At 59.7% G+C, this 228348-nt stretch carries 215 protein-coding genes, 1 tRNA gene and 4 pseudogenes (2 of these 220 cut by a window edge); 120 read left to right on the forward strand and 100 right to left on the reverse strand.

Features of this window, described 5'->3' with window-relative positions; genetic code table 11:
• The 3 genes from CKW21_RS05830 to CKW21_RS05840 all read right to left on the reverse strand — a co-directional run.
• On the reverse strand, nt 1-148 hold the 5' portion of the coding sequence (locus CKW21_RS05830) for an MFS transporter (protein WP_095193053.1). The gene continues 1169 nt to the left of window position 1, outside the view; only the first 148 of its 1317 coding nucleotides appear in the window; it begins with the start codon at nt 146-148; its stop codon lies beyond the left edge, outside the window.
• A gap of 301 nt (nt 149-449) precedes the next feature.
• Complete coding sequence (locus CKW21_RS05835) at nt 450-1685, reverse strand: HlyC/CorC family transporter (RefSeq protein ID WP_095193054.1); 1236 nt, start codon at nt 1683-1685, stop codon at nt 450-452.
• A 12-nt stretch (nt 1686-1697) separates the two neighbouring features.
• Nucleotides 1698-2510, reverse strand: coding sequence for an inner membrane protein YpjD (locus CKW21_RS05840; RefSeq protein WP_095193055.1), 813 nt, complete (start codon nt 2508-2510; stop codon nt 1698-1700).
• Nucleotides 2511-2720: 210 nt separating this feature from the next.
• Here CKW21_RS05840 and ffh point away from each other — a divergent pair, with 210 nt between their 5' ends.
• From ffh to CKW21_RS05890, 10 genes are all read left to right on the forward strand, one after another.
• Nucleotides 2721-4097, forward strand: coding sequence for a signal recognition particle protein (ffh, locus tag CKW21_RS05845; protein ID WP_095193056.1), 1377 nt, complete (start codon nt 2721-2723; stop codon nt 4095-4097).
• Nucleotides 4098-4346: 249 nt separating this feature from the next.
• Nucleotides 4347-4598 carry a 30S ribosomal protein S16 gene (gene rpsP / locus CKW21_RS05850; protein ID WP_003198088.1) on the forward strand — a complete coding sequence of 84 codons (252 nt, stop codon included), beginning with the start codon at nt 4347-4349 and terminating at the stop codon, nt 4596-4598.
• A 5-nt stretch (nt 4599-4603) separates the two neighbouring features.
• Nucleotides 4604-5140 carry a ribosome maturation factor RimM gene (rimM, locus tag CKW21_RS05855; RefSeq protein ID WP_077046480.1) on the forward strand — a complete coding sequence of 179 codons (537 nt, stop codon included), beginning with the start codon at nt 4604-4606 and terminating at the stop codon, nt 5138-5140.
• Between the two features lie 2 nt (nt 5141-5142).
• Complete coding sequence (trmD, locus tag CKW21_RS05860) at nt 5143-5895, forward strand: tRNA (guanosine(37)-N1)-methyltransferase TrmD (RefSeq protein WP_047532757.1); 753 nt, start codon at nt 5143-5145, stop codon at nt 5893-5895.
• Between the two features lie 45 nt (nt 5896-5940).
• Nucleotides 5941-6291: a 50S ribosomal protein L19 gene (gene rplS, locus CKW21_RS05865; RefSeq protein WP_003175895.1), complete on the forward strand. Its 351-nt coding sequence runs from the start codon at nt 5941-5943 to the stop codon at nt 6289-6291.
• A gap of 99 nt (nt 6292-6390) precedes the next feature.
• Entirely contained in the window at nt 6391-7287 is an 897-nt protein-coding gene (gene xerD, locus CKW21_RS05870) for a site-specific tyrosine recombinase XerD (RefSeq protein WP_095193057.1), read from the forward strand.
• 249 nt (nt 7288-7536) lie between these two features.
• Nucleotides 7537-8268 carry a bifunctional protein-disulfide isomerase/oxidoreductase DsbC gene (dsbC, locus tag CKW21_RS05875; RefSeq protein ID WP_095193058.1) on the forward strand — a complete coding sequence of 244 codons (732 nt, stop codon included), beginning with the start codon at nt 7537-7539 and terminating at the stop codon, nt 8266-8268.
• A 133-nt stretch (nt 8269-8401) separates the two neighbouring features.
• Nucleotides 8402-9706: a homoserine dehydrogenase gene (locus tag CKW21_RS05880; RefSeq protein WP_095193059.1), complete on the forward strand. Its 1305-nt coding sequence runs from the start codon at nt 8402-8404 to the stop codon at nt 9704-9706.
• 104 nt (nt 9707-9810) lie between these two features.
• On the forward strand, nt 9811-11220 hold the full coding sequence (thrC, locus tag CKW21_RS05885; protein ID WP_095193060.1) for a threonine synthase: 1410 nt from the start codon (nt 9811-9813) through the stop codon (nt 11218-11220).
• A 262-nt stretch (nt 11221-11482) separates the two neighbouring features.
• Nucleotides 11483-11770, forward strand: coding sequence for a DUF3509 domain-containing protein (locus tag CKW21_RS05890; protein WP_095193061.1), 288 nt, complete (start codon nt 11483-11485; stop codon nt 11768-11770).
• A gap of 170 nt (nt 11771-11940) precedes the next feature.
• On the opposite strand, the gene CKW21_RS05895 is transcribed toward CKW21_RS05890, so the two are convergent.
• Entirely contained in the window at nt 11941-12909 is a 969-nt protein-coding gene (locus tag CKW21_RS05895; protein ID WP_095193062.1) for a TIGR02285 family protein, read from the reverse strand.
• On the reverse strand, nt 12863-14062 hold the full coding sequence (locus CKW21_RS05900; RefSeq protein ID WP_095193063.1) for a CaiB/BaiF CoA-transferase family protein: 1200 nt from the start codon (nt 14060-14062) through the stop codon (nt 12863-12865). Before CKW21_RS05900 ends, CKW21_RS05895 begins: the two co-directional genes overlap by 47 nt.
• Nucleotides 14063-14210: 148 nt before the next feature.
• Between CKW21_RS05900 and CKW21_RS05905 the strand changes: the two genes are divergently transcribed.
• From CKW21_RS05905 to CKW21_RS05915, 3 genes are all read left to right on the forward strand, one after another.
• Complete coding sequence (locus CKW21_RS05905) at nt 14211-14753, forward strand: YaeQ family protein (RefSeq protein ID WP_007971297.1); 543 nt, start codon at nt 14211-14213, stop codon at nt 14751-14753.
• Nucleotides 14754-14819: 66 nt separating this feature from the next.
• The gene (gene recJ / locus CKW21_RS05910) at nt 14820-16529 is read left to right on the forward strand and encodes a single-stranded-DNA-specific exonuclease RecJ (RefSeq protein ID WP_095193064.1); all 1710 of its coding nucleotides are present in this window, start codon (nt 14820-14822) and stop codon (nt 16527-16529) included.
• Nucleotides 16530-16796: 267 nt separating this feature from the next.
• The gene (locus CKW21_RS05915; protein ID WP_095193065.1) at nt 16797-17903 is read left to right on the forward strand and encodes an NADH:flavin oxidoreductase/NADH oxidase; all 1107 of its coding nucleotides are present in this window, start codon (nt 16797-16799) and stop codon (nt 17901-17903) included.
• Nucleotides 17904-17972: 69 nt separating this feature from the next.
• On the opposite strand, the gene glpD is transcribed toward CKW21_RS05915, so the two are convergent.
• The 4 genes from glpD to CKW21_RS05935 form a co-directional block, all read right to left on the reverse strand.
• Nucleotides 17973-19511: a glycerol-3-phosphate dehydrogenase gene (gene glpD, locus CKW21_RS05920; RefSeq protein ID WP_095193066.1), complete on the reverse strand. Its 1539-nt coding sequence runs from the start codon at nt 19509-19511 to the stop codon at nt 17973-17975.
• A 281-nt stretch (nt 19512-19792) separates the two neighbouring features.
• On the reverse strand, nt 19793-20548 hold the full coding sequence (locus CKW21_RS05925) for a DeoR/GlpR family transcriptional regulator (RefSeq protein ID WP_095193067.1): 756 nt from the start codon (nt 20546-20548) through the stop codon (nt 19793-19795).
• 95 nt (nt 20549-20643) lie between these two features.
• Nucleotides 20644-22149, reverse strand: coding sequence for a glycerol kinase GlpK (gene glpK / locus CKW21_RS05930; protein ID WP_095193068.1), 1506 nt, complete (start codon nt 22147-22149; stop codon nt 20644-20646).
• A 75-nt stretch (nt 22150-22224) separates the two neighbouring features.
• Nucleotides 22225-23076 carry an MIP/aquaporin family protein gene (locus CKW21_RS05935; protein ID WP_095193069.1) on the reverse strand — a complete coding sequence of 284 codons (852 nt, stop codon included), beginning with the start codon at nt 23074-23076 and terminating at the stop codon, nt 22225-22227.
• Nucleotides 23077-23435: 359 nt separating this feature from the next.
• Here CKW21_RS05935 and ybaK point away from each other — a divergent pair, with 359 nt between their 5' ends.
• Together ybaK and CKW21_RS05945 are read left to right on the forward strand one after the other, a co-directional pair.
• The gene (ybaK, locus tag CKW21_RS05940; protein WP_095193070.1) at nt 23436-23906 is read left to right on the forward strand and encodes a Cys-tRNA(Pro) deacylase; all 471 of its coding nucleotides are present in this window, start codon (nt 23436-23438) and stop codon (nt 23904-23906) included.
• 172 nt (nt 23907-24078) lie between these two features.
• Nucleotides 24079-24861: a PhzF family phenazine biosynthesis protein gene (locus CKW21_RS05945; RefSeq protein ID WP_095193071.1), complete on the forward strand. Its 783-nt coding sequence runs from the start codon at nt 24079-24081 to the stop codon at nt 24859-24861.
• Between the two features lie 115 nt (nt 24862-24976).
• Here the strand turns inward: CKW21_RS05945 and CKW21_RS05950 are convergent, their stop codons facing one another.
• Both CKW21_RS05950 and argF read right to left on the reverse strand, forming a co-directional pair.
• Complete coding sequence (locus CKW21_RS05950; RefSeq protein ID WP_095193072.1) at nt 24977-26086, reverse strand: ABC transporter ATP-binding protein; 1110 nt, start codon at nt 26084-26086, stop codon at nt 24977-24979.
• On the reverse strand, nt 26083-27003 hold the full coding sequence (gene argF / locus CKW21_RS05955) for an ornithine carbamoyltransferase (RefSeq protein WP_095193073.1): 921 nt from the start codon (nt 27001-27003) through the stop codon (nt 26083-26085). Before argF ends, CKW21_RS05950 begins: the two co-directional genes overlap by 4 nt.
• A gap of 454 nt (nt 27004-27457) precedes the next feature.
• On the opposite strand from argF, the gene CKW21_RS05960 reads away from it, so the two are divergent.
• Both CKW21_RS05960 and grxD read left to right on the forward strand, forming a co-directional pair.
• Complete coding sequence (locus CKW21_RS05960) at nt 27458-29566, forward strand: molybdopterin oxidoreductase family protein (protein WP_095193074.1); 2109 nt, start codon at nt 27458-27460, stop codon at nt 29564-29566.
• Nucleotides 29567-29663: 97 nt separating this feature from the next.
• Nucleotides 29664-30005: a Grx4 family monothiol glutaredoxin gene (grxD, locus tag CKW21_RS05965; protein WP_007938922.1), complete on the forward strand. Its 342-nt coding sequence runs from the start codon at nt 29664-29666 to the stop codon at nt 30003-30005.
• Nucleotides 30006-30184: 179 nt separating this feature from the next.
• Here grxD and bfr read toward each other — a convergent pair whose 3' ends face one another.
• Both bfr and CKW21_RS05975 read right to left on the reverse strand, forming a co-directional pair.
• On the reverse strand, nt 30185-30661 hold the full coding sequence (bfr, locus tag CKW21_RS05970) for a bacterioferritin (protein WP_095193075.1): 477 nt from the start codon (nt 30659-30661) through the stop codon (nt 30185-30187).
• Between the two features lie 198 nt (nt 30662-30859).
• Entirely contained in the window at nt 30860-31078 is a 219-nt protein-coding gene (locus CKW21_RS05975) for a bacterioferritin-associated ferredoxin (protein WP_090324905.1), read from the reverse strand.
• Between the two features lie 303 nt (nt 31079-31381).
• On the opposite strand from CKW21_RS05975, the gene CKW21_RS05980 reads away from it, so the two are divergent.
• A complete protein-coding gene (locus tag CKW21_RS05980) occupies nt 31382-31984 on the forward strand; it encodes a peroxiredoxin (RefSeq protein WP_095193076.1) in 603 nt (200 codons plus the stop codon).
• A gap of 244 nt (nt 31985-32228) precedes the next feature.
• Here CKW21_RS05980 and rnt read toward each other — a convergent pair whose 3' ends face one another.
• Both rnt and pyrC read right to left on the reverse strand, forming a co-directional pair.
• A complete protein-coding gene (gene rnt / locus CKW21_RS05985; RefSeq protein WP_095193077.1) occupies nt 32229-32906 on the reverse strand; it encodes a ribonuclease T in 678 nt (225 codons plus the stop codon).
• Nucleotides 32903-33949 carry a dihydroorotase gene (gene pyrC, locus CKW21_RS05990; protein WP_095193078.1) on the reverse strand — a complete coding sequence of 349 codons (1047 nt, stop codon included), beginning with the start codon at nt 33947-33949 and terminating at the stop codon, nt 32903-32905. The genes rnt and pyrC overlap by 4 nt, the downstream gene beginning before the upstream one ends.
• 159 nt (nt 33950-34108) lie before the next feature.
• Between pyrC and CKW21_RS05995 the strand changes: the two genes are divergently transcribed.
• On the forward strand, nt 34109-35014 hold the full coding sequence (locus CKW21_RS05995) for an OmpA family protein (protein ID WP_095193079.1): 906 nt from the start codon (nt 34109-34111) through the stop codon (nt 35012-35014).
• Nucleotides 35015-35143: 129 nt separating this feature from the next.
• Complete coding sequence (locus CKW21_RS06000) at nt 35144-36361, forward strand: argininosuccinate synthase (RefSeq protein WP_095193080.1); 1218 nt, start codon at nt 35144-35146, stop codon at nt 36359-36361.
• A gap of 125 nt (nt 36362-36486) precedes the next feature.
• Here the strand turns inward: CKW21_RS06000 and CKW21_RS06005 are convergent, their stop codons facing one another.
• Nucleotides 36487-37167, reverse strand: coding sequence for a hypothetical protein (locus CKW21_RS06005; RefSeq protein WP_095193081.1), 681 nt, complete (start codon nt 37165-37167; stop codon nt 36487-36489).
• A gap of 540 nt (nt 37168-37707) precedes the next feature.
• Between CKW21_RS06005 and CKW21_RS06010 the strand changes: the two genes are divergently transcribed.
• Nucleotides 37708-38334, forward strand: coding sequence for a response regulator transcription factor (locus CKW21_RS06010; protein WP_095193082.1), 627 nt, complete (start codon nt 37708-37710; stop codon nt 38332-38334).
• 90 nt (nt 38335-38424) lie between these two features.
• Here CKW21_RS06010 and CKW21_RS06015 read toward each other — a convergent pair whose 3' ends face one another.
• The 8 genes from CKW21_RS06015 to metG all read right to left on the reverse strand — a co-directional run bounded on the left by CKW21_RS06015 (nt 38425) and on the right by metG (nt 45313).
• Nucleotides 38425-38604: a PA3496 family putative envelope integrity protein gene (locus CKW21_RS06015; RefSeq protein ID WP_095193083.1), complete on the reverse strand. Its 180-nt coding sequence runs from the start codon at nt 38602-38604 to the stop codon at nt 38425-38427.
• 106 nt (nt 38605-38710) lie between these two features.
• Complete coding sequence (gene nth / locus CKW21_RS06020; RefSeq protein ID WP_095193084.1) at nt 38711-39349, reverse strand: endonuclease III; 639 nt, start codon at nt 39347-39349, stop codon at nt 38711-38713.
• Nucleotides 39350-39374: 25 nt separating this feature from the next.
• Nucleotides 39375-39962, reverse strand: a complete 588-nt coding sequence (locus CKW21_RS06025) for an Rnf-Nqr domain containing protein (protein WP_095193085.1) — start codon at nt 39960-39962, stop codon at nt 39375-39377.
• Nucleotides 39955-40566 (reverse strand): RnfABCDGE type electron transport complex subunit G, encoded by a 612-nt coding sequence (locus tag CKW21_RS06030; protein WP_095193086.1) that lies wholly within the window; start codon nt 40564-40566, stop codon nt 39955-39957. The genes CKW21_RS06025 and CKW21_RS06030 overlap by 8 nt, the downstream gene beginning before the upstream one ends.
• Nucleotides 40563-41549, reverse strand: coding sequence for an RnfABCDGE type electron transport complex subunit D (locus CKW21_RS06035; RefSeq protein ID WP_095193087.1), 987 nt, complete (start codon nt 41547-41549; stop codon nt 40563-40565). The genes CKW21_RS06030 and CKW21_RS06035 overlap by 4 nt, the downstream gene beginning before the upstream one ends.
• A complete protein-coding gene (gene rsxB / locus CKW21_RS06040) occupies nt 41536-42552 on the reverse strand; it encodes an electron transport complex subunit RsxB (RefSeq protein ID WP_095193088.1) in 1017 nt (338 codons plus the stop codon). Before rsxB ends, CKW21_RS06035 begins: the two co-directional genes overlap by 14 nt.
• The gene (locus tag CKW21_RS06045; protein WP_095193089.1) at nt 42549-43118 is read right to left on the reverse strand and encodes an electron transport complex protein RnfA; all 570 of its coding nucleotides are present in this window, start codon (nt 43116-43118) and stop codon (nt 42549-42551) included. The genes rsxB and CKW21_RS06045 overlap by 4 nt, the downstream gene beginning before the upstream one ends.
• Before the next feature lie 143 nt (nt 43119-43261).
• Nucleotides 43262-45313 (reverse strand): methionine--tRNA ligase, encoded by a 2052-nt coding sequence (gene metG / locus CKW21_RS06050; protein ID WP_095193090.1) that lies wholly within the window; start codon nt 45311-45313, stop codon nt 43262-43264.
• Nucleotides 45314-45679: 366 nt separating this feature from the next.
• Here metG and apbC point away from each other — a divergent pair, with 366 nt between their 5' ends.
• On the forward strand, nt 45680-46774 hold the full coding sequence (gene apbC, locus CKW21_RS06055) for an iron-sulfur cluster carrier protein ApbC (protein ID WP_095193091.1): 1095 nt from the start codon (nt 45680-45682) through the stop codon (nt 46772-46774).
• 127 nt (nt 46775-46901) lie between these two features.
• Here the strand turns inward: apbC and CKW21_RS06060 are convergent, their stop codons facing one another.
• Nucleotides 46902-47660 carry an SDR family oxidoreductase gene (locus tag CKW21_RS06060; RefSeq protein ID WP_095193092.1) on the reverse strand — a complete coding sequence of 253 codons (759 nt, stop codon included), beginning with the start codon at nt 47658-47660 and terminating at the stop codon, nt 46902-46904.
• A 163-nt stretch (nt 47661-47823) separates the two neighbouring features.
• Here CKW21_RS06060 and CKW21_RS06065 point away from each other — a divergent pair, with 163 nt between their 5' ends.
• The 4 genes from CKW21_RS06065 to groL all read left to right on the forward strand — a co-directional run bounded on the left by CKW21_RS06065 (nt 47824) and on the right by groL (nt 51336).
• On the forward strand, nt 47824-48555 hold the full coding sequence (locus CKW21_RS06065; RefSeq protein ID WP_095193093.1) for a HugZ family protein: 732 nt from the start codon (nt 47824-47826) through the stop codon (nt 48553-48555).
• A 66-nt stretch (nt 48556-48621) separates the two neighbouring features.
• Nucleotides 48622-49098, forward strand: coding sequence for an FxsA family protein (locus tag CKW21_RS06070; RefSeq protein WP_095193094.1), 477 nt, complete (start codon nt 48622-48624; stop codon nt 49096-49098).
• Between the two features lie 248 nt (nt 49099-49346).
• Nucleotides 49347-49640, forward strand: coding sequence for a co-chaperone GroES (locus tag CKW21_RS06075; RefSeq protein WP_007985847.1), 294 nt, complete (start codon nt 49347-49349; stop codon nt 49638-49640).
• Nucleotides 49641-49689: 49 nt separating this feature from the next.
• On the forward strand, nt 49690-51336 hold the full coding sequence (gene groL, locus CKW21_RS06080) for a chaperonin GroEL (RefSeq protein WP_095193095.1): 1647 nt from the start codon (nt 49690-49692) through the stop codon (nt 51334-51336).
• Nucleotides 51337-51531: 195 nt separating this feature from the next.
• On the opposite strand, the gene CKW21_RS06085 is transcribed toward groL, so the two are convergent.
• Nucleotides 51532-52275, reverse strand: a complete 744-nt coding sequence (locus CKW21_RS06085) for a phosphatase PAP2 family protein (protein ID WP_095193096.1) — start codon at nt 52273-52275, stop codon at nt 51532-51534.
• Between the two features lie 218 nt (nt 52276-52493).
• Between CKW21_RS06085 and colR the strand changes: the two genes are divergently transcribed.
• The 5 genes from colR to CKW21_RS06110 all read left to right on the forward strand — a co-directional run bounded on the left by colR (nt 52494) and on the right by CKW21_RS06110 (nt 56222).
• Nucleotides 52494-53177 carry a two-component system response regulator ColR gene (gene colR / locus CKW21_RS06090; RefSeq protein ID WP_095193097.1) on the forward strand — a complete coding sequence of 228 codons (684 nt, stop codon included), beginning with the start codon at nt 52494-52496 and terminating at the stop codon, nt 53175-53177.
• Complete coding sequence (locus CKW21_RS06095) at nt 53167-54450, forward strand: HAMP domain-containing sensor histidine kinase (RefSeq protein WP_095193098.1); 1284 nt, start codon at nt 53167-53169, stop codon at nt 54448-54450. The genes colR and CKW21_RS06095 overlap by 11 nt, the downstream gene beginning before the upstream one ends.
• Nucleotides 54451-54608: 158 nt before the next feature.
• Entirely contained in the window at nt 54609-55277 is a 669-nt protein-coding gene (locus CKW21_RS06100; RefSeq protein WP_095193290.1) for a class I SAM-dependent methyltransferase, read from the forward strand.
• A 4-nt stretch (nt 55278-55281) separates the two neighbouring features.
• Nucleotides 55282-55995 (forward strand): lipopolysaccharide kinase InaA family protein, encoded by a 714-nt coding sequence (locus CKW21_RS06105; RefSeq protein ID WP_095193099.1) that lies wholly within the window; start codon nt 55282-55284, stop codon nt 55993-55995.
• 2 nt (nt 55996-55997) lie between these two features.
• Complete coding sequence (locus tag CKW21_RS06110; protein ID WP_095193100.1) at nt 55998-56222, forward strand: hypothetical protein; 225 nt, start codon at nt 55998-56000, stop codon at nt 56220-56222.
• A gap of 174 nt (nt 56223-56396) precedes the next feature.
• Here the strand turns inward: CKW21_RS06110 and CKW21_RS06115 are convergent, their stop codons facing one another.
• The 10 genes from CKW21_RS06115 to CKW21_RS06160 all read right to left on the reverse strand — a co-directional run bounded on the left by CKW21_RS06115 (nt 56397) and on the right by CKW21_RS06160 (nt 71024).
• Nucleotides 56397-59429, reverse strand: a complete 3033-nt coding sequence (locus CKW21_RS06115) for a multidrug efflux RND transporter permease subunit (RefSeq protein ID WP_095193101.1) — start codon at nt 59427-59429, stop codon at nt 56397-56399.
• Nucleotides 59429-60592, reverse strand: coding sequence for an efflux RND transporter periplasmic adaptor subunit (locus tag CKW21_RS06120; protein ID WP_095193102.1), 1164 nt, complete (start codon nt 60590-60592; stop codon nt 59429-59431). The genes CKW21_RS06115 and CKW21_RS06120 overlap by 1 nt, the downstream gene beginning before the upstream one ends.
• Nucleotides 60593-60809: 217 nt before the next feature.
• Nucleotides 60810-61907, reverse strand: a complete 1098-nt coding sequence (locus CKW21_RS06125; RefSeq protein ID WP_095193103.1) for a DUF1513 domain-containing protein — start codon at nt 61905-61907, stop codon at nt 60810-60812.
• Nucleotides 61908-61921: 14 nt separating this feature from the next.
• Nucleotides 61922-62986, reverse strand: a complete 1065-nt coding sequence (locus CKW21_RS06130) for an imelysin family protein (protein WP_095193104.1) — start codon at nt 62984-62986, stop codon at nt 61922-61924.
• A gap of 27 nt (nt 62987-63013) precedes the next feature.
• Nucleotides 63014-64441: a di-heme oxidoredictase family protein gene (locus CKW21_RS06135; RefSeq protein ID WP_095193105.1), complete on the reverse strand. Its 1428-nt coding sequence runs from the start codon at nt 64439-64441 to the stop codon at nt 63014-63016.
• A gap of 276 nt (nt 64442-64717) precedes the next feature.
• Nucleotides 64718-66073 (reverse strand): imelysin family protein, encoded by a 1356-nt coding sequence (locus CKW21_RS06140; protein WP_095193106.1) that lies wholly within the window; start codon nt 66071-66073, stop codon nt 64718-64720.
• 242 nt (nt 66074-66315) lie between these two features.
• Nucleotides 66316-68367: a bifunctional diguanylate cyclase/phosphodiesterase gene (locus CKW21_RS06145; RefSeq protein WP_095193107.1), complete on the reverse strand. Its 2052-nt coding sequence runs from the start codon at nt 68365-68367 to the stop codon at nt 66316-66318.
• Nucleotides 68368-69240: 873 nt separating this feature from the next.
• On the reverse strand, nt 69241-69837 hold the full coding sequence (locus CKW21_RS06150) for a superoxide dismutase (RefSeq protein WP_007986065.1): 597 nt from the start codon (nt 69835-69837) through the stop codon (nt 69241-69243).
• A gap of 177 nt (nt 69838-70014) precedes the next feature.
• Complete coding sequence (locus tag CKW21_RS06155; protein WP_095193108.1) at nt 70015-70617, reverse strand: LysE/ArgO family amino acid transporter; 603 nt, start codon at nt 70615-70617, stop codon at nt 70015-70017.
• 5 nt (nt 70618-70622) lie between these two features.
• On the reverse strand, nt 70623-71024 hold the full coding sequence (locus CKW21_RS06160) for an ACT domain-containing protein (RefSeq protein WP_095193109.1): 402 nt from the start codon (nt 71022-71024) through the stop codon (nt 70623-70625).
• Between the two features lie 95 nt (nt 71025-71119).
• Here CKW21_RS06160 and CKW21_RS06165 point away from each other — a divergent pair, with 95 nt between their 5' ends.
• The 4 genes from CKW21_RS06165 to CKW21_RS06180 all read left to right on the forward strand — a co-directional run bounded on the left by CKW21_RS06165 (nt 71120) and on the right by CKW21_RS06180 (nt 75215).
• Entirely contained in the window at nt 71120-72007 is an 888-nt protein-coding gene (locus tag CKW21_RS06165; RefSeq protein WP_095193110.1) for a LysR family transcriptional regulator ArgP, read from the forward strand.
• Nucleotides 72008-72116: 109 nt separating this feature from the next.
• Entirely contained in the window at nt 72117-73109 is a 993-nt protein-coding gene (locus tag CKW21_RS06170; RefSeq protein WP_095193111.1) for an NAD(P)-dependent oxidoreductase, read from the forward strand.
• A gap of 105 nt (nt 73110-73214) precedes the next feature.
• Entirely contained in the window at nt 73215-74102 is an 888-nt protein-coding gene (locus tag CKW21_RS06175) for an ATPase (protein WP_095193112.1), read from the forward strand.
• Between the two features lie 264 nt (nt 74103-74366).
• Complete coding sequence (locus CKW21_RS06180; protein WP_095193113.1) at nt 74367-75215, forward strand: cache domain-containing protein; 849 nt, start codon at nt 74367-74369, stop codon at nt 75213-75215.
• Between the two features lie 102 nt (nt 75216-75317).
• Here the strand turns inward: CKW21_RS06180 and CKW21_RS06185 are convergent, their stop codons facing one another.
• Both CKW21_RS06185 and pobA read right to left on the reverse strand, forming a co-directional pair.
• Entirely contained in the window at nt 75318-76835 is a 1518-nt protein-coding gene (locus tag CKW21_RS06185) for an MDR family MFS transporter (RefSeq protein WP_095193114.1), read from the reverse strand.
• 79 nt (nt 76836-76914) lie between these two features.
• Nucleotides 76915-78099: a 4-hydroxybenzoate 3-monooxygenase gene (gene pobA, locus CKW21_RS06190; protein ID WP_170948637.1), complete on the reverse strand. Its 1185-nt coding sequence runs from the start codon at nt 78097-78099 to the stop codon at nt 76915-76917.
• Nucleotides 78100-78289: 190 nt separating this feature from the next.
• On the opposite strand from pobA, the gene CKW21_RS06195 reads away from it, so the two are divergent.
• A complete protein-coding gene (locus CKW21_RS06195; RefSeq protein WP_095193116.1) occupies nt 78290-79186 on the forward strand; it encodes a helix-turn-helix domain-containing protein in 897 nt (298 codons plus the stop codon).
• A 23-nt stretch (nt 79187-79209) separates the two neighbouring features.
• On the opposite strand, the gene CKW21_RS31445 is transcribed toward CKW21_RS06195, so the two are convergent.
• Together CKW21_RS31445 and CKW21_RS06200 are read right to left on the reverse strand one after the other, a co-directional pair.
• Nucleotides 79210-79386: a hypothetical protein gene (locus tag CKW21_RS31445; protein WP_170948630.1), complete on the reverse strand. Its 177-nt coding sequence runs from the start codon at nt 79384-79386 to the stop codon at nt 79210-79212.
• Between the two features lie 222 nt (nt 79387-79608).
• Nucleotides 79609-80514, reverse strand: coding sequence for a LysR family transcriptional regulator (locus CKW21_RS06200; protein ID WP_218274034.1), 906 nt, complete (start codon nt 80512-80514; stop codon nt 79609-79611).
• A 241-nt stretch (nt 80515-80755) separates the two neighbouring features.
• Here CKW21_RS06200 and CKW21_RS06205 point away from each other — a divergent pair, with 241 nt between their 5' ends.
• Nucleotides 80756-81616, forward strand: a complete 861-nt coding sequence (locus CKW21_RS06205) for an MBL fold metallo-hydrolase (RefSeq protein WP_095193118.1) — start codon at nt 80756-80758, stop codon at nt 81614-81616.
• A 197-nt stretch (nt 81617-81813) separates the two neighbouring features.
• Nucleotides 81814-82428, forward strand: a complete 615-nt coding sequence (locus CKW21_RS06210) for an NAD(P)-dependent oxidoreductase (RefSeq protein ID WP_095193119.1) — start codon at nt 81814-81816, stop codon at nt 82426-82428.
• A gap of 116 nt (nt 82429-82544) precedes the next feature.
• Here CKW21_RS06210 and CKW21_RS06215 read toward each other — a convergent pair whose 3' ends face one another.
• On the reverse strand, nt 82545-83426 hold the full coding sequence (locus CKW21_RS06215) for a LysR substrate-binding domain-containing protein (RefSeq protein WP_095193120.1): 882 nt from the start codon (nt 83424-83426) through the stop codon (nt 82545-82547).
• A gap of 159 nt (nt 83427-83585) precedes the next feature.
• On the opposite strand from CKW21_RS06215, the gene CKW21_RS06220 reads away from it, so the two are divergent.
• The 6 genes from CKW21_RS06220 (at nt 83586) to CKW21_RS06245 (ending at nt 91115) form a co-directional block, all read left to right on the forward strand.
• Nucleotides 83586-85238: a 5-guanidino-2-oxopentanoate decarboxylase gene (locus CKW21_RS06220; RefSeq protein ID WP_095193121.1), complete on the forward strand. Its 1653-nt coding sequence runs from the start codon at nt 83586-83588 to the stop codon at nt 85236-85238.
• The gene (locus tag CKW21_RS06225) at nt 85235-86683 is read left to right on the forward strand and encodes an aldehyde dehydrogenase family protein (RefSeq protein ID WP_095193122.1); all 1449 of its coding nucleotides are present in this window, start codon (nt 85235-85237) and stop codon (nt 86681-86683) included. The genes CKW21_RS06220 and CKW21_RS06225 overlap by 4 nt, the downstream gene beginning before the upstream one ends.
• Nucleotides 86684-86991: 308 nt before the next feature.
• On the forward strand, nt 86992-88095 hold the full coding sequence (locus CKW21_RS06230; protein WP_095193123.1) for an ABC transporter substrate-binding protein: 1104 nt from the start codon (nt 86992-86994) through the stop codon (nt 88093-88095).
• Nucleotides 88096-88289: 194 nt separating this feature from the next.
• Entirely contained in the window at nt 88290-89198 is a 909-nt protein-coding gene (locus CKW21_RS06235) for an ABC transporter permease (protein ID WP_095193124.1), read from the forward strand.
• Nucleotides 89195-90043, forward strand: coding sequence for an ABC transporter permease (locus tag CKW21_RS06240; protein ID WP_095193125.1), 849 nt, complete (start codon nt 89195-89197; stop codon nt 90041-90043). The genes CKW21_RS06235 and CKW21_RS06240 overlap by 4 nt, the downstream gene beginning before the upstream one ends.
• 16 nt (nt 90044-90059) lie before the next feature.
• Nucleotides 90060-91115 (forward strand): ABC transporter ATP-binding protein, encoded by a 1056-nt coding sequence (locus CKW21_RS06245; protein WP_095193126.1) that lies wholly within the window; start codon nt 90060-90062, stop codon nt 91113-91115.
• Between the two features lie 113 nt (nt 91116-91228).
• Here the strand turns inward: CKW21_RS06245 and CKW21_RS06250 are convergent, their stop codons facing one another.
• Entirely contained in the window at nt 91229-92161 is a 933-nt protein-coding gene (locus CKW21_RS06250; protein ID WP_095193127.1) for an AraC family transcriptional regulator, read from the reverse strand.
• A gap of 336 nt (nt 92162-92497) precedes the next feature.
• Here CKW21_RS06250 and CKW21_RS06255 point away from each other — a divergent pair, with 336 nt between their 5' ends.
• Together CKW21_RS06255 and CKW21_RS06260 are read left to right on the forward strand one after the other, a co-directional pair.
• Nucleotides 92498-92851: a putative quinol monooxygenase gene (locus tag CKW21_RS06255; protein WP_095193128.1), complete on the forward strand. Its 354-nt coding sequence runs from the start codon at nt 92498-92500 to the stop codon at nt 92849-92851.
• A gap of 41 nt (nt 92852-92892) precedes the next feature.
• Nucleotides 92893-93123, forward strand: a complete 231-nt coding sequence (locus CKW21_RS06260) for a hypothetical protein (RefSeq protein ID WP_095193129.1) — start codon at nt 92893-92895, stop codon at nt 93121-93123.
• On the opposite strand, the gene CKW21_RS06265 is transcribed toward CKW21_RS06260, so the two are convergent.
• From CKW21_RS06265 to CKW21_RS06290, 6 genes are all read right to left on the reverse strand, one after another.
• Nucleotides 93124-93753, reverse strand: coding sequence for a flavin reductase family protein (locus CKW21_RS06265; protein ID WP_095193130.1), 630 nt, complete (start codon nt 93751-93753; stop codon nt 93124-93126).
• A 251-nt stretch (nt 93754-94004) separates the two neighbouring features.
• Nucleotides 94005-94259, reverse strand: a complete 255-nt coding sequence (locus tag CKW21_RS06270) for a hypothetical protein (protein ID WP_095193131.1) — start codon at nt 94257-94259, stop codon at nt 94005-94007.
• A gap of 310 nt (nt 94260-94569) precedes the next feature.
• Nucleotides 94570-95889, reverse strand: coding sequence for an MFS transporter (locus CKW21_RS06275; RefSeq protein WP_095193132.1), 1320 nt, complete (start codon nt 95887-95889; stop codon nt 94570-94572).
• A 299-nt stretch (nt 95890-96188) separates the two neighbouring features.
• Nucleotides 96189-97523 carry a sigma-54 dependent transcriptional regulator gene (locus CKW21_RS06280; RefSeq protein ID WP_095193133.1) on the reverse strand — a complete coding sequence of 445 codons (1335 nt, stop codon included), beginning with the start codon at nt 97521-97523 and terminating at the stop codon, nt 96189-96191.
• Nucleotides 97508-99283, reverse strand: a complete 1776-nt coding sequence (locus tag CKW21_RS06285) for an ATP-binding protein (RefSeq protein WP_095193291.1) — start codon at nt 99281-99283, stop codon at nt 97508-97510. The genes CKW21_RS06280 and CKW21_RS06285 overlap by 16 nt, the downstream gene beginning before the upstream one ends.
• A 229-nt stretch (nt 99284-99512) precedes the next feature.
• On the reverse strand, nt 99513-101036 hold the full coding sequence (locus CKW21_RS06290) for a fumarate hydratase (protein ID WP_095193134.1): 1524 nt from the start codon (nt 101034-101036) through the stop codon (nt 99513-99515).
• Nucleotides 101037-101555: 519 nt separating this feature from the next.
• Here CKW21_RS06290 and CKW21_RS06295 point away from each other — a divergent pair.
• The 3 genes from CKW21_RS06295 (at nt 101556) to CKW21_RS06305 (ending at nt 104471) form a co-directional block, all read left to right on the forward strand.
• A complete protein-coding gene (locus tag CKW21_RS06295; RefSeq protein ID WP_095193135.1) occupies nt 101556-102662 on the forward strand; it encodes a diguanylate cyclase in 1107 nt (368 codons plus the stop codon).
• Entirely contained in the window at nt 102655-103590 is a 936-nt protein-coding gene (locus CKW21_RS06300; protein ID WP_095193136.1) for an iron-sulfur-binding ferredoxin reductase, read from the forward strand. The genes CKW21_RS06295 and CKW21_RS06300 overlap by 8 nt, the downstream gene beginning before the upstream one ends.
• Nucleotides 103591-103721: 131 nt before the next feature.
• Complete coding sequence (locus tag CKW21_RS06305; RefSeq protein WP_095193137.1) at nt 103722-104471, forward strand: enoyl-CoA hydratase-related protein; 750 nt, start codon at nt 103722-103724, stop codon at nt 104469-104471.
• A gap of 189 nt (nt 104472-104660) precedes the next feature.
• On the opposite strand, the gene pyk is transcribed toward CKW21_RS06305, so the two are convergent.
• Nucleotides 104661-106112: a pyruvate kinase gene (pyk, locus tag CKW21_RS06310; RefSeq protein ID WP_095193138.1), complete on the reverse strand. Its 1452-nt coding sequence runs from the start codon at nt 106110-106112 to the stop codon at nt 104661-104663.
• 171 nt (nt 106113-106283) lie between these two features.
• On the opposite strand from pyk, the gene CKW21_RS06315 reads away from it, so the two are divergent.
• The gene (locus tag CKW21_RS06315; protein ID WP_095193139.1) at nt 106284-106661 is read left to right on the forward strand and encodes a tol-pal system YbgF family protein; all 378 of its coding nucleotides are present in this window, start codon (nt 106284-106286) and stop codon (nt 106659-106661) included.
• A gap of 242 nt (nt 106662-106903) precedes the next feature.
• Nucleotides 106904-107263 (forward strand): PilZ domain-containing protein, encoded by a 360-nt coding sequence (locus CKW21_RS06320; RefSeq protein ID WP_095193140.1) that lies wholly within the window; start codon nt 106904-106906, stop codon nt 107261-107263.
• A 138-nt stretch (nt 107264-107401) separates the two neighbouring features.
• Here CKW21_RS06320 and CKW21_RS06325 read toward each other — a convergent pair whose 3' ends face one another.
• The 6 genes from CKW21_RS06325 to CKW21_RS06350 all read right to left on the reverse strand — a co-directional run bounded on the left by CKW21_RS06325 (nt 107402) and on the right by CKW21_RS06350 (nt 114339).
• Nucleotides 107402-108733: a DUF58 domain-containing protein gene (locus CKW21_RS06325; RefSeq protein ID WP_095193141.1), complete on the reverse strand. Its 1332-nt coding sequence runs from the start codon at nt 108731-108733 to the stop codon at nt 107402-107404.
• Nucleotides 108734-108935: 202 nt separating this feature from the next.
• Nucleotides 108936-109937 (reverse strand): MoxR family ATPase, encoded by a 1002-nt coding sequence (locus CKW21_RS06330; protein WP_095193142.1) that lies wholly within the window; start codon nt 109935-109937, stop codon nt 108936-108938.
• The gene (locus CKW21_RS06335; RefSeq protein WP_095193143.1) at nt 109934-111112 is read right to left on the reverse strand and encodes a DUF4350 domain-containing protein; all 1179 of its coding nucleotides are present in this window, start codon (nt 111110-111112) and stop codon (nt 109934-109936) included. Before CKW21_RS06335 ends, CKW21_RS06330 begins: the two co-directional genes overlap by 4 nt.
• Nucleotides 111109-112653, reverse strand: coding sequence for a DUF4129 domain-containing protein (locus CKW21_RS06340; RefSeq protein ID WP_095193144.1), 1545 nt, complete (start codon nt 112651-112653; stop codon nt 111109-111111). The genes CKW21_RS06335 and CKW21_RS06340 overlap by 4 nt, the downstream gene beginning before the upstream one ends.
• Nucleotides 112640-113617, reverse strand: a complete 978-nt coding sequence (locus CKW21_RS06345) for a stage II sporulation protein M (RefSeq protein WP_095193145.1) — start codon at nt 113615-113617, stop codon at nt 112640-112642. The genes CKW21_RS06340 and CKW21_RS06345 overlap by 14 nt, the downstream gene beginning before the upstream one ends.
• The gene (locus CKW21_RS06350; protein WP_095193146.1) at nt 113614-114339 is read right to left on the reverse strand and encodes an RDD family protein; all 726 of its coding nucleotides are present in this window, start codon (nt 114337-114339) and stop codon (nt 113614-113616) included. Before CKW21_RS06350 ends, CKW21_RS06345 begins: the two co-directional genes overlap by 4 nt.
• Nucleotides 114340-114524: 185 nt before the next feature.
• Here CKW21_RS06350 and sbcB point away from each other — a divergent pair, with 185 nt between their 5' ends.
• Nucleotides 114525-115955 carry an exodeoxyribonuclease I gene (sbcB, locus tag CKW21_RS06355; protein WP_095193147.1) on the forward strand — a complete coding sequence of 477 codons (1431 nt, stop codon included), beginning with the start codon at nt 114525-114527 and terminating at the stop codon, nt 115953-115955.
• A 100-nt stretch (nt 115956-116055) separates the two neighbouring features.
• Here sbcB and mvaT read toward each other — a convergent pair whose 3' ends face one another.
• On the reverse strand, nt 116056-116433 hold the full coding sequence (mvaT, locus tag CKW21_RS06360; protein ID WP_007933316.1) for a histone-like nucleoid-structuring protein MvaT: 378 nt from the start codon (nt 116431-116433) through the stop codon (nt 116056-116058).
• A gap of 338 nt (nt 116434-116771) precedes the next feature.
• Between mvaT and purU the strand changes: the two genes are divergently transcribed.
• Together purU and CKW21_RS31450 are read left to right on the forward strand one after the other, a co-directional pair.
• On the forward strand, nt 116772-117620 hold the full coding sequence (purU, locus tag CKW21_RS06365) for a formyltetrahydrofolate deformylase (protein WP_095193148.1): 849 nt from the start codon (nt 116772-116774) through the stop codon (nt 117618-117620).
• A 100-nt stretch (nt 117621-117720) separates the two neighbouring features.
• Nucleotides 117721-117897 (forward strand): hypothetical protein, encoded by a 177-nt coding sequence (locus tag CKW21_RS31450; RefSeq protein WP_170948631.1) that lies wholly within the window; start codon nt 117721-117723, stop codon nt 117895-117897.
• On the opposite strand, the gene CKW21_RS06375 is transcribed toward CKW21_RS31450, so the two are convergent.
• The 5 genes and pseudogenes from CKW21_RS06375 to CKW21_RS32220 all read right to left on the reverse strand — a co-directional run.
• Nucleotides 117884-118879, reverse strand: coding sequence for a lysylphosphatidylglycerol synthase transmembrane domain-containing protein (locus tag CKW21_RS06375; RefSeq protein ID WP_095193150.1), 996 nt, complete (start codon nt 118877-118879; stop codon nt 117884-117886). The two genes, CKW21_RS31450 and CKW21_RS06375, sit on opposite strands and share 14 nt — an antisense overlap.
• Nucleotides 118876-119652, reverse strand: a complete 777-nt coding sequence (locus CKW21_RS06380; protein WP_095193151.1) for a DUF2334 domain-containing protein — start codon at nt 119650-119652, stop codon at nt 118876-118878. The genes CKW21_RS06375 and CKW21_RS06380 overlap by 4 nt, the downstream gene beginning before the upstream one ends.
• Nucleotides 119645-120766 (reverse strand): glycosyltransferase family 1 protein, encoded by a 1122-nt coding sequence (locus tag CKW21_RS06385; RefSeq protein ID WP_170948632.1) that lies wholly within the window; start codon nt 120764-120766, stop codon nt 119645-119647. The genes CKW21_RS06380 and CKW21_RS06385 overlap by 8 nt, the downstream gene beginning before the upstream one ends.
• A 218-nt stretch (nt 120767-120984) precedes the next feature.
• Entirely contained in the window at nt 120985-121749 is a 765-nt protein-coding gene (locus CKW21_RS32215; protein WP_371917510.1) for a methyl-accepting chemotaxis protein, read from the reverse strand.
• A gap of 93 nt (nt 121750-121842) precedes the next feature.
• Nucleotides 121843-122907: pseudogene (locus CKW21_RS32220) on the reverse strand (cache domain-containing protein); the annotation flags it as partial.
• 156 nt (nt 122908-123063) lie between these two features.
• Between CKW21_RS32220 and CKW21_RS06395 the strand changes: the two are divergent.
• A complete protein-coding gene (locus CKW21_RS06395; protein WP_095193153.1) occupies nt 123064-124551 on the forward strand; it encodes a helicase HerA-like domain-containing protein in 1488 nt (495 codons plus the stop codon).
• Nucleotides 124552-124671: 120 nt separating this feature from the next.
• On the opposite strand, the gene CKW21_RS06400 is transcribed toward CKW21_RS06395, so the two are convergent.
• Nucleotides 124672-125127 carry a DUF721 domain-containing protein gene (locus tag CKW21_RS06400; RefSeq protein ID WP_095193154.1) on the reverse strand — a complete coding sequence of 152 codons (456 nt, stop codon included), beginning with the start codon at nt 125125-125127 and terminating at the stop codon, nt 124672-124674.
• A 307-nt stretch (nt 125128-125434) separates the two neighbouring features.
• On the opposite strand from CKW21_RS06400, the gene secA reads away from it, so the two are divergent.
• The 4 genes from secA to CKW21_RS06420 all read left to right on the forward strand — a co-directional run bounded on the left by secA (nt 125435) and on the right by CKW21_RS06420 (nt 131255).
• Nucleotides 125435-128170 (forward strand): preprotein translocase subunit SecA, encoded by a 2736-nt coding sequence (gene secA / locus CKW21_RS06405; RefSeq protein ID WP_095193155.1) that lies wholly within the window; start codon nt 125435-125437, stop codon nt 128168-128170.
• A gap of 130 nt (nt 128171-128300) precedes the next feature.
• Nucleotides 128301-129518 (forward strand): bifunctional glutamate N-acetyltransferase/amino-acid acetyltransferase ArgJ, encoded by a 1218-nt coding sequence (gene argJ / locus CKW21_RS06410; protein WP_095193156.1) that lies wholly within the window; start codon nt 128301-128303, stop codon nt 129516-129518.
• A 163-nt stretch (nt 129519-129681) separates the two neighbouring features.
• Nucleotides 129682-130314 carry a glutathione S-transferase family protein gene (locus CKW21_RS06415; RefSeq protein ID WP_095193157.1) on the forward strand — a complete coding sequence of 211 codons (633 nt, stop codon included), beginning with the start codon at nt 129682-129684 and terminating at the stop codon, nt 130312-130314.
• Nucleotides 130311-131255 carry a Nudix family hydrolase gene (locus CKW21_RS06420; RefSeq protein ID WP_095193293.1) on the forward strand — a complete coding sequence of 315 codons (945 nt, stop codon included), beginning with the start codon at nt 130311-130313 and terminating at the stop codon, nt 131253-131255. Before CKW21_RS06415 ends, CKW21_RS06420 begins: the two co-directional genes overlap by 4 nt.
• Before the next feature lie 114 nt (nt 131256-131369).
• Here the strand turns inward: CKW21_RS06420 and CKW21_RS06425 are convergent, their stop codons facing one another.
• The 3 genes from CKW21_RS06425 to CKW21_RS06435 are packed head-to-tail and all read right to left on the reverse strand — an operon-like array spanning nt 131370 to nt 134954.
• A complete protein-coding gene (locus CKW21_RS06425) occupies nt 131370-131951 on the reverse strand; it encodes a cob(I)yrinic acid a,c-diamide adenosyltransferase (protein WP_095193158.1) in 582 nt (193 codons plus the stop codon).
• A gap of 3 nt (nt 131952-131954) precedes the next feature.
• Nucleotides 131955-133991: a PAS domain-containing sensor histidine kinase gene (locus CKW21_RS06430; RefSeq protein ID WP_095193159.1), complete on the reverse strand. Its 2037-nt coding sequence runs from the start codon at nt 133989-133991 to the stop codon at nt 131955-131957.
• A 45-nt stretch (nt 133992-134036) separates the two neighbouring features.
• Nucleotides 134037-134954 carry a putative 2-dehydropantoate 2-reductase gene (locus tag CKW21_RS06435; protein WP_095193160.1) on the reverse strand — a complete coding sequence of 306 codons (918 nt, stop codon included), beginning with the start codon at nt 134952-134954 and terminating at the stop codon, nt 134037-134039.
• A gap of 133 nt (nt 134955-135087) precedes the next feature.
• Here CKW21_RS06435 and CKW21_RS06440 point away from each other — a divergent pair, with 133 nt between their 5' ends.
• Both CKW21_RS06440 and CKW21_RS06445 read left to right on the forward strand, forming a co-directional pair.
• On the forward strand, nt 135088-135573 hold the full coding sequence (locus CKW21_RS06440) for a YajQ family cyclic di-GMP-binding protein (RefSeq protein WP_095193161.1): 486 nt from the start codon (nt 135088-135090) through the stop codon (nt 135571-135573).
• 187 nt (nt 135574-135760) lie between these two features.
• Complete coding sequence (locus CKW21_RS06445) at nt 135761-136603, forward strand: mechanosensitive ion channel family protein (RefSeq protein ID WP_095193162.1); 843 nt, start codon at nt 135761-135763, stop codon at nt 136601-136603.
• 209 nt (nt 136604-136812) lie between these two features.
• On the opposite strand, the gene CKW21_RS06450 is transcribed toward CKW21_RS06445, so the two are convergent.
• A complete protein-coding gene (locus CKW21_RS06450; protein ID WP_095193163.1) occupies nt 136813-138141 on the reverse strand; it encodes an OprD family porin in 1329 nt (442 codons plus the stop codon).
• A 356-nt stretch (nt 138142-138497) separates the two neighbouring features.
• Between CKW21_RS06450 and CKW21_RS30455 the strand changes: the two genes are divergently transcribed.
• The 3 genes from CKW21_RS30455 to CKW21_RS06460 all read left to right on the forward strand — a co-directional run bounded on the left by CKW21_RS30455 (nt 138498) and on the right by CKW21_RS06460 (nt 139670).
• On the forward strand, nt 138498-138932 hold the full coding sequence (locus tag CKW21_RS30455) for a hypothetical protein (protein WP_141232909.1): 435 nt from the start codon (nt 138498-138500) through the stop codon (nt 138930-138932).
• Between the two features lie 102 nt (nt 138933-139034).
• A complete protein-coding gene (locus CKW21_RS06455; protein ID WP_095193164.1) occupies nt 139035-139460 on the forward strand; it encodes an HIT domain-containing protein in 426 nt (141 codons plus the stop codon).
• A gap of 3 nt (nt 139461-139463) precedes the next feature.
• Nucleotides 139464-139670 (forward strand): SlyX family protein, encoded by a 207-nt coding sequence (locus tag CKW21_RS06460; RefSeq protein WP_095193165.1) that lies wholly within the window; start codon nt 139464-139466, stop codon nt 139668-139670.
• Nucleotides 139671-139733: 63 nt separating this feature from the next.
• Here the strand turns inward: CKW21_RS06460 and CKW21_RS32065 are convergent, their stop codons facing one another.
• Nucleotides 139734-140336 (reverse strand): cold-shock protein, encoded by a 603-nt coding sequence (locus CKW21_RS32065; RefSeq protein WP_095193166.1) that lies wholly within the window; start codon nt 140334-140336, stop codon nt 139734-139736.
• A gap of 310 nt (nt 140337-140646) precedes the next feature.
• On the opposite strand from CKW21_RS32065, the gene CKW21_RS06470 reads away from it, so the two are divergent.
• From CKW21_RS06470 to nadA, 19 genes are all read left to right on the forward strand, one after another.
• Nucleotides 140647-141117, forward strand: coding sequence for a Dps family protein (locus CKW21_RS06470; protein ID WP_095193167.1), 471 nt, complete (start codon nt 140647-140649; stop codon nt 141115-141117).
• A 262-nt stretch (nt 141118-141379) separates the two neighbouring features.
• Complete coding sequence (locus CKW21_RS06475; protein ID WP_095193168.1) at nt 141380-141730, forward strand: ribbon-helix-helix domain-containing protein; 351 nt, start codon at nt 141380-141382, stop codon at nt 141728-141730.
• Between the two features lie 122 nt (nt 141731-141852).
• Nucleotides 141853-142074: an FmdB family zinc ribbon protein gene (locus CKW21_RS06480; RefSeq protein ID WP_007977333.1), complete on the forward strand. Its 222-nt coding sequence runs from the start codon at nt 141853-141855 to the stop codon at nt 142072-142074.
• 120 nt (nt 142075-142194) lie between these two features.
• Nucleotides 142195-143970, forward strand: coding sequence for an aspartate--tRNA ligase (aspS, locus tag CKW21_RS06485; RefSeq protein ID WP_095193169.1), 1776 nt, complete (start codon nt 142195-142197; stop codon nt 143968-143970).
• 124 nt (nt 143971-144094) lie between these two features.
• Nucleotides 144095-144841, forward strand: a complete 747-nt coding sequence (locus CKW21_RS06490; protein WP_095193170.1) for a YebC/PmpR family DNA-binding transcriptional regulator — start codon at nt 144095-144097, stop codon at nt 144839-144841.
• A gap of 150 nt (nt 144842-144991) precedes the next feature.
• Complete coding sequence (ruvC, locus tag CKW21_RS06495; protein WP_095193171.1) at nt 144992-145516, forward strand: crossover junction endodeoxyribonuclease RuvC; 525 nt, start codon at nt 144992-144994, stop codon at nt 145514-145516.
• Between the two features lie 114 nt (nt 145517-145630).
• A complete protein-coding gene (gene ruvA / locus CKW21_RS06500) occupies nt 145631-146239 on the forward strand; it encodes a Holliday junction branch migration protein RuvA (RefSeq protein ID WP_095193172.1) in 609 nt (202 codons plus the stop codon).
• Nucleotides 146240-147301, forward strand: coding sequence for a Holliday junction branch migration DNA helicase RuvB (gene ruvB, locus CKW21_RS06505; protein WP_095193173.1), 1062 nt, complete (start codon nt 146240-146242; stop codon nt 147299-147301).
• A gap of 127 nt (nt 147302-147428) precedes the next feature.
• The gene (gene ybgC, locus CKW21_RS06510; protein WP_095193174.1) at nt 147429-147896 is read left to right on the forward strand and encodes a tol-pal system-associated acyl-CoA thioesterase; all 468 of its coding nucleotides are present in this window, start codon (nt 147429-147431) and stop codon (nt 147894-147896) included.
• On the forward strand, nt 147886-148581 hold the full coding sequence (gene tolQ, locus CKW21_RS06515) for a protein TolQ (protein WP_095193175.1): 696 nt from the start codon (nt 147886-147888) through the stop codon (nt 148579-148581). The genes ybgC and tolQ overlap by 11 nt, the downstream gene beginning before the upstream one ends.
• A 23-nt stretch (nt 148582-148604) precedes the next feature.
• A complete protein-coding gene (gene tolR / locus CKW21_RS06520; protein WP_170948638.1) occupies nt 148605-149057 on the forward strand; it encodes a protein TolR in 453 nt (150 codons plus the stop codon).
• Nucleotides 149057-150136: a cell envelope integrity protein TolA gene (gene tolA / locus CKW21_RS06525; RefSeq protein ID WP_095193176.1), complete on the forward strand. Its 1080-nt coding sequence runs from the start codon at nt 149057-149059 to the stop codon at nt 150134-150136. Before tolR ends, tolA begins: the two co-directional genes overlap by 1 nt.
• Before the next feature lie 17 nt (nt 150137-150153).
• Nucleotides 150154-151434, forward strand: coding sequence for a Tol-Pal system beta propeller repeat protein TolB (tolB, locus tag CKW21_RS06530; RefSeq protein ID WP_371917511.1), 1281 nt, complete (start codon nt 150154-150156; stop codon nt 151432-151434).
• Between the two features lie 52 nt (nt 151435-151486).
• Nucleotides 151487-151984: a peptidoglycan-associated lipoprotein Pal gene (gene pal, locus CKW21_RS06535; protein WP_003178634.1), complete on the forward strand. Its 498-nt coding sequence runs from the start codon at nt 151487-151489 to the stop codon at nt 151982-151984.
• Nucleotides 151985-151990: 6 nt separating this feature from the next.
• Nucleotides 151991-152836 carry a tol-pal system protein YbgF gene (ybgF, locus tag CKW21_RS06540; protein WP_095193178.1) on the forward strand — a complete coding sequence of 282 codons (846 nt, stop codon included), beginning with the start codon at nt 151991-151993 and terminating at the stop codon, nt 152834-152836.
• Nucleotides 152837-153003: 167 nt separating this feature from the next.
• The gene (queE, locus tag CKW21_RS06545) at nt 153004-153651 is read left to right on the forward strand and encodes a 7-carboxy-7-deazaguanine synthase QueE (protein ID WP_095193179.1); all 648 of its coding nucleotides are present in this window, start codon (nt 153004-153006) and stop codon (nt 153649-153651) included.
• 1 nt (nt 153652) lies between these two features.
• Complete coding sequence (queC, locus tag CKW21_RS06550; RefSeq protein ID WP_095193180.1) at nt 153653-154345, forward strand: 7-cyano-7-deazaguanine synthase QueC; 693 nt, start codon at nt 153653-153655, stop codon at nt 154343-154345.
• A gap of 63 nt (nt 154346-154408) precedes the next feature.
• Nucleotides 154409-154484: transfer RNA gene (locus tag CKW21_RS06555), tRNA-Lys, on the forward strand.
• A 272-nt stretch (nt 154485-154756) separates the two neighbouring features.
• A complete protein-coding gene (gene nadA / locus CKW21_RS06560) occupies nt 154757-155815 on the forward strand; it encodes a quinolinate synthase NadA (protein ID WP_095193181.1) in 1059 nt (352 codons plus the stop codon).
• Nucleotides 155816-155947: 132 nt separating this feature from the next.
• On the opposite strand, the gene CKW21_RS06565 is transcribed toward nadA, so the two are convergent.
• From CKW21_RS06565 to CKW21_RS06595, 7 genes are all read right to left on the reverse strand, one after another.
• On the reverse strand, nt 155948-156436 hold the full coding sequence (locus CKW21_RS06565; protein ID WP_095193182.1) for an RDD family protein: 489 nt from the start codon (nt 156434-156436) through the stop codon (nt 155948-155950).
• A gap of 96 nt (nt 156437-156532) precedes the next feature.
• Nucleotides 156533-156745, reverse strand: a complete 213-nt coding sequence (locus tag CKW21_RS06570) for a cold-shock protein (RefSeq protein ID WP_007931076.1) — start codon at nt 156743-156745, stop codon at nt 156533-156535.
• Between the two features lie 403 nt (nt 156746-157148).
• Complete coding sequence (gene gcvT, locus CKW21_RS06575) at nt 157149-158273, reverse strand: glycine cleavage system aminomethyltransferase GcvT (RefSeq protein WP_095193183.1); 1125 nt, start codon at nt 158271-158273, stop codon at nt 157149-157151.
• Nucleotides 158274-158315: 42 nt separating this feature from the next.
• On the reverse strand, nt 158316-159692 hold the full coding sequence (locus tag CKW21_RS06580; RefSeq protein ID WP_095193184.1) for an L-serine ammonia-lyase: 1377 nt from the start codon (nt 159690-159692) through the stop codon (nt 158316-158318).
• A 206-nt stretch (nt 159693-159898) separates the two neighbouring features.
• Nucleotides 159899-162766: an aminomethyl-transferring glycine dehydrogenase gene (gcvP, locus tag CKW21_RS06585; protein ID WP_095193185.1), complete on the reverse strand. Its 2868-nt coding sequence runs from the start codon at nt 162764-162766 to the stop codon at nt 159899-159901.
• An 11-nt stretch (nt 162767-162777) separates the two neighbouring features.
• Entirely contained in the window at nt 162778-163161 is a 384-nt protein-coding gene (gene gcvH / locus CKW21_RS06590; protein WP_095193186.1) for a glycine cleavage system protein GcvH, read from the reverse strand.
• A 459-nt stretch (nt 163162-163620) separates the two neighbouring features.
• Nucleotides 163621-165129, reverse strand: a complete 1509-nt coding sequence (locus CKW21_RS06595; protein ID WP_095193187.1) for a sigma-54-dependent transcriptional regulator — start codon at nt 165127-165129, stop codon at nt 163621-163623.
• A gap of 137 nt (nt 165130-165266) precedes the next feature.
• Here CKW21_RS06595 and CKW21_RS06600 point away from each other — a divergent pair, with 137 nt between their 5' ends.
• Nucleotides 165267-166130, forward strand: a complete 864-nt coding sequence (locus CKW21_RS06600) for a DNA-3-methyladenine glycosylase (RefSeq protein ID WP_095193188.1) — start codon at nt 165267-165269, stop codon at nt 166128-166130.
• Between the two features lie 130 nt (nt 166131-166260).
• Here CKW21_RS06600 and CKW21_RS06605 read toward each other — a convergent pair whose 3' ends face one another.
• From CKW21_RS06605 to gap, 10 genes and pseudogenes are all read right to left on the reverse strand, one after another.
• The gene (locus tag CKW21_RS06605; protein ID WP_095193189.1) at nt 166261-167610 is read right to left on the reverse strand and encodes a CoA transferase; all 1350 of its coding nucleotides are present in this window, start codon (nt 167608-167610) and stop codon (nt 166261-166263) included.
• A 174-nt stretch (nt 167611-167784) separates the two neighbouring features.
• Nucleotides 167785-168540, reverse strand: coding sequence for a methyl-accepting chemotaxis protein (locus tag CKW21_RS32225; protein ID WP_371807299.1), 756 nt, complete (start codon nt 168538-168540; stop codon nt 167785-167787).
• Between the two features lie 150 nt (nt 168541-168690).
• A pseudogene (locus CKW21_RS32230) lies at nt 168691-169998 on the reverse strand (chemotaxis protein); the annotation flags it as partial.
• 204 nt (nt 169999-170202) lie between these two features.
• Nucleotides 170203-170592 carry a YbaN family protein gene (locus CKW21_RS06615; RefSeq protein WP_095193191.1) on the reverse strand — a complete coding sequence of 130 codons (390 nt, stop codon included), beginning with the start codon at nt 170590-170592 and terminating at the stop codon, nt 170203-170205.
• A gap of 155 nt (nt 170593-170747) precedes the next feature.
• A complete protein-coding gene (locus tag CKW21_RS06620; RefSeq protein ID WP_095193192.1) occupies nt 170748-171350 on the reverse strand; it encodes a biliverdin-producing heme oxygenase in 603 nt (200 codons plus the stop codon).
• Nucleotides 171351-171461: 111 nt separating this feature from the next.
• Nucleotides 171462-174050, reverse strand: coding sequence for a TonB-dependent receptor (locus CKW21_RS06625; RefSeq protein ID WP_095193193.1), 2589 nt, complete (start codon nt 174048-174050; stop codon nt 171462-171464).
• A gap of 122 nt (nt 174051-174172) precedes the next feature.
• Nucleotides 174173-175138, reverse strand: a complete 966-nt coding sequence (locus CKW21_RS06630) for a FecR domain-containing protein (protein ID WP_095193194.1) — start codon at nt 175136-175138, stop codon at nt 174173-174175.
• Nucleotides 175139-175240: 102 nt separating this feature from the next.
• Complete coding sequence (locus tag CKW21_RS06635; RefSeq protein ID WP_095193195.1) at nt 175241-175759, reverse strand: RNA polymerase sigma factor; 519 nt, start codon at nt 175757-175759, stop codon at nt 175241-175243.
• Nucleotides 175760-175836: 77 nt separating this feature from the next.
• The gene (locus tag CKW21_RS06640; protein ID WP_095193196.1) at nt 175837-176301 is read right to left on the reverse strand and encodes a methylglyoxal synthase; all 465 of its coding nucleotides are present in this window, start codon (nt 176299-176301) and stop codon (nt 175837-175839) included.
• A 140-nt stretch (nt 176302-176441) separates the two neighbouring features.
• Nucleotides 176442-177443 carry a type I glyceraldehyde-3-phosphate dehydrogenase gene (gap, locus tag CKW21_RS06645; protein ID WP_095193197.1) on the reverse strand — a complete coding sequence of 334 codons (1002 nt, stop codon included), beginning with the start codon at nt 177441-177443 and terminating at the stop codon, nt 176442-176444.
• A gap of 220 nt (nt 177444-177663) precedes the next feature.
• On the opposite strand from gap, the gene edd reads away from it, so the two are divergent.
• The 11 genes from edd (at nt 177664) to CKW21_RS06700 (ending at nt 191476) form a co-directional block, all read left to right on the forward strand.
• On the forward strand, nt 177664-179490 hold the full coding sequence (gene edd / locus CKW21_RS06650; protein ID WP_095193198.1) for a phosphogluconate dehydratase: 1827 nt from the start codon (nt 177664-177666) through the stop codon (nt 179488-179490).
• On the forward strand, nt 179487-180437 hold the full coding sequence (locus CKW21_RS06655; protein ID WP_095193199.1) for a glucokinase: 951 nt from the start codon (nt 179487-179489) through the stop codon (nt 180435-180437). Before edd ends, CKW21_RS06655 begins: the two co-directional genes overlap by 4 nt.
• 159 nt (nt 180438-180596) lie before the next feature.
• Nucleotides 180597-181328, forward strand: coding sequence for a response regulator (locus CKW21_RS06660; protein WP_095193200.1), 732 nt, complete (start codon nt 180597-180599; stop codon nt 181326-181328).
• A gap of 31 nt (nt 181329-181359) precedes the next feature.
• On the forward strand, nt 181360-182787 hold the full coding sequence (locus CKW21_RS06665; RefSeq protein WP_371917512.1) for an ATP-binding protein: 1428 nt from the start codon (nt 181360-181362) through the stop codon (nt 182785-182787).
• Between the two features lie 230 nt (nt 182788-183017).
• Nucleotides 183018-184277, forward strand: coding sequence for an AGE family epimerase/isomerase (locus CKW21_RS06670; RefSeq protein ID WP_095193202.1), 1260 nt, complete (start codon nt 183018-183020; stop codon nt 184275-184277).
• A 118-nt stretch (nt 184278-184395) separates the two neighbouring features.
• A complete protein-coding gene (locus tag CKW21_RS06675) occupies nt 184396-185703 on the forward strand; it encodes an ABC transporter substrate-binding protein (RefSeq protein ID WP_095193203.1) in 1308 nt (435 codons plus the stop codon).
• Between the two features lie 183 nt (nt 185704-185886).
• The gene (locus CKW21_RS06680) at nt 185887-186795 is read left to right on the forward strand and encodes a carbohydrate ABC transporter permease (RefSeq protein WP_095193204.1); all 909 of its coding nucleotides are present in this window, start codon (nt 185887-185889) and stop codon (nt 186793-186795) included.
• The gene (locus CKW21_RS06685; protein ID WP_095193205.1) at nt 186788-187633 is read left to right on the forward strand and encodes a carbohydrate ABC transporter permease; all 846 of its coding nucleotides are present in this window, start codon (nt 186788-186790) and stop codon (nt 187631-187633) included. The genes CKW21_RS06680 and CKW21_RS06685 overlap by 8 nt, the downstream gene beginning before the upstream one ends.
• Before the next feature lie 4 nt (nt 187634-187637).
• The gene (locus CKW21_RS06690; protein WP_095193206.1) at nt 187638-188798 is read left to right on the forward strand and encodes an ABC transporter ATP-binding protein; all 1161 of its coding nucleotides are present in this window, start codon (nt 187638-187640) and stop codon (nt 188796-188798) included.
• 225 nt (nt 188799-189023) lie between these two features.
• Nucleotides 189024-190370, forward strand: a complete 1347-nt coding sequence (locus CKW21_RS06695; protein ID WP_095193207.1) for a carbohydrate porin — start codon at nt 189024-189026, stop codon at nt 190368-190370.
• A 251-nt stretch (nt 190371-190621) separates the two neighbouring features.
• Nucleotides 190622-191476 (forward strand): D-hexose-6-phosphate mutarotase, encoded by an 855-nt coding sequence (locus tag CKW21_RS06700; protein ID WP_095193208.1) that lies wholly within the window; start codon nt 190622-190624, stop codon nt 191474-191476.
• 154 nt (nt 191477-191630) lie between these two features.
• Here the strand turns inward: CKW21_RS06700 and CKW21_RS06705 are convergent, their stop codons facing one another.
• Nucleotides 191631-192491: a MurR/RpiR family transcriptional regulator gene (locus CKW21_RS06705; protein WP_170948639.1), complete on the reverse strand. Its 861-nt coding sequence runs from the start codon at nt 192489-192491 to the stop codon at nt 191631-191633.
• A gap of 228 nt (nt 192492-192719) precedes the next feature.
• On the opposite strand from CKW21_RS06705, the gene zwf reads away from it, so the two are divergent.
• From zwf to CKW21_RS06720, 3 genes are read left to right on the forward strand one after another with little or no spacing between them, the layout of a single operon-like run.
• On the forward strand, nt 192720-194189 hold the full coding sequence (zwf, locus tag CKW21_RS06710; RefSeq protein ID WP_095193209.1) for a glucose-6-phosphate dehydrogenase: 1470 nt from the start codon (nt 192720-192722) through the stop codon (nt 194187-194189).
• Nucleotides 194176-194889, forward strand: coding sequence for a 6-phosphogluconolactonase (gene pgl, locus CKW21_RS06715; protein ID WP_095193210.1), 714 nt, complete (start codon nt 194176-194178; stop codon nt 194887-194889). Before zwf ends, pgl begins: the two co-directional genes overlap by 14 nt.
• A gap of 17 nt (nt 194890-194906) precedes the next feature.
• Nucleotides 194907-195572 (forward strand): bifunctional 4-hydroxy-2-oxoglutarate aldolase/2-dehydro-3-deoxy-phosphogluconate aldolase, encoded by a 666-nt coding sequence (locus CKW21_RS06720; RefSeq protein ID WP_008056780.1) that lies wholly within the window; start codon nt 194907-194909, stop codon nt 195570-195572.
• A 191-nt stretch (nt 195573-195763) separates the two neighbouring features.
• On the opposite strand, the gene CKW21_RS06725 is transcribed toward CKW21_RS06720, so the two are convergent.
• Both CKW21_RS06725 and CKW21_RS06730 read right to left on the reverse strand, forming a co-directional pair.
• Nucleotides 195764-196945 carry an aminotransferase class V-fold PLP-dependent enzyme gene (locus CKW21_RS06725; RefSeq protein ID WP_095193211.1) on the reverse strand — a complete coding sequence of 394 codons (1182 nt, stop codon included), beginning with the start codon at nt 196943-196945 and terminating at the stop codon, nt 195764-195766.
• Nucleotides 196946-196977: 32 nt separating this feature from the next.
• Nucleotides 196978-197214, reverse strand: coding sequence for a DUF3820 family protein (locus CKW21_RS06730; RefSeq protein ID WP_003213031.1), 237 nt, complete (start codon nt 197212-197214; stop codon nt 196978-196980).
• Nucleotides 197215-197417: 203 nt separating this feature from the next.
• Between CKW21_RS06730 and CKW21_RS06735 the strand changes: the two genes are divergently transcribed.
• The gene (locus CKW21_RS06735) at nt 197418-197885 is read left to right on the forward strand and encodes a PA2169 family four-helix-bundle protein (protein ID WP_008056786.1); all 468 of its coding nucleotides are present in this window, start codon (nt 197418-197420) and stop codon (nt 197883-197885) included.
• Nucleotides 197886-198032: 147 nt separating this feature from the next.
• Here the strand turns inward: CKW21_RS06735 and CKW21_RS06740 are convergent, their stop codons facing one another.
• Both CKW21_RS06740 and CKW21_RS06745 read right to left on the reverse strand, forming a co-directional pair.
• Nucleotides 198033-198503 carry a MaoC family dehydratase gene (locus CKW21_RS06740; protein WP_095193212.1) on the reverse strand — a complete coding sequence of 157 codons (471 nt, stop codon included), beginning with the start codon at nt 198501-198503 and terminating at the stop codon, nt 198033-198035.
• Between the two features lie 41 nt (nt 198504-198544).
• Nucleotides 198545-199489, reverse strand: coding sequence for an alpha/beta hydrolase (locus CKW21_RS06745; protein WP_095193213.1), 945 nt, complete (start codon nt 199487-199489; stop codon nt 198545-198547).
• A gap of 272 nt (nt 199490-199761) precedes the next feature.
• Between CKW21_RS06745 and fadD2 the strand changes: the two genes are divergently transcribed.
• Nucleotides 199762-201450, forward strand: coding sequence for a long-chain-fatty-acid--CoA ligase FadD2 (gene fadD2, locus CKW21_RS06750; protein ID WP_095193214.1), 1689 nt, complete (start codon nt 199762-199764; stop codon nt 201448-201450).
• A gap of 378 nt (nt 201451-201828) precedes the next feature.
• Nucleotides 201829-203529, forward strand: coding sequence for a long-chain-fatty-acid--CoA ligase FadD1 (fadD1, locus tag CKW21_RS06755; protein ID WP_095193215.1), 1701 nt, complete (start codon nt 201829-201831; stop codon nt 203527-203529).
• A gap of 168 nt (nt 203530-203697) precedes the next feature.
• On the opposite strand, the gene CKW21_RS06760 is transcribed toward fadD1, so the two are convergent.
• The gene (locus CKW21_RS06760) at nt 203698-204075 is read right to left on the reverse strand and encodes a hypothetical protein (protein ID WP_095193216.1); all 378 of its coding nucleotides are present in this window, start codon (nt 204073-204075) and stop codon (nt 203698-203700) included.
• A 199-nt stretch (nt 204076-204274) separates the two neighbouring features.
• On the opposite strand from CKW21_RS06760, the gene CKW21_RS06765 reads away from it, so the two are divergent.
• The 3 genes from CKW21_RS06765 to def all read left to right on the forward strand — a co-directional run bounded on the left by CKW21_RS06765 (nt 204275) and on the right by def (nt 206145).
• Complete coding sequence (locus CKW21_RS06765) at nt 204275-204466, forward strand: CsbD family protein (protein WP_095193217.1); 192 nt, start codon at nt 204275-204277, stop codon at nt 204464-204466.
• 177 nt (nt 204467-204643) lie between these two features.
• A complete protein-coding gene (locus CKW21_RS06770; RefSeq protein ID WP_095193218.1) occupies nt 204644-205603 on the forward strand; it encodes a YihY/virulence factor BrkB family protein in 960 nt (319 codons plus the stop codon).
• A gap of 2 nt (nt 205604-205605) precedes the next feature.
• Nucleotides 205606-206145 (forward strand): peptide deformylase, encoded by a 540-nt coding sequence (gene def / locus CKW21_RS06775; protein ID WP_095193219.1) that lies wholly within the window; start codon nt 205606-205608, stop codon nt 206143-206145.
• Nucleotides 206146-206257: 112 nt separating this feature from the next.
• Here def and CKW21_RS06780 read toward each other — a convergent pair whose 3' ends face one another.
• Complete coding sequence (locus CKW21_RS06780; RefSeq protein ID WP_095193220.1) at nt 206258-206689, reverse strand: GNAT family N-acetyltransferase; 432 nt, start codon at nt 206687-206689, stop codon at nt 206258-206260.
• Nucleotides 206690-207019: 330 nt separating this feature from the next.
• On the opposite strand from CKW21_RS06780, the gene CKW21_RS06785 reads away from it, so the two are divergent.
• From CKW21_RS06785 to CKW21_RS32240, 7 genes and pseudogenes are all read left to right on the forward strand, one after another.
• Complete coding sequence (locus CKW21_RS06785) at nt 207020-207961, forward strand: fatty acid desaturase (RefSeq protein ID WP_095193221.1); 942 nt, start codon at nt 207020-207022, stop codon at nt 207959-207961.
• Between the two features lie 140 nt (nt 207962-208101).
• Nucleotides 208102-208893: a phosphate/phosphite/phosphonate ABC transporter substrate-binding protein gene (locus CKW21_RS06790; protein ID WP_095193222.1), complete on the forward strand. Its 792-nt coding sequence runs from the start codon at nt 208102-208104 to the stop codon at nt 208891-208893.
• Between the two features lie 231 nt (nt 208894-209124).
• Nucleotides 209125-209673 carry a sigma-70 family RNA polymerase sigma factor gene (locus CKW21_RS06795; protein ID WP_095193223.1) on the forward strand — a complete coding sequence of 183 codons (549 nt, stop codon included), beginning with the start codon at nt 209125-209127 and terminating at the stop codon, nt 209671-209673.
• A complete protein-coding gene (locus CKW21_RS06800; protein ID WP_095193224.1) occupies nt 209670-210683 on the forward strand; it encodes an ABC transporter substrate-binding protein in 1014 nt (337 codons plus the stop codon). Before CKW21_RS06795 ends, CKW21_RS06800 begins: the two co-directional genes overlap by 4 nt.
• Nucleotides 210684-210825: 142 nt before the next feature.
• Entirely contained in the window at nt 210826-211485 is a 660-nt protein-coding gene (locus tag CKW21_RS06805; RefSeq protein WP_095193225.1) for a peptidase inhibitor family I36 protein, read from the forward strand.
• A 536-nt stretch (nt 211486-212021) separates the two neighbouring features.
• Nucleotides 212022-212696, forward strand: a pseudogene (locus CKW21_RS32235) (PAS domain-containing protein); the annotation flags it as partial.
• 129 nt (nt 212697-212825) lie between these two features.
• A pseudogene (locus CKW21_RS32240) lies at nt 212826-213242 on the forward strand (methyl-accepting chemotaxis protein); the annotation flags it as partial.
• Between the two features lie 125 nt (nt 213243-213367).
• Here CKW21_RS32240 and CKW21_RS06815 read toward each other — a convergent pair.
• The 3 genes from CKW21_RS06815 to CKW21_RS06825 all read right to left on the reverse strand — a co-directional run bounded on the left by CKW21_RS06815 (nt 213368) and on the right by CKW21_RS06825 (nt 215976).
• Complete coding sequence (locus CKW21_RS06815) at nt 213368-213928, reverse strand: hypothetical protein (RefSeq protein WP_095193227.1); 561 nt, start codon at nt 213926-213928, stop codon at nt 213368-213370.
• 168 nt (nt 213929-214096) lie between these two features.
• On the reverse strand, nt 214097-214735 hold the full coding sequence (locus CKW21_RS06820) for a glutathione S-transferase family protein (RefSeq protein WP_095193228.1): 639 nt from the start codon (nt 214733-214735) through the stop codon (nt 214097-214099).
• A 209-nt stretch (nt 214736-214944) separates the two neighbouring features.
• A complete protein-coding gene (locus CKW21_RS06825) occupies nt 214945-215976 on the reverse strand; it encodes a LacI family DNA-binding transcriptional regulator (RefSeq protein ID WP_095193229.1) in 1032 nt (343 codons plus the stop codon).
• Between the two features lie 214 nt (nt 215977-216190).
• On the opposite strand from CKW21_RS06825, the gene CKW21_RS06830 reads away from it, so the two are divergent.
• Together CKW21_RS06830 and CKW21_RS06835 are read left to right on the forward strand one after the other, a co-directional pair.
• The gene (locus CKW21_RS06830) at nt 216191-216724 is read left to right on the forward strand and encodes a gluconokinase (protein ID WP_095193230.1); all 534 of its coding nucleotides are present in this window, start codon (nt 216191-216193) and stop codon (nt 216722-216724) included.
• An 82-nt stretch (nt 216725-216806) separates the two neighbouring features.
• Entirely contained in the window at nt 216807-218159 is a 1353-nt protein-coding gene (locus CKW21_RS06835; RefSeq protein WP_095193231.1) for a GntP family permease, read from the forward strand.
• A 67-nt stretch (nt 218160-218226) separates the two neighbouring features.
• On the opposite strand, the gene CKW21_RS06840 is transcribed toward CKW21_RS06835, so the two are convergent.
• Complete coding sequence (locus tag CKW21_RS06840; RefSeq protein WP_095193232.1) at nt 218227-219063, reverse strand: RHS repeat-associated core domain-containing protein; 837 nt, start codon at nt 219061-219063, stop codon at nt 218227-218229.
• Between the two features lie 224 nt (nt 219064-219287).
• The gene (gene alaC / locus CKW21_RS06845) at nt 219288-220499 is read right to left on the reverse strand and encodes an alanine transaminase (protein WP_095193233.1); all 1212 of its coding nucleotides are present in this window, start codon (nt 220497-220499) and stop codon (nt 219288-219290) included.
• Nucleotides 220500-220638: 139 nt separating this feature from the next.
• Here alaC and CKW21_RS06850 point away from each other — a divergent pair, with 139 nt between their 5' ends.
• The 3 genes from CKW21_RS06850 to CKW21_RS06860 all read left to right on the forward strand — a co-directional run bounded on the left by CKW21_RS06850 (nt 220639) and on the right by CKW21_RS06860 (nt 222438).
• On the forward strand, nt 220639-221301 hold the full coding sequence (locus CKW21_RS06850) for a LysE family translocator (RefSeq protein WP_095193234.1): 663 nt from the start codon (nt 220639-220641) through the stop codon (nt 221299-221301).
• Nucleotides 221302-221367: 66 nt separating this feature from the next.
• Nucleotides 221368-221853, forward strand: coding sequence for a GyrI-like domain-containing protein (locus CKW21_RS06855; protein ID WP_095193235.1), 486 nt, complete (start codon nt 221368-221370; stop codon nt 221851-221853).
• A gap of 96 nt (nt 221854-221949) precedes the next feature.
• Entirely contained in the window at nt 221950-222438 is a 489-nt protein-coding gene (locus CKW21_RS06860) for a GNAT family N-acetyltransferase (RefSeq protein WP_095193236.1), read from the forward strand.
• A 110-nt stretch (nt 222439-222548) separates the two neighbouring features.
• Here CKW21_RS06860 and CKW21_RS06865 read toward each other — a convergent pair whose 3' ends face one another.
• Nucleotides 222549-223034, reverse strand: coding sequence for an N-acetyltransferase (locus tag CKW21_RS06865; protein WP_095193237.1), 486 nt, complete (start codon nt 223032-223034; stop codon nt 222549-222551).
• Nucleotides 223035-223174: 140 nt separating this feature from the next.
• On the opposite strand from CKW21_RS06865, the gene CKW21_RS06870 reads away from it, so the two are divergent.
• From CKW21_RS06870 to CKW21_RS06880, 3 genes are all read left to right on the forward strand, one after another.
• A complete protein-coding gene (locus CKW21_RS06870; protein ID WP_095193238.1) occupies nt 223175-223600 on the forward strand; it encodes a nuclear transport factor 2 family protein in 426 nt (141 codons plus the stop codon).
• Nucleotides 223601-223679: 79 nt separating this feature from the next.
• Nucleotides 223680-224024, forward strand: coding sequence for a YciI family protein (locus tag CKW21_RS06875; RefSeq protein WP_095193239.1), 345 nt, complete (start codon nt 223680-223682; stop codon nt 224022-224024).
• 1 nt (nt 224025) lies between these two features.
• Entirely contained in the window at nt 224026-225261 is a 1236-nt protein-coding gene (locus tag CKW21_RS06880; protein WP_095193240.1) for an RNA polymerase sigma factor, read from the forward strand.
• Nucleotides 225262-225310: 49 nt separating this feature from the next.
• Here the strand turns inward: CKW21_RS06880 and CKW21_RS06885 are convergent, their stop codons facing one another.
• The gene (locus CKW21_RS06885; RefSeq protein WP_095193241.1) at nt 225311-226165 is read right to left on the reverse strand and encodes a LysR family transcriptional regulator; all 855 of its coding nucleotides are present in this window, start codon (nt 226163-226165) and stop codon (nt 225311-225313) included.
• Between the two features lie 88 nt (nt 226166-226253).
• Here CKW21_RS06885 and CKW21_RS06890 point away from each other — a divergent pair, with 88 nt between their 5' ends.
• Nucleotides 226254-226691 (forward strand): multidrug/biocide efflux PACE transporter, encoded by a 438-nt coding sequence (locus CKW21_RS06890; RefSeq protein WP_095193242.1) that lies wholly within the window; start codon nt 226254-226256, stop codon nt 226689-226691.
• A 106-nt stretch (nt 226692-226797) separates the two neighbouring features.
• On the opposite strand, the gene CKW21_RS06895 is transcribed toward CKW21_RS06890, so the two are convergent.
• Both CKW21_RS06895 and CKW21_RS06900 read right to left on the reverse strand, forming a co-directional pair.
• Nucleotides 226798-227820 (reverse strand): transporter, encoded by a 1023-nt coding sequence (locus CKW21_RS06895; protein WP_095193243.1) that lies wholly within the window; start codon nt 227818-227820, stop codon nt 226798-226800.
• Nucleotides 227821-228065: 245 nt separating this feature from the next.
• Nucleotides 228066-228348: the 3' portion of a PepSY domain-containing protein gene (locus CKW21_RS06900; RefSeq protein WP_095193244.1), read on the reverse strand. It continues 23 nt past the right edge of the window; 283 of the gene's 306 nt are visible here — the last part of the coding sequence; the start codon falls outside the window, past its right edge; the stop codon is at nt 228066-228068.

Genomic DNA, 228348 nt, shown 5'->3' on the forward strand with positions numbered 1-228348 from the left:
GGCCGATCACCAGCGCCGCGGCGGTGGCGTAGACATAGAAGTCGTAGAACTCGATAGCGGTGCCGATGAAACTTGCCGTGGCTACGCGAGTGGCGGAGTTGGTCGGTTGCGCGGGTGTGGAATCGCTGTAAGTCGTGCTGGTCGTCATGCGGTTATCCCTGACAGTCATGTTGCCCCAGTGGAGCGAATTATTATGGTCGAACACCCAGGGATGTGGGTTTTAAGCGGGGTGCGGGTAGCACAGGGGTAGGGCGGCTTGGGTAAGCGGCTCGATTATAGGAAGGAGGCTAACGAATCAACAAGGGGCTTGGATCGAATGCAGGCCTTTGTGGCGAGGGAGCTTGCTCCTGCTGGGCTACGAAGCAGGCCTGAGTGCGCAAGGCTCAATTTCTCCGATTTAAAACGTTTGCGGCCGCTACGCGTCCGAGGGAGCAAGCTCCCTCGCCACATCAGATGGCAACAGGCATCGAGCTCGTATGCCAGATCAAAACCCGTGTGACGCGATTCTCTTCCGTCTCAAGGATTTCCAGGCGATAACGGCCGATCTTCAGGCATACCGCGCTCTCCGGAATGGTTTCCAGCGCTTCGGTCACCAGGCCATTGAGGGTTTTCGGGCCGTCGCTTGGCAGGTGCCAGCCGAGGCTCTTGTTCAGGTCGCGTATCGATGCGGCGCCATCGATCACCAGGCGCCCGTCGGCCTGTGGATGGATATGCGGGTTGTCCAGGCTTTGCTGGCTTTCGAATTCGCCGACGATTTCTTCGAGAATGTCTTCCAGGGTCACGATGCCGAGTACTTCGCCGTATTCGTCGACCACCATGCCCAGGCGTCGCTGCTGCTTGTGGAAGTTCAGCAACTGCAGTTGCAGCGGGGTGCTTTCCGGAACGAAATAAGGTTCGCGACTGGCCGCCAGCAGCGCTTCCAGCGTCAGGCTTCCATCAGGGAGCAAATGGGCGATTTGCCGGGTGTTGAGCACCGCTTCGACCTGGTTGATATCACTGTGGAACACCGGCAGGCGTGTACGCTTGTTATGGCGCAACTGCTCGACGATGTCCTCGATCGGGTCGTCGAGATTGATTCCGTCGACTTCACTGCGCGGTACCAGAATGTCGTTGACCGTGATGTTGTCCAGCGCATGGATGCCCGGCAGCGAATGTGGGCGGCAGACGACGGGTTCATGATCGTCGTGCCGTTCCTTCGGCACCTCGTCTTCGCTCTGTTGCACCACCTTGGCTTTGCGAGCGAACGGACGCATCAGTAACTGGCTGATGGCATTGAGCAGCCAGGCGGCCGGATAGACGATTTTCAACGGCACGGGAAGCAGGGTGTTGCCCAGGGCCAGAATTGCATCCGGATGGCGGACGGCGAGGGCGCGCGGCAGGTAGTCGGCAAACACCAGCACAATGGCACCTGCGCCGAGGCAGGCAACCCACGGACCGTTTTCGGCCCAGGTGAAAATTGCCAACAAGGTGCAGAGGACGACTACCAGGGTGCGGCACAGGGTATTGCAGAAGATCAGACTATCGAGCGGGAAGTTCAGCCGGGCCAGCGGCTTGTCGCTGGAGCGCGAAGCCGTGCGCTTGGCCAGCAAATGCAGGTGTGCGGATTCGATGGCGGAAAACAGGCCTGACCATAAAATCAGCAGGACCACCACTGCAAGCATCGGCCCTAAGGGCAAGTCGTCCATTAATGCCACCCGTCAAATGTGCAGGATGTATTCACGGACCAGCTTGCTGCCGAAATACGCCAGCATCAGCAGGCAGAAACCGGCGAGGGTCCAGCGAATGGCTTTGTGTCCACGCCAGCCGAGGCGGTTACGGCCCCAGAGCAGCACGCTGAAGACGACCCAGGCCAGGCAGGCGAGCAAGGTTTTGTGTACCAGATGCTGTGCGAACAGGTTATCGACGAACAACCAGCCGGAGATCAACGACATCGACAACAGGGTCCAGCCGGCCCAGAGGAAGCCGAACAGCAGGCTTTCCATGGTCTGCAGTGGCGGGAAGTTCTTGATCAGCCCGGAGGGGTGCTTATGTTTGAGCTGATGGTCCTGAACCAGCAGCAGCAAGGCCTGGAACACCGCAATGGTGAACATGCCGTAGGCGAGAATCGACAGCAGGATGTGGGCAAGGATGCCTGGTTCCTCATCGATCACTTGCACGGTGCCGGCGGGGGCGAACTGGGCCAGCAGCACCGTGATGGCGCCCAGCGGAAACAGCAGCACCAGCAGGTTCTCCACCGGGATCCGTGAGCAGGCCAGCAGGGTCAAGGCGATGACCGCTGCGGCGATCAGGCTCGAAGCGCTGAAAAAGTCCAGGGCCAGACCGATCGGGGTCAACAGATGGGCGAGCAGGCTGGCGCCGTGGGCCAGCACGGCGAGTACGCCAAGCGTAACCAGCAGGCGTTTGTTGGCCTTGGCGCAGGTAGCCAGGCGAGTGCCCTGATAGAGAGTCGCAGCGGCATATAAGCAGGCGGCGGCGAGGGTGGTCAGCAAACTGGGTGACAAGGGGAGCATAAGTCCTGTTAGGCAAGCCCGAAAGTCGCTGAGTTTGGCATAGAACCCCCGCGCCACGAAAGACCAGACAAGCTGACGGCGAGGTGTCCGCCAAGCGCAGTCTTCGCTATAATCCGCGACCTGCCCACGCCGCAGGCTCGCCGAGCACATGTTTAGTCCGGTTCGGGCCGCCATTATCCCGGTCTACACAGGGCCTGAAAGGATCGCGCAATGTTTGAAAACTTAACCGACCGTCTCTCGCAGACGCTGCGCCATGTCACCGGCAAGGCCAAGCTGACCGAGGACAACATCAAAGACACCCTGCGCGAAGTGCGCATGGCGTTGCTCGAGGCTGACGTCGCCCTGCCGGTGGTGAAGGACTTCGTCAATTCGGTCAAGGAACGCGCCGTCGGCACCGAAGTGTCGCGCAGCCTGACGCCGGGCCAGGCCTTCGTGAAAATCGTCCAGGCCGAACTCGAAAGCCTGATGGGCGCGGCCAACGAAGACCTGAACCTGAGCGCCGTTCCGCCTGCCGTCATCCTGATGGCTGGTTTGCAGGGTGCTGGTAAAACCACTACCGCCGGCAAACTTGCGCGCTTCCTTAAAGAACGCAAGAAGAAGTCGGTCATGGTCGTGTCCGCAGACGTTTACCGTCCGGCGGCGATCAAGCAGCTCGAAACCCTGGCCAGCGACATCGGTGTGACCTTCTTCCCGTCCGACCTGAGCCAGAAACCGGTCGACATCGCCCAGGCGGCTATTAAGGAAGCAAAACTCAAATTCATCGACGTGGTCATCGTCGATACTGCCGGTCGCCTGCACATCGATGAAGAGATGATGGGCGAGATCAAGGCCCTGCACGCCGCGATCAACCCGGTCGAAACCCTGTTCGTGGTCGACGCCATGACCGGCCAGGACGCCGCCAACACGGCCAAGGCCTTCGGTGATGCGTTGCCGCTGACCGGTGTGATCCTGACCAAGGTCGACGGCGATGCCCGCGGCGGTGCTGCCCTGTCGGTGCGTGCCATTACCGGCAAGCCGATCAAGTTCATCGGTATGGGCGAGAAGAGCGAAGCGCTCGACCCGTTCCATCCTGAGCGTATCGCTTCGCGCATCCTCGGCATGGGCGACGTGCTCAGTCTGATCGAGCAGGCGGAAGCGACCCTCGACAAGGACAAGGCCGACAAGCTGGCCAAGAAGCTGAAGAAGGGCAAGGGCTTCGATCTCGAAGACTTCCGCGATCAACTGCAACAAATGAAGAACATGGGCGGCCTCGGCGGTCTCATGGACAAGCTGCCGAACATGGGCGGTGTGAACCTGGCGCAGATGGGCAACGCCCAGAGTGCGGCAGAGAAACAGTTCAAACAGATGGAAGCCATCATCAACTCCATGACCCCGGCCGAGCGCCGCGACCCTGAACTGATCAGCGGTTCGCGCAAGCGTCGTATCGCCATGGGCTCCGGCACTCAGGTGCAGGACATCGGTCGCTTGATCAAGCAGCACAAGCAGATGCAGAAGATGATGAAGAAGTTCTCCGCCAAAGGCGGGATGGCCAAAATGATGCGCGGCATGGGCGGTATGTTGCCCGGCGGTGGTATGCCAAAGATGTAAAGAATCCGCGCAAGGGCTTGCTCTTGCGCAACCCACACGGAAGTGGGATCTCCAGCAAACCCGCACTTGGCGGGAGCTGATCGGCCGTTTTCAACGACGGCTCTATAGCAAATCTGCATGGCGGCCGGTAGGTCGCCGGAAAAAGTCATTTGCAAAAGTCCGGATATTCCTTAGAATATGCGGCCTTTCGGGCACCCATGCCCGCTGTGCCTTTAGATTTGCAGCACCGACTACAGGAACGATGTTCACATGCTAACAATCCGTCTTGCCCTTGGCGGCTCCAAAAAGCGCCCGTTTTACCACCTGACCGTAACCGACAGCCGCAACCCGCGCGACGGTTCGCACAAGGAACAGGTTGGTTTCTTCAACCCTGTTGCTCGTGGTCAGGAAGTTCGTCTGTCCGTGAACCAAGAGCGCGTAGCCTACTGGCTGAGCGTTGGTGCACAACCTTCTGAGCGCGTTGCTCAGTTGTTGAAGGAATCTGCCAAGGCTGCGGCCTGAGCAATATGAACGCGACGCCAGCTGTTGCTGATGATTTGATCGTTATCGGCAAGATTTACTCTGTTCACGGCGTTCGCGGCGAAGTGAAGGTGTATTCCTTTACTGATCCGATCAAAAACCTGCTGGATTACAAAACCTGGACGCTCAAGCGTGACGGCAATGTAAAGCAGGTAGAGCTGGTCAGCGGACGCGGGAATGACAAGTTCCTGGTCGCAAAGCTCAAGGGTCTCGATGATCGTGAAGAAGCTCGTCTTCTGGCCGGTTATGAGATCTGCGTGCCGCGCAACCTGTTCCCTGAACTGACCGACGGCGAGTACTACTGGTACCAGCTGGAAGGTCTCAAGGTTATCGACACCCTCGGGCAACTGTTCGGGAAGATCGATCACCTGCTGGAGACCGGCTCGAACGATGTAATGGTGGTCAAGCCTTGCGCTGGCAGCCTGGATGATCGCGAACGCCTGTTGCCCTATACCGAGCAATGCGTGTTGGCCGTCGACCTGGTCGCAGGCGAGATGAAGGTGGATTGGGATGCGGACTTCTAAGCGTGGCTAACTTGCGCGTAGAAGTGATCAGTTTGTTTCCCGAGATGTTCTCCGCCATCAGCGAGTACGGCATCACCAGTCGTGCGGTGAAACAGGGGCTCTTGCAGCTCACCTGTTGGAATCCGCGAGACTACACGACGGATCGACATCACACTGTGGATGATCGCCCATTTGGCGGTGGTCCGGGCATGGTGATGAAGATCAAGCCCCTGGAAGATGCTCTGGTTCAGGCCAAGGCAGCCGCCGGGGAGGGTGCGAAGGTGATCTACCTGTCGCCCCAAGGCCGTCAACTGACTCAGTCGGCGGTACGCGAGTTGGCGAATCTGGATGCATTGATCCTGATTGCCGGCCGCTACGAAGGCATTGACGAGCGTTTTATTGAAGCTCATGTCGATGAAGAGTGGTCGATTGGCGACTATGTACTGTCTGGCGGCGAGCTGCCGGCGATGGTCCTGATCGATGCGGTTACACGACTGCTGCCTGGAGCTTTAGGGCATGCGGACTCCGCCGAGGAAGATTCCTTTACGGATGGTTTGCTGGATTGCCCGCACTACACCCGACCGGAGGTGTATGCGGATCAGCGTGTTCCCGACGTATTGCTAAGTGGCAATCACGCGCACATCCGGCGTTGGCGTTTACAGCAGTCCCTTGGTCGGACCTATGAACGACGCGCCGATCTTCTGGAAAGCCGCTCGCTTTCTGGAGAAGAGAAGAAGCTGCTCGAGGAATACATCCGCGAGCGGGACGATAGTTAACAACGTATCGATGGTAGATCCGACGATTTACCTTAGGAGCACAGCATGACTAACAAAATCATCCTTGCACTCGAAGCAGAGCAGATGACCAAAGAGATCCCTACCTTTGCCCCGGGCGACACCATTGTCGTTCAGGTGAAAGTGAAGGAAGGCGACCGTTCGCGTCTGCAAGCGTTCGAAGGTGTTGTTATCGCCAAGCGTAACCGCGGCGTAAACAGTGCATTCACCGTTCGTAAAATCTCCAACGGTGTTGGCGTAGAGCGTACTTTCCAGACCTACAGCCCGCAAATCGACAGCATGGCTGTCAAGCGTCGCGGTGACGTACGTAAAGCCAAGCTGTACTACCTGCGTGACCTGTCGGGTAAAGCAGCTCGCATCAAGGAAAAACTGGCTTAAGTCCAGCTTCCGATGCAGAAAAAAGCAGCCTACGGGCTGCTTTTTTGTTGCCCGCGATTTATCTTTCTTGGCCGTATTGCCGGTCTTGCCTGAGCCTTTATGCCTGCCATTGATCATCCACTGATAGACCAATTCCTTGATGCCCTGTGGTTGGAAAAAGGTCTTTCCGATAACACCCGCGATGCCTATCGCAGTGACCTCGCGCTGTTCAACGGCTGGTTGCAGGAAAAGGGCCTGGAACTGGCCAACGCTGGCCGGGAGTTGATCCTCGATCATTTGGCCTGGCGCGTGGAGCAAAACTACAAGCCCCGTTCGACCGCGCGATTTCTCTCGGGCGTGCGGGGCTTCTATCGCTATTTGTTGCGGGAAAAGCTGATCGCCATTGATCCGACCCTTCGCGTCGATATGCCGCAGCTTGGCAGGCCGTTGCCCAAATCCTTGTCGGAAGCGGATGTCGAGGCCTTGCTGGCGGCACCTGATTTAAGCGAGGCAATCGGTCAGCGTGATCGGGCCATGCTCGAGGTGTTGTACGCCTGCGGCCTGCGGGTGACGGAGCTGATCAGTCTGACACTGGAGCAGGTCAACCTGCGCCAGGGCGTGCTGCGCGTGATGGGCAAAGGCAGCAAGGAGCGGTTGGTGCCGATGGGCGAGGAGGCGATTGTCTGGGTCGAGCGTTACCTGCGCGATGGCCGTGGCGAGTTGCTCGGCGGCCGTCCCAGTGATGTGCTGTTTCCCAGCCAGCGCGGCGAGCAGATGACCCGCCAGACGTTCTGGCACCGGATCAAGCATCAGGCCAAGGTGGCGGGGATCGGCAAGTCCCTGTCGCCGCACACCTTGCGCCATGCGTTCGCCACGCACCTGCTCAACCATGGCGCCGACTTGCGGGTTGTGCAGATGTTGCTGGGGCACAGTGACCTGTCGACCACGCAGATCTACACCCACGTCGCCCGGGCGCGCTTGCAAGACCTGCACGCCAAACACCATCCCCGAGGCTGATCCTGTTCACTGTGGGAGCGAGCCTGCTCGCGAATACGGCGGCACATTCAGCATTGATGTCGCGCATAGACTGATTTCGCGAGCAGGCTCGCTCCCACAGAAGTGCCTTGCTAATGCCTTGTATCACCCGCATTCGGCCCCACGGGCCTTATGTGGTAGGCTTTGCCGGTTTGCACGATGGGCGGTTATGACCCGGTGTTTCGGTACCGGCGTTCTGGTCGTCCCATTTGTCCGCCTTCAGGAGTTCTCATGCGTCTGACCCAGATTTTCACCGCCGCAGCCATTGCGTTGGTCAGCACCTTTGCCGTCGCCGATGACGCGGCCGACAAAGCCATCCGTAAGAGCCTGGAAAACCTCCAGCTCGAAGTGCCGGTAGAAACCATCACCGCCAGTCCGCTGCCGGGCCTGTACGAAGTCAAACTCAAGGGCAGCCGCGTGCTGTACGCCAGCGCCGACGGCCAGTATGTGGTCCAGGGCTACATGTTCCAGCTCAAGGACGGCAAGCCGGTCAACCTGACCGAGAAGACCGAACGCCTGGGCATCTCCAAGCTGATCAACGAGATTCCGGTCGCTGAAACCGTGGTCTACCCGGCCATCGGCGAAACCAAATCGCACATCACCGTGTTCACCGACACCACCTGCCCGTATTGCCACAAACTGCACGCCGAAGTGCCCGAGCTGAACAAGCGCGGCATCGAAGTACGTTATGTGGCGTTCCCGCGCCAGGGCCTGGGTTCGCCGGGTGACGAGCAATTGCAAGCGGTGTGGTGCTCGAAAGACAAGAAAGCGGCCATGGACAAGATGGTCGACGGCAAGGAAATCAAGGCCGCCAAGTGCGATAACCCGGTTTCCAAGCAGTTCGCCCTCGGCCAGTCGATCGGCGTGAACGGCACACCGGCCATCGTTTTGGCTGACGGTCAGGTCATTCCGGGCTATCAGCCTGCGCCACAAGTCGCCAAACTGGCGTTGGGCGCGAAGTAAAATTCGCATCGTCACGGCAAGCCTTGACGATCATGGTCCGGCAGCGACATCGCCGGGCCATTAATAGAGAGCCGCGAACCTGCGGCTGTTTTCACGGCCGGCCTCGAGTCGGCCGTTTTATGGGGAGTTCACAGTGAAACCGGTCAAAGTAGGCATCTGTGGGTTAGGGACCGTCGGTGGCGGTACCTTCAACGTACTTCAGCGTAACGCCGAGGAAATTGCTCGTCGTGCCGGGCGTGGGATCGAAGTGGCGCAAATTGCCATTCGCACGCCAAAGCCTCAGTTCCAAACGACCGGTATTGCGATTACCAACGATGTCTTCGATGTGGCCACGAACCCTGAGATCGACATCGTCATAGAGCTGATGGGCGGCTACACCGTTGCCCGCGAGCTGGTACTCAAGGCCATCGAGAATGGCAAGCATGTGGTCACCGCGAACAAGGCGCTTATCGCTGTTCACGGTAATGAAATTTTCGCCAAGGCTCGCGAGAAGGGCGTGATCGTTGCGTTCGAAGCGGCCGTGGCCGGTGGCATTCCGGTGATCAAGGCGATCCGTGAAGGCCTGTCCGCCAACCGCATCAACTGGGTCGCCGGCATCATCAACGGCACCGGCAACTTCATTCTCACGGAGATGCGTGAGAAGGGCCGGACCTTTGAAGACGTGCTGGCTGAAGCCCAGGCTTTGGGTTACGCCGAAGCCGATCCGACCTTCGATGTCGAAGGCATCGATGCGGCGCACAAGCTGACGATCCTGGCGTCCATCGCGTTCGGTATCCCGTTGCAGTTTGACAAGGCCTACACCGAAGGCATCACCAAGCTGACCACCGCTGACGTGAACTACGCCGAAGCCCTGGGCTATCGCATCAAGCACCTGGGCGTGGCGCGCAGCACCGCGACCGGTATCGAGTTGCGCGTGCACCCGACGCTGATTCCGGCCGATCGCCTGATCGCCAACGTCAACGGCGTGATGAACGCGGTGATGGTCAACGGCGACGCCGCCGGTTCGACCCTGTTCTACGGCGCCGGCGCCGGCATGGAGCCGACTGCTTCGTCGGTGATCGCCGATCTGGTGGACGTGGTTCGCGCCATGACCTCCGACCCGGAAAACCGCGTACCGCATCTGGCTTTCCAGCCGGATTCGTTGTCGGCTCACCCGATCCTGCCGATCGAAGCCTGTGAAAGCGCCTATTACCTGCGCATTCAGGCCAAGGATCATCCGGGCGTGCTGGCCCAGGTGGCGAGCATCCTGTCCGAGCGCGGGATCAACATCGAATCGATCATGCAGAAGGAAGTCGAGGAACACGACGGCCTGGTGCCGATGATCCTGCTGACCCACCGCGTGCTGGAGCAGCATATCAACGATGCCATCCAGGCACTGGAGGCTCTTCAGGGCGTGGTTGGGCCGGTAGTCCGGATTCGCGTCGAACATTTGAATTAACACAGCTGCAAGTCGCAAGCTGCAAGCTGCAAGTAAAAGCCAAGCTGCTTTTAACTTGTAGCTTGTAGCTTGTAGCTTGAAGCCCAAACCGAAGGTTTGCCCCCATGCGCTATATCAGCACCCGCGGCCAGGCACCGGCCCTGAATTTCGAAGACGTCCTGCTGGCCGGTCTGGCCACCGACGGCGGTTTGTACGTCCCGGAAAACCTGCCACGTTTCACCCAGGAAGAAATCGCTTCCTGGGCCGGCCTGCCGTATCACGAGCTGGCTTTCCGCGTCATGCGCCCGTTCGTCACCGGCAGCATCCCTGATGCCGATTTCAAAAAGATCCTTGAAGAAACCTATGGCGTGTTCGCCCACAGCGCCGTGGCGCCGCTGCGTCAGCTGAACGGCAACGAATGGGTGCTGGAACTGTTCCACGGCCCGACCCTGGCGTTCAAGGACTTCGCCCTGCAACTGCTCGGTCGTCTGCTCGACTACGTGCTGGAAAAGCGCGGCGAGCGCGTGGTGATCGTCGGCGCCACGTCCGGTGACACTGGTTCGGCCGCCATCGAAGGCTGCAAGCACTGCGAAAACGTCGACATCTTCATCCTGCACCCGCACAACCGCGTTTCCGAAGTACAGCGTCGGCAGATGACCACCATTTTCGGTGAGAACATCCACAACATCGCCATCGAAGGCAATTTCGATGACTGCCAGGAAATGGTCAAGGCGAGCTTCGCCGACCAGGGCTTCCTCAAGGGCACCCGCCTGGTGGCGGTGAACTCGATCAACTGGGCGCGGATCATGGCCCAGATCGTTTACTACTTCCACGCAGCCCTGCAACTGGGTGGCCCGGCGCGTTCGGTGTCGTTCTCGGTGCCGACCGGCAACTTCGGCGACATCTTCGCCGGTTACCTGGCGCGCAACATGGGCCTGCCGATCAACCAGTTGATCGTCGCCACCAACCGCAACGACATCCTGCACCGCTTCATGAGCGGCAATCAGTACGTCAAGGAAACCCTGCACGCCACCCTGTCGCCGTCCATGGACATCATGGTGTCGTCGAACTTCGAGCGTCTGCTGTTCGACTTGCACGGTCGCAACGGCGCGGCGATTGCCGGGCTGATGGACAGCTTCAAGCAGGGCGGAGGCTTCAGCGTCGAACAGGAGCGCTGGACCGAAGCACGCAAACTGTTCGACTCGCTGGCCGTGGATGATGCGCAAACCTGCGAAACCATCGCCGAAGTCTACGAGCAGACCGGGGAAGTGCTGGACCCGCACACCGCCATCGGCGTCAAGGCCGCACGCGAATGCCGCCGCAGCCTGGATATCCCGATGGTGATCCTCGGCACGGCCCATCCGGTCAAGTTCCCGGATGCGGTGGAAAAAGCCGGTGTAGGAAAAGCGCTGGAGCTGCCTGTGCATCTTTCCGATCTGTTTGAGCGAGACGAGCGTTGCACCGTGTTGCCGAACGACCTGAAAGCCGTGCAGACCTTTGTCAGCCAGCACGGTAATCGCGGCAAGCCGCTGTAACCAGTAAAGCTGTCACACATTGAAGCCCGTCTCCTGACGGGCTTTTTTTCATGCCTCACCCGGCAAGCTCCCTCGCCACAGGTATGTGTGCTGTCTGAGTTTTTGACCCGACAGACGTGATACGCCTGTTTTTTCCCTGTCATCTTTGACATGCATCCTCTATCGACCAGAGAGCTTTCAGAACTTTCTTCTCGGGCCGGCGGTCATTTACTGTAGACACGCCCCAGGCACTTTGTTTTCGGACTATTGAGTGGTGATCGAGATGGAAAGTATCAGTCTCTTGCTCGGTGAGGCTCTAAGCCCGTACCAGGTGACGTTGACCCCGTCAGGCCTTCATGGCGAATGCCGGGTGACATTGAAGAATGCGACCGGTGTGGTCGTGGTCGATCGGGAGTTCAATCAGGCGCAGTTGACTGACAAGCGTTCGTTGACCGATGTGGTCGATGGCTTGCATCGTGATGTGCTGATCGCCGAAGGACGCCTGGAGCCCTGTGTTATCGCGGCATTGCGCAATGCTGCTCAAGACAAGCTGCTGGCCAGCAGAAATTGAATTGTCATTGGCGGGAACCTTCCTGCCCCTAAGTCAGTCAGACCCCATAACAGCAGGATCAAGCATTGTGCTCCGGTGCTTGTAGCTTGCTGTTACGGGTCTTTATGTAGGCCACGTTTAACCCCGAGTCGTCTCCCCACTTCTCGGGGTTTCTTTTTGCCTGGAATTTGTCATTGTCCGGCCTGCTGTTCGAAAAATTTCCTGGAGGCTTCCAGGTACTCGCTGCGACTTTCCGGGTCGAGCCAGGCAGCGTAGGCTTCGCTCAGGTGGTCGCGGGGCAGGGTGCGCAGCAGTTGGTTGATTTCGATGATTGCCTGCCGGCCTTGGGGAGTGTCGGTGCAGCCGATATAGCCGGACAGGTATTTGCCCGTGCCGCGAATCGGATAGAACTGCAATTCATCCTCCGCAATCCCTTGCTGCTCGGCCTGGTAGCGGATTTCCGGACGATAACCCAACAGCAACTGCAAGCGCCCAAGGCGTTGCATCTGCAACAGGCTGCCCAAGGCGTCGTTGCCGTAATGAAGCGTCAGGGCTTTCGGGGGGGCTTGTTTGATGAGTGCGTCGAGGAAGTCGCCATAGTTGCGTTCGGCAACAATGCCCAGGCTGACGCTGCCAGTGGCCAGCAGCGCCGCCAGGTCCACCTCGCCATCCTTGATGAACGGCGTCAGCACCTCCCGATCAACGCGTTTCACCGCCAGGCCATTGCTCATTGCACGGAAGACCGGGATGGAAAATGCAATCCAGCTTTCGCGCTCCTTGCTCCAATTCAGCGCTGCGTCGCAGACAAGGGATGGCTCGTGAAGCATCTGCAAGCCGCGAGCACGATTAACCTTCATCACGCTGTGCTGGTACTTGGGCATACCGGCAATCAACCGTGACAACAGTTGATCGATGACCCCCTGGCCTTTTTTCGGTCCGTCGAAAATGAACAGTGGCGGCAGATCCCGCTTGAGCCAGAGCAGGGATTCCTTGGATTGCGCCAGCGCAGGCATGGCCAGAACAGTGATCAACAGCAGGCCTGCAAACGCGCACAAAACCCGCCCGTAACGCAACAGGCGATAGTTGAAGGGGCGCGCACGCAGACGTTTCAGCTCAAATGGCTCCGTCTTTGCGCAGCTGTGTGATCTGCGACGCGTCATAGCCAAGTTCCTGGAGTACTTGGGCGTTATGCTCGCCCAGTTGCGGCCCGACCCATTCACAATCACCGGGTGTCTCAGAGAGTTTCGGCACGATCCCTGGCATCTTGAAGTCTTTGCCATCGGGCAGCTTGGCCTGCAGAAACATTTCCCGAGCGAGGTATTGCGGATCGCTGAACATGTCTTCGGCGCTGAAGATCCGGCTGGCGGGTACGTCAGCTTGATTCAGGTACTCAAGTACTGCGTCCAGTGGCAGCGAGTTGACCCAGCGATGGATGACCCCGTAAAGCTCGTCGCGGCGACTGTCGCGGCCGTCGTTGCTGGCCAGCATCGGGTCATTGGCCAGGTCTTCGCGGCCAATGACCAGCATAAAGCGTTTGAAAATTGCATCGCCGTTGGCGCCGATCTGCACGTGTTTGCCATCGGCGCTGGTGTGGATCGAAGAGGGGGTGATACCAGGCATGATGTTGCCAGTGCGTTCGCGGATGAAACCGAATACATCGAACTCCGGAACCATGCTTTCCATCATGGCGAAGATCGCTTCATACAGCGCCACGTCCACCACTTGCCCCTGTCCGCCATTCACCTCGCGGTGACGCAGGGCCATCAGCGCGCCGATCACACCCCAGAGCGCGGCAATCGAGTCGCCGATGGAAATCCCGGTGCGCACCGGTGGCCGGTCTTCGAACCCGGTGATGTAGCGCAGGCCGCCCATGGATTCACCGACCGCGCCAAATCCCGGCTGATCTTTCATGGGGCCGGTCTGGCCGAAGCCCGAGAGCCGCACCATCACCAGTTTCGGGTTCAGTGCATGCAAGGTGTCCCAGCCCAGGCCGAGTTTTTCCAGGACGCCGGGGCGGAAATTCTCGATCAGGATGTCTGCTTCGCTCAGCAGTTTTTTCAGAATCGCCAGACCGTCCGGATGCTTCAGGTTCAGGGTCAGCGACTTTTTGTTGCGGGCCTGCACAAACCACCACAGCGAAGTGCCTTCATACAACTTGCGCCATTTGCGCAGCGGATCACCACCGTCCGGGGATTCGATCTTGATCACCTCGGCACCGAATTCAGCGCAGATACGCGAGGCAAACGGGCCGGCAATCAAGGTGCCCAACTCAATGACTTTCAGACCTGAGAGCGGTTTGGTGGTGAGCGGCATACGGGATCCTGTAGGACGAGAGACTTGGCGAATACAGACTTTTAACATAGCCGACTGTCAGGCGCTCAAGGTAGATCGCCATCAACTCGATGATTGCCTGTCGCATCGGTTAGACTTGCCGCCTTTCCACGTATCAAGAAGCCCGTTCATGGCCCAGCCGTCCACGACCTACAAGTTTGAACTGAATCTCACCGACCTCGACCGCAGTGTCTACGAGAGCGTCAAGCAGACCATCGCCCGTCACCCTTCTGAAACCGAAGAGCGCATGACCGTGCGCCTGTTGGCCTACGCCCTCTGGTACAACGAGCAGCTGTCTTTTGGCCGTGGTCTGTCAGAAGTGGATGAACCAGCCTTGTGGGAAAAAAGCCTGGATGACCGTGTGCTGCACTGGATCGAAGTCGGTCAGCCGGATGCCGAGCGCCTGACCTGGTGTTCGCGTCGTACCGAACGCACCAGCCTGCTGGCTTACGGCAGCCTGCGTGTCTGGGAAGGCAAAGTGGTGCCGGCGGTAAAAAACCTGAAAAACGTCAATATTGCCGCCGTGCCTCAGGAAGTCCTGGAAACCCTGGCCAAAGACATGCCCCGCGTCATCAAGTGGGACGTGATGATCAGCGAAGGGACGATTTTCGTCACCGATGACCGTGGCCAGCACGAAGTCCAGTTGCAATGGCTGGCCGGCGAACGCGGCTGATTGTTTGCAGCCAGTACGCATCACCCGATTTAATCCTGTGTACTTGAGAGAAGCCCCCGTTACCCTATGCGCATCGAACCTCGCCTGTTGCCCGACACCCTGCCATTGCTCGGTGATATTCCGCCGCTGCTGACCCGGTTATACGCGGCGCGGGGCGTACAGTCCGAAGCCGAGCTGGACAAGAGCCTGGCGCGGTTGATTCCGTTCCAGCAGCTCAAGGGCATCGATGCAGCCGTAGATTTGTTGGTGGTGGCGCTGGAGCAGCGGCAGCGGATCCTGATCGTCGGTGACTTCGACGCCGACGGCGCCACGGCCAGTACTGTGGGTACGCTGGGCTTGCGCCTGCTGGGTGCCGCGCACGTCGATTACCTGGTGCCCAATCGGTTCGACTACGGCTACGGCCTGACCCCGGAAATCGTCGCGGTGGCGCTGGAGCGCCAGCCACAGTTGTTGATCACGGTGGACAACGGCATTTCCAGCGTCGAAGGCGTGGCGGCGGCGAAGAAGGCCGGGCTCAACGTGTTGGTCACCGACCACCACTTGCCCGGTGATGAACTGCCGTTGGCCGATGCCATCGTCAATCCGAACCAGCCGGGTTGCGGCTTCCCAAGCAAGGCACTGGCCGGCGTCGGGGTGATTTTCTATGTGTTGATGGCCCTGCGCGCGCGATTGCGCAGCCTGGGCTGGTACGAAACCAGGCCGCAGCCGAACATTGGCGAATTGCTCGATCTGGTGGCCCTGGGCAGCGTCGCCGACGTGGTGCCGCTGGATGCCAATAACCGGATTCTGGTGCATCAGGGCCTGGAGCGGATTCGTGCCGGACGTGCCCGGCCGGGGATCAAGGCGATTCTCGAAGTGGCCAAGCGTGATCATGCGCGCATCACCTCGACCGATCTGGGTTTCATCGTCGGCCCGCGCCTCAACGCAGCGGGGCGCCTGGATGACATGAGCCTGGGCATCGAATGCCTGCTCACCGAAGATGCCGGTTTGGCCCGGGAAATGGCCGCCCAACTGGACGGCATGAACCAGGACCGCAAATCCATCGAGCAGGGCATGCAGCGTGAAGCGCTGGCCCAGCTCAAGGATTTACCGGTGGAATCGATGCCGTTCGGTTTGTGCCTGTTCGATCCCGAGTGGCATCAGGGTGTCATCGGTATCCTGGCGTCGCGTATGAAAGAGCGTTACTTCCGTCCGACCATCGCCTTTGCCGATGCAGGCGACGGCTTGCTCAAGGGCTCGGGGCGCTCGGTCCAGGGCTTTCATATTCGTGATGCACTGAGCGTGGTGGCGGCGCAGCATCCGAACCTGATCACCAAATACGGTGGCCATGCCATGGCCGCTGGCCTGACGTTACCGGAAGCGAATTTTCCGTTGTTCGCCGAAGCCTTCGATGCTGAAGTGCGTCGCCAATTGCGCGAAGAAGACCTGACCGGACGCCTGCTCTCGGACGGCACCCTGGCCGTCGAGGAGTTTCACCTGGAACTGGCCCGTGCCTTGCGCCACGCAGGGCCCTGGGGGCAGCACTTCCCGGAACCGCTGTTTCACGGAGTGTTTCAGTTGGTCGAGCAACGGGTGGTGGGTGAACGGCACCTCAAAGTGGTGCTCAGAAGTGAATGTGGCTCGGTCAAGCTCGATGGCATTGCCTTTGGTATCGACCGTGACATCTGGCCGAATCCAACCATCAAGTGGGTGGAATTGGCCTACAAACTCGACGTCAACGAATTCCGCGGTAACGAAACCGTTCAGCTGATGATTGCCCACATCGAACCGCGTTGACCCCTTCGCGAGCAGGCTCGCTCCCACAGGATTTATGCATGCCCTGTGGGAGCGAGCCTGCTCGCGAAAGCGATTTCCCTTACACCAAATCCCTCTGAACCCTCCCTCATCCCCCGTTGTCGACTAGGCTCTAATCACTGCTTGATTTTCCTTGTGACGTCTTGTCGAATTTTTTGCCCGCGGGGGCGGGTGCTGAACCTTTTTCCTGTCACTCGTCGACTTTCAAACAGAACCCTGGAGCCTGCCCACTGATTCGAGAGGTGCCCCATGAGTCTGCTGCTTGAACCCTATACCCTTCGCCAACTGACCCTGCTCAACCGTATCGCGGTATCGCCGATGTGCCAGTATTCCAGCGTCGATGGCCTTGCCAATGACTGGCACCTGGTCCACCTCGGCAGCCGTGCCATCGGCGGGGCGGGGCTGGTATTTACTGAAGCCACGGCGGTCACCGCCGACGGGCGCATCACCGCGCAAGACCTTGGTTTGTGGAACGATGAACAGATCGAACCGCTGCAACGCATCACCCGCTTCATTACCGCTCAGGGCGCCGTAGCGGGCATCCAGCTGGCCCATGCGGGACGCAAGGCCAGTACCTGGCGGCCATGGCTGGGCACACATGGCAGTGTGAAACCCGCAGACGGCGGCTGGGTACCAGTCGGCCCGTCCTCGATCGCTTACGACCCTGAGCACACAAAGCCCAAGCAGCTCGAAGAAAGCGAGATAGCTGACATTGTTCAGGCCTTCGTCGATGCGGCTAAACGCGCACTCATTGCCGGATTCAAAGTGGTCGAAGTGCACGCCGCCCACGGTTATCTGTTGCACCAGTTTCTTTCGCCCCTGAGTAATCAGCGGCGTGACCAGTACGGCGGTTCATTCGAAAATCGCATTCGTCTGGTGTTGCAGGTCACCGAAGCGGTGCGCGCGGTGTGGCCTGAAGAGTTGCCGTTGTTTGTCCGGGTTTCGGCCACCGATTGGGTGGAGGACGGCTGGAATCCCGACGAAACCGTGGAGCTGGCGCGGCGTCTCAAGTCCCTGGGGGTGGACCTGATCGATGTCTCATCGGGCGGTACGGCGGTCAACGCGGAGATTCCGACAGGGCCTGGCTATCAGACCCGCTTCGCTGAGCGTGTACGCAAAGAAGCAGGGCTTGCTACCGGCACCGTAGGAATGATTACCGAACCGGCACAGGCTGAGCACATTCTGCGCACCTGTCAGGCAGACATCATTTTCCTGGCCCGGGAGTTGTTGCGCGATCCGTACTGGCCACTGCATGCGGATGACGACCTCGGTGGACACAAGGCGGTCTGGCCCGCGCAATACCAACGGGCGACCCATCGTGAACAGCCTATTCATGAATCGGATTTACGTGACTGATTAAAAACAGCGCAAAAAAAAGCCCCTGAATCGTGAGGTTCAGGGGCTTTCGTTTTTCCGGACATCCGATCAGGCCGCTTCGATCTTGCTGCGGTTCTGTTCGACCTTGTTCAGGTAATCCTTGAGCGTGTCCTGCTCTGCGGCGGTGGTGAACAAGCCAAGCTTGCTGCGACGCCAGAGGATGTCGTGGGCGGTGGTGGCCCACTCTTCGCTGCACAGGTAATCGACTTCGCGGGTATAGAGACCGCCGCCGATGTGCTCGCCCAGATCGCTCAGGTTTTGTACGCCTTCGAGCATGCGCCAGGTCCGGCTGCCGTAGGTGGTGGCCCAGCGGCGCGAGATCTCGGTCGGAATCCAGTCGTACTTGTCGCGGATCTGCGAGCTCAGCGCTTGCGGGGTGGTCATGCCTTCGCCGCCCGGCAGGGTTTCATTGGCCGTCCAGCTCGGCTTGATGTGTGGGAAGTAGGATGCCAGTTGCGCCAGCGCCGATTCGGCCAGCTTGCGGTAGGTGGTCAGCTTGCCGCCGAACACCGACAGCAGCGGCGCTTCCTCACCGCTGCCCGACAGCGCCAGGGTGTAATCGCGGGTGACGGCCGACGGGTTGTCGGACTCGTCGTTGCACAGCGGACGCACACCGGAATAGCTGTGCAGGATGTCGTCGCGGCTGATCTGCTTTTTGAAGTGGGCATTGACCACTTTCAGCAGGTAATCGGTTTCGCCTTCGGTGATCGCCACTTTGGCCGGATCGCCGGTGTACTCGCGGTCGGTGGTGCCGATCAGCGTGAAGTGGTTCAGGTACGGAATGGTGAACACGATGCGCTGATCTTCGTTTTGCAGAATGTGCGCGTGTTCGCCTTCGTACAGCTTTGGCACGATCAGGTGGCTGCCCTGGATCAGGCGGATGCCGTAGGGCGATTCCATTTTCAGGTCATCACGAATGAACTTGGCGACCCAAGGGCCGGCCGCATTCACCAGTGCCTTGGCGCGGATCGAAAACAGACTGCCATCGGCGCGCTCCAGGTGCAGGTGCCACAGGCCTTTGGTGCGACGTGCGCTGACACAGCGGGTCTGGGTGTGGACGTGAGCGCCTTTTTCCCGGGCTGCCATGGCGTTCAACACCACCAGGCGTGCATCGTCGACCCAGCAGTCGGAGTATTCGAAGCCTTTGGTGATTTCGCTTTTCAGGGCGCTGTCCGGGCCGAACTTCAGGCTTTTCGAACCTTTGAGTTGTTCCCGTTTGCCCAGGTTGTCATACAGGAACAGGCCGGCGCGGATCATCCAGGCCGGACGCAGGTGCGGGCGATGCGGCAGCACGAAGCGCATTTGCTTGACGATGTGCGGTGCCTTGGTCAGCAGCACCTCGCGCTCGGCCAGAGCCTCGCGCACCAGGCGGAACTCGTAGTGTTCGAGGTAGCGCAGACCGCCGTGGATCAGCTTGCTGCTGGCCGAAGAAGTGTGGCTGGCCAGATCGTCCTTTTCGCAAAGGAACACCGAGAGTCCGCGGCCGGCGGCATCCGCTGCGATCCCCACGCCATTGATGCCGCCACCGATGACGGCGATATCGTAGACCTCGGCAAGAGGGGGCGTAGGCAAGGTAGAAGTGGGCATCGGCTAAGGCCTCGGAATTCTTTGATTTTCTGTATTTGAATTCGAACATGAATGTTCATTTGCGAAAATATTAGCCCATAAAGACGCGCACAGCCAGTCGGCTTCGATTGAAAAAACTCATCGAAGGGCGGCTAAAGGAAAATATTCGAACATTCAGGTGCGTGCTGGGGCGCAGGAGGGAAGTGTTTTTGAGATTGCCTTCGCGAGCAGGCTCGCTCCCACCCGTTCAGCGTAACCCTTGTGGGAGCGAGCCTGCTCGCGAAGGCGTCGTGACAGACGGGTTAAACGACTTCCAGCCGAATCTTGTGCTGATTCAATAGCTGTGTGAGCGCTGGCACGGGCTGTTGATCGGTGACCAGGCAATCGATCAGGCTGATCGGCCCCAGTCGGATCATGGCGTTACGCCCGAACTTGCTGGAGTCGGCGGCGAGGATCACTTTGCGGGCGTTGGCGATGATCGCCTGGGACACCCGCACTTCCTGATAATCGAAATCCAGCAGGCTGCCATCCTCATCGATGCCGCTGATGCCGACCAGGGCGAAGTCGACCTTGAACTGATTGATGAAGTCGACACTGGCCTGACCGACCACGCCACCATCGCGTCGCACGTTGCCGCCGGTCAGCAGAACGTCGAAATCGTCCTTGGCGCTGAGCATCGAGGCCACGTGCAGGTTGTTGGTGATGATCTTCAGATGGCTGTGATTGAGCAATGCACGGGCGATGGATTCGGTGGTGGTGCCGATGTTGATGAACAGCGAGGCGTGATCGGGGATCTGCGCCGCAATGGCTTCGCCGATCCGTTGCTTCTCATCGCGCATCTGATCGGCGCGCATGGCGTAGGCGGTGTTTTCGACACTGGAATCGTAAGCGGCGCCGCCGTGGTAGCGACGCAGCAGATTGGCTTCCGCCAGTTGATTGATATCGCGGCGGATGGTTTGCGGAGTAACGACGAACAGCGTGGCCATTTCCTCGATGCTGACATAGCCGCGCTCGCGGACCAGTTCGAGGATTTGCTGCTGACGGGGAGGCAGATTCATGGGGCGTCCTTTGGGCTGCCGTGCAAAATTTGCCCATGATGCCGCACGAATCCTCTCCCTGCCAGTTACATGCAGATTCCAGTCTGAGTCGTGGCTTATTCAGCCCCTTCCTGTGGCTCCCAGTCGCGGGTGCGGCTGACGGCTTTTTTCCAGCCGGCGTAGAGTTTTTCCTTCGCCGTTTCGTCCAGTGTCGGTTCGAACTGGCGCTCGATCACGGCCTTGCCGCGCAACTCTTCCAGGCTGCCCCAGAAACCGCAGGCCAGGCCCGCCAGATAAGCAGCGCCCAGCGCCGTGGTTTCGCGCATTTGCGGGCGCTCGACCTGGGTGCCGAGAATGTCGGCCTGGAACTGCATGAGGAAGTTGTTCGCGACTGCACCGCCATCCACGCGCAAGGCCTTGAGGCGTTCGCCGGCGTCCTGCTGCATGGCATCGAGCACGTCGCGGGTCTGGTAGGCGATCGACTCCAGTGCAGCGCGGATGATGTGATCCACGCGTACGCCACGGGTCAGACCGAACAGCGCACCACGGGCATAGGGGTCCCAGTACGGGGCACCGAGGCCGGTGAAGGCGGGGACCAGGTACACGCCGTTGCTGTCCTTGACCTTGTTGGCGAAGTATTCGGTGTCGTGGGCGTCGTTGATGATCTTCAGTTCATCGCGCAGCCACTGCACGGTGGAGCCGCCGTTGAACACCGCGCCTTCGAGTGCATAGGCCACTTCGCCACGGGGGCCACAGGCGATGGTGGTGAGCATGCCGTGGTTGGATTTTACGGCTTTGTCGCCGGTGTTCATCAGCAGGAAGCAACCGGTGCCGTAGGTGTTTTTGGCCTGACCGGCTTCGACGCACATCTGGCCGAAGAGTGCCGCCTGCTGGTCGCCAGCAATACCGCCGATGGCGATACCGCTTTTGGTGTGACCGTAGATTTCGGAAGAGGATTTCACCAGCGGCAGCATTTCCCGCGGGATATCCAGCAGCTCCAGCATCTTCGCGTCCCACTCCAGGGTGTGGATGTTGAAGAGCAGGGTGCGCGAGGCGTTGGTGTAATCGGTGACGTGCACCTTGCCGCCGGTAAATTTCCAGATCAGCCAGCTGTCGACCGTGCCGAACAGCAATTCGCCGTTGCGTGCGCGTTCACGACTGCCTTCGACGTTGTCGAGGATCCACTTGAGCTTGGTTCCGGAGAAATACGGGTCGGTGACCAGGCCGGTGGTTTCGCTGATGTACTGCTCGTGGCCATCGCGTTTGAGCTGCTGACAGATTTCGGTGCTGCGTCGGCACTGCCAGACGATCGCGTTGTAGATCGGGCGGCCGGTGTTCTTGTCCCACACCACGGTGGTTTCACGCTGGTTGGTGATACCGATGGCTGCTACCTGATCGTGATGCAGGCCGGCTTGCGCCAGGGCCTCGACCATCACCGCGCTCTGGGTGGCGAAGATTTCCATCGGGTCATGTTCGACCCAACCGGCTTGCGGGTAATGCTGCGCGAATTCGCGCTGTGCGGTGCAAACCACGTTCGCATCGCGGTCGAAAATGATCGCGCGGGAGCTGGTCGTACCCTGATCGAGGGCAATGATGTAGTTCTTATTCTGAGTGTCGGTCATGTCGATTGCCTTGGACGAAAAAAGGGGGTGAGGTCTGGCGCGCGATCTATTTGGCAGGATCATGCGCCAACGGTATCAAGAAATTCTCGGTTTGCCGTCAACGGCCGGTGTTGAGTCCTGCGTAGCTGATACGGCGCTCGGCAGATGGCGGGCGATGACCCCGCGATAAGCCGCGGCACCGAGGCAGGCACCCACGATCGGTGCAAAAACCGGAATCAGGAAATACGGGATATCACGTCCGCCGGTGAAGGAAATGTCGCCCCAACCGGCGAAAAAAGTCATCAGTTTAGGGCCGAAGTCACGGGCCGGGTTCATCGCGAAACCGGTCAGTGGCCCCATCGAACTGCCAATCACCGCAATCAGCAGGCCGATCAGCAGTGGCGCCAGCGGGCCATTGGGCAAACCATTGTTATCGTCGGTCAATGACATGATTACGCCCATCAGAATGGCCGTGATGATGACTTCGACCAGAAAGGCCTGGGATGTGGACAGGCTCGGGTTGGGGAAGGTGGAAAACACCGACGCCAATTCAAGGCTGGCTTCGGTGCCGCGAACCATATGGTGAGTTTGTTCGAAATCGAAGAACAGATTGCTGTACAGCGTGTACACCAGCAAGGCACCGCAAAAGGCGCCAGCCACCTGGGCGAAAATGTAAAACGGCAGTTTGCGCTTTTCAAAGTCGGCAAAAATGCTCAGCGCGATGCTGACGGCAGGATTGAGATGAGCGCCGGAAATCCCCGCCGTCAGGTAGATCGCCATGCTGACGCCGACACCCCAGATAATACTTATTTCCCACAGGCCGAAGCTGGCACCCGCGACCTTGAGCGCGGCAACGCAACCGGTACCAAAGAAGATCAGCAGCGCAGTGCCTAGAAACTCGGCCATGCATTGGCTCGAGAGCGACGGTTGTTGTAAAGCAGTTGTCATTGAAACCTCATTTTTTTTCTTGTCTGGCGCTTGCGCTCCAACAGGGTCAAAGCGTGTTTTTCACCGAGGCAGAATCCCCATCCTGTTCCCGGTTTACAGCTGGGCACTGCGGTAAGACTTTTCGTACAGTTTCATAAACGAAAAAATATAGACAAGAAACACTGCTGTCAAAGGTCGAAAGTGAACCATTGGTCACAAAGTAACTATTAGTTCTATGAATGATTGCGTTGTTGAGCAGCCAAAAACGACTCAATGGCGCGTGCCTGACATTTTGTAACGGCGGTGCGATAGAGCCTTTTGTGGATCAATGTCCTAGAATCCGGCGCAGTATTTTTACTGCCGCCATGTCTGGAGCTGTCATGACACCCGCATTGGATTTGCTGAAAAAGGTTCGGGCCGAACACCGAGTGCACAGTTATGAACATGACCCGAAGGCTGCGTCCTATGGGTTAGAGGCCGCGGAAAAACTCGGGTTGGACCCGGCGCAGGTGTTCAAGACCCTGCTGGCGGCCAGTGAAAAAGGCGAGTTGCTGGTGGCGGTGGTGCCGGTGAGGGGCAGTCTGGATCTGAAAGCCCTGGCCCAGGCGGCCGGAGTGAAAAAAGTCGAAATGGCCGACCCGGCCGCCGCACAACGCTCGACGGGTTATCTGTTGGGTGGCATCAGCCCGCTCGGGCAGAAAAAGCGTTTGCGCACCTTTATTGATCATTCAGCCCAGCCTTTCTCCAGCATCTTTGTGAGCGCCGGCCGTCGTGGCCTGGAAGTCGAACTGGCCCCAGCCGTACTGGCCGAACATACCCAGGCAAAATTCGCTGATATCGGCCGTGCCTGAGGCTAGCCGCAGAACGTTAATCATTGTAGGAGCGAGCATGCTCGCGATGGACTCAAGGACACTGCGGGGAATCAGAAGGCGCGCGTTATCGTTAACGACCCTCGCGAGCGAGCTCGCTCCTACAAAAATCTTTCAGCGAATTCATGCGGTGGCCTGACAAAGGGAGAATGTTATGCAGCTCGAGTTTCATCAGGTCGACGCGTTCAGCGACCGACCGTTCAGTGGTAACCCGGCGATGGTCTATCGGCTGGATGCCTGGCTTGCCGATGAGTTGATGCAAAAAATCGCCGCCGAGCACAATCTGGCCGAAACGGCTTTTGTCGTGCGTGAAGGGCAGGGCTGGCACATTCGCTGGTTTACCCCGACCACCGAAGTGCCGTTGTGCGGTCACGCGACCCTGGCCAGCGCTTATGTTTTGTTTGAAATCTACAAGGAGCCCGTCGAGCGCCTGGATTTCACCTGCAAGTCCGGCCCGCTGAGCGTGAGTCGTGAGGGTGGGTGTCTGTGGCTGGATTTTCCAGCGATCGTGCCATCGGAAGTGGGCGTGACCCTGGACGTCGAGCGCGCGTTAGGCGTGGAGGCCGTCGATGTGCTGGGTTCGAATGAGTTGTTTGTGGTACTCGAATCCGAACAGGCCGTGCTCGATTGTCAGCCGGACATGGTTGCCCTGGCGAAGCTACCTTGGCTGGGTGCCATCGTCACCGCCCGTGGCAGCAAACAGGATTTCGTGTCGCGCTACTTTGCCCCGGCCATCGGCATCAATGAAGACCCGGTAACCGGATCGACCCATTGCAGTCTGATTCCGTATTGGGCCGAGCGCCTGGGCAAATCGAGCCTGACGGCTTACCAGTGCTCGACTCGCGGTGGAGAACTGTTCTGCCGACTGGAAGGGGATCGGGTGAAGATTGGCGGGAATGCGACGCTGGTGGCCAATGGAACCCTTTTTCCAGGTTAGAAACCGACCAGTGTGGGAGCGAGCCTGCTCGCGAAGGCGATGTGTCAGCCGGCGATGATTCGACTGACAATCCGCTTTCGCGAGCAGGCTCGCTCCCACATTGGGTCTGTGCTTATCAGCTGGCGGTGCTGTAGCGCCGAACTCCGGATTCCACGACCGGGATCTGCGCGGCGATGCTGCTGGAGGCTTGAAACAACACCAGATGTTCCGCCGCGACACGAATGCCAACCTCAGCGCCGACCAAATGATCGACATGGCTCGGGAAAATCGATTCCAGTTGTGCGCCGGTCGGCATCTGCAGGCGATACAACGTCGATGCACCCTGGAACGATTTGCCCACGATCCGCGCCCTCAAGCTGCTGTCTGGGGCATAAACGATATCATCGGGACGCAGCAGCACATCCACCGCGCCACCGACCGGCCAGGTGTAGGCACGGTTACCGCGCAATTCACCCAGTTCGGTCTGCACCGACTCCGGGCTGCTCAGCTGGCCGCGGATGAAATAGCCCTGGCCGATGAAGCTGGCCACATACGGTGTCAGCGGTTCGTGGTACAGGTTGTACGGCGTATCCCATTGTTCCAGCCGGCCTTCCTTGAACACGCCGACGTGATCGCTGACTGCGAAAGCTTCTTCCTGATCGTGGGTGACCAGAATCGCGCTGGTGCCTCGGGCCTTGAGAATGTCACGAACCTCGTGGCTGAGCTTGCGGCGCAATTCACCATCAAGGTTGGAGAACGGTTCGTCCAGCAGCAACAGTTGCGGTTCCGGCGCCAGGGCGCGGGCCAGGGCGACACGTTGTTGCTGACCACCGGAAAGCTCATGGGGAAAGCGTTTGCCGAGGTTCTTCAGGTTGACCAGTTCCAACAGCTCTTCGACGACGCGATCCTTTTGCGGATGCTTGCGAATGCCGAAGGCGATGTTGTCGGCCACGCTCAAATGCGGAAACAGTGCGTAGTCCTGGAACACCATGCCGATGCGACGTTTCTCCGGTGCGAGGGTGAAACCGGCGCTGGAGATCGTCTCGCCCGCCAGTTGGATGTCACCTTCGTGCACCGGTTCGAAACCGGCAATGGCACGCAGGGTGGTGGTCTTGCCGCAGCCGGAAGAGCCCAGCAGGCAACCGATGTCGCCGGCGTTCAAATGCAGGTTGAGGTTTTGCACCACGCGCTGCTCTTGATAGCCGCAGGCGAGGTTGCGCAGGTTGAGCAGTAATGGCTGGCTCATGCGTGGTGGTACGCCGGCTCGACGAGAAACTCGAGCAGGGCCTTTTGTGCGTGAAGACGGTTTTCAGCTTGATCCCAGGCCACCGAACGCGGGTCGTCGAGCAGGTCGACGCTGATCTCTTCACCACGATGGGCCGGCAGGCAATGCATGAACAACATGTCGCTGGCGGCCAGGTCGAGCAGGGCGCGGTTGACCTGATACGGGGCGAACAGCTGCAGGCGCTTGGCGGTTTCTTCTTCCTGGCCCATGGAGGTCCAGACGTCGGTGCTCACCAGATGGGCGCCGCGCACGGCGTCTTTCGGATCGCGAACGATGGTCACTCGATCGCCGGCCAGGGCCACGAATTTCGGGTTCGGCTCGTAGCCTTCCGGGCAGGCGATGCGCAACTGGAAGTCGAACTGGATCGCCGCTTCTATATAGCTGTTGCACATGTTGTTGCCATCGCCGATCCAGGCCACGGTCTTGCCCTGGATGGAGCCGCGGTGTTCGAGGAACGTTTGCATATCGGCCAGCAACTGGCACGGGTGCAGATCATCGGACAGACCGTTGATCAGCGGGACGCGCGAATTGGCGGCGAATTCGGTCAGGGTGCTGTGGGAAAAGGTACGGATCATCACCGCATCAAGCATGCTCGACATGACGATGGCGGCATCGCTGATCGGCTCGCCCCGGCCCAGTTGGGTGTCGCGCGGCGACAGGAAGATCGCCTGGCCACCGAGCTGGATCATGCCGGCTTCGAACGAAATGCGGGTGCGGGTCGAGGATTTTTCGAAAATCATCCCGAGCACGCGGTTTTTCAGGGGCTCGAACAGTACACCGCGGTTACGCAGGTCTTTGAGCTCAACGCCTCGACGGATCACGCTGACCAGCTCTTCGGGCGTGCAATCCATCAGGGAGAGAAAGTGCCTTGCGCTCATCATTGACTACCTTTTTGCTACAAACCGCAGATGCTCAAAGCCTTGTTTAACGGAACAACGGGCGAGACCTGCGGCGTAAGCCGCACGGGGCGACGAAATAGGGGAAGGCGCGATCTTATAATTAAATGTCGCGTCTTACCAATAGGGCTACGGTTTTTAGGGGATTTCAGAGGGGCTACGGGATAACCGCAGTAGCGCTTATGAAGCCTGTTTTCGGACGGCAGCCAAGCATTTGTACACCGCGCCTGCGCAGCTTGGCAATCGAACGGGGCGGTGGCGGCGCGCTGGCGGTCGGTTTTTGACCTGTTGTCCGCTGCTGATCCCCCGGGCTCATCCGCTGGCCTGATGGCCGTCAATTCACAAGACGAACGTCGCTGGCGCGGCAGCGGTGCAAGCGCCATAGTTTTGTTCCCGCGGCCGAAATCGCCCGCCCAGAACAAGACAGAGACTGGCCATGACCAAGACTCTCCATCACCGTGCCTGCCACCTGTGTGAAGCCATCTGCGGCCTGACCATCGAAACCACCGAGGTCGAGGCCGGCAATGTGCAGATCACTTCGATCAAGGGCGATCCCCAGGATACGTTCAGTCGCGGGCACATTTGCCCCAAGGCTGTCGCCCTGCAAGATATTCAGAACGATCCGGATCGCCTGCATCAACCGATGCGGCGGGTGGGCAGCGAATGGCAGCCCATCGAGTGGGAAGATGCTTTCAATCTTGTGGCCGAACGCCTGTCTGCGATTCAGGCGCGTCATGGGCAAAACGCGGTGGCGGTTTATCAAGGCAACCCCAGCGTGCACAACTATGGGCTGATGACCCACAGCAATTACTTTCTTGGCCTGCTGAAAACCCGCAATCGTTTTTCCGCAACGTCGGTCGACCAATTGCCCCATCACTTGACCAGTCATTTGATGTACGGCCACGGTTTGTTGCTGCCGATCCCGGACATCGATCACACCGACTTCATGCTGATTCTCGGTGGCAACCCGCTCGCGTCCAACGGCAGCATCATGACCGTGCCGGATGTGGAAAAACGCTTGAAAGCGATTCAGACCCGGGGCGGTAAAGTCGTGGTCGTCGACCCGCGTCGCAGCGAAACGGCGGCCATTGCCGACCAGCATCTGTTTGTGCGCCCGGGTGGTGATGCGGCGTTGTTGTTTGGCCTGCTCAATACCTTGTTTGCCGAAGGCCTGACCTGCGACAGTCATTTGCCGGTGGACGGTCTGGATGAAGTGCGCAGGGCAATCGCCCATTTCACTGCCGAGGCCATGAGTCCGTTGTGCGCGGTGCCGGCCGAACAGATCCGCCAATTGGCGCGGGATTTCGCCGCAGCGCCGAGCGCGGTTTGCTATGGCCGCATGGGTGTCTCGACCCAGGCATTCGGCACGCTGTGTCATTGGTTGGTGCAGTTGATCAACCTGGTCACCGGCAACCTCGATCGTGTGGGGGGGGCCTTGTGCACTGAGCCGGCGGTGGATCTGGTGGCCTCCACGTCGGGTGGGCATTTCAATCTGTGGCAGAGCCGGGTGTCCGGGCTTCCGGAGTACGCTGGCGAACTGCCGGTGTCGGCGCTGGCCGAAGAGATGCTGACCGAAGGGGAAGGGCAGGTTCGGGCGCTGATCACCGTGGCGGGCAACCCGGTGTTGTCCACGCCGAACGGCCGTCAGCTGGAACAGGCGCTGGACGGGCTTGAGTTCATGGTCAGTGTCGACTTGTACATCAACGAAACCACGCGTTACGCCGACCTGATCCTGCCGTCCACCTCGGCGCTGGAAAACGATCATTACGACACGACATTCAATATGTTCGCGGTACGCAACGTCAGTCGTTTCAACCGGGCTATTCTGCCCAAGCCCCAGGGGGCGTTGCACGACTGGGAGATATTCGTCGGGCTGGCGAAGGCATTCGCCACGAAAACCGGCAAGGACTTGAAGCCGACCATCCCCCCGGCCCAAATGATCGATCGTGGCTTGCGCATGGGCCTGTATGGCGATGTGTCGGAGCATCAGCTGTCGTTGACGACCCTGTTCGACCATCCCCATGGTGTCGATCTGGGGCCGCTCAAGCCCAACCTGGCTCCGCGCCTGAAAACCGCCAATCAGCATGTCCAGGCCGCCCCGGTCGAGATCCTCGCCGACCTGGCCCGTTTCGCAGCATTGCAGGCACCAGCCGCCGATGAGTTGTTGATGATCGGTCGCCGACATGTGCGCAGCAACAATTCGTGGATGCACAACTATCACCGTCTGGTGAAGGGCAAGCCGCGCCATCAGTTGTTGATGCACCCGGATGACCTGGCCAGTCGCGGACTGAGCGACGGTCAGCGAGTGCGGGTGAGTTCGCGGGTCGGGGTGATTGAAGTGGAAGTGCTGGGCAGTCTGGATATGATGAAAGGAGTGGTGAGCCTTCCGCACGGTTGGGGCCATGCGCGACCGGGCGTGCAAATGACCATTGCCAGCGGCCAGCCGGGCTCCAGTGCCAATGACCTGACAGACGAATGTCAGCTCGATGAGTTGTCGGGGAATGCGGCGTTGAATGGCGTTCCGGTGACCGTGGCGGCGGCTTGATCGTATCTGACGGAGAGACCGAGCATGGCCCTCGGCTTTCCGTTACAATGCGCCACCGTGCCGACCCATGAGTCGGAAAGTTCAGCCGAGGTGCTCCATGGATATCATCGAAACGATTAAAGAGCAGATTGCCAACAACACCATTCTGCTTTACATGAAAGGCTCTCCGAATGCCCCGCAGTGCGGCTTCTCCGCGAAAGCCGCGCAGGCTGTGATGGCTTGTGGTGAGAAGTTTGCGTACGTGGACATCCTGCAGAACCCGGAAATCCGCGCCAACCTGCCAAAATACGCCAACTGGCCAACCTTCCCGCAACTGTGGGTCGCTGGTGAGCTGGTCGGCGGTAGCGACATCATGACCGAAATGTCCGCTGATGGTTCGTTGCAGGCGCTGATCAAAGACGCTGCCGCTAAAGCTGCAGCTGCAAAAACCGAAGCCTGATCTGCTTATGTGGGAGCGAGCCTGCTCGCGAATGCGGTCTGCCAGTACCTGTGAAGTTGACTGACACGACGCCTTCGCGAGCAGGCTCGCTCCCACAGGGATTTCGGCCAGTGCTGAAATCCGGGCAATAAAAAGCCCCGCCTCTTAAAAGAGAGCGGGGCTTTTTTATTGCGTAGAAATTATTCGTCTTCACCCATCTGCGATTGCAGATAGTTCTCGATACCGATCTTGTCGATCAGGCCGAGTTGAGTTTCCAGCCAGTCGATATGTTCTTCTTCAGACTCAAGGATATCTTCAAGCAGTTCACGGCTACCGTAGTCGCCAACCGTTTCGCAATGTGCGATGGCTACTTTCAGATCACCAAGGCCTGTGCGTTCGAGTTTCAGATCGCACTCGATCATTTCCTTGGTGTGTTCACCGATGAGCAGCTTACCCAGGTCCTGGACGTTTGGTATGCCCTCGAGGAACAGGATGCGCTTGATCAGCTTGTCCGCGTGCTTCATCTCGTCGATGGATTCGTGGTACTCGTGTTTGCCGAGCTTGTTCAGGCCCCAATCTTCATACATGCGCGCATGCAGAAAATACTGATTGATTGCGACCAGCTCATTGGCAAGGATCTTGTTGAGATGCTGGATGACTGTAACGTCGCCTTTCATGATGGGGTCCTGCCCTGTATTAGCTGTCTATAAAGCAGAGTTTGAGCCGCACAACTAAGAGTGTCAAACCTAAGTTATTGAAACTTAAATGAAAATTAATCGGAATAAGAATGTTTGTGTTCCGCGTCTAGAGCCTAAGCAATTGATTTTCAGGCATAAAAAAACCGGACATCAGTCCGGTTCTTTGAAATTCGGTATTCAGGCAGCTGTAAATTCTGCAGGAAAAGGAATCGCGGCCTGGGCCGTCTGCAATTTTGTCAGGGTCTCGCGGACCACTTCCTTGGCGAGGCAGGCACATTTACCGCACTGACTGGCAACGCCGGTGGCCTGGCGGACTTCCTTGTAGCTGCAGCATCCTTCATAGATCGCATCGCGGATTTGGCCGTCGGTGACGCCAGTGCAGAGGCAAACATACATAAGTGAAAACCGTCGCTCGTTTATGTCTCGAATGCGATGGATCTTAATGTTAACGAGAATGATTGTCAAAGTGCATTGGGAAGGCTTTTCCAAGGGCTGACGAACGGTGTTTTTCGATGGGCCGAGAAACGGAACACGCTCCGGCATTTTTTAACCCGTGGGAAAAACCGTTGAGGACAGGCCAAACACGCAGTGTATGATGGCCGGTCTTTGCGAAACGGGTTCGTGTCACAGGGCTGTCGCCTGAGGGTGGCAGGCTGGCGCAAACCTTGTTTTTCACGTTTCTACACCAGGAGATATCCAATGAGCGTACTCGTAGGCAAACAAGCCCCTGACTTCACCGTACCGGCCGTACTCGGCAATGGCGAAATCGTAGACAGCTTCACCCTGTCCTCTGCCATCAAAGGCAAATACGGCCTGGTGTTCTTCTACCCACTGGACTTCACCTTCGTTTGCCCGTCGGAGCTGATCGCTCTGGATAACCGCATGTCTGAGTTCAAGGCACGCAACGTTGAAGTGATCGCCGTGTCCATCGACTCGCATTTCACCCACAACGCGTGGCGCAACACCCCGGTCAACAATGGCGGTATCGGCGAAGTCCGTTACACCATGGCTGCCGACATCAAGCAGGACATCATGAAAGCCTACGACGTTCAGTCCGCTGATGGCGTGGCTTTCCGTGGCGCGTTCCTGATCGACGACAAAGGCGTTGTCCGTTCGCAGATCATCAACGACCTGCCGCTGGGCCGTAACATGGAAGAGTTGCTGCGTCTGGTCGACGCTCTGCAATTCCACGAAGAGCACGGCGAAGTCTGCCCTGCGAACTGGAAAAAAGGCGACAAGGGCATGAACGCTTCGCCAGAAGGCGTCGCGGCTTACCTGACCGAGCACGCTGCTGCGCTGTAAGGCACACGCTCCTGCTACAAAAAGCAGGTACAAAAAAACCGGCCCTTGAGGCCGGTTTTTTTATTCACGATGAAACCAATACTGCTCACTGGAGCGCGACGCTGAACCTGTGGCGAGGGAGCTTGCTCCCGTTGGACTGCGCAACAGTTCCCTGCTTTTCAGGGATAGGGGGCAGCTTCGCCGCCCAGTGGGAGCAAGCTCCCTCGCCACAGGTTTGCGTTTGTCTCAAGTGAACTGCGACGGATCAATCGTCGAAGTCTTCCCAACCGCCCATTTGTTTCCAGCGATTGACGATGCCGCAGAACAGCTCGGCGGTCTTCTCCGTGTCATAGCGAGCCGAGTGGGCCTCGCGACCGTCGAAGTCGATGTCGGCTGCCTGACAGGCTTTGGCCAGCACCGTTTGACCATAAGCCAGGCCGGCGAGGGTGGCCGTGTCGAAACTGGAGAACGGGTGAAACGGGTTGCGCTTCATGTCCAGGCGCGCGACGGCGGCGTTGAGGAAGCCCAGGTCGAAGCTGCTGTTGTGACCGACCAGAATCGCCCGCTTGCAACCGTTGGCTTTGAGCGCCTTGCGTACACCGCGGAAGATATCGTTCAACGCCGACTCTTCACTCACGGCCATGCGCAGCGGGTGATCGAGCTTGATCCCGGTGAACTCCAGCGCTGCCGCTTCGACGTTCGCGCCTTCGAAAGGCTCGACCCGGAAGAAGTAGGTGTGATCAGGGTAGACAAAGCCCTTTTCATCCATGGCGATAGTAGTCGCGGCGATTTCCAGCAGGGCGTCGGTGGCCGAGTTGAAGCCACCGGTTTCTACGTCGACGACAACCGGCAGGTAACCACGGAACCGGGCAGCCATTGGATGACGAGGACCGCCTCCGCCGCCTTGACCTTCCTGTTCGTCGTCGAAATGGTCTTCACTCACGCGTGTTCCTCCAGCAGGCGCCAGCGCAGTTTTTCACCGGCGCGCAGCGGGATAACGGTCAGCTCGCCAAACGGCAGGCTGGTTGGGGCGATCCACTCTTCGCGGACCAGGGTGATGCGATCGGTGTTCACCGGCAGGCCATAGAAGCGTGGGCCGTTGAGGCTGGCGAAGGCTTCGAGCTTGTCCAGCGCATTGCGCTGTTCGAAGGCTTCGGCATACATCTCGATCGCAGCAAAAGCGGTGTAGCAGCCGGCGCAACCGCAGGCGGCTTCCTTGGCGTGCTGGGCGTGGGGTGCCGAGTCGGTGCCGAGGAAGAATTTTTCGCTGCCGCTGGTGGCGGCATCGAGCAGCGCTTCCTGGTGCGTGTTGCGCTTGAGAATCGGCAGGCAATAGAAATGCGGCCGAATCCCTCCCACCAGCATGTGGTTGCGGTTGTACAGCAGGTGATGCGCGGTGATGGTCGCGCCAACGTTGGCCGAAGCCGAGTTGACGAACTGCACGGCGTCAGCGGTGGTGATGTGTTCGAACACCACTTTGAGGGTCGGGAAACGCTCGACCACGCGACGCATGTGCTCATCGATGAAGATTTTTTCGCGGTCGAACACGTCGACATCGCCACGGGTGACTTCGCCGTGGATCAGCAAGGGCATTCCCACTTCGGCCATGGCCTCGAGTGCAGGGAAGATCTTGTCGATGCTGGTGACGCCAGAGTCCGAGTTGGTGGTCGCGCCGGCCGGGTACAGCTTGGCGGCGTGAATGAAACCGGTAGCCTTGGCCTCGCGAATTTCTTCGGGTTGGGTGCGGTCGGTCAGGTACAGGACCATCAGCGGTTCGAACCGGCTGCCGGCCGGGCGGGCAGCGAGGATGCGCTGGCGGTAGCCGTCGGCCTCAGCCGCATTGCGGACAGGAGGTACCAGGTTGGGCATGATGATGGCGCGACCAAAGGTGCGCGCGACATCCGCGACGGTATTGGTCAACACGGCACCATCGCGAAGATGAATGTGCCAGTCGTCGGGACGCAGCAGGGTCAGGCGGTCGGACATGAGGGGATTCCAGGCGGGTCAAACTGAGGGGAATGCTACCGGAAAAGACTCTTGCAGGCACTCGCTATCAAGTTTTGCAGGAAGCTTCCGATATCCAACAGGTATGCCGTAAACATCTGTGTGTCGGTCTTTTTGTTGTAGAAGCCAGTGGAGCCTCCCGTGCGCCAGCGTTATTTAGCCTTGCTCAGTGTGTTTGCCAGCCTTCCCGCGATGGCGCTCACTTTCCAGACCCGTCTGGAGAGCATTGAGTGGACGGTCGAAGGCGACAAGTTCGAGTGCCGCCTGACCCAGCCGATCACCGATTTCGGCTCGGGACAGTTCGTGCGTCGAGCCGGAGAGCAGGCGACGTTTCGTCTCAATGCCTACAACGCCATGATGGGTGGAGGTTCGGCTACCTTGCTGGCCGCCGCATCGCCATGGCAACCGGGGCGGGGCGATATCAATCTGGGTACGGTGAGAATCGGCAGCGGAAACGTGTTGTTCAACAGCTCCCAGGCTCAGGCCGGACGCTTGATCAGTGGCCTGATGGATGGGCGCAGTCCCGTGGTACGGCATGCCTCTGGCGATGGGCGGGTGTCGGAAGTGCGCCTGTTACCGGTCAAGTTCAATAAAGCGTTTGCCGACTACCAGGGGTGCGTCGCCAAGCTGTTGCCACAGAATTTCGATCAGGTGAAGCAGTCCGAAGTCGGATTCCCCGGCGGCGGCATCGAGCTGGATGCTGCCGCGAAAGCCAGGCTGCAGGTGATGCTCGAATTCATGAAGGCCGATCCGACGGTCAATCACATCGAACTCGACGGCCATTCCGACAACAGCGGCAATCGCCTGACCAACCGTGACCTGTCACGTCGCCGCGCCCTGGCCGTCATGGAGTTCTTCAAGGCGAACGGCATCCAGGAGTCGCAGATCACCGTGCGCTTCCATGGCGAGCGTTATCCGCTGGCACCCAATACCAACAACGCCAATCGCTCGAAGAACCGCCGGGTTGCGGTGCGTCTGGAGCGGGGAGCACCACCGGAACAAGTGGCGCCTCAAGCCACGAAGCCGGCCGCTTCGGCAACATCCTGACTCCTTGGTCATCGTCGCTCTCTCGACATAATCTGTCGCTTCGTCGTCATAAGCTGTCGCGCCACTGTAAATTATCCTGCATGAGCGGTAGACTTCTCGGCTTTCCGTAGAACCCCGTGGAGTGATGGCATGGCGGACGTAAACAAGGTCGTTCTGGCGTATTCCGGCGGCCTGGACACTTCGGTGATCCTCAAGTGGCTGCAGGATACTTATAACTGTGAAGTGGTGACCTTCACCGCTGACCTGGGTCAGGGCGAAGAGGTCGAACCGGCACGCGCCAAGGCACAGGCCATGGGCGTGAAAGAAATCTACATCGACGACTTGCGCGAAGAGTTCGTGCGCGATTTCGTGTTCCCGATGTTCCGCGCCAACACCGTTTACGAAGGCGAGTACCTGCTGGGTACTTCCATCGCTCGTCCGCTGATCGCCAAGCGCCTGATCGAAATCGCCAACGAAACCGGCGCTGACGCCATTTCCCATGGCGCCACCGGCAAGGGCAATGACCAGGTTCGATTCGAACTGGGCGCCTACGCCCTGAAACCTGGCGTGAAAGTGATCGCCCCGTGGCGCGAATGGGACCTGCTGTCCCGTGAGAAACTGATGGATTACGCTGAAAAGCACGCGATCCCGATCGAGCGTCACGGCAAGAAAAAATCCCCATACTCGATGGATGCCAACCTGCTGCACATCTCCTATGAAGGCGGCGTGCTGGAAGACACCTGGACCGAGCATGAAGAAGACATGTGGCGCTGGACCGTCTCCCCGGAAAACGCTCCTGACAAGCCGCAGTACCTGGAACTGACTTACCGCAACGGCGACATCGTGGCCCTGGACGGCGTCGAAATGACCCCGGCCACCGTGCTGGCGACCTTGAACCGTATCGGTGGTGAACACGGTATCGGTCGTCTGGACATCGTCGAGAACCGTTACGTGGGCATGAAATCCCGTGGCTGCTACGAGACGCCTGGCGGCACCATCATGCTGCGCGCCCACCGTGCGATCGAATCGATCACCCTGGACCGCGAAGTGGCTCACCTCAAGGACGAGCTGATGCCGAAGTACGCCAGCCTGATCTACACCGGCTACTGGTGGAGTCCTGAGCGTCTGATGCTGCAACAGATGATTGATGCGTCCCAGGTTCACGTGAACGGCGTCGTGCGCCTGAAGCTGTACAAGGGCAACGTGATCGTCACCGGTCGCAAGTCCGATGAGTCGTTGTTCGACGCCAACATCGCGACCTTCGAGGAAGATGGCGGCGCTTACAACCAGGCCGATGCGGCGGGCTTCATCAAGCTCAATGCCTTGCGCATGCGTATTGCTGCAAACAAAGGCCGCAAGCTGTTCTGAGTGGTTTGAGCCTGTGATGGATTTGTGGCCTCGTCATCGACGGGGCCACAAATCTGCAAGAGGTTTTTTAAATGTGCGATACAACGATTCACGTTTGACCTGATAGATACCTTCCCGTCTGCCTCTCACTGATCGGACCTATCCTGCTGCTGAGCGTTGTGTGTCAGTCGGCAATCGGGGTCCATGACAGTCATCCCCTGCGAACTCAAGTTATAAGCCACACAGAAATGGGCGCTGCCGCGTTTTTTTGTCTGTTTGAAATATTTGAGTACACGTCCATTCAGTAATTTTTCCGATTCCGCACCGGTAAGAAACAAAATGACGCGCGGCCGCTTTTCCTGTGTCCTTTGTATCTTCTCCAGTGAAGCGCTGAGTTCGGGTTTGTTTTTCATCCGGCGTGTATCGATGATGTGCAGATCCCTCAGTAATTCGGGCAGGCGAATATGGAGCGGAGGCTGCAACCCTGTTTCGTCTGGCGGAGCCTGTGCACTGCCGGGAGAGGCGGCTGGCCGCAAGTCATTTACCGAAGCATTGTTTTCCTGTGTCTGCGCCTCGTTCATGGCCTTCAGAAAATGCTCGTCCTTTTCAAAATCAGAAGGTGAGTACAGAGATCGGTAATTGAAGTTGAGTGTGGCAAAGAAAAGGAACAGTAGATAAAAGGGGAAGCTGATCAGAAACCAGACATATATCTCTCTTTCCTGATTGTCCAGGAACGGAAGAGAGATCGCTGCCGATGTTTCAGACAGCGTTGCGAATGTCGCGATTATTGTCATGGGGTTGGTTATTCTTTTTTTAAATTTGTTCATTCCTGTTACTCGTCGTGTTGTGTGTTTTCTCGTTCAGATTGAGATGTAATGCGCGTTATTGAGAGTTATGTTACGCCATTCATTTGTCTTTAATGTCTTCGTGTTGGCTGTAAGTCATGTTTATTTTGTTTTTTTCGGTCGGTGGTTTGATGCTGTTGGTTTGATAATAATTATCTATCTGGAATTTTTTGCTGTAAGAGTAAATGGGTGCTCGATGTGTGATATTTCTGGTGTGAGTGTTTTAGTGGGTGACGTCAGTTGAATTTTAGTGTCGAGTGTCCATTTGGATGTTGTTTGCTGGATTTTGGTTTTTGTTTTTAAGTTGCAAGTTGATACTAAAAATGTTGTAAAGCGTAATTTGCTCGCGCGGATACAATTTTTTTCGCGTTGTGTTCGAGGGTGTTTTGTAGGACTAATCCGCGATTCTTGTAGGGAATGTCTCTTGGTGCAGGTCGTTGGGGGGGGCGGCATGCCATGGGTGAAACGACTAGGCTATTGTGCTGGCTCTAAAAATTCGAACAGCGAAAATTGGACTTGCCCATGAATAAAGTGCTGATCGTGGATGATCACCCCGTCATTCGTCTTGCGGTACGTATGCTAATGGAGCGTCATGGCTACGAAGTTGTTGCAGAAACCGATAACGGCGTGGATGCATTGCAACTTGCTCGCGAACACATGCCGGATATTGTCATTCTGGATATCGGAATACCGAAACTGGACGGGCTGGAAGTTATTGCGCGTCTTGCATCAGCGGCAATGCCCATGAAAGTGCTGATATTGACTTCCCAGGCTCCCGGACACTTTTCCATGCGTTGCATGCAATCGGGGGCTGCGGGGTATGTTTGCAAGCAGCAGGATCTCACGGAGTTACTCAGTGCGATAAAAGCGGTTTTGTCCGGTTACAGCTACTTCCCCAATCAGGCTTTACATACCGTGCGCGCCAGTCTCGGGAACGCCAGTGAAGCCGATATGGTGGATCGCCTGTCAGGGCGGGAAATGATGGTCTTGCAACAGCTGGCCAGGGGCAAGACCAACAAGGAGATTGCCGATGGGATGTTTCTCAGCAACAAGACCGTCAGTACTTACAAGACGCGCCTGTTGCTGAAGCTCAATGCACGCTCCCTGGTAGACCTGATCGAACTGGCTCAGCGCAATGGGCTAGTGTGATTTTTTCCGGGGCGACCATAGGTGATGAACGGGCATTTATCGCGGTTCGGCACACAGTAAAAAGCCTCCGTTTCGGGAGGCTTTCAGGTGTCATAAATCAAAGTCGTAATCGGCCAATTGCTTTTGCAGTCGGCGCTCCTCCAGCAGATTGTCGATGGTACGCCGTTTGCTCAGGTTGGTTTTCGCTACTTCAACCACAGGTTCGGCATCATCAGCCTCAACGGCAGTGAATTCTTCATCTACGTCCAATTGCTCTTTGCCAGTGCTCATTTAGTTACTCCAGGCTAAGAAGGCCTTTGGGGCTCCTTATATCGACAATCTCCCGGCGGGTAAAAAAGATTTTTTCAATCGACGAATCAATAAATCCAATAGTGGCTCAATCGTCGGAGGTCTTGTGCTTGTATTCGCACAAGTCTTCGATGCGGCAACTGCCACACCGGGGCTTGCGGGCCAGGCAAACGTAGCGACCGTGAAGGATCAACCAGTGGTGGGAGTCGAGCAGGTACTCCTTGGGCACGAACTTCATGAGTTTTTTCTCGACTTCGACCACATTCTTGCCGGGCGCAATGCCGGTGCGGTTACTGACTCGGAAAATATGGGTGTCCACGGCCATGGTCAGCTGGCGAAATGCGGTATTGAGTACCACGTTGGCAGTTTTGCGGCCCACGCCTGGCAGGGCTTCCAACTCTTCACGGGTCTGTGGCACTTCCCCGGCATGACGTTCCACCAGCAAGCGACAGGTCTCGATCACGTTTTTCGCTTTGCTGTTGAACAGGCCGATGGTCTTGATGTATTCCGACAGGCCCTCGACACCCAGGGCATGGATTGCCGCAGGGGTATTGGCTATCGGGAACAGTTTTGCCGTGGCCTTGTTGACGCCGACATCGGTCGATTGCGCCGAAAGAATCACCGCAATCAGCAGTTCAAACGGTGAGGAATAGGCCAGTTCGGTCTTCGGTTCCGGGTTGTCTTCATGCAGCCTGCGGAAAATTTCCAGACGTTTTGCGGCATTCATGGGCAGTGCGATTCCTCGAAAGCGGTCAGTGTGAAGGTGTCGGGCGCTGCCAGGCCTGCCATGCGGCGACCAGCAACCCCAGCAAAATGAAGCTACCAGGGGCCAGTGTGGCCAGGCGCAAGCCTCCGTCGGCGGTCAGCACCCAGCCGCGCCAATCCGTTTGCGTCGCAGCAGCGAGCCACGGTAGATGATTACCCAGAGTCCCGTTACCAATAAGTTCGCGCAGCACGCCCAGGCCCACCATCAATGCACCGAACAGGCCGCACAGGCGCAGGCGATCGCGCCAACTGCTCTGGAAGAAACCCGTGAGGTCGAGCACGACACATTGCAATGCAATCAAGGCGGTATAGATTCCCACCTGTTGATGCCATTGCAACGACCAGGTTTGCGCCCCGAGTTCCGCGCAACTGGTCAGCGTTGCGGCGAGCAGCACGCTTGCCGGCAAATGCGTCGCCGCATGCAAGCGCGGGCGCAGTGCATTCATGCCCAGCCCAAAAACACTGATCACCACGATGAACATCAGCCACAGGCCAAGCGCGCTCACCAGTGAACCGGTGGCGCCGATAAGCGGCGCGAGCATCAGTGAATGCTGCAACAGTAATGATTTACTCATGGGAAGGGCTCCCAAGCAGTTGTTGTCGGTGCTCATCGAAGTAGCGCAGCGCGTCATGGGTGGCGTTTATCACCGCTCTGGAAGTCATTGTCGCGCCTGCAATCTGGTCGAATTGCCCTTGATCCTTTTTCAAGGCCCAGCCGTTGTCGACCGGATCGGTTCGGGACTTGCCGGAAAACATTTGAAGCCAGGCATTGGGCCAGTCGGCGATCCGTGCGCCGAGCCCCGGTGTTTCCGCTTGCTTGAGAGTTTTGATGCCAATCAGCCTCCCGTTAGCGTCGACGGCGATCAGCAGTTCGATGGCGCCTGCGTAACCCAGGGTCTGGCTGCGCAGCAGCACGGCATACGCCTGCCCGGCCTTGGTTGCCCGGTAGCCCGTCAGCAGTGTGCTGTTGCCCAGTGCTGTTTTTTCGAGTGTGAGCGTTTGATCCAGAGGCTGATTGTCGTAGCTGCCGGGCGGTAGCAGGTCCAGCAGGTTACGACTGTCGATCAGGCGTTGCTCCGCCGCGATCCGTGGCTCGCTGCTGTGCTGCGCGAACCAGGTCAGGCCGACTCCGAGGACGGCCAGTAATGTCAGGACGGCAACGCTCGAAGCTCGGTTCATGATGCCATCCGCTGCTGTCTGGCCGCGACAAACCGCTCCAGCGCCGGCACACAGAGGTTCATCAACAGCACCGCAAAAGCCACGCCGTCCGGGTAGCCGCCCCACGTACGAATCAGATACGTCAGCAGCCCGACACCGATGCCGAACAGCAGTCGTGCGCCAGGGCTTTTGGCGCCGGACACCGGTTCTGTAACGATAAAGAACGCTCCCAGCATGCTGGCGCCGGTCAGTAGATGAAACAGCGGTGAGCCGTGGGAATCGGAGCCCGAGCCGTTCCAGCACAATAGACTGATGATAAACAGGCTGGCGAGCATGCCGACCGGCGCATGCCAGCTGAACACGCGTCGTTGCAGTAGAAACGCGCCACCCGCGAGAAAGGCCAGGTTCACCCATTCCACACCGCGACCACCGAAATGACCAAACGCCGGATGGGCCGAGAACAGTTCGTCCATGGTGAGGCTTTTATTGATCCGCAGGCTGTCCAGTGCCGTGGCTCCAACCCACGCATCCGGGGTTGGAGCGAAACCGAACACTTGATGTAACCCGCCCGTCAGATTCAAACCGTGGGACGCCGGCCAGTGGGTCATCTGTTGCGGAAAAGCCACCATTACCAGAGCAAAACCAAGCATCGCCGGATTGAACGGATTACTTCCGACACCGCCATACAGGTGTTTACCGAACACCATGGCAAACGCGGCAGCACTCACCGTCAGCCACCACGGGCAATAGGGTGGCAAGGCCAGGGCCAACAGGGTTGCACTGACGAGGGCGCTGCCATCGCTCAAGGTCGGTTTGAGGGGGCGCTTGCGCAATTGCAGTACCGCCGCTTCAGCGGCCAGTGCACTGGCGCCTGCCAGCATCAGATTGATCAACACCCCCCAGCCGTATAGCCAGAACAACGCCAGCATCCCTGGCAACGTAGCCAGTAGAACCAGTTTCATGGCCTGCTGAAGGCGTTCGTCGACCGACTCAAGGGGTTGCATAGGCATCCACCTGGCGTTCGGCTTCACTGACGGCACGTTCCAGGGTTTCGATCTGCTCGGCGGGCGCCTCGGCGGCTTGGGCTTTTTTGAGTTCCGCGCGGCGCATGGCCAACTGGATCTTCGCCCGATTCAGGTCGGCATTCTTCGGTGGAGCAGCAACCGTAGCGGGTGTCGGGGACGGCGGCGTTGCGCTTTCCAGTTGTGCCAAGGTTTGCTCGGCGGCTTCGAATTGCTGTTGCAGAGCGATCAACTGCGACTGTTGTTCGAAGGTCGGCGGATGGCCAAAAGCCTTGAGTGACTTGGTCAGTTGCGCCCGACTCATTGCCAGATCGATCTTGGCTTTCTTCAGCGCCGCATCGGCATTGGCGGCTTTCTGTGCGCGGACGCGTTCGAGGGCGGCTTGCACCGGGTCAAGCGCCACTTGCGCGGGTTGGGCGGCGCGTTGCGCACGGGCCTGGCGCTCGGCGGCTTTTTGTTGTTCTTCGTGCAGCAGGCGGGCGTTGCGTTGCTCGAAACGGCGTCGTGCGTGATTACGTTTGGCGGCGCGGGCCCGTTGTTCTTCCAGGCTGAACGCCAGGCCACCGACAATCGGCAGCACGGTGGCCATCGGCAACGGATGCATTTCGATGCAATCCACAGGGCATGGCGCCACGCAGAGGTCACAACCGGTGCATTCGTCGATAATCACCGTGTGCATCAGCTTGGCCGCGCCGACGATGGCGTCTACCGGGCAGGCCTGGATGCACTTGGTGCAACCGATGCACTCGGCTTCGCGGATGTACGCAATCTGTGCCGGGGCGGATCCACGGCTGAGATCCAGTTCCAGCACCGGTACCTTCAGCAGTTCGGCCAGGGCGTTGATGGTTTCGTTGCCGCCCGGTGGACACTTGTTGATCGGCTCGCCGTTGGCGATGCCTTCAGCGTAGGGCTTGCATCCGGGATGGCCGCACTTGCCGCATTGGGTCTGCGGCAAGAGAGCGTCGATGCGTTGAATCAGACTCATGTTTTGATCAGTCCGCTGAATCCGAGAAAGGCCACTGCGATCAGGCCGGCGCCGATCAGGTCGATCGGCAAGCCGCGAAAGGGCAGGGGAACATCGTTATCGAGTGTGCGTTGACGCAGGTCGTTGAACAGACTCAGCACCAGCCAGAACCCCAGCCCGCCGCCCAGGCTCAGGGCTGCGGCAGCAAAAAAGCCTTTGTCACCCTGAATGCCGAGAAGCGCCACCCCGAGCACGCCGGCGTTGCCCAGCAGCAGCGGCCAGAGACCTTCAAACGACAGCGTCGAAAATACCCGGGACAAGCCCTTCAACAGAGGACCGATCAGCAGCACGCTCAGGGGCAGGAACACGAACAGACGCAGCGACGTCAATTCCAGCGGGATGAGCAGCCAATGATAGAGCGCATAACCGAGCAGGCCGACAATCAGCATCAGGCAGGTCGTCGCCACGCCCAGGGCATGGACTTGCCGACGTTCGCTGCCCAGCAGCGGATCGACACCCAGCGGCCAATGCAACACGAGGTTGTTGATCAGGGCGGTGCTGATAAGCGTGAGCAGTGTTTCGGTCATGATCGTGCCGGCAAGGACGGAGTTGTTTAACACCGCTGTCTGGAAAAGCTTAGGCATTATCCGGCAAGGGCGGAGGGTGGGCCAGACATGAAAATCCCACAGGCGCGCCAGGCACGACTGTGGGATCGCTTTGCCGCCGTGCCTTACTTGATCCGCTGACCAGGCTTGGCGCCGCTGTCAGGGCTCAGCAGATAGATTTCTTCACCGCCAGGACCGGCCGCCATCACCATGCCTTCGGAGATGCCGAATTTCATTTTGCGAGGCTTGAGGTTGGCGATCATCATGGTCAGACGACCATTGAGCTTGGACGGGTCCGGGTAGGCGCTCTTGATCCCGGAGAACACGTTGCGCTGTTCGTCACCGATGTCGAGCGTCAGGCGCAACAGCTTGTCGGCGCCTTCCACAGCTTCGGCCTTGACGATCAGGGCAACGCGCAGGTCGACCGCAGCGAAGGTGTCGAATTCGATTTCCGGGGACAACGGATCCTTGGCCAGTTCGCCGTTGCCGGCGGGTGCAGCTTCGCCGGTGTCGGTCTGGCTGGCGGTCAGGTCTTCTTTCGAAGCGTCGGTCATGGCCTGCACTTTAACCGGGTCGATACGGGTCATCAGCGGCTTGAACTCGTTCAGCTGATGGTTGGCAAGCCAGATCGTATGATCGTTCCAGGTCAATGGCGCGACGTTCAGGAATGCCTCGGCATCGGCAGCCAGAAGCGGCAGCACCGGCTTGAGGAAGATCACCAGCTGGCGGAACAGGTTGACGCCGGTGGCGCAGATGGCCTGGACTTCATCCTGCTTGCCTTCCTGTTTGTTCAGCGACCACGGTGCCTTGTCGGCGATCCAGGCGTTGGCGCGGTCGGCCAGGGCCATGATTTCGCGCATGGCGCGGGCAAAGTCGCGGGCCTCGTAGGCATCGGCGATACCAGGCGCGGCGGCCAGGAAGGCTTCGGTCAGCTCCGGCGCGGCGTTGGTGTCGACCATGACACCGGCATTGCCCTTGTGGATGAAACCGGCGCAACGGCTGGCGATGTTGACAACCTTGCCGACCAGGTCGGAATTGACCTTCTGCACGAAGTCTTCGAGGTTCAGGTCGAGGTCGTCGACACCACGGCTCAGTTTGGCCGCGTAGTAGTAGCGCAGGTATTCCGGCGACAGATGATCCAGGTAGGTCCGGGCCTTGATGAAGGTGCCACGGGACTTGGACATTTTCTGACCGTTGACGGTCAGGTAGCCGTGCACGTTGATGCCGGTCGGCTTGCGGTAGCCCGCGCCCTCGAGCATGGCTGGCCAGAACAGGGCGTGGAAGTTGACGATGTCCTTGCCGATGAAGTGGTACAGCTCGGCGGTGGAGTCCTTGCCCCAGAACGCGTCGAAGTCCAGCTCCGGCGTACGGTTGCAGAGGTTCTTGAAGCTCGCCATGTAGCCGATCGGCGCATCCAGCCACACGTAGAAGTACTTGCCCGGCTCGTCTGGAATTTCAAAGCCGAAGTACGGCGCATCGCGGGAGATGTCCCACTGTTGCAGGCCGGCATCCAGCCATTCGGCGATTTTGTTGGCGACGGCGTCTTGCAGGGTGCCGCTGCGGGTCCAGGCCTGCAGCATTTCCTGGAAGTCCGGCAACTTGAAGAAGAAGTGCTGGGAATCCTTGAGCACCGGGGTGGCGCCGGAGATCGCCGACTTGGGATCTTTCAGGTCGGTCGGTGCGTAGGTCGCACCGCATTTTTCGCAGTTGTCGCCGTACTGGTCTTCCGTGCCGCATTTCGGGCAGGTGCCCTTGATGAAGCGGTCGGCCAGGAACATTTTCTTTTCCGGGTCGAAATACTGCGTGATCGAACGCGTGGCGATGTGCCCGGCGTCGCGCAGCTTCAGGTAGATCTGGCTCGACAGCTCACGGTTTTCTTCGGCGTGAGTGGAGTGGAAGTTGTCGAAGTCCACCAGGAACTCGGCAAAGTCGGCGCTGTGTTCAGCCTGGACGTTGGCGATCAGTTGTTCCGGGGTGATGCCTTCCTTTTCCGCGCGCAGCATGATCGCAGAACCGTGGGCGTCGTCGGCGCAGACATAAATGCATTGGTTGCCGCGGTGCTTCTGGAAGCGCACCCACATATCGGTCTGGATGTATTCCAGCATATGGCCGAGGTGAATCGAACCATTGGCATAGGGCAGGGCGCTGGTGACGAGGATCTTGCGTGGCTCGGACATGGGGCTCGGCTACTTGATGAAACGGAGGTCGGCCACTATAAAGCGCCGGCGCATATTTTTCACCTTTCTGGCCAGATTCCAGATGTATCGTCCTTTACTAAAGTGGCGACAGGTTTTCTTGGTGCAAGAAGGTTTTCGTGGCGAGGGAGCTTGCTCCCGCTGGGTGGCGAAGCCGCCCCAACCCTTGCAGTCCGGCTCCGGCAATAGAATTGCGTCAACTGGATTACGGCTGCTTCGCAACCGTACGGGAGCAAGCTCCCTCGCCACAGAATGCGTTCGCAACAAATGATCTTCAGGCATGCCGACTTGGGTGCGGAACGGTTAGGATACCCACCTGATTTTCCAGTCTTGCTATCGGAGTTGCCCATGAGCGCCGTCAATCGCGCAGCGGTGGAAGCCGTCCTTCGCCAATACACCGACCCTTACCTGAACCAGGACCCGGTCAGCGCCGGGTGCGTGCGCAGCATCGACATTCAGGGTGACCGCGTCAGCGTTCAGCTTGAGCTGGGCTATGCCGCCGGCCTGTTCAAGAGCGGCTGGGCACAGATGCTGCAAATGGCCATCGAAGGCCTGGACGGCGTGACAACTGCCCGCGTTGATATCACCAGTGTTATTGCCGCGCACAAGGCCCAGGCGCAGATTCCAGGCCTGGCCAACGTCAAGAACGTGGTGGCCGTGGCTTCAGGCAAGGGTGGCGTCGGCAAATCCACCACCGCCGCCAACCTTGCGCTGGCCCTGGCCCGCGAAGGCGCCAAGGTCGGGATTCTCGATGCGGATATCTACGGCCCGAGCCAGGGCATCATGTTCGGTATACCTGAGCGCACCCGTCCCGAGGTCAAGGATCAGAAATGGTTCGTTCCGCTCAAGTCCCATGGCGTGGAAGTGATGTCCATGGCCTTCCTCACCGACGACAACACGCCGATGGTGTGGCGCGGGCCGATGGTCTCCGGCGCCTTGTTGCAACTGGTGACCCAAACCGCGTGGGGCGACCTGGATTACCTGGTCATCGACATGCCGCCGGGTACCGGTGACATCCAGTTGACCCTGGCACAGAAAGTCCCGGTGGCCGGTGCCGTTATTGTCACCACACCGCAGGACCTGGCCTTGCTCGACGCACGCAAGGGCGTGGAAATGTTCCGCAAGGTCAACATCCCGGTGCTGGGCGTGGTGGAAAACATGGCCGTGCACATCTGCTCCAACTGCGGACATGCCGAGCATCTGTTCGGTGAGGGCGGCGGCGTGAAACTGGCCAACCAGTACGGCGTCGAACTGCTGGCCTCGTTGCCGCTGTCGATGGTCATCCGCGAGCAGGCCGATGGCGGCAAACCGACGGTGATCGCCGAGCCGGACAGCCAGATTGCCATGGTTTACCAGGAACTGGCCCGCCATGTCGGTGCGCGGATCGTATTGCAGGAAGCGGCGACGCCGGCGATGCCGAACATCACCATCAGCGACGATTGATTCACTGAAATACAGCCCCTGTGGGAGCGAGCCTGCTCGCGAAGAGGTCCTGTCAGCCACCCTCGATGGTGACCAATAGACCGCTTTCGCGAGCAGGCTCGCTCCCACATTCGTTTTAGGTCGGGATTTAAATGCGCAACCCGCCATCCATTTCCAGAATCCGGCCGGTGTAATAGTCGTTCTCGAAAATGTACGCCGCCGAATGGGCGATCTCTTGCGGCTTGCCCATGCGCTTGAGCGGAATGCCCGAAGTCATTTTCTCCAGCGCTTCGGGTTTCATGCCCAGGGTCATCTCGGTTTCGATGAAGCCCGGTGCAATACCGGCCACGCGGATGCCGTAGCGCGCCAGTTCCTTGGCCCAGGTCACGGTTGCGGCGGCGACACCGGCCTTGGCGGCGGAGTAGTTGGTCTGGCCGACATTGCCTGCGCGGGAAATCGACGAGATATTGATGATCGTGCCGTTGTTCTTCAGCTCGACCATTTTCGCCGCGACTTCACGGGTGCACAGGAACACGCCGGTCAGGTTGACGTCGATGACCGCCTGCCACTGGGCCAGGCTCATTTTGGTCATCTCGCCATCCTTGACCTTGAGCAGCAGCCCGTCACGCAGGATGCCGGCGTTGTTGATCAGGCCGTGGATCGCGCCGAAGTCTTCGGCAACCTGGGCGACCATGTGGGTCACTTGCTCTTCATTGGCCACGTTGCACAGGTAGGCGCGGGCTTCGACGCCCTTGGCCTTGCACGCGGCCACGGTGTCATCGAGCTTTTCCTGGTTGAGATCCACCAGCGCAAGCTTCGCGCCCCTGGCGGCGAAATACTCGGCCATGGAACGGCCCAAACCCTGGCAACCGCCGGTGATAATGATTACTTTGTCAGTGAGTTGCATTCGCATGCCCCGGTAGCAGTTCTGAGTGGTTTCCTTGTAGAGAGCCTCTCGATCTGCGCCTGACATGGCCTGGCTGCACATGAGAACTGCCCCGATGGCGTACTGGGACTTTCACCAGTCGCCCGTCCGTTTTTCTGACGGATTCTATATAAGGAGTCATAAATTGAGCGTTGAAGTTGCCAAGCATGCCCGAGAATTGCTGCTCAAGGAATACCGCGGAGTCCTGTCGACGCTCTCCAAGGCAATGCCCGGTTTTCCGTTCGGTTCCGTGGTTCCGTACTGTCTGGACGAGCAGGGCCGGCCGTTGATCCTGATCAGCCGTATCGCCCAGCACACCCACAATTTGCAGAAAGACCCGAAGTGCTCGCTGTTCGTCGGCGAGCGTGGAGCCGAAGATGTGCAAGCTGTCGGTCGCTTGACCTACCTGGCAGAGGCGCACCAGATCGAGGACGAGGCCGCCATCGAAGCCGCCGCCGAGCGTTACTACCGCTACTTCCCGGATTCGCAGAACTATCACAAGGCCCATGATTTCGATTTCTGGGTACTGCAACCGGTGCGTCACCGTTACATCGGAGGTTTCGGCGCCATTCACTGGGTCAACGACCTGACCTTGGCCAATCCCTTCGCCGGCAAGGCCGAAGTGAGCATGGTCGAGCACATGAACGCCGATCACGCCAAGGCCATTGCCCATTACGTCGACCTGGCGGGGCTGCCGAAAACCGCGCCGGCGCAAATGGTCGGTATCGATACCGAAGGCATGCACCTGCGGATCGGCCAGGGCATCTACTGGCTGCCGTTCCAGGCTCCATGTAATACGCCGACACAAGTTCGCGAAGCCTTGGTTTTTCTGGCCCACGCCGAGCATTGGCCGAAAAATGAAGTGGCCGACGCTTGAATTCACGAAACGGCGACGTCATCTAAGGTGAACTGGCAAGGCATTCTTGCGTTGAGGAACCATTTGATGCGCCCTTTTTTGTTGCTCTTTCTGCTGTTTCCGGTGTTGGAGCTGTTCGTATTCGTCAAGGTGGCAGGGGCTATCGGGTTTTTCCCGGCCCTGCTGCTGATCATTCTCGGCTCGATGTTCGGCGTGTTCGTACTGCGGATCGCCGGTCTGGCCACGGCGCTGCGTGCCCGTGAAAGCCTGAACCGTGGCGAGCTGCCTGCGCAGACCATGCTCGAAGGCCTGATGCTGGCATTGGCCGGTGGCCTGTTGATCCTTCCGGGTTTCATCAGCGACGTGATCGGCCTGGTCATGCTGCTGCCAATCAGCCGTCGCCTGCTGGCCAATAAAATGCGCCGGCGTGCCGAGGAGCAAGCGATCCGCCAACGTGCATTCGCCGAGGACCTCCAGTCCCGTGGCGGTCCCGCGCCGCGTGAACCGCTGGGCCGCGAGCCCAACGTGATCGAAGGCGAGTTCGAACATCGCGATACCAAGTAACGTCACAGCGACACGGCACCTTCGGGTGCCGTGTTCGTTTGCGGGGCATTAACCTGAAATTTTTTTGCTCCCCGCCCCTTGTAATAAGCTTATGCGCCCTTATGTATCGGTCACCGCAAGGTTTCTGGCAATCACGCCAGACAGACTTCCGCGTCTCGCTTGTCGAGCCGCACCCGGCACCGCCGGACTTTGTTAAACCCGCCGGGACTACACCGGCCGATGAAAACCACAATTAGGAGAGATCGACAATGAAGCTTCGTCCTCTGCATGACCGCGTCGTCATCCGTCGCAGCGAAGAAGAAAAGAAAACCGCTGGCGGTATCGTCCTGCCAGGTTCGGCTGCTGAAAAAGCCAACAGCGGCGAGATCCTCGCTGTCGGCACCGGCCGCGTACTGGAAAACGGTGAAGTGCGTGCACTGTCCGTAAAAGTGGGCGACAAGGTTGTGTTCGGTCCTTACTCCGGCAGCAACACTGTGAAAGTCGACGGCGAAGACCTGCTGGTAATGAGCGAGAACGAAATCCTCGCTGTTATCGAAGGCTGATTCCCCGCTCATTTTCCCGCTACTACAAAGTATTTAAGGAATATCGATCATGGCTGCTAAAGAAGTTAAATTCGGCGATTCCGCCCGCAAGAAAATGCTCACCGGTGTCAACGTCCTGGCTGACGCAGTAAAAGCGACCCTGGGCCCGAAAGGCCGTAACGTGATCATCGAGAAGAGCTTCGGCGCTCCGACCATCACCAAGGACGGCGTTTCCGTAGCCAAGGAAATCGAACTGGAAGACCGTTTCGAAAACATGGGCGCGCAGCTGGTCAAAGACGTTGCCTCCCGTGCCAACGATGACGCAGGCGACGGCACCACCACCGCTACCGTTCTGGCTCAATCGATCGTCAATGAAGGCCTGAAAGCCGTCGCTGCCGGCATGAACCCGATGGACCTCAAGCGCGGTATCGACAAAGCGACCATCGCGATCGTCAAAGAGCTGAAAGCCCTGTCCAAGCCATGCGCTGACACCAAGGCTATCGCTCAGGTAGGTACCATCTCCGCCAACTCCGACAACTCCATCGGCGACATCATTGCCGAAGCCATGGAAAAAGTCGGTAAAGAAGGCGTGATCACCGTTGAAGAAGGCTCGGGCCTGGAAAACGAACTGTCGGTCGTTGAAGGCATGCAGTTCGACCGTGGCTACCTGTCCCCGTACTTCGTCAACAAGCCGGAGACCATGGTCGCCGAGCTGGACGGCCCGCTGATCCTGCTGGTCGACAAAAAGATCTCGAACATCCGCGAAATGCTGCCAGTGCTGGAAGCCGTTGCCAAAGCCGGCCGTCCACTGCTGATCGTGGCCGAAGACGTTGAAGGCGAAGCCCTGGCGACTCTGGTTGTGAACAACATGCGTGGCATCGTTAAAGTCGCAGCCGTCAAGGCACCAGGCTTTGGCGACCGTCGCAAGGCCATGCTGCAGGACATCGCCGTCCTGACCGGCGGTACCGTCATCTCCGAAGAGATCGGCCTGAGCCTGGAAAGCACCACCCTGGAGCACCTGGGTAACGCCAAGCGCGTGACCCTGTCCAAGGAAAACACCACTATCGTTGACGGTGCTGGCGTTCATACTGACATCGAAGGTCGTGTTGCTCAGATCCGTGCCCAGGTTGCCGAGACTTCCTCGGACTACGACCGTGAAAAACTGCAAGAGCGTCTGGCCAAGCTGTCCGGCGGCGTTGCAGTGATCAAGGTTGGCGCTGGCTCCGAAGTTGAAATGAAAGAGAAGAAAGCCCGCGTTGAAGACGCCCTGCACGCTACCCGTGCAGCCGTTGAAGAAGGCGTGGTGCCTGGCGGTGGCGTGGCCCTGATCCGTGCTCTGGAAGCACTGACCGAACTGAAAGGCGACAACGCCGATCAGGACGTAGGTATCGCTGTACTGCGTCGCGCTGTTGAAGCGCCGCTGCGTCAGATCGTTGCCAACTCCGGCGACGAGCCAAGCGTGGTTGTCGACAAGGTCAAGAACGGCGAAGGCAGCTTCGGCTACAACGCTGCGACTGGCGAATACGGCGACATGATCGAAATGGGCATCCTGGACCCAACCAAGGTAACCCGTTCGGCTCTGCAAGCCGCAGCCTCGATCGGCGGTCTGATCCTGACCACCGAAGCAGCAGTCGCTGATGCACCGAAAAAAGACGGCGGTGCTGGTGGCGGCATGCCAGACATGGGCGGCATGGGTGGCATGGGCGGCATGATGTAAGCCAGCCTTACCCCCTGTACTGAAAACCCCGCCCTGCGAAAGCAGGCGGGGTTTTTTATTGCCCGTATTTTGATGGCCACTTCAATCCATTGTGGGAGCGAGCCTGCTCGCGAAATCGGTGTGCCAGGCGATATAAGTATTGAATGTTCCGGCCTCTTCGCGAGCAGGCTCGCTCCCACATTTTCAATCTGCGTTTCAGGTGCTAACTGGTTGTGCTTTGGCCACGATTTCGGTTTTTGCACCGGGCCGATACAAAATCCAGTAATAAGCCCCCAGACAAATCAACCAGCAGAACACCGCCGTCCACACGTTGTGGGAGAAAAAGTGCGCCCCCTGCATCATCCGCCCGATGGAAAACACCGAACCCAGAGCGAAGGCAAAGACGAACGCCGCGCGGGCCAGTCGCGGACGACGGTCGCGCAAGACGAAGAACAGCGCAAACAGAGTGAAACCGGTCGCGGCGTGTCCGCCAGGCCAGCAGCGCCCGGGTTTCTCTGTGGGAGGGCGCGGGCTGAGCAATTCGCTGTAGGTTTCGTGACCACCGAACTGTTCAAGACTCCACGGACACTGTACTGCCGTCACCGCTTTCATGGGGGTGACAAAGGACGTCGCCAGGCCAAGGGATAGCACCAGGCAGCCCAGCTCTCGCTTGAACGGCATGAGCCTGGCCATGAAGAACGAGCCGACAAAACCGAGAATGGCCAACACCGAGAAGGCAATGACCACTTGCTTGGCACGGTCATGCAGGACGGTTTCCAGGAAGTAACTGTGTCGCCCGATAAAGCCTCCTGCGACCGGGTCGTAGAACAGTTTGGCCAGGTCCATATCCAGCGAGGTCAATTCCAGCAGGATCAAAAGGATGGCCCCAACGGCGGGTACGCCCAGGCACAGCCAAACGTTGAGCGGGCGGGAAGCGGGGCGGATGGAGGTCGAAACCATGGCAGTTCCTGGGTCGGTGATGTGACTGAAGAGCGCAACCGCGCGAAGTGTGAACCCGATCCTGTCGCCGGCCCGTGAACCGAAAGTGAAAAAGTCGTTAAGCCCCGGGCAGGCTTTTCCACCTCATTGAGCGCTGCACGCAATCCTAGCCGTGAGCCACACTTGGCCTTAAGCTGCGCGGGCCAAGACGGCCGTTACCGTGTACGGAGAAGGTGCCCATGCGAATTTTATTGGTTGAAGACAACCGCGATATCCTGGCCAATCTGGCCGATTATCTGGGGCTCAAAGGCTACACCGTGGATTGCGCGCAAGACGGCTTGTCTGGCCTGCACCTGGCGGCCACCGAACATTACGATTTGATCGTGCTCGACATCATGCTGCCCGGCATCGACGGCTACACCTTGTGCAAACGCCTGCGCGAAGATGCCCGCCGTGATACGCCGGTGATCATGCTCACCGCTCGCGATCAACTGGACGACCGGTTGCAGGGCTTCAAGTCCGGTGCCGACGACTACCTGATCAAACCTTTCGCCTTGTCTGAACTGGCGGCGCGGGTTGAAGCCGTCATGCGCCGGTCCCAGGGCGGTGGTCGCCGCACCTTGCAAGTCGGCGATCTGATCTACGACCTCGATACACTCGAAGTCACCCGCGAAGGCCGCTTGCTCAAACTCAACCCGGTGGGCCTGAAGTTGCTGGCAGTGCTGATGCAGAAAAGTCCTCACGTATTGCGCCGTGAAATTCTCGAAGAGGCGCTGTGGGGCGATGACTGCCCGGACAGCGACAGCCTGCGTAGCCACGTGCATCAGCTGCGCCAGGTGATCGACAAACCGTTCGCCAAACCGTTGCTGCACACCGTGCACGGTGTGGGTTACCGCTTGGCAGAGGGGCGTGATGGAGTTTAGACAGAGCCTCGCTCAACGGATCATCATTGCCTTTGCGCTCATGAGCGCACTGGTGGCGGGTGCCTTTGCCATGGGCATTGTGGCGACCGTGCACCTGGTGGAAGAAAAATTGATTTCCGCAGGTTTGGGCGGCGATCTTCAGCGCTTGTTGCTGATGGATAACGTCTCGGACTGGAGCCATCGCCCCGAACCGGACCAGCTGTTCTATTTCAGCGGTGGGCCGGGCGATTTTGAACTGCCCAAGGATCTGCGGCACCTGGATTCGGGGTTTCACGAGGTGTTCCGCGAGCAGCTGTCGTATCACGCCATGGTCGAAATCGTCGACGGTCGACGCTACGTACTGCTTCAGGATCAGAGCGACTTCGAAGAGCGCGAACGAGTACTGTTTGCCGTGGTGCTGGTGGGCTTCGTGCTCAGCCTGGCACTGGCGGTTTTTCTCGGCTGGGTCCTGGCGCGCAAGGTCATGGCACCGGTCGTACGACTGGCCCGGCAGGTGCGTCATCGCGACCAGTTGCTGGGGCTGGCGCCGCCACTGGCGCCGGATTATGCGGCTGATGAAGTGGGCGAACTGGCGGTAGCCTTCGACGCTACCTTGGGACGCCTACGCCAGGCATTGACCCGGGAGCGGATGTTCACCAGTGACGTCAGCCACGAGTTGCGCACGCCGTTGATGGTGCTTGCAAGTTCCTGCGAACTGCTGCTGGAAAACCCCGGTATTGATCAGCGTGGTCGCGCTCAGGTTGAGCGAATCGCTCGCGCCAGCGAAGAAATGCGCGATCTGGTGCAAACCTTCCTGATGCTGGCCCGGGCACAGCGCGAAGACGCAGGCATGTCGCCACAGCAAACGCTGGGTGAGGTGGCCGACGGGTTGATCAGTCAATGGCGTGCACCGATCGAGGCCAAAGGGCTGAAACTGATTATCGAGCCGGGCAAGCCGCACGACACGCGCTTCAACGCGACATTCCTGCATGCGGTCATGGGTAACCTGTTGCGTAACGCACTGCACTACACAGAGCAGGGCTTCATTCGCCTGAGCCTGTCAGACAGCGGTTTCATGGTCGAGGACAGCGGTGTGGGTATTCCCGAAGAGAAGCGCGAGGCGATGTTCGAGCCTTTCGTGCGCGGCAACGAGAAGCGCGGAGAGGGTTTGGGCCTGGGATTGTCGCTGGTGCAACGAATCTGTGAAAACCAGGGCTGGAGCGTCAGCCTGACCAACATGGAACCCCATGGCTGTCGTTTTCAGGTGGAACTGTCTAGGTCGCGGGTGAGCTGAGCGACCTGAAGAAGGGCAATCCTGATCGGTGGCCTAGTCATGTAAAACCTCGAAACGATTCGGGGTTTTACATGACAATTTTTTCACAAAGGCATGACCTGACACTGACACGACGCTACCTAAGGTGGTCGTCATCAGAAGTACAGGAGACCTTGATGATGGCCGCCCCGATCAAACTTGATTTTTCCGAGAAATACGACGACCAGCACGCACAGCAGTACCTGCTCAAACATCAGGATGGCGTCAGTCGTAAACTGTCCCATTGGCGTGACGAGCAACTGGCGCGAAAGGCGCTGACGCTGGTTGGCGAGCCAGGTCTGGTACTCGATCTGCCATGCGGTGCGGGGCGTTTCTGGCCCTTGTTGGCGGAAAAACCCAATCGGGTGATCATCGGCGCCGACAACTCCGAGTCGATGTTGAAGATAGCCACGCAGGCGCAGCCGGCCGATGTGGTGAAACGGGTACAACCCTTGCACACTTCTGCATTCGACATCGCCTTGCCTGATAACGCCGTCGACAGCATTTTCTGCATGCGTTTGCTCCATCACATCGGTGAAGCCGAGCATCGACGGGTGATTCTGCGCGAATTCGAGCGCGTCACCCGCGACAGCGTGATCCTGTCACTGTGGGTGGATGGCAATTTCAAGGCCTGGAAACGCAAGCGTCTCGAACGCACGCGTGGGCAAGTCGGTTACCAAAACCGATTTGTGTTACCTGCTGCTACGGTAGAACAGGAATTTGAAGAGGCGGGTTTCCGTATTCAGGAACGTCTGGACTTTTTACCGCTCTATGCCATGTGGCGGGTTTACGTATTACGCAAGAGGTAACAGGATGGCAGTGCAGTGTGCAGCAGGATCGGACGTCGTTTCCCAGGACTGCTTCGACTATTTCTGGAATCAGCGCGGTGAATGGGTGGAAGAACCCAATGTCCGGCGCGGAGGAGAAAGTGGCGTAGAGCGCGTCGTGGGCAGTGATGGCCAGCTGCTCTATGCCAAGCGTCAGACCGGGCACACCTATCGCAGCCTGTTGCATCCGGTCGGGCGGCCGACAGTGTTGCGCGAGCGTGACGCCCTCATCGGTGTCGGCCAGCTCGGCGTGGGTGTCCCGGAAATCGTTTTCTGCGGTGCACAGCGCGATCCCGTGCACAAATGGCGCGCATTGCTGGTGACCAAATCATTGGATGGTTTCCTGGAACTCGAACACTGGTACGCGTCTGGTGAGCGTGAGCGTCACGGTGAAGCGCTGCACGATCGGGTGTTGAAGGAATTGGCCGAGAACCTGGCGCGCATGCACAAGGGCCGTTGGCAGCACAGTTGCCTCTATACCAAGCATGTGTTCGTGCGCGTGACCGGTGAACGCGAGGCCGCCAAGGTCGAAATAGCGCTGATTGATCTGGAGAAATGCCGGCAGCGTTTGAGCGCACGGCAGGCGGCCGTTCACGACCTGAAGCAGTTGCGTCGCCACTCGTCGTTCAGCCCTACGGACTGGGAAAAGCTCGTCTATTTTTACAAGACGGCGTTTGGCAGCGCCATCAAAGGTTTATAGCAATGAAACTTGAAGTTGCGCGAGGTTTGTTTTTAGTAGGAGCCTTGGCAGTTGCTTCACTCGCGGTGGCAGCTTGGGAGCAGCCACGCACGCAAGTTCTTAGTTCAGTGAGTGGCGACCATTGCCCCCTGCCACGGGTCGCCAAGGCATCCGTGGCCACTCAGCCCGATCATGATTTATTGCTGTTCATCTTCGGACTGTCTCAAGGATTGAGGCCGCAAAGTTGAAAATATTGAAGCCCAAATAAAAGGCCTCGCTGATGCGAGGCCTTTTTTGTTGCGCGATTTCAGGCATGTCGCAGATCACATGTGGGAGCGAGCCTGCTCGCGAATGCGGTGTATCAGTCACGTTCGTGCCGACTGTTTCAGTGCATTCGCGAGCAGGCTCGCTCCCACAGGTTATCAGTGCAACGGCTTATCGGGTTTTGCCAACAACGTATAAACGCATGGCAACACAAACAACGTAAACAGCGTGCCGATCGACATCCCGGTCGCAATCACGGTACCGATATCGAACCGGCTGACCGCCCCGGCCCCCGTGGCGATGATCAGCGGTACCATGCCGAATACCATCGCAGCGGTCGTCATCAACACCGGACGCAGGCGAATAGCCGCGGCTTCCTCCACGGCCTCGCGCGGTGTCAGGCCCTTGTCCTTGCGCAACTGGTTGGCGAACTCGACGATCAGAATCCCGTGCTTGCTGATCAACCCGATCAGTGTCACCAATCCGACCTGGGTGTAGATGTTCATGCTCGACCAGCCGAGAAACAGCGGCAGCAACGCGCCACAAATCGACAGCGGCACGGTCACCAGAATCACCAGCGGATCGCGGAAGCTTTCGAACTGCGCAGCCAGCACCAGGAAAATGATCGCCAATGCCAGGGCAAAGGTGACCCACAAGGCGCTGCCTTCCTGCACGTATTGCCGTGATGCGCCGGCGTAGTCGATGGCAAACCCTACAGGCGCTTCTTCACGGGCGAACTGGCGCACGGTGTCGATGGCTTCGCCCATGCTGACCAGCGGTACCCCGGAAAGAATGGCCGAGTTGAGTTGCTGGAACTGGTTCAATTGCCGTGGGCGCGCCCGGTCGGTCACGGTAATCAGTGTCGACAGGGCCAGCAATTCACCCTGGATGTTCCTGACGTAGTAATTGTTCAGCCAGTCAGGGTTATCCCGGAAGGGTCGCTCCACCTGGGCAATGACTTTGTAGCTACGGCCTTCAATGGTAAACCGGTTGATCTCCGCTTCGCCGAGCAAGGTCGCCAGCGTTCCACCCAGGTCCTGCATCGACACGCCCATCTGCGCAGCCTTGGCACGATCGATATCCACCACTACTTCGGGTTTGTCGAAGGCCAGGTCGACGTCGACGAAAGCGAACTTGCCGGATTCCATCGCGCGTTTTTTCACCCGGTCCACCACTTGCAGCAGCAACTCGTAATCGTTGGCGGTATTGATGACGAACTGGAAGGGCAGACCCTCACCTGTGCCCGGTAACGACGGCAGGTTGAAGCCGAAAATCTGTAGCCCGGGAATGCTCTCCAGCTTGGCCTGAACGTCGGGCAGGATCTGCATCTGGGTCCGGCTGCGCTCGTTCCAGGGCTTGAGCAGGAAGCCGCCGATGCCCGATTGCACGCCATTGAAGCCGTTGATCTGGAACGAGGAGTAGTACTCGGGAAACGCCTTGAAGATCGAGATGAACTCGTCGGTGTAGGTGTTCAGGTAGTCGAGGTTGGTTGGTTGCGGGGCGTTGGCCATCATAAAAATGATGCCCTGGTCCTCATCCGGTGCCAGTTCCGACTTGGTGAACTTGAGCAGTACCGGAATCAGGCACAGCACGATGACGGCAAAGACCAACACCACCGGTCGGGTGTTGAGGGTACCGTGCAGCAGGTGTTGGTACCGGCGCTTGAGGCCTTCGAAAATCAGGTCGAGACGATGGGCCAGGCCGGTGGGGTTTTCATCGTGACGCAGCAGGAAGGCGCACATCATCGGCGACAGCGTCAGGGCCACGACGCCGGAGATCACCACAGCCCCGGCCAGGGTCAGGGCGAACTCCTTGAACAGTGCCCCCGTCAGCCCCGTCAGGAAGCCGATCGGCGCATACACTGCCGCCAGGGTGATGGTCATCGATACCACCGGCATGGCGATTTCCCGGGCGCCTTCAATGGCCGCATCCAGCGGCGACTTGCCTTCCTCGATATGACGGTGAATGTTTTCCACGACAACAATGGCGTCATCGACCACCAGACCAATGGCCAGCACCATCGCCAGCAGCGTCAGCAGATTGATCGAATACCCCATCATCTGCATGAAGAACATCACGCCGATCATCGACAGCGGGATGGTGACGACCGGGATCACCACCGACCGCAGCGCACCAAGGAACAGGAAGACCACCACGATCACGATCAACACCGCTTCGAACAGGGTTTTCACCACTTCATCGATCGAGGCCTGGATGAACAGTGTGGCGTCGTAGGCGATTTCACCCTTGAGGTTCGGCGGCAGTTGGGCTTCAAGATCCGGCATGATCTTGCGCACTTCCTTGATCACGTCCAGCGGGTTGGCGCCCGGCGTGGCCTTGATGCCGATGTACACCGAGGGCGTGCCGCCGAAGGAACTGATGGTGTCGTAGTTTTCCGCACCCATCTCCACCCGTGCGACATCACGCAACAGCACGCGACTGTCGCCATCGACCTTGAGCGGGATCGCCGCGAACGCTTCTGCGGACTTGAGCTCGGTACTGGCGTTGATGCTGGTGACCACATACTCGCCTTTCACTTCGCCGGCGGCGGAGAGAAAGTTGTATTGGCGTACCGCGTTGGTCACGTCGCTGGCACTCAGGCCGAAACCGGCAAGCTTCACCGGGTCCAGCCACAGGCGCATCGCAAATACCTGGTTGCCGAGAATCTCGGCTTCGGCCATGCCCGGCAGGGTCGCCAGTTTCGGCTGGATCACCCGCGACAGGTAGTCAGTGATCTGCGGGTTGCTCAATTCCTTGCTGAAAAAACTGATGTACATCAGCGCCGAGGCGTCGGCAGCTTCCTTGCTCAGGACCGGGTCTTCGGCGTCCTGAGGCAACTGGTTCTTGACCTCGTTGGCCTTGGCCAACAGTTCGGTGAACAGGCGATCGCTATTGGCGCCGATGCGCGCATAGATCGAAATCACCGAGAAATTCTGGCGACTGACCGAGGTCATGTAATCGATGCCCTCGGCGCTGGCCAGGCTCTGTTGCATCGGTTGGGTGATGTAGCCCTGGATGGTTTCGGCGTTGGCCCCCGGGTACGCGGTGGTCACCGTGATCAGGGCGTTTTCCATTTGTGGATACTGGCGCAGCGGCAACTTGCTCCAGGCCTGGAAGCCCAGCAGCACGATCAGCAGGCTGACCACGGTGGCAAGCACCGGGCGGCGAATGAACGGATCAGTAAAAGCCATCAGGGGTTCCTTGATCCGTCAGCGCGGGGCTGGCCGTTTTTCTCGGCCAGGGTCTTGTCGTCGCTGATGGCGATGTGCGCACCATTGTCCAGTTTGATCTGGCCGGCGGTCACCACAATTTCACCGTTCTGCACGCCTTTGGTGATCATCACCATGCCATCACGGCGTTCGCCGGTTTCGACGAAACGCCGTTCGGCGATCAGGACAGGTTGGCCCTTGTCGTCTTTTTCCACGCTGCCGTCTTCAGCTTTTTTCTGGGCGGCGATATAGACCGAGTTGCCATAGAGCGTGTAGGTGATCGCGCTTTCAGGCACGACGATGCGTGGCTGCGGGTCGGGCAAAATGACCTGCAGGCTGGCGAACATTCCCGGCAGCAGCTTGCCGTCGGGGTTGGCCAGGGTTGCGCGGACCTGCACGTTGCGCGTGCTGTTCTCGACTTTCGGGTTGATCGCGCTGATGGTGCCGGGGAACGTCTCCGTCGGAAAAGCCGCCACTATGATCTGCACCGGCTGGCCGACCGCAATCTTCGGCACGGACTGTTCAGGTACGAAAAAGTCGACGTACAGACTGCTGAGGTCCTGGAGGGTGGCAATCATGGTGCCGGTGGCCACGTAGTCGCCGACGTCCACCTGACGAATGCCGATGGTGCCGCTGAAGGGGGCGAGGATGCTTTTTTTGCCGAGGGCAGCCTTGAGTTGATTGACCGTGGCCTTGCTCTTTTTCAGTACCGCCGAGAGTCGATCGAACTCACCCTTGGAAATGGCCTGGCTGCCCACCAGTTGACTGCCACGGCTGTAATCCACCTGGGCCAGTCCGAGGTCGGCCAGGGCGGTTTCGAGCAAGGCACTTTCAACGGCGCTGTCGAGCCGGACGATGGGTTGACCGGCCTTGACCTTCTGCCCTGACTCGAACTGCACATCGACGACGGTGCCGTCGGCCTCCAGGCTCAGGTCCACGCCTTGCAACGCCTTGAGGGTGCCTACGGTGGGCAGGCGAGCTTGCCAGGGCCGTTCGGTAGCCGTGGCCACGGCGACGCTGATGGGTGGCTTCGGCGCGGAGAAGCCCTGGATCATCGTGTAGATGGAGAAGGCTTTATACCCGGCCAGCACCAGCACGATCAGCAGAACAACACCCAACATGATCAGCATGCGGCGACGCAGCATATTTCCAGTTCCTTGGAGTAAATCAGGTGAGACAGGGGGGAACATTACCGCGAGTAGGAAGGGGAATCCAACTGGCACTTGTTACAGGTAGGTGCAAATCCTGTAGGAGCGAAGCTTGCTTGCGATGGACTCAAGAGCGCTGCGTTTACCCAGTAAACACGCGTAATCGTTAACGTCCATCGCGAGCAAGCTCGCTACTACAACGAGCAGGGCAATCTCAGATCAGATGAAGATGGTTGTCCCAGAGCCCCGCCGGCAGTTCCAGCGGTCTTGCAACCAGATCTGTCTGACGGCAATCGTAGTACCGGCAGCGTCCCTGGCCCGAGGTCACGACAAAACCGTCGGCCACCGCGCCAACCCCGGCGCAATCGGGAAGTGGCGCGTCCAGGCGCACTTCGCCGCTGTCCAGGTCCCAGATGAAAAAGCGGTTGCCCCGGGGCGCGGTCAACGCCACCAGGCGCAAATCGCTGTGCACTGCGACGCTCGCGGTGTAGTGCCCCATCGCCTGCAACTGGTGCTCGGGCACCGGGAACGCCACGAAGGGTTGACCGGGACGCTTGATCGCCAGCAGTTCCGAAGGCTCATGAGCCGCCCCCATGAATTGCTGGCCGGCGACAATGGTGCCGTCGCTGGCAATGCCCAGGTGACGCACGCTGTTCATCTGCTGGGCGAGGGTTTCCTTGCTCAGCAATGTGCCGTCGCGTTGCATCAGGACCAGGCTCGGCTCCATGGCATCGAGGTTCATCTCGACGCGGCTTTCGGCCTCGGTACGAATCCCGCCGTTGGCCACCACCAGGGTTTCGCCGTCGGGCATCCAAGACACCTGATGCGGCCCGATGCCGTGGGTGGAAATCTCGCCGCTATGGACCAGCCGTTCGCCTTCGAATGTGTACACGCCGAGCAGGCCGCGACCCGGATCGGTCGTATCGTTTTCGGTGGCGTACAGCCAATCGCCACTCTGATGAATCACCGCGTGACCGTAGAAGTGCCGGTTCGGCCGGGACGTCACGGTTTGCAGCAGGGTGCCGTCACGCAAGTCGATCAGGTAACTCTCGGTGCCCGGCCGCCGGGCGACAAACAGTGCGATCGGCAACGTCGGGTGGTTGATGATGTCGTGGCAGCGCTGACCGACCCGGGTGGCGAACACCCGGGTGCCGTCCAACCGATAACCGACGGCGTAATGCTTGCCGTCGGTATCGTCCCGCGCCGAAAGCAGCAGCGGGCTCTGATCCTTGCGCTTGAACAGCGTCCAGCCGCCCAGTGTCACTGCTCCCAGCAGCAAACTACCTAAAGTCAGAGCCTGGCGTCGCAGCATGGCACTCGCCCTCATCAGTCACCGTCGTTGGCGTTGAAGCCCAGTTGGATACCCAGCGCCTTGGCCAGTTCGCCTTCGTGCAGGCGGTGGACGACGTTGAGGCTGTCGTAGATGTCGTTGAGTTGCTGGCGACCGGCATCTTCACCGAGCAGTTCGGTCAGCGAGCGCTGGTTGCTGGCGAACAGTTTCAACGACGCGGCATAGGCGGCGTCGATCTTGTCGGCCAATGGTTTTTGCTCACTTGGCAACAGGCCTCGCAGGCCTTTATTGTCGACACCTTCCCAGACCGTTTTGGCGGCGGCGAGGCTGGCTTCCATGCTGGTAAGGGACGACTGGCTGCGCCACGCATCGGCCTGGAACGGTTGTGGAACGCCCTTGCTCTGGCGGCCCATCGGCGTGCCGAGCTTTTTCTTCAAACTGTCGAGGGCGGTGACCTGTACACGCAGCAGATCGGCGATTGCTTCGTGGGAGTCGGCGTAGCGCTGGTTGGGGAACTTGCTCATCTGCGCGAGCATGCCGTCGGTGTTGTTCCAGCTTTTAAGGATCTCTTCGGCCAGCTGCTTCTGGCGCTCGCCAATGGCGATCAGCAGAGGGCAATACTTGGTCTTCTGCTCGGCGTTGGCTACATCAGGCTTGCTGTCGAACAGGATGTATTCGTAGGCCGACAGCCCCTGAACCACAACGCTGGACTTGGCCAGCGCGGCGGCATCGATCTGAGGCTGCGCGGTGACCAGTTGTTCGACCTGACGGCCGACGAGGTTCTTCTTGTCCGGCCAGAACTGCACCTGCCACGAACGATTGCCCTCGGCCAGCGGCCCGATCAGCAGCGGTTGCAGCTCGGCCCAGGCTTTTTGTGCGTGCAGGAAATCGGCGCGGGCGGTGTCGAGGGTTTCCTTGCCTTCGCAGTACGCCAGGGCACTGATGGCCAGTTGGCGGTCGGCTTCGACCCAGCGGGTGTAGGTCGGCAGTATCACGGATTTGGCGATGGCCGCCGAAGTGACGGCTTGCGGGTCCTGTGGCGAACAAGCGCCCAAGGCTAGCGCGGCAAGGCTGGTGAACAACAATTTGGGACGGAACATGTCGGGCTCCCGCGGGTGGAATGGGTATTAAAGGGAATTCAAGAACGCCAGCAACGCAGCGCGCTGCTCGGCATTGAAAGTCAAAACCTGTTGTTGCGCAGCTGCAGCTTCGCCGCCATGCCAGAGCACGGCTTCGAGCAGGTTGCGGGCGCGGCCGTCGTGCAAAAACTGGGTGTGGCCACTGACCGCTTCGGTCAGTCCGATGCCCCACAACGGCGGGGTACGCCAGTCGCGACCGCCGGCCTGGAATTCGCTGCGGTTGTCGGCCAGGCCGTCGCCCATGTCGTGCAACAGCAGATCGCTGTAAGGGCGAATCTCTTGATTGGCCAGCTCAGGTTCGGCGGCGTTGGCGGCGGTGGTGTATTTCGGTGTGTGACAGGACTGGCAACCGGCCTGGTAAAACAGATTCTTGCCGGCCAGCACTTCAGGCGCGCCGACATCGCGGCGCGCCGGGACGGCGAGGTTGCGGGTGTAGAACAGCACCAGACGCAGGATGTTGTCGCTGACTTCCGGCTCGCCATCGGGGCCGGCGCCGCTCGGTGCCTGTTTGCAGGTGGTTTGCGCATCGGTGCAGTCATCAAAGGGTCTCAGGCTGGTCGTGAGGCCCATATCACCGGAAAACGCGTGAACATTTTGTTGATTGAGGGTCGGTTGCCCGGCTTTCCAGCCAAATCGTCCAATGACGGTCTTGTGCTGTGTGTCATCCCAGACCCGGTTCGGTCGACCGGCGATACCGTTTTTCTCTTTAGCCTGCGCCTCGGCGTTCGCCAGAATGGCCTCTTCCGGGATGGCTTCCAGCAAGCCCAGGCCGATCATCGGCGGTGCAACCCGGGCCGAGAAGCGGGTGTCGGGGTGCATCGGGCCGTAACCCAATTGGGTGATGTTCAAGGTCGGCTTGCGCAGCTCGACTACGGTGCCGTCCTTGAAGCGAACCGGCACTGGCGTGTAATCGACCCGCACCTTGCCTTCCGGGACTACGCCGGGCACGGCCATGTCCTGGAATTGTCCGCCGTAGATCGGCTCCGGTACGACACCCTGTTGCTCGATGATCCTGGCGTAGGCGGGAGCATCGGGAATCGACAGGCGCACCAGCATCGACACGGCATTCTGCGCATCCGGCGCAGGCGGGTGACCGCGACCGTCCTTGATATGGCAACCCTGGCAGGCGTTGGTGTTGAACAAGGGGCCGAGGCCGTCACGGGCGGTCGTGGTCGACGGGGCGATGACCCAAGGGTTGCGGAAGAAACTGTTGCCGACACTGAAGTCCACGCGCCGCGATGGCGGCAGGTTGGCCGATGGCAGCGAAAAGGCGTTCTGATCGGTCTTGCGCACGGTCGCACTGCCCCCGGAGCGGGCTTCACCGGGTTCTGCCTTGGTAAAACGCGGGGCGTCATCGCAGGCACTCAGGCCCAGGGCCAGGAACAGTGCGGACAAGCGAAGAGGCAGCGGGGGCATCAGACATCCTGCAAGACGAGCAAAACAAGGGCGCAAAGTCTAACAGGGTAGGGGGGTTTGAATAAGAGGAATTATCGTTTGCTTGAGGTGGGGCACACCCCATGAACACATTACAAACTCCTGTGGGAGCGAGCCTGCTCGCGAAAGCGGTAATGGTCGCACCGAAGATGTTGCCAATGATGGCCCTTTCGCGAGCAGGCTCGCTCCCACAATGGGGCGTGTTCAGGCCAACAAAAAGGCGACCCGAAGGTCGCCTCTTTATTCAGCCAGCGTTGATCAGAACTCGTGATCAGCGTTGTCCGGGTTCAGGTCGCTGATACCCAGTTTGCCAGCGGCGGCTTCGATCGAACCGGTCTGCTTGACCAGCGAAGCGATGGCGTCACGGACAATCTGGTTGCCGGCGGTGTTGCCGGCAGCGATCAACTGGTCGTAGTGCTCACCCTTGTTGGCGTGGTCGACGATGACCTGCATCTTGGCTTCAGTCGCGGCCAGATCGGCTTTCAGTGCGGTGTCGGCAGCCGGGTCGACTTTGGCCACCAGGGACGACAGGCTGGCACCCGTCATTTTGGTGCCGTCGACACGGGTGTATTCGCCCAGGTAGACGTTACGAACGCCTTTGGCATCGTAGAACTGCGAGTTGTGGGTGTTGTCGCTGAAGCAGTCGTGTTCGTCTTCCGGGGAGTTGGCTTCCAGGGAAACCTTCATGCGTTCGCCCGCCAGTTCGCCCAGGGACAAGCTGCCCATGCCGAACAGCATTTTACGCAGGCCGCTTTCAGCCGGTTCCGCTTCCAGGGTGGCGCGGTAGTTGTCGGCCACGTTCGGCTTCCAGTTGCCGACCATTTCTTCCAGATCGCTGACCAGCAGTTGGGTCACGGCTTTCAGGTAGGCACGGCGACGGTCGTTGTGGCCGCCGGTGGCGCCTTTGCCTTCCAGGTAATCGGAAGCAGGGCGGTTGCCGGCGCCAGGGCCGGTGCCGTTCAGGTCCTGGCCCCAGAGCAGGAATTCGATGGCGTGGTAGCCAGTGGCGACGTTGGCCTCGGAACCGCCCAGCTCGTTCAGGCTGGCGAGTTTTTCCGGGGTGATGTCTTTCACGTCGACCTTGTCTTCGCCGACCTGAATCTGAGTGTTGGCGATGATGTTGGCGGTGGCACCCGGGTTACCCAGCGCGTGCTCGTAGGATTTGTCGACGTAGTCGATCAGGCCTTCGTCCAGTGGCCAGGCGTTCACCTGACCTTCCCAGTCGTCGATGATGGTGTTGCCGAAGCGGAAGACTTCGCTCTGCAGGTAAGGAACGCGGGCGGCGATCCAGGCAGCCTTGGCGGCTTTCAGGGTGTCGGCGTTCGGCTTGGCGAGGAAGGCGTCTACAGCGGTTTGCAGGGTTTTCGCGGTGGATTCGGCATCGCTGTAGACAGCGAAAACGATGTCGGCGTAATGGGCGACAACGGCTTTGGCAGCGGCTTCATCGACTTTACCGGCAGCGGCAGGTGCAGCGGCTGGAGCAGCCGGGGCAGCAGCGGTGCTGGCAGCCGGCGCTGGTGCGGCAGCTTTTTCCTTGTCTTTGCCTTCACCGCAACCGGCGAGGGAAATTGCGATGGCCAACAGACTGGCGGTAGCCAGAGGCATACGAATCATGGCGAACATCCTGCTTCGAGAGGGGGTGGAATGGCGCGCCCGGCGCGCAAAACTGCCACATAATGCAAATCTTTCGCATTATGTGTAAAGGGTTGTGCTTGGAAATATTTCTTATTCACGGGACGGGTGTAGCAGATCTGTAGGAGCGAGCTTGCTCGCGATGGACGTTAACGATAACGCGTGCTGTCTGACAAAACGCGTCGCCTGTGAGTCCATCGCAAGCGAGCTCGCTCCTACAGAGGTTACAAAATAGCGGCGTTACTACGCTGGGCCTGCTTCAGATAAGCGCCCAATTCCCTTGCCGGCAACGGTTTGCTGTAGTGATAACCCTGACCTTCGTGGCAGCCTTCGGAGATGATGTAAGCCTCCTGTTCGGCCGTTTCCACACCTTCGGCGATCACCTGCATGCCCAGGCTCTTGCCCAATTGGATGATGGCGCGAACGATGGTTGCGTCGTCGTCATCATCGAGCAGGTCCTGAACGAAACTCTTGTCGATCTTGATCTTGTCCAGCGGCAGGCTTTTCAGGTAGCTCAGTGAGGAATAACCCGTACCGAAGTCGTCGATCGCGATCAGCGCCCCGGAGCGACGCAGGCTGAGCAAGTGCTGGGCGGCGGTGCTGATGTCTTCCATCAGGCCGGTTTCGGTCACCTCCAGCTCCAGGCTGCGCGGTGGCAGGCGATACATCTGCAGCAGGTTGTTGACCACCCTTGGCAACTCGGCGTGGTGCAGTTGCACGGTGGACAGGTTCACCGCCATGCGCAGGTCGCTGAAACCCTGGTCATGCCAGTCTCGCAATTGCTTGCAAGCCTGATCCAGCACCCACTCGCCAATGGCAATGATGGTGCCGTTCTGCTCGGCCAGCGGGATGAACAGGTCCGGCGGAACCAGCCCGTGTTCCGGATGCTGCCAGCGAATCAACGCCTCGACGCCGACTACCCGGTGGTCGCGGTAGCTGATCTGTGGTTGATAGACGAGGTAGAACTGCTCGCGGACCAAGGCATCGCGCAGGTCTTTTTCCAGCTCGCGACGGCGGCGCATCTCGGTGTCGACGCTGGCGATGTAGAACTGATAGCGGTTGCGCGAGCGAGTCTTGGCCAGGGTCATGGTCTGCTCGGCTTTCTGCAGCAGCTTCTCGGTGCTGTCACCGTCTTCGGGGAACAGGGTGATGCCGATGGTGGCGCGCAGGCGGATTTCCTGATGATCGAGGGCAAACGCCGCTTCCAGGTCATCGAGAATGCTTTGGGCCAGCTCGGCGGCTTCGTAGGGTTGTTCGATATCGGCCTGCACCAGGGCAAACTGGTCGCCCCCGAGGCGGGCGAGGGCACCAAGGCGTCCACTGTGCGCACGCAGGCGATCGGCCAGGGCCAGCAACAGCTGGTCGCCGGTCTGGTAGCTGAACTGTTCGTTGATGCCCTTGAAGTCATCGAGGCCGACACACAGCACGGCCACCCGTCGTTGCAGCTTGCCGGCGTCAACCAGAATCTTGTCCAGTTGTGATTGGAGTTGCTGACGATTCGGCAGGCCGGTGAGGAAATCGTACTGGGCCATGCGCAACAGACTGTTTTCCGCCTCGTGGCGCAAATGGGTGTTGCGCTCGATGGACTCCAGCAACTGGTTGGCGGTGTTGATCCAGATCCCCAGCTCGTTTTTTTCGTGACCCTTGAGCAGCGGGATCTTGTGTTCGCTGGGACGATCCGGGTTGATTTCGGTCAGGTGTTCGATAATCCGCGACAGGGGCTTGGTCAGCAACCAGTGATACACCAGATACAACACCAGCCCCATCGCCAGGGCGCGCAACACGCCGGATATGAAGATGATCACCGAACTGACGATAAAGCCTTGCCCATAGGTGGCGGTGTCGAGGGTGATACTCAGGTCGCCGTAGTACTCGCTGTAAGGGCCGCGTCCCACCAATTGGGTGGTGAAGGTGCGTTCCTTGCCGAGAATCAGGTCGGTCAGCCAGCGACTGCTGGAGTGCTGCAGCTCGCGGGATTTCTGCGCGAGCATGGCTTCATTGGGGTGGCCGATGGAGGCCTGGCGCACGGCATCGTCCTGAAACAGGCCTTCGATGACCTGCATGCCCATTTCCCGGTCCAGGCTGTAGACGGCCTGGGTCGAGGGATCGCGGAACATGTCGAGGATGCGTTCGGCATCGCCGGCAACGGCCTGGCGTGTTTTGTAGGCATCAAACACGATCTGCGCGCAGCTCAAGACCACGCCGACGATCAATGCCGACAGGAGTACGACCCGGAGCAACTTCACCGACAAGCTGTTCTTGAGTTCCAGCTTCAAAGGGTTATTCCTTGTTCCGTGCGGGTAGCATCAAGTTGCCATGAGTATTGGCAATCCCGTGATGGCAGTCAAAGGGACAATCATCCATGGGGGATTTTGCCTGCAGCTTGGCCGATATGCAGTTGTCTGCGGTAATTGTCCGATTAGTACTGTGTCGGTTGTCGAGTCCTTCAACTTGAGGAGGGATGTGGAGATATTTTCCTTCTGACTGATGTTAGACGGCTGTGGCGCCGGGGCAAGGGGGTGAAGGCTGGTTTCATCGTGGGAAATTGGCTTGCGTTGTTGATCTCTTTATCTTGGCGGCTTTAGGGCCGACCAAGCTCTGGGTTGTCGGAGTACATATCCGTTGTTGCGGTAACGGCCACTGGCGGTTTCGGCCTTACGGCGACTCACTTTTTTGACAAACGCCTCAAAAAAGTAAGCAAAAAAACGCTCGCCCCGGCGTCCGGCCCCTCGCCAAGGCTCGGGGTTCCTTCGCTCCGGCATTCATCCGGGGGCATCGCCCTCCGGTTGGCTTCGCTGCACCTGCATGCAATGGGTTCGACTGCGTCGAACGGCGCTGTGCGCCAATCCCCGGATGAACACCTCCACTCAGTCTTCCGATGGGGCGGGTGGATCAAGATCAAGAGCTGAAGGCGAGCTAACGCTCGGCCTGATGAGTGTGAAAGCAGCGGGTGTACGGCGACCCATTGTGGAAGCGAGCCTGCTCGCGAAGGCGGCCTGACAGCCAACCAATCTCTTGCAGATGTATCCGGTTCCCCTGTGGGAGCGAGCCTGCTCGCGAAGACGGCGGAACAGTCACCACCGTTCCTCTGCTCATATCCTTCCATAAAAAAACCCGGCAAAAGCCGGGTTTTTTGTCTGGCATCGAGCTTAAGCGGTGAAGGTTTTGCCTTCGAACTGCTCAGCCACGAATTTCCAGTTGACCAGGTTCCAGAACGCTTCGACGTACTTAGGACGCAGGTTGCGGTAGTCGATGTAATAAGCGTGTTCCCAGACGTCGCAGGTCAGCAGCGGGGTGTCGCCGTTGGTCAGCGGGTTGCCGGCGCCGATGGTGCTGGCCAGGGCCAGGGAACCGTCAGCCTTTTTCACCAGCCAGCCCCAGCCGGAACCGAAGGTGCCGATGGACGTCTTGCTGAACTCTTCCTTGAACTTGTCGAACGAACCGAACGCAGCGTTGATGGCTTCAGCCAGTGCGCCGGTTGGTTGACCGCCGGCGTTTGGCGCCAGGCAGTTCCAGTAGAAAGTGTGGTTCCAGACCTGAGCGGCGTTGTTGAAGATGCCGCCCGAGGAAGTCTTGACGATTTCTTCCAGGGTCTTGCCTTCGAACTCGGTGCCTGGCACCAGGTTGTTCAGGTTCACGACGTAGGTGTTGTGGTGCTTGTCGTGGTGGTATTCCAGAGTTTCCTTGGAAATGTGCGGCTGCAGTGCATCGTGTGCGTAAGGCAGTGGCGGCAATTCGAAAGCCATGGTGGATCTCCTAATCAGGTCAGTTGCGGTGAGCGCAAGGCCGATCACGGGCGGCCAGACAAGCGCCGGGGAGTTTTATACTCTTTGCGGCGCAGGAGTCGGATCATAGCACCGGGGGTGCGGCATAACCACGCAACAACTGTGTGGAATAGAGGTTCCAGAGCCTTTTGGAATAAATCAACCCGCCATGATCAGTTGCAACGCTACAGCGAACATCATGACCGCGACCAACAGGTCGAGAATTCGCCAGGTGCTCGGTCGAGCCAGCCACGGAGCCAGCCACGCCGCGCCCAGTGCGAGGGTGAAAAACCACAGCAACGAGGCACTGGCTGCACCGACCACATAAGCGCCGGGTTCTGTCTGCTGCGCGCCGAGCGAACCGATCAACAGGACGGTGTCCAGATACACATGGGGGTTGAGCAGCGTCACTGCCAGCGCACTGAGCATCACCGCGCGCAAAGAGCGCACCGTCTGGTTTTCACCCTGCTGCAGACTTTGTTTCGAACAGGCACGGCGCAACGCCTGGCTGCCATACCAAATCAGAAATACAGCGCCACCCCAGCGGGCCACTGCCAGTAAAGTCGGGTTCTGCGCCAGCACCGTCGCCAACCCGAACACCCCGGCGGCCACCAGCAACGCATCGCAGGTCACGCACAGTGCCGCCACCGGCAAATGATGTTCACGTCGCAGGCTCTGGGCCAGTACAAAGGCGTTTTGGGTACCGATCGCCATGATCAGGCCCGCGGCCACCAGCAGGCCGTTTACATAGCTTTGCCACATAGTTGCTACTCCGCGTTGGCTGCGAGGTCGCGCAACACCTGCATGGCGCGCTCGGCGTCGGCCTGGCCGACGAATAAATGGTCGTGGTAGTAGCCGGCAATCACGTTGCAACTGATGCCGGCCTTGCCCAGTGCCGTGGCGAAGGCGGCGGTCAGGCCGACGGCTTCGAGGGCCGAGTGCACGTTCAGGGTGATCCAGGCCGCGACGTAGTCGAAGCTGAAACCGGCTTGTTCGGCGTGAGAGCGTTCGAGAATCACGGTCAGGCCTTCCTGTTCACGGAAGCTGCCAATGATGTCCACGCCTGAAGGCAATCGCCCGTCATGCAGAGTGCAAAACACGTATTCGCCGGCGTTGAGTTGCGGGCTCATGCTGCGCAGCAATGTTGCCAATGAAGTTTCGCCAGCCATGTGAGTGATCCTGTTCAAGAGTTCTTGCTGGCCATTCTCCGGCAGGACGCTGTATAAGAAAAACCAATAGTGGTGATCGCTCATTAGGAAAACTGATGTTCGACTATAAATTGCTTTCTGCCTTGGCCGCGGTGGTCGAGCAGGCGGGTTTCGAACGGGCTGCGCAGGTACTGGGCTTGTCGCAATCGGCGATTTCCCAGCGCATCAAATTGCTTGAAGCACGGGTCGGCCAACCGGTGCTGGTGCGGGGCACGCCGCCGTCGCCGACCGAGATTGGCCGGCGTCTGCTCAATCATGTGCAGCAGGTGCGTTTGCTTGAGCGCGATTTGCAAACATTGGTCCCGGCGTTGGACGAAGAAGGACTGCCAGAGCGCCTGCGTATCGCTCTGAACGCTGACAGTCTGGCGACCTGGTGGGCGCAAGCCGTAGGGGATTTTTGTGCGGATCAGCATTTGTTGCTGGACCTGATCGTCGAAGATCAGACCGTCGGCCTCAAACGCATGCGCGCAGGGGAAGTGGCGGCCTGCCTGTGTGCCAGCGAGCGACCCGTGTCCGGCGCCCGCAGCGTGCTGCTGGGGGCGATGCGTTACCGGGCATTGGCCAGCCCGGCCTTCATCGCCCGGCATTTTCGGCAAGGTGTGCGTGCCGACCAGTTGGCCAGAACCCCGGCCCTGGTATTCGGCCCGGATGACTTCCTCCAGCATCGCTATCTGGCGTCCCTCGGTGTCGATGGCGGATTCGAGCACCACTTGTGCCCATCGTCCGAAGGCTTCATCCGTCTCGCAGAAGCCGGACTCGGCTGGGGGCTGGTGCCGGAACTGCAGGTTCGCGAACAGCTGGAGCGCGGCACTTTGCTGGAGCTTTTGCCAGATAAGCCGATCGACGTGGCGTTGTACTGGCATCATTGGCGCAATGGCGGTCAGTTGCTGGGGTTGCTCACCGATCAATTGGTGCGCGCGTCCAAGCAATGGCTGGTGGCCTGAGAGCAGTTGCAAGCGTCAAGCTGCAAGCCGCAAGTGAAGAGCTTGCGCATCCTTTTTTAACTTGCAGCTTGTAGCTTGACGCTTGCAGCTGTATCCGAAGGAATACCTCATGAAGATTCTGGTCACCGGCGCAAGCGGCTTCATCGGCGGGCGCTTTGCGCGTTTCGCCCTGGAGCAGGGCCTGGAAGTGCGGGTCAACGGTCGCCGGGCCGAGGGTGTGGAGCATCTGGTGCGGCGTGGCGCCGAATTCGTTCAGGGTGACCTCAGCGACCCCGAGTTCACCCGCGAACTGTGCGCCGATGTCGAGGCCGTGGTGCATTGCGCCGGTGCCGTCGGCGTGTGGGGGCGCTATCAGGACTTTCACCAGGGCAACGTCCAGGTCACGGAGAACGTGGTCGAGGCCTGTCTGAAGCAGCGGGTCCGGCGCCTCGTGCACTTGTCGTCGCCATCGATCTACTTCGATGGCCGTGACCACTTGGGCCTGACCGAGGAGCAAGTACCCAAGCGCTTCAAGCATCCCTACGCCGCGACCAAATACCTGGCTGAGCAAAAGGTCTTCGGCGCCCAGGAATTCGGCCTCGAAACCCTGGCCCTGCGCCCGCGTTTCGTCACCGGTGCCGGTGACATGAGCATCTTCCCGCGCCTGCTCAAGATGCAGCGCAAGGGACGCCTGGCGATCATTGGCAACGGCCTGAACAAGGTCGATTTCACCAGCGTGCAGAACCTCAATGAAGCGCTGCTCAGCAGTTTGCTGGCCAGCGGCTCGGCCCTGGGCAAGGCCTACAACATCAGCAACGGAACACCGATTCCCTTGTGGGACGTGGTCAATTACGTGATGCGCAACATGGAGGTCCCACAAGTAACGCGCTACCGTTCCTACGGCTTGGCCTACAGCGTTGCCGCACTGAACGAAGGCGTGTGCAGGTTGTGGCCGGGTCGTCCGGAACCGACCCTGTCGCGACTGGGCATGCAGGTCATGAACAAAAATTTCACCCTGGACATCAGCCGTGCCCGGCATTATCTGGATTACGACCCGAAGGTGAGCCTGTGGACCGCTCTCGATGAATTCTGCAGTTGGTGGAAGGCCCAGGACATTCGTTGAACGGCCCCTGGACTGAACCGACTACGGGGTTGAGGGTCAATCGGTGCGGCCGTGGGGGTTATACTCGCCGCATCAAGCCATCACCGTTTCACAAAGGTTGACTCCATGTCCATGCGTAACGATGCCAACGACGACTTCGATGATGTACCGAGCCTGCGTGCCGATAGCCTCGACGACGATGACTATGTACCCACCTCGCGTACGTCCGTGCATTCGCGCACGGCGCCCGTGGTCAAGGTCAAGAGCCCGAGCACCGGGCCGTTGTGGGCGCTGGTCGGCGCTTTGTTCTTTGCGTTCGCGGGCCTGGCCTGGTGGAGCTTCCAGCAGATTTCGCTGATGGAGCAGCAACTGGTGGCGACCCAGGAAAGCTTCGCGCGTATCAGTGAGGAAGCGGCAGGGCGCCTGCAGGACATTTCCGGCAAGGTGGTCGCCAGCCAGACCAATGTGACCTCCGACAGTGAAGCCTTGAAATTGCAAATCAAACAGCTGCAAAGCCAGCTGCAGGATCAGGGTAAACAGCAGCAGGGCGTGGCCGGTCAGGCTTCGGAGCTGGACAAGCGACTGGCGCAGATGACCGCCCAGACCACCGAGCTGGACAAACGCCTCGAGCAGATCACCGCTCAGAATACCGCTCATGCCGCTGAGCAACAGACCGCCACCATTCAATTGCAGGCTCAGGTCAAAGTCTTGAATAGCGACGTAGCCGTGCTGAAAAGTGCCCCGGCGGACACTGAGAAGTTCGACGCCCAGCTGAAAAGCCTCGGTGCCGACATCAGCGCATTGAAAAAACAAGGCAACCCGAACGCCGCCATCGATCGTCTGGAACAGGAGATCGTCATCCTCAAGAGCGAGCAGGACAATCGCCCGACACCGGCTCAAGGCTCGACCAATACCGCGGAGTTCGACGCCTTCCGTGGCCAGGTCACCCGCAACATCAACACCCTTCAGGCGCAGATCCAGAACCTGCAACAGCAACTGCGCGCAAGGCAGTAAAAGACCGGATACTGAACAACTGTGGCGAGGGCGCTTCTGTGGCGAGGGAGCTTGCTCCCGTTGGGTGGCGCAGCCGCCCCACTCCATTCGCTGCGGTTGACCAGACAAGCCGCGTTGTCTGATAGGCGGCTGCTGCGCAAACGATCGGGAGCGAGCTCCCTCGCCACAAAAAGCAGTTCCGGCACACTGCGCACCGCTGAACACCCATACATGCCCCATTGCCGTCTACGCTCTTGAAACATCAACAAGAACGAGGGATGCGCAATGGGGGTTCTGCATAAGCTGGCCTTGCTGGGCGGGATGCTTTTGTTGTGCCTGGGCCAGGTTCAGGCCGCCGGGACGGAAAAAGCTGACAGTCAGGCCGCCATCGCCTTGCTGGAAAAAGCCCTGGCCTACTACCACGACAATGGTGACAAGGCCTTCGCCGCGTTCAGCCGCCAGGGCGAGTTCGTCGACAAGGACCGTTATGTGTTTGTCGTCGACACCAAGGGCGTGATGCTTGCCAGCGGCGGTCCTTCCGCGGCGCTGATTGGTCGGGATGTGTCGGAGGTCCTCGGGCCGGATCTGCGCAAATCCTTCAAGGATGCCCTGAAAGTGCCGGAGGGCAATGGTATCCAGCAAGCGGAATATCGCTGGCAGAACTGGGCCGATGGCAAGGTCGAGCGCAAGCATGTGTACTACCAGCGTGTCGGTCAGCGGATCCTCGCGGTCGGCTACTACCTGCCACGGGCCTCGGCGGAACAAGCCATGGCCTTGCTGAACAAAGCGGCGACCGACCTGGCCAAGGACGAGAAGGGCACCCTGACGGCGATCAACGCCCTCAAGGGCGGTTATCTTCAGGATGATTTGTATGTGTTTGTCGTCGACCTGAACACCCGGCGCTACGTCGCCCACGGCACCAACCTGCGCTTGATCAACACGGATTTCGGCAAGATCAAGGACCCGGAAGGCAAACCGGTGGGGGAGCCGATTCTGGCGCTGATGAGCCAGCAGGATTATGGCGAGTACGCATACCGGTGGAAGAATCCGGTGACCGGCAAGGTCGAGGACAAGCACGCCTACCTGAAGAAGGTCGGGCATTTGCTGGTGGCGGTGGGGTATTACAGCCCTTGAATGGCGGTGCCTGACAGTCCGCCTTCGCGAGCAGGCTCGCTCCCACAAGGACCGCGCACTGTGGGAGCGAGCCTGCTCGCGAATGGTGGGGACGCGGTCTGGCTACCGAACCTTGTCCTCACGCCCGCGCAGCAACATGTTCGGCATGGCAACCGCCGCCGCCAGTCCCAGCAACGACACCGCCGCGCTGACCATCAGCAAATGCCGGAAGGTCAGCAGCAGTTCGGCGCGCAAGGCGTTCTGCGCATCCCCCGGTGTGGCGTTCAGGCCGTCCAGCAGAACATTGCCCGAATGTCCCTCGGCAATCAGTGACGAGCCGGCCAGGTGCGCGAAGCTCGAATCCTGCAAAAACGCCAGCAGAAGCGCCGACATCAGGGCAACGCCCACCGCGCCGCCCAGCGAACGGAACAGGTTGGTGGTGCTGGTGGCGACACCGATGTCTCGCTGTTCCACCGAGTTCTGCGTACCCACCAAAGACGTCGGGAATTGCATGCCCGAGGCGATCCCGCTGAGCAGCATGAACAAACTGCTCAACACAAAAGCCTGGGGCGGGCTGAAGGCCATGCCGAGGATCGAGATCGGCATCAGGATCGCACCGGTGAGAATCTGCGGTTTATAGCGACCGGTCACCGAGGTGCGACGGCCGGCGAAATACGCACCTATCGGCAGCCCCATCGCCAGTGGCAGCAAATGCAGCGCTGCACTGTCGGCGCCTGCGCCGGTAACGCTCTGAAAGCGCAGCGGCATCAGCACGATCAACGAAATCGCCTGGAAACTGGTGAAGAAAATCGTGCACCAGCACAGCAGGGCATTGCGGTTGGCGAACAGGTGCATCGGCAGCAGCGGCTCCCGCGCGCGACGCTCATGCCAGACGAACGCTGCCAGTACGACGCCGGCGCAAGCAAAGAGACCGAGCACTTCGCTGCTGCGCCATGAATACCCCTGACCGACCTCAGTGATACCGAGCAACAGCGCGGTCAGGCCGATGATCATCAGCAGCGTGCCCAGGTAATCGATGATGGGGGTGCGCTGCGGAATCGGCAGCCCAACCAGGTTGCGCCGGGCCACCCACCAGGCGCCAAGTCCCAGCGGCAGATTGATCAGGAACACCCAGCGCCAGGACAGGTATTCGGTCATATAACCGCCGAGCACTGGACCGGCCACGCTGGCCACCGCATACATGCTGCTGAAGTAACCCTGATAACGCCCGCGTTCGCGCGGCGGCACGATGTCGCCGATGATCGCCTGGCTGACCGAAATCATCCCGCCCGCGCCGATCCCCTGAAAGATCCGCGCCAGCACCAGTTGCTCCATGCTCTGGGCCATGCCGCAGAACAACGACGCCAGGGTGAACAGGCCCATGCCGAACAACATCAACTTGCGCCGCCCGTACAGATCGCCCAGTTTGCCGTAGATCGGCACCGCCACCGTCATCGCCACCATGTAGCCGGAAATCACCCAGGCCAGCAGGCTGACGTCCTTGAATTGCGCGGAAATGGCCGGCATCGACACGGCGACGATGGTCTGGTCCAGCGCACCGAGAAAGATCGCCATCATCAGGGCGACCAGCACGCTGCGAAGGGCCGGTTTGGGCGTTTCAGGCTGGTTGAGATTGGTCACGGGAGAACCTGCGGGCAGTGATGGTCCCGCAAGAGGCGAGGGCGAGCGGGGATGCTCGCCAGTGTAAGTCGGTAGCAGGCTATTCGATAGCCTCGTACGGAAGCCCGACGTAATTTTCTGCAATGGTTTTTCGACCGGCGTCAGAGTCGACGAAGTACTCCAACTCCGACTCGGCGATGCGCTGGCTGAAGGCATCGTGATCCTCGAAACGGTGCAGCATCGATGTCATCCACCAGGAAAACCGCTCGGCTTTCCATACCCGGCGCAGGCAGATGTCGGAATATTTCTCCAGCAAATCGACACGGCCTTCGCGGTAAACCTTCAGCAGAATATTGAACAAGGTACTGACGTCGCTTGCCGCCAGGTTCAAGCCCTTGGCACCGGTGGGCGGGACAATGTGCGCGGCGTCGCCAACCAGGAACATGCGCCCATACTGCATCGGTTCGACCACGAAACTGCGCAGCGGCGCGATGCTTTTTTCGATGGACGGTCCGGTCACCAGTTTTTCCGCCAGGGCTTGCGGCAAACGGGTTTTGAGTTCATCCCAGAAGCGTTGATCAGACCAGGCCTCGACCTTTTCATCCGCCGGTACTTGCAGGTAGTAACGGGTGCGTGTCGCCGAGCGCATGCTGCACAGGGCGAAACCGCGTTCGTGGCGAGCGTAGACCAGCTCTTCGTGGACCGGCGGGGTGTCGGCCAGTATCCCCAGCCAGCCAAAGGGATAGACTCGTTCGAACACCTTCAGGCACTCGGCGGGTATCGACTGCCGTGCCACCCCATGGAAACCGTCGCAACCGGCGATGTAGTCGCAATCGAGGCGATACTGCTTGCCGTCCTTCTCGAAGGTGACGAAGGTTTCTTCGGTTTTCATGCCATGGGGCACCACGTTGGCGGCCTGGTAAATCGTCTGCGCACCGGCCTCCCGACGAGCGGCCATCAGGTCGCGGGTGACTTCGGTCTGGCCGTAGATCATCACCGTTTTACCGCCGGTAAGGGCTTGCAGATCGATGTGCACCTGGCGGTGATCGAGCGCCAGTTCGAAGCCGCCGTGGACCAACCCTTCGGCGTCCATGCGCTGACTCACGCCGGCCTGGCGCAACAGCTCTACCATGCCTTGTTCAAGGACACCGGCACGGATGCGCCCGAGCACGTAATCGGGCGTCTGGCGCTCGAGAATCAGGGTGTCGATACCGGCGTTGTGCAGTAATTGGCCGAGCAATAGACCGGAGGGGCCGGCACCAATAATGGCGACTTGGGTTTTCAGCATTTTCATTGTTTTTATGACTCGCAAGCTCCACGCGACCAAGGTCGGTGAGTGATTTTTATGGATCGAGTGCTTGCATTTTTCCCTTGCGGGTCTGTCAATTGAAGGTGAAAACTGAGCCGATACCTGTACATTCTGCCAATCGGTGCGATTATCGCCCGTCATCTATTCCGAGGCCTGGATTGAAGTGATGAACAAGCCTGACCTGCCTTCGATTCCAGTGTTCAAGCTCTACGGTGAAAGCCTGGATTGGCCAACCCCGGACTTGCTGCACTGTGAAACCATCTCCAAACGCAGCCGCGAACATCAATGGGAAATCAAACCCCACCGCCATGCCGATTTATGCCAGTTGCTCTTCGTATTCAAAGGTCAGGCAGAGCTTGAAATCGAAGGTAAACGCACGCAACTGAACGAACCGGCGATCCTGGTCATGCCACCGCTGTCGGTGCATGGCTACCGTTTTTCCGAAGACGTCGAAGGGTTCGTCGTGACCCTGGCCGCGCCACTGGTCTCCCATCTCCAAGCGCAACTGGGTAACTCGGTCAATGCCCTGGCCCAGCCCGAAAGTTACCCGGCCGGCAAGGACAGTGAATACCTCAACAGCCTGTTTGCTGCCTTGCAAACCGAATACACAGGCCACCAACCGGCGCGGGAAATGCTCATGCATTCGCTGGTCAGCGTGATCATGGTGTGGGTCAGCCGCCAGGTGATCCAGCGGCACTCAGCCACACAACGGCCGCAGCGTGCCCGGGAATACCTCAACGGTTTCATTCAACTGGTGGAGGAGACCTATCGCCAGCACGTCAAGGTCGAGGACCTGGCTCATCGGCTGGGCATTTCCGTGTCCCACCTCAACGGCACCTGCCGCGAACTGGCGGGGCAACCGGCCTTGCAGATCATGCACGAACGGCAGTTGTTGGAGGCCAAGCGCTTGCTGACCTACACCAGCATGACCATCTATGAAATGTCCGATGTGTTGGGGTTCTCTGATCCGACAAACTTCACGCGCCTGTTCCGACGACGGGTGGGGATTTCGCCCAAGGCGTTTCGCGACCGCTTGAAGGCCGATCAGGACAACCAGGCCTGATCCGCTGTCTTCAACGGCATTCGTCAGCGCAGGGCGTTGAGGGTCGCGTTGTGGGGAATGCAACGCTCGAAATTGCAGCTGGCGTAATCACGGGGCAGGTTGCGCAACTGCTCCACGCGCCAGGCCGCAGCGCCATACAGCCCGAGCGTTACCGCGCAGGTGATGAAAATGGCGAGGTACCTTCTTGTTCTGATGTTCATGGCGTCGACCTCTGAACGAATACCCGTGGGTATTTACATTGAGCATAGGTCAGGGTCGGTGAGATGCCAGCAAACCAAGTCATGCATGTGCCACGACATTCAGAACACTGATGTTTCCCATTGTGGGAGCGAGCCTGCTCGCGAATACGGTTTAACGTTCAACAATTCGTTGACTGACACTCCGCATTCGCGAGCAGGCTCGCTCCCACAGGGGAATTGCGGTTACAGGCCAACATCCCACGCAGGTGTTTCGGGAAATCTCATCACCAGAAAATCCAGCAAACTGCGCAACGCCGCGGGCATGTGCTTGCGCGAGGCATACACCGCATAGATGTTCAACTGCCGTGGTTCGGCATGGGGCAGCAGGCGCACCAGCTCGCCGCTGTGGATGTGCACTCCGGCCTGATAGGTAGGCAGCATCGCCACCCCGGCGCCAGCCATGGCCGCACGCAGCAGGGTGCTGGCTTCGTTGGCGCTGATGTTTCCTTGCACCGGCACCGCGATCTGTTCACCGTCCTGTTCGAAATGCCAGAGGCTTTTGCCGAAGTAGGAGTGGGTCAGGCAGTTGTGCTGGCTCAGGTCCTCGACCCGCTGCGGCGTCGGATGCTCGCGCAGGTAAGCGGGGGAGGCGCAGATCACGGAACGGCAGACCGTGAGTCGACGGGCGATCAGGTTCGGGTCCAGGTCGTTGCTGGTGCGGATCGCCAGGTCGATGCGCTCATCCACCAGGTTCACCGTGCGGTCGAGCATCTGCATGTCGATGCTGACGCCGGGATAGCGCTTGACGTATGCCGCCATGGCTTCCGCCAGTTGCGCCTGGCCGAACGAAGTGCTGACGCTGATGCGCAGCAGGCCGCGGGGGGCGTCGTCCGGCTCGCTGACCGCGGCTTGCAGGTCGTTGCATAGCTCCAGCATCTGGCGGCAGCGGGGCAGGGTTTCGCTGCCGGCGGCGGTCAGGCTCAACTTGCGTGTGGTGCGGTGCATCAGGCGTGCGCCAACCCAGTCTTCCAGTTCCGCCAGATACCGGGAAACCACCGGTCGCGACAGCTCCAGATGATCGGCTGCCGCTGACTGGCTGCCGAGGTCGACCACTGTGACGAACACCCGCATTGCTTGTAGACGATCCATGATTTGCCCGATTTCAGAAACAAACTATGTTCCAGCATCGCATTTTTTGTACTGAACCAGGCAACTAAGCTCTGTGCCCATGCCTACTCGGGCTTCTGTTCTTCTGTGGGAGCGAGCCTGCTCGCGAAGGTCGTCAACGATAACGCGTGCAGACAGGGTTGAACGCGTTGCCCTTGCGACCTTCGCGAGCGGGCTCGCTCCCACAGAGGGCGGGCTTTCCATTCAGAACACGGTGTAAAAAATGATCAAGCGTATTTTCCTCGCCACCGCCCTCGGTTTTGCCGCCCACGCCAGTGCATCGACGCTGACGCTGGATGTCTACAACCCCGGAACCCAGGCGATTTTCCCGGTGACCTCGGTGCTGGTCAGCGGTGCGAAAGAGGTGATCCTGGTGGACGCGCAATTCGGTAAGTCCCAGGCCGAGCAGGTGGTGGAAAAAATCCGTGCCAGCGGCAAGCAATTGACCACCATCTACATCAGCCACGGCGACCCGGATTACTACTTCGGCCTCGACACCCTGACCGCTGCATTCCCCAAGGCCAAGGTGCTCGCTTCGCAACCGACCGTTGATCACATCAAGCAGACCGTCGCCGGAAAATTAGCGTTCTGGGGGCCGAAGCTGGGGGCTGACGCGCCGGCCAAAACCATCGTGCCCGAGGTACTCAAGGGCGACAGCCTGATCCTCGAAGGGCAGAAGTTGCAGGTGGTCGGCCTGGAAGGCAAACAACCGGATCGCAGCTTCGTCTGGATCCCTTCGATCAAGGCCGTGGTCGGTGGTGTGGTTGTGGCACAAAACATCCATGTGTGGATGGCCGACACCCAGACCCCGCAGTCCCATGCCGATTGGTTGGCTACGCTGCACTCGATCAAAACGTTGAATCCGGAAACCATCGTGCCAGGACACTATCTCGGCGAGAGCACCCGGTCCCAGGCCGCTGTGCAGTTCACTGCCGATTACATCAAGGCGTTCGACGAAGAAACCGCCAAGGCCAAGGATTCCACTGCACTGATCGCCGCGATGAAAAAGCGCTTCCCGGCACTGGGCGAAGAAAGCTCCCTGGAGCTGAGCGCCAAAGTCGCCAAGGGCGAGATGAAGTGGTAACCCGTTTTTTCTGATGCAGAAGCTTTTGTGGCGAGGGAGCTTGCTCCCGCTGGAGTGCGTAGCGCTCCCCAACGGTGTGTCAGGTACTTCGTGTTGTCAGGTTTTACGGCTGCTTCGCAGCCGAGCGGGAGCAAGCTCCCTCACCACAATGATCTGTGTGTACAAGTCAAATTGAATACAGCCAACAGGAGAACGTCATGAGCAATATCGCAATCATCGGTGCCACCGGTCGTGCCGGCAGCCAACTGCTGGAAGAAGCCCTGCGTCGCGGTCATAGCGTCACCGCCATCGCCCGTGACACCTCGAAGATCGGCCTGCGTGCCGGTGTGGCCAGCAAGGCTGTCGACGCGCTGGATGCCGCCGCGTTGCAAGCGGCGATCGCCGGGCATGATGTGGTGATCAGTGCCGCGCATTTCGCCACGCTTCCGGCCAGTGCCGTGATCGGACCGATGAAGCAGGCCGGGGTCAAACGCCTGCTGGTAGTGGGCGGTGCCGGTTCTCTGTTGTTGCCGGATGGCACTCGGGTGATCGATAGCGCAGGCTTCCCGGCGGAGTACAAGGCAGAGGCCAGCGCCGGAGCTTTGTTTCTGGAAAACCTGCGTCAGGAAAAGGAACTGGACTGGACCTTTGTGTCGCCCTCGGCGGAATTTGTCGAGGGTGAGCGCAGCGGTTCGTTTCGGATCGGCGAGGATGATTTGCTGGTGAGCCGTGAAGGGCGCAGCTGGATCACGTTCGCCGACTATGCGATAGCGATGCTCGATGAAGTCGAAGCGCCGAAGCACTCTCGGCAGCGGTTTACCGTCGGGTACTGAGCACACAAATCACCTGTGGGAGCGAGCCTGCTCGCGAAGACGGACTTACATTCAACAGCGATGTCGGCTGTCAGATCGCTTTCGCGAGCAGGCTTGCTCCCACAGGGGCGAAGTATTCACCGACTTTGCGCCTGTTCCACCAGCCAACCCATCAACTCGCGCAACTTCGGCGAAGGTGCAGGTTTTTCCGGGAATACCAGGTAATACGCCAATCCGGTTTTCACCTTCAACTCAAAGGGCATGACCAGTCGCCCGGCATTCAGGTCATCGCCGATCAACGACCAGTCGCCAATTGCCACGCCCGTGCCCTGGGATGCCATCGACATCGCCAGGTCCAACGTTTCAAAGTGCTGGCCCTTGCCGACATTGGTCAAGTGCACGTCCGCCGCTTTCAACCAGGCTTTCCAGTCCCGTTCATCGCGGGTGGGGTGCAGCAACAAGTGTTGTTGCAGGTCAGCCGGAGTTTGCAAAGCCAACGACCCTTCGAGCATGGGCCGTGAACACACGGGGGTCAGTTGTTCATCGAACAGCAGACAAGACTCAAGAGAGCTGTCCGGCGGCCCGCCGTACATCACCGCCGCATCGAACTGTTCGCGATGAAAGTCCACGCCGTGTTTGACTGTGGTGGTCAGTTCAACCGGCACGTCCGGCCGCTCTTTTTGCCACTGCAACAGGCGTGGCAGCAGCCAACGCATTACACAAGTCGGCGCCTTGAGTTGCAGGGTTTCGCGCTTCTCGCCGATCTGCTCCACCGCCTCGTCGATCAAACCGAAAATCTGCTGCACCCGTGGCAGCCACTCGCGCCCCTCGGCGGTCAGGTCCAGTCCCCGGGCCTGGCGGATGAACAGTTCATAACCCAGATGATCTTCCAGCCCGGCGATCTGTCGACTCACCGCGCCTTGGGTGATGTGCAGTTGCTCGGCGGCCCGGGTGAAGTTGCAGCACTGCGCGGTAATCAGAAAAGTGTGCAGCGCCGGCAGGGGAGGCAGTCGTTTCATTGGGATCCAAGGTATGACGTGAGGACATGGCTAGTATGACTTTTTATCCATTGTTGCGGCTACGTGTCGCCCGTTCCAATGAGGCCATCCCTGGACCTGCGAATTCATCATAAACACAGCGCAGGCCCGGCGTCTCAAACGAACAAGAAGGGCAATGACATGGCGACGTGCGGCGAAGTATTGGTCAAGTTACTCGAAAACTACGGGGTCGAGCAGGTGTTCGGCATCCCGGGGGTTCACACCGTGGAGCTGTATCGCGGGTTGGCCCGTTCGAGCATCAACCACGTCACTCCGCGTCACGAACAAGGCGCCGGCTTCATGGCCGACGGCTATGCCCGCACCAGCGGCAAACCGGGTGTGTGCTTCATCATCACCGGCCCTGGCATGACCAACATCACCACGGCGATGGGCCAGGCCTACGCCGATTCGATCCCGATGCTGGTGATCTCCAGCGTGCAGACCCGCAACCAGTTGGGCGGCGGTCGCGGCAAGCTGCATGAGCTGCCGAACCAGAGCGCGCTGGTTGGCGGCGTGGCGGCGTTCTCCCACACCCTGATGTCGGCGTCCGAATTGCCGGGCGTGCTGGCCCGTGCCTTTGCGCTGTTCCAGGCCGGTCGCCCGCGTCCTGTGCACATCGAAATTCCGTTGGACGTGTTGGTTGAAGAGGCCGATGACCTGCTGACGAGCGTACCGGTAAACATCGACCGCGCCGGTGCTGCACCCACCGCCGTGAACCGCATGACCGAGTTGCTGGCCGGCGCCAAGCGCCCGCTGATTCTCGCCGGTGGCGGTGCCATCGATGCCGCTGCCGAGCTGACCGAGCTGGCCGAATTGCTGGATGCCCCTGTCGCCCTGACCATCAATGCCAAAGGCATGCTCGAATCTGCTCACCCGTTGCTGATCGGTTCGACCCAGAGCCTGGTCGCAACCCGCGCGCTGGTCGCCGAGGCCGACGTGGTGCTGGCCATCGGCACCGAACTGGCCGAAACCGACTATGACGTCACCTTCGCCGGCGGTTTCGAGATTCCCGGCAAGCTGCTGCGCGTCGACATCGACCCGGACCAGACCGTGCGCAACTACCCGCCACATGTTGCGTTGGTCGCCGACTCGCGCAACGCCGCCCAAGCCTTGCTCAGCGCGTTGTCCCACAAATCCCTGGCCGAGCGCCGCAACGATTGGGGCCAGGTACGTGCCGCCCGTTTGCGTGAAGAACTGGCCGCCAACTGGGATGCGCCGACCCTGGCCCAGACCCGCTTCCTGGAAACCGTTCTGTACGAATTGCCGAACGCGGTATTCGTCGGCGATTCCACCCAACCGGTGTACACCGGCAACCTGACGTTCAACCCTGAGCGCCCACGTCGCTGGTTCAACTCGTCCACCGGCTACGGCACCCTCGGCTACGCCTTGCCGGCGGCGATCGGCGCCTGGCTCGGCGGCAGTGTGGAAAACGGTGCGCGTCCGCCAGTGGTGTGCCTGATCGGCGACGGCGGCCTGCAATTCACCCTGCCGGAGCTGGCCAGCGCCGTTGAAGCGCGCACGCCGGTGATCGTGCTGCTGTGGAATAACCAGGGCTACGAAGAAATCAAGAAATACATGGTCAACCGCGCCATCGAGCCGGTTGGCGTCGACATCTACACCCCGGACTTCATCGGTGTGGCCAAAGCTCTGGGCTGCGCCGCCGAAGCGGTCAACGATGTCGAGCAACTGCGCAGCGCCTTGCGTGTAGCCACTGATCGCCAGGGGCCCACCCTGATTGAAATCGACCAGGCTACCTGGACTAAGGCAGTGTGGACCCAGGCGGTGTCGAAATGAGTTTTCCAACGACTCTGGACGGTCTGTTCATCGACGGTAAATGGTCGGCCGGCAGCGAACATCTGCGCGTGATCAACCCGGCCACCGAAGCCCTGTTGACCACCGTCGTGGGCGGTGACGAGCAAGCGGTCGATCAAGCCGTCAGCGCGGCGACCAGGGCCTTCGCCGACTGGTCGAAAACCACCGGTGCCGAACGCGGCGCGATCTTGCGCAAAATCGCCGCGGGCGTGCAGGCCGGTCGTGACCAGTTGATGCACTTGCAGTCGAGCAACAACGGCAAGCCACAGTTTGAAGCGGCCATCGACGTCGATGATGTGATCGCCACCTTCGAGTACTACGCGGGCCTGGCCGAAGGGCTGGACGCGAAACAGGACAGCGCCGTCGAGTTGCCGAGCGATGACTTCAGCGCCCGCCTGCGCCGCGAACCGTGCGGCGTGGTCGGCCTGATCGTGCCGTGGAATTTCCCCATGGTCACCACCGCGTGGAAACTCGCCCCGGCCCTGGCCGCCGGTTGCTGCGTGGTGCTCAAGCCTTCGGAGGTGACACCGCTGCCGGAGCTGGAACTGGCGGCGATCATCGCGGATGCCGGCTTGCCCGCCGGTGTGTTCAACGTGGTGTGCGGTACCGGCCTGGCCGTTGGCGCGCCGCTGTCGACGGACCCGCGTATCGCCAAGATTTCCTTCACCGGCAGCAATGCGGTGGGCGTGCAGGTCATGCAACGCGCGGCAGAAAGCGTCAAAGGCGTGAGCCTGGAACTGGGCGGTAAATCGTCGTTGCTGGTGCTGGCCGATGCTGACATCGAGCTGGCCGTGGAAGTGGCCTGCGGTGGCGGCTTCTTCAACGCCGGGCAAATGTGTTCCGCCACCAGCCGGGTGCTGGTTGCCGATCAATTGTTCGATGAATTCCTGACCCGCTTGAAAGCTCGCGCCGAAGCCATCCGCGTGGCCGACCCGTTCGACCCGAACGTGGAAATGGGCGCACTGGTCAATCAGGCGCAATACCAGCGCGTGCTCGGCCACATCGATCGCGGACTGAGTGCCGGTGCCTCGCTGGTTTGCGGCGGCAATCGTCCAGCGGACCTGCCGCGCGGATATTTTTTGCAGCCGACGATTTTCACCGACGTGCCCCTGGACAGTGCGCTGTGGTGTGAAGAGATTTTCGGCCCGGTGATCTGCGTGCGCCGTTTCACCTCGGAAGCCGAAGCGATTGCCCTGGCCAACGACAGTCAGTTCGGTCTGGTCGCCAGCGTCGTCACGCGCAATGCCGAAGCAGCGGATCGCGTAGCCAATGCTTTGCAGGCGGGGCTTGTGTGGATCAATGCGCCGCAGGTGATCTTCCCGCAGACCGCCTGGGGTGGCTACAAGCAGAGCAGCATTGGCCGCGAATTGGGGCCGTGGGGCTTGCAGGCTTTCCAGGAAATCAAACATGTGATTCGGGCCGTCTGACGCCCGCTTTCATTCTGTGGGAGCGAGCCTGCTCGCGAAGGACGCATGGGCGACGCGGGTTGTCTGATACCCCGCGTTATCGTTGACCTCCATCGCGAGCAGGCTCGCTCCCACAGGTAAAAGGAGGCATGCGCTGGCGTCATGGCTTCAATGAGTTTTTTTCGATAGTCAGGTGTTTTGCACGACCTCAGGATGAACCCGTCGGCTCAGCTCCGGCCCCGTAAATACGGGGCTCAAGGCAGATCTGGCCGCGCGGATGCAACGGTTGCGACCAACCTCATAACTTACAAAAACAAAGGGAGTCCTTCATGGGCGAGCACGATCTGAACAGACGTCAATTCATCAAAACCGTGGGCGTCGCCTCGGTTGCCGCGGCGGCCATGAGCCTGCCGTTCGTCAAGGCCAACGCCAGTGACACCCGCTTTCAAGGCAAGACCCTGCGTCTGCTGACCTGGTCCGATGACACCGGTCTGGCAGCACTGCGCAACATCGCTGCGACATTCGAAGACAAGTACGGCTGCAAAGTCATCGCCGACCGCACCGGCAGTACTTCGGAAATGGTCGCCAAACTCAAGGCCGGCGGTGATCGTCCGCAATACGACATCATCACCCTGGCAGGCGTCGGTGCCGAAGGTCTGGCCGCCGCCAACCTGCTGGAAAAGCCTGACCTCAACCGCATTCCCAACCTGGTCGACGTACCGGAGAAATACCGTACCGGCGCCAATGGCCACGGTATCGGTTACCTGCTCTGGTGCAACAGCCTGGTCTACAGCACGCGCACCATCAAGGAAGCTCCGAACAGTTACGCGGCCCTCTGGGACGCCGACCTGTCGCCGAACATCTTCCTGCCGCCGCCGAACTGGACCGAGGCCATGGACCTGATCATCATCGCCGCCAAACTGGCCGGTGGTGACGAGCACAACATCGAGCCGGGCTTCAAGAAGCTCGCCGAGCTCAAGGACCGCGTGGTAACCCTGGGCGAAAACCCGAACCAGATCGCCGAGCTTTTCCGCACCGGTTCCCTGGACATGGGCGGCCTCTACGCTCCAGCCTTTTTCCCGAAACAGATCCGCGATCCGAACTACGGCCTGGGCGCCACCTTCGGCATGAAGGAAGGTTTCTACACCGACCTGATGCTCTCGGTGATGCCGAAGAATCGTCCGGGCGACACCGACCTGGCCTACGCCTTCATCAACCACTCCCTGGACCCGCTGGTGCAGGGCAAGATGGCCGAAGACATCTACAACGGCCCGGTCAACGCCAAGGCAATCATCTCCGCCGAAGCGCGCAAGAGCCCGTACATCCTCACGCCGGAGCAGATTGCCGAGAAAGCGATCATGCACGACAACGCCTTCCTGGCCTCCGTGCATGACCAATGGATTCGTCGTTACACGGAAATCTTTTCTTCCTGATTGAGTGACGAGTACAGGATTTTCAGCCACTGAAGATCCCCTGTGGGAGCGAGCCTGCTCGCGAATGCGGACTGACATTCACCCTGAATGTCGACTGACAGATCGCTTTCGCGAGCAGGCTCGCTCCCACAACGGGCCAATTCGCTCTGAAGATTTGTGTTTGTCAGCTGCTTTCCATTGACGAGACCTTTGCTATGGAACACCAACCTCTGACCCATCCGGTGAGTGTCGCCCCCGTGCGCGCCAACCGGGGTGTTTCGCCGACGGCCCGCGCCTGGTTTTTCCTCTCGCCGTCGATGCTGTTTCTGGGCGTGCTGATTGCCGCCAGCCTGCTGGTGCTGCGCATGAGCGTGGGCACCAAAGGCGCGGAATGGTCCGGGTTCAGCCTGGCCAGTTATGCCCAATTGCTGGAACCGTACTACCTCAAGTCCTTGCTGCTGACCTTGCGCCTGGCACTGATCAGCGCGGTGATCGCGGTGATCCTGGCGATCCCGGTGGCCTACACCATGTCGCGACTGACTTCGCCGTTCGTGCGGCGGATCTTCCTCGCCGCGGTGCTGCTGCCGTTGCTGGTCAACCTGCTGCTGCAAAGCTACGGCTGGCTGGTGATCCTCGGCCCCGGTGGCATGCTCAACCAGGCACTGATGGGCCTGGGCCTGATCAAGCGTCCGATCATGCTCCTGTATAACCAGAACGGCGTCTTGATGGGCCTGGTGCAAACCGCCTTTCCGCTGGCCGTGTTGCCGATTGCCAGCGCCATGCGCGGTGTCGCCCGCAGCTACGAAGAAGCCGCTGCAACCCTGGGCGCCAGTCGCTTGCAGGTGTTCCGCCAGGTGGTGTTGCCGATGAGTCTGCCGGGGATCATCACCGGTGCGACCCTGGTGTTCGCCTACAACGCCAGCAGCTTCGTGGTGCCTTTGCTGCTCGGCGGCCGTCGTGTGCCGATGCTGGCGGTGATGGTGCATGACCAGATCGCCCCGCTGATGAACTGGCCCGCCGCCTCCGCAGCCGGTGTGGTGTTGATCGTGACCACGCTGGCCATCATGACTTTGTCCGAATACATCACAGGCCGTCGTCGGCGCATGCTGGAGGCTTCGCAATGAGTTCCCTGACCAAGAAGCGCCACTCGCTGTTGCCGGGTGACACCGGCAAGTTCGCCGGGATCCTCTCCGGTGTCATTCTGCTGCTGGCGGTGTTGCCGATCCTGACCATGATCGTCATGTCCTTCAGCGGCGCGTCGAACCTCGACTTTCCGCCAAGCAGCTACAGCCTGCAATGGTACAAGGCCGCCTGGCACACCTTTGTCTCGCCCGATTCCAGTGACGTGCTGAGTCTCGGCCAGGCCATGACCACCAGCCTGATGGTGGCGTGCCTGACCATGATCTTCGCCACGCTGATCGCGGTGCCGGCGGCCTATGCGCTGACCCGTTGCGAGTTCCGTGGCAAGGCCGTGGCGCTGCAATTGATGTCATTGCCTCTGGTGTTTCCGATGGTGGTGTTGGGCCTGGCATTGCTGCTGGTGTTCGACAGCCTGCCGTTCCACATGACCACCTCGCGGCTGGTGATTGCCCACGTGATCCTTGCCCTGCCATTCGTGGTGAAGAACTGCACGGCGGCCATGCTTTCCATCGGCAGCGAAGTCGAAGAAGCCGCGCAAATGCTCGGGGCCTCGCCACTGCGGGCGATTGTCGACGTGGTGGTGCCGTTGATGAAGTCGGGGATTCTGGCGGGCATGCTGCTGGCGTTCATCGTCTCGTTCAACGAATTCACCGTGACCTATTTCCTCTACACCATCGACGTGATGACCGTGCCGATCTGGATGTACAGCCGCACCGTGTCTTCGCTCGACCCCACCGTATTTTCGTTTGCCGTGCTGATCGTGCTGATCGACTTCGTCCTGATCTGGGCGCTGGAGAAGCTGGTGGGTGAAGGTGGCGTTTCGTTCTGATTTCTTGAGGTGATTTATGTCTGGTCTGATTCTGGAAAACGTCGAGAAACATTACGGCTCGGCCTGCGCAGTAAAAAATGTGAACCTGCATTTGCCCGAGGGCAAACTGGTGTGTTTCCTCGGCCCTTCGGGGTGCGGCAAAACCACCTTGCTGCGGATGATCGCGGGGCTGGAAACGCTGACCGGCGGCGAGATTCGCCTGGACGGCGAGGACATCGGCCATACCCCGGCGCACCAGCGTAATTTCGGCATGGTGTTTCAATCCCTGGCGCTGTTCCCGCACATGACGGTAGGAGAGAACATCGCCTATCCGCTGAAACTGCGCGGGGTCAGCAAGGCTGACCAGCAGGCGCGGGTGGTGGAGTTGCTGGAACTGATCCAGCTGCAACCGATGATCAATCGCCCGGTGGCCAAACTGTCCGGGGGCCAGCGTCAGCGCGTGGCGATTGCCCGGGCGATTGCCAACCACCCGAAAATCCTTCTGCTGGACGAACCGCTGTCGGCGCTGGACGCCAAGCTGCGCGAGTCGATGCAGGTGGAAATCCGCCAGTTGCAACAGCGCCTGAACATCACCACCATCATGGTCACCCACGACCAGCGTGAGGCCATGACCATGGCCGATATCGTCGTTGTACTGGGTGAACATCGGGTGCAGCAGGTGGGTACGCCGATCGAGATCTACCGCCATCCGGCCAACGAATTCGTCGCGGATTTCATCGGTTCCGGCAACATCTTTCCGGCCACCGCACTGGGCAACGGCAAGGTCAGCCTGCCAGGCGGTGATGCGCTGGAAGTGCCGATCTGCAGCAGCATTGTGGTGGGGGAGAAGGTGAAGATGCTGATTCGCCCTGAAGACCTGCAACTGTCGGCACCGCAGGCGACGGCGGGCAACCGCTTGCTGGGCAAGGTGACGTTCGTGCGTGATATCGGTGCGACGATTGAAACGACCGTGGAGTGTTCCGGGGTGTCATTTACCGCGCTGAGCACGCCGTGTCAGGGGATTGGCTTGAGCATCGGGCATCCGGTGTCGGTGACGTTGCCGGCGCAGGCGTGTCGCGTTCTCGGTGCCTGACTTGCTGGCCCCTTCGCGAGCAGGCTCGCTCCCACAATGGATAGGTGTACACAAAACCACTGTGGGAGCGAGCCTGCTCGCGAAGAGGGCCGGGCAACCAATACAAGTTTCAGCTAAACACTCAACCGCAACCGCGCCAAATCCCTCAATGGCGGCGCCCCGAACAACCGGCTGTACTCCCGGCTGAATTGCGAGGGGCTTTCATACCCGACCCGATAACCCGCCGCCGAGGCTTCCAGTCCCTCCGCCAGCATCAAGCGACGCGCCTCCTGAAGGCGCAGTTGCTTCTGATACTGCAACGGACTCATCGCCGTCATCGCCTTGAAGCGGTGATGCAGGGTCGAGACGCTCAAGTTCACTTCCCTGGCCAGATCATCGATGCGCAGCGGTTGCTCGAAATTGCCGTTGAGCCATTTGATCGCCTGGCTGATGCGATGGCTCTGGCTGTTGGCGATGGCGATTTCGTACAGACGATGGCCCTGCTGGCTGCGCAGCAACCGATAGAGAATTTCCCGCCGAATGAGCGGCGCGAGCATCGCAATGTCTTTCGGTGTGTCGAGCAACCGCGCCAGGCGCAGCACCGCATCGAGCATCGCCGTGTCCAGGCGTTCCACATACAGTCCGCGCCCGGTCGGCCGGGTCGGTACGCCAATGGGGCCAGCGTCGGCGATCAGCGCGGTGATTTCCGCCGGATCTATGTCCAGCCGCACGGCCAGGATCGGCTCTTCAGCCGAGACGTTCACCACTCGACCGCTCAGTGGCATCGAAACGGAGACCACCAGGTAATTCAGCGGGTCGTAATTGAAGTACTCGTCGGCCAGGCGAACTTCCTTGCGACCCTGCGCCATGATGCACAACGCCGGTTGCGCGAGTACCGGAGCAAACTCGTGGTTCTGGCTGTGGCGCGACATGAACAGTGATTCGACAGCGGTGGCATAACTGCCATCTTCGGCGGTGTTGCGCCGAATGATCGCCGCCAGTTCCACGCGCTGCTTTTCCATCTCGGCATCCAGCGGGGCCTGTGGAAAGTGATCGAGTGACGACATGCAAGGCATCCTCGTATAAGCATGAGCAATGGACCGAGCTTAAGTTTGTGCAAGCAACAGTGGTAGACACATCCTGCCTGATGCTTGCCTGATTCTGCACGGGCTTGTTTTTTCACCCTGACAAGACAGAGCGATGGCGGGAAAACTTGCTTGAAACTCGCGTGGCAGAACCGTGACAGCGTTTTACACATTGTTACAGGCTGCCCGCACGGTCTCGCAGGATCGTGCAACGCAGCGGCAGGAATCGACTAACGACCCATGCACATCGACCCTTAACCTTTGATCCTGTCGCAGCCCGTCCCCTGGCTGCCACGCGACTCCCCGGGAGGGTTGAACATGTCAAAGCAGATCCCCGTCAGTCATATGGCCTTTGTCCGGGCGCGCGCCGGACGTTCGCAAGAGCTGGGTGTGCGCCTCAGTGCACTGATCGAACCATCCCGCGCAGCGCCAGGTTGCCTGAACTTTGCCTTGCAGCATTCGCAATGCGACCCCGAGTTGTGGCTGGTGTCCGGTTTCTGGGTCAATCAACAGGCGATGACAGCCTACTTCAGTACCCCGGCCATGGAGGTTTTTGCCGAGCTGGTGCAGGAACTGGTGGTCAACAGCCTGGATTTTCACACCTTCAAGGATGTGTCGGCGGCGCAAGCCCTGGGTCAGTCCGGGGCGGCGGTACACAAACTGGCCGGTTGAGGGTTTAATGGCAGCATTCTCAACTAGCCAGGATGCGCGACATGGCACGCAAAGCCTTTGAAACCTTCGAAGCAGTATCGGCCGTAGTCCCCCGTGAAGGCGGGTATTACGCGGCAATCGCCACCAAAGCCATCGGTGGTGCGGGAGCGCCTCGCTTCAACAAGCTGCTGGAAGAGCAGACCTTCAAGACCGCTAAAGAAGCGGATGAAGCCGCCGCCTTGCAATTGACCCACCTCAAAGGTGTCGGCGAAGACGGCGAGTTGATCTGGTAACTATTTCACCGCCCCCGGGCGGTACATCTTGAACAACGCCTCAGGCCCCAGCTGGAAATAATCCGCCGGCCCGCCGCCGCGCAGAATCGGTTCTGCCGCGGCGGTGTCGTACACCCCATCCTTCAATAGCCACTTGGCGATATGCACGGCGACCACTTCGCCGAGAATCAGCCAGCTTGGCACCACATTCCCGTCCGCGCGCTGCAACTGAATGATCTGCGTGACCTTGCACTCGAAGGACACCGGGCTTTCGGCGACCCGTGGTACCGCAATGATGTTCGAGGCGACGGTACTCAGCCCGGCCAATTCGAATTCATTGACCTGCGGGCCTACGTTGGCGCAGCTCTGGTTCATTTGTTCGGCCAGTGGGCGGGTGGCCAGGTTCCAGGCGAACTCGCCGGTCTGTTCGATGTTGTTCAGGCTGTCTTTGCGCCCGATGCTGCAAAATCCAATGATCGGCGGAATGTAGTTGAAGGCGTTGAAGAAGCTGTAAGGCGCCAGGTTTAAATGGCCGTTGGCATCCTGTGAAGAAATCCAGCCAATGGGGCGCGGGCCGACGATCGCGTTGAACGGATCGTGGGGAAGGCCGTGGCCGTTGGCGGGTTCGTAGTAGTGGATGTCATCGGGCATGGACCAGTGTTCCTGAAGGCTTCAATCGGAGGAGAGCCATAGTGCAAGGACAAGCTACTGATTTCCAGCCAGATGAGATCCCTGTGGGAGCGAGCCTGCTCGCGAATGCGATTGCACATCCAACAACAATGTGGCCCGTTACACCGCTTTCGAAGGCTCGCTCCCACAGGGTGCGTGACCAACAGGATATTTGCAGTGCTCCAGAAATGACTAAGCCCGGCAAAGCCGGGCTTTAGTGCCGCCATGGCGGATCAGCTGATGGAAGCCGAACCCGTGCGGTCATAACCGTCAGCAGCGAACGTCGCCGAACCAGTACGGTCGTAGCCATCTTCAGCGACAGTGGCGGAGCCGGTGCGATCGTAGCCATCAGCGGCGACAGTGGCGGAGCCGGTGCGGTCATAGCCGTCTGCTGCGACAGCGGAGCCTGTGCGGTCGTAACCGTCGGCGGCGAAGGTGTTGGCAGCCAGTACGGACAGGGCCAGGGCGAGGAACAGTTTGGTTTTCATCTTCATTTCTCCAGGTTCTTTGGCGTTTTGTGTCTTGGGCATGGGTTTCATGCTACGCCAATTAAACTGATTAAAAAGCGCAAAATAATGCTAAAAACAATCGATTAAGTAGATGTTAAGCGCGTCAGCCATTTTCGCGTTCAGCGCTCAGCGATCGCATCGCAGTTAATCGTTTTGGCAGGATCAGAATGGGGGACGCGCATTAACTCGTGATTAATCCGCCATTCACGGGGATGAAGGATTTTTCATACGCAAACAAAAAAGGGGCAGACCCCGACGGACTGCCCCTTTTGGTGTAACTCGGTCGGATTTAGTCGGTGACGATCCGCGAGTGCTTACGGGTGTCTTTCATGGTGATGTACACCAGCAACGACACAGCGATACACGCGGTGACATACCAGTAGTAACCGGTTTCCATGCCGATGCTCTTGAACCACAGCGCGATGTATTCAGCGGTGCCGCCGAAGATCGACACAGTCAGTGCGTACGGCAGGCCAACGCCCAGGGCGCGGATTTCGGTCGGGAACAGTTCGGCTTTGACCACCGCGTTGATCGAGGTGTAGCCGCTGACGATGATCAGCGCCGCCATGATCAGGAAGAACGCGCCCCACCAGGTCGTGATGGTGTGCAGGGTGGTGAGGATCGGCACGGTGAAAATCGTGCCCAGTACGCCGAAGGCGATCAGGATCGGTCGGCGACCGATCTTGTCCGACAGGCCGCCGATGATCGGTTGCAGGCACATGAACAGGAACAGTGTGGCGGCGGAAATGGTGGTGGAGTCGGAGATGCTCATGCCGACGGTGTTCACCAGGTATTTCTGCATGTAGGTGGTGTAGGTGTAGAACGCCAGCGTACCACCCATGGTCAGGCCGACCACGGTCAGCAGTTCCTTGGGATGACGCATCAAGGTGCGCATGGCGCTTTCCTTGGCCTTTTCCTTCTTGGTGAACGACTCGGTTTCTTCCATGCCGCGACGCAAGTACAGCGCGACCACGGCACACAGCGCGCCGATGGCGAACGGAATGCGCCAGCCCCAGGCGTACAGCTCTTCGGTGGTCAGTACGTTTTGCAGGACGATCAGGACACCCAGCGCGATGAGCTGGCCGGAGATCAGGGTCACGTACTGGAAGCTGGAGAAGAAGCCGCGACGTTCCTTGGTCGCCATCTCACTGAGGTAAGTGGCGGAGGTGCCGTATTCGCCACCGACCGACAGGCCCTGCAGCAAACGGGCGAACACCAGCAGGATCGGCGCACCGATGCCGATGGTTTCGTAGCTCGGGCTGAGGGCGATCAGCAGGGAGCCGAAGCACATCAGGTACACCGAGGCCATCAGGGCCTTTTTGCGCCCGACCTTGTCGGCGTACAGGCCCATCAGCCAGCCGCCGATCGGGCGCATCAGGAAGCCCACGGCGAAGATCGCTGCGGTGTTCAGCAGTTGGGCGGTTGTGTCGCCCTTGGGGAAGAAGGTCTTGGCGAAGTACAGGGAGAAGGCGGCATAGACGTACCAGTCATACCATTCGACCATGTTGCCTACGGAGCCGCTGAAGATCGATTTGATGCGGCTGGAGGTGGTTCTTGGTTTGGCTGTCGCGGCAGCCGACCCAAGGGGCAGGGTATTTGAGTTATCCATTGAAGGATCCTTCGTTTAATTGTTTTTGTGGAGCGCGATTAAACGCGGCCTGCGGGGGCTATAGCAGGAGCTGTGCCAAGAGGGAGAGGGCCGGTCTAGAGGGGTTTTCAGATTGTGATGAGCGGAAATCCGCTTATAGGAACTTCGTTGCGAGCGGAAAATCGCTCATTCGGTTCGGCAGTATTGCTGTATGTGCCGGCCTCTTCGCGAGCAGGCTCGCTCCCACAATGGTGCGATGTACTCCGGGCTACTGTGGGAGCGAGCCTGCTCGCGAAGAGGCCAGACCAAACACTAGGAAATCAGGCTTCGGGAAGGAACATTTCGCGACTCAACCCATGCCGCTGCATTTTTTCATTGAAGGTGCGACGCGGCAGTTGCAGTTCTTCCAGCACGGCTTTCACATCACCCTTGTGCCGGGTCAGCGCCGCACGCAGGCACTGTGCTTCAAAGGCTTCCTGCTGCGCCGCCAGAGATTGTCCGGGTTCGATGCCCGCGGGCACAGGCTCGCCAAGCCCCAGCACCTGACGCTCGGCCACGTTTGCCAGTTCGCGCACGTTGCCCGGCCAGTCGTGGCTCAGCAGATGGCTCAACTGCGGCCCGCTCAATGGCGAAAATGAACGACCCAGGCGCTCGGCGGCATGGCGGGCGAAGGATTCGTACAACAATGGAATGTCTTCGCGGCGGTCGCGCAGCGGTGGCAGACGCAATTCGGCGACATTCAATCGGTAGGCCAGATCCTCGCGAAAACGTCCGGCCCGTGCTTCGTCGAGCAGGTCCGGTTTGGTCGCGGCGATGATGCGCAAATCCACGCGAATGCTCTGGTTCGACCCCAGGCGTTCGAGCTTCTGCTCCTGCAGCACCCGCAGCAATTTCACCTGTTGCGCCAAGGGCATGCTTTCGATTTCATCGAGAAACAACGTGCCGCCATCGGCGTATTCGAGTTTGCCGATGCGCTTGCCTTGGGCGCCGGTGAAGGCGCCGCTTTCGTGGCCGAACAGCTCGGCTTCGAACAATTGCTCGGGGATGGCCGCGCAGTTCAATGCAACAAAAGGTTTGTCGGCACGCGGTCCGAAGTCGTGCAGGCAACGGGCAACCAGCTCCTTGCCGCTGCCGGTTTCGCCACGGATCAGCACGTTGACCGGCAGCGCCGCCAGGTCCAGCACTTGCCCGCGCAAAACCTGCAAGCCTCGGGATACACCGAGCAGCGTAGCATCGAGCTTGGCGCGGTTGTCTGCCTGTTCGTGCAGGGCGCGGTTTTCCAGGACCAGTCGGCGCTTGTCCAGAGCCCGGCGCAGGCTGCCGAGCAGGGTTTCGGGGCTGAAGGGTTTTTCCAGAAAGTCGTAGGCGCCATCGCGCATCGCATCGACAGCCATGGGGACGTCGCCGTGGCCTGTCAGCAGGATCACCGGCAGGTCGGCATCACGGCGCTGGACCTCGGCCAACAGTTCCAGGCCGGTCATGCCGGGCATGCGCACATCGCTGAGAATCACCCCGGCAAAATGCTTCGGTAACTGCGCCAGGCACTCGTCGGCACGGCTGAACAACTGCACTTCGAATCCCGACAGGCTCAGCCATTGTTCGACGGCGCTGCGGATGCTGCTTTCGTCGTCCACGACCATCACTGAGTTGAGCATGAGCCATGGGCCTCCAGATCGATGGGTAGGGTCAGGGTGAAGACCGCGCCATTGGCGTGATTTTCGGCCGTCAGGGAACCGCCCGATTCGTGAACGATAGCGAAAGAAACCGCCAGGCCGATACCCAGGCCATCGCCCACCGGTTTGGTGGTGAAAAATGGATCAAACACCTTGGACAGGTTTTCTGGCGCGATGCCGCTGCCGTTGTCGATAACGCTCAAGTGCCACACTTGTTCTTCGGCTTCGAGGCGGATTTCCAGGCGCTTGCAGGGTTTGTCCTGCATCGCATCCAGCGCATTGCGCAGCAGGTTGATCAGCACCTGCTCCAGGCGAATCGCGTCGCCGCGGACCCAGGCCGGGCGTGCCAGGTGCAGCACTGTGCTGACTTGCTCGTCGCGTAACCGGGTGTCGAGCAGATGCAGCGACTGGTCGACCACCGCCGCCAGGTCCAGGCGTTCGCGCAAGCCACTGGGGCTTTTGCGGGCAAAGGTTTTCAGGTGACCGGTGAGGGCTGCCATGCGCGTCAGCATCTCGTCTACCGGCTTGAGTGCCTTGTACGCTTCGTCGACCCGTCCGTGATCAAGCAGCAGCCTCAGCGTCGCAAGTTGCATGCGCTGGGCCGTCAGCGGTTGATTGATCTCGTGGGCCAGGGCGGCCGACATCTGCCCGAGAGCGGCGAGTTTGGCCGATTGCACCAGGCCGTCCTGGGCGGTGCGCAGGTCGCGGGTACGTTCTTCCACCAGTTGTTCGAGCTCCTCGCGACTGCGCTGACGCAGTTTGGCCAAACGCCAGCGCTGATTGAGAAACAGCAGCAGGAACACCAGGGTCAGCCACAATCCGGCCGCAGCGAGTGCGGCGTTGCGGCTGTCTTCGAAGGCAACCTGGGGACGGCGCAGCAAGTGCAGGGTCCAGCCCTCGGCGGCGAGCGGCAAGGATTCCCACAGGTAGTCGGCATCACTGTCCGGACCCTTCACCCGTACCAGTTCACTGTTGTCGTCGAAGCGGCGCAACGATTGGTATTCAAGCGGCGTCAATGGCTGCTTGTTGTATTGGCGGGTGGCCTTGAGTTCGGCGTGATCGCTGTCGCTCAGCGGTTTCAAGTGCCGGTAGCGCCAGCCTGGCTGATTGGCGATGAAGATGATCCCGCGGGCGTCGCTGACCAGCAGCGTGTCGTTACCCTGGCGCCATTCGCGCTCCAGCTCGGGAAACTCGAGTTTGACCACCATGGCGCCGAGAAACTGCCCGTCGTCGTTGGTCACGGCGCTGGACAGGAAGTACCCCGGAATACCGCTGGTCACCCCCACCGCATAAAAGCGTCCGGTGCCCTGGGTACGGGTCTGGTTGAAGTAGGGACGAAACCCGTAGTTGTGGCCGACGTAACTGCTGGGCAAGCGCCAGTTGCTCGCCGCCACGGCCAGACCGGTGCGATCGAGTAATTCCAGGGTCGAGGAATCGGCGGCACCGTTGATTTTTTCCAGTTTGCGGTTCAGCACGTCCTGTTGCTCGGGGCTGACCGGTCCTTTGAGCGCGTCGCGCAATTGCGGGTCCAGCGCCAGTACCGAGGGAAGGGCGCGGTAGCGTTCGATCAAGGTATGCAGCGAGGTGGCGTAAAGCGCCAGTTGCTGATTGGCACGGGCCGCGTCTTCGACCAGGGATTGGCGCACGGTGTGGCGCATGGCCAGGGTGGCGACAATGGCGGCACCGGCGATGATCACCAAGGTATAGAGCGTCAAGCGCAGGGGGCGGGATGACAAGAACATGCTGGGCATTACACATGGGGTACGGAGGGGGCGCACCATAACATGAGCGACTTCTCCTTGTGGGAGCGAGCCTGCTCGCGAAGGTCATCAACGATAATGCGTTCGTCCTGCTGAACGCGTTGTCCTCAGGTTTTTCGCGAGCAGGCTCGCTCCCACAAAAGCCGGTGATGGGCCAATAAAAAAGGCGACAGGGATAGCCCTGTCGCCTTTTTCGGGTCAGTCCAAGTGCTTACTGCACTTCAACCGCCAGGCTTTCACTGATCTTTTGCTGCCAGATGGCAGGACCGGTGATGTGTACCGACTCGCCTTTGCTGTCGACTGCAACAGTGACAGGCATGTCTTTGACGTCGAACTCGTAGATCGCTTCCATCCCCAGTTCGGCGAACGCCACCACGCGGGATTTCTTGATCGCTTGCGCCACCAGGTAAGCCGCGCCGCCCACTGCCATCAGGTAAACGGCTTTGTGGTCCTTGATCGCGTCGATGGCGGTCGGACCGCGCTCGGATTTGCCGATCATGCCCAGCAGGCCGGTTTGCTCGAGGATCTGACGGGTGAACTTGTCCATTCGCGTCGCGGTGGTCGGACCGGCAGGGCCCACCACTTCTTCGCGCACCGGATCGACCGGGCCGACGTAATAGATGAAGCGACCTTTGAGGTCCACCGGCAGGGTTTCGCCCTTGTTCAGCATCTCGACCATGCGCTTGTGTGCGGCGTCGCGACCGGTGAGCATTTTGCCGTTGAGCAGGACGGTTTCGCCCGGCTTCCAGCTCTGCACTTCTTCCGGGGTCAGGGTGTCGAGGTTAACGCGGCGGGCCGACGGACCGGCTTCCCAGACGATTTCCGGGTAGGCGTCCAAAGGTGGCGCTTCCAGCGATGCCGGACCGGAGCCGTCGAGCACGAAGTGCGCGTGACGGGTAGCGGCGCAGTTCGGGATCATGCACACCGGCAACGAAGCGGCGTGGGTCGGGTAGTCCATGATCTTCACGTCGAGCACGGTGGTCAGGCCGCCCAGGCCCTGGGCGCCGATGCCCAGCTGGTTGACCTTCTCGAACAGCTCCAGACGCATTTCTTCGATACGGTTTTGCGGGCCGCGGGCCTTCAGCTCATGGATGTCGATGGATTCCATCAACACTTCCTTGGCCATCACCGCGGCTTTCTCGGCGGTGCCGCCGATGCCGATGCCGAGCATGCCCGGTGGGCACCAGCCGGCACCCATGGTCGGAACGGTCTTCAGAACCCAGTCGACGATCGAGTCGGACGGGTTGAGCATGGCCATTTTCGACTTGTTCTCGGAACCGCCGCCCTTGGCCGCCACGTCCACTTCCACGGTGTTACCCGGAACGATGGAGTAGTGGATAACGGCCGGGGTGTTGTCCTTGGTGTTCTTGCGAGCGCCCGCCGGGTCGGCGAGGATCGAAGCGCGCAGGACGTTTTCCGGCAGGTTGTAGGCGCGACGCACGCCTTCGTTGATCATGTCGTCCAGGCTCATGGTCGCGCCGTCCCAACGCACGTCCATGCCCACGCGGACAAACACGGTCACGATGCCGGTGTCCTGGCAGATCGGACGGTGGCCGGTGGCGCACATGCGCGAGTTGATCAGGATCTGCGCCATGGAATCACGGGCTGCCGGCGATTCTTCGCGCAGGTAGGCCTCGTGCATCGCCTGGATGAAATCCACGGGGTGGTAATAGGAAATGAACTGCAGGGCGTCGGCAACGCTCTGTATCAGGTCGTCTTGCTTGATCACGGTCATGAGTCGCGCTCCTCTAAAAGACGGGAACATTCAATAGTTCGAGGGGCAGCTTCAAGCTGTAAGCTTCAAGCGGCAAGCTGAAAGCAGTACGCGTACTGCTCTGAACTTGCCGCTTGAAGCTTGAGACTTGAAGCTGACCTCAAGGTCCCAAGGCCCGCCGGGCATGCTGGCGCGACGCTAAAAAGGCGCGGCAGTATAGCGCGCCTCGCTCAAGGGCACACCCGCCGATAGTCCAATCCTGTGGCGAGGGGATTTATCCCCGTTGGGTGGCGAAGCCGCCCCGAAAACTGCACCTCGGTCCATCAGGCATAACGTGTGCATCGGATTTACGACTGCTTCGCACTCGAACGGGGATGAATCCCCTCGCCACAGGTAACGCACTCGGCGCAGATGTATCAGAACCTCAAGTAGGATCTCGCCGGAAAATCGATGGTCATTTATCGGCCACGCCACTAAAGTGACATCCAGTCTGTAGAGTAGGACGCTCTGTCAGTCTTCTTTCATTCGGTGAGTCAACGATTGACCCATAACGCCATCCAGCGATTGCTAATCAAACGTTTTGCCCTCGCGGCCGGCACCTACGCCCTGGCATTGCTGTTGGTGTGGCTGGCGTTTTTTTCCGGTCACTACCAGGACTCACTGACGGGTATGGCCCTGGGCAGCGCGCTGGTGGTGATCAGCCAGGCGGCCTTGTTCGCGGTGTTCTACTCCGGTTGCAATCTGCGTTTCGCCGACCCCAGCCTGACTGAAGCCCAAGTGTTACTGGGGCTGGGTTGGCAAACCTGGCTGATCGCCCATCTGGACGATGCGCGCGGGGCGTTCCTGGTTTTTTACGTATTGATTCTGCTGTTCGGGCTGTTCCATCTGTCCCGTCGCTCATTCCTGCGCTGCGCCTTGCTGGTGTTCTTCAGTTTCAGCGCGATCACGCTATGGGAGGGCTACCACTTCCAGCTGCCCGACCCGGCCCTGGCGGCGTTGCAGGTGTGTGTGCTGCTGATCGTACTGGTCTGGCTGGTGCTCTATGCCGGCTATGTCCAGGCCTCGCGCCACCGCATGCGTCAGCGGCGTTTTGCCTTGCAGGCGCACCAGGACACGTTGCGCGGAATGATGCGCCAGCTCGAAGACCTCGTCGCCACCGACGAACTGACCGGCTTGTTCAACCGCCGGCATTTCCTGCGCCTGGCCTCCCGCGAACTCAATGCCATGGAAGTCGGCGTCGTGCATGGCCTGGCGCTGATCGACCTCGACCATTTCAAACGCATCAACGATCTGCACGGTCATGCCGCTGGCGATCAGGTGCTGCAAGCCTTTGCCGGCGTGGCCACCGCATGCCTGCGCGACGGTGACGTCCTGGCCCGTTACGGCGGCGAAGAGTTCGTGGTGTTGCTGCCCGATTGCGATGCCGACAGTTTGACGTTGTGTTGCGAACGGCTGCGCATCGCGTTCACCGATGTCGAATTGATCGGGCTCAACGTGCGCAATCTCAGCCTGTCCGCCGGCATGACCCTGCTCGAGCAAGGGGATGATCTCGACGATGCCTTGCAGCAGGCCGATCAGGCGCTGTATCGCGCCAAGCGTGACGGGCGCAACCGTTGCGCGGCAGCGTGGGAAAACGTCGATGCCTGAGTTGCGCGTCGGCGACCGCCAGTGGTCGGTGGCGGCGGGCAGCAATCTGCTCGATGCCCTGAATCAGAACGGCGTGGCAGTGCCTTATAGCTGTCGCGCCGGCAGTTGCCATGCGTGCCTGGTGCAGTGTGTGCAAGGACTGCCGAGCGACAGCCGCCCGGATGCCTTGAGTGCGCAGCAGCGTCAGCAAGGCTGGCGCCTGGCGTGCCAGTGTCAGGTGGTCGAGGACTTGCAGGTGCACACCTTCGACCCGCAACAGGACGGCCGCCCGGCCGAGGTGGCGGCCGTCGATTGGTTGAGCGATAGCGTGTTGCGCTTGCGCCTGACCCCGCAGCGGCCGTTGCGATACAGCGCCGGCCAGCATCTGGTGTTGTGGACGGGCAACGTTGCGCGGCCGTATTCCCTCGCCAGCCTGCCGGAAGACGACCGCTTCCTGGAGTTTCATCTCGATTGTCGCCTGCCAGGGGAATTCAGCGACGCGGCGCGTCAGCTAAAGATCGGCGATCCGATCCGCCTGGGCGAGTTGCGCGGCGGGGCCTTGCACTACGACCCTGACTGGCACGACCGACCTCTGTGGCTGATGGCCGCCGGCACCGGGTTGGGGCCGTTGTTTGGCGTGCTGCGTGAAGCGATGCGCCAGGATCACCAAGGCGCGATCCGTGTCATTCACCTGGCCCATGATGCGAGTGAGCATTATCTGGCCAAGCCACTGCTGGCCATGGCGGCCAGCCGTCCGAACCTGAGTATCGAGCTGTGGACTGCGGCCGAGTTGCCAGCGGCTTTGGCGCAACTGCGGCTTGTTTCCCGGCAAACCCTGGCCTTACTCTGCGGAGCCCCCGACAGCGTCGACGCCTTTGCCCGGCGCCTGTATCTGGCGGGACTGCCGCGCAATCAACTGCTGGCCGATGTGTTCCTGCCCCGTGGTTGAGCGCTGATTTCTGTGGCGAGCGAGCTTGCTCGCGCTGGGCTGCGCAGCGGCCCCAAAAATCTGTGAGCGCTGCGCACTCAAACGCGAGCAAGCTCGCTCGCCACAGTCGATCCTCTCAATCGGGACACGCCATGACCGAAGCCATTTTGCTGCAACGCGAACGCGGCCTGCTGACGCTGCGCCTCAATCGCCCCGAGAAGAAAAACGCCCTGACCCGCGCCATGTACAGTCATTTGGCCGAAGCGCTGAAGCAGGCCGATAGCGACCCTGAAATCAACGCGGTACTGATCACCGGCTCCAGCGAGTGCTTCACCGCCGGTAACGACATCGCCGACTTCATCCAGCAACCCCCTGGCAATCTCGACAGCCCCGTATTCCAGTTCATGCTCAACCTGCTCGAGTGCCGCAAACCGGTGATCGCCGCCGTGGCGGGCGCTGCCGTGGGTATTGGCACGACGCTGTTGCTGCACTGTGATCTGGTATACGTCAGTCGCGACGCACGCTTGCGCATGCCATTCGTCAACCTTGGCCTGTGCCCCGAGTTCGGCTCCAGCCTGATCCTGCCGCGACTGCTCGGGCAGGCCAAAGCGGCAGAACTGTTACTGCTCGGTGAAGGATTCAACGGTGAGCAAGCGGCCGCATGGGGCATTGCGTCCGAAGCCTTGGGCAGTGGCAAAGAAGCTTTGGCCAGGGCGCGGGAAATGGCGTTGCGCTTCGAGTCCTTGCCACCGGAGGCGGTTCGTATCAGCAAGCAATTGATGAAAGCCCCGGATCGAGAGCTGTTGCGCAAGGTAATTGAAGAGGAGGGGGCGTTGTTCACCCAGCGGTTGCGCTCACCGGAGGCGATGGCGGCGTTGGTGGGGTTTATCAACCGGCATTAAGCATTGTGGTGACTGGGCTGGCCTCTTCCCGAGCAGGCTCGCTCCCACAATGGTACGGCGTACTCCGATTTAATGTGGGAGCGAGCCTGCTCGCGAAGGCGTCAGACCAGGCAACACATCTTCAGGATCAGAAACCAAAAAGCCCCGCCATTCACATGGCAGGGCTTTTGTCTTTCAGCAACCGGTCACTCAGACCATCGGGTCGCCAACGTGCAGGATTTTCATGCCGTTGGTGCCGCCGGTTGTGTGGTAGCTGTCGCCCTTGGTCAGGATGACCCAGTCGCCTTTCTCCACCACGCCGCGCTTGACCAGCTCGTCGATGGCTTTCTGGCTGACTTCGTTAGGCGCCAGGGAGGCCGGGTCGAACGGAACGGTGTACACGCCACGGAACATCGCCGCGCGGGCCTGGGCTTCGCGGTGTGGAGTGAATGCGTAGATCGGCACCGAGGAGCGGATGCGCGACATGATCAGCGGGGTGTAGCCGCTTTCGGTCAACGCGATGATCGCCTTCACACCCGGGAAGTGGTTGGCCGTGTACATGGTGGCCAGGGCGATGCTCTCGTCGCAGCGCTGGAATTCCTTCCCGATACGGTGGCTGGAGGTCTTGCTGGTCGGGTGCTTTTCAGCGCCGACGCAGATACGCGCCATTGCTTGCACGGCTTCGAGCGGGTACAGACCGGCAGCACTTTCGGCCGAAAGCATCACGGCGTCGGTGTAGTCGAGCACGGCGTTGGCTACGTCGGACACTTCGGCGCGGGTCGGCATCGGGTTCTGGATCATCGACTCCATCATCTGGGTCGCGACGATTACAGCCTTGTTGTGGCGGCGTGCGTGCAGAATGATTTTCTTCTGGATGCCCACCAGTTCGGCGTCGCCGATTTCCACGCCCAGGTCACCACGGGCCACCATCACGGCGTCGGACGCGTTGATCAGGCCATCGAGGGTTTCGTCGTCGGCCACGGCTTCGGCGCGTTCGATCTTCGCCACCAGCCAGGCAGTACCGCCGGCTTCGTCGCGCAGTTTACGGGCGTATTCCATGTCGGCGGCGTCACGCGGGAAGGACACGGCGAGGTAGTCGACCTGCATTTCCGCGGCGAGCTTGATGTCGGCCTTGTCTTTCTCGGTCAGGGCCGGTGCGGTCAGGCCACCACCGCGACGGTTGATGCCTTTGTGGTCCGACAGCGGACCGCCGATGGTCACGGTGCAGTTCAGTTCGGTGGCGGTAGCGGTGTCGACGCGCATCACCACGCGACCGTCGTCGAGCAGCAGCTCGTCGCCCACGCCGCAGTCCTTGACCAGGTCCGGGTAGTCGATGCCGACCACTTGCTGGTTGCCTTCGGTCAGCGGATGGCTGGTGGAGAAGGTGAATTGATCACCGATCTTCAGCTCGATGCGCTTGTTGGCGAATTTGGCGATACGGATTTTCGGGCCTTGCAGGTCACCCAGCAGGGCGACGAAGCGGCCGTGCTTGGCGGCCAGGTCACGCACCAGCTGCGCGCGAGCCTTGTGCTCGTCGGGGGTGCCGTGGGAGAAGTTCAGGCGGGCCACGTCCAGGCCAGCCAGAATCAGCTGTTCGAGAACTTCCGGCGAGTTACTGGCCGGGCCAAGGGTAGCGACGATTTTGGTACGACGGACGGACATGCAAAGACTCCTGAGTTCAAGCGCTGAGTGAGGCTACTATGGTCCGAAGTTGTAGTCATTGTTCGTTTGCACTACTTATTGCTTTCTTTATTGAACGCGGCAACTTTGCGCCGAACAGCCTGAAGATTTCCGCCCATGGGTCGATACAGCGGTCAAGACAGGAGATCCCTCATGCGATTCATGCTCATTGCCGCCCTTGCCCTCATCAGTGTCACGGGCTGCACCCGTTTTTCGATGAACCATCATTTGAACCTTGCCTACAGCGCCTATGACCGGGGCAACTGCGAGCAGGTGATGCTCGAATTATCCAAGGTCGAGCGCGCCAGCCGGGCGCGGCCATATGTCTGGCCGGAAGTATCGATGATGCGCGGACAGTGCCTGGAACGGCAGAAAATGTTCATTGATGCCGCCCAGACGTATCAGTTCATCATCGCCTCGTATCCGCAAAGTGAATACGCCTACCGCGCCCGCGCCCGACTGGAGACCCTGCAGAGCCTGGGCCACTACCCGACCCGCAGTGCCGCAGCGGTGCGCCCGACGCAGTTCTGACGCTGGTTGTCATTCAACAGCTGGCCGACCGGCGGCAGTGAGCTATAGTCGAATAATCGGTTTAGAGCCTTGACTCTGAACCGAGGTAACACCTGTGATCGGCAGAAGTAAGCGGCAGCGATTGACGGACTGTCGCACCAGGATCGGGGAGAGCGGGCCGCTTATGCCTGGGTAGCTACCGGCAGGCCTGTTCCGAAGCATTAGTGCGGCCCTGCTTAAGGGCCTTGCGTAGCGAATTCAGCATGTTCACTGACCGCCGGATCGAGCGGCATCAACTGCCGTATTTTCTGAAAGTGTTCAATAGCAACACCGACAAACCCATCGGCTATCTGGGCAATGTCTCCGATGACGGGCTGATGCTTATCAGTCAGTTGCCGATGATGATCGGCGCGGACTTCGACTTGCGCCTGAAGATTCCCGCCAGTGATGGCTGCCAACAGGTCATCGACCTGCGGGCATGCTGTTTGTGGTGCCACGAAGACGCAACCCCTCACCACTATGACGCCGGGTTCAGCCTGCAACGGGCACCGCCGGAGTATGGGCAACTGGTGGAGGCGTTGAAGCAATACTTCAGTTTTCAAACGTTGCCGGCATCGGCATGAAGCTTTAGACGCTTCGTCGGAACGCCGCCCGGAGCCGGCTCGCCCCCACAATTGATCTGCGTGATTCACAAGATCCCCTGTGGGAGCGAGCCTGCTCGCGAAGGCGTCATCGCAGACGATGAGAATCCGAAAGGCAAATCAAACACTGCCGCTACGCTTCCAGCTCAAGTACCGCGTCACCAGTTGCGTACCCAGTTCCCCGGGTCGCGTATCCAGCACCGGAACCCCATGCGCACTTAACCGCTCATGAAGTTCTGCCCGTGCATTCAAGTAACCTACCGTACCGCAATAGGCCAGAGCCTCGGACAAGGTCTGCACCGGCGTTTCACGCAGGTGGTCGAGCACGTCTTCACGCAAACTGGCGACCAGCACCACATGCTGCGTACTCAAGCGTTTGACCGCCGTGAGCAGTTCTTCGTCGTCCTCATCCCGCAGGTTGGTCATCAGTACCACCAGCGCCCGGCGTTTTTGTCGGGCGAGCAGTTGGGTGGTGGCGGCTTGATAGTCGGCGCTGCGCTGGCTGCTGTTCAGGTCGTAGACCGTGTTGAGCAGGACATTGAGTTGCCCGCTGCCTTTGATCGGGGCGAGGTAGCGCGGTTGTTCGCTGGCGAACGTACTCAACCCCACCGCATCGCCCTGGCGCAGCGCCACGTAGCTCAGCAGCAGGCAGGCATTGAGCGCGTGATCGAAATGCGCCAGCTCACCGTCCTGGCTGCGCATGCGGCGACCGCAGTCGAGCATGAAGATGATCTGCTGGTCGCGCTCGTCCTGATATTCCCGGGCAATCGGTGTGCGTTGGCGGGCAGTGGCTTTCCAGTCGATTTGCCGCAGGCTGTCGCCCTCGCGGAACTCGCGCAGTTGATGAAACTCCAGCCCCTGACCGCGGCGTTGGCGCTGGCGTACGCCGAGCTGGCTGAGCCAGTTGTCCACTGCCAGTAGTTGACCGCCATAGAGGCGGGCGAAGTCGGGATAGACACGGGTGTTGTCAGTCAGGCTCAGCACACGCTTGTCGGTCCAGAGACCCAATGGGCCTGGCGGGTGGACTTCGCAGTGTTCGAAACTGAAGTGACCGCGTTTGAGCGGGCGCAGACGATAACTGTTCAGGCTGCGCTGGCCGGGCTGCAATGACACCGATAGAGGCAGGTTTTCAAAGCTCAGGCCGTCCGGCACATGGTCGAAGAGTTGCAGCTCCAGTGGTTGAGCAAAATCATGCTCGAGCTCCAGCCGGACTTCACCCCAGCGCCCCAATGCCAGACTGCCGGGCATGTGCCGTTGCAGGCGGGGGGAGGGCATGCGTTTGAGGCGCACGGCATCCAGTAGCGCCAGGGCCAGCAGGGCTAAAAGCAAACCCCAGTTGATTCGCGACAAGTATGAAGGCAGCGCAAATTCCAGCGCCTGCAAGGCGCCCAGCACGATGCCGATGGCCAGCAGCACGGAGAGCCAGAGTAGCAGCAGGCGGGTGGGCTTCATCGGCGCACACTTTGTTTGGTAGAAACGCTTTTTGTGGCGAGGGAGCTTGTCGAATCGTCGCACCGTCCCGCTCGGCTGCGAAGCAGTCGTAACACAGGCGCATGCGGTTGGTCTGACATAGTGCGTCGTCTGGTTTTGGGGCTGCTTCGCACCCCAGCGGGAGCAAGCTCCCTCGCCACAAAGGGCCGCAGCGTGATTAGAGTCACAGCCGCGGCGCCGGCACTTGATCGAGCAGTTGCCCCAGCACATGATCGACCTCAAGTCCCTCGATGTCCAGCTCCGGCGCGATACGCACACGATGACGCAGCACGGCCAGCGCGCACCCCTTTATGTCATCCGGAATCACGAACCCGCCACCACGCAACAAGGCCCGCGCCCTCGCGCAACGCACCAGCGCAATCGAGGCCCGAGGGCCGGCACCCAGGGTCAGCCCGGGCCAGCTGCGGGTGGTGCGGGCCAGGCGCACGGCATAATCGAGCACCTGATCATCCAGCGGCAGGTCACTGGCAATGCGCTGCAAGGCCAGCACATCCTTGGCCTGCAAAACCGTGCGCAATGGCTGCACGTCGAGCATGTCGGCGCGGGTCGAGCGACTGACCTGGCGCACCATGCTCAATTCCTGCTCGGCGTCGGGGTAATCCATGCGCACCTTGAGCATGAAGCGATCCAGCTCGGCTTCCGGAAGCGGGTAAGTGCCTTCCTGTTCGATGGGGTTTTGCGTGGCCAGCACCATGAACGGTTGCGGGATGGGCAGGGCGCGGCCTTCAAGGGTAACCTGGCGTTCCTGCATGGCTTCGAGCAGTGCAGCCTGGGTTTTCGCCGGGGCGCGGTTGATCTCGTCGGCCAGCAACAGGTGGGTGAACAGCGGACCTTTGCGCAGTTTGAATTGCTCGGTCTGCAAGTCGTACACCGCATGGCCGGTGACATCGCTGGGCATCAAATCCGGAGTGAACTGAATGCGCGCGAACTCACCACCGAAGCATCGCGCCAGCGCCCGTACCAGCAAGGTCTTGCCCAGCCCGGGTACACCTTCGAGCAACACGTGGCCGCCGGCAATCAAGGCTGTGAGTACGTCATCGATCACACTGTCCTGGCCGATTACAGCCTTTTGCAGTTCGCCACGTATGGCTCGTGCCAACTGGCTGGCGCGTTGACGTTGTTGAGCGGCATGACTGGGGGCATCGGGCTCGATCGATTCACTCATAAGGCGTTCCTCAAGGTTTGCAGTTGGGCGACCTGACGGCTGAATTCAACGCTGGTAAACCGCTGTTTCGGGCGTGGACCCATGGCCTGGCTGATAGCGAGTGTGGGTTGGCCGGTCAGGCGTGCAAGCACCAGCCATTGTTCGGTGACACCGAGTTGGTCATAACCGGGGTGACGCCGCCGGACGCGGCGCAGAATGTCTTGCTGCAACCCTTGCAGCAGTTTGTGCTGACCGTTGCGACGCCACATGAAGTCGGCACTGGCACGCAGGTGCTCCTGCAGTTGCCGACGCGCTTTCGAAACGGGTGACTGTATCGGTCCCTGACGCACACCGACATGCCAGACACCCAGGCCGATCAGGGCAATCAAGGCGACCAGCGCCTGGGGGAAATAACGCAGCAACAACGTCCACAGACTGTCGTGTTCGGTGTCGTACAGCAGGGTCACGCGGGTGTCCGCGGTCAGATACCAGAGCAACCAGGCGTTGTCGTACTGCTCGATGGCCGGGGTTTTCCACAGGTCGGCGTCGGTCACCACGATGATTGAACCGAGCCCATGGCTGAGTTGCATCATGTGCGTGGCCTTGCCGCTGTTGGCCCAGGCCTGGGCGAGATTTTTCGGGTCTTCGAGATGGAATGCGGTGTCAAAGGTCGCATAGGCCGGCGCGTCCTCGTTTTCCAGATACAGTTTGGTCAGTTTCGGGTAGGGGTCATCGCCGCTGCCGTTTTGATTGTCGGGTGGCGGGTCCTTGAGGTCTTTGCTCAAGGATTGGCGCAGTTGCACCCGGTCGAGCAACCGGTCGTTACTCTGCCCGGTCTTTTCATCCCACAACGACTGGGCGACGAACAACAGTCGTCCACCGGCCCTGGCCCAGTTCATCACTTGATCTATTTGCCGGGGCGTCATGTTGTAGCGGTCCCCCAGCAACAACAGGCTGTGCTGATGCGGTTCCAGGCTGGGCAAGATGTCGAGACTATTGGCGTGGCTGACGGTCAGGCCCTGTTTGCGCAGGAAGTGTTCAGCGGCCAGGTAGGGGTTGGCCTGGGCTTCCGGCGAGGGGCCATGGTCGATTTCAGCCGGGTAGGGCATGGCCTTGAGATACAGCCAGGCACTGAGTGCCGCCAGCAGCACGGCAATCAAGGCGCTGAGGATCAACGGCCAGGCGCGCCGGCTCAACGGCCTGCTCCCGGGCCGAACAAGGCACGCCAGCCATCACACAGTTCCCGCTGTGAATGCGTGGGGGGCAGGCGATGCCCGTAGGCCATGTTCTGCCAGTGTCGGGTCAGGTTCTGGCTGAACGCCAGCAAGGCCGGTTGTTGCAATTGCTCGACGCGCTCCAGCACCTGGCCTTCGGTGTCGGCGGCTTTCAGCGCGATGCCGAAGTCGTGCAGCAAATGGCTGAGCAAGGCGCGATAGAGCATTCCGAGCGCTTCCCGAGGGTGGCTTTGCCAGAGACTTTCGGCACTGGCGGCGATATCGGCGGGCAAGGTTTCGCGGTCAAGGTCCAGGCCGAACGCCTGCTGCGGCATTGGTCGCGCGATTTTTTTGCCACGGTTTGGGCGACGACTGACGAAAGCCTGTAACCAGTCGCGGTAACGCCAGATCAACAGGCCGACGGCGGCGATCACGGTCCCCCACAGCAAAGCCTCGATCAGCGTGGCCACGGCACCGAAGCGCTGGCTGTCAAACAGCTCGAACAGCGACTTGAGCCATTGCGGGATTTTGCGGTCGTCCGGGGTCTCGGTAGCGGTGTTGTCATCGCCGAATCGGTAGCGCGTGATCGTTTCCTTGTTCTTGAACGGGGGCTGATCGAGGATCACCTTGATGCTGTCCCGGGACGCCTGGCTGGTCAGTGGCTGTTCCAGCAGGCGCGGGCTGTCGGGTGTCACGATTGGCCCTGCAGCCCAGACGCTTTGCCCGGTGGGCATCAGCAAAATCACCGCCAGCAGCAATGCGACAGCTGAGTGGCTCAAGCGTTGGCGCAACCGCCGGAACACCAGTTCGATGTCCCAGGCTTCCAGCACGGTGCGCCGGTTCAGATAAAGGCTGAAGCCGCAGGCCACGTAGATCGGTTCCCAAATTACCAGCACCAGGACGTAAAACGCGTTGGTCAAGTGCTCCAGCCAGCGCCAGTCCTGCGTGGCGGCGGTTATCAGCGACTGCCAGCTCCAATCGAGGGCTACGTGTTGCGGCAGGAGCAAATAGAACAGCAGCATCAGACCGATCCACAGCGCGGTTTCCAGGTGCACGCCAATCAACGTCAGCCATCGCGCCGCGCTGGCGTCGCGTTGCAACAACACCTGCAGACGCTGCTGTCGTGCCTCACCCGCCAGCCCTTCGAGCTGCACCACTGGCAGCAGAAAGCTGCGACTCAGGCTCAGCCGGCGCCAGGTCAGACTGGCCAGCAGTTGTGGCTTGAGCAGTCGTGGCCATTGATAAAGGGCCTGTTTCAGTGTGGGCGTTTCACCGAACAGGGACTTGGACAGGATGTACAGCGGCAGGCGTTCGAAGGCCGGTTTCAGCCACCAGAAAATGAACACGGCCAAGGAGGGCGACTCCCACAGCAGCCAGGTCAGCAGGGCAAAGGCCGGCAAGGTCACCATGGCCCAGCTGGTCATCAGCAGGCGCCGGTGGCGCTGGCTCAACAGCACACCCAGGTCCATGGCTTCCCAGGTGGGGCGTGGGCGGATCACCACACTGGCATCACTCAGGCGCATGGCGGGTCCGTCCGGCAAACAGCAGATAAGCCGTGACCAGCAGCCAGAGCGCTGCCCCGACCAGGTACTTGGTCAGGGGCGTGGGTGCCGTCATCGACGACCAATAGGCTTCGATAAACGCCGCGATCAGCAGAAACAGCATGACCCCACAAATCAGCAGCACACTCTTGCGTGCCGCCAGAAGCAAGGCCTCGGCACGGGCCAGGCGGCCCGGTGCAATCAAGGCCCAGCCCAGTTGCAGGCCGGCGGCTCCGGCCAGGGCAATGGCGCTCAGTTCGAAGGCGCCATGGCCGATCACGAAAGACCAGAAGGTCTCTCCGTAGCCGATCTGCGTCAGATGCCCGGCCACCGCACCGATGATCAAGCCGTTGTAAAACAGGAAAAACGCGCTGCCCAGGCCAAACAGCAAACCGCTGGCGAAGGTCTGAAAGGCGATCCCGATGTTGTGCATGACGTAGTAGCTGAACATCACCCAGTCTTCGCTGGCCGCCCGTTCTGCCGAGCGCCCCAGGTGACCGGCCTCGGGGTCGTACATGCTCTGCATTTCGCTGACCTGCTCGGCCGGAATCAGGTTGTAGACCAGGTCCGGGAACAGATAGACCAGCACCGCGATGCCGATCAGGCTGCCGAAAAACATCAGGCTGGCGGCGAGCACGAAACGCCACTGTTCGCGTACCAGACGGGGGAAGTCCGCGAGGATGAACGCCAGCACATTGGCGCCCAGTCGGCTGCGATGCCGATACAGCTGTTGATGCCCACGCAGGACTTGTTGCTGCAATGAGTCGATGAGAAAACTGCTGTAACCACGTTCCCGAGCCAGCGCCAGGTGTTGGCAGATGCGCCGATAATCGTCGGGAAAACTGTCGACCCCGGTGGCGTTCCTGTCCCGCTCCAGCCGTTCCAGCAGGCCGTCGAATTGCTCCCATTCGGCCATGTGCCGATGTTCAAAAAGACTTTGCTTCATGTCGGCCCCAACAGGCCACGGGCGATGCCGTTCAGTTCGGCAACGGCCTGTGGCGCTGGTACCTGCAACGGCTTGGCAAGGATCGATGCCAGTTCATTGACCCTGGCATCGGACAGTTCCGCCTGGCGTTCGGCGAAACCGAGGATGGCCCGTTGTTCGATCAATGTCAGGGTAAAAGCCGGGCGACGCGGCTGGGCGGGCGGAAGTTGCGGTCGGGTGAGCGGTTGTTCACGGTAGATCACCAGCGTACCGGCGGCGATATCGCCCAGTCGCTTGAAGCTGGGATGTTGCAGGCAACTGATCGCCCCAAGGAAGTAACCGAATGGCAACAGGTCAACAAAGCGCAGCAGGTTGCGCAGCAGTGACGCGGACCAGCCGATGGGGGTGCCATCGTCCTGCACAACACGCAGGCCCATCCATTGCTTGCCCGGTGAGCGGCCCTGATTGAGGACTTCGAACAGCACCATGTACCACCAGCTCACGCCGAAAATCAGCAGCGAACCGAGTCCCGCGCCGAGTTTTCCCAGCATCGACAGGACAATGAACAACAGACCGAGGATCAAGCCGCGCAACACCAGATCGATGGAGAACGCCAGTGCACGAACCATCAACCCGGCCGGGCGCAGTGGCAGATCGATGCCTTCCGGCGTCTCGACCTGGTAACGCGTATCCAGTGGCGGGAACAGCGTCGCTTTCCTTGGCAGTGCCGCGGTCTCGAGCATGGGCAACCTGATGATGTGGCCTGATCGGGATTGTCTCGTCTCCCGATGCTAGCAGCCTCGCCGGGAGAAACGACATAACTATGTATTACACGGTAATAAGGCAGAGGTGATTGAATGACAAGATTGCTGGCCGGAGCGGGACGTGAACGCCTAGACTTCGCCGATCTACAGTTCAGGATTAGCCCGTGACCTCCATCTTCTGGTACGACTATGAAACGACGGGCATCAACCCCCGTTGCGATCGCCCCCTGCAAATGGCAGGGCTGCGTACTGACTTCGATCTCAATGAAATAGACGAACCGGTCAATCTCTATTGCCAGCCCAGTGACGATATCCTGCCGCACCCGGCGGCTTGTGCGATTACCGGCATTACGCCCGGCCGCTTGTCCGAACAAGGCCTGAGCGAAGCTGACTTCATGACCCGGGTGCATGCGCAACTGGCGGCCCCTGGTACTTGCGGAGCGGGGTACAACACCCTGCGTTTCGACGACGAGATGACCCGCTATAGCCTGTACCGCAACTTTTTCGACCCTTACGCGCGGGAATGGCAGGGCGGCAACAGTCGCTGGGATTTGATCGACGTGGTGCGTGCCGCGTATGCCTTGCGTCCAGACGGGATTGTTTGGCCGACGGACGACGAAGGGCGGGTGACGCTCAAGCTGGAGCGCCTGACTGCCGCCAACGGGATCGATCACGGTCATGCCCATGAAGCGCTGTCGGATGTTCGCGCCACCATCGCCCTGGCTCGTTTGATTCGGGATAAGCAGCCGAAACTGTATGAGTGGCTGTTTCAGTTGCGCAGCAAACAAAAGGTGCTGGATCAGATCCGCCTGCTGCAACCGATGGTGCATGTGTCCGGGCGGTTTTCCGCGGCGCGAAACTACGTCGGCGTAGTGCTGCCTTTGGCATGGCACCCGCGCAACAAGAATGCATTGATTGTCTGCGACCTGCACCTAGATCCACAGGGCTTGCTGGATCTGGATGCCGAATCCCTGCGCCAGCGCTTGTACACCCGCCGTGATGATCTGGCCGAAGGTGAGTTGCCGGTACCGCTCAAGCTCATTCACATCAATAAATGCCCGGTGGTGGCACCGTTGGCGGTACTTCGCCCGGAAGATCAGCAGCGCCTGGGGCTGGACATGGCGCTGTATCGGCAGCGTGCACTGCGGCTAAATGACGCGGCGAAAGTTTGGCAGGATAAAGTTGCAGGGGTTTATGCCCGCGAGGAGTTTTCCTTCAGCCAGGATCCTGAACAACAGTTATACGACGGTTTTATCGGTGACCGCGATCGACGGCTATGCGAACAAGTCCGTACGGTCGATCCGGCGCAATTAGCGCAGTCCCAGTGGCCTTTCGATGATGAACGTTTGCCTGAGTTATTGTTTCGATATCGCGCACGTAACTTTTCCGACACGTTGAGTTTCGAAGAGCAAGAGCGCTGGCGAATATTCTGTCAGAAACGTTTGTCAGACCCTGAGTGGGGGGCGCCCAATACCGTTGAAAGTTTCATAGAGGCCGCAGCCCAATTGGCGCTTACAGCGACATCGTTTCAGCAAGAGGTGCTCGATCAATGGCACGAGTATGTTCAGGACTTGCGCAAACGTTTGAATCTTTGAAATCGAAAACGCGCCGGGTAGAACTGCGGGCATAAAAAAACGCCAGCGTTATGCTGGCGTTATTTTTTGTCGCGTACTTATCTGCGACAGGCTCTGTGGCTTAGCCCAGCAGGGTAGCCCAGCCTTCAACCACGTCACCGCCCCACTTGGCTTTCCACTCTTTCAGAGTCTTGTGGTTGCCACCTTTGGTTTCGATGACTTCGCCGTTGTGCGGGTTTTTGTATTGTTTAACTTTGCGGGCACGCTTGGTACCGGTAGTTTTTACTGCGCCGCCGCGTGGTGCCTTGGTTTTGGATTCAGGATCCAGCAACGCGATGATGTCACGCAGGGACTTGGAGTATTCGCCCATCAGGGTGCGCAGTTTGCCTTCGAATTCCAGCTCGGTTTGCAGTTTGTCGTCTTGGGACAGATTCTTCAAACGGGCTTGCAGCTCTTTGATTGCTTCTTCGGTGGCGCGATATTCGTTGATCAAGGACATGATTACTACCTTATGTAGGACGCGGGATGGCAGGGGACAGTGCGGCAATAATAGTCAGGCTGTTTCATCAAGTAAACATTTAACCGGGGTTTATTTAATTTAATTACGGTGATTTCGGCCCGCATTGGATGCGCAGTTAAAAAGTTCGAAGCTGTCGCTACAGATGTTCACAATTGATTGCTGGTAGATGGCAAACAACACTGCCACCTCGCAGGCCTCGAGAGCTGACAAAGCACGGGTTGCTTGCCATCACGCAAGGCGCTGCCTGATCAATACTGCAGTTTTGCTGCGTAATCGCTAGAATGACGGCCTTTGCGAAGTTCTGGAGTTTCCCCCTCATGCGCACCTTTCGGTTGGTGATTTCTTGCCCGGACCGCGTCGGTATCGTTGCTAAAGTCAGTAACTTTCTGGCGTCACATAACGGCTGGATCACTGAAGCGAGCCATCACTCGGACAATCTCAGCGGCTGGTTCTTCATGCGTCACGAAATTCGTGCCGACTCGCTGCCATTCGGTATCGAAGCCTTGCGCGAAGCGTTTGCGCCGATTGCCGAAGAGTTCTCGATGGATTGGCGCATCACCGATACCGCGCAGAAAAAGCGCGTTGTGCTGATGGCCAGTCGCGAGTCCCACTGTCTGGCCGACTTGCTGCATCGCTGGCACAGCGATGAACTGGACTGCGAGATCGCCTGCGTGATTTCCAACCATGACGACCTGCGCAGCATGGTCGAATGGCACGGCATTCCGTACTACCACGTGCCGGTCAATCCGCAGGACAAGGAGCCGGCGTTCGCCGAAGTCTCGCGTCTGGTGAAACAGCACGATGCCGAAGTCGTGGTACTGGCCCGCTACATGCAGATCCTGCCGCCTGAACTGTGCAGCGAATATGCACATAAGGTCATCAACATTCACCACAGCTTCCTGCCGTCGTTCGTCGGTGCCAAGCCGTATCACCAGGCCTCCATGCGTGGAGTGAAATTGATCGGTGCGACCTGTCATTATGTGACCGAAGAGCTGGATGCCGGTCCGATCATCGAACAGGACGTGGTACGCGTCAGTCACAGCGACAGTATCGAAGACATGGTGCGTTTCGGTCGTGATGTCGAGAAGATGGTGCTGGCCCGTGGCCTGCGTTATCACCTGGAAGACCGGGTGCTGGTGCACGGCAACAAGACCGTGGTGTTCTGATCGCAGCACAATACGGTTGAAATTCGAAGGGCCTGGGCGTTCAATCGCTGCAGGCCCTTCGCCGTTTCTGCGCAGCTGTTTCTGAATAGGGGACATGACCATGGCCGATCCACTGGACAAAGCCACTTCCAAGGCGCCCGCCACGTTGGGCGAGGGCTGTTTGAGCCGGTATGATCCCGATGACATGAGTCCGGAAGATGGCACGGAATTTCCGGGAGCAGCCGAGTTGTGGGAACAGTTGCAGCAAGAACCCGAAGATCCCCCTAAGCCTGCTTGAGCTTCATCAGCTTTTTGAGCAAGGGGCGTCCGAGCATCAAGAGAAACACCGGCCCGCCCACCAGCAGATAGAAATAATAGGTTACCGCCCGCCAGATCAGGATCGCTGCAGCCGCCGTGGATTTTCCCACCATGGGCGCCAACAGCGCCGCCGATGTCAATTCCGCCGCCCCGGCCCCACCCGGCAACAGGCTGAACTGCCCCGCACTCAGTGACAGCATCTGGATCAGAAAGCACCAGGCCCACTGCAAATCCGCACCAAGTCCACGCAGCGCCAGGTACAGCACGCTGTAGCGCAAAATCCAATGCAGGCAGGTCAAGGCAAACACCTTGATCAATGTCTGAAACGGCAACTTGAGGGTGTCGGTAAACGCCGCCAGAAACTGCAGGAGTTTTCGTGCCCAGCGCATGCGCGTGGTGGATTGGACGTTGAGACGAATGAGTAATCGGCCACTTAGCCGAATCAGCAAGCGGTGATAGCGGGCCACCACCACGCAACAGACCAGGCCACCGAACATCGAGATGGCGCTGACGATCAGCAGCCACTCCATGCGCTGGCTCAGGTGCTGGAACAACGCATAAATCAGGATCCCGCTCAAGGCGCAGAGGAAAAACAACAGGTCGCTCAACTGGTCCATGGCGAACACGGCACTGCCCCTGGCCGGACGCACGCCATTACGCGCCAGCAACGCCATGATGGTCAGTGGCCCGCCGCTACCGCCGGGGGTGGCGCAATAGGCAAATTCGGCGGCCATAACCACGCCCAGGCTTTTGACCGGGCTTACCTTTTCACGCTGATCCCCCAGCAACAGGCGCAGGCGCAGGGTGTTGACCACCCAGCACAGCAGGATCATGCCGAACATCACCAGCAGCCAATTCAGCGGAAAGGTGTTCAGTCGCGACCATGTATCGCTGCCACCCAACAGCCAGGGAATCAGCACCGCGGCGAGCAGGGCAATCAGCAACAGAATCCCGCGGCTCATGCAGCACGCCCCATGCGGTCATTTTGCAGTGCCAGCCAGCACGCCTTTGTCATAGGCACGCGACCCTCAGTGAGCAGACGCTTGAGGGTTTGCAACCAGTAGGTGCGAGAGAACTCATGTCGCATATCCACCGGGTGCAGGCCCAGGCGAATCACCGACGCTTGCCGCCAGCGTTGTTCGAGTTGATCGCTGACGAGCTTCGACAAACCCCGGCGCCACGCACTGCGTGCGCTCCAGACCAGTCCGGGTGCATCCACGGCTGTGAAGTCGGGCAGGCGATAGAGGTGCTGCGCATCGCTGGTATAGGTCAAGGGGAGTTGGCGCAAGGCCTGCCGCGTGCCTTCGCTCATCAGCCAGGCGGGAGCGACGAAACCCTGCAATGGCCACTGATATTGGTGGAACATTTCGATACCGGCGCGCAAACGGGCAAAAGCGGCCTCTCGGGACAGACCGTAAAACTCACCTTCGTGGGTATAGATCCGGCGCATGAACCAGTCCCGGGGATTGTTCGCCACCGGTCCGTCATCGCAATGGAAGTAGCCGTGCAGTGCCAGTTCATCGCCCTTGTCGATACGCGCCGATAGCTGGTTGCGAAACCCCGGATGGGCTTGCAGGTCGTTGTGCTTGTGGAAATCCGGTACCACCAGCCAGGTCATCGGTACATCGCCGAGCGTGTCGACGGCGTCGACAAAAGGCTGGTAATCGGCCCAGGTTTGCGGTGCCACATCGTGCAGCACCAGTAGCAGACTGGGCGCAGTCATGGGCTCAACCATTGGCCGCCCGCGGCCATTGGCTGCCGAGTACGGCGTAATAGTGACCGAGCAGGCTGTTGACCACCGAATCCCAGGCGTAATGCCGCTCGACATGGCGTCGCGCCTGCTGGCCGATGGCTGCGCTATCCCGGCTGAACAGTTCGCGCACGGCGTTGGCCATGGCCAAGGAATCGTTGGGGGTACACAACAGGCCACATTCTTCGGTGATGATTTCCTCAAAGGCGCCAGCCGCCACGGCCACTACCGGGATACCGCAGGCCATGGCTTCGAGGGTCACCAGGCCAAAGGTTTCCTGGTCGCCGGCATGTACGAGTGCATCGGCACTGGCCATCAGGCGGGCGACTTGCGCGGCCGGGCAGAATTCATCGATGACGGTGACATTGTCCGGCACGGCGGTCGGCATCGACGAGCCCACCAGCAGCAAGTGATAGCGTCGGCCCAGGCGCACCATGCAGTCGAGCAGCACCGGCAGGTTTTTTTCCTTGGACCCGCGCCCGGCGAAGATCAGCAGATGCGTATTTTCCTCCAGACCCAGTTCGGTCCGCAGGTCGGGATCGCGCGCGTCGGGATGAAACATTTGTAAATCGACGCCCAGGGGTTGCACGAATACATTCCTCACCCCCAGACCGGTCAGCTTGTCAGCCATGACCCGGCTCGGCGCCAGCACGCGGTCGAAGTTGCCGTAGAGTTTGCTGACATAAGCCTCGACGTTGGGAGTGACCCAGTTGCCCATGCGATTGCTGGCAAGCAGTGGCAGGTCCGAGTGATAAAAGCCAATCACCGGCACATCCAGTTGCCGCCGCGCATCCAGGGCCGCCCAGGCGGTGAGGTAAGGGTCGCCGACCTCGATCAGGTCAGGTTGCAGATCGTGGAGGACATTGCGCCAGGGCGCCAGACGAAGGGGGAAGCGATAGCCTTTGCCGAAGGGCAGAGCGGGAGCCGGAACGGTGTAGATGCCATCCTGTTCACCGAAGGATGGCCCGGGAATCAGCAAACTGTGGCGAATGCCCGACCTTGTGCACAGGCGATGATGTTTGGCATCCAGATAAGTACGCACGCCACCGCTGGCGGGGGCGTAGAACATGGTTATGTCCGCGATATGCACGATAAACATCCCTCCAGTCCGTTGATCTCCTTGGTTGACCTTACTGAAGAATAGATGTTCGGTTGGGGTTTTGTGGGTGGGGAGGCTGCGGGGTTTTTGCGGTGTATTTCAGGCCGCCTTCGCGAGCAGGCTCGCTCCCACAGGGGATCTCGGTCGTACACAAAATCTGTGTCCACTGTGATTCGCATGTGAGAGCGAGCCTGCTCGCGGAGGGGCCGGTTCAGGCACTAAATTCGGAAACTGCCCACCAACTGCTTCAACCGCGCCGCCTGCTGCTCAAGATCGGCACAGGCCCGCAGCGTCGACTGCAGGTTTTCCACGCCTTCCTGGTTCAACGTATTGATTTCGGTAATGTCGACATTGATCGACTCCACCACGGCCGTCTGTTCCTCGGTCGCCGTGGCTACCGACTGGTTCATGCCGTCGATTTCACCGATGCGCCGGGTCACGCTGCTCAGGCGCTCGCCGGCCTGATTGGCGATTTCCACGCTGTCCTGACTGTGGCGCTGGCTGTCGCTCATGGTGCTGACGGATTCGCGGGCGCCGACTTGCAGCTCTTCGATCATGGTCTGTACCTGTTGCGCCGATTCCTGGGTGCGGTGTGCCAGGTTACGCACTTCATCGGCCACCACCGCAAACCCGCGGCCGGCTTCACCCGCCCGCGCCGCTTCGATGGCGGCGTTAAGCGCCAGCAGGTTGGTTTGCTGGGAGATGCTGGTGATCACTTCGAGGATCTGCCCGATGTTCACGGTCTTGCTATTGAGCGACTCGATGTTGCTGCTGGAGGCGCTGAGCATGCTCGACAGCTGATTCATCGCGACAATGCTGCGATCCACCACTTGCTGGCCATCTTCGGCCAGGCTGCGGGCATCGCTGGCCTGATTCGAGGCTTGCGCCGCGTTGCGGGCGATTTCCTGGGCGGCGGCGCCGAGCTGGTTGATCGCCGCGGCGACGCTGCTGGTGCGCGAGGCCTGTTGGTCGGAGTTGAACATCGACGAGTTCGAAGCCGCCACCACCCGCAACGCCACTTCGTTGACCTGGCCGGTTGCCGAACTCACTTCACGGATCGAGCCGTGGATATGCTCGACGAAACGGTTGAACGCGGTGCCGAGGGTGCCGAACTCGTCATTGTTGACGATGGTCAGGCGTTTGGTCAGGTCGCCTTCACCGTCGGCAATGTCGGCCATGGCGCGGGTCATGACATGCAGCGGCTGGATCAGGATGCGGATCAGCATGCTCAACAGGGCAATGATGATCACAACGGAAATGACCGTCGCAACGACCGCCGAAGCGCGGAATTCGCTGAGCATCGAGAAGGCTTTTTCCTTGTCGATCGACAGGCCGATGTACCAGTTGACCGATGGCAGGCCCTTGATCGGCGTGAAAGTCACGATGCGGGTTTTGCCCTCGACCCCCACTTCACTGAAGTCGCGGCTGATACGCGGGGTGTTTTGCGGGTACGCCTCGCTCAGGGACTTCATCACCAGGGTTTTGTCCGGGTGGACCAGGATCTTGCCGTCGGCGTTGATCAGGAAGGCATAGCCCATGCCGTCGAAGTCACGTGCACTGAGGGTGTCGATCAGGGTTTGCAGGCTCAGGTCACCACCGACCACACCGACGCTTTGTCCGGATTTTTTCGAAGCGGTGGCCATGGAAATGATCGTTTGACCGGTCGCCGCATCGATATAGGGTTCGGTGAGGGTCGGGGCGCTAGTGTTTTCCGCCCCCTTGTACCAGGGGCGGACCCGTGGGTCGAAGCCGTCGGGCATCTTCGCATCCGGACGGATGGTGAAGTGCCCGGTGGCATCACCCAAGTAGGACGCCATGAAGGTCGATGTCAGCGTTTTCTGCTCAAGCAGCGCGGCAACATTGGCTTGTTCCGGATTGATGGCAATGTTCTGCGCGAGGTTTTCAATCAGCAGAATTCGGCCTGTCAGCCAGGTCTGGATATTGTTGGCGGTGACGTCGCCCATCTCGTTGAGATAGTTATCCAGGTCTTCGCGGATGGCATTGCGCTGTAAATAGTCGTTGTACAGGGTGAACGAGGCGAACGTGGCCATGACGATGAAGGCGGCGGCAAGCAGGATTTTATGGCTGAAGCGTAGATTTTTGTTCATGGCTTGGGGGTCCGCTAAGGTCTTAATGCCCATCGCGTGCTTTTATAAAGGAACGCAAAATGGGCAAGGTTGAAAGCAAGTGATATCTCCATCGCTCCTTAAGGGAAATCTCCGAACAGATTGTGTCTGTCTGCTTTGTTGTAATTCCTATCGGCCGTGCAGGACCAAAGATTAACCATAGGTGACCAAATGCCTGACTCATTGCAACTCGTTATCGGCGCCGATCTTTCGGGGCAGCCGATCGCCCAGGCCATGCGCCTGGCCAACCGTCACGGTTTGATCGCAGGTGCGACCGGGACCGGCAAGACCGTCACCCTGCAACGCATGGCCGAAGCCTTCAGCGATGCCGGCGTGGCGGTGTTCGCCGCCGATATCAAAGGTGACCTGTGCGGTTTGGGCGCCGCGGGCAACCCCCAGGGCAAGATCGCCGAGCGGATCGCCGGGATGCCCTGGCTGAACCACCAGCCGGCGGCCTATCCGGTGACGTTGTGGGACATACACGGTCAGTCCGGTCATCCGTTGCGCACGACCTTGAGCGAAATGGGGCCTTTGTTGCTGGGCAGCCTGCTGGAACTGACCGACAGCCAGCAGTCGACGCTGTACGCCGCCTTCAAGGTCGCGGACCGCGAAGGCCTGTTGCTGCTGGACCTCAAGGACTTGAAGGCGCTGCTTACTCACCTCAAGGACAACCCGGAACTGTTGGGTGACGACGCGGCGCTGATGACCACCGGTTCCAGCCAGGCCCTGTTGCGACGTCTGGCGACCCTTGAGCAGCAAGGTGCCGAGGCGCTGTTCGGTGAACCGGCGTTGCAACTCGAAGATATTCTGCAACCGACGGCAGAGGGTCGCGGGCGCATTCATTTACTCGATGCCAGTCGTCTGGTGCATGAAGCTCCGAAGGTCTACGCGACTTTCCTGCTATGGCTGCTGGCCGAGCTGTTCGAGCAGTTGCCGGAGCGTGGCGACGCGGACAAACCGCTGCTCGCGTTGTTTTTCGACGAAGCGCACCTGTTGTTCACCGGCACCCCCAAGGCTTTGCAGGATCGTCTGGAGCAGGTGGTGCGGCTGATACGCTCGAAAGGGGTGGGCGTGTATTTCGTCACCCAATCGCCGGGCGATTTGCCGGATGACGTGCTGGCGCAACTGGGTCTGCGTATCCAGCATGGTTTGCGCGCGTTCACCGCCAAGGAGCAGAAATCCCTGCGGGCCGTGGCTGACGGCTTCCGGCCTAACCCGGCGTTCGATGCCTTGTCGGTGCTGACGGAACTTGGCATTGGCGAGGCGTTGGTCGGCACCTTGCAGGAGAAGGGCACGCCGGAGATGGTCCGGCGGGTGTTGGTGGCTCCGCCGCAGTCGCGGATCGGGCCATTGACCGAGACTGAACGCACCGTGTTGATCGCCGGTTCGCCGTTCAAGGGGCGTTATGACAAACCGATTGATCGTGAGTCGGCCTATGAAGTGCTGATGGGACGCAAGGGGCTGGCGCCGGAACCCGAAGCGGAGTCAGGCAAACCGGCGCCTCAAGAACCGAGCTTCACCGAACAGGCCGGGGAGTTTCTCGGCACGGCGGCGGGGCAGGCGTTGAAATCAGCGATGCGCCAGGCGGCGAATCAATTGGGGCGACAGTTGGTGCGCGGGTTGATGGGGTCGTTGCTAGGTGGCAGCAAACGCCGCTAGCGAGCGGGCACGGTAAAAACTGTGGGAGCGAGCCTGCTCGCGAAGGCGGTCTGTCAGTCACCACATAGGTTGACTGATACATTGCTTTCGCGAGCAGGCTCGCTCCCACAGGGGGCTATGTCAGGCCTTGGGCCTGGCATGCGCCGCCAAACGCTCCAGCGCGGCGCGCAGATTCGGATCGCTGATGCCATCGGCCGTTGCCTGAATCGTCGCCGCCGCATCGTTGGACAAATCCATGGTATGCCCGGCCGCACCGTGCTGCACGGTGGGCGGCTGCACCTTGAACAGGATTCGCGTGAGGCTGGCGAACTCGTCGAACATCTGCAGTTGCCGTTGCAGGCGCTTTTGCTGGTAGCGCAAGCGGGTGGCCCAATGGCCATCGGTGACAATCAGCAACAAACTGCCTTCGCGCCACGACGCCACATGGCAGTGTTCGCGAGCGGCGGGCTGAAGTTGGCTCTCCAGTAGACGTTGCAGATGGCCCAGGCGTTGGGCGTGGCCGAGTATGGCTTTGAGCGGCTTGGCTTCGCGAAGCAGGACGGCGGGTGCTCTGGCCGTAAGAGGGCGAAATGCCATGATCAGACACCTGAAGTAACAGAGCCGCCATGGTAGCAGAAAGCACTGGATGCACCCGACCCATTGCATTACGCGCGCTTTACCCATTAAATCAACGAGTAACTTCTGCGTTGTATGGCTTGAAGTTCAGCCATTTGCCCCTATTTTAAGTGAGCCCCGTCAAAGCGCTGTGCCAGCATCGTGGAATAACGCCACTTTCCTCACCATCGTTTCCGGGTAGAATGCTCGTTCGCATGCGGCCATGAGGGCTGCTCGGGCGACTCACGGGGCCGCCCTCCATCCCTTTAGTGTGGAAGATCCTGCCGATATGTTTGCGCCTTTGTTAAAGAAACTTTTTGGAAGCAAGAACGAGCGTGAAGTCAAGCGCATGCTCAAGACGGTGCAACTCGTCAATGCCTTCGAAGAGCAAATGGTGGCCCTTTCGGACGATCAATTGCGTGCCAAGACAGATGAGTTCAAGGCCCGCTTCGCCAAAGGGGAAACCCTCGACAAGCTGTTGCCGGAAGCTTTTGCGGTCGCTCGCGAAGCCGGTAAGCGCGTCATGGGGATGCGCCACTTCGATGTCCAGCTGATCGGTGGCATGACCTTGCACGAAGGCAAGATCGCCGAAATGCGCACCGGTGAAGGCAAGACCCTGGTGGCGACACTGGGCGTTTACCTCAACGCGTTGTCCGGCAAGGGCGTGCACGTTGTGACGGTGAACGACTACCTGGCCCGTCGTGACGCCAACTGGATGCGTCCGCTCTATGAGTTCCTCGGCCTGACGGTCGGCGTGGTCACGCCGTTCCAGCCGCCGGAAGAGAAGCGCGCAGCCTACGCCGCCGATATCACCTACGGTACCAACAACGAATTCGGCTTCGATTACCTGCGCGACAACATGGCGTTCAGCCTGGAAGAAAAATTCCAGCGTGAACTCAATTTTGCCGTGATCGACGAAGTCGACTCCATCCTCATCGACGAAGCCCGTACTCCGCTGATCATTTCCGGTCAGGCCGAGGACAGCTCCAAGCTGTACATCGAGATCAACAAACTGATCCCGCAGCTGGAATTGCACGTCGAAGAAGTCGAAGGCGAAGTCACCAAGGCCGGCCACTACACCGTTGACGAGAAGTCCCGCCAGGTCGAACTCAACGAAGCCGGCCACCAGTTCGTCGAAGACTCGCTGACCCGTCTCGGCCTGCTCGCTGAAGGCGAGAGCCTGTACTCGGCGCACAACCTGGCCCTGCTGACTCACGTTTATGCCGGCCTGCGCGCGCACAAGCTGTTCCATCGCAACGTCGAATACATCGTGCAGGACGGTCAGGTCGTGCTGGTCGACGAGCACACCGGTCGTACCATGCCGGGTCGTCGCCTGTCCGAAGGCCTGCACCAGGCCATCGAAGCCAAGGAACACCTGAACATCCAGGCCGAAAGCCAGACCCTGGCATCGACCACGTTCCAGAACTACTTCCGTCTGTACAACAAGCTGTCCGGCATGACCGGTACGGCCGACACCGAAGCGTTCGAGTTCCATCAGATCTATGGCCTGCAGGTCATCGTCATCCCGACGAACAAGCCGCTGGCCCGTAAAGACTACAACGACCTGGTGTTCCTGACTGCCGACGAGAAATACGCGGCGATCGTCAATGACATCAAGGAAAGCATGGCTGCCGGCCGTCCGGTGCTGGTGGGTACTGCAACCATCGAAACTTCCGAGCACATGTCCAACCTGCTCGTGAAAGAAGGCATCGAACACAAGGTTCTGAACGCCAAGTTCCACGAAAAAGAAGCCGAGATCATCGCCCAGGCCGGTCGCCCGGGTGCGCTGACCATCGCCACCAACATGGCCGGTCGTGGTACCGACATCCTGTTGGGCGGCAACTGGGAAGTGGAAGTGGCCTCGCTGGAAAACCCGACCCCTGAGCAGATTGCCCAGATCAAGGCCGACTGGCAGAAACGTCACCAGCAAGTGCTGGAGTCGGGCGGTTTGCAGGTGATCGCTTCCGAGCGTCACGAATCGCGCCGTATCGACAACCAGCTGCGTGGTCGTGCCGGTCGTCAGGGTGACGCCGGTTCCAGCCGTTTCTACCTGTCGCTGGAAGACAGCCTGATGCGTATCTTTGCCTCTGATCGGGTGAAGAACTTCATGAAAGCCCTGGGCATGCAGCCTGGCGAAGCGATCGAGCACCGCATGGTGACCAACGCTATCGAAAAGGCTCAGCGCAAGGTTGAAGGCCGCAACTTCGACATTCGTAAGCAACTGCTCGAGTTCGACGACGTCAACAACGAACAGCGTAAAGTGATCTATCACATGCGCAACACGTTGCTGGCCGCCGACAACATCGGTGAAACCATCGCCGACTTCCGTCAGGACGTGCTCAACGCCACCGTCAGTGCGCACATTCCGCCGCAGTCGCTGCCTGAGCAGTGGGACGTGGCGGGTCTGGAAGCAGCGCTGCAAAGCGACTTCGGCGTGGCACTGCCGATCCAGAAATGGCTCGACGAAGACGATCACCTGTACGAAGAAACCCTGCGTGAGAAGCTGATGCAGGAACTCATGGCGGCGTACAACGAGAAAGAAGACCAGGCCGGCGCCGAAGCGCTGCGCACCTTCGAGAAGCAAATCGTTCTGCGTGTTCTGGACGATTTGTGGAAAGACCACCTGTCGACCATGGATCACCTGCGTCACGGCATCCACCTGCGTGGTTATGCCCAGAAGAACCCGAAGCAGGAGTACAAGCGCGAGTCGTTCACGCTGTTCTCCGAGCTGCTGGATTCGATCAAGCGCGACTCGATCCGTGTGCTGTCGCACGTTCAGGTTCGCCGCGAAGACCCGATCGAAGAAGAAGCGCGCCTGCGTCAGGAAGCCGAAGCGCTGGCCGCGCGCATGCAGTTCCACCACGAAGAAGCGCCTGGCCTTGAGCATGTGGAGCCGATCGGGGAAGAGGTCGATGTGGCCCTTGCCGCTGCGCCGGTACGCAATGAGCAGAAGCTGGGCCGCAACGAGCTGTGCTACTGCGGTTCGGGCAAGAAGTTCAAGCATTGCCACGGGCAGATCCAGTAAAACCCGTTTCATACGCTGATATACCCGCGCCGCGACCGGCTCATGCCGTCGCGGCGTTTTGCCATTTAAACCACCGCCTTCTTGAAAAAAAGAGCATAGCGGTGCTGACATCATTGTAAGGAGCTCATTCATGGCTGTTGGTCTTGGTCCTTTGCCAACGTTGCACCCGGTTGCCGGTTTTGAACTCGGTATCGCCTCGGCCGGTATCAAGCGCCCGGGGCGCAAGGATGTCGTGGTCATGCGCTGTGCCGAAGGTTCCACAGTCGCTGGCGTGTTTACCCTGAACGCTTTTTGCGCCGCTCCGGTGATCCTGGCCAAGCAGCGTGTGCAGGGTCCGGTACGTTACCTGCTGACCAACACCGGCAATGCCAACGCCGGTACCGGTGAGCCAGGCCTGGCCGCAGCCGAACGCACCTGCGCCAAACTGGCTGAACTGACTGACGTAGATGCCAGCCAGGTGCTGCCGTATTCCACCGGTGTGATCGGCGAGCCGCTGCCGGTCGAGAAAATCGAAGGCGCATTGCAAGCGGCCCTCGACGACCTGTCGGTCAACAACTGGGAAGCGGCCGCCACCGGAATCATGACCACCGACACGCTGCCCAAGGGCGCCAGCCGTCAGTTCCAGCACGACGGCGTGACCATTACCGTCACCGGTATCAGCAAAGGCGCGGGCATGATTCGCCCGAACATGGCGACCATGCTCGGCTACATCGCCACCGACGCCAAAGTCTCCCGCGATGTGCTGCAAAACCTGATGCTGGACGGCGCCAACAAGTCGTTCAACCGCATCACCATCGACGGCGATACTTCGACCAATGACTGCTGCATGCTGATCGCTACCGGTCAGGCTGCACTGCCGGAAATCACCCGCGCCGAGGGCGAGCTGTTCACCAAGCTTAAGCAAGCGGTGTTCGAAGTGTGCATGGACGTGGCCCAGGCCATCGTTCGCGATGGCGAAGGCGCGACCAAGTTCGTCACCGTTGAAGTCAACGGCGGCGGCAATCACCAGGAGTGCCTGGACGTCGGCTACACCGTGGCTCACTCGCCGTTGATCAAGACCGCACTGTTTGCTTCCGATCCGAACTGGGGCCGCATCCTGGCCGCTGTCGGCCGTGCCGGCGTACCGAACCTGGACGTGAGCAAGATCGACGTGTTCCTCGGCGAAGTGTGCATCGCCAGCCGTGGCGCCCGCGCCGCGACCTACACCGAAGCCCAGGGTGCGGCGGTGATGCAGCAGGAAGAAATCACCATCCGTATCGAGCTGGGTCGTGGCGATTGCAGCGAAACCATCTGGACCACCGACCTGTCCCACGAATACGTGAAAATCAACGCCGAGTACCGTACGTAAGACCGAGTCGACCCATTCGCGAGCAGGCTCGCTCCCACAGGAGATCTCAGTGAACACAGTAAATGTGCGCAGCAGGATCAAATGTGGGAGCGAGCCTGCTCGCGAAGACGGTCTGTCAGTCACGAACTAGACTGACGTGTCCCCTCTTCTAAAGGTCCCGAACATGAGCCTCCACCTGATCATCGGCGACAAACTGCTTTCCTCCTGGTCCCTGCGTGGCGCCCTGGCTCTCGATCTGACCGGCGCTACCTACACCGAAGAACTGATCAAACTGAACCAGCCGGACACCCGCGAACGTCTGCTCAAGCACTCGCCGACCGGCAAGGTCCCGTTGTTGAAGACCGAACACGGCACCATCGCCGACTCCCTGGCGATTGCCGAGTACCTGGCCGAACAGTTCCCCGAAGCGGGCTTGTGGCCTGAAGACATTGCCGCCCGTGCCCAGGCGCGTTCTGCCTGCGCGCAGATGCACAGCGGCTTTTTCGCCATGCGCGGCAACATGCCATTCGACCTCAGCCATGACGCGCCGCTGTCGCCAAACCCGGCCGACGTCCAGGCCGATATCGAGCGTATGTCGGCGTTGTGGGCCGAATGCCGAGCCGCCGCCACCGAAACCGGTCCGTATCTGTTCGGACGTGCAACGCTGGCCGACGCGTTCTTCGCACCCATCGCCGTGCGCCTGCGCACCTACCGGGTCAAGCTGTCGGCAACCGACGAAGCTTATGTTGAAACCCTCTACCAATGGCCAGCCTTCAAGGCCTGGCAGAAGGCCGGACTGGAGGAGATTGCGTGGTGAAACGAGTACACGTAGCGGCTGCCGTTATCCGTGACGGCAGCGGCAAAATCCTCATTGCCCGTCGTGCCGACACTCAGCACCAGGGCGGCCTCTGGGAGTTTCCCGGTGGCAAGGTGGAGGCCGATGAGTCGGTCGAAACCGCACTGGCCCGTGAACTGCACGAAGAGCTGGGCATCGTGGTCAGCGCGGCGCGCCCGCTGATCAAGGTCCGCCACGATTACCCGGACAAGCAGGTGTTGCTGGATGTCTGGGAAGTCTCGGCGTTTACCGGCGAGCCTCACGGCGCGGAAGGTCAGCCGTTGGCCTGGGTCACAGCGCGTGAATTGTCGGGTTACGAGTTCCCCGAGGCCAACCGTCCAATCGTCGCCGCGGCTCGGTTGCCCGAACAGTACCTGATCACCCCGGAAGACCTGGAAACCCCGGCCTTGCTGCGGGGGATTCAGAAAGCAATCGCGGGCGGTATCAAGTTGATCCAGCTACGCGCACCGAATGGTTACGACCCCAAGTACCGCGATCTGGCGGTGGATGCGGTCGGGCTGTGCGCCGGCAAGGCGCAGCTGATGATCAAGGGACCGTTCGAGTGGCTGGGGGATTTTCCGTCCGCCGGCTGGCACATCACCTCGGCACAATTGCGCAAGTACGCGGCTGCTGGTCGGCCATTGCCCGCAGCGCGCTGGTTGGCCGCGTCCTGCCATAACGCCGAAGAATTGGCGCTGGCCGAAGAGATGGGCGTGGACTTCGTGACGTTGTCGCCGGTGCAGCCAACCCTGACGCATCCTGGCGCTCAGCCGCTGGGCTGGGAACAGGCCTCGACCTTGATCGAGGGCTTCAGCAAGCCGGTGTTTTTGCTGGGGGGCGTAGGCCCGGCAGAGGTTCAGAAAGCCTGGGCGGCGGGTGCCCAGGGTGTGGCAGGGATTCGGGCGTTTTGGCCTGAGGCCTGACGTTTCAGTGAGGCTACTGGCCTCTTCGCGAGCAGGCTCGCTCCCACAGTTGACCGGGTACACGGCTGAGTGTGGGAGCGAGCCTGCTCGCGAAGAAGGGCTGACAGGCGCCGACTAAACCTCTGGTTTCGCAGCAGGTTGCCACAAAATCTCCGCCACCCCCTGCCTTCTGGCAATCAACCTCGCCGCCACAAACAACAAATCCGAAAGCCGATTGATATACGCCAACCCCACCCCGGCCAGCGGCTCCAGCGCATTCAGGTGCTGACACCGGCGCTCGGCGCTGCGTGCCAGGCTGCGGCAGACGTGAGCCTGGGCAATCAGCTGCGAACCGCCCGGTAAAATGAAGTTCTCCAGTGGTCCCAGTTCTTCATTCCACACATCGATCGCCGCTTCCAGGCGTTCGATTTCTGCGGCGTTCAATGCCTGATATTCCGGCATCGCCAGTTCGCCGCCAAAGTCGAACAACCGGTGCTGACAGGGTGCCAATACCTCGATCACTTCCTTCAGCCCCGGAAACCGGGTGCTCTGCGCCGTCAGCCCTGCCAGCAACACCCCCACCTGACTGTTCAACGTATCGACCTCGCCAATGGCCTCGATCCGCGGGTGATCCTTGGGCACACGGCGACCATCGCCCAGTCCGGTTTCGCCTTTGTCGCCGGTGCGGGTGTAAATCTTCGACAAGCGAAAGCCCATGGGTTACCTCGATAGCTGATTGAGTTCTTGTGAGACGAGCGGGGTGCCCGCCAGGGGCAGGCGCAGGGTGAAGCAGGTGCCTTGGCCCAGGGTCGATTGCACCTCCATCTGTCCCTTATGGTTGTTGGTGATAATAAAATACGAAACCGACAGTCCCAGGCCTGTGCCCTGGCCAATCTCCTTGGTGGTGAAAAACGGTTCGAAGGTACGCTTGCGCACGTTTTCACTCATGCCGATGCCGTTGTCCTCTACCTGGATTTCCGCCCAGGGCGGATTGAGTCGGGTGCGCAGAATGATCCGCCCCGGCTCGCGGTCGTCTTCACGCTGATGAATGGCCTGGGCGGCGTTTTTCAGCAGGTTGAGCAGCACCTGTTCCAATTCGTTGGCCGTGCCGGGCACCGGACCCAGTGCCGGGTCGAACTGGCGAATGATGGCCTGGCCCTTGAAGTCGAAACCGATCGCCAGGTCAAAGTCGTTACCGGCGATTTCCACCGCTTGATCGATCAGTGCCGGCAGGTCGCACGGAGCCATTTGCCGGGTGCTGCGGCGACTGAAGCTGAGCATGTGGGTGACGATTTTCGCCGCGCGGGCACCGGCCTGTTGAATGCCATCGAGCAGCTGCGGCACTTCCCGCGCTTGCAGGTATTCGTTGACCGTCGACAGCTCGACGCCAACCTGTTCGGCTTGTTCGAGGTTCTTCGGCAATTCGGGAGACAGCCGGCGACGGATGTTCTGCACGTTATGCAGGATGGCGCCCAGCGGGTTGTTGATCTCGTGGGCCATGCCGGCAGCGAGACCGCCGACGGAGAGCATTTTCTCCGACTGCACCATCATTTCTTCCAGTGACAGGCGCTGGGTAATGTCGTCGATCCGGATCACCACGCCACGCCCGGCGCCGCCCATCAATGGATAAAAGGTCAGGGCGTAATGCCGAGCGTCATCGTCCTTGACCCAGGTGACGCGCTCGATCTTGGCCACCGTGTGTTGTTCGACGGTTTGCTTGAGCTGCGGAAGAAAGGGCTTGAGTGGCTCGAAAGCAAGGAAGATCGGCTGGTTCAGGGCTTCGTCCAGGCGGGTGCCGGAGAGGGCGCTGGCTTCCTGGTTCCACTGCGTCACGTAGAGCTGTTCGTCGAGGGCGATCAGCGCCGATGGCATGGAGTCGATGATGCTGTTGAGGTAGTTCTGGAATCCGGTGAGTTTCTTCTCGATCTTGCTGCGCACCTGGACTTCGAGTTCCAGTTTGCGATTGGTGTGCCGGGTTTCTTCGGCCAGGCCCTGAGCCTGGTCATAGGCCGCCTGTGAGTCGTCCCGCGCCCGTTTGAGTTGCTGTTCCCGCGCCTCGATGCGCGAAAGCATGGTGTTGAAGGCTTCGGCGAGGCTGCCGATTTCATCGTGGTTGCCCCGAGAGGCACGCAGGGCGTAGTTCTCTTCCCGGGTCACTTGCCGTGACAGCTCTTCGAGTTGATGGATAGGGCGGGTAATCAAGCGTTTGATCTGCCGTGCGATCACCAGCCATAGCAGGACACTGAAAATCAGGATGCCGAGGCTGGCGGTCAGGGTTCCGGTATAGAACGCCATTGGCAGTTCGCTGCTGGCCACCAACAGCAAATGCCCGGGAGCGGTGCCCGGCCGGGGCAGGGTGATCACCTGATTGCTGCGAAATTCGGTGGCTTGCCAGGATTCGATGTGCCGGTAACGCTCCGGCAGCTTTAGATGGTCGCCGTGTTGCAGCTGCGCCAGGCGTTCGCCCTTGCCGTCATACAGGGCGGCGGCACGCAGCGGTGAATAGCTGTTGAGTTCATCGAGCAGGCGTTGTGCGCTTTGTGGCGATGCCAGCGCTTCGGAGATCAGGCTCGGATTGGACACCAGCCGGCCGATGGTTTGCAGGGCCTGGGGCGCCATGCTTTCCTGGGAAATGTAATACGCGGCGCTGATAAAGGTCAGGTTGGCGACCAGCAGGACAGTGGTCAACAGCACCAACAGGGCGGCCAGCAGTTTCTGGCCGACAGGAAGGTTTTCAAGGCGCTGGCGCAATGGCATCAGGTTTATCGCTGCAAAGGAACAAGTGGCCAGCGTAGCCGCTGCTCAGTCGCTGGGCAATCCAAGGCTGTGCAGGCGAGCGATCAACCTTGACTCGAGCTGATTGAGGTGCGGCAGGTTCAATTGGTGCCTGGAGGCGACTTTGCAGGCATGACCAAGCAGGTAGCTGATTTCGGTGCGGCGCCGGTTGCTGACATCCTGGTACATCGACGAGTAGTTGGCGGCGGTGGCATGGATGACCCGTTCGACTTCCAGTTGCAGGTTCTCGGCAGCGGCAGGCTGGCCGCAACGTTCAAGCAGTTCGGTCAATTCGCCGCAAAGGGTGGCGACTTCGCAGTGATGCTCCTGCAAACCGCCATTGCGGCAATCGTGCAGCACCGTCAGCGGGTTGATCGCACAGTTGAGCGCCAGTTTGCGCCACAACCGGGTCAGGATTTCGGTGCTCCACTCATGGGGAATACCGGCGGCGTCCAGGTCGTCCAGCCAGATCGGAGCAACGGGATGACCGGCGTCCCCCAGCCAGGTGAACCCATGGCCGGCGAAGACCACGCGCCAGTCGCCATCGCGGAAGGCGCCTTCGGTACTGGAGGCATAAATGCAGCGCGCCTGTGGAACCTGCGCTGCGACGGCATCCTGACTGCCCAAACCGTTCTGCAACAGAATCAGCTCGGCGCCGGGGGCCAGGCGTGGCGCCAATTGGGCTACGGCGTGTTGAGCGTCGTAGGCTTTGCAGGCAACCAGCAGACGCTGGATGGGTTCCTGGTTGTCGGGCGTTTCGGCGGGCACCGGGTAGCATTGTGTTTCACCGTGCTCGACCAGTGTCAGCCCGCCAGCCGCCTCATAGGCCTGCAAGCGCGTGGCATCGCGCACGATCAACCGCACCGGCACCCCGGCCCGGGCCAGGCGCGTGGCCCACAACGTGCCGAGACTGCCGGCGCCCAGGACATGCCAGGTGGTGGCCATCAGCTTTTTGCTCTGTTTAACGCGTGCATGGACGGCTCGCAGTGAATGATGGGAAAGACCCGTTATAATCAGCGCGGATTTTTACCGCAAGCCAGGCGTGCTCCATTGGTGCGCCTTTTATTGGAGAGATTACATGCCGTCGTTCGACGTGGTATCCGAACTGGACAAACACGAAGTCACCAACGCGGTCGAGAACGCCGTGAAGGAACTCGATCGTCGCTATGACCTGAAAGGCAAGGGCAGCTTCGAGTTCAAGGAAAAGGACCTGACCGTCAACCTGACCGCTGAAGCGGATTTCCAGCTTGAAGCGATGATCGAGATCCTCAAGCTGTGCCTGGTCAAGCGCAAGATCGATGTGCAGTGCCTTGAGGTCAAGGACGCATTTGCTTCGGGCAAACTGATGAAACAGGAAGCCGTGCTCAAGGAAGGCATCGACAAGGAGTTGGCGAAGAAGATCGTCGCTCACGTCAAAGACGCCAAGCTCAAGGTCCAGGCCGCCATTCAGGGCGAGCAGGTGCGCATCACCGGCAAGAAGCGTGACGACCTGCAGGAAGCCATTGCGGTGCTGCGTGCCAAGGAATTCGGCATGCCGCTGCAGTTCAACAACTTCCGCGACTGACGCTCAGAGCGGGACCTGTGGGAGCGAGCCTGCTCGCGAAAGCGGTGTGTCATTCAACAGTGATGTCGACTGATATGCCCTCTTCGCGAACAGGCTCGCTCCCACCTGGATTGTGTTCAATCCGGCAGGACCTTTCTGCCGCTTAATTTTTTCGCGTGCCGGATCGCCGCAAATCAGGAGAACGTAGATGGATTTGAATGCTGAAGTGGATAACCTGGTCAAGGTATCCCAAACCTGGATCCCGATGATCATGGAATATGGCAGCCGTGTGTTGCTGGCCATCATTACCCTTGCCATCGGTTGGTGGCTGATCAACAAGGTCACACAAAAGCTCGGCGGCCTGATCGCCCTGCGTAATGCCGACCTGGCGCTGCAAGGTTTCATCAGCAGCCTGGCGAACATCATTCTGAAGATTCTGCTGGTTGTCAGCGTGGCGTCGATGATCGGCGTGGAAACCACCTCGTTCGTGGCGGCCATCGGTGCGGCGGGTCTGGCCATTGGCCTGGCCTTGCAGGGTAGCCTGGCGAACTTCGCCGGCGGCGTGTTGATTCTGCTGTTCCGTCCTTTCCGTATCGGTGACTGGATCGAAGCCCAGGGTGTTGCCGGTACGGTCGACAGTATCCAGATCTTTCACACCGTACTGCGCACTGGCGATAACAAAACCATCATCGTGCCAAACGGTAACCTGTCCAACGGCATCATCACCAACACCAACCGTCAGCCGACCCGCAAGGTGGTGTTTGATGTGGGTGTCGACTATGAGGCGGATCTGCAAAAGGCTCGTCATGTATTGCTGGAGCTGGCCAAGGACCCGCGTGTTTTGGCTGATCCGGAACCGCAGGCAGTCATTTCGACGCTGGGTGACAGTTCGATCACTGTTTCACTGCGTGTCTGGGTTAAAACAGCGGATTACTGGGATGTGCTGTTCATGTTTAACGAACAGTCCCGTGATCGATTGAAAACTGCCGGTATCGACATTCCCTTTCCACAGCGGGTTGTTCGTGTGGTTCAGGAAGCATCGGTACAGTAAGCGTTCTTTCATTAGTTACTGCATGAGCCCGAGGGATTAATAGTCCCTTGGGCTTTTTTGTAACTATTGATCGGTTCATTGAAAAAAGTACTAATGTTATGCGCGGAAGTTGTTTGCTGCTGAGTTCAGCATGTGGCAGGCATAAAAAAACGCCCACCTGAAGAGGTGGGCGTTTTTTGATCTACAGTACTTCCGGTCTTACACCCTGATTACAGGATGCTCAGCGGGTACTCGATGATCACACGGGTGTCGTAGTTGTCTTTCTGGTAGTCCTCGTACGCGCCGTTAGCACGGTAGTTGGCGAAACGTACGCGGAACGACAGATCCTTGGCTGGACCTTCCTGAACAACGTATTTGGACTCGATGTTCCACTCGTTTTCCTTACCTTCGCCATCAGCACCTTCAACGGTGATGTTGTCACCCATCACGTAACGGGTCATGAAGCTCAGGCCTGGAACGCCGTATTCCTTCATGTTCAGGTCATAGCGAGCCTGCCAGGACTTCTCGTCACGACCCACGAAGTCGGAGATCTGGATGGAGTTGGCAACGAAGATGGTGCTGTTACCGTCAACGCCATAGTAGTAAGCGTTGTCACCGCTGGAACGCTGGTAAGCCACGGTGAACTTGTGCGCGCCCAGGCTGTAAGCTGCTGCCAGGGACCACAGGTTGTTGTCTACGCCTGCGTGGCCGTCGCCCAGGGCTTCAACCAGGTCGCCGCGATCATCGCCTTTGGTTTTGTAACCGTTGAGGTCGAAGTTCAGGGACTGATCGTCGCTGATCGGCAGGGTGTAGTTCAGGTTCAGGTAGTACTTCTTGAAGTAGTCTTCAGCATCGGACGCAGCCACGGCGCCGGTGAAGTTGTCGGTGAAGCTGTAGCTGGCACCGAAGATGTTGATGGCGTTGCTCAAGCCTTTGCCGTGGAGGCCATCTTCATCTGGCAGACCGGCGATGCTGTCACGACCCATGCCGGTTTGGGCGCTCAGTGCGTTGAAGCGACCAGCGCTCAGTTCCAGGCCTTTGATTTCCTTGGAAGTGATCAGGGTACCGGTAGCAACTTCTGGCAGCATACGGCTGTCGTCGGTCGCGAATACTGGGCTGGCAACGAACTGCTGGCCCCATTTCACGGTAGTGTCGGAGAGACGCAGTTTGACTGCACCGCCAACCTTGCCCTGGGATTTCTGCGGATCGCCTTCGCTGTCGACAGCGAACAGGCCGTTACCGGCGCGGCCCGAACCGCCGTCCAGCTTGACGGCGCCCATGGCCATGGCGTCGAGACCAAAACCAACGGTACCTTGAGTGAAGCCCGACTCGTAGGTCAGCAGTTGGCTGATACCGGAGTCTTGACGATAGCCGGAAGTACCAGTTGAGTTCGAATCCCCGTTTTTGTAATCGCGGTTCATGTACTCAAAACGGGTTTTCAGTTTCAGGCTCTGGTCGCCGAAGAAACCCTTGGATTCTTCCTGGGAAGACGCCATTGCGAACTGCGAGGTGCCTGCTGCAACAGCCAGTGCGATCATGCTCCACTTCATCACGCGCATCGTGATTTGCTCCTTTGGTTTTTTAGAAGAGTACTGCCGCTCCACCTGTTTTATTATCTGGGCGGCTCTTTCTTTTTGTGTCGGCGCAAACTTATATCACGCCGACAATGTTGGCGATACTTGCGCATCTATCCTTTCAGCATCTTTACGACCCTGTCGCAAACAGCTTGCTAGATGTCGCAAATTTACAGCCTCGATGCAACCGGACTGACAACTTTAATGCTGTTTCTCTGGGCTGGTGCATCGGTAAAAAGAGTCCCTGGTGAAACGTGTGAATCTCCATCGGGCTACCCTGCCACTGTTTTTTTTAGTCTCAAGGCTTCCACTTCCAGCGGTGCTTTATAGACGATGTGGGTGTGAATGCAACAAGCGTGCACAAATCGGAAAACTGCCGATATTTTTTTCTGAAGCACTGCCTGATGCCGTTAAAACCTCATAAAACCGGGGGGTTCATCCTGTTGGTGATTGGGCTTGACGCCATTCTTTGCATCGTGTTGACCATGCTGTTACCGCCCCGTGACAACCGAAAACGTTACCGGTTCACCCCGCCAGTGAGTAAAAGGCGGATGTTCGAACGACTCAGCGTAGACGCACTGTGCGGTTTTGGTGCAAAAAATCTCAATCGCTGTACTGAATTCATACAGTTCAGCGTTTTTCGACGTTTGAACGAATCGTTATCTGTCAGTCATTTCAGCGTTTTTGCAGTCGGTGCTGGTTCCGTATTGGTGCGTTTTGGCGTCAGGTGTTACATCCCGGGGCAGTTTGAGTGGTGGCTTGGTGGTTCGTCGTGAAGACGGCTGCGTTCGCAGGTATGCTGCCGTCCAGTCGCTTGGTGCGCGTTCTCTCGGGATGGGCGCTAAGCTGAAAATGATGACCCGGCGGGAGTGCCCAAAGTGTTCGCTTTAGATCCACGACTTCAACAAGACACCCTACCGATCGGTGATTTCCCGTTGTGTCGGCTGCTGCTGTCCAATGACTCGAACTATCCCTGGTTCATCCTGGTACCTCGTCGCGACGATATCAGTGAGATATTTCAGTTGGATGTCGCCGATCAGCAGCAGCTATGGCAGGAAACCACGGCATTGGCAGAAACGCTCAAGGATTCATTCGACGCGGACAAGTTGAATGTCGCGGCCCTGGGTAATGTGGTCAGTCAGTTGCACATGCATGTGATCGTGCGCAAGCGGGAGGACGCCGCCTGGCCGGCTCCGGTCTGGGGCAAGCACCCTGCAAAGCCGTACAGTGTCGAACAGGTTGCCGCGATTCGCGAGCGGTTGCGTCTGGTGTTGACCGATGACTTCACGTTTCTGGAGGGTTGAATCATGAGCCTGGAAGAACGCGTTACCGATCTGGAAAGCCAGTTGGCGTTTCAGGATGACACCATCCAGGCATTGAATGATGTGCTGGCGGCGCAGCAGCGGGCCGTTGAACGCCTGCAGTTGCAAATGGCTGCGTTGCTCAAGCGCCAGGAAGAAATGGCTGGCCAGTTCGAGGCTTTCGAGGAAGAAGCGCCACCACCGCATTATTGAAATGCAGGCATTAAAAAACCGCGAGCAGCCACAGGCTGTTCGCGGTTTTTTTATGGCTTCGGATCAGCGTCGCGGCAGGGCGGCGATCACATCTTCGGCTTGCAGGCCTTTGTCACGATTCATGACGGAGAACTCCACACGCTGGCCTTCGACCAGGACGCGGTGACCTTCGCCGCGAATGGCCCGGAAGTGCACGAAAATATCGTCGCCGGAGTCACGGGAAATAAAGCCGAAGCCTTTGGAGGTGTTGAACCACTTGACGGTGCCGGTATCGCGGTTGCTCATGTCATAGCTTGGCGCGGCAGCAGCCGGTGACGATTTGTAGAAGCTGATGGCCAGGTGCAGAACAACGGCAACCAGGGCTGCAACCAGGCTGAACAGAACGGCAGGTTGACCGGCAATGACGGGCATTGGCGCAAGCAGCGTCAGGGTTTGCACAACGACAGCCAGAACCAGCAGTGCGCTGACCAGGTTTTGCAGTTGATGGCGCGGGCCTTTGTTCCAGTTGGGGATGACTGGAGCGAGGGTGAGGTTGAGCAGGCCGAACAAGGCCAGGTACAGCGCATCGGGTTGTTGCAGGTAAGGTACGGCTTCGGTTCGCAGGCTAGGGATGAAGGACAGCAGCAAGGCTGCTGCGCCCATTAGCAGGTGGACGATTTTCAACATTTTGATTAACTCACGTTCAGACGGTTCACAAGGAAGAGCTGACGAGGCACGGTTCGCTTCAGAACAATAAGAGGCGTTGAGCACGTACCTGTTTATCAGCCTATGCGCAGCGCCCGGAAAATAAGGGCGCCAGCGACACACCGCCTATTTAACAGCAAAGCTTGTGGCTACTCAAATCAAGGAGTCCAGCGGTGCATCGGGGGCGATTTGTCGCAGGTCGAGATGGCATCCAGGGCTGCAGCGTGGCAGCAGGCTTGCTAGAGTGGTCCTGCACCTGTCGGATGGAATCCATCACCTTTAGGGGAAAAGCATGGCAATCGATATCGGTATCAGTGAAGAGGACCGCAAGTCCATTGTCGACGGACTTTCGCGCCTGCTGTCGGACACTTACGTCCTTTATTTGAAGACCCATAACTTCCATTGGAACGTCACCGGTCCCATGTTTCGGACCCTGCACTTGATGTTCGAGGAGCAATACAACGAATTGGCCCTGGCGGTCGATTCGATTGCCGAGCGAATTCGCGCGCTCGGATTCCCGGCTCCTGGTGCCTATTCTGTTTATGCGCGCCTGTCCTCTATAAAAGAGGAAGAGGGCGTACCGGCTGCCGAAGACATGATCAGGCAATTGGTAGAGGGGCAGGAGGCTGTGACGCGTACGGCTCGCGGAATTTTCCCTCTGCTCGAGAAAGTCAGTGACGAGCCGACGGCTGACCTGCTGACCCAGCGTATGCAAGTTCACGAAAAAACCGCATGGATGCTCCGTGCCCTGCTGGACCAGTAAAACCGGCGCGTGAATAACGCCTTATGGGGTGCTATTCGCGCGTTGCCTATGCTTGAGCGAAAATCACCTGCCTATTGAGTGAAATTTCGCCAGATAGAGCAGGAAAAGCTCGGGCGTAGGACGCTCTCCATGATCTGCCTTCAGTTGTTGGCTTCTCCTACGCGGATGGTCAAAAAGTCATCTGGATATAACTTTGCCCTCGCGGTTCTATAAGCGGACAGACTCTTATGGAAACCAGGGATGGCAAAGGAGTGTCAACGCAATGGTTGATGAAGACAGGCGCAAGGAAGGAAGGATCGGTCTGCTCAAGGACATAAGGATTGATCCGTTTGTCAGTGAATTCGATATGGGGCTTGCCCAGCCCTTGTCCCGCTCGGTGCGGTTGAATGGCTTCGCCACCTGCTTGCGGCTTGAGCAGGTTTACTGGGATATCCTGGCTGAAATGGCCAGGATCAATTGCTGCTCGGTCAGTGCATTGTTGTCTCACGTGGATCGCGAAGTGCATTTGCGTCATGGTGGGGTGAGGAATTTCACCGGGCTGGTGCGGGTTGTCTGTGTTGTGCATAGCTTGAAGGAAGGAGGCTGTGTGGCCGTTGCTCCGTCTGCGCGGTAAAAGGCTGCATGTCGATCCGTGCAGTCTTACGGCTGCACAGGCTGCATTTAATGGATATAATCCCGCTCTTTGCCGCAAAACCCAGCGTGCGCGGTAGCAATCTGATCGCCGAGACAACCCCCATGCCGATGTACGATTACCAATGTGCTTCCTGTGGTCATCAGTTGGAAGCCATTCAAAAGATCAGCGATGCACCGCTGGTCGACTGCCCTGCGTGCCAGGCACCAGAGCTCAAGAAGATGCTGTCCATGCCGGGTTTTCGCCTCAGCGGTACCGGCTGGTACGAGACCGATTTCAAGACCGGTTCCAAGAAGAATCTGGCCGGCGGCGACAAAGCTGACTAGGGCCATGCTCTGAACCGAGTGCTCTGAACGAACCAAACACGTGAGCGCTTGCCATGTCGGTCAACCGGCGTACGCAAGGTCTCCAACCGAATGTCGAATTACAGAAGTGAATCCACGACCATGATGCGCAGCCATTATTGCGGCCAACTGAACGAAAGCCTGGAAGGCCAGGAAATTACCCTTTGCGGATGGGTCCACCGTCGCCGTGACCACGGTGGGGTGATTTTCCTCGATATCCGTGATCGTGATGGTCTGGCCCAGGTGGTGTTCGACCCGGACCGCGCTGAAACCTTCGCCGTTGCCGATCGTGTGCGCAGCGAATACGTGGTCAAGGTCACCGGTAAGGTGCGCCTGCGTCCGGCCGGTGCCACCAACGCCAACATGGCGTCGGGCATGATCGAAGTGCTGGGCTACGAACTGGAAGTGCTGAACGAGGCGGAAACCCCGCCGTTCCCGCTCAACGATTACTCGGATGTCGGCGAAGAAACCCGCCTGCGCTATCGCTTCCTGGACTTGCGTCGCCCGGAAATGGCCGAGAAGCTGCGTCTGCGTTCGCGCATGACCACCAGCATCCGTCGCTATCTGGACGAGAACGGCTTCCTCGACGTCGAGACGCCGATCCTGACCCGTGCTACCCCGGAAGGTGCTCGCGACTACCTGGTACCAAGCCGTACCCACGCCGGTTCGTTCTTTGCCTTGCCGCAATCGCCACAGCTGTTCAAGCAGCTGCTGATGGTGGCCGGTTTCGATCGTTACTACCAGATCGCCAAGTGCTTCCGCGATGAAGACCTGCGTGCCGACCGCCAGCCGGAATTCACCCAGATCGACATCGAAACCAGCTTCCTCAATGAAGAAGACATCATTGGCCTGACCGAAGGCATGATCCGCAACCTGTTCAAGGAAGTGCTGGGTCTGGAATTCGGCGAGTTCCCGCACATGACCTTCGAAGAGGCCATGCGTCGTTACGGTTCGGACAAGCCGGACCTGCGTAACCCGCTGGAACTGGTTGACGTTGCCGACCAGCTCAAGGACGTTGAATTCAAAGTGTTCAGCGGTCCGGCCAACGACCCGAAAAGCCGCGTTGCCGCACTGCGCGTGCCGGGCGGGGCGAGCATGCCGCGCAGCAAGATCGACGACTACACCAAGTTCGTCGGCATCTACGGCGCCAAGGGCCTGGCGTACATCAAGGTCAACGAGCGTGCCAAAGGTGTCGAAGGCCTGCAGTCGCCAATCGTCAAGAACATTCCTGAAGCAGCCCTGAACGTGATCCTCGATCGTGTGGGTGCAGTCGATGGCGACATCGTGTTCTTCGGTGCCGACAAAGCCAAGATCGTCAGCGAAGCCCTGGGCGCGCTGCGGATCAAGGTCGGTCACGACTTCAACCTGCTGACCTGCGAATGGGCACCGATGTGGGTGGTCGACTTCCCGATGTTCGAAGAGAACGACGACGGCAGTTTCACCGCCTTGCACCACCCGTTCACCGCGCCGAAGTGCACGCCGCAAGAGCTGGAAGCCAACCCGGCTACCGCGCTGTCCCGTGCCTACGACATGGTATTGAACGGTACCGAGCTGGGTGGCGGTTCGATCCGTATCCACCGTAAAGAGATGCAGCAGACAGTATTCCGTCTGCTGGGTATCGACGAAGCGGAACAGGAAGAGAAATTCGGCTTCCTGCTCGATGCACTGAAATACGGTGCGCCACCGCACGGTGGTCTGGCCTTCGGTCTGGATCGTCTGGTGATGCTGATGACCGGCGCCCAGTCGATCCGTGAAGTGATCGCCTTCCCGAAAACCCAGAGCGCGGCGGACGTCATGACTCAGGCGCCGGGCCAGGTGGATGCCAAGGCATTGCGCGAACTGCACATTCGTCTGCGTGAAACGCCTAAGGCCGAGTAAGGCTGACCTGAAGGGCGCATCTTCGGATGCGCCTTTCGTTTTTTGACAGGGTCGATTTTTTTGTTTGCCGGCCGGCGCTATCCAGCGTGGCGGGCGATGTTTCAAAGAGAATTCGGAGCGAGTTATGGCAGGTCATTCCAAGTGGGCGAACATCAAGCACCGCAAAGAACGTCAGGATGCCAAGAGAGGCAAGATCTTCACCAAGTGGATTCGTGAGCTGACTGTCGCTGCCCGTCAGGGTGGTGGCGATCCAGGCTCCAACCCGCGTCTGCGCCTGGCCCTGGACAAGGCGCTTGGTGCGAACATGAGCCGCGACATCATTGATCGCGCCATCGCCCGTGGCACCGGTGCTGCCGACACTGACGACGTGGTTGAGCTGACCTACGAAGGTTACGGTCCTGGCGGCGTGGCGGTGATGGTCGAGTGCATGACCGATAACCGCAACCGCACGGCAGCGGCAGTGCGCCATGCGTTCAGCAAGTGCGGCGGCAACCTCGGCACCGACGGTTCGGTTGCGTATCTGTTCGAGCGCAAGGGGCAGATTTCCTTCGCGCCCGGCGTCGATGAAGATGCATTGATGGAAGCGGCCATGGAAGCCGATGCCGATGACGTGGTGACCAACGAAGACGGGTCCATCGATGTATTCACTTCGTTTGCCGGGTTCTATTCCGTGCGTAACGCGCTGGAAGCGGCGGGTTTCAAGGGCAATGACGCGGAGATCGTCATGCTGCCGACCACCAGCGCCGAGCTGGATCTGGAAGGCGCGGAAAAAGTCCTCAAGCTGATCGACATGCTCGAAGACCTGGATGACGTGCAGAACGTCTATTCCAACGCGGATATTCCGGAGTCGGTGGCTGCACAGCTCGGTTAAGGGCGACCAGGGTCCATTGTGGGAGCGAGCCTGCTCGCGAATGCGGATTTTCAGGCAGTATCGTTGCTGAATATGGAACCGCTTTCGCGAGCAGGCTCGCTCCCACATTTGTTATTCGATTTTCTTGCTTTTACTGAACCCGCAGGCGTTATGACTTTAATCCTTGGTATCGACCCCGGTTCGCGCATTACCGGTTATGGCGTGGTACGCGATACCGGACGTGGCTGCGAGTACGTGGCTTCTGGTTGCATCCGCACCGGAGCCGGCGAACTGCATGAACGCCTGCAGATTGTCTATCGCGGGGTGCGGGAGATCATTCAGACCTACCGTCCAGTGACCATGGGCATTGAAAAGGTGTTCATGGCGCGCAACGCTGATTCCGCCCTGAAGCTGGGGCAGGCCCGTGGTGCTGCCATCGTGGCGGGCGCAGAGGAAAGCCTGGAGATTGCGGAATACACCGCGACCCAGGTCAAGCAGGCAGTGGTCGGCACCGGTGCCGCCAACAAGGAACAGGTGCAAATGATGGTCATGCACATGCTGAAGCTGACCAGCAAACCGCAAATCGATGCGTCGGACGCGCTGGCCATTGCCATTTGCCATGCTCACACCCGTTCCAGTCTGTTGCCCCATGGCCTGGGTACGGCACGCAGTCGTGGCGGGCGTCTGCGTCTCTGATAGCATCAGCAGTCAATTTTAGGGAATGAGGTGTTTGCGCCTGGGTTGTCGGCGCGAATTCCTCATTCTGTCAGTCGCTGGCTTCGAGCTGGCCAACGCTCAAGGATCTGTAACGTGATTGGACGCTTGCGCGGCACACTGGCTGAGAAACAGCCGCCGCATCTGATTCTGGATGTAAACGGCCTGGGTTATGAGCTTGAAGTGCCCATGACCACGCTTTATCGCTTGCCGTCGGTCGGCGAGCCGCTGACGTTGCACACCCATTTGGTCGTACGCGAAGACGCGCAGTTACTCTATGGCTTCGTCGGCAAGCGCGAGCGAGACTTTTTTCGCGAGTTGATCCGTCTCAATGGCGTGGGTCCGAAACTGGCCCTGGCCCTGATGTCGAGCCTGGAAGTCGACGAACTGGTCCGTTGCGTGCAGTCCCAGGATACCTCGGCGCTGACCAAGGTGCCGGGTGTGGGCAAGAAAACCGCCGAGCGTCTGCTGGTGGAACTCAAGGATCGCTTCAAGGCCTGGGAAACCGTGCCGAGCATGTTCGCCCTGGTGCCGAACCAGCCGGACGGACCCGCGCCGGTCAATACCGCCGAGAACGACGCGGTCAGCGCGCTGATTTCCCTGGGCTACAAGCCGCAGGAAGCCAGCAAGGCGATTTCCGCGATCAAGGAGAAAGGCTTGAGCAGTGAAGACATGATTCGTCGTGCCCTGAAGGGAATGATCTAAGTGATTGAAGCTGATCGTCTGATCGCCGCCACGGGTGGTCCCCGTGACCGCGAGGAAGTCCAGGACCGGGCGATTCGTCCCGTCAGCCTGGCCGAATACATTGGCCAGCCGACCGTTCGCGAGCAAATGGAGTTGTTCATCCAGGCTGCCCGAGGGCGCAACGAATCCCTGGACCACACTTTGATTTTTGGTCCTCCGGGATTGGGTAAAACCACCCTGGCCAACATCATTGCCCAGGAAATGGGGGTTTCGATCAAAAGCACCTCGGGGCCGGTCCTCGAGCGTCCGGGTGACCTGGCGGCGTTGCTGACCAACCTCGAGCCGCACGACGTGCTGTTTATCGACGAGATCCATCGCCTGTCGCCGATCGTCGAAGAGGTGCTGTACCCGGCGATGGAAGATTTCCAGCTCGACATCATGATCGGCGAAGGCCCGGCCGCGCGCTCGATCAAGCTCGATCTGCCGCCGTTCACCCTGGTCGGCGCGACAACGCGGGCGGGGATGTTGACCAACCCGTTGCGTGACCGTTTCGGGATCGTCCAACGCCTGGAGTTCTACAGCAACGCCGATCTGTCGACGATTGTCAGTCGTTCGGCGAACATTCTTGGCTTGCCGCTGGACCCGGAGGGCGCCTTCGAAATCGCCCGGCGTGCCCGCGGCACGCCGCGGATCGCCAACCGCTTGCTGCGCCGGGTGCGGGACTTCGCGGAAGTTCGTGCCAAGGGCCATATCACCAAGCCGATTGCCGACCTGGCCCTGAACCTGCTGGACGTCGATGAGCGCGGCTTCGATCACCAGGATCGACGTCTGTTGCTGACCATGATCGAGAAGTTCGATGGCGGGCCGGTCGGGGTCGACAGTCTCGCGGCGGCCATCAGTGAAGAGCGCCACACCATTGAAGACGTGCTGGAACCCTACCTGATTCAGCAGGGCTACATCATGCGTACCCCGCGGGGCCGGGTGGTGACGCGGCATGCGTACCTGCACTTCGGCTTAAACATTCCGTCACGATTGGGCGAGATGCCCGTGGTAGACGAGTTTCTCGATGCCGTGGACGATTAATTAACTTTTGCGGGCTGAATTTTCGGGCATTGTGCTGTCCTAGGACCGTACTTTCGCCAGAAAGCCGCAGAACATTGAAAAACAGTTGCCTGGCCGGATTGGCAACCCGAGGAGTAAGCACTAGAGTATGCGCGCGCAAAACGGGCTTGAGCCTTTCGCACATCGTTGTCGCGTTTATTACGAGGACACCGATGCGGGCGGCATCGTGTATTACGTCAATTACCTCAAGTTTATGGAACGGGCTCGAACCGAGCGGCTACGAGAGCTGGGCTTTGCCCAATCGCAGCTGGCAGGGGAGGACCTGTTGTTCGTCGTGCATTCCAGCGAAGCGCGCTACCACGCGCCGGCGCGACTGGATGACGAGCTGCTGGTAAGCGCTGAAGTAATCGAATTGAACCGTGCCAGCTTGCGCTTCAAGCAGCAGGTCAGGCGGGCCACGGATAATGCACTGCTCTGTGAAGGGCAGTTTCTGGTGGCCTGTGTGCGCACTGAAAGTTTAAAACCCCGGGCCATTCCCGAAGCTCTACGAGCGGCCTTTGCCGACGTGAGCGGCGCGGGTACACACTCAAAGCAGGAGATAAAGCGTGGAAGCTAACGTCGTCGACCATTCCTCCATGTGGAGCCTGGTCAGCAATGCCAGTATCGTGGTGCAACTGGTAATGCTGACCCTGGTAGCCGCATCGGTGACCTCATGGATCATGATCTTTCAGCGCAGCAACCTGCTGCGCGCCGGTCGACGCGCCCTGGAGAGCTTCGAAGAGCGCTTCTGGTCGGGTATCGACCTGTCCAAACTCTACCGTCAGGCGGGCAGCAACCCGGACCCGGATTCGGGTGTCGAGCAGATCTTCCGTGCCGGTTTCAAGGAATTCTCCCGTCTGCGCCAGCAGCCAGGCGTTGACCCGGAGGCGGTGATGGAAGGTGTGGCTCGTGCCATGCGCGTTGCCATTTCCCGTGAAGAAGAAAAGCTCGAGCAGAGCCTGCCGTTCCTGGCCACCGTCGGCTCTGTCAGCCCGTACATCGGTCTGTTCGGTACCGTCTGGGGCATCATGAACTCCTTCCGTGGCCTGGCGACTGCGCAACAAGCAACCCTGGCCACCGTGGCGCCAGGTATCGCCGAAGCCCTGATCGCCACCGCGATCGGTCTGTTCGCCGCCATCCCGGCCGTTATCGCTTACAACCGCTTCTCTGCTCGCAGCGAAACCCTGCTGAGCCGTTACTACACCTTCGCCGACGAATTCCAGGCGATCCTGCACCGTAAAGTGCACACCAGCGAAGAATAAGCAGGTAATTTCCAATGGCTTTAATCGCTCGAGCTCGACATAAGCGCAAGCCGGTCGCCGAGATGAACGTGGTGCCTTACATCGACGTGATGTTGGTGCTGCTGGTCATCTTCATGGTGACCGCGCCGATGCTCAACCAGGGTGTGAAAGTTGATCTGCCGAAGGTTTCCAGCGAAGCCTTGCCGCAGGACAACAACACCCAGGTCCTGACCATTTCGATCAAGGCTGACAAGACCTACTACTGGAACCTTGGCAGCGAAGTCGACACAGAGAAGCAACAAGATCGCGCCATGACCCTGCCGCAGATGACTGACGCGGTGACCAAGATCATTCGCGTCGGCAACGAAGGCGGCAAGCGTACCCAGGTCTTCATCCGTGGCGACAAGAGCGTCGACTACGGGGCCGTCATGGGTGCCATGGGCGGGTTGCAGAAAGCCGGGGTCGGTAATGTTGGCTTGATTACCGAGGCGCCCTGATGCAGCAACAGCGAGAGCCGTCCGCCTCGGAAAGCTACTTCTGGCCTAGTGTCTGGGCGATTGGCTTGCACGTGCTGGTGTTCGGCATGCTGTTCGTCAGTTTTGCCTTCACACCGGAGCTGCCGCCGGCCAAGCCGATTGTTCAGGCAACACTGTACCAGCTGAAATCGAAAAGTCAGGCAACCACCCAGACCAATCAGAAGATTGCGGGTGAGGCGAAGAAATCCGCCGCGCGCCAGACCGAAGAAGAGCAGATGGAACAGAAGAAGGTCGAGCAGGAAGCAGTGAAGGCTGCGGAACAAAAGAAAGAAGAAGCGGCTCAAAAGGCCGAGGAAGCCAAGAAGGCCGACGAGTCCAAGAAAGCGGAAGAGGCGAAAAAGGCTGATGAAGCCAAGAAAGCCGACGACGCGAAAAAGGCCGCCGAAGCCAAGAAGGCAGAAGAGAAACAATTGGCTGATATAGCCAAGAAGAAAGCGGAAGAAGAAGCCAAGAAGGCTGCTGAAGAAGAGGCCAAGAAAGCGGCCGCTGAAGAAGCGAAGAAAAAGATCGTCGAAGACGCGAAGAAGAAAGCCGCGGAAGACGCCAAGAAGAAAGCTGAAGCTGAAGAGGCGAAGAAGAAAGTCGCCGAAGAAGCGAAGAAGAAAGCTGCTGCCGATGCTGCGAAGAAGAAAGCGCAGGATGCGGCACGTAAATCCGCCGAAGACAAAAAGGCTCAGGCCCTGGCAGATTTGCTTTCCGACACGCCGCAGCGTCAGCAGGCCTTGGCCGATGAGCAGGGTGACGAAGTCGCCGGCAGTTTCGATGACCTGATTCGAGCTCGTGCAGCGGAAGGCTGGGCCCGTCCACCTTCGGCCCGCAAAGGCATGACGGTCGTGTTGCAAATCGGCATGTTGCCGGACGGTACGGTGACTTCGGTCAGCGTTTCCAGGTCCAGTGGTGACGGTCCGTTTGACGCGTCGGCTGTAGCGGCGGTGAAGAATATTGGACGTTTGACAGAAATGCAGGGAATGAAGCCGAGCGATTTTGCTCCGTATCGTTCATTCAAGATGACATTCACACCTGAGGATCTAGCCTTGTGAGAAACCTTCTTCGAGGAATGCTGGTCGCTATCTGCTGCATGGCAGGGATGGCGATGGCAGATGAGAAAAACATTCTGGTAACAAGCGGCAGCGATCGGGCCACTCCGATCGCGGTCGTGCCGTTCGGCTTCCAGGGCGGCAGCGTGCTGCCGGACGACATGGCCGAAATCATCGGTAACGACCTGCGCAACTCGGGTTACTACTCGCCGATTCCAAAACAGAACATGATCAGCCAGCCAAGCCAGGCCAGCGAAATCATCTTCCGTGACTTCAAGGCGCTGGGTGCCCAGTACGTCATGGTCGGCAGCATTGTTCCGGCGGGCGGTCGCCTGCAGGTTCAATACGCACTGTTCAACGTCGCTACCGAGCAGCAAGTGCTGACCGGCAGCGTGTCGGGCGGCGTCGATCAACTGCGCGACATGTCGCACTACATCTCCGACCAGTCGTTCGAAAAACTCACCGGTATCAAAGGTGCGTTCTCGACTCGCCTGCTGTACGTGACAGCCGAGCGCTTCTCCGAGAAGAACACTCGCTACACGCTGCAACGTTCGGACTATGACGGTGCCCGCGCCGTGACCCTGTTGCAATCGCGCGAGCCGATCCTGTCGCCGCGTTTCGCTCCGGATGGCAAGCGCATCGCCTACGTCTCGTTCGAGCAGAAGCGTCCGCGCATTTTCATGCAGAACATCGACACCGGTCGCCGTGAACAGATCACCAACTTCGAAGGCCTGAACGGTGCGCCAGCCTGGTCGCCGGATGGCAATCGCCTGGCATTCGTCTTGTCCAAAGATGGCAACCCGGACATCTATGTGATGAACCTGGGTTCGCGTCAGATCAGTCGCGTCACCAACGGCCAGGGCATCAACACCGAACCGTTCTGGGGCAAGGATGGTTCGACCATCTACTTCACCTCCGACCGTGGCGGCAAACCGCAGATTTACAAAACCAGCGTGGGTGGTGGCGGTGCCGAGCGTGTGACTTTCGTCGGTAACTACAACGCCAACCCTAAACTGTCGGCTGACGAAAAGACCCTGGTGATGATCCACCGCCAGGACGGTTTCACCAATTTCAAGGTGGCGGCTCAGGATTTGCAGCGCGGTAGTGTAAAGATCCTCACTGATAGCACTCTGGACGAGTCGCCTACTGTTGCGCCCAACGGCACCATGGTAATCTACGCCACCCGCCAGCAGGGCCGGGGAGTCTTGATGCTCGTGTCCATCAATGGACGCGTAAGGCTCCCGCTTCCTACCGCACAAGGCGAAGTCAGAGAACCTTCCTGGTCCCCTTACCTGAACTGACGCGGCGCTTTACGTTTTACTTAACACACTGGGGTTCATTAGGAGTTTCACGATGGAAATGCTGAAGTTTGGTAAATTTGCTGCGCTGGCTCTGGCCATGGCTGTAGCTGTAGGTTGCTCGTCCAAAGGCGGCGACAATGCCGGTGAAGGCGCGGTAGATCCAAACGCTGGTTACGGCGCAAACACTGGTGCAGTTGACGGCTCCCTGAGCGAAGAAGCTGCTCTGCGCGCAATCACCACTTTCTACTTCGAATACGACAGCTCGGACCTGAAGCCAGAAGCCATGCGCGCTCTGGACGTTCACGCCAAAGACCTGAAAGCAAACGGCGCTCGCGTTGTTCTGGAAGGCAACACCGACGAACGTGGTACTCGTGAGTACAACATGGCACTGGGCGAGCGTCGTGCGAAAGCCGTTCAACGCTACCTGGTACTGCAAGGTGTTTCCCCAGCTCAGCTGGAACTGGTTTCCTACGGCGAAGAGCGTCCAGTTGCTACCGGCAACGACGAGCAGTCCTGGGCTCAAAACCGTCGCGTCGAACTGCGTAAGTAATTCGTCATGCGAACGTGCCGTCGTGCTGTAACTGTTCTGGCTCTCAGTCTCGCACCGTTTGCGGTGTGGGCTGAGGTTCCTGTGGTCGATAATGACTCCGGCTATAACAATAGCGGGAGCAGTTATCCGCCTGCGGGTTACGGTACGAACGGCGCCTATGCCGGGGGAGGGGTTTCGGCCCCTGTCTCGGCACAGGGCCAGCTGTTCAACCAACTGCAACAAATGCAGGATCAGATCTCGCGCCAACAGGGTGTGATTGAAGAACTGCAAAATGATGTAGCGCGCATGAAGCAAGAGAGCCTGGAGCGATATCAGGATCTTGATCGGCGCATAGGATCCGGCGTTGCACCAGCCGCGACTCCCGATAATTCTTCCACCGGTGGCGATTTGAATGCCCCCGGTGCAGCAGCAGGCGCAGCCGCCGGTGCAGGAGCGGCAGCCGCTCAAGCACCCGCCGCGGGCAGCGAGCCGGCAGACCCGGCGAAGGAAAAGCTCTATTACGACGCAGCCTTCGACCTGATCAAGGCCAAGGATTTCGACAAGGCCAGCCAGGCTTTCGCCGCATTCCTGCGCAAATACCCGAATAGCCAATACGCGGGCAATGCCCAGTACTGGTTGGGTGAGGTGAACCTGGCCAAAGGTGATCTGCAAGGTGCAGGTCAGGCGTTTGCCAAGGTTTCACAGCTTTACCCGAAGCACGCCAAAGTGCCTGATTCGCTGTATAAGCTCGCTGATGTAGAGCGCCGCCTCGGTCATACCGACCGGGTCAAAGGCATTCTGCAGCAGGTGGTTTCCCAATATCCGGGTACTTCCGCCGCTCAGTTGGCACAGCGTGATCTGCAAAAAATGTAAGGGCTGCTTGACCTGTTTCGAAGAAATCCGCGCTTGTCGCGGGTTTTTTGTTAGAATTCATCCCCTTTTTTCTGAAACACGCTTTTTGGGATCTGCGCATTGCCGGGGTTCCTTGAAGTGCCTGACGGAGGCGGACAGCCTGTTTAGCTGTTACGCCCGTGGCGACTATGCAAGACACATTGAGAATCACCGAAGTTTTCTACTCGTTGCAGGGTGAAACTCGGACTGCCGGCCTGCCCACGGTTTTTGTGCGCCTGACCGGTTGCCCGTTGCGTTGCCAATACTGCGACAGCGCCTACGCCTTCACCGGCGGAACCATTCGCACGCTCGACGATATCCTCGAGCAAGTGGCAGGGTTCCGTCCACGTTACGTCTGTGTCACGGGCGGCGAGCCCCTGGCACAACCCAATGCCATTCCATTGCTCAAGCGGTTGTGTGACGCCGGTTACGAAGTGTCACTGGAAACCAGTGGTTCTATCGATATCTCGGCGGTGGATCCTCGGGTCAGTCGTGTCGTCGACCTGAAGACTCCGGGTTCGAAGGAAGCCCATCGCAATCGTTACGAAAACATTGAACTGCTCACGCCCAACGATCAGGTGAAATTTGTCATCTGCTCGCGGGAAGACTATGACTGGTCCGTTTCCAAGCTGATCCAGTACGGTCTGGACCAGCGCGCCGGGGAAGTCCTGTTCTCGCCAAGTCATCACGACCTCAATGCTCGGGATCTGGCTGACTGGGTGGTGGCGGACAATCTGCCAGTGCGCCTGCAATTGCAGCTGCATAAATATCTTTGGAATGACGAGCCGGGGCGCTGATATGACGGAACAATTGAACACTGTGGAAAAACGTGCGGTCATCCTCCTGTCCGGTGGCCTGGATTCGGCAACCGTCGTGGCCATGGCTCGCGCTGAAGGCTACAGCTGCTACACCATGAGTTTCGACTATGGTCAGCGTTCCCACGCAGAGCTGTATGCCGCCGAGCGTGTCGCCCGTGACTTGGGTGTGGTCGAGCACAAGGTGATCGGTCTGAACCTGAACGGCATCGGCGGCTCGGCGCTGACCGACAGCAGTATCGACGTGCCGGAAGTAGCGGGGGAAGGCATCCCGGTGACTTACGTGCCGGCACGCAACACGGTGTTCCTGTCACTGGCGTTGGGTTGGGCCGAAGTGCTGGGTGCGCGTGACATCTTTATCGGTGTGAACGCTGTCGACTACTCCGGTTATCCTGACTGCCGCCCAGAGTTCGTCGAGGCCTTCGAGCGCATGGCCAATCTGGCCACCAAGGCCGGTGTTGAAGGGCAGGGCTTCCGTATTCAGGCGCCCCTGCAAAACCTGAGCAAGGCACAGATTGTCCAGGCAGGTGTGAAGCTTGGGGTGGACTACGGCCTGACCGTTTCCTGCTATCAGGCCGATGACGATGGCCGTGCCTGCGGCAAATGCGACAGCTGCCGCCTGCGTGCGGAAGGCTTTGCGGCGGCCGGAATCAGCGATCCAACACCTTATTTTTGATTTATTTCAAAATAGGTGTTGAATAGTCCTTAAAAATCAGTATTATACGCGCCACCACACAGCGGGTCGTTAGCTCAGTTGGTAGAGCAGTTGGCTTTTAACCAATTGGTCGTAGGTTCGAATCCCACACGACCCACCATTTTCAAGCTGTTTTAAAAGTCTGGAAGGCCCACGAAAGTGAGGATTTCCGGATTTTTTTTTGCCCGCGATTTAAGTCCGCCCGGTTCCCGGGCCGTACTGCATGACACAGATCAGAATCATCTTTTGCATCCACAGGATATTCTGTAGCCTTGCGCAGCTTCAACGCTGTCCGTGCCTGATCAATACTCACTTTCCCGGCGGTACCCTGTTGGGTCCGGAGCCGGGTGTATACTCGACTTTCGCGCGAATGCGCCTGCAGGTCTTGCGAACATGACGCAGATTTCCGAACGCCTTCTGGTTCAAGCCCACCTCGACGCCAAGCAGCCCAAGCCGCTGACAGCCGATGAGGAAGCTTATTACCGTTCTGCCATCGCTGCCGAGCTCAAGGCTCAGGACGCAGTGCTGGTTGCCCACTTCTATTGCGATCCGATCATTCAGGCCCTGGCCGAAGAAACCGGTGGTTGCGTTTCCGACTCGCTGGAAATGGCCCGCTTCGGCAATGCCCATCCGGCCAAGACCGTGGTGGTCGCCGGGGTCAAATTCATGGGCGAAACGGCCAAGATCCTCAACCCCGAAAAACGCATCCTGATGCCGACGCTGGAAGCCACGTGCTCGCTGGACCTGGGTTGCCCGGTCGACGAGTTTTCCGCGTTCTGCGACCAGCATCCCGAGCGTACGGTGGTGGTCTATGCCAATACATCGGCGGCGGTCAAGGCGCGAGCGGATTGGGTAGTGACTTCAAGCTGCGCGCTGGAGATCGTTGAAAGCCTGATGGACAACGGCGAAACCATTATCTGGGGGCCAGACAAGCATCTGGGCACTTACATCCAGCGCCAGACCGGTGCCGACATGCTGCTGTGGGACGGAGCTTGCATCGTTCACGAAGAGTTCAAGTCCAAGCAGCTCGAGGACATGAAGGCGCTGTATCCCGATGCGGCGATCCTGGTGCATCCAGAGTCGCCCACCTCGGTGATCGAGCTGGCAGACGCTGTGGGTTCCACCAGTCAGTTGATCGCGGCGGCACAGACCCTGCCGAACAAAACCTTGATTGTCGCCACTGATCGCGGCATCTTCTACAAGATGCAGCAGTTGTGCCCGGACAAGGTGTTTATCGAAGCGCCAACCGCCGGCAACGGGGCCGCATGCCGCAGTTGCGCACACTGCCCGTGGATGGCGATGAATACCCTTGAGCGCACGCTGAAGAGCTTGAAAGAGGGGACCAACGAGATCTTTGTCGATCCTGCGCTGATTCCCCAGGCCATTCGGCCGCTCAAGCGCATGTTGGATTTCACCCAGGCTGCGCGGATGAAGTTGGCAGGCAACGCTTAATAGCGCTCAAACCGCAAAAAACTGTGGGAGCGAGCCTGCTCGCGAAGAGGGCGTATCAGCTGACATTAATGTTTGCTGATACACCGCATTCGCGAGCAGGCTCGCTCCCACAGTGATTTTTGCGCCCTGTAGCTATTTGGTCTTTTTGGGAATCCGCACCAGCTGGGTATTGGAATACATGTCGTGCCAGCTGCGTTTCTGCTTGTCGAACAGCGACCAGATGAATCCGAGGCCCACGCACAGCAGCGAAGCGATCGACACCACGAAGCGCAGCAGCGCTTGCCACAGGCTGATGGAGGAGCCATCGGCATTCTGTACGCGAATGCACCAGACCTGCATGCCCAGGGTTTGGCCTGAGTGGGTCCAGAACTTGGCGAAGAAGCCAAACAGAACGAACAGCAGTACGGTCGAGAGCAGCGGGTCGCCATCGAGCGCTCCGGTCTCCGTGAGCGCGCGCATTTTTTCTTCACCGATGATCGCCATCTGAATCATCTTGTAGGCGCCGCTGGTCACGATGAGCAGGGCGGTGCACAACAGGAAATCATAGAACATCGCCGCCAGACGACGACCCAGGCCAGCGGCAGGAAATTCGCCCTGGGGTTTCAGCAGGTGTTTCGACATGACGGCACTCAAAGGGAAAAAAGAAGCCATTTTACGGATTTACGCGCACAAAAAAGCCCCTGATGTCAGCATCAGGGGCTTTTTCGTTACAGAAGATTAGCCTTCTGCTTGTACTTCGTCAGCCTGCATGCCTTTCTGGCCTTGCACAGCGATGAAGGTCACTTTCTGGCCTTCTTTCAGGCTCTTGAAACCGTTGCCCTGAATAGCGCGGAAATGCACGAACAGATCCGGACCGCTTTCTGGAGTGATAAAACCAAAACCTTTCTCGTCGTTAAACCACTTGACGGTACCGCTCTGACGTTGGGACATTTCTTATTTCCTTTGACGCTAAAATTAATGACAGTCTCCTTCTCATGAAAGAGTACTGGGGCTGGTTGCAGGAGAGTAAGAAGACGTCGAACGGGATGTAGCTAACTTGGTGGCTACTGCCCAGGTCACGATTCCAAGCGACCCATGCAAACACAGTGAACAAACTCTACGCCAACTATGGGAGAAAAAACAAGCCCCTGCGAAGCCCGCATTTCCTCGGGTTGCTGGCAGTTTTTCGGGCCATTAGTGGCAGCTTATTCGATACGACTGTTCAATTGTTTTCGAACGTTATAAGCAAAGTTCATAATCGAAGCTTAGAGCCAAACGATGCACTCTTTTATGGCGGTTGCGTTACACATTAGTGCATTGTTAACGCAACCGCGTTACTTATAGGAACAATCAATCAGCCGCGATAGTAGCGTTGCGGAACAAATGGCATTTTGCTTACAAGCAAAGGAACCTTTTTCCCACGAACAATCGCCCATACTGGAGTATCGAGAGCGATATAAGCGCTGTCGACATAACCCATCGCCAAAGGACCGCCCAAGGTCGGCCCGAAACCGCCGCTGCAGACGCTGCCGATGATCTCGCCCGCTTCGTTGACGATCTCTGCGCCTTCGCGCACCGGAGTACGTTCCTGAGGCAGCAGGCCGATACGCTTGCGGCTGACACCGCCCTGTTGCTGGGCGAACACGCTTTCAGCGCCAGGGAAACCGCCGGCACGCGCACCCTCGGCACGACGAGGCTTGGAAATGGCCCACAACAGGCTGGCTTCGATCGGAGTGGTGTCGGTGTTCATGTCGTGGCCGTACAGGCACAGGCCGGCTTCCAGGCGCAGCGAGTCGCGCGCACCAAGGCCGATGGCTTCGACTTCCGGTTCCGCCAGCAGGGCGCGGGCGAGGGCTTCGGCGCTGGAGGCCGGCACGGAGATTTCGAAACCGTCTTCACCGGTGTAGCCCGAGCGGCTGACAAAGCAGTCAACGCCCAGCAATTGCACACGGGCGAACTGCATGAACGTCATTTTCGCCACTTCCGGAGCCAGGCGCGCCAGCACGGTGACCGCCGCCGGACCTTGCAGGGCCAGCAGGGCGCGCTCTTCGAACAGTGGTTCGATACGGCATTGTTCGCCGATGTGTTTGCGCAGGTGTGCCAGGTCCTGGTCCTTGCAGGCCGCGTTGACCACCAGGAACAATTCGTCGTTACCCAGGTTGGCGACCATCAGGTCATCGAGGATGCCACCGGTCTCGTTGGTGAACATCGCATAGCGCTGCATGCCCACCGGCAGGTCGATGATATCCACCGGCACCAGGGTCTCCAGGGCCTTGGCGGCATTGGCGCCGGTCAGACGGATCTGGCCCATGTGCGATACATCGAACAGCCCGGCCTGATCGCGAGTGTGCTGGTGTTCTTTCATCACGCCCAGCGGGTATTGCACCGGCATGTCATAGCCGGCGAATGGCACCATGCGTGCGCCCAGTTCGATGTGCAGTGCGTGCAACGGGGTTTTCAACAGTTGTTCGGTGGACATATTCAGCTCCTGAAAAAGGGTGCAGATGCAGATGAGAGCACATCAGCACTCGATAATGTTGACCGCCAAACCGCCTCGGGCGGTTTCCTTGTATTTGCTTTTCATGTCGGCGCCGGTCTGGCGCATGGTGCGGATGACCTTGTCGAGGGAGACGAAATGCTGTCCGTCGCCACGCATGGCCATGCGCACCGCATTGATGGCCTTGACCGAGCCCATGGCGTTGCGCTCGATGCAAGGCACTTGCACCAGCCCGCCGATCGGGTCGCAGGTCAGGCCCAGGTTGTGTTCCATGCCGATTTCCGCGGCGTTTTCCACTTGTTGCACCGTGCCGCCGAGGACTTCGCACAAGGCCCCGGCCGCCATGGAACACGCCACGCCAACCTCACCCTGGCAGCCGACTTCGGCGCCGGAAATCGAGGCGTTTTCCTTGTACAAGATACCGATGGCCGCGGCGGTCAGCAGAAAACGCACCACCCCGTCTTCGTTCGCCGCGGGAATGAAACGCATGTAGTAATGCAGCACTGCCGGAATGATCCCGGCCGCACCGTTGGTGGGCGCCGTGACGACGCGTCCGCCATTGGCGTTTTCTTCGTTGACGGCCAGGGCGTAGAGGTTGACCCAGTCCAGCACCGACAGCGGATCGCGCAGGGACGATTCCGGGTTCTTGCACAATTGCCGATACAGCGCAGCCGCCCGACGCTTGACCTTCAAGCCGCCGGGCAAGATGCCCTCGTTACGGCAACCAGCGGCAACGCAGTCCTGCATCACTTGCCAGATCTTCAACAGACCGGCACGGGTTTCCGCTTCGGGGCGCCAGGCACTTTCGTTGGTCAGCATCACTTGGCTGATGGACAACCCGTAGGTGGCGCAGTGACCGAGCAGTTCCTTGGCGTTTTTGAAGGGAAAGGTCAGCGCGGTTGAGTCTTCGACGATGCGATCGGCACCGGCGGCGTCTTCATCGACGACAAAGCCGCCGCCGACCGAGTAATACTCGCGACTGCGGATCTGCAGGCCCGCGGCGTCGAATGCGCGAAAAATCATGCCGTTGGGGTGATAGGCCAACGGTTTGCGGATCATCGCCAGGTGTTCTTTCTCGTTGAACGCAATGCTGTGTTCGCCGAGCAGGTTCAAGCGTCCGCTGCCACGAATGTCATGCAGGCGAGCGGCGACGGTTTCGGTGTCCACGGTATCCGGGTGTTCACCTTCCAGGCCCAGCAGCACAGCCTTGTCACTGCCGTGGCCCTTGCCGGTGGCACCGAGTGAACCATAGAGCTCGACCTTGACGCAGGTGGTCGCGGTCAGCAGGTTTTCTCGGCGCAGGCCTTCGGCGAAACGCGCGGCTGCGCGCATCGGGCCGACGGTGTGGGAGCTGGAGGGGCCGATGCCAATCTTGAACAGGTCGAACACGCTTAACGACATGGTTGTTCTCCGGTTTCTTGTTATAGGTATGGCGGAATGTGATATCAGGTGCAGATCACCTGTGGGAGCGAGCCTGCTCGCGAAAACGGTGGGTCAGTCACCATCAATGTTGCCTGACATACCGCTTTCGCGAGCAGGCTCGCTCCCACAGGGGGATATGCGGTGCTCTTGAAATTGGGGGCGGATAAATCCACCCCCTCATTGCCTTAAGCGTAGCTTTCGATCGACGGGCAGGCGCAGACCAGGTTGCGATCGCCGAACACGTTGTCGACGCGACCGACCGGCGGCCAGTATTTGCCTTCGATCAGCGAAGCGACCGGGTACACCGCTTGCTCGCGGCTGTACGGATGCGACCACTCGCCGACCAGCTCCGCCGCGGTGTGCGGGGCGTTTTTCAGCGGGTTGTCGTCCTTGTCCAGCGTGCCATTTTCCACCGCGCGGATTTCCTCGCGGATGCGGATCATGGCGTCGCAGAAACGGTCCAGTTCTTCCTTGGATTCGCTTTCGGTCGGCTCGATCATCAGCGTGCCGGCCACCGGGAACGACATGGTTGGAGCGTGGAAGCCGAAGTCGATCAGGCGCTTGGCCACGTCATCGACGCTGATGCCGCTGCTGTCTTTCAGCGGGCGCAGGTCGAGGATGCACTCGTGCGCCACCAGGCCGTTGCTGCCGGTGTAGAGCACTGGGTAATGCTCTTCGAGGCGACGGGAGATGTAGTTGGCGTTGAGAATGGCCAGCTGCGAAGCGCGCTTGAGACCCGCGCCGCCCATCATGCGGATGTACATCCAGGTGATCGGCAGAATGCTCGCGCTACCGAATGGCGCGGCGCATACCGCGCCTTCCTTGCGTGCCATTTGCGCGTGGCCCGGCAGGAACGGCGTCAGGTGCGATTTCACACCAATCGGGCCAACGCCCGGGCCGCCACCGCCGTGAGGGATGCAGAAAGTCTTGTGCAGGTTCAGGTGCGACACGTCGCCGCCGAACTTGCCCGGGGCGCAGAGGCCGACCATGGCGTTCATGTTGGCGCCGTCGATGTACACCTGGCCGCCGTTGTCGTGAATGATGCCGCAGATTTCGCGGATGCCTTCTTCGAACACGCCGTGGGTCGACGGGTAGGTGATCATCAGCGCGGCGAGGTGTTCGCGGTGCTCGATGGCCTTGGCGCGCAGGTCTTCGATATCGACGTTGCCACGGGCATCGCACGCGGTGACGACCACGCGCATGCCGGCCATCTGGGCGGTGGCCGGGTTGGTGCCGTGGGCCGAGGACGGGATCAGGCAGATGTCGCGGCGGTCTTCGCCACGGCTCTGGTGATAGGCGCGGATCGCCAACAGACCGGCGTACTCACCTTGCGAGCCGGCGTTCGGTTGCAGCGAGATCGAGTCGTAACCGGTAGCAGCACAGAGCATCGCTTCCAGTTCGTCAGTCAGTTGCTGGTAGCCGGCGCTCTGCTCGGCAGGGGCGAACGGGTGCAGGGCGCCGAACTCGGCCCAGGTCACCGGGATCATTTCGCTGGCGGCGTTGAGTTTCATGGTGCACGAACCCAGCGGGATCATGGTGCGATCCAGCGCCAGGTCCTTGTCCGCCAGTTTGCGCAGGTAGCGCATCAGCTCGGTTTCCGAGTGATAACGGTTGAACACCGGGTGGCTGAGGATCGGCGACTGGCGCACCAGTGCGGCCGGGAGCGTGCTTTGTACCGAGGCAGCGAGGGCGGCGAAGTCCGGCAGGGATTTGCCTTCGGCCAGCAGCGCCCACAGGGTTTCAACGTCGGCCTGGGTGCTGGTTTCGTCGAGGGACAGGCCCAGACGCTCGGCATCCACCACGCGCAGGTTGATCTGCCGGGCGCGAGCCTTGTCGTGCAACGCAGCCGTTTGCGCGCCGGTTTTAATGGTCAGCGTGTCGAAGAAGTTTTCCTGCTCGACGCTCAGACCCAGTGCGCTCAAGCCCTTGGCCAGAATCGCGGTGAGGTGATGCACGCGGTTGGCGATCTGCGTCAGGCCTTTCGGACCGTGGTACACGGCGTACATGCTGGCGATGTTGGCCAGCAGCACTTGAGCGGTGCAGATGTTGCTGGTGGCCTTCTCGCGGCGGATGTGCTGTTCGCGGGTTTGCATCGCCAGGCGCAGCGCCGGCTTGCCAAAACGGTCCACGGACACACCGACCAGGCGGCCCGGCATGTCGCGCTTGAACGCATCCTTGGTGGAGAAGTAAGCCGCGTGCGGGCCACCAAAGCCCAGCGGCACGCCGAAGCGTTGCGCGCTACCGATGGCCACGTCGGCGCCGAACTCGCCCGGTGGGGTCAGCACGGTCAGGGCCAGCAAGTCAGCAGCCACCGCCACCAGGGCATTGGCGGCGTGGAAGCGTTCGGTCAGTTCGCGGTAGTCGAAGACGTCACCGTTGCTTGCCGGGTATTGCAGCAGGGCGCCGAAGAAAGCGCTGACGTCAGTCAGTTCACGCTCATCGCCGACCACGACGTCGATACCCAGAGGCTCGGCACGGGTGCGCAATACGTCGAGGGTTTGCGGGTGGCAATGCACGGAGGCGAAGAACGCGTGGCTGCCCTTGTTCTTGCTCAGGCGTTTGCAGAAGGTCATGGCTTCGGCAGCGGCGGTGGCTTCGTCGAGCAGGGACGCGTTGGCGATCGGCAGGCCGGTGAGGTCGCTGATCAGAGTCTGGAAGTTCAGCAGCGCTTCAAGACGGCCTTGGGAAATTTCCGGCTGGTAAGGGGTGTAGGCCGTGTACCAGGCCGGGTTTTCCAGCAGGTTGCGCAGGATCGGCGACGGTGTGTGGGTGCCGTAGTAGCCCTGGCCGATGAAGGTCTTGAACAGCTGGTTCTTGCTGGCGATGGACTTGATCAACGCCAGGGCGTCGGCTTCGCTCAGGCCGTCTTCGAGGCCGAGGACGCTGGTGCCCTTGATGCTGTCCGGGATGACGCTGGCGCTCAGGGCTTCCAGGGAGTCGAAACCCAGGCTGTTGAGCATCGCCTGCTCGTCGCCGGCGCGCGGGCCGATGTGACGGGCGATGAATTCGTTGGCGGTACTGATGTTTACAACGGCAGGATTCACTTGAGTCATGTCAACGTTCCTCAGGCTTCGGCTTGGGCTTTGATCAGGCGGTCGTAGGCGTCCTGATCCAGCAGTTTGGCGACAGCCGAGTCGTCAGCCGGTTTGAAACGGAAGAACCAGCCTTCACCCAGCGGGTCTTCGTTGACCAGTTCCGGGCTGCTGTCCAGCGCCGGGTTCACTTCCACGACTTCTCCGTCCAGGGGCATGTACACGCCGCTGGCCGCTTTTACCGATTCCACGGTGGCTGCTTCAGCGCCTTTTTCGTAGGACTGCAGCTCAGGCAGTTGTACGAAAACCACGTCGCCCAGCGCGTTCTGTGCGAACGCGGTGATACCGACTGTGACAGTGCCGTCAGCTTCGGTGCGCAGCCATTCGTGATCTTCAGTAAAACGCAATTCGCTCATGGAAAACTCCTAAGGGGCCAGACTCGTCTGGTGGACGCGATTGAATGCTGGGGCAATTGCCCTGATTTATGAGTGGTAATTAAGCAAAAACGCGGCCAATCTTTTTTTATTGTTTTAAATCAATAGCTTAGGTGATTATTTGAGCGATGATCATTTGCTGCCTGTAGCGAAATCGCTACAGGCATGGCTCAAGAAAAAAGCTGAAGTGGATCAAAGCCTTGCAGGGCAGTGGTTGGAGAGGGGTGTAGCGATATCGTTCCGCTGTAGCGTTTTCAGTACAGGTGGAGGTCGTTTTTAGAGTGAAATTTACGGGTCAAACTCAAAACCTGTGGGAGCCAGCTTGCTGGCGATAGGGCCATCACATTCAACATCTTTATTGTCTGTGAGACTGCTATCGCCAGCAGGCTGGCTCCCACAGTAGATTTTTGTTGGCTGGGAGAGGTGTTTCAACTGTAAGGATTACGGCTTGTTGGGAATGCCGTACTTGCGCAACCGATGGGCGATCGCGGTGTGGGAGGTTTGCAGGCGGCTGGCCAGTTGGCGGGTCGAGGGGTAGCTGACGTAGAGTTTTTCCAGCAGGGTTTTCTCGAACTCGTCCATCGCCTGTTCCAGGCTGTCGACGTCGTGGTCGCTCTGGCGCGCTACCGAGGTGCCGGCAATGTCGAGGTCGCCGATGTCCACCAGGCTGCTTTCGCAAATGGCCGCGGCGCGGAAAATCACGTTTTGCAGCTGACGCACGTTGCCCGGCCAGCGGTTACCCAGCAGGGCCGGATAAGTGCCCGGCGCCAGGCGACAGACCGGACGCTGGATCTGCGCGCAGGCCTGCTGCATGAAGTAACGAGCCAGCAGCAGAATGTCCTGGCCGCGCTCGCGCAGCGGTGGGACTTCGACGTTGAGGACATTGAGGCGGTAAAACAGGTCTTCGCGGAACTGCCCTTCGCTAACCATTTTTTCCAGGTTGCGGTGAGTCGCGCTGAGAATGCGTACGTTGACCTTCACTTCGCGATCGCCGCCCACTCGCCGGAAACTGCCATCGTTGAGGAAGCGCAACAACTTCGCCTGCAAGTACGGTGACATTTCGCCGATTTCATCGAGGAATACCGTGCCCTGGTTGGCCAGCTCCATCAGTCCAGGCTTACCGCCGCGTTGTGCGCCGGTGAAGGCGCCGGGGGCGTAGCCGAACAGTTCGCTTTCGGCGAGGTTCTCCGGCAATGCTGCACAGTTCAACGCCAGAAACGGTGAGTTGTGCCGCGCACTGATGGCGTGACAGGCCCGGGCCACCAGTTCCTTGCCGGTGCCGGTTTCACCCTGGATCAACAGCGGTGCATCAAGGGCCGCCACCCGTTGCGCGCGAACCTTGAGGGTGCGGATCACCGGCGATTCGCCCAGCAGCGCGTCAAAACCTTCGGCGTGATCATGGTGCAACGCCGACAGACGTTCGCCGATGCGGTTCGGTTGATAGAGGGTCAGCAAGGCGCCGGCGTCGGTGATCGGGGTGGCGTCGAGCAACAACGTCTGGCCGTTGACGGTGATTTCCCGCAGTGGCAGGCGAAAGCCGTGTTCGAGCAGGGCGTCGAGCAGCGCCGGGTCGGCGAACAGATCGGCAACGCTTTCACCGGCCGGTTCGCGGCCATACAGGGCAATCAGCGCGGGATTGCCCAGCAGCACCTTGCCGGCACTGTCTAAAGCCAGCACCGGATCGGTCATGGCCGCGAGCAGTGCATCGAGCTGCAAGTGCCGGCGCTGACCCGGCAAGATATCGACCACCGTCATCGCCTGTACACCACGCACGCTGAGCAACGCATCACGCAGTTCTTCGAGGACGTCCGGGCTCAGGGTTGGCGCATCGATATAGACGTTGGGCGGAATCATTTCCACCGCATCCAGGTTGAGATTGCGGCCACCGAGCAAGGCCAGGACTTCCTGGGTAATACCGACGCGGTCGATGAAGCTGACGTGGATACGCATGGGGCGGTTTCAGGTTCTGGAGTGCGGAGGGTGGCAAGTATGCCTTGGGGCGGGCAATTGGTGAAATCCCGTGGGAGCGAGCAGGCTCGCTCCCACAAAGGATAATCTGGTCACATTGATCAATTTGAGGGACCGGTATGAAGTTGTTGCTTGCGTTTCAACCACCCTACGACTGGCCGGCGATGCTCGGCTTCTTGTCGGCGCGGGCGATTGCCGGAATGGAAGAGGTGATCGACGGCGTTTACTCGCGCAGCATCGGCTTGAAGGGTGTTCATGGCAGCCTGTCGATCAAACAGGCGACAGCGGACTCACTGGAGCTGGCCCTCGATTTTCCCGACCCGACAGCCGTGCCCGAGATCGTTGCGCGAGTGCGGCGGATGTTTGATCTGGATGCCGATCTGAGCAGGATCCATCGACACCTTGCGGTTGATCCGCTGCTGGCGCGATTGATTGCCGAGCGCCCGGGGCTGCGTGTGCCGGGGACGTGGGACGGGCTGGAACTGGCGATTCGCGCGGTGTTGGGACAGCAGATTACGGTAGGGGCGGCAATCAAGCTCGCCGGGAAACTGGTGGCGCAATATGGCGTGCCACTGACCTCGCCGCGAGGTGGCGTCAGCCATGTGTTTCCCGAGGCGGCGGTGTTGGCGGCGGCGGACCTGGCGACACTGGGCATGCCGAAAAGCCGTGGCCGCACGTTGTCGGGCGTGGCTCAGGCGTTGCTGGATGATCCGCTGTTGTTCGAACCCGGTCGGGAGGGCGGCGTGGCGCGGTTGCTGGCGTTGTATGGGATTGGTGACTGGACGGCGCAGTACATTGCTTTGCGGCAGTTGCGCGAGATGGATGGGTTTCCGACGGGGGATGTGGGGTTGATCAATGCCTTGGCGGCGCTTGAGGGGGAGGCGGTGACGGCGCGGCAGCTATTGATGCGGGCTGAGGGGTGGAGACCGTTTCGGGGGTATGCGGCGCAGTTGCTTTGGACTTCGTTGAGTCGTTCTGACTGAATTGATCCGGCTTTTGTATTGGCTGTTCTGGCGCCTTCGCGAGCAGGCTCGCTCCCACAGTTGACCGAGTTCCTCAGCGAGACCGGGAGCCAATGTGGGAGCGAGCCTGCTCGCGAAAGCAATCGGACCGTCACCACCACTGCGCGCGATGGGAACCCAATTCAGAGGCTGCAATCGACCATTGCAATGGCGTACCGGTGATCTTCAGTGGCACACGCAATCGGTGCGCCGGCCCCCAGGGAGTCTGTTCCACCAGCATGCCCTGATCGCTTTCTTCCTCCGCCTGTAGCGGCTGCGCGATACCGGGTCCAGTCTCGATCAACAACTTCGCCGTTCGCGCCAACGACAACCGCGCCGACCCACCGCGCCCACTGCGCAAGCGCTCGGCCAACAATGTGATCACACTGGCCGCCATCAGATACCCGGTGGCGTGATCGAGGGCTTGCAACGGCAGGGGCGTCGGTTTATCCGCCTGCTTCCAGTGCATGCCGGCTTCGGCGATGCCGCTGCTCATCTGCACCAGGCTGTCGAAGCCGCGACGGTTCAGCCACGGGCCGCTCCAGCCGTAGGCATTGAGGCTTGCGTCGATCAGGCCGGGAGCCAGTTTCTGCCGCTCAGTTGCACCGTAACCCAGGCGCTCCAGGGCATCGGCGCGGTAGCCGTGCAGCACGATATCGGCGTCCTTGAGCAGGCTTTCGAATACGCGGCGATCGGCGTTGTCATGCAAGTCCAGGCGTGCGCAGCGCTTGCCCAAGGTCATTTCCGGCACCACGCCCGGTTCGTTCCAGGTCGGCGGGTCGATGCGCAAGACGTCGGCGCCAAGGCCCGCAAGAAAGCGGCTGGCGACGGGACCGGCGAGCACGCGGGTCAGATCCAGCACCTTGATCCCGGCCAGCGGTTGCGCCACCGAACCCTGCCACGGTGTGCCGTTGGGGCTGCGGTGATGATCGAACTGAATCAGCGGTTCGGCGTTCACGGCCTGACCTTGTGGGTGGGCCTGCCACTGTGCCCAGCTGCGCATTTCGGCGGCACAGCCTCCGGCGTCGACCACGGCCTGCTCCAGATCGCGCTTGGCCCATTGCGCCACCTTGCTCGCCATTGCCGCACGGTCGGCACAGGCGCCAAGCACCGATTCGGCTGCGGCACGGTGATGAGGGGCATTGGTGTGCAGGCGAATCCAGCCGTCTTTGGCTGCATAGTCACCGGCGACCGGATCCCACAACGGCGGGACGCTCCAGCCCACAGGCCGGATCGAACTGGAGAACCAGAACGAGGCCAGGCGCCGATCGACTTCAAGATCGGGCAAGCGTCCGGTTTGTTGGTGCAGCAATTGGCTGATGGTTTGGCCCGCGGCGGCGATACTGGCGCAGGCCAGGTCCGAGACGGCAAACGCCGAGGGCAGGGCGCCCGTAGAGGTGAAAGGGATTGGCGTGTGCGGCAAGCCGAGTGCGGCTTGAATGGACGTGAGTAAATCAGTCATCGAAGGCCCTCCGGAGCGAGAGCCCGAGCATAGATCAAAAAGCCTGTGCAGCAGATGAAAAAACTGTGGGAGCGAGCCTGCTCGCGAAAGCGGTCTGTCAGTCAACATTCATATTGACGATTGGTCCGTCTTCGCGAGCAGGCTCGCTCCCACAGGGGATTTGCGATGGGATCATTACACCCGGAACTGATCCATCAGTTTCATCTGGTGGGTGGTCAGGTTGTTGAGCTGGCTGCTGATCTGCGCCGATTCGGTGGCTTGTCCGGTCAGGGTTTCAGTGACGGTGCGGATCGCCGAGACGTTGCGGTTGACCTCTTCGGCCACGGCGCTCTGTTGTTCGGCGGCGCTGGCGATTTGCAGGTTCATGTCGCTGATCACGGTGACCGCGTCGCTGATCTTGCTCAAGGCCTGGACCGCTTGCTGGATCTGCCCGGCGTTGCTGTGGGCCTGGGTCTGGCTCGAATGCATGGTGGCGACCACGCCGCGGGTGCCGCTCTGGATGCGTTCGATCACCAGGCGAATTTCTTCCACCGAATCCTGGGTACGTTTGGCCAGGTTGCGCACTTCGTCGGCCACTACCGCGAACCCGCGACCGCTTTCACCGGCACGGGCGGCCTCGATTGCCGCGTTGAGTGCCAGCAGGTTGGTTTGTTCGGCGATGCTGCGGATCACTTCCAGCACCGAGCCGATTTGCTCACTGTTGACCGCCAACGCTTCAACTTCAGTCACGGCCTTGCTGACTTCGTCGGCCAATTGGTTGATGTCGCGGGTACTGCGCTCGATGATCTGCATGCCATCGCGGGCCGACTGGTCGGCGCCCTTGGCGGCACTGGCCGCGTTCGACGCACTGTTGGCGACGTCGTGGGCGGTGGCGCTCATTTCGTTGGACGCGGTAGCGACCTGGTCGATTTCGCGGAACTGCACCTGCATGCCTTCGCTGGTCTGACGGGCGATTTCCGAAGACTGGTCGGCGGTGCCGCGAGCATCGGTGATGCTTTGTTTGATCTGCGCGATGGTCGGTTGCAGTTTGTCGAGGAAACGGTTGAACCAGCTGACCAGTTCGCCCAGTTCATCCTTCTTGCTGTAGTGCAGGCGTTGGGTCAGGTCGCCGTCGCCGCTGGCAATCGCCTTGAGCATCTCGGCCACGCTGTTGATAGGCCGGGTGACGCCCGAGGCGGTGAGCCAGATCAGCAGCAAACCGATCAGGCCGGCAATGATTGCAACACCTACCGCCTTGATCGTGCCGCTTTGCTGGGCGTCGTCGAGCACCGCTTGCAGTTTCACCGAATCGGCCAACAGCACTTGCTTGGGCAGGTCGATCACCACGCCCCAGGCCTTGGAGTCGGCGATCGGGCTGACCGGATAGACTGCGCGGATCAGGTCACCCTGTTCAAGAATCTTCGGGGTGCCGGCGCCGAGCAATTGCAGGACATCCTTGCCGTCCGCGCCCAGGGTGTCGCCGATGCTTTTACCGACTTTGCCGGCGTCGACGCTGTAGGCGGCGAGCACACCGCTGCCGGAGACGATCAGCATATGACCGGCGCTGTTGAACAGGTCGCGCTGGGAGTCGACGGCCGCCGCTTGCAGCGCATCAAGGGCGATGTCGACACCGACCACGCCGATGGCCTTGCCGTCCACCAGCAGCGGTACGGAAATGGTGGTCATCAGCATTTCCTTGCCGGCGACGGTGTCGGCATACGGGTCGAGCAGGCAGGTGCGTTTACTGTCGCGTGGGCAGGTGTACCAGACGTTGTACGGCGTGCCGCTGAGGTTAAGGTCGGTCTTGGTCATGTCGTCTTCGACCATGATCGTGTTCAACCCGGTGCCGCCGGCACGGCTCCAGTACGTGGCAAAACGTCCGGCTTCGTTGGATTGGCGAGCCGCGTCATTGGCGAATTCACTGTCCTTGCCGTCCAGGCCATTGGGTTCGAAAGCCAGCCAGATCCCCAGCACCTTGCTGTTGCGCTCAAAGGCGGTTTTCAGGCTCTGGTTCAGCTCCTCGCGCAAGGCCCCGGCCTCAAGCGAACGCTTGGCAGCCATGGCGCGTATGTCCTTGATCTGATCGGCCAGGGCGGTGACCACCAGCAGGCTTTCCCCGAAGGTCTTCTGCACCCGCACCGCCTGTTCGGCCGCCTTGGCCTGCAGCAGGTTTTGCACACTCTCGGTGAGCATCTTGCTGCTGGAGGCGCTGACCAGTTCATCGTTCTGATTGGTCTGGTAGAAGTTCATGCCGACGATCAGCGTGACAACGCCGAGCAGGCACAGACCGGAGAGCAGGACAGTTTTCAGGCGGATGGACAGTGAGTCGAACATAGGGCGAACTCGCGAATGAATGAGTGTTGGCTGTGAGTCGGGTTGACTCGATACGCCAAATCCATTCAGCGCCATTCACTGCACATCGGCGTGGGGATGGCGTTGCATGAGAGAGGTCCCGACGAACGGTAGTGGTTGAACGTTTGCGCGGGAAAATGTGCTGAAAATCAATAAAAAAACAGAAAAAATCGCCAACTGAATCTAGAGGGCTGAGGGGGCGACCAGATTCCAAACGTGTGCCGGAAAGTGGATTAAAAACGGGAAAAAACGCGGTGAGATTCAGGACGGTTGCGGCAGTGATTCCGGTCGCGACCAGATCCACAGATTGCCCAGCCCCATTCCGGCGACGGCCAGGTAGACCGGCCAGCCATGATCGAGCATCACCAGCATCAGCGTGGCGCACAGCAACATGCTGACGGTGGCGCTGAGCTTGGCCCGGCGCGCGATGATTTTGCCGTTGCGCCAGTTACTGAGCAGGGGGCCGAACAGCCGGTGGTTTTCCAGCCAGGCGCTCAAGCGTGGCGAACTGCGGGTGGCGGCCCAGGCCGCCAGCAGGATGAATTCGGTGGTTGGCAGGCCGGGAATGACGATGGCAATCAGGCCGATGCCCAGGCTGATGTAGGCCAGCAGGCCGAAGAGGAGGCGGGTGAGTTTGGAGGAGGCTGGCATGGGTTCGGGGGCGTGAGGTGGATCGGAATCTTGCAGACGTGCTCGGTCCATTGTGGGAGCGAGCCTGCTCGCGAAAGCGGTGTGCCAGTCGACATAAATGCTGAATGTGCTGGCCTCTTCGCGAGCAGGCTCGCTCCCACAGGGATAGTGTTTCTTCAGGCGAGTTCCGGGGTGTAAGCCTGCTCCAGCAGCACCGTGAAGCGGTTGAACGCATCGATGGCGCCTTTATCCAGCTCGGCTTCTTCCTGGGCGCTGAGTTCAAGCCCATCGAGAGTCTTGACGAAACGCTTCCAGCCTTCAGCACGGCCTCCGGCCGGTTCACCCAGGTGACGGGCACCAAAGGTTTCGCTCAAGCCAAGGCCCACGGCACGCTTGATCAGGAACGCCGCGCCCAGTTTCGAACCTTCGGAGACGAAGAGCCAGCCCAGCGCCTCAGCCTTGCTCGGGTTACTGACGGCACCGGCAATCGGTGCCGGCACGTCCGTTTCCAGGTCCGCCAGGTCAGCCTTGGCCGCTTCAGCACGGCAGCGATCAGGCAGGTCAGGGACGATGGCGGTCAGTTCGGCATCGTTGTACAGCGCTGCCAATTCCGACTGGAACAAGTACTGCGCCACGACGAAACGGGCGAAGTTGGCCTGGGTTTCGAACGGAGCGTGGGCTTTGACCAGGGCGTCGAGTTTGCTGTGGGGCTCGTGGGTGATCTGGTTCAGGCGTTGCGAGCGCAAAGCCGGGCGTTGAGCGGTGTCCTGGTTGGTCATGGGAAGTCCTTGAGAAAGAGAAGTGCTTGCTAACGAGACGAATGAGCAGGCGCATGACAGTAAAAATCCTCGCAGCGCGACGTTCATCAGTCGCGCTGCGTGGTGATGTGGTCAGATATCCCAGATCAGGTTGACCGCGAAATTGCGGCCCGGTTGAGTCAGGCGATCGAGGTTGGCCGGTTGCGTCACCGAGGCTTCGCCGACGTTGTCGTAGCCGCGCACGTCATCCCACAGCCAGTACTTTTTGTCGGTCAGGTTGTACACGCCACCGCTGACAGTCACGTCGTCGGTCACTTTGTAGTAGGCGCTCAGGTCCAGCACGCCGAAGCCCGGAGTCTTGAACTGACTGCTGACGCCGTCCGGCGACTTGAAGTTGCTGTCGTCGACGCGATCCTTTCTCTTGACCAGGGTCCAGCTGAGCAAGCCGCCATAGTTGTCCTGGTCGTAACCAAGGCCGAACACGCCGGTCAGCGGGTTGACGCTGTTGATCGGCTCGCCGTTGTCGTTGTTGCGACCGTAGGCGTAAGCCACCGATCCCTGGGTGTAGAGGCCTTGTGGCGCACCAAAGGCATCGAGGTTCAGGCGGCCCTTGATCTCTGCACCCTTGATGGTGGCATGTTTAATGTTGGCGCTCTGGAAAGTGGGTTCGTCATAGCCAGGGGTAACGGCGTCTTCGTTGATGAAGTCGCGGTACTTGTTGTAGAACACCGCCACGTCGAAGTAGCCCTGCTCGAAGTTGCCGCGCAGACCGGTCTCGTAGCTCTGGCTTTTCTCCGGATCCAGATCCGGGTTCGGTTCCACGCGGTAGCCGGCGGCGGTGTTATCGAAACGCCCGTAAAGTGCCTTCGCGGTCGGGGTGCGGAACCCTTCGGCGTATTGGCCGTACCAGGTGTAATGGTCGTTGAAGGCGTAGGTCAGGCCGAACTTGGGCGAGACTTTGTGCCAGGTCTTGTTGTCGTCGCTGACGGTGCCGCGACCATCGGCGGCCACGGTGTTGAGAAACGCCTGGGTGATGTGCGGCTTGAGCTCGGTGTAGTCGTAGCGCAGGCCCGGTAGAAAGGTCCAGTTGTTCCAGCTGATCTGATCCTGGGCGAACACGCTGTAGGTGTTGATGGTCGGGTCCGGGAAGTCGCTGGATTTCTTCAGTACGTCCGCCGTGCTGGTGGCACCGATGGCGGTGCATCCGCGACCGACCGCCAGGCAGGTACCGTTACCGCTGCGCGAGCCGGTGACTTTCTGCTGCTTGATGGTGGTGCCATAGGTCAGCACATGCTCGGTGTCGGCGATGCTGAAGGCTTTATCCAGTTGTGCATCGAACACCCACTGCTTTTCTTCATAGATCGTGTCCCGGGTACGCAGGACCTGACGGGTGATCGGGAAGTAGAACTCATCGGTGCTCTGGTCGGTTTTGGCGATCTGGTGATTCAGGCTCCACTTGACGTTGTCCGCCAGCAGACTGTCGAGGACGAAGCGGTGCTCCAGGCCAAAACGCTCGCGGGTAATGGTGTCGTTACCGGTGCGCCACTGGTACATGCCGCCGGGCAGTACGCTGGCAGGAATGGTGGGAGCACCCGCGAAGAACGGACCGCCGTAAGCGCTTTTCTGGTCGGTGTCCCGGTCGTCCTTGTACTTCTCGTACACCAGGCCCAGGCGCGAATCTTCGTTGTAGTTCCAGCCGATCTTGGCCAGCACGTTGGTGGCGCGTACGTCTTCCGGGTTGGCGGCGGTGCGTGTCAAGCCGGTGCTGTTGTTGCTGCCATAGGATTCGGTTTCATGACCGTCGCGCTGGCTGTAATGCAGCAGGCCGTCGAACTGATCGGCGCGACCTGCCACGGTGGCGGACTTGAGCCAGCTTTCGTCGGCGGAGCTGTAACCGGTCTTCAGGCGCGCGCCGACGTCCTGGCCGGGTTTGATGATGTCGTCCGGGTCGAGGGTGAAGTAGCTGACCGCGCCGCCGATGGCATTGCTGCCGTACAGTACCGAAGCCGGACCGCGGAGGATTTCGACGCGTTTGATGATTTCCGGGTCGACGTAGTTGCGCTGGGTCTTGGCGTAAGGGCCGTTGAAGAAGCCGTTGGGTATTTCAACGCCATCGATCTGGGTCAGCACGCGGTTCCCGTCGATACCACGGATGTTGTAGCCGCTGATTGCGCCCCGTGTACCGGCACCACCCACGGAGACACCCGGCTCGTAGCGCACCAGATCCTTGATGGTATTGACGTTGTTGCGGTCCAGTTCTTCGCGAGTGTGCACAGTGACGGTGCTGGGCACGCTGTTCACGTCCTGCTCGTTACGCGTGGCGCTGATGGTCACCTGTTGCAGATTCAGGGTGCCGGCGCTGGTGCGGCGTTCCAGCACGATGTTGTTATTGCCCAGTTTGCGATAGCTCAGGTTGGTCCCCACCAACAGGCGATCCAGGGCCTTTTCCGGCGCCAGCGACCCGCGTACACCCGGCGATGTCACCCCTTCAGCCAGTTCTGCCGGCAAGCCGACCTGCCAGCCTGTCACGGCGGTAAAGTCATTGAGTGCCGAGACCAGCGGCTGGGGCGCGATGGCGAACGCGTAGTCGCCCATGTTGCGGCTGGGCTGTTCGGCAGTGGCGGCCATGACCGGTGCAGTGCCGGCCATCAGGATGGCGGCGGTCAGCAGCGAGAGCATGCGCGAAGGTGAAGAGGACTGGCGGGTAAGGCGAGAGGACATCGATAGCGCTCCGTGTCGCACGAATCTTTATAGGTGCTGATTGGCATTCAGAGATGCGAATCAATTGCATTGGCTATAACGAGACGTACGACGTTCAGCTATCGAGTAAAAATAATTCTCATTTAGTTCAAGATCACTAAGGCAGGGAATTCCTTGAGCCGGGCCGAAGTGATGTGGGCCAGTGAGCGGACCACGTCCAGGGGCTGGTCGAGACGATAATTTCCGGTGACGGCAACATCGGCCAACTGCTCGTTGTTGTTGATGATCCAGCCCGGATAGTAGCGACGCAGCTCCGCCAGCACCTGGTTCAGCGGGCAGTTTTCGAACACCAGGCGACCCTGGACCCAGGCCAGGTCGGTGGCGGCATCCAGCTTGGCCGGCCGGTCGAAACCGTTGGGGCCGATGCGGATGCTTTCACCGGCCGTCAGGCGAACCCGTGCGTCGTCGCGGGTGGCGCGCAGATCGACATCGCCGCGCTGCACGCGAACCTGGGTCACGCCATCCAGATAACGCACGGCGAATGCCGTGTCGCGAACACTGGCGGTGACCGGGCCCGCGTCGATTTCCAGCGGTTGGCCGCGATGGGGTTGCACCTCGAAAAACGCTTCGCCCTGATACAGGCGCGCCACACGCTGCTGGTCGTTGATGGTGCTGGAAAATGCCGAGTTGGTGTTGAGCAGGACTTTCGAACCGTCCTCCAGTTGCAGGCGCTGGCGTTCACCGACCACCGTCAGGTGATCGGCCTGCAGGCGCAGCGGCAGATTGCTGAAACTGAACAGGCCGAGGATCAGCACGGCGGCGGTGGCCAAGGGTTTCCAGTGCGGGCGCAGGCGCGCCAGCAGGGTGACTTTGGCTGGCCGCGCCGCCAGGCTTTGCGCGCACTGCGTGACTTGCGGACCGTTCCAGATCGCCTGGGCCCTGGCGAACGCCTCTGCATGGGCCGGGTCGGCCGCCAGCCATTGGTGGAACTGGCGGGTCTGTTCTTCGCTCGGGCTGTCCAGCACGATGAGCCAGTCCAGGGCCTGGTCCATCGCGTCTGCAGTGGCCTGCGCCGGTGAGGGCGAAGGGGAGCGGTGGGTGTCCGTCACGGGGTTTCCTCAGGCTTTTGAAAAGCAGTTTCAAGCTTCAAGCTTCAAGCTGCAAGCTTGGTTAGGCCTTTGACTTGCCGTTTTTAACTTGCGGCTTGCAGCTTAAAGCTTGGAGCTGCGTCCTGCGACGCCCATACAGATCGTCATGATCAGTTTCAGCTCCTTTTGCACGGTACTGAGCGACACGCCGAGTTTTTCGGCGATCTCCAGATAGCTGTGCCCGTGCAGGCGGCTGAGGATGAAAATCTGTTGCTGACGGGGGCTGAGTTGACTGAGGCGCACGTTCAGACGCTCGAGCAATTGTTCGGCATGGGCGGCGTCCTCGGCACTGCTGGCGGGGGCGGCGACACTTTCCACCACGTCCGGCGGCACGTCATCGACCATGGTGCGCGAGTGGATGCGTCGCGCACGCAAATGGTCCAGCGCCAGGTTGCGGGCGGTCTGGAAAACGAAGGGTTCCAGGTGATCAATGGTCCGCTCGCCGAGCGCGCGGGTCACGCGCAGGTAGGTCTCCTGCAGGAGGTCTTCAGCGGTGCTGTGATTGTTGACCATCCGCTCCAGCGTGCGCAGCAGGGAGACTCGCTGGGTGATGAAGACGTCGTTGAAGCGCGATTGACTCACGGGAAGACCTGATCCGTTTCGAGCGAATGATAATGCTTATCATCCGCTCGAATGGTCAAGTATTGATTTGTGAAGCTTTACGCACGGCCCTGCAAATACGTCGCGTAATCCGGAATCCGGTGCTCGTGCGCCTCATCCATCAACGGGCTGCTGAGCAGGTAGTCAGCGCTGCATTCGTTGCACGCCACCGGGATGTTCCAGACCGCCGCGACCCGCAATAGCGCCTTGATGTCCGGGTCGTGGGGTTGCGGTTCGAACGGGTCCCAGAAGAACACCAGCATGTCGACCCGTTGCTCGGCGATTCGCGCGCCGAGCTGTTGGTCGCCACCCAGTGGGCCACTGATCATGCTCTCCACCGGCAGGTCGAGGCGTTGTTGCAACAACAACCCCGTGGTGCCGGTGGCGACCAGTTCATGCTGCGCCAGCCGGTCTTTCTGCCGCTCGGCCCAGTCCAGCAAAAACACTTTGCAGTGGTCATGGGCGACCAGGGCGATGCGCTTGCGCGCGGCCATGGTTTTTTGCGTGAAAGTGATGCCGATCATGGGGGCTCCAGAAATGACACGAACCCTGTAGGAGCGAGCTCTGCTCGCGATGGTCGCTAACGATAACGCGGGGAACCTGATACCCCGCGGTGTTCGACAGTTCATCGCGAGCAGAACTCGCGCCTACATGTAGGGGGGGCTTATTCGGCGTTGCACAGCGCCAGGCAGTTATCGAGCATGCGGTTGGAGAAGCCCCATTCGTTGTCGTACCAGGCCAGCACCTTGAGCAGTTTGCCGCTGGATTTGGTGTGGTTGGCGTCGAAAATCGACGACAGCGAGTTTTGGTTGAAGTCGCTGGAGACCAGCGGCAGGGTGTTGTAGCCGAGGATTTTCGAGTGTTGGCTGGCTTCTTTCATGATCGCATTGACTTCATCGGCCGACGCTTCGCGCTTGAGCTGCACGGTGAGGTCGACCAGGGACACGTTGATCACCGGTACGCGCACCGCCATGCCGGTCAACTTGCCCGCCAGTTCCGGCAACACCAGACCGACCGCTTCGGCGGCGCCGGTCTTGCTCGGGATCATGTTCTGGGTGGCCGAGCGCGCGCGGTACGGGTCGGTGTGATAAACGTCGGTCAGGTTCTGATCGTTGGTGTAGGCATGGATGGTGGTCATCAGACCGCTTTCGATGCCCAGTTCGCGGTGCAGCACCTGGGCCACCGGGGCCAGGCAGTTGGTGGTGCACGACGCATTGGAAATAATCTGGTGCGACTGGCGCAGGATGTCGTGGTTGACCCCGTACACCACAGTGGCGTCTGCGCCCTTGGCCGGCGCCGAGATGATCACTTTGCGTGCGCCGGCCGTAATATGCGCGGCGGCTTTGGCCCGGTCGGTGAACAGACCGGTGCATTCGAATACCACATCAATCTTTTCCGCGGCCCACGGCAGGTCGGCCGGATTGCGAATGGCGCTGACCGCGATACGGTCGCCGTTGACGGTCAGGCTTTCCTGATCGTGCTGGACATCGGCGTCGAACGTGCCGTGAACAGTGTCGTACTTGAGCAAGTGCGCATTGATTGCGCTGTCCCCCAGGTCGTTGATGGCGACGATCTGCAAATCCTGACGATAGCCTTGGGTATAGAGTGCGCGAAGGACGTTACGGCCAATTCGGCCAAAACCATTGATTGCGATTCGAAGAGTCATTTATCAGCGCCGCCGTCGTTTTGTTGTTGGAATTACAAGATTATTCGCAAAAAAATAGAAAACAAGCCTTTTTAATGGCAATATTTTGTTCAATCTACAACGAGTGACCTGAATCAACTGGTCCGAATGGTCAACAAAACCGTCTGTCATCCCATCGACACCGGTGTTTGATCAGCATAGACAATCAGGTCGCCACATCCGTTAGCCTGGAGTTCTACACATGCATCCCCGCGTCCTTGAGGTCACCGAACGGCTTATCGCCCGCAGTCGCGCCACGCGTGAGGCTTACCTTGCACTGATTCGCGGTGCGGCCAGCGACGGCCCGATGCGCGGCAAACTGCAATGCGCCAACTTCGCCCACGGCGTGGCCGGTTGCGGCAGCGACGACAAGAACAGCTTGCGGATGATGAACTCCGCCAACATCGCAATTGTTTCGTCATATAACGACATGCTCTCGGCGCATCAGCCATACGAGGTCTTTCCGGAGCTGATCAAAAAGGCCCTGCGCGAGATCGGCTCGGTCGGTCAGTTCGCCGGTGGTACCCCGGCCATGTGCGATGGCGTGACCCAGGGCGAACCGGGCATGGAACTGAGCCTGCCCAGCCGTGAGGTGATCGCGCTGTCCACCGCCGTGGCGTTGTCCCACAACATGTTCGATGGCGCGTTGATGCTCGGCATCTGCGACAAGATCGTCCCGGGCCTGATGATGGGCGCGCTGCGGTTCGGTCATCTGCCGATGATCTTCGTGCCGGGCGGGCCGATGGTGTCGGGTATTTCCAACAAGCAGAAAGCCGACGTGCGCCAGCGCTATGCCGAGGGCAAGGCCAGCCGCGAAGAGCTGCTGGAGTCGGAAATGAACTCCTACCACAGCCCCGGCACCTGCACCTTCTACGGCACCGCCAACACCAACCAGTTGCTGATGGAAGTCATGGGCCTGCATTTGCCGGGTGCTTCCTTCGTCAACCCGAACACGCCATTGCGCGACGCCCTGACCCGCGAAGCGGCGCATCAGGTGACGCGCATTACCAAGCAGAACGGCGACTACCTGCCGATCGGCGAAATCGTCGACGAGCGTTCGCTGGTCAACTCCATCGTCGCCCTGCACGCCACCGGCGGCTCGACCAACCACACCCTGCACATGCCGGCGATCGCCATGGCGGCGGGTATCCAGTTGACCTGGCAGGACATGGCCGACCTCTCCGAAGTGGTGCCGACCCTGAGCCACGTCTACCCGAACGGCAAAGCCGACATCAACCACTTCCAGGCCGCGGGCGGCATGTCGTTCCTGATCCGCGAACTGCTGGACGCCGGGTTGCTCCACGAAAACGTCAACACCGTGCTGGGGCATGGCCTGAGCCGCTACACCCAGGAACCGTTCCTCGACAACGGCGAGCTGGTCTGGCGTGAAGGCATCACCGAAAGCCTCGATGAAAGCATCCTGCGCCCGGTCGCTCGCGCGTTCTCGCCAGAGGGCGGCTTGCGGGTGATGGAAGGCAACCTCGGTCGCGGGGTGATGAAGGTCTCGGCCGTGGCCCTGGAAAACCAGATCGTCGAAGCCCCGGCCATGGTGTTCCAGGATCAGCAGGACCTGGCCGACGCGTTCAAGGCCGGTTTGCTGGAGAAGGATTTCGTCGCGGTGATGCGCTTCCAGGGGCCGCGCTCCAACGGCATGCCGGAACTGCACAAGATGACGCCGTTCCTCGGCGTGCTGCAGGATCGTGGCTTCAAAGTCGCCCTGGTGACCGACGGGCGCATGTCCGGCGCATCGGGGAAAATCCCGGCGGCCATTCACGTCAGTCCCGAAGCTTATGTGGGCGGCGCTTTGGCGCGGGTGCAAGAGGGCGATATCATCCGCGTCGATGGCATCAAAGGCACCCTGGAGCTTAAGGTGGACGCCGAAGAATTCGCAGCGCGCACGCCGGCCAAGGGCCTGTTGGGCAACAACATCGGCACCGGTCGCGAACTGTTTGGTTTCATGCGCATGGCCTTCAGCTCGGCGGAGCAGGGCGCCAGCGCCTTTACTTCTGCCCTGGAGACGCTTAATTGAAACTGGCTTTGGTCGGTGACATCGGTGGGACCAACGCACGGTTCGCGTTGTGGAAAAACCAGCAGCTGGAATCGGTCCAGGTGCTGGCGACGGCCGACCATGCTAGCCCGGAAGAGGCCATCGGTCTCTACCTGAGCGGGTTGGGTCTGGTGCCGGGTTCGATCGGTTCGGTGTGCCTGTCGGTGGCCGGCCCGGTCAGCGGCGACGAATTCAAATTCACCAATAATCACTGGCGCCTGAGCCGCAGGGGATTTTGCGAGACCTTGCAGGTGGAGCAGTTGTTGCTGGTCAATGACTTCTCGGCCATGGCCCTGGGCATGACCCGTTTGCAGCCGGGCGAATTCCGCGTGGTCTGCGAAGGCACGCCGGAGCCGTTGCGTCCGGCGGTGGTGATCGGTCCGGGCACCGGGCTGGGCGTCGGCACTTTGCTCGATCTCGGCGAAGGGCGTTTTGCCGCGCTGCCGGGGGAGGGCGGCCATGTCGATTTGCCGCTGAGCAGTCCGCGTGAGACTCAACTGTGGCAACACATCTTCAATGAGATCGGTCATGTCAGCGCCGAAACGGCGTTGAGCGGCGGCGGCTTGCCGCGAGTCTACCGCGCGATCTGCGCGGTGGATGGCCACGCGCCTGTGCTCGACACCCCGGAATCGATCACCGCCGCCGGCCTGGCGGGCGACCCGATTGCCCTGGAAGTACTTGAGCAGTTCTGCTGCTGGCTCGGTCGCGTGGCCGGCAACAACGTGCTGACCACCGGTGCACGCGGTGGCGTTTACATCGTCGGCGGCGTGATTCCGCGCTTCGCCGATTTCTTCCTCGAAAGCGGTTTCGCCCGGTGCTTTGCCGACAAGGGTTGCATGAGCGATTACTTCAAGGGGATACCGGTGTGGCTGGTGACGGCGCCGTATTCGGGGTTGGTTGGCGCGGGTGTGGCGCTGGACCAGGCCTGAAACCGCGTCTCCCTCTTTCGCGAGCAGGCTCGCTCCCACAGGATCGCCGATAACCTTGTGGGAGCGAGCCTGCTCGCGAAGAGGTTCTCACAGACACCAAAGATTTACGCACGATCAGGCATAATCCGCCCCAATTCCAACAACAAGGATGCCTTCGAAGTGAGCTCAGTCAACAAGTCGATATTGTTGGTCGATGACGATCAAGAGATACGCGAGTTGCTGGACACCTACCTGACCCGCGCCGGTTTCCAGGTACGTACCACGCCCGATGGCGCCGGTTTTCGCCAGGCCCTGAACGATGAACCGAGCGACCTGGTGATCCTCGACGTGATGCTGCCGGACGAGGACGGTTTCAGTTTGTGCCGCTGGATTCGCCAGCATCCGAAGCGGGCGCAAGTGCCGATCATCATGCTCACCGCCAGTTCCGACGAGGCCGACCGGGTCATCGGCCTGGAGCTGGGTGCCGACGATTACCTGGGCAAACCTTTCAGTCCCCGTGAATTGCAGGCACGCATCAAGGCCCTGTTGCGCCGTGCCCAGTTTGGTCAGGAGCGTAACGGCGGTGAAGTGCTGGCCTTCGATGACTGGCGGCTGGACATGGTCAGCCACCGGCTGTTTCACATCGATGGCGAAGAAGTGATTCTGTCCGGTGCCGATTTCGCCTTGCTGAAACTGTTCCTCGATCACCCCCAGGAAATCCTCGACCGCGACACCATCGGCAACGCCACCCGTGGCCGTGAATTGATGCCGCTCGATCGCATCGTCGACATGGCGGTCAGTCGCCTGCGCCAGCGCCTGCGCGACACGGAAAAACCACCTCGGCTGATTCGCACCGTGCGTGGCAGCGGCTACCAGTTGGCAGCCAATGTGATTGCCAGCAATGGCCACTGAATCCCTGCGCAAGCTCGCCGGACGAATACCCGTGCCGCGCTCGCTGCTCGGGCGCATGTTGCTGCTGACCTTGCTGGCGGTGTTGTTCGCCCAGGCACTGTCGAGCGTGATCTGGGTTTCGCAATTGCGTGCCACGCAACTCGAGGGGCTGGTCACCAGTGCCCGCAGCCTCGCCCATTCGATGACCGCCAGCGTCAGTTATTTCCGCTCGTTGCCGGTGGCGTTTCGGCCGTTGGTGCTCGACCAGTTGCGCAGCATGGGCGGCACGCGGTTCGTGGTCACCCTCAACGACAAACCCCTGGGCATGGAAGTGCTGCCGATCACCCCGCGCAAGGCCGCGGTGATCAAGGCAGTGGACGAAGTGCTGCGTCAATCCCTGGGACAAGACACCGATATTTCGGTGACCTTTGTCAGCCCCGAAGACCTGCGGATTTTCAATGGCGGCCTGAAGCTCGATGAGTTGCCACGCTCCTGGGCGCACTACGCGCTGACCCTGGAACCGGTGAACCCGCCGGTGCTGGTGACGCAAATCCAGATGGCACCCGGCGAATGGCTGTACATCGCTTCGCTGTTGCCCGAGCCCTACACCAGTCTTGAAGAGCAAGGCCTGCCGGCGCAGCAGGTGTGGTTCATCGTCCTCACCAGCGGCTTTCTGCTGTTGTTCATCGGCCTGCTGGTGCACTGGCAGAGCCGGCCACTCAAGCGCCTGGCGCGCGCGGCGCGGGACTTGTCGCTGGGTGCCGACGTCGAGCCAGTGGCCGAGGGCGGGGGCAGTGAAGTGGTCGAAGTCGGTCGTGCCTTCAACACCATGCGCGAGCGCATCAGCCGTTACCTGACCGAACGCAGTCAGTTGTTCAGTGCGATTTCCCATGACCTGCGCACGCCGATTACCCGGCTGCGGTTGCGGGTCGAATTGCTCGAAGACGAAAAGCTGCAAGCCAAGTTCGGTCGCGATCTGGATGAGTTGGAGCTGCTGGTCAAGGGCGCGCTGCAATGTGTGAAAGACACGGACATCCATGAAAACATCGAGCAGGTGGACCTCAACTATGTGCTCGACTGTCTGGTGGAGCCTTATCTGGCGCCGAACGGTAATGGCCGCGTGACCCAGCAGGGGCGGGCGCTGGCCACCTATCCGGGTAAACCGCTGGCGCTCAAGCGCTGCATCGGCAACCTCATCGACAACGCCCTGAAGTACGGCCGGAACGCGCACCTGCACATCGATGACGATGAGAGTGCGTTTGTGCTGCATGTCGACGACGAAGGACCGGGGGTTCCCGAGCAGCGGCTGGAGCAGGTGTTCGAACCGCATTTCCGTTTGGCCGGGCAGCAGCAGGGGTATGGGTTGGGGCTGGGGATTGCGCGCAATATTGCCCATAGCCATGGGGGGGAGGTGAGTTTGCAGAATTTGCGTGAGGGTGGTTTAAGGGTGACTCTTCAATTGCCGCGCAGTGTTGATTAGGGATACCGCGTCATCGTTTTTCGCGAGCAGGCTCGCTCCCACATTGGATTTGCGTACGACACAGATCCCCCTGTGGGAGCGAGCCTGCTCGCGAAGGCGTCAGATCATTCAACATTTTCCTCAAGGCAATTGTCACAGGTTGGTGACATAGCTCGCCCCCTTCGTTACAAGCCCGTCCCGGCCGGTTGTTTAGACTGCCCCTCAGTCATAACAACAAAAAAGGCCCCCCAATGGACCACTTCCAACCTGCCTTCAGCAGTTGGCTGAACGCCCCCGCCCATCAGCAGTGGCTCGCCGCCGAAGGCCTTCGCCTGCTGGGTTTCGCCAAGGCTTCGAAGCTACCTGAAGGTTTCGGCAATCTCGACGAACGAGGCCATCTGCCTGCGGACGCGCAAGCCGAAACCATGAACACCGCGCGCATGACCCACAGCTTCGCCATGGCTCACATTCAGGGTCTGCCGGGTTTTGCCGAGCTGGTGGATCATGGCATCCAGTCCCTGCGCGGACCGTTGCGCGATGCGTTGCATGGCGGCTGGTTCGCCGTTGCCGAACACCGTGACGGCAACACCGGCAAGAACGCCTACCTGCATGCCTTCGTGGCGCTGGCCGCGAGTTCCGCGGTGGTCGCGCAACGTCCCGGGGCGCAAGCCTTGCTCGACGATGCCATCGACATCATCGACACGTATTTCTGGAGCGAGGAGGAAGGCGCGATGCGCGAATCCTTCAATCGCGACTGGAGCGATGAAGAGGCCTACCGCGGCGCCAACAGCAACATGCACGCCACCGAAGCCTTTCTCGCCCTGGCCGACGTCACCGACGATAACCGCTGGTTGTGCCGTGCCCAGCGCATCGTCGAGCGGGTGATTCATGGTCACGCCGCCGCCAATGATTATCTCGTGGTCGAGCATTTCGATCGCGACTGGCAGCCGCTGCGCGAGTACAACCGCGACAACCCGGCCGACGGTTTCCGCCCTTATGGCACCACGCCGGGTCACGGTTTCGAATGGGCGCGGTTGTTGTTGCACCTCGAAGCGGCGCGGGTGCGGGCCGGCATGCTCACGCCGGGGTGGCTGGCCACCGACGCGCAGAAACTCTTCGAGCAAAACTGCCGTCATGGCTGGGACATCGATGGCGCGCCGGGCATCGTCTACACCCTCGACTGGGACAATCGCGCGGTGGTCCGTCATCGCCTGCACTGGACCCATTGCGAAGCCAGTGCTGCCGCCAGTGCCTTGCTCAAACGCACGGGCGATGAGCAATTCGAACGCTGTTACCGGCTGTTCTGGGAATTTTGTGACAGTCATTTCATCGACCGCGAAGGTGGCAGTTGGCATCACGAACTCGACCCGCTGAACCGTCCAAGCGCCGATATCTGGGCCGGTAAACCCGATCTTTATCACGCCTGGCAAGCACTGCTGATCCCGCGTCTGCCCCTGGCGCCGAGCATGGCCAGTGCGCTGGCAGCATTGTCCCAGAGCGCTTCTGTGTAACCATGTGGTGACATTCGCGCGTCCCTTCGTTACCTGCGAAGGGGCATCCCCTGTTTAAAATCCTGTGTAGCGCAAGCACCAGACTTGCAATGCATAACAACAAGAAAGGTACTACTAGATGAATGCGATTTCTCGCCTCGCTACTGTCATTTCTCTCGCCTCCCTGGTTCCTCTGTCCGCGTTCCCGCTCAGTGCCCTTGCCGCCGATTCCAAAGGTTCGGTGGAAGTCGTTCACTGGTGGACATCCGGTGGTGAAAAGGCAGCGGTCGATGTCCTCAAGGCGCAAGTCGAAAAAGACGGCTTCACCTGGAAGGACGGCGCAGTCGCCGGTGGTGGCGGTTCCACGGCCATGACCGTTCTCAAGAGTCGCGCCGTCGCCGGCAACCCGCCGGGCGTTGCCCAGATCAAGGGGCCGGACATCCAGGAGTGGGGCAGCACTGGCCTGCTCAGCACCACCACGCTGGCAGATGTCGCCAAGGCGGAAAACTGGGATGGCCTGCTGTCGAAGAAAGTCTCCGACACCGTGAAATATGAAGGCGACTACGTGGCCGTGCCGGTGAACATTCACCGTGTGAACTGGCTGTGGATCAACCCGCAAGTGTTCAAGAAAGCCGGGATCGACAAGGCACCGACCACCCTCGAAGAATTCTATGCCGCTGGCGACAAACTCAAGGCCGCAGGCTTTATCGCGCTCGCCCACGGTGGCCAGCCTTGGCAGGACAGCACCGTGTTTGAAGACGTGGTGCTGTCGGTCATGGGAGCTGACGGTTATAAGAAAGCCCTGGTGGAACTCGATCAGAAAACCCTGTCGGGTGCTGACATGACCAAAGCCTTCACCGAGCTGAAAAAAATCACCACCTACATGGACCCGAACCGCGCCGGCCGTGACTGGAACATCGCAGCCGCCGACGTCATCAACGGCAAGGCCGGCATGCAGATGATGGGCGACTGGGCCAAGAGCGAATGGACCGCCGCGAAGAAAATCGCCGGCAAGGACTATCAGTGCGTGCCGTTCCCGGGCACCGACAAGGCCTTCACCTACAACATCGACTCGATGGCCGTGTTCAAGCTCAAGGCCGATCGCAAGGGTGACATCGCCGCACAGCAAGACCTGGCCAAGGTCGCGTTGGGCACCGACTTCCAGAAAGTCTTCAGCATCAACAAGGGTTCGATCCCGGTCCGCACTGACATGCTGAACGAGATGGACAAACTGGGCTTCGACGCCTGCGCGCAAACCGCGGCCAAGGACTTCCTGGCGGACGACAAGACCGGCGGCCTGCAACCGAGCATGGCACACAACATGGCTACCTCCCTGGCCGTGCAAGGCGCGATCTTCGATGTGGTCACCAACTTCATGAACGACAAGGACGCCGACCCGGCCAAGGCCAGCGCCCAACTGGCATCGGCTGTCAAAGCGGCCCAGTAATCCCTGACACCGCCTGTTCCTTGTTGGAATGGGGTTGTGTGGGAGCTGGCTTGCCAGCGATGCAGGCGACTCGGTTTGACTTTGAACCCGGTTGATCCAATCGCTGGCAAGCCAGCTCCCACAGGATCCTGTCCCACAAGGGATCGGTGTGCCAGTTTCATTTCTCTAACCTGGATTATCCCGATGAGCTCTGTGGCGGTTTTCAGCAAAGCCTCACCGTTCGATGCGCTGCAACGCTGGTTACCCAAATTGGTACTGGCGCCGAGCATGCTGGTCGTGTTGGTTGGCTTCTACGGTTACATCATCTGGACGTTCATTCTGTCCTTCACCAATTCCAGCTTCATGCCGAGCTACAAGTGGGTCGGCCTGCAGCAATACATGCGCCTGATGGACAACGATCGCTGGTGGGTCGCGAGCAAGAACCTCGCGCTGTTCGGCGGCATGTTCATCGGTATCAGCCTGGTGCTGGGGGTGTTCCTCGCGGTGCTGCTGGACCAGCGCATCCGCAAGGAAGGCTTCATCCGCACCATCTACCTGTACCCGATGGCGCTGTCGATGATCGTCACCGGTACCGCGTGGAAATGGCTGCTCAACCCAGGCCTGGGCCTGGACAAGATGTTGCGTGACTGGGGCTGGGAAGGCTTTCGTCTCGACTGGCTGGTGGACCAGGATCGCGTGGTGTACTGCCTGGTGATCGCCGCTGTCTGGCAAGCCTCCGGGTTTGTGATGGCGATGTTCCTGGCAGGCCTGCGCGGTGTCGATCAGTCGATCATCCGTGCCGCGCAAGTCGACGGTGCGAGCCTGCCGACCATCTACCTGAAAATCGTATTGCCGAGCCTGCGCCCGGTGTTCTTCAGTGCCTTCATGATCCTCGCGCACATCGCGATCAAGAGCTTCGACCTGGTGGCGGCGATGACCGCCGGCGGTCCTGGCTACTCGTCCGACCTGCCGGCGATGTTCATGTATTCCTTCACCTTCAGCCGTGGCCAGATGGGCATCGGTTCGGCCAGCGCCATGCTGATGCTCGGTGCCGTGCTGACCATCCTCGTGCCGTACCTGTACTCCGAGCTGCGAGGCAAACGCCATGACTAATCAACTCGGCAAACCGGGCATCAGCTTCAGCCGTATCGCGATTTACGCCACGCTGCTTTTGGCCGCTGCGGTGTACCTGATCCCGCTGGTGGTGATGTTGCTGACCAGCTTCAAATCCCCGGAAGACATCCGCACCGGCAACCTGTTGAGCTGGCCGGCCGTGATCGACGGCATTGGCTGGATCAAGGCCTGGGACGTGGTCGGCGGCTACTTCTGGAACTCGGTGAAAATCACCGTGCCGGCGGTACTGATCTCGACCTTCATCGGTGCCATGAACGGTTACGTGCTGTCGATGTGGCGCTTCCGTGGTTCGCAGCTGTTCTTCGGTCTGTTGCTGTTCGGCTGCTTCCTGCCGTTCCAGACCGTGCTGCTGCCGGCCTCGTTCACCCTCGGCAAGTTCGGCCTGGCCAATACCACCACAGGCCTGGTGCTGGTACACGTGGTCTACGGCCTGGCGTTCACCACGCTGTTCTTCCGCAACTACTACGTGAGCATTCCGGATGCGCTGGTCAAGGCTGCGCGGCTCGATGGCGCGGGCTTCTTCACGATCTTCTGGAAGATCCTGCTGCCGATGTCGATCCCGATCGTGATGGTCTGCCTGATCTGGCAGTTCACCCAGATCTGGAACGACTTCCTGTTCGGCGTGGTGTTCGCCAGCGGTGATGCCCAGCCGATCACCGTGGCCCTGAACAACCTGGTCAACACCAGCACCGGGGCCAAGGAATACAACGTTGATATGGCCGCCGCGATGATCGCCGGGCTGCCGACACTGCTGGTCTACATATTCGCTGGCAAGTATTTCCTGCGTGGGCTGACGTCCGGCGCGGTCAAGGGGTAGAAACATGGCAACTCTCGAATTACGCAACGTCAACAAGACTTACGGCGCCGGTTTGCCGGACACCCTGAAGAACATCGAACTGAAGATCGATGACGGGGAATTCCTGATCCTGGTCGGTCCGTCCGGCTGCGGCAAATCCACCTTGATGAACTGCATCGCCGGCCTGGAAACCATCAGCGGCGGCGCGATCCTGGTGGACGACGCCGACATCAGTGGCATGAGCCCGAAGGATCGCGACATCGCCATGGTGTTCCAGTCCTACGCGCTGTACCCGACCATGAGCGTGCGCGACAACATCGCCTTCGGCCTGAAGATTCGCAAAATGCCGACCGCCGACATCGATGAAGAAGTCGCGCGGGTTTCCAAACTGTTGCAGATCGAACACCTGCTCAATCGCAAGCCCGGCCAGCTGTCCGGTGGTCAGCAACAGCGCGTGGCGATGGGCCGTGCGTTGGCGCGGCGGCCGAAGATCTACCTGTTCGACGAACCGCTGTCCAACCTCGACGCCAAGCTGCGGGTCGAGATGCGCACCGAAATGAAACTGATGCACCAGCGCCTGAAAACCACCACGGTCTACGTGACCCACGACCAGATCGAAGCCATGACCCTGGGGGACAAGGTGGCGGTAATGAAGGACGGGATCATTCAGCAGTTCGGTACGCCGAAGGACATCTACAACAACCCGGCCAACCTGTTCGTGGCGAGCTTCATCGGTTCGCCGCCGATGAACTTCATCCCGCTGCGCCTGCAGCGCAAGGACGGTCGTCTGCTGGCGCTGCTCGACAGCGGCCAGGCCCGTTGCGAGTTGCCGCTGGGCATGCAGGACGCCGGTCTCGAAGATCGTGAAGTGATCCTTGGCATGCGCCCGGAGCAGATCGTCCTGGCCAACGGCGAGGCCAACGGTTTGCCGACCATTCGCGCCGAAGTCCAGGTCACCGAACCGACCGGGCCCGACACCCTGGTCTTCGTCAATCTCAACGACACCAAGGTCTGCTGTCGCCTGGCGCCTGATGTTGCGCCAGCGGTGGGCGAGACCCTGACCCTGCAATTCGATCCATCGAAAGTGCTGCTGTTCGATGCCAAGACCGGCGAACGCCTGGGGGCTGCCGGCCTGCCGAAAACCGAGAGCCACGCTGCCAACGTCGCTCAATTCAAAGGCCGCTGAAGATCAAAAATTGTGGGTGATTCCCCTGTGGGAGCGAGCCTGCTCGCGAAAGCGGTCTGACATTCAACACAGATGTCGTCTGACACATCGCCTTCGCGAGCAGGCTCGCTCCCACAAGGGGCATCTTTCACAGGGGGGATATGCGGTGAGCGGCCTGTCGCTCTTCGCAACCGATGTAACCGCGTTAAACAAAAAAGTTAATAACAATAAGACGAGGATGTAGGGATGAAGAAGAACAATAACGCTCAGCTTATCTGCCAGTTATCAGCCGTTGCGGCCATGATGCTGGCCGGTAGTGTGCACGCGGCTGACGCGTTTAGCGCCGATTCCGAATGGATGACGGGTGATTGGGGTGGCGAACGGACCCGGTTGATCGAGCAAGGCATCGACATCAAGATGGACTATGTCGGTGAAGTGGGCGGCAACCTCCATGGTGGGTTCAACGATGACAAGACCGCTCGCTACAGTGATCAGTTTGGCCTGGGCGCGGCGCTGGACCTGGAAAAGCTGTTCGGCTGGGATAACACCCAGGCCAAGATCCAGCTCACCAACCGTAACGGTGAAAACATCTCCAATGACCGTGTCGGCGATCCGCGTGCCGGCACCTTGAGTTCCTCCCAGGAAGTCTACGGCCGTGGCCATATGGTCCGTCTGACCCAGTTGTGGATCAAGCATCAGTTCTTCGACAACAAACTGGACATCAAGGCCGGTTACTTCGGTGAAGGCGAAGACTTCAACAGCTTCCCTTGCGAGTTCCAGAACCTGGCGTTCTGCGGTTCCCAGGTGGGTAACTGGGCGACCAACATCTGGTACAACTGGCCGGTCAGCCAGGCCGCTATCCGCCTGAAATGGAACATCTCGCCTGAGTTCTATGCGCAGATCGGCGCGTACAACCAGAACCCGACGCAACTGGAGCACGGTAACGGATTCAAACTCAGCGGCAGTGGTACCGAGGGCACCGTCCTGCCGGTGGAACTGGTCTGGTTGCCTAATCCTGGCAACCTGCCGGGCGAGTACCGTGTCGGTTACTACAAAAGCACGGCCAGCGCTGATGACGTTCGTGAAGACGACAATGGCAATGACGCTGCAACCAGCGGCAATGCCTATCGCAGCCACAGCAGCAAGCACGGCTACTGGTTCGTTGCCCAGCAACAGCTGACCACCCACAACGGTGACGCTTCCCGTGGCCTGAACATCGCCGCCAACGCCACTTTCCACGACAAGGACACCAACATCGTCGACAACTACCAGTCGCTGATGTTCGTGTACAAGGGGCCGTTCGATGCGCGTCCAAAAGATGACCTCGGCATCGGTTTCTCCCGTATCCATGTCAACGATGACGTGAAGAAAAACGCCGAGCTGGTGAACGCCGCCAATGGTGTCACCGACTACAACGATCCCCTGTTCTCGCCCCTGCGTGACACCGAGTACAACTACGAACTCAACTACGGCTTCCACGTCACCAACTGGCTGACCGTGCGTCCCAACCTGCAATACATCACTCATCCGGGCGGTGTGGATGAAGTCGACAACGCACTGGTGGCCGGCCTGAAAATTCAGTCGGTGTTCTGACGCGGTTGCGATAAGCTCCTCTCTATGTGCGCATTTTGCGGACAGCCATGGCTGTCCGCTTTTTTTTGGGGAAAGCCAAAGCACACCTGTGGCGAGGGGATTTATCCCCGTTGGACTGCGCAGCAGTCCCGTTTTTTGGGGTCGCTTCGCAACCCAACGGGGATAAATCCCCTCGCCACAAAGGCTTTGGCCACAGCGGTTCGCTGAACACAAGAAGATGAATACACCCATGATTTTCAGGACCGTGGCACATGCTTGAGCATCCGCTCCAACGCTTCTTCAAATCCTTGCGCGAACGACCGGTGTTTGCGTGGGAGCGCTATCAGAAGCGCGATGTCTTGATGATTGATCATCCGCTGTGTCAGGCGGTGTTCAGTCGCCAGGGCGCGCAGTTGCTGCACTTTCAGCCCCGGGGCCAGAAACCCTGGCTGTGGTGTGCGGCGAAGTGGCCGCAGGTCGGGGCTATTCGCGGTGGCGTGCCGGTGTGTTGGCCGTGGTATGGCCGTCATCCGAGTGAAAATGCCTGGCCGTCCCATGGCTGGGCACGCTTGCTGGACTGGAAACTGCTCGACAGCAGTAGCGACGATGATGGCGTGCGTCTGCATTGGCGGCTGGAGTTGTGCGATTGGCAAGTGGACCTGCACGCGCACCTCGGTGAGCGCATGGACCTGCGCCTGAGCACCGAGCATCACGACAGCCTGCCCTGCCAATTGAGCCAGGCGTTGCACGCCTACTGGCGTATTGGTGACGTTGGTGAGGTAGCGCTGTCTGGCCTCGACGGCGCGCAAGGTTACGACCAGTTGAACCGGCAGATGTGTCAGCAGGAAGGCGAACTACGGGTTGATGGAGGATGTCAGCGGGTGTTCCAGCATGACGGCGAACTGCAGCTCAACGACCACGCCTGGCAGCGGGCGTTGTGCATCGATACCGGTGATACGGCGGACACGGTGGTCTGGCACCCGGGCTCGCGGCCGTTGTTGGGGGTGAGCTGGAATGAGATATCGGAATTTGTCTGTGTGGAAGCAGCGAGCGGCGGCACTGACAGTTTGTGTCTCAAGCCGGGGGAGCGGGCGCATTTGAGTTTGCAGGCGCGGGTGGGCGCTTAGATTTGGGTTTTGCGGTGTTGGGGCGGCCGTCTTCGCGAGCAGGCTCGCTCCCACAATAGATCTTTACTGGACACAGTATGTGTGTTCAACGCAGGCCCACTGTGGGAGCGAGCCTGCTCGCGAAGAGGCCCGGTCAGGCAATGAAAATACTGGATCAGTTGAACTCGTCACCCACCGGATACCGGCTGGCATTCAAGCTCTCCTTGATCTTGCGCAAGTGCGGCTGGAAGTCCACGCCCCGGCGCAAGGTCATGCCGGTGGCGAGCACGTCCAGCACAGTCAGTTGAATGATCCGCGAGGTCATCGGCATGTAGATGTCGGTGTCCTCCGGCAGCGGGATGTTCAGGCTCAAGGTGCTGGCCTTGGCCAAGGGTGAGTTCTCCGCGGTCAAGCCAAGCACCGATGCGCCGTTTTCCCGGGCGATGCGGGCCACTTCCACCAGTTCGCGGGTGCGACCGGTGTAGGAAATGATCACGAATAACTCGCCGGTGTGCGCCACCGACGCAATCATGCGCTGCATCAGCACGTCGGCATGGGCGGTCACGGCCAGATTGAAGCGGAAGAACTTGTGCTGCGCATCCAGGGCCACCGGGGCTGAAGCGCCGAGGCCGAAGAAGTGGATCTGCCGGGCCTGGATCAACAGGTCGACGGCGCGGCTGATCAGGTTCGGGTCCAGCGCCTGGCAAGCGCTGTCCAGGGACGCGATGGCGCTGCCGAAGATTTTCTGGGTATAGGCTTCCGGATTGTCGTCGGCCTCCACCGCACGGCTGACGTACGCCGCGCCGCTGGCCAGGCTCTGGGCCAGTTGCAGCTTCAGTTCGGGGTAGCCGCTGACGCCGAACGAACGGCAGAAACGGTTGACCGTCGGCTCACTGACCGATGCGGCCTGGGCGAGGGCGGCGATGCTGAACCGGGTGGCCTGCTGTGGGTTGAGCAGGATCACTTCGGCGACTTTGCGTTCGGCCTTGTTCAGCTCTTCAAGGCGATTCTGGATCTGCTCCAGTAGATTTCGCACGCGGTCCATATGGATTTCCTTGATTCACCTGCGCCGATAAGCGCACGGCTAATGCAAAAAGGGCCTTTGATGCGGCCCGTAACGGTGGCCTATCCTACTGATGGCTCCGACCGACCACCACTCGGAATCTGTATTTTGCGAAAATGTTGTGGTTATTACTACATTTTCCCTTGAGTGATGCCTTGAAAAAAGGTATTTGTAGCTTAACTTGATAAAAGAACAAACATCATGCCTTCGATTACGGTTGAACCGTGCACCTTCGCCTTGTTCGGCGCCCTCGGCGATCTGGCCCTGCGCAAGCTGTTTCCTGCCCTTTATCAACTCGACGGTGCAGGCCTGCTGCACGAGGACACGCGCATCATCGCGCTGGCCCGTGAACCCGGCAGCGAGCAGGAGCATCTGACGTTCATCGCCGCCGAGCTGCGCCGCTATGTCGGTGCCAAGGAGCTGGACGAAGCCGTGGTCGAGCGTTTCCTCGCGCGCCTGAGCTACCTGCACGTCGATTTCCTCAGGTCCGAAGACTATGTGGCGCTGGCCGAAGCAGCGGGCAGCGCGCAACGGGTCATCGCCTATTTCGCCACGCCGGCAGCGGTTTACGGTGCGATCTGCGAGAACCTGGCCAAGGTTGGCCTGGCGGAAAACACCCGCGTGGTGCTGGAAAAACCCATCGGTTCGGACCTGGAGTCCTCGCGCAAGGTCAACGATGCCGTGGCGCAGTTCTTCCCGGAGAACCGCACGTATCGCATCGACCACTACCTGGGCAAGGAAACCGTCCAGAACCTGATCGCCCTGCGTTTCGCCAACAGCCTGTTCGAAACCCAGTGGAACCAGCACTACATCTCCCACGTGGAAATCACCGTGGCCGAGAAGGTTGGCATCGAAGGCCGCTGGGGTTACTTCGACAAGGCCGGTCAGCTGCGTGACATGATCCAGAACCACCTGCTGCAACTGCTCTGCCTGATCGCCATGGACCCGCCGGCCGACCTGTCCGCCGACAGCATTCGCGACGAGAAAGTCAAAGTCCTCAAGGCGCTGGCGCCGATCAGCCCGGAAGGCCTGACCACCCAAGTAGTGCGCGGTCAGTACATCGCCGGCCACAGTGAAGGCAAGTCGGTACCGGGTTACCTGGAAGAACCGAACTCCAACACCCAGAGCGACACCGAAACCTTCGTCGCCCTGCGGGCCGATATCCGCAACTGGCGCTGGGCGGGCGTGCCGTTCTACCTGCGTACCGGCAAGCGCATGCCGCAGAAGCTGTCGCAGATCGTCATCCACTTCAAGGAACCGTCGCATTACATCTTCGCTCCCGAGCAGCGCCTGCAAATCAGCAACAAGCTGATTATCCGCCTGCAACCGGACGAAGGCATTTCCTTGCGTGTGATGACCAAGGATCAAGGCCTGGACAAGGGCATGCAGCTGCGCAGTGGTCCGTTGCAGCTGAATTTTTCCGACACCTGGCGCAGTGCACGGATTCCCGATGCCTACGAACGGTTGTTGCTGGAAGTGATGCGTGGCAATCAGAACCTGTTTGTCCGTAAAGATGAAATCGAAGCCGCGTGGAAGTGGTGTGACCAGTTGATCGCCGGGTGGAAGAAATCCGGTGATGCGCCCAAGCCTTACGCGGCCGGGTCCTGGGGCCCCATGAGTTCCATTGCACTGATCACGCGGGACGGGAGGTCGTGGTATGGCGATATCTAATTTGAAACTGCCCCGGGGTGTCAGCGCCCATGCGTTCAAGAGCCCCGTGCTCTTGGCCGAAGGCCTGGCACTGAACGTGGCCAAACACCTGAACGAGGCGATCGACACCCAGGGCACCGCGACCCTGGTGGTGTCCGGCGGCCGCAGTCCGGTAGCGTTTTTCCAGCACCTGGCCAAGCAGACACTGGACTGGTCAAACGTGGTGATCAGCCTGGCTGACGAGCGCTGGGTGCCGGTGGAACACGCCGACAGCAATGCTGGCCTGCTCAAGAAATATCTGTTGCAAGGCCCGGCGGCCAAGGCGCAATTCCTGAGCCTGTACAGCGCCACCGCCAACCTGGAACAGGCAGCAGAACAAGCCGACCGTTTGCTCGCCGAATTGCCGGCGATCGACGTGCTGGTGCTGGGCATGGGGGACGACGGCCACACCGCGTCGCTGTTCCCGGGCAGCCCGAACCTCGCCGAAGCCCTGCAGGCCGACGGCAGCCGTCGCTGCTACCCGATGCTGGCGCCGACCGTGCCTCATCAGCGCCTGACCATGAGCCGTGCGCTGCTGGCCTCGGCCAAACACGTAATTCTGTCGATTTCCGGTCAGTCCAAGTTGACCACTCTCGATACCGCACTGGCCGGTGACGACGTCGCCGCACTGCCGATTCGCGCGTTTCTGCAACCCACGTTAGAGATTTACTGGTGCCCATGAGCCAAGGAACAGCCGCTATGACAAACCCATCCCCGACCGTTTCCATGGCGGATAAAGTTGCCCTGATCGACAGCCTCTGCGCCAAGGCGCGGATCCTGCCGGTGATCACCATCGCCCGCGAGCAGGACATCCTGCCGCTGGCCGATGCCCTCGCTGCTGGTGGCCTGACCGCCCTGGAAGTGACCCTGCGTTCGCAGTTCGGCCTCAAGGCCATCCAGGTCCTGCGTGAGCAGCGTCCGGAACTGGTGACCGGTGCCGGCACAGTACTCGATCGCCATATGCTGGCCGCGGCCGAAGCGGCCGGTTCGCAATTCATCGTCACGCCGGGTATCACCCGCGACCTGCTGGAAGCCAGCGTCGACAGCCCGATCCCACTGTTGCCAGGTATCAGCAACGCCTCGGGCATCATGGAAGGCTACGGCCTGGGGTATCGCCGCTTCAAGCTGTTCCCGGCGGAAGTCAGCGGCGGCGTCGCGGCCATCAAGGCCCTGGGCGGCCCGTTCGGCGAGGTTAAATTCTGCCCGACCGGCGGCGTAGGCCCGGCCAACATCAAGAGCTACATGGCGCTGAAAAACGTCATGTGCGTGGGCGGTAGCTGGATGCTTGATCCGGAGTGGATCAAGAACGGTGACTGGGCCCGCATTCAAGAATGCACCGCCGAGGCCTTGGCGCTGCTGGACTGATCAGCTTTACCTGACACTTCGTTGTGTGTTCTACGGCTTTACGGTGCGCTTGGTCGGTGCACCGTTTTTTTTTGCCTGGAAGAAGACCTGTGGGATATCTGTGGGAGCGAGCCTGCTCGCGAAAGCGATCTGACAGTCAGCATCTTCATTGGATATGAATCCGTCTTCGCGAGCAGGCTCGCTCCCACAGGTCAGCGCAGCTCCGTCAGCGCCGTGACCAGTCGTTTCATATGGTCGGCGGTGGTGGTCAGCCCCGGCGTAATCCGGATGCACGGACCACACGCCGCGCCGGTGCGCACCACGGTGAACAGGTTGTAGTCGTTGAGCAGCCGCTCGACCATCGCCTGTTGATCGGCCTGGGCGGTAAAGCGCATCGACGTGATGCCGCAATACAGTCGAGGGTCGTCCGGGGTCAGGACTTCAATGCCGGGCAACTCGCGTACCGCACGAACCCAGAGGTTACGCAGGTGGTTGAGGCGCGTGCCCTTGGCCGCGGAACCGCCCATCGCGTGATGTTCCTCGATGACCAGCGGCAAGGTCAGCAAGGCCGGGATGTTCGGTGTGCTGTAGGGCGTACGGGCACGAATGTCGGTCAGCGCAAAGTGCATTTCGCCCATGTCCGGGTCGATGTCCGCCAGGCGCTCAGGGGCGATGTAGAGGAAGCCTAAGGTCAACGGTGCACCGATCCACTTGTGCAGGTTGTAGGCCGCGAAGTCGATGCCCAGTTCATCGAGGTTGAACTCGAATTGACCCAGCGCGTGGGCGCCATCGAGGATCACGTCGATACCATGCTCCTTGGCGGCAGCGGCAATGGCCTGCACCGGCATCACCAGGCCGGTACGGTGGGTGACATGGGTCAGGGCCATCAGCTTGAGCCGCGGGTAGCGCGCAAAGGTTTCACGGTAGGTGGCGATCAAGTTGTCGAAGCTGGCGGGGTGCCGGTGTTCGATCTCGATGACGTCGACACCGCGATGTTTCGCCAGCCAGCGCATGGCGCCCTTGACGGTGTCGTACTCCAGATCGCAGATCAGCACCTGGTCACCCGGCTGCAGGCGATTGTAGTTGCGGATCAGCGACTGCAAACCCTCCGTAGCGTTGCTGGTGAGCGCGACCGTCTCGGCGGACACACCGATCAGATTGGCCACTTGCGCCTGGATCTTGATGCTTTCGCCCTGTTCGAAACGCTGACGAACGTGAACCGAGTTGCCGCGATTGATCAGTTCGATGTTGCGCTGATATTCCTCGACCACCGTGCGCGACATACGTCCGAAATAACCGTTTTCCAGGTTGATCGGGCCGGGTTGCAGATCGTAGCGATCGGCAAAGGTTTGCCAGAAGGCTTCATCACGGGCGCGGCGGGTGTTGTCGGGCATGGGGTTACTCGATCAGGGGCGGGATGAGTGAATCAGTGGCGAGGGGCAGGTTTGCCATGTTTGGCGCGCAGCGGTTCCAGCAACTCCGACAAACCGTTGTGATCGATTTCCTGCATCAGCGCCAGCAGGCCACCCAGTTCGCCATGGGGGAAACCTTCCCGGGCGAACCAGTTCAGGTAGGGCCCCGGCAAGTCCGCAATGATCCGGCCTTTGTACTTGCCGAAGGGCATTTCGCGGGTTATCAGCAGTTCGAGCTTTTCAGGGTTCATCACTCAGTCGTCTTGATTCAATGAGTCGGAAAAATACAGGCATTCTGCATGCAGGCCAAATGACAGATCATGCAAAAAAAACGGATACAGATTTCCAGGTTTTATCTAACTATATGAAATATAACGGTTAATTGATCGGTTCGAAGCTGGCATGCAGGCTGCACTACTTAAGGCATCTTTCATCAACCGCAAGGAATTGAAAAATGACCGACATGAATAAAGAAGCGATTTCTGTACTCAACGACCTGATTGAAACCAGCAAGGACGGTCAGGAAGGGTTCAAGACTTGCGCTGAAGACATTAAACACCCTGAACTCAAAACCCTGTTCGTGCAACGCTCGGCCGATTGCGCTGCGGCTGCCGCAGAATTGCAGAGTGCCGTGCGTTCGATGGGTGGCGATCCGGAAACATCCACCAGTGTCAGCGGCGATTTGCACCGTCGCTGGGTCGACGTGAAGTCGATGTTCACCGGCAAGGACGAAGAAGCTGTGCTGAACGAAGCCGAGCGCGGTGAAGACCATGCGCTGAAGGCTTATCGCGATGCCATGGAAAAAATCAACAAACACAACCTGGTGGGCATTCGTGACATCGTTGAACGTCAGTACCACGGTGTGCAGCGTAACCACGATCAGGTCAAAGCCCTGCGTAACCAGGCGCGCGCACGTTCATAAGCGCGATTGGTAACACCTGTGTGAGCTGTGGGGAGTCCCATGTGGGAGCGAGCCTGCTCGCGAATACGGTCTGTCAGGCGGCATTGAAGTCGCCTGACACTCCCTCTTCGCGAGCAGGCTCGCTCCCACATTTCTTTGTGCTGTGAATCAGCCGATGCTGATTTCCGGCAACTCGGTCAGGGTCACCGATTGCTGTTTGCGCGGCGCCAGAATCTCCGCCTCGCCATCCACCACCAACTCATCGCGCTGGTTGAACACCCGTGTGGCAATGCGCACACGGAACTTCGGCAGTTTTTCCAGGATCTCCAGGCGCACCGTCAGGGTGTCGCCGATTTTCACCGGCTTCTGAAAGCTCATCTGCTGGCCGATGTAGATAGTGCCCGGTCCTGGCAATTCGCAGGCGACTGCGGCGCTGATCAACGCACCGCTGAACATGCCGTGGGCGATACGTTCCTTGAACATGGTGCTGGCGGCATATTCGGCGTCCAGGTGCACCGGGTTGTGGTCGCCCGACATCGCGGCGAACAACTGAATGTCGCGCTCTTCGACTGTCTTGCTGAAGCTGGCGGTCTGGCCGATTTCGAGGGCTTCGTAAGGGGTGTTGGTAACCTGGGTCATCGGTCTGAATTCCTGTGACGAGTAAAAAGATTCACAAAAAACTATTCGGTTCGGTGTGGCCGGGGATTGCTCAGGGTCTGGTGGATCCAGGCCAGCACATCGGCGGTCACTTCATCGCGGTTGGTTTCGTTGAACAGTTCGTGCCGCGCCTGCGGGTAAACGGTCAGTTGCAGGCTCTGGCTTCCGGCCTCGCGCAAGGCGCCGGCCAGATCTTTCAGACGCCTGCCTTCGCTCACCGGATCACATTCGCCGCCGATCACCAGCAACGGCAGGCCCGGATCGATCTGGGCGAGATTGGACGCTTTGCTGATTTGCTGCAACCCGCCAAGCAAATCGATCCACAGTTGATTGGTGCAGCGAAAGCCGCAGAGCGGGTCGTTGGCGTACAGGTCGACCTCCGCCGGATCGCGGCTGAGCCAGTCGAATGGGGTGCGCACCGGTTTGAATTTCTTGTTGAACGAACCGAACGACAACCATTCGATCAGAGCGCTGCGGCCCTTGGGGCCCTGGCGCAGGCGTTCGAAACGGGCGATCTGGCGTGCCGCGCGATAAAGCGCCACGGGCTGGAAGTTCGAACCGCTGAGAATCGCGCCATGCAGGCTGGCGCTGTGATGCAACAGGTACGCCTGGGCGATGTAGCTGCCCATGCTGTGGCCCAGCAGCACGATCGGCGCGCCGGGATGTTGCTGGCCGATGTGTTGGTTGAGGCAGGCCAGGTCACCCACCACTTTGGCCCAACCGTCCGTGTCGGCAAAATGGCCGAGCGTCCCGTTTTCGGCAGTTTTGCCATGTCCGCGCAGGTCCGGGGCGTACACGCCATAGCCTTGATCACAGAGTTTTTCCGCCAGACGCGCGTAGCGACCGCTGTGTTCCGCCATGCCGTGCGCCAGCAGGATCACGGCCTTGGGACTGCCAGTGGGCAGCCACTGATTGACGAAGAGTCGGCTGCGGTCGCTGGTGGTCAACCAGAACGTATCGTGGATCATCGCGATTCCTTTGCTGGGGCATGGGGCATGGAGCTTGCGGCTTGCAGCTTAAAGCTTGCAGCTCAAGTTTATAGCGCATCCTTCGCCGGTCGTCTGATCAGGCCGTGCCGCGGCAGCAAGATTCACACGATCTATGACACACGTGCACATATTTGCCTGATTCGCCATAACTGCTAGTGTCCGAGAAGCTCCGCTTTTCCGCTTTCCGAGAAATGAGCGAGAAATGACAGAAAAGCGGCCCCGGATAGGCTCAGGTAAAGAGGACAAGAACAATGCAACCTGATTTCTGGAATGACAAGCGCCCGGCCGGCGTGCCACTGGACATTGACGTCGCTGAGTACAAGTCGGTCATCGAGGTGTTCGAGCGTTCCTGTAAGAAGTTTGCTGATCGCCCGGCGTTCAGCAACATGGGTGTCACCCTGACCTACGCCGAACTGGAACGCTACAGCGCCGCATTCGCCGGCTACCTGCAAACCCACACCGACCTGGTGCCGGGGGATCGCATCGCGGTCCAGATGCCCAACGTCCTGCAATACCCGATCGCCGTGTTCGGCGCCTTGCGTGCAGGACTGATCGTGGTCAACACCAACCCGCTGTACACCGCGCGGGAGATGCGTCATCAGTTCAAGGATTCCGGCGCCCGGGCGCTGGTGTACCTGAACATGTTCGGGCAAAAGGTCCAGGAAGTGCTGGCCGACACCGATATCCAGTACCTGATCGAAGCGAAAATGGGTGACATGATGCCCGCCGCCAAAGGCTGGCTGGTCAATACCCTGGTGAGCAAGGTCAAGAAAATGGTCCCGGCCTATTCCTTGCCCCAGGCCATTTCCTTCAAGAGCGCCTTGCACCAGGGCAAAGGAAAGGGCATCAAACCGCTGAGTGCCGGCCTCAACGACATCGCCGTGCTGCAATACACCGGCGGCACCACTGGGCTGGCCAAGGGCGCGATGCTGACCCACGGCAATCTGGTGGCCAACATGCAGCAGGCGCGGGCCTGTCTCAGTCAGTTTGCCAGTGACGGCCAGCCGCTGTTGCGTGAAGGCCAAGAGGTGATGATCGCGCCGTTGCCGCTGTACCACATCTATGCGTTCACGGCGAACTGCATGTGCATGATGGTGACCGGTAACCACAACGTGTTGATCACCAATCCGCGGGACATTGCCGGCTTTATCAAGGAGCTGAAAAACTGGCGTTTCTCGGCGCTGCTGGGGCTCAACACGCTGTTCGTGGCGTTGATGGACCACCCGGACTTCAAAACCCTGGATTTCTCCAGCCTCAAGCTCACCAACTCCGGCGGCACCGCGCTGGTCAAGGCCACGGCCGAGCGCTGGGAACAGTTGACCGGTTGCCGTATCACCGAAGGCTACGGCCTGACCGAAACCTCGCCGGTGGCCTGCACCAACCCCTATGGCGACCAATCGCGCATCGGTACGGTCGGCCTGCCGGTGCCGGGCACCACGCTCAAGGTGATCAACGATGAAGGCGTCGAGCAGCCATTGGGCGAGCGCGGCGAGCTGTGCATCAAAGGCCCGCAGATCATGAAGGGCTACTGGCAGAAACCCGAGGCGACCAACGAAGTGCTGGATGCCGACGGCTGGTTCAAGTCCGGCGACATCGCGGTGATCGACCCGGACGGCTTCGTGCGCATCGTCGATCGCAAGAAAGACATGATCATCGTCTCGGGTTTCAACGTGTACCCGAACGAGATCGAGGACGTGGTGATGGCGCACCCGAAAGTGGCCAACTGCGCGGTGATCGGTGTGCCGGACGAGCGTTCGGGCGAGGCGGTGAAGTTGTTCGTGGTCGCCCGCGAAGCGGGTGTCAGCCTTGAAGAGCTGAAGGCCTACTGCAAGGAAAACTTCACGGCGTACAAAGTGCCCAAGCACATTGTCTTGCGTGAGTCGTTGCCGATGACGCCGGTGGGCAAGATTCTGCGGCGGGAGTTGCGGGATATCGCGTAAGCGGTGAATGGTTGGTCCCTGTGGGAGCGAGCTTGCTCGCGATGGACGTCAACGATAACGCGCCCTGTCTGGATGGGCGCGTTGTCCGAGCGTTTTTCGCGAGCAAGCTCGCTCCTACAGTTTTTAGAGGCCCCGAATTTCGTGGCTTTCAGCGACATATAGGTTTATTGCTCTAAAATGACTGCTTGTTATTCTTGAGTCACCATTGTGACCGTAGAGGCCGCTTTTGGCTCTAGTCGACCCTATTCAAAGCTGCTACTCTCGGCGCGCTTTGTGACTTCTCGGCCTAGTAAAAAGCCAGACTCACCTATAGACAAACACCAATAATAATCGCATCAAATGCGGTGCTGAATTCGCGTTGCTGAGGAGTGGGCTTCCATGATCGAAGACTTTTGGAAGGATAAGTACCCAGCTGGAATTGCTGCCGACATCAATCCAGACGAGTACCCGAATATTCAGGCAGTGTTGAAGCAATCCTGCCAACGCTTCGCCAACAAACCGGCATTCAGCAACCTGGGCAAGACAATCACCTACGGTGAACTGTACGAATTGTCCGGTGCCTTTGCCGCCTACCTGCAACAGCATACCGATTTGCAGCCAGGCGATCGAATCGCCGTGCAACTGCCCAACGTGTTGCAGTACCCGGTTGCCGTCTTCGGGGCCATCCGCGCCGGGCTGATCGTGGTCAACACCAACCCGCTATACACCGCGCGGGAAATGGAACACCAGTTCAACGACTCCGGTGCCAAGGCCCTGGTCTGCCTGGCCAACATGGCACACCTGGCCGAGGCTGTGGTGCCGAAAACCGGGGTCAAGCACGTCATTGTTACTGAAGTCGCCGATCTGTTGCCGCCGCTCAAGCGTCTGCTGATCAACAGCGTGATCAAGTACGTGAAAAAGATGGTGCCGGCGTATCACTTGCCAAAAGCCATCAAGTTCAACGACGTGTTGAGCAAGGGCCACGGTCAGCCAGTGACCGAGGCCAGCCCGGCCAGCAGCGATGTCGCGGTGTTGCAATACACCGGCGGCACCACCGGCGTGGCCAAGGGCGCGATGCTGACCCATCGCAACCTGGTGGCGAACATGTTGCAGTGCAAGGCGCTGATGGGTTCCAACCTCAATGAAGGCTGCGAGATCCTGATCACGCCGCTGCCGCTGTACCACATCTATGCCTTCACCTTTCATTGCATGGCGATGATGCTGATCGGCAACCACAACATCCTGATCAGCAACCCGCGCGATTTGCCGGCGATGGTCAAGGAGTTGTCGAAGTGGAAGTTCAGCGGTTTCGTCGGCCTCAATACCTTGTTTGTGGCCCTGTGCAACAACGAAGGCTTCCGCAAGCTGGATTTCTCGGCGCTGAAAGTCACCCTGTCCGGTGGCATGGCCCTGCAACTGGCGGCTGCCGAACGCTGGAAAGCCGTCACCGGTTGCGCCATCTGCGAAGGTTACGGCATGACCGAAACCAGCCCGGTGGCCACGGTGAACCCGATCCAGAAGATCCAGATCGGCACCATCGGCATTCCGGTGCCGTCGACCCTGTGCAAAATCATCAATGATGCCGGTGCTGAACAACCGATGGGCGAAATCGGTGAGCTGTGCGTGAAGGGGCCGCAGGTGATGAAGGGCTACTGGCAGCGCCAGGAAGCCACCGATGAAATCCTCGACAGCGAAGGCTGGTTGAAGACCGGCGACATCGCGCTGATCCAGCCCGATGGCTACATGCGCATTGTCGATCGCAAGAAAGACATGATCCTGGTTTCCGGTTTCAACGTGTACCCGAACGAACTGGAAGACGTACTGGCGACCTTGCCGGGCGTGCTGCAATGCGCGGCCATCGGCGTGCCGGACGAGAAGTCGGGCGAGGCGATCAAGATTTTCATCGTTGCCAAACCGGGCGTGACCCTGACCAAGGAACAAGTGATGGAGCACATGCGTGCGAACGTCACCGGCTACAAGGTTCCGAAAGCCGTGGAGTTCCGCGATGCGCTGCCGACCACCAACGTCGGCAAGATCCTGCGCCGGGAACTGCGCGATGAAGAGCTGAAGAAGATCAACGCGAAGAAAACCGCCGCGTAATCAAACAAAAAGCCCCGCAGATGCGGGGCTTTTTGTTTCTGTCCGGAGCATCTTCAGCGCCGCTGAAGTTGCCTTCGCGAGCAGGCTCGCTCCCACAGGTGATCGCATGCTTTCTGAAGTCACTCGGTCAAAACTGTGGGAGCGAGCCTGCTCGCGAAGCTTTTAATGTTATTGACGGAACGGCGCGAAATTGACGTTGGTGCCCGCCGGGCGCATGTCCTGCAGCCAGGAGTCCTTGTCGGCGCTCAGTTCCAGGCTCAGGGCCGCCTTGCGCTTGCCCTGGTTACGCACCACAAGGCCTTCGAGCTTCTCGCGCAGGAACACCGTCGGCACTTTCAGGTGCAGCAGTTCGTCGGTATCCGGGGTGTGCATCAGCAGGTGAATCCACTCGTACTGACCAATGGCCAGGCGCGCCACCGGGATGTCGAACCACCAGATGTTGCGGTTGCGGTTCAATTCGGTGAAGTGGCAGTTGTTGACGCCAAGCACAGCACCGCCGAGTTCCTGATTTCTGCGGGCAATGGCCTGCTTTTTATCGAGTTTCATAACATTCCTACGGGATTGGATCTTCAGCGCCAGGGCCTGAATACGTTGCGCATTCTCGGGGGTTGCCGGGCAAACATAAAGCCCAACCTGCATTGAACGATGAAATGTCACTGGGAAAATAAATGAAACTCCCTGCAAACGCCCTCGGTCAACCTTGTGTAACGACTTATCTCATTGATTTGTTCACAGGAGAAACACCATGGGCAGCACTGGCGATAAAGTAAAAGGCATGGCCAACGAAGCGGCTGGCAACGTCAAGCAAGGCGTCGGCAAGGCCACCAACAATCCGAATCTGCAAGCTGAAGGCAAGGCTCAGGAAAGGAAGGGCGAGGCGCAGCAAGCAATCGGTAAAGCCAAGGACGCGATCAAGAAAGGCGTCGACAAAGCGTGATACGGCCTTTGATGAGCGACAGAAACGGCCATCCACGGATGGCCGTTTTTGTGTCAGCCTGAACTTGAGCGATGAAATTGTTTCAAAGTCGCCAGGTAGGCTACTTTGATGAATGAAAACGGCCCCTGAGTCGCCACGATCTCAACCCAATCCAGTATGCGGCGAATGGAGACGCGAATGATTTTCCCGGACATGAGAGGCCTGCCCCTGCACCGTGTGATGATGCGCACGGTCACCGAGTTCGTCGACGACGAGATGTCGACCTACGCCTCGGCGCTGGCCTATCAAATGCTGTTTTCGCTGTTTCCCTTCATCCTGTTCCTGATTGCCCTGATCGGTTTCCTGCATCTGCCGGACTTCTTTTCCTGGTTGCGCCTGCAATCGGAACTGGTATTGCCGCCCCAGGCGCTGGAGCAGGTGAACCCGGTGATCGACCAGCTCCAGCAATCCAAGGGTGGCCTGCTGTCGGTGGGTATCGTGATTGCCCTGTGGACCGCCTCGGCCGGTGTGCGCTTGATGATGAGCGCGATGAACGCCGCCTACGACGTGGTCGAAGGCCGGCCGGCGTGGAAGCGTTTTCCGCTGTCGATTATCTACACCGTCGGCATCGCCGGCATGCTGCTGATTGCCGCCGCGTTGATGGTACTCGGCCCGCAAGTGATGAACTGGATCGCGTCGCAAGTCGGTCTTGAATACTTCATTGTCACGCTGTGGAACATCGTGCGCTGGCCGGCGATTGTGATCCTGCTGATGGTTGCCGTGGCACTGATCTATTACGTCATGCCCGACGTCAAGCAGGAGTTCCGCTTCATCACCCCAGGTTCGGTGCTGTCAGTGGTGGTGTGGATCATCGCGTCCCTGGGCTTCGGTTTGTACGTCAAGGAATTCGCCAACTACAACGCCATGTATGGCAGTATCGGTGCGATCATCGTGCTGTTGCTGTACTTCTATATATCCGCCGCGGTGCTACTGCTTGGGGCCGAGATGAACGCGGTGATCGAGCACATGTCGCGCGAAGGCAAAGACCCTGGCGAGAAAGCCCCGGGCGAACATGGCCCCGTCCATGAGGAAAAACACCACGTGTCGGGGCTGGGCCGCGATCATTCAAAACCCAAACCGACCATTGACGAAACCTGACCATGATCCGTGAAATTCTGAAAATGGGCGATGAACGCCTGCTGCGCATTGCCCCTCCAGTGCCGGCCGAAATGTTCGACAGCCCCGAGCTGTGGCAACTGATCGACGATATGTTCCAGACCATGGAAAGCGTCGGCGGGGTTGGCCTGGCCGCGCCGCAGATCGGTGTCGACCTGCAGCTGGTGATCTTCGGTTTCGAGCACAGCGAGCGTTATCCAGACGCCGAAGCCGTACCGCAGACAATCCTGATCAACCCGTTGATCACGCCGCTGAGCCCGATCATGGAGGAAGGGTTCGAAGGGTGCCTGTCGGTGCCGGGCATGCGTGGCGCGGTGGATCGCTATCAACAGATCCGCTACGAAGGCTTCGACCCCAAGGGCGAGCCCATCGTGCGCATCGCTTGCGGGTTCCATGCACGGGTGGTGCAGCATGAATGCGATCACCTGATCGGCCGGCTATACCCGTCGCGCATCACCGACTTCAGCAAGTTCGGGTTCACCGAAGTGATGTTCCCGGATCTTGATCCCAACGCCGACGACTGATTCGTATCCACCCGGAACCCATGTGGGAGCGAGCCTGCTCGCGAAAGCAGTGTGTCAGTCAACATAGATATTGAATGACAGGCCGTCTTCGCGAGCAGGTTATATGTAGTTTTTAGTCAATCACTGGGTTGGCTTTGGGTTCCAGGCCCATGGCGATCATCGGTTTACTGCGGGCGTAACGGCTCAAACGCTCGACCATGGCGTAGGGCATCGGCGGATCGAAGGTAAAGCCGCGGCGTTGGTAAAAACCGCGCAAGTCGGGATGGCAGAACAGCCAGACCGGCAACTCGAGATCTTTCACCGCTTCAGCAATCAATGCGGCAGCGACTCCCTGTTCGCGACAGGCCGGATCGACAAACAACCCCGTCAGCCAATGCCCGCCGGCTACCGGACGCAAGCAGAGTGCCGCGATGATCTCGTCACGCCGTGCGACCCACAGCTGCGCGTCGCGAACCGCTTTCATCGACGATTGGTGGGCGCGATAGAACTTGTTCATCAATGGCCATAACGGCTCATCGAGTCGGGCGTAATGGGTGCTGTGCATGGGACTAAACTGTTGGAGGGGCAAGTGCGCGATTATAAAAGAACGCGCGCGTCGGGATAGGTGTATACCTGTTCTCACCCCCTCGTGAGTGGAGTACGCATCATGTCTAAAGGTATGGAATCAAAAAAAGAGCTGAAGAAAAAACCGGCGAAAACCGCCATTGAAAAACGTGCCGACAAGAAGGCCAAAAAACTGAACGTGTTTGGGCATTGATTCTGCGCTGACCGATCGCTCCCATGTGCTGCACGGGAGCGATCTTCTGAAAATATTCTGCAAGAAATCCTGGCGTCGTTGCACAGAAGGGGACTGGTCCCCGATCCGAGCAACGCCATGCCCCATTACTTCGATAGCGCCCACCGAGAAGAAATCGAAACCCTGCGCCAACGCCTGACCGCCCGCACCGAGTGGCCGACCTGGTTGCTGTTGACCGGTGTGTACAGCGCCTGGTTCGCCATTGTTCTGAACAGCCATTCGTTGGGTCTGTGGTGGAGCACGCTGTTGCTGATTCCCATGGTGGTGCTCTGGTTGTCGGTGCAGCACGAACTGTTGCACGGTCATCCGACGCGCTGGCCGGCGTTGAACAAAGTCCTGGGTTATGCACCGTTCGCCGTGTGGTATCCCTACACCCTGTATCGCGACAGCCACCTGCTGCATCACCGCGACGAAGACCTGACCATCCCCGGACGCGATCCGGAAAGCCGTTACTTGAGTGCTGAGCGCTGGCAGCGCAGTTCGCTGTTCGAGCAGGGCCTGCACTGGCTGAACAAAACCGTGCTCGGCCGCTTCGCCCTCGGTGCGCCGCTGGCCTTGTTGGGGTTGGCCGGGCAAGAATTGCAACGACTCAAGACCGGTGAGCGCCAGGCCTGGTTGATGTGGCTCAGCCATGGCGCGTTGACCCTGCTGATGCTGTTGTTCATCGCACGCTACAGCGCATTGCCGGTGTGGCATTACCTGTTGCTGGTCAGCATGCCGGCACTGTCGATCGCGATGATCCGTTCCTACTATGAACACCGCCCGCATGCGCTACCTGAGCAACGCACCGTGCTCAACGAGGCAGCGTGGCCCTGGCGCTGGCTGTTCCTTAACCTCAACCTGCACCTGGTGCATCACGACTTGCCAGGGTTGCCCTGGTACGACTTGCCACGGGTCTATCGCGCGCGTCGCGAGCAATGGCTGGCCCGCAGTGGCGGGTTCCTGGTGCGAGGGTATGGACAGTTGTGGCGGGAGAATGGGGTGAGGGCGATCGACAGTCCGCGGCATCCGTTTCACTGATGACTGCCCACCACTGAACCCTGTGGGAGCGAGCCTGCTCGCGAAGGCGGTGTTTCAGTCGACTTATCTGTTGGATGTTAAATCGCTTTCGCGAGCAGGCTCGCTCCCACAGTGGATCTTTGTTGGATGGAAGGTTTTTGATGACTCGACACCTTGCCGAATTACTCATGTACGTCGCCCCTGAACCCATCCGCCAGGCCAACGAACGTTGGCTTGCGCTGGTCCTTGAGCGACTGGGCGCTACGCGCCATGACGTCGAGGGCCTGTCGCTGATGGACCTCTGGCTGTCGCCGTACCTGCTGCTGACCCAAACCTGCGGCTATCCGCTGATGACGGCGTTGCGCGGCCAGGTCCGGGTGCTCGGCCGACCTCGCTATGAACTGCCGGACAGCAGCGGCGGCAACCATTGCAGCCTGCTGCTGAGTCGCGCCGACAATCCACGGCGAACCTTGCCGGATTTTTTTGGCAGCCGTGGCGTGATCAACGGCGAAGACTCCAACAGCGGCATGAACCTGTTGCGTCATCGGCTGGCGCCTCTGCATCGGGACGGGCAATTTTTTGCCAGGGTCGACATCAGCGGCAGCCATCGCGAAAGCCTGCGCTGGTTGCGCGAAGAGTTGGCCGACCTGGCGGCCATCGACAGTGTGACCTATGCCTATCTGACTCGGTACGCCGCAGAGGAGGTTGCCGGATTGCGGGTGGTTGCGCGCAGTGCCATCAGTCCGACCTTGCCGTATATCACGGCAGCGAGTGTGAGTGAGGAGCAGGCTGAAGAGATTCGGGGGGTGATGAATCAGGCGCTGATCGAACTCCCGCAGGTGGCGCAGGTTCTCGGGTTGTTGGAGGTGTTGCCGGCCAGTGAGCGTGACTACCAGATCATTCTCGATTACCAGCAGCAAGCGCAGGCGTTGGGGTTCGTGCGGTTGCGTTGAGGTTCAAGCGTTGAGTCGGCAGATCCATTCGCGAGCAGGCTCGCTCCCACAGGCTGATCTGCGGACCTGTGGAAGCGAGCCTGCTCGCGAAAGCGATCGATCAGGCGAAACTGAAATTCAATAATGGAATATAAAAATGAATTTTAAATATTATTAATGAATAAGGCTCCTTGCTAGGATCGCGTCACCGGACGACCGGACATTCAGCGACCCCTAACCTTTGGAGCCTCTATGTCCGGCACCGACCTTTCCCATCGCAACGACGTGGGCGGATTGTTCCGCGCCCATTACCCCTGGCTTTGCGCGCGCTTACGCCAATACCTGGGAACCGCTGCCAGTGCCGAAGACATCGCCGCCGAAACCTTCGTGCAGTTGCTCGAAGCACCGCAGCCGGTGTCGATCCGCGAGCCTCGCGCCTTGCTGACCACCATTGCCCGCCGCTTGATTTATCAACTGTGGCGTCGGCGCGATCTGGAACGCCGACATCTGGATCAACTGCAGCAGGCTGATCAATCTTCAACACCTTCGCCCGAAGAGCTGGCGCAACTCACCCAGGCGCTGCATGGCCTCGATCGCACGTTGGCGCGTCTGCCCGGCAAGGTCAGGGCGACCTTTCTGTTGTCGCGGGTCGACGGCCTGACTTACCCGCAAATCGCCGCCGAGCTGGGCATTTCCCTGCGTTCGGTCAGCGCCTACATGACCCGCTCCGAGGCCTTGTGTGCCCGGCACAGCGCCAATCAATTGCTCACTCTCAACCCACAGAACAAGAGGTCCGCATGAGATCGATCAAAACCCTGCTCGGCAGTTCGCTGCTGGCCCTGAGCCTGATGGCCAACCAGGCACCGGCGGCGGAAAAAGCCGCACCCATCCATTTCGGTGACCTCACCTGGGAAAGCGGCAATCTCATCACCGAGATCCTGCGCCTGATCGTGGAGAAAGGTTACGGCTACCCGACGGACACCTTGCCGGGTAGCACCGTCAGCCTCGAAGCGGCGCTGGCCAAAAACGACATTCAAGTGATCGGTGAGGAGTGGGCGGGGCGCAGTCCGGCGTGGGTCAAGGCCGCCGCCGAAGGCAAGGTATTCGGCCTGGGCGACACGGTGAAGGGTGCGACCGAAGGTTGGTGGGTACCGGAGTATGTGATCAAGGGTGACCCGGAACGCGGCATCAAACCGCTGGCGCCGGAACTGAAATCCGTGGCTGACCTGGCCAGGTACAAGGACGTGTTCCGTGACCCCGAAGACCCCAGCCGTGGACGCTTCCTCAACAGCCCTACCGGCTGGACCTCGGAGATCGTCAACAGCCAGAAACTCAAGGCCTACGACCTGACGCAAAGCTTCGTCAACTTCCGCACCGGCTCCGGCGCGGCGCTGGATGCCGAGGTGGCATCGTCGATCCGTCGTGGCAAACCGGTGCTGTTCTACTACTGGTCGCCAACGCCGCTGCTGGGCCGTTTCAAACTGGTGAAACTCGACGAGCCGCCCTTCGACGCCGAAGCCTGGAAAACCCTGGCCGACGCCAACAACCCGAATCCCAAAGGCACGCGCTCAATGCCGGCCAGCCTGGCCATCGGCGTGTCTGCGCCGTTCAAGGCGCAGTACCCGGACCTGGTGGCGTTCTTCGAAAAAGTCGACCTGCCGATCGATCTGCTGAATCAGACCCTGGGGCAGATGAGCGAAAAACGACAGAAGCCCCGTGAAGTGGCCGAAGCGTTTTTGCGTGAGCAGCCGCAGGTGTGGAAGGACTGGGTGCCGGGTGAGGTGGCGAACCGGGTCAGGGCAAGTCTGTGAGCCGTTTTCTCCCGGGGACACGTAACCGCGCCGACCGTCGGGTCTGTTATTTCTGACAGTAGACAGGCAATCGCGGCTGAATCGACTCTGTTCCCTGCAAACGCATGAATTAGTCAGTGCTTACAGGGAGCGGAGTTTTTTCATGAACACCAAATGGTTCGTTGGAGTCGCGGCACTGTGTGTCGGCATCGGCGCACTGTTTTTTTCTGCAAAGAATGTGTCGGTCACGCGTATTCCCTACACGTTGTTTGAGCCCGACATGACGGCAGAGCAAAAAGCCGAGGTGCAGCAGCAGATTGATCGGCAGCTGCGGCGCAAAGCGGGGGGCAAACAAGTCAGTTTCACACAAGTGGTCTATCACAATGGTTCCATCGTGCTGACGTTCCCTGTCCCCGGCGACACGAGGCGTTCCGATAGTACCTGCGATTACGGCTATTTTTGTGTCTGGAGCGACCCGGACTACTCGGGCACAAAACTGTCGCTGCTCAGCACGCCGAAAAATCATTTCGTCAACTTGTCCGACTTCGGCATGAACGGGCAGGTCTCGTCCTGGCAGCATCACAACAAAATCCACACGGTCAAAGTGTTTGGAGTGGATGGGCCTGATGCCAAAGGCAACATGATGATGAGCAATCTCAAGGAAGTTGGATTGGGCAAGGGTTGCTGCCCATTCAGTATTCCCGAGCAGGTCAGCCCAACGGGGGCCTGGACTGAAATTTATGCTCAAAACCGACTGGTCGAACATAACGACCGAATGGTGAGCATTGCGCTTGGGCCTATGTTCTTCTTGTTTGCCCAGTAAAAAATCCCCCCACTGCGGGTCCGCGTCTTGTGACGCTGAACCGATTTTGTCCCGGATAGTGGCCGACTAGTGGCCTTGCGCGGCCCTGATGCCTGTCTATGCTGAGGCGTAACTAACTATGTCGGTCGCAATCTGATGCTTGGGATTGAGACCCAAGAGTGCGCAAGCCAAGGCACCGTCACGGGTTGAGAGGGAGCGGTTCGGTAAATGGATTTTGCTTATGAGCATGTTAGGGCTGCCCGGCTCCGGGCTATCAAGAGAAGGATGTCTTGATGAGGAAGTCGCACCAGGGACCCTCCGATTCAACATCAAATAATTACCTGACAAGTCCTTCCTGTTTGGAGGGGCGCGCGTACCTGTTCCGAGGAACGTAGTGGTGAGTGTGAAAGATCCGTTGCTTTCATTAATCAAAAGACCGCGCTTAGGGTGATACGACCATGTTTAACCTGCATAACAAGGCTGACCTGCTGGAAATCGAACGTTTCAGTTGTGCGCTGACCGAAGCCAATGCCAAGTTGGCCGCGGTCAGTAGTTCAATGGCGATGATTGAATTCACACCCGACGGCATCGTGCTGGATGCCAACGAACATTTCTGCAGGGCCATGGGTTACAACGTCGAAGACGTACGCGGCAAGCATCACCGGATATTCTGTGAAGAGGCGTTTTACCGCAGCGAGCAATACGCCAAGTTGTGGCGTGATCTGGCGCGCGGCGAAGCGGTCAGCGGCACTTTTTTGCGCTTGAACAAGAGCGGCAAGGAAATCTGGCTCGAAGCCAGCTATATGCCTGTGTATGGCCCTGATCGTCAGGTGCGCAGTGTGATCAAGGTGGCCACGGACATCACCGACAGGGTCAACAAGGAACACGAAAACCAAAGCATGCTGGCGGCGATCGGCCGTTCCATGGCGGTGATCGAATTCACCCCGGACGGCAGGGTGATCACGGCCAACGAAAACTTCCTCAAGACCATGCACTACTCGCTCAACGAAGTCATCGGTCAGCACCACAGCCTGTTCTGTCACCGTGCCGAGGCCGAGTCGTCGGCTTACAAGGCGTTCTGGGCGTCACTCAATCGCGGCGAATATCACTCGCACCGTTTCGAACGCAAAGACAAATACGGTCATACCGTTTTTCTGGAAGCGTCCTACAACCCGTTGTTCGATGCCAAGGGGCGGCTGTACAAAGTGGTGAAATTCGCCAGCGATATCACCAGCCAAATGACCACCCTGCAAACCGCTGCGGAATCGGCCCACAGCACTTCGGTGCAAAACGACGTCTGCGCGCGCAAAGGCTCCGAGGTGGTGCAGCAAACGGTGCAGATCATCCAGGACATATCCAGGGACTTGAACGAAGCGGCACTGAGCATCGATGCGGTGAGCAAGCAGTCCGACATCATCGGCACCATCGTGCAGACCATCCGCGGCATCGCCGATCAGACCAACCTGCTGGCGCTCAACGCCGCCATCGAAGCCGCCCGCGCCGGGGAACATGGGCGCGGGTTTGCGGTGGTGGCCGATGAAGTGCGCAGCCTCGCCGCGCGCACCAGCCAGGCGACGGTGGAGATTGTCGATGTGGTGCGCAAGAACCACGATTTATCCGTGAGTGCGGTGTCGAGCATGCAATCGAGCCTGAGTCGAACCGGGCTCGGAGTGGAGTTGGCGAACGAGGCGGGGGAGGTGATTCTGGAGATCCAGCAAGGGTCGCGGCATGTGGTGGATGCGATCAGCCAGTTCAACTCGACCTTGCAATTGAACTGAACGTCGCTCAGAGCCTGTGGGAGCGAGCCTGCTCGCGAAGAGGGCGTGTCAATCAATGTTGATGTTGATTGATGTACCGCATTCGCGAGCAGGCTCGCTCCCACAAGGGTAGATGGGCATTGTCGTTAGAGCGAAGCCAGGAATTTATCCACCACCTGAGCCTTGTTCTGATTGTCGTCCTTTTGCTCTTTCTCGGCCTGCGCCATTTCTCGCTTGTCTTCCATGCGCTGGGCGATTTCTTCACCCACGGCTTTCTGCTTCTCCGGCGGCATCTGTTCAACTTCTTCCGCCGTCAGGCCCATCTCCTCCAGAATCGCATCGCGCATGCGCTGTTCCGGGGTTTTACTCATGTAGTCCTTGAATTCGGAAGTGGCCGAGCCTTCCTTGAATTTGTTGATGACGTCGTCAGGCAGCTTCATTTCGGACATTTGCAGGCCTACGCGGGTTTTGGCGAACGCCTCATCGACGTTGTCGCTGATCCGCGTGGCTTCGCTGACCTGTTGCGTGGCCTGTTGAGTCGCGGATTCCTGAACCTGGGTACTGGTTTGCGCGGCTTGCGCCTGCACATTGTTTTGCAGGGCCTGGGCCATGGCGCCTTGCAGCCCGGCGGCGGCTTCGGCGGTCGGATCTTCACCCGCACGTTTGGAAAGCGGAATGACGTGGTTTGTTATTGCACTGACCAACATGATGAATTGCCTTGTAGGTGGTTGTGGTGCAGTGCTTTGAGCAAATACTGTGCCTGTAAAGATAAGTCCTTATAAATCAGTGTCTTAACTTAAAATTGACGGATGTTCAGCTGAAAAGAAGGCAAACGTTTGCCGACGAGCGGCAACGGTTGTAAGTCTCGCGTCGGGTCAGGGCAGGCCATTGCAGCAATGCTTGAGAAAACCGGGTCGTGGCGCCAGGCGCTTGAAATACTCATCAATGCCAGGGAAGTCTGGGCGGGCGATGGGGGTCATCAACCAACGGTTGACGGACAGGCCGATGACGATGTCGGCCAGGGAAAATTTGTCCCCGGCGACATACGCCTGGGTGGTCGCAAGTTGATGTTCGAGGATGCCCATTTTCTGGTTCCAGCCACGCACGCCGACTTCCACGCGATGCGGGTCCTGGTACTCAGGATCCTTGCGCACCAATGCCATGAACGCGTAGCTCCAGGACGAATTGAGATCGGTGGCCTGCCAATCCATCCACTGCTCCACCCGCGCGCGGGCGGCCGGTTCGGTGGGCAGCAGTTCGTTGTGATGATGGTGGTGTTTGCCGGCCAGGTAGCGGCAAATGGTGTTGGATTCCCAGAGCGGACCGTTCTCATCAATGATCACCGGCACTTGCGCGTTGGGATTGAACCGCAGGAATTCCGGACTGTGGGTCGAACCAAATCCGCTGCCCCAATCCTCGCGTTCATAGCTCAGGCCGAGTTCCTCACAGGTCCACAAGACCTTGCGGACGTTGATTGACGAGGCTTTGCCGAGAATCTTCAGTGCATGCTCCATGGGGCGACTCCGTTGGCGAATCGAAAATTCGCGACACCAGTGGGCGACATTCGTTGTTCTAAAAAGGTTAGTTGAAATACCGCTCCTGTGGCGAGCGAGCTTGCTCGCGTTGGGCTGCGAAGCAGTCCCCAATAGTCAAGTCAGTCAGGATTGGGGCCGCTGCGCGACCTGGCGGGAGCAAGCTCCCTCGCCACAAAAGCGGTGGCTGTTCAGGTGCTTTCGCGCACTTTCAACTCAAACCCCATGTCCTGCACCGGCTTGGCCACGGTGTTGCCAGCCATCAACGTCAGCATCTGCTCCGCCGCGCGGCGGCCGATGGCTTCGCGTGGGGTGCTGATGCTGCTCAGGCGCGGGACCATGTGCGCCGAAGCGGGCAGGTCGTTGAAGCCCAGAATCGCCACCTGCTCGGGGATCTTGATGCCGCAGCGCATGGCTTCGAGCAGTGCGCCCTGGGCCAAGTCGTCGTTGCCGAAGAAGATTGCATCGACATCGGGATGACTGGCGATCATCTGCAAAAACAACTCGCCGCCCAGGCCGACCGAGGACGGGCGCGGGGTCAGCACTTCCAGCGCAGGGTCATACAGACCGGCCTTTTGCAGGGCTCGGCGGAAACCTTCGCCCCGCAGCAGCGTACGCTGATCGAGTTGCGCGCCGATGTAGGCCAGGCGCTTGCGGCCACGGGACAGCAAATGTCCGGCGGCGGTTTCGCCGGCGGCCAGTTGCGAAAAACCGACGCAATTGAGGCCGGCGGCGCTGTCCAGCTCCATCATGTACACGCAGGGGATGTTGCTCGCTTCGATCATCCGTCGCGAACTTTCAGTGCGGTCGAAACCGGTGAGCAGCAAGCCACGGGGCTGATAGGCCATGTAGTTGCGCAGCAGGTTTTCTTCTTCGTCGCGGGAATAGTGGAAGTTGCCGATCAGTACTTCGAAGCCCTTGGGCCGCAAAACCTGATGAATGGCTTCCAGGGTGTCGATGAACAACAGGTTGGACAGCGACGGCACCAAAACCACCACCGAATGGCTCTGGGCCGAGGCCAGGGCGCGGGCCGCGGAGTTGACCACATAGTTGAGCTCAAGCGCCGCGTTCTGCACCTTTTCCACCAGTTCCGTGGCCACGGTGCTGACGCCGCGCAAGGCGCGGGACGCGGTGATCGGGCTGACACCGGCCAGGCGCGCGACTTCGTTCAGGGTAGGGCGGCCAGTGGTGCGGGTATTTTTATCGTTCTTGGTTGAAGTCATCGATGGCTTGCCAAACAAAATTCAAGGCACTAAGGTAGCGCTGTCTCGATGCAGCTGCAAATGCGTGAGCGGGGGTTCGCCTGATCCTCGCTTTTTGGCGTTGGGAACAACATGCTGCAACCCACAAAAATGACAAGAAGGCGTCGGCAACTTCTGCTTTTGGTCCAGTGTCATAGCTGTCAAAGGTAGCGCTGTCTGCGCGCTGAGGTGTTACATGAATCATCCCATCACCGCCCTGGTCATCATGGGCGTTGCCGGTTGCGGCAAGACGTGCGTCAGCGAGGCCTTGTGCCAGCTCAGCGGCGCCACTGCCATTGAAGGCGACTCTTTCCACCCTGCCGCCAATATCGAAAAGATGAGCGCGGGTATCCCCCTGAACGATGAAGACCGTGCCGGCTGGCTCGACAGCCTGTGCGATGAACTGCGCCGTGTCGACGCCCTGGGCCAGCGCCCGGTGCTGACCTGTTCGGCGCTCAAGCACATTTATCGCGAACGCTTGCGCAGTGCCTTGCCAGGCCTGGGCTTCGTGTTCCTTGAACTGACCCCCGAAGTTGCCGCCGACCGCGTATCGCATCGCCCCGGCCACTTCATGCCGTCGACCCTGATCGACAGCCAGTTCGCCACCCTCGAATCTCCCGTCGGCGAGGCGTTGACCCTGGCCCTCGATGCCTCGAACCACAGCGTCGATGAGCTGGCTGTTCAGGCCCACCACTGGTGGCTCGAGCATGGCCTGAAACGCGTCGGTTAATTTTTGCTTACAGAGATAGCGCTGTCCTTATGGCATTCGCATTACCCGCTTTAATAACAACAACAACCAGGAGACACCCCTAATGTTTGGCATGTCCCACGAGACGTTCCTGCTGCTCGATGCAGTGGTTACGGTGATCGGGCTTATTGTCCTGATCACCAAGTTCAAGTTTCACCCCTTCATTGCCCTGATCATCGCCGCAGCCTTCCTCGGGCTGACCTCCGGCATGCCGATCGGCACCATCATCAAGGCATTCCAGGACGGCTTCGGTGGCGTACTCGGGTTTGTCGGGATCATCCTCGCGTTGGGCACCATGCTCGGCAAAATGATGGCCGAGTCGGGCGGGGCGGACCAAATCGCCCAGACCCTGATCCGCGCCTTCGGCAAGGACAAGGTGCAGTGGGCGATGATGTTCGCCGCGTTCCTGGTGGGCATTCCGCTGTTCTTCGAAATTGGCTTCGTGCTGTTGATTCCGCTGGTGTTCATCGTCGCCCGGCGTACCGGCGTGTCGATCATCAAGATCGGTATCCCGTTGCTGGCAGGTCTGTCCGCCGTACACGGCCTGGTGCCACCGCACCCGGGTCCGCTGCTGGCCATCGGCGTGTTCGGCGCCGACATCGGCAAGACCATTCTCTACGGCCTGATCGTGGCACTGCCAACGGCGATCATTGCCGGTCCGATCTTCGGTACCTTCATCGCCAAGCACATCCCCGGTCACCCGAATCAGGAGCTGGTGGATCAACTGGCCCGCGAATCGGATTCCGCCGATCTGCCAAGCTTCAGCATCACCCTGATCACCGTGCTGTCGCCGGTGTTCCTGATGCTGCTCAAGACCTTTGCGGATGTGGTGCTGGCCGAAGGTAACTTCTTCCGCACCTTCATGGACCTGATCGGCCACCCGATCTCGGCCCTGCTGCTGGCGTTGCTGCTGTCGCTGTACACCTTCGGCTACAAGCAGGGCATCGGTTCCAACCAGATGCTCAAATGGCTGGACGCGAGCCTGGCGCCAACCGCCGCGATCATCCTGATCATCGGTGCCGGTGGTGGCTTCAAGCAGATGCTGGTGACCAGCGGCGTGGGTAATGTCATCGGCAACATGGCGGTAGAAGCGCAGATCTCGCCGATCCTGCTGGCGTGGCTGGTGGCGGCGGTGATCCGCATCGCCACCGGTTCGGCGACCGTGGCAACCATTACCGGCGCGGGCATCGTGGTGCCGGTTGTCGGGATGATTCCAGGGGTTAACCGTGAACTGCTGGTGCTAGCCACCGGTGCCGGTTCGTTGATCCTGTCTCACGTTAACGACGCCGGTTTCTGGCTGGTGAAACAGTACTTCAACATGACCGTGGCAGAGACGTTCAAGACCTGGACCGCGATGGAAACCATCCTGTCGGTGGTGGGGTTGGGCTTTATTCTGTTGTTGTCGTTGTTCGTCTAAATCTGTATCGGGCACAAAAAAACCGCAGAGATGCGGTTTTTTTGTGCCTGCATTCAGGCCGTCAATCTCAATGCTTATCTGGCAACGGACTTCGGATCCCGCTGGCAGTTGCAGGGATCTGTTTGACACCAGAATCGGTGCCGCTGATCTTGAGTCCGCCCTCTGATTTGACCTTGCTGTACTCGTTCTGTGCACGCACACCATAGTTGCCCTCGAGAACAAATCCGGTGTGGACGTTGTTGTTTTTAATCGCAGAAGTGGCGTCTGGCTGGGCATCAGTGCCTGTGGCAGGGGGAGGTGGGCCTTTTGACAAGCTCTTTTTTTTTGTTCGCGACTTCCCTAGCTTCTGTTTTGGAGGCCTGGGATTTTTATTGTTTGCCGCCATGCTTGTCCCAACTTCCCAAAGCCCCCCACCTCCTGAGCTCGATTGAGCACGCGGCAAGTCCACATCGGCGTTCAAACCAGCCGAAGGATTGTCAGAAAAAAAATCCAAAACTGCAGTAGCTGTTCTTCCTGCCTGCCTCTTTACCGTCACCCACAACAGTTTCCAAGGAATATGGCCTGTGGGATCAAAACTCAATACAGGCTCACCCCCGCAGTACCCATACGCATTCAACCCTCCCTTCCCAAATGGGCTCATGCTGTCAGGGCTATGAAACCGCATCAATCGCGGGTTATAGACGCGGTACCCCTTCCCCAAAAAATACCAGTCAGTCTTCGCCTCACGCAGTTCGCCGTTAAACCCCAGGTGCGTCATGACCTTCTGCTGGGCAGACTGCTGACCAAAGGGTGAGTAGGCGAGGCGGTGAATGCTGCCGGCCATTTCGGCGAGCACGGTGTTTTTGCTGTCGCCGGCTAACAACAAGGTGCAGGATGTGTGATTGGCAGGTTTTGATGTGGGCATGGGAGGACCTTTGTTTGACGACACGTCAATAAAGGCTTCCAGCCTTTCACGTAGTTCCAGCGTCGGGAACTGACAGAACTACCAGGTTCACGAGAGTGGAATGCAAAACAAAACCAAATGTGGGAGCGAGCCTGCTCGCGAAGACGGCTTCACTTTCAACGAAGATGTTGAATGTCAGTCCGCATTCGCGAGCAGGCTCGCTCCCACAGTGTTTTATATAGGCGTCAGGATTTGCTGACGACACCATCCGCCCGGAACATCCCGCGAATCCCACGCACGGCCTGACGAATCCGGTCCTGGTTTTCGATCAGGGCGAAGCGCACATGGTCATCGCCGTATTCGCCGAAACCCACACCCGGCGAGACGCAGACCTTGGCTTCGGCCAGCAGTTTCTTGGCGAATTCCAGCGAACCCAGGTGGGCGTAAGCCTCGGGAATCTTGGCCCAGACGTACATCGAGGCTTTCGGGTTCTCCACCATCCAGCCCAGTTCATGCAGGCCCTTGACCAGCACGTTGCGCCGCTGCCGGTATTGTTCGGCGATGTCGCGCACGCATTGCTGATCACCTTCCAGCGCGGCAATCGCCGCCACTTGCAGCGGGGTGAAGGTGCCGTAGTCGTGGTAGCTCTTGATCCGCGCCAGGGCGTTGACCAGTTCCGGGTTGCCGACCATGAAACCGATGCGCCAGCCCGCCATGTTGTAGCTCTTGGACAGGGTGAAAAACTCCACCGCGATGTCCTTGGCGCCCGGCACCTGCATGATCGACGGGGCTTTCCAGCCGTCGTAGACGATGTCGGCGTAGGCCAGGTCGTGGATCACCAACACGTCGTACTGCTTGGCGAGGGCGATCACCCGTTCGAAGAAATCCAGTTCCACGCATTGCGCGGTGGGGTTGGACGGGAAGCCGAGGATCATCATCTTCGGCTTCGGAATAGAGCCGCGAATGGCCCGTTCCAGTTCGGCGAAGAAATCCACGCCCGGCACCAGCGGCACCGATCGCACCTGGGCGCCGGCAATCACGGCACCGTAGATGTGAATCGGGTAGCTCGGGTTCGGCACCAGCACCGTATCGCCCTGATCCAGGGTGGCCAGCATCAAGTGCGCCAGGCCTTCCTTGGAACCGATGGTGACAATGGCTTCGCTTTCCGGGTCGATGTCGACCTCGTAGCGTTCCTTGTACCAGTTGGAAATCGCCCGGCGCAGGCGCGGAATGCCCTTGGACGTCGAATAACCATGGGTGTCTTCGCGCTGGGCGACGGTCACCAGTTTTTCGACGATGTGAGGCGGGGTGGCGCCGTCGGGGTTGCCCATGCTCAAGTCGATGATGTCTTCGCCACGACGACGGGCGGCCATCTTCAGCTCGGCTGTGATGTTGAAAACGTAAGGGGGGAGTCGATCTATGCGCGCAAAGCGGCGCGGCGAACCTTGTTCGGCCATTGTTGCCTCGGATAACGTAAGCGCCCGGAACCGTCCGAGCGACGCTGGTCACTGCGGTGACCTGTGGCGGAATGTACGGTGAGCTGTGGCAGACTGTCCAGCCTGTGCGTAAACAAATTTTTCCGAAGGAATTGGGTCGATGGAATTTACCAGTGGCTTCCTGCTGAGCCTTTCGCTGTGCCTGGACATAGGCGTGGCCAACATCGCGATGATTACGTTGGCGATGCAGCGCGGCTATTTTCAAGGCTTCGCGCTGGGCCTGGGCACCTGTGTCGGCGACCTGATCTACGCCGTGCTGGCATTGGCCGGCATGACCGTCCTGCTGCAATACGAAACCGTGCGCTGGGTGTTGTGGATCGGCGGTTCGGCGCTGCTGGTGTACTTCGCGGCGAAGATGATTCATTCGGCGATCCACCACGAGGCGCTGCTGGCCGAGACTGCCGAGGTCGGCCACAACTCCCATCGCAAGGAGTTCTTTCGCGGGATTTTCCTCGCCATGTCGTCGCCGAGTGCGATCCTCTGGTTCGCCGCGGTGGGCGGCACGCTGATCGCTCGTTCCGGTGGCGGTGGAGCCCTCAGCTCGGCGCTGTTTCTGGGCGGGTTTCTCTGCGCGGGCATTCTCTGGTGCGTGGGCCTGTGCTTCGCGGCGAGCCATGGCGGCAAGTTGCTCGGCGACAAACTGCTGCGCTATTCCTACATGGCATCGGCGGCGATCTTCTGCTATTTCGCGGTGTATGTGATTCTATCGGGCTACAACGAGTTTATCGGCAGCGCCGCCGTCGAGCCGTTGCACGCCCTGTAATTGGGCGAATCGGGTTTGGCTTCTATACTCCCAGCCGAACCCACTTTTCGCTCCAGGAGTCGAGCCATGGATGAGCAAACACGCGTCGAACCGGCGGAGCCGCGCTTCGAACACGGACACTTCCTGCTGATCGCAGGGCTAGGCGGTCGATTTACCCAGCAAACCACTCAAGGCATTCCAGCACTCTGGGAGAGATTCAATCCCCACATCGGCAATGTCCCGGGCCAGAAAGGCGAAGTGACCTACGGCGTCTGCTGCAATTTCGATGGCAAGGGCGGTTTCGACTACATTGCCGGCGTCGAAATCAGCAAGCTCGACGACTTGCCGGACCAGTACCGCTGGGTAGAGGTTCAGCCTCAGCGGTACGCGGTGTTCGAGCACAAAGGTCCGCTGGATACTTTGCCGCAGCTGTTTCAGTACATCTTCGGCACCTGGCAGCCGCAGTCTGGGCATGAGGTGTTGAATGCACCGGAACTGGAGCGCTACAGCGAGGATTTCAACCCGAAGCTCAATACCGGAAAACTGGAAATCTGGGTGCCGATCAAGGCGTGAGACGTGCATCGAGAGGCGAATCGGACGATTCGTCTCTCGATGTCATGCCGACGCTGATTTATGATCCCCGGCCTTTCCATCTGATTGCGACCCGCCATGAACACCGTCATCCGCCACGTCACGCCTGCTGATCTGGACCGCTGCTACGCCATTGAAACCGTTGCCTATGAAGGTGACGAAGCCGCAACCCGCGAAAAAATCGCCACCCGCATCGCCACCTGGCCCGAGGGGTTCATCGTTGCCGAAGTGGACGGCGTGGTCGCCGGTTTCATCAATTCCGGTGCGGCGTTTCAGGTGGAAATGTCGGACGAAGCGTTCAAGGAACTGATCGGCCACGACCCGGCCGGCCCGCATGTGGTGATCATGTCGGTGGTGGTGCATCCGGATTATCAAGGCCAGGGCCTGGCAAAGCGCCTGATGGGCGAATTCATCGAGCGCATGCGTGCGCTGGACAAGGCCAGCATCCACCTGATGTGCAAGGAACGGCATATTCCGCTGTATGCCGGGTTTGGCTTTGCCTACGTCAAGCCTTCGGCATCGGATCATGGCGGGATGGCGTGGCATGAGATGGTGCTCAATCTCTAACTCTGAGGGAGCGAGCCTGCTCGCGAAGAGGGCGTATCAGTCGACATCAATGTTGCCTGATACACCGCTTTCGCGAGCAGGCTCGCTCCCACAGGGGACTGGGGTTTGCCTCAGAATCTCAGGCCCATCCGCCGCTCATACCCGATCCGCCCCTTGTACGCCTCGCCACTGTCGACATATCCATACTTTGCATACAGCGCGATGGCCGCGGCATTATCCGCATCCACCGATAACTCCAGGCCCCTGATTTCCGGCCACGCCTGGCGCGCCACTTCGGGCAGCGCTTGCAGGCAGGCTTTGCCATAGCCCTTGCCCTGGAGGCGTTGGTCGACCTGCAAGGCATGCAATGTAGCGCTATGCTCATCGGCCCAGGCCGGCAATACGGGCGGGCGCTTGAGCAGCAGGAAGGCCACGGGGATGTCATCGGCCAGCAGGGCAAAGCCTTTGACGCCGGGGCCGGGGCGGGACAGCAAGGTGTGCAATGCACCGTGAATATCCCCGGAGAACTTGATTTGATCCGGGTGAACTTCAATGGCCTCGACCTGCTGGCGCTGCAGCGCGTTCAGGCTTTCATAAGGCACGAGTAGGGCTGTCACTGGAGTGTCCTTTTTCCATCAAAAATGAGTCTCGGATTCTAGCGAGTCTGGCCGTTTGGATTATTTTTATTTCACCTGTCGATTCGCCGGATCGCCAGACGACTAAGGGTGTCTTCCAATAAAAACCACGGAGAACCACCATGAACGCACAAACCCAGATCCAGAACCTGATCGAGAACTATCGCCAGGCCGTCATCGCCAAGGACGTGGACAAAGTCATGGCCCTGTATGCCGATGACATTGTCTCCTTCGACGCTGTCAAAGCCCTGCAATTCAAGGGCAAACCTGCCTATCGCGCCCATTGGCAGGCCTGCATGGAAATGTGCCCCGGCCCGCACACGTTCGAGTTCCATGAAGTGACCATCGAACCGTCCCAGGAGATCGCATTTGCCCACTGGCTGGCCCATTGCGGCGGCACCAACGAAAAGGGTGAAACCCAGGCCTGCTGGATGCGCGTCACCGCGTGCTATCGGCAGGAGGCCGGGTTGTGGCAGATCGTCCACGAACACTGGTCGGCGCCGTTCGACATGACCAGCGGCGCGACCCTGTTCGATCTGCAGCCTTGATCGCCCGGCTGTTGATCGGCAAGCCGCGTCAGAATGCCCCTCTGCGACCATAGTTGATCCGTTCGATCAGGAGAGCGCCATGAAATACCTATGTCTGGTCTACAGCGATGAAAACCTGCTGCATTCGCTGCCCGAAAGCCCGCAGGATGCGGAATGCATGGCCTACGCCGAGACGATCCAGGGCAGTGGCCGGATGGTCGCCGCCGAGGCGCTGGAGTCGGTGCAGACCGCCACCACCGTGCGCATGCGCAACGGCAAGCTGTCGATCACCGACGGCCCGTTCGCCGAGACCAAGGAACAATTGGCCGGTTTCTACCTGATCGATGCCAGGGATCTGAACGAAGCGATCCAGGTCGCCGGGGACATTCCGGCGGCCCGGGTCGGCTGTGTCGAAGTGCGCCCCGTCCGCCAGTTGAATCCTTGAGATGCCAGGTCTTTCGGTGCAGGTGCGGGTCGAGCAGATTTATCGCCAGGAGTCGCGACGCATTCTGGCGACGCTGATTCGCCTGCTCGGCGATTTCGACCTCGCCGAAGAGGCCTTGCACGAGGCGTTTTTTGTCGCGGTCGAGCGCTGGCAGCAGGACGGTGTGCCGGACAATCCACGCACCTGGCTGGTATCCACCGGGCGCTTCAAGGCGATCGATGTGTTGCGCCGGCGCGCCCGCTTCGCCGCCTCACGACCGTTGTTGATCGCGCAACTGGAGGCGCTGGAGCAGGCCGACTGGAGTGACGAAGACGTGGAAGACGATCGCTTGCGCCTGATCTTCACCTGTTGTCACCCGGCCTTGGCAGCGGACGCCCAGGTGCCGTTGACCCTGCGGGAAGTCTGCGACCTGACCACCGAAGAAATCGCACGGGCCTTTCTCTCGGCGCCGGCCACCATCGCCCAGCGCATCGTGCGCGCCAAGGCGAAAATCCGCGATGCGAAAATCCCCTATCAAGTGCCGTCCCTGACGGAGTTGCCCGAACGCCTCGACAGCGTGCTACGGGTGATTTACCTGGTGTTCAACGAAGGCTACTCGGCGTCCATCGGCGCGCAAGTGACCCGCGAAGACCTGACCCGCGAAGCGATTCGCCTCGGCCGCTTGTTGTTGGAGTTGTTACCGGAACCGGAAGTCATGGGCCTGCTGGCGCTGATGCTGTTGCACGAGTCGCGGCGGGTGGCCAGAACCTCCGCGAGCGGCGAATTGATCTTGCTTGATGACCAGGATCGGACCTTGTGGAACAGCGAGATGATTGCCGAAGGCTGCGCGCTGGTCGAGCGTGCGCTGAGCACCCGTCGCTTCGGCCCATACTGCCTGCAAGCGGCGATTGCCGCGGTGCATGCCGAAGCGCCATCGGTGAAAGATACCGATTGGGAACAGATCGTCGGCCTGTATGACGTGCTGCTGCGGGCCGTTCCATCGCCGGTGATCGAGTTGAACCGCGCGGCGGCGCTGTCGAAGCGCGATGGGCCGTTGGCGGGGTTGACGCTGGTCGAAGCGATTCTGGCTCGCGGTGAACTGCAGGATTACCACCTGGCGCATTCGGCGCGGGCGGAGTTTTGTCGGCAGTTGGGACGGGTGGAACAGGCGCGGCAAGCGTACGAGCGGGCCTTGGCGTTGACCCGGCAAGAGCCGGAGCGGCGGTTTATCGAGGGGCGGCTCAAGGCGTTAGAGTGATGGGATGCCACCGGCCCCTTCGCGAGCCTGCTCGCGAAGGGCCGCGTCGCTATTCCAACATCTTGCCCAACAACCAGCTCCCCGCCGGCCCCGGCGGGTTGAGCCGCGACCACAGTGCATCCACGTAAACGGTTTTCGGCCAACCGCGCACGTGCAGTTGCTGCAGCGACCCCGGGCCAAATCGCTCCACCAGCCAGCGCGGCAGCGGTGCCCAGCCGAATCCGCCCTGGGCCATTTCCAGCAGCATCAAATAACTCGGCGCCGACCAGACACGGCCCTTCGCCCGGCTTTCATAGGGATTGACGATGGTCGCCAGGCGCAATTCCCGGTGCCGTTGCAGCACCTCCTGATCGATGTGTTTCAGCGTGGCCAAGGGATGTTTGGGTGATACGAACAGGGCGATTTCCGTGCGTTCATCCACTGTCGAATTGACCAGGTCTGGCGGATAGCTGTCCTGCATTTCGGCGAAGGCGAGCTGCGCCCGACCGCTTTGTACCAGCGCCACCAGGTCGTCGCATTCGGCGATCAGGCATTCAAGTTCCAGGTCCGGATATCGCTGCTCGAAAGCACTGAGCGACGCTTCGAAGCGGTCGGACTGGTAGGTGTCGGACAGCGCCACGGTCAGCTTCGCCTCGACCCCTTGGGACAACTGACTGGCGCTCATTTCCAGGCGACTGGTGGCGGCCAGGATGTCCTCGGCCCGCTGCAGCATCACATGCCCGGCCGGGGTGAGGGTGGGTTTGCGGCTGCTGCGGTCGAACAGCGTCAGGTTCAGGTCGATTTCCAGGCTGGCCACCGCCGCACTGATGGTTGACTGACTGCGCCCCAGTTTGCGCGCCGCGGCGGAAAAAGAACCCTGCGTCGCTGCCTGAACGAACGCCTGCAACACTTCCTGGGACGCCATGAACTATCGCCTTGATCGATGGTTATTGGTTATGAAGTATCGGTGTGATGTTGGACCATGGCAACCATCGTTACTCGGGAGTCAGGTCATGAGCACCCACAAATCCATCACTGAACGTATTTTCCAGGCCGTCGGTTTCGAACTGTTGGCCATCCTGATCTGTACGCCTTTGCTGGCGTGGATCATGGACAAGCCGATGGTGGAAATGGGCGTCGTCACCCTCGTCATTGCTGCCCTGGCCCTGGCCTGGAACGTGGTGTTCAACGGCCTGTTCGACCAAGTGCTCAAGCGCTTGGCCATTGCGCACAACGCCTGGGTTCGGGTGGTGCATGCGCTGTTGTTCGAAGGCGGGCTGGTGGCGCTTGGCGTACCGCTGATTGCCTGGTGGCTGAACATCAGTCTGTGGCAGGCGTTCCTGCTCGACATCGGGGTACTGCTGTTTTTCCTGCCGTACACCTACGTTTATCACTGGGTGTATGACGTGGTGCGTGAGCGGTTCGTTATGCGTGAGCACAGCCACGCATAACCTGTGGGAGCGAGCCTGCTCGCGAAAGCGGTGTATCAGTCAACACATCGTTGTCTGGCATGCCGCCTTCGCGAGCAGGCTCGCTCCCACAGGATTTCAAACGAGCTTAATAATCCCGCCGCTTACGAAACGCCCAACGTCCCGCTATCACGGTAAAAGTCGCCACCAGCGCCACTAGAATCCAGAACCCTTCCGGATCCTGGGAAAGCGGCACCCCGCCGACGTTCATGCCGAAAAAACCGGCAATGATGTTGATCGGCAACGCCAGCACCGTGACCACGGTCAGGGTGAACAGCGTGCGGTTGCTCTGTTCGTTGAGGTTGGCGGCGATTTCTTCCTGCAACAGCTTGATGCGTTCACCGAGCGCCGTCAGGTCATTGATGATCAGCGCAAACTCCTCGGTGGATTTGCGCAGCTCCTTGACGTCTTCCTTTTGCAGCCACGGCGGCGGGCGGTTGAGCAGCCGCAGCAACGAGCCCGGCTCCAGCGCCAGCAGGCGTTGCAAACGCACCAGCACCCTTCGGTTGGCGCCCAGTTCGGCACGGTTGGTCGATAAGCGCGAGGACAACAACTCGTCTTCGATCTGATCGACGCTCAGGCTGGTCTTGCGCACGATCTGTGTCAGCACTTCGCCCTGATCGCGCAGCAGGTGCACCAGCAATTCCAGGGGCGAGCGAAAGCACTCGCCGGCCTTCACCGACGAGCGCAACTTGTCCACCGAGTGCAGCGGTTGCAGGCGCGCACTGATGATCAGGCGGCTGCGCACGCACACCCACAACGTCGACACATCCGAGGAGACCATGCTGCTGAGGTTGAACACCACATCGTTGACCACCGCCAGCAGCGCCGAATCGACATGCTCGATACGCGTCGACCGCGAGCCTTCGTGCAAGGCTTCGAAAAATTCGTCGGGCAATTCCAGATGGCTTTTCATCCAGCGTTCGCACGCGGCATGGGCGAGGTTCAGGTGCAGCCAGAGAAATTGTTCGTCGTCCTGCGGTTGTTGCAGGTAGTGCAACGCCTTGGCCGAGTCGATCTCCCGTCCGCGTTCACCGGGGCGAAAACTGAACCCGTACAGCAAACCGAACAGATCCGGATCGCGATGGCTTTGATCGATGCTGTGGTTCATGAGGACTCGCAAGGGGAGGTATCTCCTGTGGGAGCGAGCCTGCTCGCGATGAACGTCAGGGCACCGCGTTTATCCAGTTACGCCGCGTTTTCGTTAACGACCATCGCGAGCAGGCTCGCTCCCACAGGCCGCATCATCGCAAGGCTGTTTGACGGTTTGGTGACGATTGCGTGACCCTGACCGATCACCCAGACGCAAAAAAGCCGCCCGATCGTGAAATCGTGCGGCTTTTTTGTGCGTGTGTTTCAGTCGTCTTTTTTGTTCTTCAGGACTTCGCCGGTGGCGGCATTCAAGTCCACGTCCCACTCAACTTTATTGGCGTCAAGCAACTCGACTTCGTACTCATAGCCATTGAAGTGGTGATCCAGGTCGCTGTCGGTAATCGTGGCACCCGGGTGCAGTTTCAACACGATCTGGTTCAGTTCTTCCAGCGGCTTGATCTTGCCGTCCTTGACCAGTTGCGGGATTTGGTCGACGGGCACATCGGCCTGGGCCAAACCGGCAGTGAGGGTCAGGGTTGCAGCGGCG

This window comes from Pseudomonas sp. Irchel 3A7 (assembly GCF_900187565.1).
Taxonomy (GTDB): domain Bacteria; phylum Pseudomonadota; class Gammaproteobacteria; order Pseudomonadales; family Pseudomonadaceae; genus Aquipseudomonas.

Coding starts and splice junctions, on each gene's coding strand:
- CKW21_RS31445 (WP_170948630.1), bottom strand. CDS start 79,386: ATGAACATCAGAACAAGAAGGTACCTCGCCATTTTCATCACCTGCGCG.
- CKW21_RS06215 (WP_095193120.1), bottom strand. CDS start 83,426: ATGAAACGACTGCCTCCCCTGCCGGCGCTGCACACTTTTCTGATTACC.
- argF (WP_095193073.1), bottom strand. CDS start 27,003: ATGAGCGCAAGGCACTTTCTCTCCCTGATGGATTGCACGCCCGAAGAG.
- recJ (WP_095193064.1), top strand. CDS start 14,820: ATGCGCATCGAACCTCGCCTGTTGCCCGACACCCTGCCATTGCTCGGT.
- CKW21_RS06105 (WP_095193099.1), top strand. CDS start 55,282: ATGGCAGTGCAGTGTGCAGCAGGATCGGACGTCGTTTCCCAGGACTGC.
- def (WP_095193219.1), top strand. CDS start 205,606: ATGATCCGTGAAATTCTGAAAATGGGCGATGAACGCCTGCTGCGCATT.
- CKW21_RS06815 (WP_095193227.1), bottom strand. CDS start 213,928: ATGTTGGTCAGTGCAATAACAAACCACGTCATTCCGCTTTCCAAACGT.
- CKW21_RS06275 (WP_095193132.1), bottom strand. CDS start 95,889: ATGGATAACTCAAATACCCTGCCCCTTGGGTCGGCTGCCGCGACAGCC.
- CKW21_RS06375 (WP_095193150.1), bottom strand. CDS start 118,879: ATGAGCCGCGGGATTCTGTTGCTGATTGCCCTGCTCGCCGCGGTGCTG.
- CKW21_RS06225 (WP_095193122.1), top strand. CDS start 85,235: ATGAGTTTTCCAACGACTCTGGACGGTCTGTTCATCGACGGTAAATGG.
- CKW21_RS05960 (WP_095193074.1), top strand. CDS start 27,458: ATGACCAAGACTCTCCATCACCGTGCCTGCCACCTGTGTGAAGCCATC.
- aspS (WP_095193169.1), top strand. CDS start 142,195: ATGATGCGCAGCCATTATTGCGGCCAACTGAACGAAAGCCTGGAAGGC.
- CKW21_RS06010 (WP_095193082.1), top strand. CDS start 37,708: ATGAATAAAGTGCTGATCGTGGATGATCACCCCGTCATTCGTCTTGCG.
- xerD (WP_095193057.1), top strand. CDS start 6,391: ATGCCTGCCATTGATCATCCACTGATAGACCAATTCCTTGATGCCCTG.
- CKW21_RS05980 (WP_095193076.1), top strand. CDS start 31,382: ATGAGCGTACTCGTAGGCAAACAAGCCCCTGACTTCACCGTACCGGCC.
- tolB (WP_371917511.1), top strand. CDS start 150,154: ATGCTGGTCGCTATCTGCTGCATGGCAGGGATGGCGATGGCAGATGAG.
- nadA (WP_095193181.1), top strand. CDS start 154,757: ATGACGCAGATTTCCGAACGCCTTCTGGTTCAAGCCCACCTCGACGCC.
- CKW21_RS05890 (WP_095193061.1), top strand. CDS start 11,483: ATGGAAAGTATCAGTCTCTTGCTCGGTGAGGCTCTAAGCCCGTACCAG.
- CKW21_RS06305 (WP_095193137.1), top strand. CDS start 103,722: ATGACCGAAGCCATTTTGCTGCAACGCGAACGCGGCCTGCTGACGCTG.
- CKW21_RS06760 (WP_095193216.1), bottom strand. CDS start 204,075: ATGAAACTCGATAAAAAGCAGGCCATTGCCCGCAGAAATCAGGAACTC.
- queE (WP_095193179.1), top strand. CDS start 153,004: ATGCAAGACACATTGAGAATCACCGAAGTTTTCTACTCGTTGCAGGGT.
- CKW21_RS06075 (WP_007985847.1), top strand. CDS start 49,347: ATGAAGCTTCGTCCTCTGCATGACCGCGTCGTCATCCGTCGCAGCGAA.
- CKW21_RS06740 (WP_095193212.1), bottom strand. CDS start 198,503: ATGACCCAGGTTACCAACACCCCTTACGAAGCCCTCGAAATCGGCCAG.
- fadD1 (WP_095193215.1), top strand. CDS start 201,829: ATGATCGAAGACTTTTGGAAGGATAAGTACCCAGCTGGAATTGCTGCC.
- CKW21_RS06890 (WP_095193242.1), top strand. CDS start 226,254: ATGAGCACCCACAAATCCATCACTGAACGTATTTTCCAGGCCGTCGGT.
- CKW21_RS06155 (WP_095193108.1), bottom strand. CDS start 70,617: ATGTGGCAAAGCTATGTAAACGGCCTGCTGGTGGCCGCGGGCCTGATC.
- CKW21_RS06605 (WP_095193189.1), bottom strand. CDS start 167,610: ATGACTGATTTACTCACGTCCATTCAAGCCGCACTCGGCTTGCCGCAC.
- CKW21_RS06700 (WP_095193208.1), top strand. CDS start 190,622: ATGCTTGAGCATCCGCTCCAACGCTTCTTCAAATCCTTGCGCGAACGA.
- grxD (WP_007938922.1), top strand. CDS start 29,664: ATGGATATCATCGAAACGATTAAAGAGCAGATTGCCAACAACACCATT.
- CKW21_RS06005 (WP_095193081.1), bottom strand. CDS start 37,167: ATGAACAAATTTAAAAAAAGAATAACCAACCCCATGACAATAATCGCG.
- CKW21_RS06800 (WP_095193224.1), top strand. CDS start 209,670: ATGAGATCGATCAAAACCCTGCTCGGCAGTTCGCTGCTGGCCCTGAGC.
- CKW21_RS06855 (WP_095193235.1), top strand. CDS start 221,368: ATGGATGAGCAAACACGCGTCGAACCGGCGGAGCCGCGCTTCGAACAC.
- rpsP (WP_003198088.1), top strand. CDS start 4,347: ATGCTAACAATCCGTCTTGCCCTTGGCGGCTCCAAAAAGCGCCCGTTT.
- CKW21_RS06130 (WP_095193104.1), bottom strand. CDS start 62,986: ATGTTCCGTCCCAAATTGTTGTTCACCAGCCTTGCCGCGCTAGCCTTG.
- CKW21_RS06830 (WP_095193230.1), top strand. CDS start 216,191: ATGAATCATCCCATCACCGCCCTGGTCATCATGGGCGTTGCCGGTTGC.
- CKW21_RS06000 (WP_095193080.1), top strand. CDS start 35,144: ATGGCGGACGTAAACAAGGTCGTTCTGGCGTATTCCGGCGGCCTGGAC.
- pyk (WP_095193138.1), bottom strand. CDS start 106,112: ATGTCCGTCCGTCGTACCAAAATCGTCGCTACCCTTGGCCCGGCCAGT.
- CKW21_RS06795 (WP_095193223.1), top strand. CDS start 209,125: ATGTCCGGCACCGACCTTTCCCATCGCAACGACGTGGGCGGATTGTTC.
- CKW21_RS06870 (WP_095193238.1), top strand. CDS start 223,175: ATGAACGCACAAACCCAGATCCAGAACCTGATCGAGAACTATCGCCAG.
- CKW21_RS05900 (WP_095193063.1), bottom strand. CDS start 14,062: ATGCCGCTCACCACCAAACCGCTCTCAGGTCTGAAAGTCATTGAGTTG.
- CKW21_RS32065 (WP_095193166.1), bottom strand. CDS start 140,336: ATGTTGAAAATCGTCCACCTGCTAATGGGCGCAGCAGCCTTGCTGCTG.
- pgl (WP_095193210.1), top strand. CDS start 194,176: ATGGCGATATCTAATTTGAAACTGCCCCGGGGTGTCAGCGCCCATGCG.
- CKW21_RS06125 (WP_095193103.1), bottom strand. CDS start 61,907: ATGCTGCGACGCCAGGCTCTGACTTTAGGTAGTTTGCTGCTGGGAGCA.
- nth (WP_095193084.1), bottom strand. CDS start 39,349: ATGAATGCCGCAAAACGTCTGGAAATTTTCCGCAGGCTGCATGAAGAC.
- ybgC (WP_095193174.1), top strand. CDS start 147,429: ATGCGCGCGCAAAACGGGCTTGAGCCTTTCGCACATCGTTGTCGCGTT.
- CKW21_RS06695 (WP_095193207.1), top strand. CDS start 189,024: ATGAAGAAGAACAATAACGCTCAGCTTATCTGCCAGTTATCAGCCGTT.
- CKW21_RS06015 (WP_095193083.1), bottom strand. CDS start 38,604: ATGAGCACTGGCAAAGAGCAATTGGACGTAGATGAAGAATTCACTGCC.
- CKW21_RS06280 (WP_095193133.1), bottom strand. CDS start 97,523: ATGCTCAACTCAGTGATGGTCGTGGACGACGAAAGCAGCATCCGCAGC.
- argJ (WP_095193156.1), top strand. CDS start 128,301: ATGGCTGTTGGTCTTGGTCCTTTGCCAACGTTGCACCCGGTTGCCGGT.
- CKW21_RS06115 (WP_095193101.1), bottom strand. CDS start 59,429: ATGGCTTTTACTGATCCGTTCATTCGCCGCCCGGTGCTTGCCACCGTG.
- CKW21_RS05895 (WP_095193062.1), bottom strand. CDS start 12,909: ATGACGCGTCGCAGATCACACAGCTGCGCAAAGACGGAGCCATTTGAG.
- CKW21_RS05935 (WP_095193069.1), bottom strand. CDS start 23,076: ATGACAACTGCTTTACAACAACCGTCGCTCTCGAGCCAATGCATGGCC.
- CKW21_RS06820 (WP_095193228.1), bottom strand. CDS start 214,735: ATGGAGCATGCACTGAAGATTCTCGGCAAAGCCTCGTCAATCAACGTC.
- CKW21_RS06825 (WP_095193229.1), bottom strand. CDS start 215,976: ATGACTTCAACCAAGAACGATAAAAATACCCGCACCACTGGCCGCCCT.
- ruvC (WP_095193171.1), top strand. CDS start 144,992: ATGACTTTAATCCTTGGTATCGACCCCGGTTCGCGCATTACCGGTTAT.
- CKW21_RS06150 (WP_007986065.1), bottom strand. CDS start 69,837: ATGGCTTTCGAATTGCCGCCACTGCCTTACGCACACGATGCACTGCAG.
- CKW21_RS06840 (WP_095193232.1), bottom strand. CDS start 219,063: ATGCCCACATCAAAACCTGCCAATCACACATCCTGCACCTTGTTGTTA.
- CKW21_RS06350 (WP_095193146.1), bottom strand. CDS start 114,339: ATGCTCGAGACCGCGGCACTGCCAAGGAAAGCGACGCTGTTCCCGCCA.
- CKW21_RS06425 (WP_095193158.1), bottom strand. CDS start 131,951: ATGGGCTTTCGCTTGTCGAAGATTTACACCCGCACCGGCGACAAAGGC.
- CKW21_RS06195 (WP_095193116.1), top strand. CDS start 78,290: ATGAACAAGCCTGACCTGCCTTCGATTCCAGTGTTCAAGCTCTACGGT.
- CKW21_RS06580 (WP_095193184.1), bottom strand. CDS start 159,692: ATGTCGTTAAGCGTGTTCGACCTGTTCAAGATTGGCATCGGCCCCTCC.
- rsxB (WP_095193088.1), bottom strand. CDS start 42,552: ATGAGTCTGATTCAACGCATCGACGCTCTCTTGCCGCAGACCCAATGC.
- CKW21_RS06070 (WP_095193094.1), top strand. CDS start 48,622: ATGCGCCCTTTTTTGTTGCTCTTTCTGCTGTTTCCGGTGTTGGAGCTG.
- CKW21_RS06325 (WP_095193141.1), bottom strand. CDS start 108,733: ATGAAGCCCACCCGCCTGCTGCTACTCTGGCTCTCCGTGCTGCTGGCC.
- CKW21_RS06565 (WP_095193182.1), bottom strand. CDS start 156,436: ATGTCGAAACACCTGCTGAAACCCCAGGGCGAATTTCCTGCCGCTGGC.
- pal (WP_003178634.1), top strand. CDS start 151,487: ATGGAAATGCTGAAGTTTGGTAAATTTGCTGCGCTGGCTCTGGCCATG.
- CKW21_RS06245 (WP_095193126.1), top strand. CDS start 90,060: ATGTCTGGTCTGATTCTGGAAAACGTCGAGAAACATTACGGCTCGGCC.
- CKW21_RS06570 (WP_007931076.1), bottom strand. CDS start 156,745: ATGTCCCAACGTCAGAGCGGTACCGTCAAGTGGTTTAACGACGAGAAA.
- CKW21_RS05975 (WP_090324905.1), bottom strand. CDS start 31,078: ATGTATGTTTGCCTCTGCACTGGCGTCACCGACGGCCAAATCCGCGAT.
- ybaK (WP_095193070.1), top strand. CDS start 23,436: ATGACACCCGCATTGGATTTGCTGAAAAAGGTTCGGGCCGAACACCGA.
- CKW21_RS06395 (WP_095193153.1), top strand. CDS start 123,064: ATGCCTGACTCATTGCAACTCGTTATCGGCGCCGATCTTTCGGGGCAG.
- CKW21_RS06875 (WP_095193239.1), top strand. CDS start 223,680: ATGAAATACCTATGTCTGGTCTACAGCGATGAAAACCTGCTGCATTCG.
- CKW21_RS06120 (WP_095193102.1), bottom strand. CDS start 60,592: ATGCTGCGTCGCCGCATGCTGATCATGTTGGGTGTTGTTCTGCTGATC.
- CKW21_RS06300 (WP_095193136.1), top strand. CDS start 102,655: ATGCCTGAGTTGCGCGTCGGCGACCGCCAGTGGTCGGTGGCGGCGGGC.
- rplS (WP_003175895.1), top strand. CDS start 5,941: ATGACTAACAAAATCATCCTTGCACTCGAAGCAGAGCAGATGACCAAA.
- CKW21_RS06035 (WP_095193087.1), bottom strand. CDS start 41,549: ATGCAACCCCTTGAGTCGGTCGACGAACGCCTTCAGCAGGCCATGAAA.
- metG (WP_095193090.1), bottom strand. CDS start 45,313: ATGTCCGAGCCACGCAAGATCCTCGTCACCAGCGCCCTGCCCTATGCC.
- CKW21_RS06100 (WP_095193290.1), top strand. CDS start 54,609: ATGGCCGCCCCGATCAAACTTGATTTTTCCGAGAAATACGACGACCAG.
- CKW21_RS06345 (WP_095193145.1), bottom strand. CDS start 113,617: ATGAAGCAAAGTCTTTTTGAACATCGGCACATGGCCGAATGGGAGCAA.
- CKW21_RS06730 (WP_003213031.1), bottom strand. CDS start 197,214: ATGAACCCTGAAAAGCTCGAACTGCTGATAACCCGCGAAATGCCCTTC.
- CKW21_RS06085 (WP_095193096.1), bottom strand. CDS start 52,275: ATGGTTTCGACCTCCATCCGCCCCGCTTCCCGCCCGCTCAACGTTTGG.
- groL (WP_095193095.1), top strand. CDS start 49,690: ATGGCTGCTAAAGAAGTTAAATTCGGCGATTCCGCCCGCAAGAAAATG.
- CKW21_RS06205 (WP_095193118.1), top strand. CDS start 80,756: ATGATCAAGCGTATTTTCCTCGCCACCGCCCTCGGTTTTGCCGCCCAC.
- CKW21_RS06385 (WP_170948632.1), bottom strand. CDS start 120,766: ATGTTTATCGTGCATATCGCGGACATAACCATGTTCTACGCCCCCGCC.
- CKW21_RS06445 (WP_095193162.1), top strand. CDS start 135,761: ATGGATTTGAATGCTGAAGTGGATAACCTGGTCAAGGTATCCCAAACC.
- CKW21_RS06450 (WP_095193163.1), bottom strand. CDS start 138,141: ATGCGCGTGATGAAGTGGAGCATGATCGCACTGGCTGTTGCAGCAGGC.
- CKW21_RS32225 (WP_371807299.1), bottom strand. CDS start 168,540: ATGCAGGTGCAGTTCCGCGAAATCGACCAGGTCGCTACCGCGTCCAAC.
- zwf (WP_095193209.1), top strand. CDS start 192,720: ATGCCTTCGATTACGGTTGAACCGTGCACCTTCGCCTTGTTCGGCGCC.
- CKW21_RS06200 (WP_218274034.1), bottom strand. CDS start 80,514: ATGGATCGTCTACAAGCAATGCGGGTGTTCGTCACAGTGGTCGACCTC.
- CKW21_RS06770 (WP_095193218.1), top strand. CDS start 204,644: ATGATTTTCCCGGACATGAGAGGCCTGCCCCTGCACCGTGTGATGATG.
- CKW21_RS06835 (WP_095193231.1), top strand. CDS start 216,807: ATGTTTGGCATGTCCCACGAGACGTTCCTGCTGCTCGATGCAGTGGTT.
- gcvH (WP_095193186.1), bottom strand. CDS start 163,161: ATGAGCGAATTGCGTTTTACTGAAGATCACGAATGGCTGCGCACCGAA.
- CKW21_RS06765 (WP_095193217.1), top strand. CDS start 204,275: ATGGGCAGCACTGGCGATAAAGTAAAAGGCATGGCCAACGAAGCGGCT.
- CKW21_RS06615 (WP_095193191.1), bottom strand. CDS start 170,592: ATGCCAGCCTCCTCCAAACTCACCCGCCTCCTCTTCGGCCTGCTGGCC.
- CKW21_RS06860 (WP_095193236.1), top strand. CDS start 221,950: ATGAACACCGTCATCCGCCACGTCACGCCTGCTGATCTGGACCGCTGC.
- CKW21_RS05835 (WP_095193054.1), bottom strand. CDS start 1,685: ATGGACGACTTGCCCTTAGGGCCGATGCTTGCAGTGGTGGTCCTGCTG.
- CKW21_RS06850 (WP_095193234.1), top strand. CDS start 220,639: ATGGAATTTACCAGTGGCTTCCTGCTGAGCCTTTCGCTGTGCCTGGAC.
- CKW21_RS06315 (WP_095193139.1), top strand. CDS start 106,284: ATGCGATTCATGCTCATTGCCGCCCTTGCCCTCATCAGTGTCACGGGC.
- CKW21_RS06785 (WP_095193221.1), top strand. CDS start 207,020: ATGCCCCATTACTTCGATAGCGCCCACCGAGAAGAAATCGAAACCCTG.
- CKW21_RS06430 (WP_095193159.1), bottom strand. CDS start 133,991: ATGCCATTGCGCCAGCGCCTTGAAAACCTTCCTGTCGGCCAGAAACTG.
- rimM (WP_077046480.1), top strand. CDS start 4,604: ATGAACGCGACGCCAGCTGTTGCTGATGATTTGATCGTTATCGGCAAG.
- CKW21_RS06175 (WP_095193112.1), top strand. CDS start 73,215: ATGTCCATGCGTAACGATGCCAACGACGACTTCGATGATGTACCGAGC.
- ybgF (WP_095193178.1), top strand. CDS start 151,991: ATGCGAACGTGCCGTCGTGCTGTAACTGTTCTGGCTCTCAGTCTCGCA.
- CKW21_RS05905 (WP_007971297.1), top strand. CDS start 14,211: ATGGCCCAGCCGTCCACGACCTACAAGTTTGAACTGAATCTCACCGAC.
- alaC (WP_095193233.1), bottom strand. CDS start 220,499: ATGGCCGAACAAGGTTCGCCGCGCCGCTTTGCGCGCATAGATCGACTC.
- tolA (WP_095193176.1), top strand. CDS start 149,057: ATGCAGCAACAGCGAGAGCCGTCCGCCTCGGAAAGCTACTTCTGGCCT.
- CKW21_RS06170 (WP_095193111.1), top strand. CDS start 72,117: ATGAAGATTCTGGTCACCGGCGCAAGCGGCTTCATCGGCGGGCGCTTT.
- CKW21_RS06435 (WP_095193160.1), bottom strand. CDS start 134,954: ATGGCCACCACCTGGCATGTCCTGGGCGCCGGCAGTCTCGGCACGTTG.
- CKW21_RS06880 (WP_095193240.1), top strand. CDS start 224,026: ATGCCAGGTCTTTCGGTGCAGGTGCGGGTCGAGCAGATTTATCGCCAG.
- CKW21_RS06025 (WP_095193085.1), bottom strand. CDS start 39,962: ATGAGTAAATCATTACTGTTGCAGCATTCACTGATGCTCGCGCCGCTT.
- CKW21_RS06595 (WP_095193187.1), bottom strand. CDS start 165,129: ATGCGTATCCACGTCAGCTTCATCGACCGCGTCGGTATTACCCAGGAA.
- CKW21_RS06400 (WP_095193154.1), bottom strand. CDS start 125,127: ATGGCATTTCGCCCTCTTACGGCCAGAGCACCCGCCGTCCTGCTTCGC.
- CKW21_RS06320 (WP_095193140.1), top strand. CDS start 106,904: ATGTTCACTGACCGCCGGATCGAGCGGCATCAACTGCCGTATTTTCTG.
- CKW21_RS06290 (WP_095193134.1), bottom strand. CDS start 101,036: ATGACCGTGATCAAGCAAGACGACCTGATACAGAGCGTTGCCGACGCC.
- apbC (WP_095193091.1), top strand. CDS start 45,680: ATGAGCGCCGTCAATCGCGCAGCGGTGGAAGCCGTCCTTCGCCAATAC.
- CKW21_RS06670 (WP_095193202.1), top strand. CDS start 183,018: ATGGACCACTTCCAACCTGCCTTCAGCAGTTGGCTGAACGCCCCCGCC.
- colR (WP_095193097.1), top strand. CDS start 52,494: ATGCGAATTTTATTGGTTGAAGACAACCGCGATATCCTGGCCAATCTG.
- CKW21_RS05915 (WP_095193065.1), top strand. CDS start 16,797: ATGAGTCTGCTGCTTGAACCCTATACCCTTCGCCAACTGACCCTGCTC.
- glpD (WP_095193066.1), bottom strand. CDS start 19,511: ATGCCCACTTCTACCTTGCCTACGCCCCCTCTTGCCGAGGTCTACGAT.
- bfr (WP_095193075.1), bottom strand. CDS start 30,661: ATGAAAGGCGACGTTACAGTCATCCAGCATCTCAACAAGATCCTTGCC.
- CKW21_RS06330 (WP_095193142.1), bottom strand. CDS start 109,937: ATGAGTGAATCGATCGAGCCCGATGCCCCCAGTCATGCCGCTCAACAA.
- CKW21_RS06030 (WP_095193086.1), bottom strand. CDS start 40,566: ATGAACCGAGCTTCGAGCGTTGCCGTCCTGACATTACTGGCCGTCCTC.
- fadD2 (WP_095193214.1), top strand. CDS start 199,762: ATGCAACCTGATTTCTGGAATGACAAGCGCCCGGCCGGCGTGCCACTG.
- glpK (WP_095193068.1), bottom strand. CDS start 22,149: ATGACCGACACTCAGAATAAGAACTACATCATTGCCCTCGATCAGGGT.
- CKW21_RS06790 (WP_095193222.1), top strand. CDS start 208,102: ATGACTCGACACCTTGCCGAATTACTCATGTACGTCGCCCCTGAACCC.
- CKW21_RS06690 (WP_095193206.1), top strand. CDS start 187,638: ATGGCAACTCTCGAATTACGCAACGTCAACAAGACTTACGGCGCCGGT.
- CKW21_RS06240 (WP_095193125.1), top strand. CDS start 89,195: ATGAGTTCCCTGACCAAGAAGCGCCACTCGCTGTTGCCGGGTGACACC.
- CKW21_RS06110 (WP_095193100.1), top strand. CDS start 55,998: ATGAAACTTGAAGTTGCGCGAGGTTTGTTTTTAGTAGGAGCCTTGGCA.
- CKW21_RS05925 (WP_095193067.1), bottom strand. CDS start 20,548: ATGAATCTGCCTCCCCGTCAGCAGCAAATCCTCGAACTGGTCCGCGAG.
- CKW21_RS06460 (WP_095193165.1), top strand. CDS start 139,464: ATGAGCCTGGAAGAACGCGTTACCGATCTGGAAAGCCAGTTGGCGTTT.
- CKW21_RS06885 (WP_095193241.1), bottom strand. CDS start 226,165: ATGGCGTCCCAGGAAGTGTTGCAGGCGTTCGTTCAGGCAGCGACGCAG.
- CKW21_RS31450 (WP_170948631.1), top strand. CDS start 117,721: ATGGCCGATCCACTGGACAAAGCCACTTCCAAGGCGCCCGCCACGTTG.
- CKW21_RS06600 (WP_095193188.1), top strand. CDS start 165,267: ATGAAGTTGTTGCTTGCGTTTCAACCACCCTACGACTGGCCGGCGATG.
- dsbC (WP_095193058.1), top strand. CDS start 7,537: ATGCGTCTGACCCAGATTTTCACCGCCGCAGCCATTGCGTTGGTCAGC.
- CKW21_RS05950 (WP_095193072.1), bottom strand. CDS start 26,086: ATGAGCCAGCCATTACTGCTCAACCTGCGCAACCTCGCCTGCGGCTAT.
- CKW21_RS06210 (WP_095193119.1), top strand. CDS start 81,814: ATGAGCAATATCGCAATCATCGGTGCCACCGGTCGTGCCGGCAGCCAA.
- CKW21_RS06620 (WP_095193192.1), bottom strand. CDS start 171,350: ATGACCAACCAGGACACCGCTCAACGCCCGGCTTTGCGCTCGCAACGC.
- CKW21_RS06255 (WP_095193128.1), top strand. CDS start 92,498: ATGTCAAAGCAGATCCCCGTCAGTCATATGGCCTTTGTCCGGGCGCGC.
- CKW21_RS06260 (WP_095193129.1), top strand. CDS start 92,893: ATGGCACGCAAAGCCTTTGAAACCTTCGAAGCAGTATCGGCCGTAGTC.
- gap (WP_095193197.1), bottom strand. CDS start 177,443: ATGACTCTTCGAATCGCAATCAATGGTTTTGGCCGAATTGGCCGTAAC.
- CKW21_RS06415 (WP_095193157.1), top strand. CDS start 129,682: ATGAGCCTCCACCTGATCATCGGCGACAAACTGCTTTCCTCCTGGTCC.
- CKW21_RS06725 (WP_095193211.1), bottom strand. CDS start 196,945: ATGCCCGACAACACCCGCCGCGCCCGTGATGAAGCCTTCTGGCAAACC.
- CKW21_RS06490 (WP_095193170.1), top strand. CDS start 144,095: ATGGCAGGTCATTCCAAGTGGGCGAACATCAAGCACCGCAAAGAACGT.
- CKW21_RS06895 (WP_095193243.1), bottom strand. CDS start 227,820: ATGAACCACAGCATCGATCAAAGCCATCGCGATCCGGATCTGTTCGGT.
- purU (WP_095193148.1), top strand. CDS start 116,772: ATGCGCACCTTTCGGTTGGTGATTTCTTGCCCGGACCGCGTCGGTATC.
- queC (WP_095193180.1), top strand. CDS start 153,653: ATGACGGAACAATTGAACACTGTGGAAAAACGTGCGGTCATCCTCCTG.
- edd (WP_095193198.1), top strand. CDS start 177,664: ATGCATCCCCGCGTCCTTGAGGTCACCGAACGGCTTATCGCCCGCAGT.
- CKW21_RS06220 (WP_095193121.1), top strand. CDS start 83,586: ATGGCGACGTGCGGCGAAGTATTGGTCAAGTTACTCGAAAACTACGGG.
- CKW21_RS06480 (WP_007977333.1), top strand. CDS start 141,853: ATGCCGATGTACGATTACCAATGTGCTTCCTGTGGTCATCAGTTGGAA.
- CKW21_RS06735 (WP_008056786.1), top strand. CDS start 197,418: ATGACCGACATGAATAAAGAAGCGATTTCTGTACTCAACGACCTGATT.
- CKW21_RS06780 (WP_095193220.1), bottom strand. CDS start 206,689: ATGCACAGCACCCATTACGCCCGACTCGATGAGCCGTTATGGCCATTG.
- CKW21_RS06475 (WP_095193168.1), top strand. CDS start 141,380: ATGGTTGATGAAGACAGGCGCAAGGAAGGAAGGATCGGTCTGCTCAAG.
- CKW21_RS06045 (WP_095193089.1), bottom strand. CDS start 43,118: ATGACCGAAACACTGCTCACGCTTATCAGCACCGCCCTGATCAACAAC.
- thrC (WP_095193060.1), top strand. CDS start 9,811: ATGCGCTATATCAGCACCCGCGGCCAGGCACCGGCCCTGAATTTCGAA.
- CKW21_RS06230 (WP_095193123.1), top strand. CDS start 86,992: ATGGGCGAGCACGATCTGAACAGACGTCAATTCATCAAAACCGTGGGC.
- CKW21_RS06640 (WP_095193196.1), bottom strand. CDS start 176,301: ATGATCGGCATCACTTTCACGCAAAAAACCATGGCCGCGCGCAAGCGC.
- CKW21_RS06625 (WP_095193193.1), bottom strand. CDS start 174,050: ATGTCCTCTCGCCTTACCCGCCAGTCCTCTTCACCTTCGCGCATGCTC.
- CKW21_RS06250 (WP_095193127.1), bottom strand. CDS start 92,161: ATGTCGTCACTCGATCACTTTCCACAGGCCCCGCTGGATGCCGAGATG.
- CKW21_RS06235 (WP_095193124.1), top strand. CDS start 88,290: ATGGAACACCAACCTCTGACCCATCCGGTGAGTGTCGCCCCCGTGCGC.
- CKW21_RS32215 (WP_371917510.1), bottom strand. CDS start 121,749: ATGTTCAACTCCGACCAACAGGCCTCGCGCACCAGCAGCGTCGCCGCG.
- CKW21_RS05840 (WP_095193055.1), bottom strand. CDS start 2,510: ATGCTCCCCTTGTCACCCAGTTTGCTGACCACCCTCGCCGCCGCCTGC.
- ffh (WP_095193056.1), top strand. CDS start 2,721: ATGTTTGAAAACTTAACCGACCGTCTCTCGCAGACGCTGCGCCATGTC.
- CKW21_RS06095 (WP_095193098.1), top strand. CDS start 53,167: ATGGAGTTTAGACAGAGCCTCGCTCAACGGATCATCATTGCCTTTGCG.
- CKW21_RS06805 (WP_095193225.1), top strand. CDS start 210,826: ATGAACACCAAATGGTTCGTTGGAGTCGCGGCACTGTGTGTCGGCATC.
- CKW21_RS06285 (WP_095193291.1), bottom strand. CDS start 99,283: ATGTTCTTGTCATCCCGCCCCCTGCGCTTGACGCTCTATACCTTGGTG.
- gcvP (WP_095193185.1), bottom strand. CDS start 162,766: ATGACTCAAGTGAATCCTGCCGTTGTAAACATCAGTACCGCCAACGAA.
- secA (WP_095193155.1), top strand. CDS start 125,435: ATGTTTGCGCCTTTGTTAAAGAAACTTTTTGGAAGCAAGAACGAGCGT.
- CKW21_RS05945 (WP_095193071.1), top strand. CDS start 24,079: ATGCAGCTCGAGTTTCATCAGGTCGACGCGTTCAGCGACCGACCGTTC.
- CKW21_RS06340 (WP_095193144.1), bottom strand. CDS start 112,653: ATGCGCCTGAGTGATGCCAGTGTGGTGATCCGCCCACGCCCCACCTGG.
- CKW21_RS06140 (WP_095193106.1), bottom strand. CDS start 66,073: ATGATTCGTATGCCTCTGGCTACCGCCAGTCTGTTGGCCATCGCAATT.
- CKW21_RS06745 (WP_095193213.1), bottom strand. CDS start 199,489: ATGATCCACGATACGTTCTGGTTGACCACCAGCGACCGCAGCCGACTC.
- CKW21_RS06180 (WP_095193113.1), top strand. CDS start 74,367: ATGGGGGTTCTGCATAAGCTGGCCTTGCTGGGCGGGATGCTTTTGTTG.
- CKW21_RS06270 (WP_095193131.1), bottom strand. CDS start 94,259: ATGAAAACCAAACTGTTCCTCGCCCTGGCCCTGTCCGTACTGGCTGCC.
- CKW21_RS06685 (WP_095193205.1), top strand. CDS start 186,788: ATGACTAATCAACTCGGCAAACCGGGCATCAGCTTCAGCCGTATCGCG.
- CKW21_RS06060 (WP_095193092.1), bottom strand. CDS start 47,660: ATGCAACTCACTGACAAAGTAATCATTATCACCGGCGGTTGCCAGGGT.
- CKW21_RS06265 (WP_095193130.1), bottom strand. CDS start 93,753: ATGCCCGATGACATCCACTACTACGAACCCGCCAACGGCCACGGCCTT.
- CKW21_RS06680 (WP_095193204.1), top strand. CDS start 185,887: ATGAGCTCTGTGGCGGTTTTCAGCAAAGCCTCACCGTTCGATGCGCTG.
- mvaT (WP_007933316.1), bottom strand. CDS start 116,433: ATGTCCTTGATCAACGAATATCGCGCCACCGAAGAAGCAATCAAAGAG.
- CKW21_RS06470 (WP_095193167.1), top strand. CDS start 140,647: ATGGCAATCGATATCGGTATCAGTGAAGAGGACCGCAAGTCCATTGTC.
- CKW21_RS06440 (WP_095193161.1), top strand. CDS start 135,088: ATGCCGTCGTTCGACGTGGTATCCGAACTGGACAAACACGAAGTCACC.
- gcvT (WP_095193183.1), bottom strand. CDS start 158,273: ATGTCCACCGAACAACTGTTGAAAACCCCGTTGCACGCACTGCACATC.
- CKW21_RS06135 (WP_095193105.1), bottom strand. CDS start 64,441: ATGCCCCCGCTGCCTCTTCGCTTGTCCGCACTGTTCCTGGCCCTGGGC.
- CKW21_RS06160 (WP_095193109.1), bottom strand. CDS start 71,024: ATGGCTGGCGAAACTTCATTGGCAACATTGCTGCGCAGCATGAGCCCG.
- pyrC (WP_095193078.1), bottom strand. CDS start 33,949: ATGTCCGACCGCCTGACCCTGCTGCGTCCCGACGACTGGCACATTCAT.
- CKW21_RS06380 (WP_095193151.1), bottom strand. CDS start 119,652: ATGGTTGAGCCCATGACTGCGCCCAGTCTGCTACTGGTGCTGCACGAT.
- CKW21_RS06675 (WP_095193203.1), top strand. CDS start 184,396: ATGAATGCGATTTCTCGCCTCGCTACTGTCATTTCTCTCGCCTCCCTG.
- CKW21_RS06720 (WP_008056780.1), top strand. CDS start 194,907: ATGACAAACCCATCCCCGACCGTTTCCATGGCGGATAAAGTTGCCCTG.
- CKW21_RS06165 (WP_095193110.1), top strand. CDS start 71,120: ATGTTCGACTATAAATTGCTTTCTGCCTTGGCCGCGGTGGTCGAGCAG.